The organism is Streptomyces sp. HUAS 31, assembly GCF_028198125.1.
Classification (GTDB): domain Bacteria; phylum Actinomycetota; class Actinomycetes; order Streptomycetales; family Streptomycetaceae; genus Streptomyces; species Streptomyces chartreusis.
Window position 1 is genome coordinate 2166059 of record NZ_CP116353.1, and the last position, 227393, is coordinate 2393451.

Sequence of the window (227393 nt, forward strand, 5' to 3'; positions counted from 1 at the left end):
CGGATGGCTCCGGCGAGCGCGTCCGGGTCGACGTCCTTGTAGACGTACCCGGCGGCACCCGCGCGCAGGGCCGGGATCACCGTGCGCTGTTCGGTGAAGCTGGTGACGATGAGCACGCGTGCGGGGTTGTCGAGCTCGCGGAGCTTGCGCAGGGCGTCGACGCCGTCCATCCCCGGCATCTTGACGTCCATGAGGACGACGTCCGGCTTCAGCTCCTCGGCGCGGGCCACTCCCTCGGCGCCGTCCGCGGCCTCCCCCACGACCTCGATGTCGTCCTGCACTTCGAGGAACGTGCGCAGGCCCCGGCGGACCACCTGGTGGTCGTCGACGAGGAGCACCTTGATTGCGTCAGCCACCGGGGACCTCCATCTCGATCACGGTGCCCTTGCCGGGCGCCGATTCCACGGTCAGCGTGCCGCCGACGCCGCTCGCCCGGTCCCGCATGGAGACCAGGCCGAGGTGGCGTCCCGCGCGGCGTACCGCCTTCGGGTCGAAGCCGCTGCCGTCGTCCGTGATCCGCAGGACCGCTCCGCCGGCGCGCCGGTCCAGGGTCACGTCGACGTGCTCGCCCCCGGAGTGCCGCAGGGCGTTGTGCAGGGCCTCCTGGGCGACGCGCAGCAGTGCCTCCTCCTGGGCGGAGGGCAGGGCCTTCACACCGCGGCCGGCGAAGGTGACGCGAGCGGTGTGGGCACGGTCGAGGACCTGGATCTGGGTGCGCAGGGTGGCGACCAGGCCGTCCTCGTCGAGAGCGGCGGGGCGCAACTCGACGACCGCGGCGCGCAGTTCGTCGGCGGCCTCGGCGGCGAGCGCGGCGACCTGGTGCATCTCGCCCTTGGCGCGGGCTGGGTCCCGGTCGACCAGGGCGGTGGCGGCCTGGGCCGTCAGGCGCAGCGAGAACAGCTTCTGGCTGACCGCGTCGTGCAGTTCGTGCGCCAGGCGCGAGCGCTCCTCGGCGATGGTCAGCTCGCGGCTGCGCTCGTACAGGCGGGCGTTGGTCAGGGCGATCGCGGCGTGCTGGGCGAGGATGCCGAGGAGTTCCTCGTCCTCGGCGGTGAAGCCGCAACTGCCCTCCGGCTTGGGGCAGTTCTTGTTCGCCAGGAACAGGGCGCCGATGACCTCGTCGCCGTCGCGGATCGGCAGGCCCAGGAAGTCGGACATGTCGGGGTGCGCCGACGGCCAGCCCTCGAAGCGGGGGTCCTTGCGGACGTCGGCGAGACGCTCGACCTTGGCTTCCTGGAGCATCGCGGCGAGGATGCCGTGCTGGCGGGGCAGCGGGCCGATGGCCTTCCACTGGTGGTCGCTGACCCCGTCGACGACGAACTGGGCGAAGCCTCCGTGGTCGTCCGGCACGCCGAGCGCGGCGTACTGCGCGTCGAGCAGTTCGCGGGCGGAGGCGACGATCGTCTTGAGGACGTCGCGCACCTCCAGATGCCTGCTCATGGCCAGCAACGCGGAGCTCACCGCGGCGAGGCCGGACCTGGGGGCTTGACTCATGCCCTCACCGTACCGGCGGGGCGTGACGGCCGGATCGGACCTGTGGCGGCGGCCGGCTAGGGCGACGGTCCTAGTCCTCTGGTCCCCCGGTCGGCGACGTAGGGCGAACGGACCCGGGTGCTCGGCCTAGGACGAAGGGCCCCGCGATGTTGCGGCCCGCGTCCGAGGCGGTGCGGGCGGCCCCGTTCCTACGTTGAGGGCACCGCCGATCCGAGGCGGCTGGACGAGGGGACGGTTGTCATGCCGGTAGCGATCATCACGGGGGCTTCGAAGGGGCTGGGGCGGGCGCTCGCCGAGGCGCTGGCCGCCCGCGGCTGGGATCTGGTGCTGGACGCCAGGACGCCGGAGGTCCTGAAGGAGACGGCGTCCGCGCTGCGGGACGCGCACGGCACGGACGTGACGGCGGTGCCGGGAGACGTCACGGACGCCGGGCACCGGGCCGCTCTGGTGGCCGCAGCCTGGCGGCTGGGCGGTGTCGATCTGCTGGTGAGCAACGCCAGCGCGCTGGGCGCCGAGCCGCTGCGGCGGCTGGACGCGCTGCCGCCGGCGGGGCTGCGGCGGGCGCTGGAGGTGAACGTGGTCGCCGCGCTGGGCCTGGTGCAGGAGGCGCTGCCGCTGCTGCGGGCGGCCGGGGCCGGGGCCGTGATCACGGTGAGCTCGGACGCGGCGGCCGAGGCGTACGAGACATGGGGCGGTTACGGGGCGTCGAAGGCGGCCCTGGACCATCTCGCGGCGGTGCTCGGCGAGGAGGAGCCCGGACTGCGCGTGTGGGCGGTCGACCCCGGGGACATGGCCACGGACCTGTACGCGGCGGCCGTACCGGACGACGACGATCCGCGGCCGGCGCCGGCGAGTGTCGTGCCGGCGTTCCTGCGGCTGCTGGACGAGCGTCCGGCGAGCGGCCGCTACGGGGCTCCGGCTCTGCTGGAGGGGCGGCGATGACGCTGGCGACGGGAGTGCCCCCGCGCGAGCCTGTTCGAGCGTGGGGGAAGGTGCCCGAGGAGCTGTCGGCGCGGGTTCCGGCCGAGCAGCGTGGGCCGGGGCTGGGCCGGGATGCCGTACGGCTGCTGGTGTCGCGGGGCACCGCGGTGTCGCATCACGCGTTCCGTGAGCTGCCGCGGCTGCTGCGGGCCGGGGATCTGCTGGTCGTCAACACCTCGCGGACGCTGGCCGCGGCCGTGGACGGGCGGGTCGGGCACGCGCGCGTGGTGGTGCACTTCTCCACGCGCGGGGACGACGGGCGGTGGGCGGTCGAACTGCGGGATCCGGACGAGCGGGGCGCCACGCGCGCGCGTGCGGGCGGGCCCGCGGGTAGTGAGGTGGGGCTGCCGGGCGGGCTGCGGCTGGTTCTGGAGGAGCCGCTGAGCCCGGGGAGCGAGCGGCTGTGGTGGGCTCGGGTCTCCGGTCCCCTGGACGTGGAGGCCACGGGAGAGTCCCCCACAGGCGCGCCCGGCACCGGGATCTTCGGGCTCATGCGGGAGCACGGGCGGCCGATCCGCTACTCCTATACCGAGCGGGATCAGCCGCTGTGCGTGTACCAGACGGTGTTCGCGCTGCCGTCGGCCGACGGTGCGGGCAGTGCGGAGATGCCGAGCGCGGCGCGGCCCTTCACGGCCGGGCTGGTGACGGAGCTGGTCAGCCGGGGTGTGCAGATCGCGCCGATCAGCCTGCACACCGGGGTGGCCTCGGCCGAGGCGCACGAGCCGCCGTATCCGGAGCGGTTCGCGGTGCCGGAGGCGTCCGCGCGGCTGATCAACGCGGTGAAGGCAGGGGACGGCCGGGTCGTCGCCGTGGGGACGACGGCCGTGCGGGCCGTGGAGTCGGCGGTGGACGCCGACGGGGTCGTACGCGCGCGTGAGGGGTGGACGGATCTCGTCGTGACGCCGGAGCGCGGGGTGCGGGTGGTGGACGGGCTGCTGACCGGGCTGCACGAGCCGGAGGCGTCGCATCTGCTGATGCTGGAGGCGGTCGCCGGGCGGGACGCGATCAGCCGTAGTTACGAGGAGGCGCTGCGCGGGCTCTACCTGTGGCACGAGTTCGGCGACGTGCACCTCATCCTCCCGGCGGAGAACCCTCACACAGTGCATTGCTCCAGCAACTGCTGGTGAGACTGACACACGGCCGATGTGAGCCCGCGCATAGGGTCCACATCACGTACGAAAGTCCGTAGTAGGTAGTGACGTCCCTTTTGAGCGGCACGGACGGCCCTGTCTGTCCTATTTTGCCCTTCCCGGCTCCACTATCGAGGATCGTACGTCACACCTTTGCCAGGCAATTTTGCGGCCGCTAACAATGGCTCTCGTCGCTCAGCGCCGTGGGTTCAGCCCGCGGCGTTTGTGCAGGAAGCACCCGTGTCCCCTGTCGGACAGCGAGCGACCTCCGCGCTATTCGAAGAGGTCCCACTGCCATGCTCAAGAACACCAAGAACCGTGGTCTCAGTCGTTCCATCAACAAGCGTCAGAAGATCGCGATCGCAGGTGTCACCACGCTCGGTGCCGCCGCCCTGGCCATCTCCGCCGTACCCGGCAACGCCACGACGACCACGGCCGAAGCCCCCGCGGGCAAGGTGGCCTACAGCAACGAGCAGATAAAGGACGTCAAGGGCAGCGTCACCGACCAGCTCGCAGGCGACAAGGTGAAGGCCGAGGCGATGGTCGCCAAGCACAAGGCTGCTGTGGCCACCGCCAAGCACCGGGCCGCCGTCGCCCACGACAAGCACGTGGCCGCCCAGGCCGCCGCCAAGCAGCGCGCCGCCAAGGCCGCCGCCGCGAAGAAGGCCGCTGCCGAGCGCAAGGCGAAGGAGGCCGCGAGCCGGTCCGCCAAGCGCGTCGCGGTCAAGCCCGTCGCCGCCAAGAAGTCCTACGCGAACAACCTCGACGGCTGGATCCGTGAGGCCCTGGACATCATGAAGAAGCATGACATCCCGGGCACCTACAACGGCCTGCACAAGAACATCATGCGCGAGTCCTCGGGCAACCCGAACGCGATCAACAACTGGGACATCAACGCCCAGAACGGCGTCCCGTCGATCGGTCTGCTCCAGGTCATCAAGCCCACCTTCGACGCGTACCACGTGCCGGGCACCGCGCACAGCCAGTACGACCCGGTCGCGAACCTGACCGCCGCCGCCAACTACGCGGCCGACCGGTACGGCTCGATCGACAACGTCAACAGCGCGTACTGAGCGAGGTAGGCGCGGGCCTCTGATCCGTACGCCGAAGGGCGGCACCCTCCTGACGGGGTGCCGCCCTTCGGGCGTCTCACGGTGCCGCTACTTGCGCATGACCTCGGGCTCGTGGCGGCGCAGGAAGCGGGCCACGAAGATGCCGCAGATCACGCCGAGGACGATCAGGGCGATCATGTCCATGGCCCAGACGCCGACGGTGTGCTCCCACAGCGGGTCGTTGCTCTCGCCCTGGCCGGGCGGGCTGATCTTGTTGAAGTCCAGCGTGGCGCCCGCGGCGGCCACCGCCCAGCGCGACGGCATCAGATACGAGATCTGGTTGGCGCCGATCGAGCCGTTGAGGGCGAAGAGGCAGCCGGTGAACACGACCTGGATGATCGCGAACATCACCAGCAGCGGCATGGTCTTCTCGGCGGTCTTCACCAGCGCCGAGATGATCAGGCCGAACATCATCGAGGTGAAGCCAAGCGCCATGATCGGCACCGACAGCTCCAGCAGCGTCAGCTTGCCGAAGACCAGGCCCTCCTCCGGGATCTCCCGGCCGGCGAAGCCGATGACGCCGACCATCAGGCCCTGGAGCACGGTGATGAAGCCGAGCACGAACACCTTGGACATCAGGTACGCCGAGCGGGACAGGCCGGTGGCGCGCTCCCGCTCGTAGATGACCCGCTCCTTGATCAGCTCACGCACGGAGTTCGCGGCGCCGGCGAAGCAGGCGCCCACCGCGAGGATCAGCAGCACGGTGGTGGCCGTGCCGTTCGGGATGATCCGGCCCGTCTGCGGATTGGCCGGGTTGGGCAGCAGGCCCTTGCCCGAGTCGATCAGCAGGCTCACCGCGCCCAGGACGCCCGGCAGGATCACCATCAGGGCCAGGAAGCCCTTGTCGGAGACGATCACCGAGACGTAGCGGCGCACCAGCGTGACGAACTGAGACATCCAGCCCTGCGGCTTCGGCGGCTTCATCGCCTGCATCGGAGGCATCTGTACGGACTGCGGAGCAATCGCGTCGATGTCCGCGGCGTACATCTGGTAGTGCTGAGAGCCCTTCCAGCGTCCCGCCCAGTCGTAGTCGCGGTAGTTCTCGAAGGCGGAGAAGACATCGGCCCAGGTGTCGTAGCCGAAGAAGTTCAGCGCCTCCTCGGGCGGGCCGAAGTAGGCGACCGCGCCGCCGGGCGCCATCACCAGGAGCTTGTCGCACAGCGCCAGCTCGGCCACCGAGTGGGTCACGACGAGGACCGTACGGCCGTCGTCGGCCAGGCCGCGCAGCAGCTGCATGACGTCACGGTCCATGCCCGGGTCGAGGCCCGAGGTGGGCTCGTCCAGGAAGATCAGCGACGGCTTGGTCAGCAGCTCCAGGGCCACCGAGACGCGCTTGCGCTGGCCGCCGGAGAGGGACGTGACCTTCTTGTCCCGGTGGATGTCCAGCTTCAGCTCGCGCAGCACCTCGTCTATCCGGGCCTCGCGCTCGGCCGCCGTGGTGTCGGCGGGGAAGCGGAGCTTGGCCGCGTACTTGAGGGCCTTCTTGACGGTCAGCTCCTTGTGCAGGATGTCGTCCTGCGGGACCAGACCGATGCGCTGACGCAGCTCGGCGAACTGCTTGTAGAGGTTCCGGTTGTCGTAGAGGACGTCGCCCTGGTTGGCCGGGCGGTAGCCGGTCAGCGCCTTGAGCAGGGTCGACTTGCCGGATCCTGACGGGCCGATGACCGCGATGAGCGACTTCTCCGGGACGCCGAAGGAGACGTCCTTGAGGATCTGCTTGCCGCCGTCGACCGTGACCGTGAGGTGGCGGGCCGAGAAGGAGACCTCACCGGTGTCGACGAACTCCTCGAGGCGGTCGCCGACGATGCGGAACGTGGAGTGACCGACGCCGACGATGTCGGCCGGGCCGAGCAGCTGCGAGCCGCCCTTGGCGATCGGCTGGCCGTTGACGTACGTGCCGTTGTGGGAGCCGAGGTCGCGGATCTCCATGCGGCCGTCGGGCGTCGAGTGGAACTCGGCGTGGTGCCGGGAGACCTGGAGGTCGGAGACGACCAGCTCGTTCTCCAGGGCACGGCCGATGCGCATCACGCGGCCGACGGAGAACTGGTGGAACGTGGTGGGGCTGCGGTCGCCGTAGACCGGCGGCGCCCCCGCGCCACCACCGGGGCCCTGCTGCTGCGGGATGTGCGCGGCCTGCTGCGGCTGCTGCCAGCCGGCCTGCTGGGCCTGCGGCTGCTGCTGCGGCGTCGGCTGCTGGGCCGGGGCCTGCTGGGCCCAGCCCGCCTGGGCGCCCTGCGCGGCGTACGGCTGCTGCTGCGGCTGGGCCTGCGGCGTGGCGACGGAGGCCGCGGTGCCGGAGACGTTCAGGCGCGGTCCGTCGGTCGCGTTGCCCAGGTGAACGGCCGTTCCCGCGCCGATCTCCAGGTGGTGGATCCGCTGACCCTGCACGAACGTGCCGTTGGTGCTGCCGTGGTCCTCGATGACCCAACTGCGGCCGCTCCAGCTGATCGTGGCATGCCGCCAGGACACCCTGGCGTCGTCGAGCACGATGTCACCCTGCGGATCGCGTCCGAGGGTGTAGGGCCTGGACGGGTCGAGCGTCCAGGTCCTTCCATTCAATTCCAGTACGAGTTCCGGCACTCCATGCCCCACTGAGTAGTCCCCCGAGTTACCCCCATCACAGGGAGTCTAGGGATGTCGAACATCGTCGGGAACTATTTCAGGCTCGGCCCCCTGACCGAAAGCCGGGCCTTGTGTGGACCACGCCCACGGGCTTCGACTGGTTCCGTTGACGGGGTTGAAACCAGCCCGGAGAGTGGTAATCCACGCGAGGGGGACATGCGCGGTCATCGGCCGCGCCGCGGATCGGGGGGTCTGCCATGGGTGCGTCCACGTACGTCGGGGCCTCGAAAGGCGCGAGGCTGCCATGGGGAGACGTCCTGCTCTCCGCGATCGCGGCGGTGAGCTGGGCGTTGATCGGGATGGCCGGCACGGCGGCGCTCGGACTGCATCTGCTGGAGGCGGACTCGGCGAGCTCCCTGGGCCCGATGACCGCCGCTGTGGTGGCCCTTGGGGCGGGTGGTTCCGTCACGCCGTCCGGCGATGTGTCCGCTTTCGGTCTGACCGGCGCGGAGGCGGCGACCGCCATCGAGATCGCGCCACTCGGGGTGAGCCTGGTCGGTGCGGTCCTGCTGTCGTGGTTCTTCCTACGGTCGTTGCGGGGCGCGGGAGTTGTGATCGCGCCGGCCGAACTCATCGCACGCGCGGGCACGGTGGTCGCACTGTTCGTGGCGACACTGGGCGGCCTGGCGTGGGCCGGGCACGACGTCATCACCATCGACGGGAGCTCACTGGGGCTCGACGACCTGCCGGGCGGGGGTGGCGGCGGCGGTCTGGAGATCCCCGGAGTCGGCGACATCGGCGGGCTGCTCCCCGACCAGGTCGGCGACCTCATCGACGCCAAGGCAGCGGTCGGCTTCACGGTGGACACGGCGCCGACGCTGCTCGGCGGCCTCGCCTGGTCGGCCGGCGTCCTGCTGATCGCGCTGCTGGCCTCGCGCCGCACCCCGCTCCCCCGCGCCTGGGACGCGGCACACCGTGTCGTACGGCCCGCCGTGTCCGCCCTCGTCACGGTGCTGCTGATGGCGGTCGTGGCCGGGCTCGCGGCGGCGGCGTACGCGGCGATCGGCGACGACCACCCGAAGCGGATCGCCGGTGCCGCGCTGCTCGGCGCCCCGAACGGCGTGTGGCTCGGCATCCCCATCGGCCTGTTCGTGCCGTTCGACGGCCGGGCCTCGGGAGTCCTGGTGGGCCTGCTCCCCGACCCCTTGGACGACCTCCTGAACAGCGACGCCGACCAGTCCGTGACCCTGAGCCGACTCGCCGACCTGGACAGCCGGGTGTGGCTGCTGGGCGTCGCCGCGGCGGTGATGATGCTGCTGGCGGGGGTTCTGACGGCCGCGCGGACGCCGGTGGTACCGGGGGTCGGGGCGGGTGCCGGGGCGATGGCCGGCTCGGGGGGCGGTGTGGTGACCGGCTCGGGCACGGGGTCGGCCGGTGGCTCGGGTGGCGGGTCCGTGCGTGGTGCGGGCGATCACGGGGACGTACGGGATCCGGGGACCCTCCGTTTCGCCGGGCGATGTGCGTTGCGGCTCGGGGTCGTCACGGCGTTGGCGCTGCCGCTGCTCGCATGGCTGGCGGAGGTGTCCGTGGACGCCTCGCTGTCGGTGCTGGGGTTCGACGCGTTCGGCGCCGGAGTGGAGCTGCGGGGGAACCTCGGCATGGCGTTGGTCCTCGGGGCGGTCTGGGGCGCGGGGGCGGGTGCGGTGGGCGCGCTGCTGGCCCGCGCGACCGGGGCGGCCGGCCAGCGGGCGGCGCCGTTGGCCCTGGGGGCGGCGGGCGCGGCGGACCGGGGCCCCGATGCGGGTACGGCCGCCGAGGCGCCCGGTGCTGCCGGGCATGCCGCCCGGTCCGGGCCGTACGCCCCGGGTACGCCGTACCGGCCCCCGAACCCCGACACGAACCCGTACCTGCGGGTGCCGGACGAGATGCGCGAGCCGGAGGACGCCCGGCCGCCCCACACCGACGGCGTGCCCGACGGATCGCCGCCCGAGAGGGGCGACGACATGTACGGCGCGCCCACGGTCATGCGGCCGTTCACGCCGCCGCCGAGGTCGCCCCGGACTCCGCGGCGGCGGGAGAACGGGTCGTCGTCCGGGACGGGCGACGGGCCGCCGCCTCCGCCGCCACCGCCTCCCGCGCCGCCGCCGAGGAAGCCCAAGGGGCGCCCCTGAGGTCCGGAAGGCCACCGGCACGCGGCCGTGAGGTCCGGGAGGCCACCGGCACGCGCCACTGAGGTCCGGGAGGCCACCGGCACACGCCACTGAGGTCCGGGAGGCCACCGGCACGCGGCACTGAGGTCCAGAAGGCCACCGGCACGCGCCACTGAGGTCCAGAAGGCCACCGGCACGCGGCCGTGAGGTCCGGAAGGCCACCGGCACGCGGCCGTGAGGTGTCGGGCCACAGGTTTTCCTGGGGCGGTTCACAGCAACCGGTGCAGAGGTGTCCGGGACGTAATGCCTTCGCCACCCGGCCGACACCCAGTGTTCCGTGTCCGCTAGACGGACCTCGGGGGCGGCAGGCACTGGGTGCCGGATACGGTGGAAGCACCATGAGCGCTTCGCAGACCTCAGAGATCCCCGCCGTCCCCACACTTCTCGTGAAGATCTTCGGGAAGGACGGGCCGGGTATCACCGCCGGCCTCTTCGACACCCTGGCCGCCTACTCGGTCGACGTGGTCGACATCGAGCAGGTCGTCACCCGGGGCCGGATCACGCTGTGCGCGCTCGTGACGCAGCCGCCGGCCGGCATGGAGGGGGACCTGCGGGCGACCGTCCACAGCTGGGCGGAGTCGATGAAGATGCAGGCGGAGATCATCTCCGGCCTCGGCGACAACCGTCCGCGTGGCCTCGGGCGCTCCCTGGTGACCGTGCTCGGGCACCCGCTCACCGCGGAGGCGACGGCCGCCATCGCGGCCCGGATCACCAAGTCCGGCGCCAACATCGACCGTATCTTCCGGCTCGCCAAGTACCCGGTGACGGCGGTGGAGTTCGCGGTCTCGGGCGCGGAGACGGAGCCGCTGCGCACCGGTCTGGTGACGGAGTCCGCGGCACTGGGTGTCGACGTCGCGGTCGTCGCGGCCGGGCTGCACCGCCGCGCCCAGCGCCTGGTCGTCATGGACGTGGACTCCACGCTCATCCAGGACGAGGTGATCGAGCTCTTCGCCGCGCACGCCGGCTGCGAGGACAAGGTGGCCGAGGTGACGGCGGCCGCGATGCGCGGGGAGCTGGACTTCGAGCAGTCGCTGCACGCGCGTGTGGCGCTGCTGGCGGGGCTGGACGCCTCGGTGGTGGAGAAGGTGCGCAGCGAGGTGCGGCTGACGCCGGGCGCGCGCACGCTGATCCGCACGTTGAAGCGGCTCGGCTATCAAGTGGGAGTCGTCTCGGGTGGGTTCACGCAGGTCACCGATGATCTGAAGGAGCGGCTCGGGCTCGACTTCGCCCAGGCGAACACGCTGGAGATCATCGACGGCAAGCTCACCGGCAAGGTGACAGGCGAGATCGTGGACCGGGCGGGCAAGGCGCGGCTGCTGCGCCGGTTCGCCGCGGAGGCGGGGGTGCCGCTGTCGCAGACGGTGGCGATCGGTGACGGCGCCAACGACCTGGACATGCTCAACGCGGCCGGGCTCGGCGTCGCCTTCAACGCGAAGCCGGTGGTGCGGGAGGCCGCGCACACGGCCGTGAACGTGCCGTTCCTGGACACGGTCCTCTATCTGCTCGGCGTCACCCGCGAAGAGGTCGAGGCCGCGGACATGCACGACGACGAGGACTGACGACCCGCACCGGGCGCCCCCTGCTGGGAGGCCCGGGTGACCTGCCTGCGAAGGGGCCCGGCACCGTGACGGTGCCGGGCCCCTTCGTGCGGGTCGGTCACTCGGACGGGGCCCAGTAGTCGAGGAGCGTGGCCACGCCGGGCTCCAGAGTCTTCCAGGAGCCGCCGAAGGACAGGACCGCGAAGGCGGCGGCCGGGAAGCCGCGGCGGCTCATCCGTTCGCGGGCGTCACCGTCGGCGGAGCCGGACAGGATGTCGGCGAGGCCCTGTACGCCGGGGTTGTGGCCGATCAGCAGGACGTTCTGCGCGTCGTCCGGGGTTTCGTTGAGCAGGGCGATGAGCTCGCCGGGCGAGGCCTCGTAGACCCGCTCCTCGTAGACGGTCTTCGGCCGGTGCTGGAACTCGTGGACGGCGAGCTTCCAGGTCTCCCGGGTCCGAATCGCGGTGGAGCACAGGGCCAGGTCGAAGGGGATGGCGGTGTCGGCCAGCCTGCGGCCGGCCTCCGCCGCGTCCATGCGGCCCCGCTCGGCGAGCGGCCGCTCATGGTCGGTCACCTGTGGCCAGTCGGCTTTCGCATGCCGGAAGAGGACGATCCTGCGGGATTCTGGGACGCTCATGAGATCCAGCTTCGCACGAAACAGGCCATGGGGCGCAGGTAGTTGACCGGCGCCTCCGGGGGCGCTCAGTGCGTGATCAGCTGCTGTATGCGCTCGAAGAGCTGGGTGACCGCGGGCTCGGCGGTGGCGGCCTGCGCGTCCGCCGGGTTGAGAATCAGCGTCAGCAGCGTGATGAACGCGAGCGTGGGCAGGGCGAGGGCCCACCAGGGCAGCCGGATGTCGGCACGGCCCGTGGACGCCGGCTGGGGCGGGGTGTGCGTACGGGCCGACATGATGCCTCCGCGGATCTTCGAGTGGTCGGTGTCCGCTCCTCGCGGCCACACTTCGAAGTTACGGACCGATCGGCCCTCAACCCATCCGGTGATCCACCCAGTTGACCCTGACACTCACCCCCTAGGGGATGGTGGTGCTAGCCCCACCATGGGCCTGCGAGGTGTGCCTTGCGGCGTCCCTCGGGGACCGGGTTCAGGGTGAGGCGATCGTCGCGATGATCCCGATGATCACGAAGATGGCGAAGAACGCGCCGAAGACGAGCAGCAGCTTCTTCTGGCCGTTCTGGGGGTTCGGGTCGAGCACTGGCATGAGGGAAGTCTCCCATCCGCCGCCCGTGCCCGCCCCGCCGGGGTGCGGTCAGCGGGCCGCCTCCTCCTCCACGACACGGTTGCGTCCCGCGAGCACGCCTACCGCCATCTGCGGGATCATCAGTCCCGCCATGAGGGCGATCGGCAGCCCCCAGCCGCCGCTGTGCTGGTAGAGCACGCCGACCAGGAGCGGGCCGGGGATGGAGATCAGATAGCCGGTGCTCTGCGCGAAGCCCGACAGCTGGGCCACGCCCGCGCTGGACCGGGCGCGCATGCCGACCATGGTGAGGGCCAGCGGGAACGAGCAGTTGGAGACGCCCAGCAGCACGGCCCAGACCCAGGCGCCGGAGACCGGGGCGAGGTACAGCCCGGCATAGCCGACGAGGCCGCAGGCGCCCAGCGCGAGCACGATCGGACCCTGGTGGGGCAGCCTGGTGGCCAGGCGCGGTATGACGAAGGCCAGCGGCACGCCCATGACCATGGTGACGGCGAGCAGCAGGCCCGCCTGGCCGGCGTGCACCCCGGAGTCCCGGAAGATCTGCGCCATCCAGCCCATCGTGATGTAGGCGCCGGTGGCCTGGAGCCCGAAGTAGACGGCGAGGGCCCAGGCGGTGCGGCTGCGGGTGATGCGCACCGGGGGCGCGTCCACGCGCGCGTGCTTCTCCTGGGCTGCCGTGCCGGGCGCCGCCGACCGGTCCCGCACGAAGGGGATCCACGGCACCACGGCGGCCACCGCGAGGCCCGCCCACACGGCGAGGCCGCTGTGCCAGTTCCCGCCCAGCAGATCGGTCATCGGGACCGTCACGGCCGCGGCGGACGCGGTGCCCAGGGCGAGGGCCATCGAGTACAGGCCGGTCATGGAGCCGACCCGGTCGGGGAACCAGCGCTTGACGATGACCGGCATCAGGACGTTGCTGACCGCGATGCCCATCAGGGCGAGTGCGGTGGCGGCCAGGAAGCCGGCCGTGCCGCCGACGTACGGCCGCAGCAGCAGGCCCGTGGTGATGGCGACCATGCCGGCGCACACCACGGCGCCGGGGCCGAAGCGGCGGGCCAGGCGCGGGGCGGCGACGCCGAAGACGGCGAAGCACAGCGGAGGCACGGAGGTGAGCAGTCCGGCCACGCTCCCGCTCATGCCGAGGGAGTCACGGACCTCTTCGAGGAGGGCGCCGAGACTGGTGATGGCGGGGCGGAGGTTGAGCGCGGTCAGCACGATGCCGGCCACGAGCAGCCGCATCGTCCACGCGCGCGTGGCGGGCTCCGAGAGGGTCTGGGCCTCGGGGGTGCGTATTCGCATGGACGTCACCGTCCGGGTGGATTCCTCGCTTGCCATGAGGCCCATCATAGAATCATGGGATGATTGGTTGTCCACCCCTGGACCGTCCGGTCCGGGTCCTCACGTGCGAAGGTGTGCCATGCCCCTGAGCCACCCCCGCCGCTCGGCGCTGTCCGAGCAGGTCATCGCGGCCTTGCGGAACCAGATCGCCACGGGCGAATGGCCCGTCGGCTCCCGCATCCCGACCGAGCCGGAACTGGTCGAGCAGCTCGGCGTGGCCCGCAACACGGTCCGCGAGGCGGTCCGCGCGCTCGCGCACAACGGCCTGCTGGACATCCGGCAGGGCTCCGGCACCTACGTCGTGGCGACCAGCGAGCTGGCCGGCGTCATGCACCGCCGCTTCACCGACGCCGACCCCCGGCACATCGCCGAGCTGCGCTCCACCCTGGAGTCGGGCGCCGCCAAGCTGGCCGCCGTACGCCGCACGGAGAAGGACCTCAAGCAGCTGGACACGCTGCTGGCGCGGCGCGAGGAGGCCTGGGAGTCGGGCGACACGGAGGCGTTCGTGGCAGCGGACGCGACCTTCCACCTGGCGGTGGTCGCGGCCTCCCACAACGACGTGATGACCGCGATGTACGCGGACCTGGGAGAGGTCCTGGTGGACTGGCTGCGCGACGACGTCGGCACGGAGCTGACGCCGGAGACGTACCTGGACCACGCGCGGCTGGTCGACGCGATCCGCGCGGGCGACGCGTCCGCCGCCGCGGACGAGGCGGCGGGGTATCCGTTCCACTGCCGTCCGGGCCGCGTCAGCCCTCCCGCCGGTGGCTGACCCACGCCGAGTCGATCTCCTTCCAGCAGCGCGCCGACATCCGCACGGTCTGCGCGGGTTCGGCGGCCACCGGGGAGCCGTCGCTGTCCAGGTCCCACCAGCGGGCGCACTCCACGTGCAGGGTCACGCTGTCGGTCTCCGGATACGGGTTGTGGCAGAACGCGGTCACCCGGGAGCCGGTGACACTGATCCGGCACGCGGCACCGAACGGCTCCGCGGGCTCCGTCCCGGCGCCCGCTTCGACGGAGTGCACACGCGCGTGGGCTATCGCCGCGCAGGACACCGGCAGGACGAGTGCGACGGCGACGGTCGTTGAGGCCAAGCGGCGGGACAAGCGCACAACGGGACCTCCTCGGCCGTACGGGAGAGGGGTTCGCGTGAGGAACGCGTACTCCAGGGTGCGCGGCCGAGGGCCCCGGCCGCCTCGCCGGATGGGCCGAACGGGTGACGCCCCGCTCCCCGCGCGGCGGCGGGAAACGGGGCGTCGAGGGTGTGCGGAAGATCAGGCGCCGATGGCGTGCAGACCGCCGTCCACGTGGACGATCTCGCCCGTGGTCTTCGGGAACCAGTCGCTCAGCAGGGCGACGACGCCCTTGCCGGCCGGCTCCGGGTCCTTCAGGTCCCACTCCAGCGGGGCGCGGGTGTCCCACACGGAGGCGAGCTCCGCGAAGCCCGGGATGGACTTGGCGGCCATCGAGCCGATGGGGCCGGCCGAGACGAGGTTGCAGCGGATGTTCTGCTTGCCCAGGTCACGCGCCATGTAGCGGCTGGTGGCCTCCAGGGCGGCCTTGGCCGGGCCCATCCAGTCGTACTGCGGCCAGGCGTACTGCGCGTCGAAGGTGAGGCCGACGACCGAGCCGCCGTTCTGCATCAGCGGCAGGCAGGCCATGGTCAGCGACTTCAGGGAGTACGCCGAGACGTGCATGGCCGTGGCGACGGACTCGAAGGGCGTGTTCAGGAAGTTGCCGCCGAGGGCGTCCTGCGGGGCGAAGCCGATGGAGTGCACGACGCCGTCGAGGCCGCCGAGCTCCTCGCCGACGACGTCGGCCAGCCGGCCGAGGTGCTCGTCGTTGGTGACGTCGAGCTCGATGACCTTGGTGGGCTTGGGGAGCTTCCTGGCGATGCGCTCGGTCAGCGTGGGCCGCGGGAAGGCGGTCAGGATGATCTCGGCACCCTGCTCCTGGGCCAGCTTGGCGGTGTGGAAGGCGATGGAGGACTCCATCAGCACACCGGTGATCAGGACGCGCTTGCCCTCGAGAATTCCGCTCATGTTGATCAGTGACCCATTCCCAGTCCGCCGTCAACGGGGATGACGGCTCCAGTGATGTACGAAGCGTCGTCCGAGGCGAGGAACCGCACCGTCGCGGCGATCTCCTCCGGCTGCGCGTAGCGACCGAGCGGCACCTGCTTCACGATGCCCTCACGCTGCTCGTCGGTGAGCACCTTGGTCATGTCGGTGTCGACGAAGCCGGGCGCGACGACGTTGAAGGTGATGTTGCGCGAGCCCAGCTCACGGGCGAGGGAGCGCGCGAAGCCGACCAGGCCGGCCTTGGAGGCGGCGTAGTTGGCCTGGCCGGGACCGCCGAACAGCCCGACGACGGACGAGATGAGCACCACGCGGCCCTTCTTGGCGCGCAGCATGGCGCGGTTGGCCCGCTTGACCACGCGGAAGGTGCCGGTGAGGTTGGTGTCGATGACCGAGGTGAAGTCCTCCTCGGACATGCGCATGAGGAGCTGGTCCTTGGTGACGCCCGCGTTGGCGATCAGCACCTCGACGGGGCCGTGCTCGGCCTCGATCTCCTTGTAGGCCTGCTCCACCTGCTCGGTGTCGGTGATGTCGCACTTGACGGCCAGGCAGCCCAATTCCGTCAGGGCGGCCGGCGGCTCACCCGAGCGGTATGTGATCGCGACCTTGTCGCCGGCCTCGGCGAATGCGCGGGCGATGGCGAGGCCGATGCCCCGGTTGCCTCCGGTGACGAGAACCGAGCGGCTCAACGGATCACCCTTTCGATAGGGGTCTGACACACCCGCCCGAACAGCTGGGTGACAGGCGGCTTCTCCGAAAACCTATCTGGCCGGTCCCTGCCGCGGACATTCGGGCACCGACAGTGGCGTAAGGGAGTCACTGTCGGGTCCCTACAGAAAGATGCCGACTCCAGCCGGAAACGTGTGGTCCACCGGCCCGCCCGCGCGACATGATCGTGCCGACAGGCCACGACAGCAGGGAGACCTCCGTGCCTCATACGATCGATGAAGCCTTCACGGCGCTTCCGCTACGCGCCCTGGCCGACGCGGCGCTGGCACGCGCGCGTGCGCTCGGTGCGGAGCACGCGGACTTCCGCTTCGAGCGGGTGCGCAGCGCGTCCTGGCGGCTGCGGGACGCCCGGCTCGCCGGGTCCTCGGACACCACCGACCTCGGCTACGCGGTGCGGGTGGTGCACGGCGGGACCTGGGGCTTCGCGTCCGGGGTCGATCTGACGCTGGACGCCGCCGCCAAGGTCGCGTCGCAGGCGGTGGCCATGGCGAAGCTGTCCGCCCAGGTGATCAAGTCGGCGGGGTCGGACGAGCGGGTGGAGCTCGCCGACGAGCCGGTGCACGCCGAGAAGACATGGATCTCGTCGTACGAGATCGACCCGTTCACCGTGCCCGACGAGGAGAAGTCGGCGCTGCTGGCGGACTGGAGCGCGCGGCTGCTCGCGGCGGACGGCGTGAACCACGTCGACGCCTCGCTGCTGACGGTCCACGAGAACAAGTTCTACGCCGACACCGCCGGGACCGTGACCACCCAGCAGCGGGTAAGGCTGCACCCGCAGCTGACCGCGGTGTCGGTCGACGAGTCGAGCGGCGAGTTCGACTCCATGCGCACGATCGCGCCGCCGGTCGGCCGGGGCTGGGAGTACCTGACGGGGACCGGCTGGGACTGGGAGAGCGAGCTGGAGCAGATCCCCGGGCTGCTCGCCGAGAAGATGCGGGCGCCGAGCGTGGAGGCGGGGCCGTACGACCTCGTCGTGGACCCCTCCAACCTGTGGCTGACGATCCACGAGTCCATCGGGCACGCCACCGAGCTGGACCGCGCCCTCGGCTACGAGGCCGCCTACGCCGGCACCTCCTTCGCCACCTTCGACCAGCTCGGCAAGCTCCGCTACGGCTCGGACCTGATGAACGTCACCGGTGACCGCACCGCCGAGCACGGCCTCGCGACGATCGGGTACGACGACGAGGGCGTCGCGGGCCAGTCCTGGGATTTGGTGAGGAACGGCACCCTGGTCGGCTACCAGCTGGACCGGCGCATCGCGAGGCTGACCGGGTTCGAGCGCTCCAACGGGTGCGCGTTCGCCGACTCCCCCGGCCATGTGCCGGTGCAGCGCATGGCCAACGTCTCGCTCCAGCCGGATCCGGCGGGGATGTCGACCGAGGATCTGATCGGCAGCGTGGACCGCGGGATCTACGTCGTCGGCGACCGGTCCTGGTCGATCGACATGCAGCGCTACAACTTCCAGTTCACCGGGCAGCGGTTCTTCCGGATCGAGAACGGACGGATCACCGGCCAGCTGCGGGACGTGGCCTACCAGGCGACGACCACCGACTTCTGGGGCTCGATGGCGGCGGTGGGCGGTCCGCAGACGTACGTCCTCGGCGGCGCCTTCAACTGCGGCAAGGCCCAGCCGGGCCAGGTCGCGGCGGTCTCGCACGGCTGCCCGTCGGCCCTCTTCAAGGGCGTCAACATTCTGAACACCACGCAGGAGGCCGGTCGATGAGCGCCCGTACCAACAAGCCGCACGAGATCGTCGAGCGGGCCCTTGAGCTGTCGCGGGCGGACGGGTGCGTCGTCATCGCCGACGAGCAGTCGACCGCCAATCTGCGCTGGGCGGGCAACGCGCTGACCACGAACGGCGTCACGCGCGGGCGGACGCTCACCGTCGTCGCGACCGTCGACGGCAAGGAGGGCACCGCCTCCGGTGTGGTGTCCCGCTCGGCCGTGACCCTGGACGAGCTGGAGCCGCTGGTGCGGGCCGCCGAGGCCGCCGCCCGCTCCGCCGGGCCCGCCGAGGACGCGCAGCCGCTGGTGACGGACGTACCGGCGTCCCAGGACTTCACCGACGCCCCCGCGGAGACGTCGTCGACGGTGTTCGCCGACTTCGCCCCGGCGCTGGGCGAGGCGTTCGCACGCGCGCGTGCGGGCGGACGCGAGCTGTACGGCTTCGCGAACCACGAGATGGTGTCGACGTACATGGGCACGTCCACGGGGCTGCGGCTGCGGCACGACCAGCCGAACGGGACGCTGGAGCTGAACGCCAAGTCGCCGGACCGCACCCGCTCGGCCTGGGCGGGACGCGCCACCCGGGACTTCAAGGACGTGGACCCGACGGCGCTGGACGCCGAGCTGGCCGTACGCCTCGGCTGGGCCGAGCGGCGCCTGGAGCTGCCGGCCGGCCGGTACGAGACGCTGCTGCCGCCGACCGCCGTGGCCGACCTGCTGATCTACCAGCTCTGGTCGGCGTCGGGACGGGACGCGGCCGAGGGCCGGACCGTCTTCTCCAAGCCGGGCGGCGCGACCCGCCTCGGCGAGAAGCTGAGCGAGCTGCCGCTGACGCTGCGCAGCGATCCGAACGAGCCGGGCCTGGAGTCCGCGCCGTTCGTGATCGCGCACTCCTCCGGTGGCGACCAGTCGGTGTTCGACAACGGGCTGCCGCTCACGGCCACCGACTGGCTGCGCGAGGGCGAGCTGAGCCACCTCACGACCAGCCGGCACAGCGCGGGCCTGACCGGTCTGCCGCTGGCACCGGCGATCGACAACCTGATCCTGGACGGCGGCCAGGACCGCTCGATCGAGGAGATGGTCGCGAACACCGAGCGCGGGCTGCTGCTGACCTGCCTCTGGTACATCCGGGAGGTCGACCCGGCGACGCTGCTGCTCACGGGCCTGACCCGGGACGGTGTCTACCTCGTCGAGAACGGCGAGGTGAAGGGCGAGGTCAACAACTTCAGGTTCAACGAATCGCCGGTGGGTCTGCTGGGACGGGCGAGCGAGGCGGGCCGTACGGAGAAGACCCTGCCCAGGGAGTGGGGCGACTGGTTCACCAGGGCCGCGATGCCGGCTCTGCGCGTCCCCGATTTCAACATGAGCTCTGTCAGTCAGGGCGTATAACCTCGTAGTCGGCTGTCACCCGACTGCCCGAGATCATCAAGGAGACACGAGAACCGTGACGGACATCGTCGACGAGCTGAAGTGGCGTGGCGTGATCGCCCTGTCCACTGACGAGGACGCATTGCGCAAGGCGCTCGCGGACGGTCCCGTCACGTTCTATTGCGGTTTCGACCCCACCGCGGCCAGTCTGCACGTCGGCCACCTGGTGCAGGTCCTCACCATGCGCCGCCTGCAGCAGGCGGGGCTGCGCCCGCTGGCGCTGGTCGGCGGCGCGACGGGTCAGATCGGCGACCCGCGCCCCACGGCCGAGCGCACGCTGAACGACCCGGAGACGGTCGCGAACTGGGTGAACCGGCTGCGCGGGCAGATCGAGCCCTTCCTGTCCTTCGAGGGCGACAACGCCGCGGTGATGGTGAACAACCTCGACTGGACGGCCGGCCTGTCGGCCATCGAGTTCCTGCGGGACATCGGCAAGCACTTCCGCGTCAACAAGATGCTCACGAAGGACTCCGTCGCCCGCCGGCTCCAGTCCGAAGAGGGCATCAGCTACACCGAGTTCAGCTACCAGCTGCTCCAGGGCATGGACTTCCTGGAGCTGTACCGGCGCTACGGCTGCACCCTCCAGCAGGGCGGCAGCGACCAGTGGGGCAACCTCACGGCGGGCCTGGACCTGATCCACCGCCTGGAGCCGCACGCGGGTGTGCACGCGCTGGCGACGCCGCTGATGACCAAGGCGGACGGCACCAAGTTCGGCAAGACCGAGGGCGGCGCCATCTGGCTCGACCCGGAGATGACGACGCCGTACGCGTTCTACCAGTTCTGGCTGAACGCGGACGACCGGGACATCTCGACCTACATGCGGATCCTGTCCTTCAAGTCCCGTGCGGAGCTGGAGGAGCTGGAGAAGCAGACGGAGGAGCGTCCGCAGGCGCGGGCCGCGCAGCGTGCGCTGGCCGAGGAGCTGACGACGCTGGTGCACGGCGCCGACCAGACGGCCGCCGTGATCGCCGCGTCCCGTGCGCTCTTCGGGCAGGGCGAGCTGACGGATCTCGACGACGCGACGTTGGCGGCGGCGCTGTCCGAGGTTCCGCACGTCCAGGTCGGCGAGCTCGGCCCGGTGGTCGATCTGTTCGCCGAGGTCGGGCTGGTGGCCAGCAAGTCGGCCGCTCGGCGCACCGTGAAGGAGGGCGGGGCCTACGTGAACAACGTCAAGGTCGCCGGCGAGGACGCGGTGCCCGCGAAGGAGGACCTGCTGCACGGGCGGTGGCTGGTGCTGCGGCGTGGGAAGAAGAACCTGGCGGCGGTGGAGTTCACCGGCGCGTAGCGCTCCGCGGGGGCGCCGGATAGGGGTGCGTCGTAGGGGTGCGGTGATCTGCGGGGTGCGGCTTTCGTCGTGGCCGGTCGCGCAGTTCCCCGCGCCCCTTTGGGGCGTTGCCCCAGGGGCAACGCCCCAAAAGCACACTGATCAGTTACGTCTGTTGCGTCTTCTTCTTGCCGATCGTCGCCACGTAGAGCATGTCGCCCAGGTAGACGATGATCACCGCGGCGACGATCTGGAAGATGTGCCGGCTCCAGTCGATGCCGCGGGTGGACTCGACGCCGAACGCCCGGGCGATGGAGTTGCCGACGATGGCGCCCAGGATGCCGAAGATCGTGGTCAGCCAGAGGGGGCTGTGCTGCTTGCCGGGGATGATCAACTTGGCCAGCAGGCCCAGCACGAATCCCACGATGATCGCCCACAACCAGCCCATGGCTGCCTCCTCGTACGGCTCGGGGTGAGCAGTAGGCCCAGTCTTGGTCCGGCCCTGGTACGCCGCATGCGGGGTACCGCCGTACGCGTTACGGCTCCCCGCGTTCCCCCAGGTGGCATGGGCCCCGGTCTCGTAGGCGGCGCAGGCGAGGCGTAACGTGGACGGTGTCCCGGCACGGTCCCCCGACCGGGAACGGAGGGGTACGGGCAGGGGGAGAGTCCGATGCGGGCGGATGGTGGAATGTGATGCGGAAGCTGCACGCCGGCGGCAACACCGAGGTGTTCCGGATCACCGGGGCCCGCACGGGTCTCCAGGAGGATGTGCGGGGCCGGCAGCGTCGGTACATCATCTCGATGTCGATCCGCACGCTTTCGGTGATCCTCGCGGCCTCCCTGTGGAACGTGGAACGGCATGTCGCGATCGTGGCGTTGGTGCTCGGCGCGATCCTGCCGTACATCGCGGTGGTCGTCGCCAACGCGGGGCGGGAGAATGCGCCGTCTCTGCCGTCGACGTTCGTGAGCTCGCCGATGCGGACGATGATCGCGCCACCGCGGACGAACGACGGTTTCGCGGAATCGGTCCCGGAAGATGTGGTGGACGACTCCGCGCCCGGCGCACAAAGCAAACCGCGCGACGGGGCGTGATGCACCGGACCGGTCGGTTCCGAAAGACGAGTCCGCGCCAAGCTCATGAAAAGCTCAGATCAATCGTGTTGTTCAGGTGCCGGGCGACGGGTTACCCGTGACATACTTCGTAGGCGCTCCGCATCCCCCGTCGGAGCGACGGACCGACGCCGGGCAGCTCCCCCCGTGGCTGCTCGGCGTCGCCTTTTTGTGCGCGACTTGTGAGATGAATTCGTGAGTGACACACCCATCTGTTCTGCCAAGGGATGTCGCGTCGACGCCGTGTGGGTGCTGGCGTGGAACAACCCGAAGATTCATACGCCGGAGCGGCGCAAGACATGGCTCGCGTGCGAGGAGCATCGCGAGCATCTGTCGCAATTTCTCGGCGTGCGGGGGTTCTTGAAGGACGTCGTCCTGCTGAAGGAATGGGAAGAGGCCTCTTCAGCCACCGATGGCTGACATCGGCCTGTCCGGCTGGACGAACGACGGGTCGTCCAGGCCCGCGCCCGCCTTCTTGCCCCACATCGTCAGGCGCCAGATGCGGGCGATCTCCTCGTCGGGTGCGCCGGAGCGCAGGGCCGCTCGCAGGTCCGTCTCCTCAGTGGCGAACAGACACGTGCGTATCTGACCGTCGGCGGTGAGGCGGGTGCGGTCGCAGGCCGAGCAGAACGGGCGGGTGACCGAGGCGATGACACCCACGACATGCGGGCCGCCGTCGACCACCCAGCGCTCCGCCGGGGCCGAGCCGCGCTTCTCCGAGCCCTCGGCGGTCAGCTCGAAGCGGGTGCGCAGGGACGTCAGGATGTCACCGGCGGTGATCATGCCGTCGCGCTTCCAGCCGTGCTGGGCGTCCAGGGGCATCTGCTCGATGAAGCGCAGTTCGTAGTCGTGCTCCACGGCCCAGGCCAGCAGGTCGGGGGCCTCGTCGTCGTTCAGGCCCGGCATCAGGACCGAGTTGACCTTGACCGGGGTCAGGCCGGCGGCGCGAGCGGCGTCGAGGCCCTCGATGACGTCCTTGTGGCGGTCGCGGCGGGTCAGGGTCTTGAAGACATCGGGGCGCAGGGTGTCCAGGGAGACATTGACCCGGTCCAGGCCGGCGGCCTTCAGGGCTGCCGCGGTGCGCTTGAGGCCGATGCCGTTCGTCGTGAGGGACATCTGGGGGCGCGGGGCCAGCGCGGCGACGCGCTCCACTATGCCGACCAGGCCGGGGCGCAGCAGGGGCTCGCCGCCGGTGAAGCGGACCTCCTCGATGCCGAGGGAGGTGACGGCGATGTCGATCAGGCGGACGATCTCGTCGTCGGTGAGCAGGTCGGGCTTGGCCAGCCACTGCAAGCCCTCCTCGGGCATGCAGTACGTGCACCGCAGGTTGCAGCGGTCGGTCAGCGAGACTCTCAGGTCGGTGGCCACTCGGCCGTATGTGTCGATGAGCACGTGGGCCCCCTCCCTCGACGCGACCAGTTTCAACTTCCGTCACCTGCGAGCCTACGTGACCGCACTGACAGCGACACAGGCCCGATCCCACGACGTACGACGCGGCCGCGTCGTAGATCCCTACGACGCGGCCGCTCCGAGGGCCTGCTCAGTGGGCGCCGGTGCCGGTCAGGGACCGGACCTCCAGCTCCGCGTACTTGCCGGCGTCGGGCTCCTCCTTGGACAGGACCGTGCCGAGCCAGCCCATGAGGAAGCCGAACGGGATGGAGATGATGCCCGGGTTCTTCAGCGGGAACCAGGCGAAGTCGACGTCCGGGAACATCGCCTTCGGGTCGCCGGAGACGACCGGCGAGAACAGCACCAGGCCGACGGCGACGATCAGGCCGCCGTAGATCGACCACAGCGCGCCCTGGGTGGTGAACCGCTTCCAGAACAGGCTGTAGAGGATCGTCGGCAGGTTGGCGGAGGCCGCGACCGCGAAGGCCAGGGCGACCAGGCCGGCGACGTTCAGGTCGCGGGCGAGGGCGCCGAGCAGGATGGAGACGGCGCCGATGCCGATGGTGGCGAGGCGGGCGGCCCGGATCTCCTCCTTCTCGGTGGCCTGGCCCTTCTTGATCACGTTCGCGTAGATGTCGTGGGCGAACGACGAGGACGAGGCCAGCGTCAGACCGGCGACGACCGCGAGGATCGTCGCGAAGGCCACCGCCGAGATGGTGGCCAGCAGGATCGCGCCCCACGCCGAATCGACGCCGCCGAGGTGCAGGGCGAGCAGTGGCGCCGCGGTGTTGCCGGACGGGTTGGAGGCGATGATCTCGTCCTGGGAGATCAGCGCGGCGGCGCCGAAGCCGAGGGCGATGGTCATCAGGTAGAAGCCGCCGATGATGCCGATCGCCCAGTTCACGGACTTACGGGCGGCCTTGGCGTTGGGCACCGTGTAGAAGCGGATCAGGATGTGCGGCAGACCGGCGGTGCCCAGGACCAGGGCGATGCCGAGGGAGATGAAGTCCAGCTTGGAGGTGCCGGTGGCGCCGTACTGGAGGCCGGGCTCCAGGAAGGCGGCGCCCTTGCCGCTGTTCTCGGCGGCCTTGCCGAGCAGATCCGAGATGTTGAAGTTGAACTTCAGCAGCACCAGGAACGTAATGAGGATCGTGCCACCGATGAGCAGCACGGCCTTGACCATCTGGACCCAGGTGGTGCCCTTCATGCCGCCGATGGAGACGTACACGATCATCAGGACGCCGACGAGGGCGACGATGAGGATCTTGCCCGCGTCGGTGGTGATGCCGAGCAGCAGCGAGACGAGGACACCGGCACCGGCCATCTGGGCCAGGAGGTAGAAGATCGACACGACGATGGTGGAGGTGCCGGCCGCGGTGCGCACGGGGCGCTGGCGCATGCGGTACGCGAGCACGTCACCCATCGTGTAGCGGCCGGAGTTCCTGAGCGGCTCGGCCACCAGGAGCAGGGCGACCAGCCAGGCGACCAGGAAGCCGATGGAGTACAGGAAGCCGTCGTAGCCGAAGAGGGCGATCGCGCCGGCGATGCCGAGGAAAGACGCGGCGGACATGTAGTCGCCGGAGACGGCGAGGCCGTTCTGGAACGCGCTGAAGGACCGGCCGCCCGCGTAGAAGTCGGCGGCGTCCTTGGTCTGGCGGCCCGCCCAGACGGTGATGAACAGGGTCGCAACCACGAAGCAGGCGAACAGGGTGATGATCAGCGGCCGGTGCTCGCTGGCCTCGTTCGCGGCAAGGGTCATCGCGGGGCTCATGCGCCGCCCTCCATACGTGTCTTGATGGCCTCGGCCTTGGGGTCGAGCTTGGCGCCGGCGTGGCGCGAGTACCACCAGGCGATGAGGAACGTGGTGACGAACTGGGCGATACCGAAGACGAACGCGATGTTGATGTTGCCGAACAGCTTGGTGCCCATGAAGTCGCCCGCGTAGTTGGAGAGCAGGACGTACAGCAGGTACCAGGCGATGAAGGCGACGGTCAGCGGGAAGGCGAAGGAGCGGTAGGAGCGGCGCAGTTCACCGAACTCCGCACTCTGCTGCACCTCGGTGAACTCCTCGGTGGAGGGGAGCTGGTGTTGCTCTTTCGAGGGGGGCGGTGCGTCGGTAGCCACGGAGTCTCCTCGCGTTGCGGGCGCTGTTGCGACGTTGGACGGGGACGGTTGGGGGGTTGGGGACGGTTCGGGTGCGGGCATGGCGGCTCTGTTCTTAGCAGTGACATGGATCACATGAGCCGGCTGGCGATAGTAGGGCCACGGCGGGTGATCCGACAGGGGGCTCGATCGTGCTCGCGCCTCCTGTCCAAGGTCACGGCGCCACGCGAGGACCGGTTCAACTCCCGGGGCTTCTTTCCGAAGTCGCCTCGGCCGGATTGCTGGCCAGGAGGTTCAGGGATAACTTCGCCCCAGCACCACTCGTCATGTACCTGCCCGAGCGCCACACGCGGCTCGGGCGGTTCCGGTTCCGGATGATGTGGAGATCCCATGGCTCATCTGCGGTCCAGACGGCGACTCGCCCTCGCCGTCCCGCTCGTTCTCTCGCTGACCGCCTCGCTCGGCTTCCTGCCGACGGCGGCCTCGGCGGCACCGCCCACCGAGTCCGTCGCACAGGCCGCGGACGGGCCCGCACTGGCCTACGTCGTGAACACCAAGCCGGACCGCCGCACGGTGGATTCGGTGCGCAAGGCGATCAAGGCGGCCGGCGGGACCGTCGTGATCGCGTACGACCGGATAGGCGTGATCGTCGTCCATTCGGCGCAGGCCGGCTTCGCCGAGACGATGCGCAAGGTCCGCGGGGTGCAGTCGGCGGGCGTGACGCGTACGACGCCTCTGACCGCCGCCGGGACGACGGACGAGGGTCCCGTGCAGGTCCTGACGGAGCAGCAGGCCGCACGGACCACCAGGGCGTCGGACGCCGCCGGCGAGAGCGAGCCGCTCGAGGCCGACCAGTGGAACCTGCGCGCCATAGGCGCCGACAAGGCCGCACGGATCAACCCGGGCAGCCCCAAGGTGACCGTCGCCGTGATCGACAACGGCGTCGACGACACCCACCCCGACCTCGCACCGAACTTCTCCGCCGCCCAGTCCGCGAACTGTGTCGGCGGCAAGGCGGACACCGGTGACGGCGCCTGGCGGCCGTACACCACCGCCGACTCGCACGGCACGCACGTGGCCGGTGAGATCGCCGCGCCCCGCAACGGCATCGGCATAGCCGGCGTCGCCCCCGGCGTGAAGGTCTCCGCCATCAAGGTGAGCGACCCCGTCAACGGCCTCTACTACCCCGAAAGTGTCGTGTGCGCCTTCGTGTTCGCCGCCGACCACGGGGTGGAGATCACGAACAACAGCTACTACGTCGACCCGTGGCTCTACAACTGCGTGGACGACCCCGACCAGCGGGCGATCGTGGACGCCGTCAACCGGGCGCAGCTGTACGCCCAGCGCAAGGGCACCCTCAACCTGGCGTCGGCCGGCAACTCCAACCACGACCTCGACTCCGACGCGCTCGTCGACGACAGCAGCCCCGACGACTCGACGCCGGTCGAGCGCACGATCGACCCGCACAAGTGCTTCGACGTGCCGACCCAGCTGCCGGGCATCGTCACGGTCAGCGCGACGGGCGTGAAGAACCTCAAGTCGTACTACTCCTCGTACGGTTACGGCGTGGTCGACATCGCGGCCCCCGGCGGCGACCGGCTCTACCAGATCCCCGACACGCCGTCGAAGAACGGCCGCATCCTGGCCACCCTCCCGAACAACCAGTACGGCTACCTTCAGGGCACGTCGATGGCCTCCCCGCACGCCGCGGGCGTCGCCGCGCTGCTGAAGTCCCGCTATCCGAAGGCGACTCCGGACCAACTGCAGGCGCTGCTGAAGGCGCAGGCGGACAACCCGGGCTGCCCGGAGTCGTACGACCAGAACGGCGACGGCACGCCGGACGCGGTCTGCGTGGGCGGCAAGCGGGTCAACGGGTTCTACGGATTCGGGATCGTCAACGCCCTGGACGCCGTCGACTGAGATCCGTACTGCATAGTGCGGTCATGACTGCACTCGGTACTGCCTGGTCCGCGGTGGGCGGCGATGCCGCCCTGCTGCCGCGGGTGTCCACCGTGGTGCGGGAGGGCGCGCTCGATGCGCGCCTTCCCGTACGGGAGTTGGCGCGCGCCTGTGTGGGCGCCTGCGCGCTGGCCGCCGCCGAACTGGGGGCGCGGCGGGCCGGGCGGTCCGAGGTGCCGCAGGTCCGGCTGGACGACGGGGCGATCGCCACGGCGTTCGTGAGCGAGCGGCATCTGCTGGTCGACGGGCGCGCGCCCGTCTGGTTCGCGCCGCTGTCCAAGTTCTGGCGGACGGCGGACGGCTGGGTCCGCACGCACGCGAACTATCCGCATCACCGTGCCGGGCTCCTGGCCGGGCTGGGAATGACGCAGGACGACCCGGACGCCGTCGGGGCGGCACTCGCCGAGCGGTCCTCGCACGAGGTGGAGCAGACCGTGTACGCGGCCGGCGGGCTGGCCGTCGCGCTGCGGACGCCGCGGGAGTGGGCGGCGCACCAGCAGGCGTCGGCGGTGGCCCGGCGGCCGCTCGTCGAGCACGAGCGGTTGGGCACGGCACGCGCGCGTGCGCTCCCGCCCCTCGACGGCACTCCCCTGCTGCCCGCCGCCGGGGTCCGCGTGCTGGACCTGACGCGGGTCATCGCGGGACCCGTCGCCACGCGCACACTCGCGCTGCTCGGCGCGGACGTGCTGCGCCTGGACAGCCCGCTGCTGCCCGAACTGCTCGACCAGCACACCGACACGGGCTTCGGTAAGCGCTCGGCGACGCTGGACCTGGCGGCCGACAGGCTCACCTTCGAGGAACTGCTCGCCACGGCCGACGTCGTCGTCACCGGCTACCGACCGGGCGCCCTGGACCGGTTCGGGCTGTCCGCGCGGGCGCTGGCCGAACGTCGGCCCGGGCTGATCGTGGCAGAGCTGTCGGCGTGGGGCGCGTACGGGCCGTGGAGCGAGCGGCGGGGCTTCGACAGCCTGGTGCAGGTCGCCACCGGGATCGCGGCGACCGAGGGATCGGCCGAGCAGCCCGGCGCGCTGCCCGCGCAGGCCCTCGACCACGGCACCGGGTATCTGCTGGCGGCGGCCGTCCTGCGGGCGCTGACCGAGCGGGCGGAACAGGGGGACGGACGCCGCGTACGACTGGCGCTGGCGCGTACGGCTCGTTGGCTGACGGACGGGATCGAGCCGGGCCCGCGGGGCGACATGGCGTACGAGGCGCCGGACGCGTGGCTCGGCGAGCGGGACAGCGCACTCGGGCGGCTGCGGTACGCCCTGTCGCCGGTGTCGTTCGAGGACGGCCCCCGCGACTGGGCGCGACCGCCCGGGGTGTGGGGCGCGGATCCGGCACGGTGGGACTGAGCGCCGGGGACGCAGGAGCCGTACCCAGGGACGGAATGCTCCGCCCCTACTTGTTTTCCGGCGCTTGCCCAGCTCTGCGTTGCTTTGTGAAGATCTTGAGGTGATGTTGACAGGATCCTCCCACGGCGTGTCCGACGGGAGCGCGCCCGGACCGCGCCCCGGCCTGGCGCGGGCGGTCGCCGTGGTCGCCCTGGTGGCGCTCGCGGCGCTGATACCGCTGCTCGGGCCGTCGGCCGCGCTGCACGGCACCGGGGAGGCCGCCGCGCCCGGCACCCGCGGCATCGGGCTGCTGCGTGCGGTGCTGTTCGCGGCGCTGTGCGTTCCGCTGGGGGAACTGTTCGTGGACCGGCTGGCCCGGTCCGTGCCCGGCGCTCCCGCGGGCCGGCCGCGCAGCTGGGCGCCCTACGCGGCGGGCGTCGGCTTCGTCGCCGCGCTGGGGCTCGCCTCGGTCGTCTCCACCGGCAACCTCGTGCCGCACAGCCCGGCCGACCTCGACGTCGGCGGTCTGTACGCCTCGCGCGACGGCAAGCTGGCGCTGCTGGAGGTCAACGCCTTCGCCGCGGCCGGCCTGTGCGCCCTCTCGCGCCGGCCCGCCTCCCAGGTCTGGCCGCTGGCCGCGGTGGTGGTCGCCGAGGCGCTGCGCGCGCACCCCACGACCGAGTACGGCCCGCTGCTCGGCTCGGGTCTGACGCTGGTGCATCTGACCTGTGCGTCGCTCTGGGTGGGCGGGCTGCTGTACGCCCTGCGGACCCTGGGCGGGTGGGGTGTCCGGGAGGCGGGGGCGGCGCTGCTCGGCCTCTACGCGCGCGTGGCGGCCGTACTGCTGGCCGCCATCACCGCGACGGGGGTGTGGAGTTCGCTGCGCCGGATGCCGTCGGACACGATCCTCGACCAGCTGACCGGGACGGCGTACGGGCGGGCCCTGCTGGCCAAGGTGCTGCTGGTGGCGGCCGTGGCCGGGCTCGCGCTGTGGGCGCGGATCCGGCTGAGCCGCGCGGCCGACCCGCTGACCGCCTGCTCCCCCGCGCGGGCGGAGGTCGTCGCCCTGGGCGTGGTGGTCGCGCTGTCGGGGCTGCTGACGGCGCTGCCGGTGCCGATCCGCTGGTGAACCGTCACGCCGTCAGCCGGCCCCGCGCCGGGGTCAGCCGGTGACGAGGACCTTCAGGGCGGTGCGCTCGTCCATCGCCTTGTAGCCGGCCGGGACCTCCTCCAGGCCGACGGTCAGGTCGAAGACCGGGGACGGGTCGATCGTGCCGTTCAGGACGTCGGGCAGCAGCTCGGGGATGTAGGTACGGACCGGTGCGACGCCGCCGCGCAGTGCGATGTTCCCGTCGAACATGACGCCGAGGTCGAGCCCGGTGCCGCTGCCGTGCGGCACGCCGACGAAACCGATGGCGCCGCCGTCGCGGGTGATGTTGACGGCCGTCCGCATGGACTGCTCGGTGCCGACGGCCTCGACGACGGCGTGCGCGCCCTGCCCGCCCGTCAGGTCGCGCACGGTCTCGACGGCGGCGTCCCCGCGCTCGGCGACGACGTCGGTGGCGCCGAAGCGGCGCGCGATGTCGGTACGGACCTGGTGGCGGCCGAGCGCGATGATCCGCTCGGCGCCGAGCCGCTTGGCGGCGAGCACCGCGCACAGCCCGACGGCGCCGTCCCCGACGACGGCGACCGTGGCGCCCGGGCGGACCCCGGCGCCGAGAGCGGCGTGGTGGCCGGTGCCCAGGACGTCGGACAGGGTCAGCAGGGCGGACAGCAGGCGGTCGTCGGAGGCGGCGTCCTTGGGCAGCCGGACGAGGGTGGCGTCGGCGAAGGGCACGCGCACGGCCTCGCCCTGGCCGCCGTCGGAGCCGACGGAGCCCCAGAATCCACCGTGCTCGCAGGAGGTCGTCAGGCCCTCGCGGCAGTAGTCGCAGACGCCGTCGGACCACATGAAGGGCGCGACGACGAGGTCGCCCCGCTTCATGTCGCTCACCTCGGAGCCGGTCTCCTCGACGATGCCGAGGAACTCGTGGCCGATCCGCTGACCCGGCTGCCGGGCCGCCTCGCCCCGGTAGGCCCACAGGTCGCTGCCGCAGATGCAGGCCCGCAGCACCCGGACCACGGCGTCGGTGGGCTCGCGCACCACGGGGTCGGGCACGTTCTGCACGCGCATGTCGAAGGGGGCGTGAATGGTGGTGGCGCGCATGGCGAGGGTCCTTCTCGTCTTCCGTCGTACGAGCGCTCAAGGGGTGGTGAGCGCGTCTCTCACCGTACGTCGCGCACGGCACCTGGCGCGCTTCGAGGGGGCCGTGAGCGGCGCTGAGCTGCGTAAAACGCCGTGAGCCCTATGCTCCGGCCACGTCCAGCAGCGACCCCGCCGCATAGGTGACCGCCATGGCGAGCGCGCCGCCGGCCACGTTGCGCAGCATCGCCCGCCCCGGGGCGGCCGCGCCGAGGCGGGCGCTGCTCCAGCCGGTCAGGGCGAGCGCGGCCAGGACCGAGACGACGGTGACCGTCACCCGCCACTCGGCCGGCGGCAGCACCATGGCGAGCAGCGGCAGCAGCGCCCCGGCCGTGAACGCCAGGAAGCTCGCCCATGCCGCGTGCCACGGGTTGGTCAGCCGGTCCGGGTCGATGCCGAGCTCCACGCGCGCGTGCGCCTTGAGCGCGTCACGTTCCGTCAGCTGGACCGCCGCCTCCTGGGCCACGTCCCGGGACAGGCCCCGGCGTTCCAACAGTTCCGTCAGCTCCTCCAGCTCCGCCTCCGGCTGCTCCCGCAACTCCCGCTTCTCCTGGGCGAGCGCGGCCTTCTCCGAGTCGCGCTGGGTGGAGACCGAGACGTACTCACCCGCCGCCATCGACATCGACCCGGCGAGCAGCCCGGCCAGCCCGGCCGTGAGGAGGGCCGAGCGGTCGTCGGTCGCGCCCGCCACGCCGACCACGAGGCCCGCGGTCGACACGATGCCGTCGTTCGCCCCGAGGACGGCCGCCCGCAGCCAGTTCAGCCGCTCCCCCAGCGCGCCGCCGTGCGCCTCGTCATGCGTTGGTTCGGTCATATGCGGAGGATCGCACCGCGGGGGGCATCGGGGACGTACCGACGCTCCACCGCGGGCGGCTGCCCCGCCGGCGCACGTCAACGACGGGCGCCCGCCGCGCGGTTGACGTTCCCGCGTTCGCCCGGCTCGAACAGGCGGGCGGGGCAAGGCACCTGACGGCGAGGGGTGTCAGTGGCGGCCCGTATCCTCAATGACCATGCTCGAAGACCGTGCGACCGCAGCGTCCTCCCCCACAGCATGGCCGGCCGCGTATCCCCAGGGATACGCGGTCGTTGACGTGGAGACCACGGGCCTGGCCCGGGACGACCGGATAATCTCCGCGGCCGTCTATCGGCTGGACGCGCAGGGCGAGGTCGAGGACCACTGGTACACGCTGGTCAACCCGGAGCGCGACCCGGGCCCGGTCTGGATCCACGGTCTGACGAGCGACGTGCTGGAGTCGGCGCCCCTCTTCCAGGACGTCGCCGAGGAGTTCTCGACGCGGCTCGACGGCCGGGTGCTCGTCGCGCACAACGCCGTCTTCGACTGGCAGATGATCGCGCGGGAGTACGCGCGCGCGGAGCGCGAGGCCCCGGTGCGGCAGCGGCTGTGCACCATCGCGCTGTCCAAGGAGCTGGCACTGCCGCTGCCCAACCACAAGCTGGAGTCGCTGGCGGCGCACTTCGGCGTCGTCCAGCAGCGGGCGCACCACGCACTGGACGACGCGCGCGTGCTGGCCGAGGCGTTCCGGCCGAGCCTGCGGGCCGCGGCGGCGGGCAGTGTGCGGCTGCCGCTGCAGGAGTGCCGGCCGCTGACCGAGTGGCGGGACACCGCCGCGCCCCGGATCGGACAACAGGCGGGGGGCTACGGCGGCGGCTATCGGCCGACCAGTTGGCGCCCGTCCCGCAAAAGGCCCGCCTGCCCCTATCCCAACCCAGGTCGGTACGAGGACGGCAAGAGGCTCAAACAGGGCATGCGGGTGGCCTTCTCCGGCGACACGTCGGTCGAGCGCGACCTGCTGGAGGACCGCGCGGTCGAGGCCGGGCTCCACGTGGCCACGAGCCTGTCCCGGCTGACCAGCCTGCTCGTCACCAACGACCCGGACTCGGGCACCTCGAAGGTGGTCAAGGCCCGCCAGTTCGGGACGCCGGTGGTGGACGAGGCGGCGTTCGGACAGCTCCTTCGGGACGTGGAACCGGCGTCGGAGCAGTGACCGTACGGACGGGTGATTGACGGGCGACTCGCCAGGGGCCGTCCCGCCGCGCGCCGCGGGGAGCGCTCACCCTGTGGCGCATGGCGACATGTGAAGTCTGCGGAAACGACTACGGCATGACCTTCGAGGTGCACGCGCAGGGCGCGGTGCACGTCTTCGACTGCTTCTCCTGTGCGATCCACCGCATGGCCCCCATCTGCGAGCACTGCCGTGTGCAGATCATCGGGCAGGGCGTCGAGGTCGACGGTCAATGGTTCTGCGGCGCCCACTGCGCTCGCGCGGAAGGAAAGGCGGGGATCGTCGACAAGGTGTGAGCGGGTACCCGGCCGAGAGCGCCCCACGACCGAGTTGTACGGTCGTGGGGTGTACCGCTTCCTGTTGTCCCGGCAGTGGGTGATCCTCACGCTGATCGCCCTGATCCTCATCCCCACGATGATCCGGCTGGGCTTCTGGCAGATGCACCGCTACGAGGAGCGCAGCGCCCGCAATCAGCTGGTCGCCGACGCGCTGGAGTCGAAGCCGGTACCGGTGGAGACGCTGACGTCCCCCGGGCACACGGTCACCACCAAGGAGCGGTATCGCCCGGTGACCGCGCAGGGCCGCTTCGACACCGAGCACGAGGTCGTGGTCAGGCGGCGCGTCAACGCCGACGAGGAGGTCGGGTTCCACGTCCTGACACCCCTGGTGCTGACGGACGGCAAGGTGCTGCTGGTCAACCGCGGCTGGATCCCCTCCGACGGTCCGAGTCAGACCGCCTTCCCCAAGGTCCCCGCCGCGCCGGGCGGCACCGTCACGGTCACCGGGCGGCTGATGCCGGACGAGACGACCGCGGCGAGCGGCATCAAGAACCTCAAGGGTCTGCCCGACCGGCAGGTCATGCTGATCAACAGCGAGCAGGAGGCCGGGCGGCTCGACGCACGGGTGCTCGGCGGGTACGTCGTGCAGACGGCGCCGGAGCCGAAGGGGGACACTCCGGAGCTGATCGGCAAGCCGGGGAACGAGAACGCTCCGCTGAATTACGCGTATGCGCTGCAGTGGTGGTTGTTCGCGGCCGGGGTGCCGATCGGGTGGTGGATTCTGGCTCGTCGGGAGGCGCGGGATCGTCGCGCTGCGGTCGCCGTGCCGGAGGAGTCCGAGTCGACGCCGACTGCGGTGTAGCGGTCTCGCCGTCTGAGTTGTGACCGTGGGCGGCCGCGGGTCGTCTGTGGCTGGTCGCGCAGTTCCCCGCGCCCCTGAAGGGGCGCCCAGCAGATGTCCCTCAAGGGGCGCGGGGAACTGCGCGAGCAACCACGAACCACCCGCAGCCGCCCACCGGCATCAACAGCAGCGGCCCTCCGGCCGACCCTCCCGGTGTCGCAGGCTCAGGACGGTCGTCAGCTCACGCACGTACCACCGCACCCACCGCACCGCCCTCATGACCCCACCCCCGACAGCGGCCGGGACTCGACGTACGGCGCCTCGGTCGTCGGCAGTGGCTCGGGGGCGCGGACCGCGCGGACGCAGACCACCGCGCAGTTGACCAGGACCGTGAGGACCAGGAGCAGGAAGATCGCCATGAGCACGCCGTCGACCGTGTTGTTGAGCACGATGGTGTGCATGTCGTCCATGTCCGTGGCGCCCGGCAGCAGCCGGCCGTCCTCGATGGCCTGCGCGTACTTGTCCCGCAGGGCGAAGAAGCCGATCGCCGGGTTGTCGGAGAAGATCTTCTGCCAGCCGGCGGTGAACGTGACGGCCACGTCCCAGGCCAGCGGGATGCCGGTGACCCAGGCCCAGCGCAGCCTGCCGGACTTGATCAGGACCGTGGTGGTGACGGCCAGGGCGACGGCGGCCAGCAGCTGGTTGGCGATGCCGAACAGCGGGAACAGCTGCTTGATCCCGCCGAGCGGGTCGGTGACGCCGGCGTAGAGGAAGTAGCCCCAGGCGCCGACGACCAGGGCGCTGGTGATCCAGATGCCGGGCTTCCAGGTGACCCGGCCTATGGGCTTCCAGACGTTGCCGAGCATGTCCTGGAGCATGAAGCGGCCGACGCGGGTGCCGGCGTCCACCGTGGTCAGGATGAACAGCGCCTCGAACATGATCGCGAAGTGGTACCAGAAGGCCTTCATCCCGGCGCCGCCGAGCACTCCGGAGAAGATCTCCGACATGCCCACGGCGAGGGTGGGCGCGCCGCCGGAACGGCCGACCAGGGTCTCCTCCTCGACCGCCTTCGCCGCGGCCGTCAGCTGGTCCGGCGTGATGGTGAAGCCGAGGTTCTTCACCGCCTCGGCGGCGCTGTCCACGGTCGGGCCGAGCAGGGCGGCCGGGGAGTTCATGGCGTAGAACAGGCCGGGTTCCAGCACGCAGGCGGCGATCAGCGCCATCACGGCGACGAAGGACTCCGTGAGCATGGAGCCGTAGCCGATCAGCCGGACCTGGGACTCCTTCTGGATCAGCTTCGGCGTCGTGCCCGAGGAGACCAGGGCGTGGAAGCCGGACAGGGCGCCGCAGGCGATGGTGATGAACAGGAAGGGGAAGAGGGAGCCGGCGAACACCGGTCCGGCACCAGTCGAGGCGAAGTCCGTCACCGGCTCGGCCCTGAGGTTCGGGGCTGCTATCACCACGCCGACGGCCATCAGGGCGATGGTGCCGACCTTCATGAAGGTCGACAGGTAGTCACGGGGCGCCAGCAGCATCCACACCGGCAGCACGGAGGCGACGAAGCCGTAGCCGATGAGGCAGAAGACCAGGGTCTCGGGGCTCCAGACGAAGTACTCGGCGAGTGCGGAGTCCTGGATCCAGCCGCCGCCGAGGATGGCGAGCAGCAGCAGGGCCACGCCGATGAAACTGGTCTCCACGACCTGGCCCGGCCGCAGATAACGCAGGTAGAAGCCCATGAAGAGGGCGATCGGGATGGTCATCGAGACGGAGAAGGTGCCCCACGCGGACTCGGCCAGCGCGTTGACGACGACCATCGCCAGCACCGCGAGCAGGATGATCATGATGGCGAAGACGCCGATCAGCGCGGCGGCGCCGCCCACCCTGCCGATCTCGTCCCGGGCCATCTGGCCGAGGCTCTTGCCGTCCCGGCGCATGGACAGGAACAGGACGATCATGTCCTGCACGGCCCCCGCGAAGATCACGCCCGCGATGATCCAGATCGTGCCGGGCAGATAGCCCATCTGGGCCGCCAGCACCGGGCCGACCAGTGGGCCGGCGCCGGCGATCGCCGCGAAGTGGTGGCCGAACAGCACCCGCTTGTCGGTCGGGTGGAAGTCGACGCCGTCCTCCAGGCGTTCGGCGGGGGTGGCTCGGGTGTCGTCGACCTCGAGGACCCGGCGGGCGATGAAGCGCGAGTAGAAGCGGTAGGCGATCGCGTACGAGCCGAGGGCCGCGACGACCAGCCAGACGGCCGAGATCTCCTCTCCCCGGGACAGGGCGAGGACGGCCCAGCCGAGGGCGCCGACGAGGGCGACAGCGGTCCAGATCGCGAGGGACTTCCGTGACATCCGGGATCTTTCCGGCGCCGGGTTACCGGATTCGGGCATGGCTGAGACGGGCATGGCGGCTCCTGACCTGAACAGGCGGGACAGCGGTGCGGCAGAAAGGGATCTACGGTTCAGCGACGTCGATGTCGGTCCGTCAGCGCGTAAGCGGCGAGCAGGCAGAGGCCGCACCCCGGCACCCAGGCGAGCTGGTACCAGTAGAAGAACGGCGTCCCGGCCAGCCGCGGCTCGGCACCGGCGTACCAGGGGACCCACAGCAGACCCGCGGCGGGCGCGAGGAGCAGTACGGCGATCGCGACGTGCCGTAGCCGGTGATGACCGGTCCGTGCCATGACCTGCGCTCCTCTCCCGCTCGCTGTGGGTCTGTGCAAGAGTTGCCCACCCCCCGGATCCGGTTGACAGCGGGATTGCGGGAAAATTTCCGCCGGTTTCCTGTCCTCCGTTCCGGCGGTTCGCGCAACTCATGCGCAGGGGCACAGGCACACCAAGGACGGTGACCCATGGCCGACGGCGCCATGACCGCGACGTTTCTCGCCGTGATCGGCGGAGCGTCGCTGCTCGCCGTCACCGCGCGGCGCCTCAGCCCCAACGACCGGCTGCCGTCCCTGGAAGGCTGGGCACTGGCCGACCGCAGCCTCGGCCCGCTGTGGACCTGGCTGCTGCTCGGCGGCACGATCTTCACCGCGTACACCTTCGCCGCCATACCGGGACTCGCCTACGGCAACGGCGCGCCCGCCTTCTTCGCGGTGCCGTACACGGTGATCGTCTGCCCGCTGGCCTTCGTGCTGCTGAGCCGGCTGTGGGAGGTGGCCCGCCGGCACGGCTATGTCACGGCGGCCGACTTCGTGCGCGGCCGGTACGGCTCGCCGCCGCTGGCGCTGGTGGTCGCGCTGACCGGGATCCTCGCGACGATGCCGTATCTCGCGCTGCAACTGCTCGGCATCCGGGCGGTGCTCGCGGCCGGCGGGGTGTATCCGCGGGGCGCGGCCGGCGATCTGGTGATGGTGGCGCTGTTCGCGGCGCTCGCCGTGGCCACCTACCGGCACGGGCTGCGTGCCCCCACCGTCATCTCCGCGCTCAAGGCCGTGGCCGTCTTCGTGTCGCTGACCGCGGTGACCTGGCTGGTCCTCGAACGGCTCGGCGGCCCGGGTCCCGTCTTCGACGGCGCCGCCGAACGCCTCGGCGGCCCGGCGCTGCTCCTCACCCCCGAACAGCAGCCCGCCTACGCCACCCTCGCCCTCGGCTCCGCGCTCGCCCTGCTGATGTACCCACATGTGCTGACCGCCGGGTTCGCCGCCGACGGCCCGCGCACGCTGCGCAAGGTGTCCGTGGCGCTGCCCGCCTGGACCGGGCTGCTCGCCCTGTTCGGCTTCCTCGGCATCGCCGCCCTCGCGACCGGCGTGCGCGCTCCGAAGGGCGGTGCCGAGGCGGCCGTACCGATGCTCGTCGACCGGCTGATGCCCGCGCCGCTGGCGGGGCTGGTGTTCGGCGCGATCACCGTGGGGGCGCTGGTCCCGGCGGCGGTGATGTCGATCGCGGCCGCCACGAGTTTCGTACGCAACGTGTATGTCGAGTACGTGCATCCGACGGCCACACCGAAGCGGCAGGTGCGCATCGCCAAGGCGGTGTCGCTGACCGCGAAGGTGGGCGCGGTGGCGTTCGTGTTCGGGCTGCGCGACCAGGACGCCATCAACCTCCAACTGCTCGGCGGGGTGTGGATCCTGCAGATCTTCCCGGCCGTCGCGATCGGGCTGTTCACCGCACGGCTGCACCCGCGGGCGCTGCTCGCCGGGTGGGGCGTGGGCATGGTGGCGGGGACCTTCATGGTCGTGCGGCAGGGCTTCTCGTCCATCGTGTCGCTCGGCTCGGGACCGGAGATCTACGCCGGGCTCGCCGCGCTGTTCCTCAATCTGACCGTCGCCGCGGCGGGAACCGCGGTGCTGAGCCGCCTCGGCGTCCCGCGGGGCGCCGATCTGACCGACCTGCCGTCGCGCCTGAACGTCGGGCGGCGCCCCGAGACGGGAGCGAACAACCCGTGAGACAGCACCTGAGACCGGACACCGGTGCCGCGATACCGGCCGCCGCCGTCCCGCTGGCCCCGGCCGCGAGCGACCCGGCGGACGCGGCGCGCGAGGCCGGCCTGGCCCGGCTGTTCGAGCTGCACTACTCCTCGATGCTGCGCCTGGCGGTGCTGCTCGGCGCCGACGACCCGGAGAACGTGGTCGCCGAGGCCTACTACCAGATCTACCGCAAGTGGCGCCGGCTGCGGGACGCCGAGGCGGCGGAGGCGTATCTGCGCTCCACCGTGTGCAATCTGACGCGGATGCGGATACGGCACCTCCAAGTGGCCCGCAAGCACGTCGAGAAGCCGGCCGACGAGGTCGTCGCGTCCGCCGAGAGCACCGCGCTCCTGCGCGACGACCAGCGCGTCCTGATCGACGCGCTCCAGCAGCTGCCCGCCCGGCAGCGCGAGGCGCTGGTGCTGCGGCACTGGCTCGGACTGAAGGAGAGCGAGATCGCCGCGGCGATGGGGATCTCCTGCGGCTCCGTCAAGACGCACACGGCACGCGGCCTCGCCGCCCTGACCCAGGCGATGGAGGCCCGGCGATGACGCACCAGGACACCACTCCGTCGCCCGGCGCATCGGCGGACCGCACCGAGCGGGAGCTGCGCGAGGCGCTCGCCGCACTCGCCGGCGGGGTGCCGGAGGCCACGCCCGACACCTATCGCACGGCGCGCGGCGAGTGGCTGCGCCGGGAACGCCGGCGCCGGCTCGTCCTCGCAGTCCTCATCACGGTCGTGTTCGCCCTGGCCACCCTGATCGGGCTGTGGGTCCTCAACCACGCCCCCGCGGAGCCCGGCGTCATCTTCTCCGGCACCGGGTCCCCGGCGGCCACGTCACTCCCGTGGCCCCACCCCTGATTGGCCCACCCGCCCTCGGGGAACCCGCAATTGCGTGCACCCGCGCATCGAGGACTACGCCCTGATCAGTGACGAGCAGACGGCTGCCCTGATCGGCAGGGACGGCTCGGTCGACTGGCTGTGTCTGCCCCGGTTCGACTCGGCCGCCTGCTTCGCCAGACTCCTCGGCGACAAGGACAACGGCCACTGGCGCATCGCCCCCAAGCACGCCAAGGGCCTGTGCTCCCGCCGTGCCTACCGCCCGGACACCCTGGTCCTGGACACCGAGTGGGAGACCGAGGAGGGGGCGATCCGGGTCACCGACCTGATGCCCCAACGCGACCGCGCCCCGGACCTGGTGCGCGTCGTGGAGGGGCTGCGCGGCCGGGTCACCGTGCGCAGCACCCTGCGGCTGCGCTTCGACTACGGCTCGATCGTGCCGTGGGTGCGCAAGTCCCACGGCCACCGGGTGGCCGTCGCCGGCCCGGACTCGGTCTGGCTGCGCAGCGACCCCGCGGTGCAGACCTGGGGCGAGAACTACAGCACGCACTCGGAGTTCACCGTCGAGGAGGGCGAGAAGGTCGCGTTCGTCCTGACCTGGCACCCCTCGCACGAACCCCGCCCGCCGATGATCGACCCGTACAAGGCGCTGCACCACAGCGTCCGGGACTGGCGCAAGTGGGTGGGGCACTGCCGCTTCGACGGCCCCTACCGCGACACCGTCGTCCGCTCCCTGATCACCCTGAAGGCCCTCACCCACCGGCCGACCGGCGGCATCGTCGCCGCCCCCACCACCTCGCTCCCCGAGGAGCCGGGCGGTGTCCGCAACTGGGACTACCGCTACTGCTGGCTGCGCGACTCCACCCTCACCCTCAACGTGGGCATCTCGGCGGGCTATCGCAAGGAGGCCGAGGCGTGGCGCGACTGGCTGCTGCGCGCGGTCGCCGGCGATCCGGCCGACCTGCAGATCATGTACGGCATCGCGGGCGAGCGGCGGCTGCCCGAGTTCGAGGTGCCGTGGCTGTCGGGCTTCGCGGACTCGGTGCCCGTACGCATCGGCAACCAGGCCGTGGAACAGCTCCAGTTGGACGTGTACGGCGAGGTCATGGACACCCTGGCGCTGGCGAGGGAGGCGGGGCTGCCCACCAAGCCGCACATGTGGGCCATCCAGGTCGCCCTCGTGGAGTGGCTGCGCTCGGCGTGGCGGCAGCCCGACGAGGGGCTGTGGGAGGTGCGCGGCGGCCGGCGGCACTTCGTGCACTCGAAGGTGATGGTGTGGGTGGCCGCGGACCGCGCGGTGCGCACCCTGGAGCGGAACCCGGAGCTGGAGGGCGACCTGGACGGCTGGCGGGAGTTCCGCGACGAGGTGCACCGCGAGGTCGTCGAGAAGGGTTACGACCCCGAGCGGAACACCTTCACGCAGTCCTACGGCTCCCGTGAACTGGACGCCGCGTTGCTGCTCATCCCGCGCGTCGGCTTCCTGCCGCCCGACGACCCGCGTGTCGTCGGCACCATCGACGCGATCCGCACCGAGCTGAGCCACCAGGGCTTCCTGCGCCGCTACAGCACCGACGAGGCCACCGTGGACGGACTGCCGGGCAGCGAGGGCACGTTCCTGGCCTGCTCGTTCTGGCTGGCCGAGGCGCTGCACATGACGGGCCGCAAGCAGGAGGCACGCGATCTGTTCGACCGGCTTGTGGGGCTCACCAACGACGTGGGTCTGCTGGCCGAGGAGTACGACCCGGTCTCCGGCCGCCAGCTCGGCAACTTCCCGCAGGCCTTCAGCCACATCGGCCTGGTGAACACCGCCCTCGCCCTGTACGGGGAGGACGGGGCAGGATAGGGGCCATGGATCTTGGACTGAAGGACCGGGTGTACGTCGTCACGGGGGCCACCCGTGGACTGGGCAACGCGGCGGCGCGTGAGCTGGTCGCCGACGGGGCGAAGGTCGTGGTGACCGGCCGGGACGAGAAGCGGGTCGCCGACGCGGCGGCCGAACTGGGGCCGAACGCGGTCGGGATCGCCGTCGACAACGCCGAGCCGGACGCCTCGGCCCGGCTCGTCGCCGCCGCACGCGACACCTTCGGCGGGTTCGACGGCATCCTCGTGAGCGTCGGCGGGCCGCCGGCCGGGTTCCTCGCGGACAACACGGACGAGCAGTGGCAGTCGGCGTTCGAGTCGGTGTTCCTCGGCGCTGTGCGGCTCGCCAGGACGGCGGCGGCGGAGCTCGACGAGGGCGGGGTCATCGGGTTCGTGCTGTCGGGGTCGGTGCACGAGCCGATTCCGGGGCTGACCATTTCGAACGGGCTGCGGCCGGGGCTCGCCGGTTTCGCCAAGTCGCTCGCGGACGAGCTGGGCCCGCGCGGGATCCGGGTGGTCGGGTTGCTGCCGGCCCGCATCGACACGGACCGGGTGCGCGAGCTGGACGGGATGTCGGCGGACCCGGAGGCCACCAGGGCCGCGAACGAGGCACGGATTCCCCTGCGGAGGTACGGCAACCCGGAGGAGTTCGGGCGCGCGGCGGCGTTCCTGCTGTCGCCGGCCGCGTCCTATCTGACCGGGATCATGCTGCCGGTGGACGGCGGCATGCGACACGGGTTCTGAGCGCCCACTGCGTCAACTGACCCTCTCGGCACCGTGTTTGACGCCCTTCAGGCGGACCTCCGCCGGCAGTGACGCCAGGCCCGCCGAGTTACGGGCGTGGGCGAGGGCCTGGTCGGTGAGGTCGTTCAACGCCGTCCCCGGGTTCACATGCGGTGCCAGCAGCAGCCGCACCCGGGTCTGCGGGGTGCTGCGCCTGCCCGTCAGGTGCACCTGGGCGCGTTGGACGCCCTCCTGGCCGGCCGCCTCGTTCGCCAGCACGCTCTCCAGGGCGCGGCCCCGCAGCAGTGCGCCCTCGCCGTCCCCGGTGTCCACCAGGACCTCCGCCAGGCGGCGTCGGCGCAGGTTCGCGGTCAGCCACCACAGGGCGAGCAGCATCAGGACGACCAGTACGGCGATGACCGTCGGCCACCACCAGGTATCCTCGCGCCAGCGCGTGCGCTCGGCGTCGCTGAGCAGCACGTCGTGGCGGTCGTCGTGGATCCACCAGGACGGCGCCGGGGCGCCCAGTCCCACGGCGAGCACCGAGCCTCCGAGCACGAGCAGCACCAGTCCGACGAACCCGATCAGCACCCGGTTGACCACCCTGAGCACGACCCTCACCCCTTCCGTCCGAGCCGGCGTACATGAACCGAGAGCGACGGCGGGCGGGACAGCCCGAGGCCCCTGATCGCGTCGGCGAGCGTGGCGTCCAGGTCGGCGCGTACGTCGTCGAGGTCGCGGAAGTGCGAGACCGCGCGGACGTCGGCCTTGGCGCGGCGCATCCGCACCCGTACCGACTGGACGCCGGAGATCTCCATGGCCCGGTCGCGCAGGACGAGGGCGGCCAGGTCGCGGTGGAGGCCGGCGCGTACGTCGGTGTGGGTGCGCCGCATCGGCAGCACCCGGCGCAGTCCGGGCGTGGCGGCCAGGACGAGCAGCCACAGTCCGAGGGCGGCGGCGACGCCCGCGCCGACCAGCACCCAGATGTCGTCGAGGGGGCGCTCGGCGAGCTGGTGGGCCAGTTCCCGGCGCCAGCGCATGGGCGGCCGCTCGGCGCGCACCGAGGCGATGTCGTACAGGAAGACGCCCGCGAGGAACAGCAGCACGAGCGCCGTGATCGCGGCCGGGACCCGGCGGGCCGACCAGAACCGGCGCTCCCGGCCGCCGTCGCCCTCGATCACGGGCGGGGGTTCGTAGTCCGCCGCCGACGCCGACTGGTCGAGAGGCTCGGGACCGGCTTCCTTCTGAAGGACCGGCAGTGGCTGTGTGGTGCCCTCGGACCCCTGGGACTCGCTCATCGCGTCCTCCCCTGTGCCGCGCCCTGTCCGGGCGCCGGGTGCAGCCGCTCCACGTGCACGGCGACCTCCGGCACCTCCATGCCCACCAACGCGCCTACCCGCTCCACGACCCGCCGACGCACGGCCGCGCACCGGGAGCCGATGTCGGTGGGGTAGTCGAGCTCGACGTGGACGCGGACCCGGGCGGCGTCGGCGATGGTCCCCTGCGCGGCCTGGGGGCGGATGACGACATGGGCGTAGGCCCGGGCGGCGTCCTTGGGCAGTCGTCCGACGGCCTCGCGTGCCGCCTGGGAGGCGATCTTCGTGACGACGCGGTCGGCGATCCGGGTCGCCCCGCGCTCACCGGCCGGGACGACGGCCGACGGTCCGCCGGCCGGCGCGGCCTCGGCGCTCACCGTCGTCACCGCCGTTCGCGCCGGATGTCACGCCGGCGGAAGAAGTCGCCGAGTTCGTAGTCACCCTCCGCGAACCGGCCGACGATGAATCCGACGGCACCCAGTGCCGCCACCAGCAGGAAGGCGCCGAACCCGCCGAAGTACCCGGCGAAGCCCAGCGCCATGCCGGCGATCATGCCGACCACGGCCATGCTCATGGTGCCCTCCGATCGATTGCCGCCGGCGCTTCCCTACGTCCCCTGTCACTGGATCCGGGGCTGCTCCGGCTCTTCTTCCTCTTCCTCGGGAAGCTTCACATCACTCACCGCGATATTGACCTCGACCACTTCAAGGCCCGTCATCCGCTCGACGGCGGCGACGACGTTCTCCCGAACGGCACGCGCCACGTCGGCGATCGAGACGCCGTAGTCGACGACGATCTCCAGGTCGAGCGCGGTCTGCACCTCGCCGACCTCGGCCTTGACGCCCCGGGTCACGGACTTCGACGTGCCGGGCACCCGCTCCTTCACGGCGCCGAAGGTGCGGCTGATCCCGCTGCCCATCGCATAGACGCCGACCACGTCCCGCGCGGCCATTCCGGCGATCTTCTCCACGACGCCGTCGGCGATGGTGGTCCGCCCTCGGCCGGCCGGGTCGCCGCCGCCGCGCTTGGTGGTCCTGCGCGACGACGCCACCGTCTCCTCAGGGTTCTGCGTCCGGTTCTGCTCCGTGTCGGTCATCGCCGTACGTCCCTTCGGTCTGTCGTTCCTTCGACCACCGTAAGTGCGGTTGCGCCACTGCGCTCCAGGGATGGGGCAGGCTGGAGGAATGACGACGCCAGACAGGTGGACGCAGGCAGTCCGACACCAGGTGGGGCTCGGCAGGCTGCTGCCGCTCGGGGGCGCGCACGACGGCGCCTGGATCTCCGAGCAGGCGGCCGAGGCGGTGCTGCGGCGCGCGGCCGGGGACATGCGCGGGGCGCGTCCGGGCGCGCTGCGGATCGCGCTCTGCGACCCGGAGGACACCCAGGACCCCGCCGTACCGGCACCGCCGAGCGCCCTCCCGCCGGGCCCGCTGCGGGTGACGGCCGACTTCGCGGCGACGGCGGCCGAGCCGCTGCCGGCGACGGCGGACCGGCTGCGCGCGCTGCTGACGACTGCGGCGACGGAACGCCTGGGGTTGAACGTGACGGAGGTGGACCTACGGGTGACGGCCCTACTCGACGAGGACGCCGAGCCGGATTCCGTACGTCCGCCGGAACCGGCGCAAGCCGCAGGGCCCGCGGACCCCGACGAGGAACGCGTCACGGCCGCGGCCCTGGCGGTCCCGGGAGTGGATCGACTGACCGCCGCTCTGGGCGGGTTGGGGCGTGCGGTGCACATCGAGCAGCGGCAGGGCACGGCCGCCCTGCCGCACCGCCATGTGCGGGTGGAGATCGCTGTGGACGGGGACCACCGGGCCCTGGACGTGGCCCGGGAGGTCCGCGAAAGGGTGCGGGCTGCACTGAGCGACCGTCCGACGGTGGCCGTGCTGGTGACAGCCGTCGGCTGACCGCCCGCGGCTCACTCGCCGAGGCCGGCCAGATCCCGCAGCCGTCGTGCCTGCGCGGCCCGCTCGGCACCGCGCTGCTCGTCGTACGTGCGGTCCACGGCACCACGGATCAGCGCCTTGGTCTCGATGACCGCGTCACGCGGCGCGGCGACGATCGCCCCCGCCAGGTCCCGTGCGGCGTCGTCGAGCTGGTCGACGGGCACCGCGAGGTTGGCGAGGCCGCTGCTCACGGCCTCCTCGGCCAGCACGAAGCGCCCCGTCACGCAGATCTCCAGCGCGCGGCCGTAGCCGACCAGCCCGACGAGCGGATGCGTGCCCGTCAGGTCCGGAACCAGCCCGAGGCTGGTCTCGCGCATGGCGAACTGCACGTCGTCGGCGACGACGCGCACGTCACAGGCGAGCGCGAGCTGGAAGCCCGCCCCGATGGCGTAGCCCTGCACAGCGGCGATGGACACGATGTCGTTGCGCCGCCACCAGGTGAAGCCCTCCTGGAACTCGGCGATGGCAGCGTCGAGTTCGCCGTCGCTGCTGCGCGCGAGTTCCACGAAGGAAGGCTCGCCCTCGATCCCCTCGGGGGTGAACATCTGCCGGTCGAGTCCGGCGGAGAAGGCCTGGCCCTCCCCGCGCAGCACCACGACCCGCACGTTGCCCGGCAGGACCTGCCCGGCCTCCGCGAGCGTCCGCCACATGGCGGGGCTCTGCGCATTGCGTTTGGCCGGGTTCGTCAGGGTCACCGTGGCGATCGCGCCGTCGACGGTGAGCCGTACGCCGTTCTTGTCGAGCAGGGGAGCGAGTTCCTGGTCGGGCGAAGCCATGCGGGTGCCTCCGATGCGTGCGGTCAGCCAGGGATGCCGGAGAGGCACCCACTAAGTGACTGCACAGTAACCACCCGGCCAGTCAGCGGACCGACCGGGTGGCCACCATCGAAGCCGATGGGCCGCCCGGGCTCAGGACGATGCGGCCTTCTTGCCCCGCGTCGCCCCGCCACGCCCACGGAGCGTGACGCCCGATTCGCTGAGCATCCGGTGAACGAAGCCATACGAGCGACCGGTTTCCTCGGCCAGCGCCCGAATGCTCGCACCGGAGTCGTACTTCTTCTTCAGGTCTGCCGCGAGCTTGTCGCGCGCGGCGCCGGTTACCCGGCTGCCCTTCTTCAGAGTCTCGGCCACCCGTGCCTCCTCATGGGAAGTGCGCTCTGGTCTCCTCATGATCACCCCTCCGGGCCTTCATGGCCACCCATTCGGCAAGGTCCGTGAGACATGGTTGTGACGACAGGAGCACATCCCCACATGCGGAATCTCGAATTCCGACGCGTTCCGTCCGTACGCCCGAACGGGTTCTTTAACGAAGGCCCAGGTCAGGGCAGCACGACGGCCGAGCCCTTGTCGATAAAGGACTCGGCCGCGAATTCGATGTAACACACACCTCGGTACGAGGAGATCTCACACAGATGATGGATCACCGATGGGCCGAATGATCCATAGCCTGTTGATCACGTATTCGATCAAGCGAGAGCGACGAGATCCGCGTAATCGGCGCCCCACAGGTCCTCGACGCCGTCCGGCAGCAGAATGATCCGCTCCGGCTGTAGCGCCTCGACGGCACCCTCGTCATGGGTCACGAGGACGACGGCGCCCTTGTAGGTGCGCAGCGCCCCGAGGATCTCCTCGCGGCTGGCGGGGTCGAGGTTGTTGGTCGGCTCGTCGAGCAGCAGGACGTTCGCCGACGACACCACGAGGGTGGCGAGGGCGAGACGGGTCTTCTCACCGCCGGAGAGGACGCCGGCGGGCTTGTCGACGTCGTCGCCGGAGAACAGGAACGAACCGAGCACCTTGCGGACCTCGACGAGGTCCAGGTCGGGGGCGGACGAGCGCATGTTCTCCAGGACCGAGCGCTCCGGGTCGAGGGTCTCGTGCTCCTGGGCGTAGTAGCCGATCTTGAGGCCGTGGCCGGGGATCACGGCTCCGGTGTCCGGCTGCTCGGCACCGGCGAGGAGCCGGAGCAGGGTGGTCTTGCCGGCGCCGTTGAGGCCGAGGATGACGACCCGGGACCCCTTGTCGATGGCCAGGTCGACGTCGGTGAAGATCTCCAGTGAGCCGTAGGACTTCGACAGACCCTCGGCGGTCAGCGGGGTCTTGCCGCAGGGCGCCGGCTCCGGGAAGCGGAGCTTGGCGACCTTGTCGGAGACGCGTGCCGCTTCGAGCCCGGCGAGCAGCCGGTCGGCACGCTTGGCCATGTTCTGCGCGGCGACCGTCTTGGTGGCCTTGGCGCGCATCTTGTCGGCCTGCGAGTGCAGTGCGGCCGCCTTCTTCTCGGCGTTCTGCCGCTCGCGCTTGCGGCGCTTCTCGTCGGCCTCGCGCTGCTGCTGGTAGAGCTTCCAGCCCATGTTGTAGACGTCGATCTGGGCGCGGTTGGCGTCCAGGTAGAACACCTTGTTCACGACCGTCTCGACCAGGTCGACGTCGTGGGAGATCACGATGAAGCCGCCGCGGTAGGTCTTGAGGTAGTCGCGCAGCCAGACGATCGAGTCGGCGTCGAGGTGGTTGGTCGGCTCGTCGAGCAGCAGGGTGTCCGCGTCCGAGAACAGGATCCGGGCGAGCTCGATACGGCGGCGCTGACCGCCGGAGAGGGTGTGCAGCGGCTGGCCGAGCACCCGGTCGGGCAGGTTCAGCGCGGCGGCGATGGTGGCGGCCTCGGCCTCGGCGGCGTAACCGCCCTTGGTGAGGAACTCCGTCTCCTGGCGCTCGTACTGCCTGAGGGCCTTCTCGCGGGTGGCACCCTGACCGTTGGCGATGCGCTGTTCGTTGTCGCGCATCTTGCGGATCAGTACGTCGAGGCCGCGCGCGGAGAGGATGCGGTCGCGGGCGAGGACGTCGAGGTCGCCGGTGCGGGGGTCCTGCGGGAGGTAGCCGACCTCGCCGGAGCGGGTGATGTTGCCGCCGGCGGGGATGCCTTCGCCCGCGAGGCACTTGGTGAGGGTGGTCTTGCCGGCGCCGTTGCGGCCGACCAGGCCGATTCGGTCGCCCTTGGCGACGCGGAAGGTCGCGGACTCGATGAGGACGCGCGCACCGGCGCGCAGCTCGATACCGGAGGCGGAGATCACGGACAGACTCCAGGCGGGGGTAGGTGGCGGGATGGGCGGCTGAGGACGTTCCCGCCGTCTAATGCGCGAGGAGAATGGCCATGAGGCCAGTCTAACGGGGCCGTGCAACCACTTTTTCTGGGATCGGGTGTTCGGGCGCCCCGCCGTGACGTACGGCACTCAGGGGGATGTGGAGCCGGTTCGCGGGCCGTTGTCAGTGGCCGCTGCGAGACTGGGCGCATCCATCACAGGTGGGGATCACAAAGGGGTGATCGGCATGGCAGGCGACGGTGAGGGACGTCCGAGCGTCTATCCGACGCTGCGGTACGCGGACGCGAAGGCGGCGATCGAGCAGCTCACGGAGGCCTTCGGGTTCACGGAGCTCGCGGTGTACGAGGGCGAGGACGGCAAGGTGGCGCACGCCGAGCTGGCGCAGGGCAACGGCGCGCTGATGCTCGGCTCGAAGGGCACCGGCAGCGCCTTCGACAAGGCGATGCGGGACGGCACGACCGGGGTGTACGTCGTGGTGGACGACGTCGACGCACACCACCGGCGGGCCGTGGAGCACGGCGCGGAGATCCTGATGCCCCCGACGGACCAGGACTACGGCTCCCGGGACTACATGGCCCGGGACATCGAGGGCAATGTGTGGAGCTTCGGCACCTACGCCCCCGAGATCAAGGGCTGACGCCGGCCCGGCTCAGCTCCCCCCGGTGTGCACCTGGAAGGCGGCACGGCGCACGGCCTTCGCGAGGGCGGGGTCGGGGTGCGCGGCGGCGAGCGCGACCAGGACCTGGACGGTGCGGGGGTGGCCGACGGCACGCACCTCGTCCAGGAGCGCCGGGACGGTCGGCTGGAGCGCGGACTCCAGGTGCCGGACGAGCATCGGGGCCTCGCCGTGGTCGGTGACGGCGGCGGCGGTGTCGACCCACAGCCAGGTCGCCTCTTCCCGGGTGAGCACCTCGTGGGCGTCCTCGGGGTCGACGCCGTCGTGCTCGGCGAGCCACAGCAGTGCGTACGGCCGCAGGGCGGGCTCGTCGACGACACCGCGTACGTCGGGCTCGGCGGGGGCGCCGACGACGCGCAGTGCCTCGAAGGCGAGGCCGCGCAGGAGGGCGTCGTCGCCGCGGGCGGCGACCAGGAGCTCGGTGACGGCGCTGCCGACGGGGCGGGCGGCGAGCCAGGCGCGGTACTCGTCACGGGCGGCGTTCGGGCGTAGCTGGGCGCAGCCGCGCAGCATGTCCTCGGCGGCCTGCTCGATGTTCCCGGCGGGGCTCTGGGCGGCGACGCAGATCTGCTCCAGCTTGACCCACACGGCCCAGCTGCCGAGAGGGGTCAGCGTGGCCTGCCCGTCACCGCAGGTGAGGGCGCCGACGGAGGTGAGGGCGTGCAGGGCCCAGTCCAGGAGCGGAGCAAGCGGCGTGTCGTCGACGGGAACCGGGACGGCGACCGGCTCGGGCCGCGGCCCGTAGGGGATCTCGCAGCGCTCGGTGCGCAGTTCGGTGACGCGCTGCTCCAGCAGGTCCAGGAGCTGCTCCACGGGGACGGGCCCGGCGGACAGCTGGAGGAAGGAGAGCACCTGGGGCAGGCCGGAGACGACGTCGGCGACGGCGCCGTGCTCGAAGTGTTCGGGTTCCGGGTGGGCGAGCGACCAGGCGTCGAAAAGGGCCACCCAGCCGCGCAGTACGGCGCTGTCGTCGCGGTCCCAGGCGCGCAGCCGCCAGCCGGGGCGGGCGCTGTCGCCGTGGACCTCGACGAGACCGGCGAGCCGCGCGGTGTCCCAGTCGGCGCGCACCTGAGCCACGGTCAGACCCAGGTCGGCGGCCGCCCGTTCGGCGGTCGCGTCGGAGAGGGTGCCTCTGCCGTCGGAGTGGGTGCCGCCGCGGCCGGGGCGCAGCGCGGTGTCGGCCCAGTGGGCGACGCGGGCGGCGGCGGCCAGCCCCGAGCGAGCCATTCTGGCCAGCTCGGACCGGGCCGGCGTGCCCTCCGGGGGGCGTGGTGCGGGACGGCGTGGGCGCCGCTGGTTCACGGCTCGGGGGGCGGCGGCCAGGGGTCGCGGGCGGACGAGTCGAAGCCTGGAGTCGCGCGGGATACGGGACGTCACGGGTGCAGTCTTCCGGTTGACGGTCCGAAAACCCAAACGGAATGTCACGAGGGGCGACGGGGATGGCCAACGCACGGGGTCCGGCGAGCGGCCCAGGGCCGATAACAGGCCAGTGGTACGCCCTTAAACGGAACCTGCGGGACCGGTGCGGGCGGGGCAGACGGAAGCAGCACCGCCAAGACACCGGCAGGCCCCGCAGGCCATGCCCACGGCAGCCGTCACATGAGGGGTGTCACGAACCGGCGCAGAGACTCCTCGTAGGACTCGGGGTCGGCGTTCCACATGGCCGCGTGGGGGGCCCGGTCGACCCTCTGGAGGGTCACCAGGTTGGGGTGGGCGTCGGCCAGGCGGCGGGACAGGGCCCAGGGCGCCACCCGGTCGTCGGGACCGTGGAAGACCAGGGTCGGGACGGTCAGGGGGGCGCGGACCTGGCCGTCGGCGTTCATGCCGGTGCGGCCCTGTGCGGCGCGGACGGCGAGCGGCAGCAGCGCGCTGGGCGTGTGGCGGGCCGTGGCGAGGGCGCGCAGGGTGGTCTCCCAGCTCAGGACCGGTGAGTCCAGGACGAGGCCGGAGACCCGGTCGCGCAGTCCCGAGTGGGCGGCGGCCCGCAGCGCCATGGTCGCGCCGGTGGACCAGCCGAGCAGGACGAGTTGCTTGGCGCCGTACCGCACGGCGTACCGCATCGCCGCGTCCAGGTCCCGCCACTCGGTCTCGCCGAGGTGGTTCAGGCCGTCGGGCGGGCGGGGTGCGCCGAGGTCGCCGCGGTAGGCGAGGGCGAGGACCGGGAAGTGGCGGCCGTTGAGGAACCGCATGACGTTCATGGCCTGTTCGCGTGTCGTGCCGAGGCCGTGCACGGCGATGACCCAGGTGTCGCGCGCGGCGGGCACGAACCAGGCGGGCAGGGAGCCGAGTTCGCCGGGGATGTCGACGTCGGCGTGGTCGAGGTCGAGGGCGGCGCTCGGGTTGCCGACGTAGACGTTCGGGGTGAGCCAGACGTTGTCGCCGGGCTGGAGGGTGCCGTGCGTGACGCGTTCGAGTCGGCGTACGACGGTGTCGGCGGAGTGCTTCGCAGCGGCGAGGACGGGGCCGACGACCGCGTGCGAGCCGTCGCCGGACAGGCCGTAGGTGCCGGGGCGCAGGGTGGCGAGGTCGCGGGTGAGCGCGATCTGGCCGGCGGCCGTGGCGTGCACGGTGAGACGGGGTTCGGTGGGCAGGGGCCTGCCGGGCTGCGCCGTCAGCGCGGCGCCACTGGCGAACCGCCCGGCGGCGACGCTCGCGGCGCCGGCGGCCAGAGCCACGGTGACGGCAGCGGCCGTCGCTTTGACAGTGCGCACCCATCCAGTGTCCGGGCGGACGGCCTCAGCGGCCAGTGGAAGGACGCCCCGCCTCGGGGTGCCGGGCTTCGCAGTCCGGCGGCTGCGGGCCCGTGGGGGCCGGTCGCGCAGTTCCCCGCGCCCCTGAAAGAAGGGCGTTGCAGTGGGCCTGCGCCAAGACATGACCGCGGACGTCACAACCGTTGCGCAGTTCCCCGCGCCCCTAAGGCGTTCCAGTCGCCCACGTCCCCGACCCACCACACACCCGCAGGCGCTACACGCACCCCCACCGAGGCCGCACAGGCCGCCGCAGGCGTCACCGCTGCCCGTACCCCCGCAACCGCTCCCCCACCTCCGCCACCTGCCCCTCCGACAGCAGCGTCGGAGCCAGCCCCGGAACCGACGACGCCGTCAGCCAGACGCGGCACATCCATTCCAGCTGGGCCGTCCGGTCGTACGCCTGGTCCAGGTTCGTGCCGTACGCGATCGTGCCGTGGTTCTGAAGGAGACAGGCGGTGCGGTCGGTGAGCGCACGGAGCATGTTCTCGGCCAACTCCGGCGTGCCGTACGTCGCATATGGGGCGACCCGAACCGGCCCCCCGAGCGCCGCGGCCATGTAGTGGATCAGCGGAAGCTCCGGCACCAGCGTCGAGACCGCCGTCGCATGGACCGCGTGGGTGTGGACGACGGCACCGGCGTCCGTGGCGCGATAGATCGCCAGGTGCATCGGCAGCTCACTGGTCGGCACGAGCGACCCGAGCACCCGGTCCCCGGCCAGATCGACCCCCGTCACATCGTCCGGCGACAGCCGGTCGTACGGCACTCCCGATGGCGTGACCAGCACCGTGTCCCCGACCCGCACCGAGACATTGCCGGACGTGCCCACGACGAGCCCCTCGGAGACGGTCCGCCGTGCCGTCGCCACGAGGGCCTCCCAGGCCTCCACCTCCTCAGGGCGCGTGCTCCTGCCCCACGCCTCCCCCACTTCCTGTGCGCCCTCCCGCGCGTCCCGCCCGCCCCGCTGATCCCGCCGCTCCTCAACCATGCGGCGATCCTGCCAGCCACCACGTCGACACGGCGTCAAGTACCGCCGGGGCGGCGCACTTTAAGGGGGAAGCCCGGCCTCCGACAGGGCGCACAGGCCGATACACCACCCCGCTCCCGCCTTGGCCTGAGATCGATCGGATTTCAACGATCTTCCAGTAGCCTCTGGGAGATTTGTCGCACACGTCGCCATTCCGGGGGGAAATATGGCTCGTGATCACAAACCGTCCGGCCGCCGTTCTCGCCTCGCTCAACGCACCCGCCACTCCCGCCTCCTGGCGATATCCGTGGCGGCCCTCACCCTCAGCGGAACCGCCCTCGCCGAGATCCCGGCGGCGGCCGCGAGCAAGCCCAAGGGCCACGACGTCTCGTCCCACCAGAAGGACGTCGACTGGCAAAGCTCCAAGGCGAAGGGCGCGAGGTTCGTCTACGTCAAGGCGACCGAGTCCCACACCTACCGCAACCCCTACTTCGGCCGGCAGTACAGCGGCTCACGCGACGCCGGCCTGGTCCGCGGCGCGTACCATTTCGCACTGCCGAACAAGTCCTCGGGCAAAACCCAGGCCGCCTTCTTCGTACGCAACGGCGGCGCCTGGCGGTCGGACGGCTGGACCCTGCCGCCCGCCCTGGACATCGAGTACAACCCGTACGGCAGGCAGAAGTGCTACGGACTGAGCAAGGCGAGGATGGTCGCCTGGATCCAGTCCTTCAGCAACGAGGTGAAGCGGCTGACCGGCCGCCGCCCGGTGATCTACACCACGACCCACTGGTGGAACACCTGCACCGGCACCAGCCGCGCCTTCGCCTCGAACCACGCTCTGTGGATAGCCCGCTACAATTCGTCGACGGCCGGTTCGATGCCGGCCGGATGGCAGTTCTGGACCTTCTGGCAGTACGACAACGCCGGCGGCCTGCCGGGTGACCAGAATCTCTTCAACGGGTCCATGACCCAGCTGAGGAAGTTCGCCCGGGGCCAGTAGCCCCGCAGCGTCCGGGCCGCGCGTCGACCGCCCTCGCCGAGGTTGCCTCATCCGGCCCTCCCGGACACTGTGCGGCCCACCCCAGTTCACCTTGCGTTCACCCAGGTTACCTACGTTCGTCCAGCCAATGACCTCGAACGATTGCCTGGGTAAATGGAAAACTTCTCGCTGATCCTCGCGATTGTGGTGGTAACCGCACTCGCGTTCGATTTCACGAACGGTTTCCACGACACCGCCAACGCGATGGCCACCACCATCTCGACCGGTGCGCTCAAGCCCAAGGTCGCGGTGGCCATGTCCGCCGTGCTGAACCTTGTCGGCGCCTTCCTCTCCGTGGAGGTCGCCAACACGATCTCCAAAGGTCTCGTCGACGAGACCGGCATCCGTCCCGAGGTCATCTTCGCCGCGTTGGTCGGCGCGATCCTCTGGAATCTGCTCACCTGGCTGGTGGGCCTGCCCTCCAGTTCCTCGCACGCCCTGATGGGCGGTCTGATCGGCGCCACCATCGCCTCGGCCGGCGTCGGCGCGGTCCACGGCGACGCGCTCGTCACCAAGGTGCTGATCCCGGCGATCGCCGCCCCGCTGGTCGCGGGCATCGCCGCGTTCCTGGGCACCCGCCTGACCTACAGCCTCGGCAAGAAGGCCGACGGCCAGGCCGCCGCCAAGGGCTACCGGACCGGCCAGATAGCCTCCGCCGGCCTGGTCTCCCTCGCGCACGGCACCAACGACGCGCAGAAGACGATGGGCATCATCACCCTCGCCCTGGTCGCCGGCGGCGTCGTCGCCCCCGACTCGGACCCGCCCATGTGGGTCATCCTCTCCGCGGGTCTGGCCATCGCTCTCGGCACCTACCTCGGCGGCTGGCGCATCATCCGCACCATGGGCAAGGGCCTGACCGACCTTCAGCCGCAGCAGGGCTTCGCCGCCCAGACCAGCGCGGCCACCGTCATCCTGGCCTCCTCCCACCTCGGCTTCTCCCTCTCCACCACGCACTCCGTCTCCGGCTCGGTGATGGGCGCCGGCCTCGGCCGCAAGGGCGGCGTCGTCCGCTGGTCCACGGCCACCCGGATGTTCGTCGCCTGGGGCCTGACCCTGCCGGCCGCCGCCCTGGTCGGCGCGCTCGCGGAGTACGTCACGGGCTTCGGCACCTGGGGCACGGCCGTCGTCGCCGTCTTCCTGGTCGCCTCCAGCGCCGCGATCTGGAAGATCTCCCGCCGCGAGGTCGTCGACCACACCAACGTCAACGACAGCGACGAGGCGCCCGGCGTGGTCACCACCGCCATCGCCGCCGTCACCCCGCCCCCGGCGGGCACGCCGGCCGAGGACCTCTCGGCCACGATTCCGGCCCCGTCGTCCTCCGAGCCCGCGTCCTCGCAGGCCACCGTCTGACCGCCCCGTAATCCGGCTATCCAGAAAGTAGAAGCATGAAGATCGACTGGGCGGCACTCGGCTCCGTCTTCGGCGTCAGCCTCGTGGTCACGGTGGCCCTGGTGGGCCTGTTCACCCTCGGCGTCGCGGGTCTCTCGCGCCGCGAACGGGCCGTGGCCCAGGGCGACTCGGCCTCGCTCGCGGTCACCGGCGCCTATGCCTGCTTCGCGGCCTGCGCGGCGGCCGTGGGCTACGGGATCTATCTGATCGTGGCGTGACCCACAGGCCCGTCGTGGCCTGACCCACAACACGCGAAACACCCGAGGTGCGGGACGGACGACCGTCCCGCACCTCGCTGCTGTGTGGGCCTTCGCACACTCTCCCGTCGCAGGTCAACGGCAAGTTGACGCCCCTCGGAACCCCGTGGTGGACTTCCGGGGCCAAGTACGACGGCAGAAGAGGAAGCCGGTGAGAATCCGGCGCGGTCCCGCCACTGTCACCGGGGTAGCAATCCCCGGGAGCCAGGAACTCTCGCCGTCGGTCTCGTCGAACCAGGGCGCGGACACCCTGAGTGAGGACACAACGCGATGCTCGCCTGCCGATCGACATGCAGTAGACCCTCGTCCGGCCGTACGGTCGGCTGACCCCGATGCGAGCCGATCGCGTCTTCGCGTACGGCGCCGCCGCCGGGCTCCTCGGTGACCTGCTGCTCGGCGATCCCCGCCGGGGGCATCCGGTCGCCGCGTTCGGACGGGCCGCGGCCGCCGTGGAACGGGTGTTGTGGCGCGACGACCGCGCACGCGGCGCCCTGCACACCGCCGTGTGCGCCGGTGGCGCCGTTGCCCTGGGTGCCGTCGCCGCCCGTGTCGTCCGTACCTCTCCGGCCGCCTCCCTCGCGCTGACCGGCGCCGCCACCTGGGCGGTCGTCGGGGGCACCTCGCTCGCCCGGGAGGCCCGTGCCGTCGGGCGGGCCCTGGAGGCGGGGGACGTCGAGGGGGCCCGGGCGCGGCTGCCGCATCTGTGCGGCCGGGATCCGCAGGCGCTGGACGCGGACGGGATCGCGCGGGCGGTCGTGGAGTCCGTCGCCGAGAACACCTCCGACGCGGTCGTGGGCGCCCTGGTGTGGGGGGCCGTCGGCGGGGTGCCCGGACTGCTCGGCTTCCGGGCCGTGAACACGCTCGACGCGATGGTCGGGCACCGGTCGCCCAAGTACCTGCGCTACGGCTGGGCTTCGGCCCGCCTCGACGACGTGGCCGGCTGGCCGGGGGCGCGGCTGACGGCCGTACTCGCCACTCTCGCCGGCGACGATCCCCGGGGGGCGGTGCGGGCCTGGCGTGCCGATGCCGCCGCGCATCCGAGCCCCAACGCCGGGCCCGTCGAAGCCTCGTTCGCGGGAGCCCTCGGGGTGCGGCTGGGCGGGACCCTCTCCTACGGCGGCCGGGTCGAGCACCGTCCCGTGCTGAACGGGAACGGACGGGCCGTGGGCGTCCACGACGTCGAGCGGGCCGTACGGCTGTCGAAGCGTGTGAGTTGGCTGGCGCTCGGCGTGTGTGTCGCCGCGCGCAGTATCGCGAAGGGGCGTACCTCATGACGGGCGGTGGCCTTCTTGTCGCCGGCACCACCTCCGACGCGGGCAAGAGCGTCGTCACGGCCGGGATCTGCCGGTGGCTGGTACGGCAGGGGGTGAAGGTCGCGCCGTTCAAGGCGCAGAACATGTCCCTGAACTCGTTCGTGACGCGCGAGGGCGCCGAGATCGGGCGGGCGCAGGCCATGCAGGCCCAGGCGTGCCGGGTCGAGCCGACCGCGCTGATGAACCCCGTGCTGCTCAAGCCCGGCGGTGAGCAGAGCAGTCAGGTCGTGCTGCTGGGCAAGCCGGTGGGCGAGCTGAGCGCGCGCGGCTACCACGGCGGTCGGCAGCAGCAGTTGCTCGGGACGGTGCTGGAGTGCCTCGCCGAGTTGCGGGGCACGTATGACGCGGTGATCTGTGAGGGGGCCGGCTCTCCGGCCGAGATCAATCTGCGGCGGACCGACATCGTCAACATGGGCATCGCCCGCAATGCCGGGCTGCCGGTGCTCGTCGTCGGCGACATCGACCGCGGCGGCGTCTTCGCCTCCTTCTTCGGGACCGTCGCGCTGCTGTCCCGTCAGGACCAGGAGCTGATCGCCGGGTTCCTCGTCAACAAGTTCCGCGGCGACGTGTCGCTGCTCGAACCCGGCCTCGACATGCTGCACGACCTCACCGGGCGGCGGACGTACGGCGTCCTGCCCTTCCGGCACGGTCTCGGCATCGACGAGGAGGACGGGATGGGGGTCCCCCCGCTCGAGCGAAGCCGAGAGTGGGGGAGGATCTCACTGCGGGGCGCCGTACGGGAGTCGGAGGTCTCCTCCCCCTTCGGTGCGGACGTGCTGCGCGTCGCCGTGTGTGCCGTGCCGCTGATGTCCAACTTCACCGACGTCGACGCCCTCGCCGCCGAACCCGGCGTCGTCGTGCGGTTCGTGGACCGGCCGGAGGAACTGGCCGACGCGGACCTGGTCGTGGTCCCCGGCACCCGGGGCACCGTCCGCGCCCTGGAGTGGCTCCGGGAGCGCGGGCTCGCGCGGGCCCTGGTCCGCAGGGCCGCCGAGGGGCGGCCGATCCTCGGCATCTGCGGCGGCTTCCAGCTCCTCGGCGAGCACATCGAGGACGACGTGGAGAGCCGGCGCGGACAGGTCGAGGGGCTCGGGGTGCTGCCCGTCCGGGTGCGGTTCGCCCGGGAGAAGACCCTGACCCGGCCGGTCGGCGAGGCCCTCGGAGAGTCGGTCGAGGGGTACGAGATCCACCACGGGGTCGCCGAGGTGACAGGAGGAGAACCCTTCTTGGACGGCTGCCGGGTCGGCCGGACCTGGGGCACGCACTGGCACGGCTCGCTGGAGTCGGACGGCTTCAGGCGGGCGTTCCTGCGCGAGGTGGCGGCCGCCGCGGGCCGCCGGTTCGTGCCGGCGCCCGACACCTCGTTCGCCGCGCTGCGCGAGGAGCAGCTCGACCGGCTCGGCGATCTCATCGAACAGCACGCGGACACGGACGCGCTGTGGCGGCTCATCGAGTCCGGCGCGCCGCAAGGACTGCCTTTCATTCCACCGGGAGCGCCCGCATGAGCACAGTGTTGTTGTTGTCGACCGCCGACACGGATCTGCTGGCGGCCCGAGCCGCCTCCGGTGCCGACTACCGGATCGGCAACCCGACGCGCGTGGACGTCGAGACCGAGCTGCCCGCGCTGCTCGACGGCGCGGACCTCGCCGTCGTCCGGCTGCTGGGCGGCAAGCGGGCCTGGGAGGACGGGCTCGCGAAGCTGAAGGCGTCGGGTGTGCCGACCGTGCTGCTGGGCGGCGAGGCCGTGCCGGACGCCGAACTGATGGCGGAGTCGTCCGTCCCGGCCGGTGTGGTCGCCGAGGCGCTGAAATACCTCGTCGAGGGCGGGCCCGCCAACCTCACCGAGCTCGCCCGGTTCCTCTCCGACACCGTGCTGCTGACGGGCGAGGGGTTCGTCGAGCCGCAGAAGATGCCGGAGTACGGCGTCCACGGCGACCGTACGCTCCAGGAGGGCCGTCCGACCGTCGGCGTGCTCTTCTACCGGGCCCATGAACTCAGCGGCAACACCGCGTTCGTGGACACCCTGTGCGACGCGATCGAGGCGCGGGGCGCCAACGCGCTGCCGGTGTACTGCGGTTCGCTGCGCGGCGCGGACCCGGAGCTGTACGAGATCCTCGGCAGGGCCGACGCCCTGGTCGCCACCGTCCTCGCCGCCGGCGGCACGCACGCCTCGCAGGCCTCGGCGGGCGGCGACGAGGAGGCGTGGGACATCGGCAGGCTGGCCGAGCTGAACGTCCCCGTGCTGCAGGGGCTGTGCCTGACGTCGTCCAAGAGCGCCTGGGACGAGTCCGACGCCGCCCTGACCCCGATGGACGCGGCGATGCAGGTCGCGATCCCGGAGTTCGACGGCCGGCTGATCACCGTCCCCTTCTCCTTCAAGGAGCAGGGCCCGGACGACGTGCCCGTGTACGTGGCCGACCCGGAGCGGGCCGGACGCGTCGCCGGGATCGCCGTACGGCACGCGCGGTTGCGGCACAAGCCGAACGCCGACAAGAAGCTCGCGCTCGTCTTCACCGCCTACCCGACCAAGCACTCGCGCGTCGGCAACGCGGTCGGCCTGGACACCCCCGCCTCCGCGGTGCGGGTGCTGGACGCGCTCAAGCAGGCCGGGTACGGGGTGACCGAGTACCCGGACAACGGCGACGAGTTGATCCACCGGCTCATCGAGGCGGGCGGGCACGACGTCGAGTGGCTGACCGAGGACCAGCTGGCGTCGGCGCCCGCGCGCGTGCCGCTCGCCGACTACCAGGCCTGGTTCGACAAGCTCGACCCGGAACTCAAGGACGCCATGACCGAGGCGTGGGGCGAGCCGCCGGGCTCGCTGTACGTCGACGGGGACGACATCGTGCTGGCCTCCCTCCAGTTCGGGAACGTCGTCGTGATGATCCAGCCGCCGCGCGGCTTCGGCGAGAACCCGATCGCGATCTACCACGACCCGGACATGCCGCCCTCGCACCACTACATGGCCGCCTACCGGTGGCTGGAGAACTCGTTCGGCGCCGACGCGATCGTGCACATGGGCAAGCACGGCACGATGGAGTGGCTGCCGGGCAAGGGGCTCGGGCTGAGCGGCGGCTGCGCCCCGGACGCCGTCCTCGGGGACCTGCCGCTGATCTACCCGTTCATCGTCAACGACCCCGGCGAGGGCACCCAGGCCAAGCGCCGCGGTCACGCCACGGTCGTCGACCACCTGGTGCCGCCGATGGCCCGCGCGGACACCTACGGCGACCTGGCCAAGCTGGAGCAGCTGCTCGACGAGTACGCGCTGGTGTCGGACCTGGACCCGACGAAGGCGCCGGCGGTCAGGGCCCAGATCTGGACGCTGGTCAAGGCGGCCGAGCTCCATCACGACCTGCATGTCGACGAGCAGCCGGACGACGGCGACTTCGACGAGTTCGTCATGCACATCGACGGCTATCTGTGCGAGATCAAGGACGTGCAGATCCGCGACGGCCTGCACATCCTGGGCGGCGGCCCGGTCGGCGAGCCGCGCGTGAACCTGGTCCTCGCCGTGCTGCGTGCCTCGCAGGTGTGGGGCGGGCAGGCGAACGCGCTGCCGGGCCTGCGGGCGTCGCTGGCCGAGCACTTCGGCCTGGTGGAGAAGGAGCTGCTCGCCGAGCCGGGTGCTCCGGTGAAGGTTCCGGTCGAGCTGAGCGATCTCGTCGAGGGCCCGTCCCGTACGGCCGCCGACGCGATCGACCTGCTGGAGCAACTGTGCCGGCGGGTCGCGGAGGGGATGGAGTCCAACGGCTGGGCGGTGTCCGAGGCTCCCGTCCTCGTGCGTGACGTCCTCGGCGCCGAACTCCCCGAGGCCGTCGCCGTGCTGGAGTTCGCCTGCGACGAGGTCGTGCCGCGTCTCGCCCGGACCACGGACGAGATCGGCCACATCCTCAAGGCGCTCGACGGCGGTTACGTCCCGGCGGGCCCGTCCGGTTCACCGACGCGCGGTCTGGTCAACGTCCTGCCGACGGGCCGGAACTTCTACTCCGTCGACCCCAAGGCCATTCCGTCCAGGCTGAGCTGGGAGGTAGGGCAGTCGCTCGCCGACTCGCTGGTGCAGCGGTACCTCCAGGACACGGGCGAGTACCCGAAGTCCGTCGGCCTGACGGTCTGGGGCACCTCGGCCATGCGCACCCAGGGCGACGACATCGCCGAGATCCTCGCGCTGCTGGGCTGCCGCCCGGTGTGGGACGACGCCTCGCGCCGGGTGACCGGGTTCGAGATCATCGGCCTTGAGGAGCTCGGGCGCCCGCGCATCGACGTCACCGTCCGCATCTCCGGCTTCTTCCGGGACGCGTTCCCGCACGTCGTCGGCCTGATCGACGACGCCGTGCGCAAGGTCGCCGAACTGGACGAGCCGGCCGGGCAGAACTTCGTGAAGGCGCACGCCGACGAGGACACCGCCGAGCACGGTGACCGGCGCAGGGCGACGGCCCGTGTCTTCGGCTCCAAGCCGGGCGCGTACGGCGCCGGTCTGCTGCCGCTGATCGACGCCCGCAACTGGCGCTCGGACGCCGACCTGGCCGAGGTGTACGCCGTCTGGGGCGGCTACGCCTACGGGCGCGGGCTCGACGGCCGGGCGGCGCGCGGCGACATGGAGACCGCGTTCAAGCGGATCAACGTGGCCGCGAAGAACGTCGACACCCGCGAGCACGACCTCGTGGACGCCGACGACTACTTCCAGTACCACGGCGGCATGGTCGCCATGGTGCGGCACCTGACGGGCGCCAACCCCGAGGCGTACGTGGGCGACAGCGCCACCCCCGACCAGGTGAAGACCCGCACGCTCGGCGAGGAGACCCACCGTGTCTTCCGGGCCCGCGTGGTCAACCCGCGCTGGATGGCGGCCATGCGCAGGCACGGCTACAAGGGCGCCTTCGAGATGGCGGCGACCGTGGACTACCTGTTCGGCTACGACGCCACCGCGGGCGTGGTCGACGACTGGATGTACGAGAAGCTCAGCGCGGAGTACGTCTTCGACGCCGAGAACCGGGACTTCATGAAGAAGTCCAACCCCTGGGCGCTGCGCGGCATCACCGAACGGCTCCTGGAGGCCGCGGACCGCGGGCTGTGGGCCGAGCCGGACGCCGACACACTGGAGCGGCTGCGCGCCACGTACCTGGAGCTGGAAGGCGACTTGGAGGGCGACGAGAAGTGACAACCCCCTTCCCCTTTACGGCCGTTGTCGGCCAGGACGACCTGCGGCTCGCTCTGCTGCTGAACGCCGTGTCGCCGGCGGTCGGCGGTGTGCTGGTGCGCGGCGAGAAGGGCACCGCCAAATCGACGGCGGTACGGGCGCTGTCGGCGCTGATGCCCGAGGTGCCTGTCGTCCCCGGCTGCCGCTTCTCCTGCGACCCGGGCGCCCCGGATCCCGCGTGCCCGGACGGACCGCACGAGGAGACGGGCGCCGGCACGCGCCGGCCCGCCCGCATGGTCGAACTGCCCGTCGGTGCCTCGGAGGACCGGCTGGTCGGCGCGCTGGACATCGAGCGGGCGCTCGCCGAGGGCGTGAAGGCCTTCGAGCCGGGACTCCTCGCCGACGCCCACCGCGGGATCCTGTACGTCGACGAGGTCAACCTCCTCCACGACCACCTGGTCGACCTGCTCCTTGACGCCGCGGCGATGGGTGCGTCGTACGTCGAACGCGAGGGTGTCTCGGTCCGGCACGCCGCCCGTTTCCTCCTCGTCGGGACCATGAACCCCGAGGAGGGCGAGCTGCGGCCGCAGTTGCTCGACCGGTTCGGCCTGACCGTCGAGGTCGCCGCCTCGCGGGAGCCCGACCAGCGGGTGGAGGTCGTCAGGCGGCGGCTCGCGTACGACGACGACCCGGGCGCCTTCGCCGCCCGGTGGGCCGACGAGGAGCGCACCGTACGTCAACGGATCGTCGCCGCGCGGGAGTTGCTGCCGTCGGTGCGGCTGGGTGACGGGGCGCTCCGGCAGATCGCGGCGACCTGTGCCGCGTTCGAGGTGGACGGCATGCGGGCCGACATCGTGATGGCCCGTACGGCGACCGCTCTGGCCGCGTGGGCCGGACGGACCGATGTGCTCGCCGAGGACGTGCGGCAGGCGGCGCTGCTGGCGCTGCCGCACCGCAGGCGGCGCAACCCCTTCGACGCGCCCGGCCTGGACGAGGACAAGCTCGACGAGACCCTGGAGGAGTTCGGGGGTTCCGAGGACGAGGACCCGGATCCCGGTCCGGACGGTCCCGGCGGGGGCGGCGGGCAGCCGCCGCAGTCCGACGACGGCCCGCAAGGGGGCGACACGGCCGCGCGTCCCGAGGCCGGTGAGGACGGGGAGCCGCAGGGCTCCGGGGCCGGGGAGCAGACTCCCGTACGGGCCTCCGAGCCGTTCCGGGCGAAGGCGCTGAGCGTGCCGGGTGTCGGTGAGGGCGGGGCCGCCGGGCGGCGTTCGCGGGCGCGGACCGAGCACGGGCGGACCACGGGGGCCCGACGGCCCCGCGGGACGCTGACGAAGCTGCACCTGGCGGCCACCGTGCAGGCGGCTGCGCCGCATCAGCGGGCCCGGGGTCGGTCGGGGCGCGGCCTCGTGGTGCGCCGGGACGATCTGCGGCAGGCCGTGCGGGAGGGACGCGAGGGGAACCTCGTGCTGTTCGTGGTGGACGCCTCCGGGTCGATGGCGGCGCGGCAGCGGATGGGCGCGGTGAAGGGCGCGGTGCTGTCGCTGCTGCTGGACGCGTATCAGCGGCGGGACAAGGTGGGGCTTGTGACGTTCCGGGGGTCGGCCGCCGATGTGGCACTGCCGCCGACGTCGTCCGTGGACGCCGCCGCGGCCCGGCTGGAGTCCCTGCCGACCGGTGGGCGGACACCGCTCGCGGCGGGGCTGCTGAAGGCGCACGAGGTGCTGCGGGTCGAACGGCTGCGGGATCCGGCCCGGCGGGCGCTGGTGGTCCTGGTGACCGACGGGCGGGCCACGGGCGGCCCGGAGCCGGTGGCGCTCGCGGGGCGGGCGGCCCGGCTGTTCGCGGCGGACGGGGTCGCCTCCGTGGTCGTGGACTGCGAGTCGGGGCCGGTGCGGCTGGGGCTCGCGGGGCAGCTCGCGGGTGAGCTGGGCGGTACGGCGGTGACGCTGGACGAGTTGCGGGCGGACTCGATCGCGGGGCTGGTCAGGGATGTTCAGGGTGGGTCGAAGAGGAGGGCCGCGTAATGCCGCAGGGGCAGCCGAGTGTGGTGCCGGACGATGGCCTGACGACGCGTCAGCGGCGTAATCGGCCGCTGGTGGTGGTGCACACCGGCATCGGGAAGGGCAAGTCGACCGCCGCGTTCGGGCTCGCGCTGCGCGCCTGGAACCAGGGTTGGCCCATCGGGGTGTTCCAGTTCGTCAAGTCCGCGAAGTGGAAGGTCGGCGAGGAGAACGCGCTGCGGGTGCTCGGCGCCTCCGGTGAGGGCGGCTCCGTCGACTGGCACAAGATGGGCGAGGGCTGGTCCTGGGTCCAGCGGGACGCCCAGATGGACAACGAGGAGAAGGCCCGGGAGGGCTGGGAGCAGGTCAAGCGGGACCTGGCCGCCGAGACGTACAAACTGTACGTGCTGGACGAGTTCGCGTACCCGATGCACTGGGGCTGGGTCGACACCGACGAGGTCGTCGACGTGCTGCGCGACCGGCCGGGGACCCAGCATGTCGTGATCACCGGGCGGAACGCGCCGGAGAAGCTGGTCGGGTTCGCCGATCTGGTGACCGACATGTCGAAGGTCAAGCACCCGATGGACGCGGGCCAGAAGGGCCAGAGAGGCATCGAGTGGTGATGTCTTCCGTCCCTCGGCTGGTCATCGCCGCGCCGTCCTCCGGCAGCGGCAAGACCACCGTCGCCACGGGGTTGATGGCCGCGTTCGCCGCGCGGGGGCTCGCCGTGTCCCCGCACAAGGTCGGACCGGACTACATCGACCCCGGGTACCACACGCTCGCGAGCGGGCGGGTGGGGCGGAATCTCGACGCGTACCTGTGCGGTCCTGAGTTGGTCGGGCCGTTGTTCCTGCACGGGGCGCGCGGGTGTGACATCGCCGTCGTCGAGGGTGTGATGGGGCTGTACGACGGGGCCGCAGGGGAGGGCGAGCTGGCGTCCACGGCCCATGTGGCGAAGCTGCTGCGGGCGCCGGTCGTGCTCGTCGTGGACGCCTCGTCGCAGTCGCGGTCCGTGGCGGCGCTGGTGCACGGGTTCGCGTCCTGGGATCCGCAGGTGCGGGTCGGGGGCGTGATCCTGAACAAGGTCGCGTCGGACCGGCACGAGGAACTGCTGCGGGACGCCCTGGACTCGGCGGGGGTGCCGGTGCTCGGGGTGCTGCGTCGGGCGGCCCTGGTGGACACGCCTTCGCGGCATCTGGGGCTGGTGCCGGTCGCGGAACGGCGGGCCGACGCCGTGGACGCGGTGGCGGCGATGGGGGCGCAGGTCGAAGCGGGGTGCGATCTGGAGGGGTTGCTGGGGCTGGCGCGGAGTGCGGGTGCGTTGCCGTGTGCGGCTTGGGATGCGGCTGAGGCGCTGGCTCCCGCGGCGGAGCCGCTGATGGATGCAGCGCCCCCGCCGCCCCTTCCCGTCCCGACCCCGGGGGCTGCGCCCCCGGACCCCCGCTTTCGGCCCGAAGGGCCTCGTCCTCCAACGCCGGACGGGCTGAAGGATGCGAAGCGGCGTGTGAGAGTTGCCGTCGCCGGCGGCCCCGCCTTCACCTTCTCCTACGCCGAGCACGCCGAGCTGCTCACCGCCGCCGGTGCGGAGGTCGTTCCCTTCGATCCCTTGCGGGACGAGCAACTGCCGGACGGGACGGTCGGGTTGGTCATCGGGGGTGGTTTTCCCGAGGTGTACGCGGCCGAGCTGTCCGCCAACGAGCCGCTGCGCAAGGCCGTCGCCGCGCTGGCGCAGAGCGGTGCTCCCGTCGCCGCCGAGTGTGCGGGGCTGCTGTATCTGTGCCGTGAGCTGGACGGGCTGCCCATGTGCGGGGTGCTGGACGCGAGCGCGCGGATGAGCGAGCGGCTCACGCTCGGGTACCGGGACGCCGTGGCCGTCGGCGACAGCTCGCTCGCCGTCGCGGGGACGCGGATGCGGGCGCACGAGTTTCATCGGACCGTCGTCGAGCCCGGCTCGGGGACGGCGCCCGCGTGGGGAGTCAGGTCTCCTCGGCGCCGGGTCGAAGGTTTCGTACAGCAGGGCGTGCACGCGAGTTATCTGCACACGCACTGGGCCGCCGAGCCCGGTGTCGCCCGTCGGTTCGTGGAGAGGTGCCGGACGTCATGAGCAGCAGGTTGATCGGAGTCGGGGTCGGTCCCGGCGATCCGGAGCTGGTGACCGTGAAGGGCGTCAACGCGCTGCGCGCCGCCGATGTCGTCGTCGTACCCGTCATGGACAGCGGGGAGCGGGGGCGGGCCGAGGCGACCGTGCTGCACTACGTGCCCGAGGAGAAGGTCGTACGGGTCGTGTTCGCGCTGAACGAGCGAACCGACCGGGCGCGGCGCGAGGCCGCCTGGGACGCGGCGGGCCAGCGGGTCGCCCGGCTGCTGGCGGAGCACGGCGCCGTCGCCTTCGCCACCATCGGCGACCCCAACGTGTACTCCACGTTCACGTATCTCGCCCAGACCATCGGCGAGCTGGTGCCCGGCACCGTCGTGGAGACCGTGCCCGGCATCACCGCCATGCAGGACCTCGCCGCGCGCTCCGGCGCGGTCCTCACCGAGGGGACGGAGCCGCTCACGCTGGTGCCCGTCACCGCCGGTTCGGCCGTGCTGAAGGACGCGCTCGCCGGGCCCGGCACCGTCGTCGCCTACAAGTTCGGGCGGCAGGCGGCCGAGGTCGCCGAGGCGCTGCGGGAGACCGGGCGGATCGACGACGCGGTGTGGGGGTCGGCGCTGGGCCTCGCGGAGGAGTCGATCCGGCCGGCCGCCGACCTCGACGACACCCCGCTGCCCTATCTCTCGACCCTGATCGCACCCGCCCGCCGCGACGGCGGCCGGGGCGGCAAGCTCTGACGTCCGCCCCCGCCCCCACCGACCCCCTGTACCTGTAGGAGAGGACCGATCCCCATGGCCGATGCCCCCAGCGGCAAAGTGACCTTCGTCGGTGCCGGCCCCGGCGCCGCCGATCTGCTGACGTTCCGTGCCGCGCGCGCCATCGCCGAGGCCGACGTCGTGATCTGGGCGGCCAGCCTGGTCCAGGCGGAGGTCCTCCAGCACGCGCGGGAGGGCGCCGAGATCCTCGACTCGGCGACCATGTCCCTGGAGGACGTCGTCGGTGTGTACGAGCGGGCGTGGGCCGAGTGCCTCAAGGTCGCCCGTATCCACTCGGGCGATCCGGCGCTGTGGGGCGGCACGCAGGAGCAGCTCGACCGGTGTGCCTCGATCGGCATCGCCACCGAGGTCGTCCCCGGCGTGTCCGCCTTCTCCGCCGTGGCCGCGCTGGCCCAGCGGGAGCTGACGATCCCCGAGGTCGCCCAGTCCGTGGTGCTGACCCGGCTCGGTGGCGGCAAGACGCCGATGCCGCCGGGCGAGGAGGTGCGGGAGTTCGCCAAGCACGGCACGACGATGGCGGTCTTCCTGTCCGCCGCCCGCAGCGGGCAGCTGGTGCGGGAGCTGCTGGAGGGCGGCTATCCGACGTCCACGCCGGTCGTCGTCGCCTACCAGGCGACCTGGCCGGAGGAGCTGGTGGTGCGGTGCACCATCGGGACGCTGGAGGAGACCGTCAAGGAGCACAAGCTCTGGAAGCACACCCTGTTCCTGGTCGGGCCGGCGCTCGACGCCCACGGCACGCGCTCGCACCTGTACCACCCCGGTCACTTCCACGGGTACCGCAAGGCCGACCCGCAGGCGCGCAAGGCCCTGCGGGAGCGGGGAGCCGGTACGTGATCACCGTCGTCGGCACGGGGACGGGCGAGCCGCTGCCCGAGGACGTCCTCGCCGGGGCCGAACTGGTCGTAGGCGGGCGGCGGCACCTGGACGCCGCCGGCCCGGGCGACGACGTGGAGCGGGTCGTGCTCGGGGCGCTGGCTCCGGCTCTCGACACCATCGCGGAGTACGTGGAGAAGGACCGGCGCGTGGTCGTGCTGGCCTCCGGCGACCCGGGCTTCTTCGGGATCGTGCGGGCGCTCGCGGAGCGGTTCGGCCCGGAGCGGCTCCAGGTGCGGCCCGGGGTGTCGTCCGTCGCCGCCGCGTTCGCCCGGGTCGGGCTGCCCTGGGACGACGCGGTCGTCGTCAGTGCCCACGGGCGGGAGCTGCGCACGGCGGTGAACGTGTGCCGGGCCCGTCCGAAGGTGGCCGTGCTGACCGGTCCGGGCTCCGGGCCCGCCGAACTGGGCGCCGCGCTCGCCCGCAAGGCCGACGCACGGGTGCTCGTCGTCGCCTCCGCGCTGGGCACCGGGGACGAGCGCGTGGAGCGGGTGACGCCCGCCGAGGCCGCCGCCCGTGACTGGGGCACGTCCGTGAGCGTGGTGCTGTGTCTGGACCCGGCGCGGGCGCTCGGCGGGCTGCGCACGGTCGCCGGGGAGGGTGCCGGGCCCACGGCGTGGGCGCTGGACGAGGGCGAGTTCGCCCACCGGGACTCGATGATCACCAAGTTCGAGGTACGGGCGCTGGCGCTGGCCCGCCTCGGGCCGCGGCTCGGCGACCTGGTGTGGGACGTCGGCGCGGGCTCGGGGTCGGTGGCCGTGGAGTGCGCGCGGCTGGGTGCCGCCGTCACCGCCGTCGAGAAGACCCGGGACGGGATCGAGCGGATCCGCGCCAACGCCGACGCGCACGGCGTCGACGTCCATGTCGTGCACGGGGCGGCGCCCACCGTCCTGTCCGACCTGGAGGATCCGGACGCCGTGTTCATCGGCGGCGGGGGGCGCGAACTGCCGGCCATCGTCACCGCCTGCGCCCGGCGCGCCCGGCGCTCGGTGGTCGTCGCGATGGCGGCGCTGGACCGGGTGCCGGCCGCCCGCGAGGCGCTGACCTGCGCCGGGTTCGACTGTGACGGGGTGCTGCTGCACTCCTCGCGGCTCGCGCCGCTGCCGGGGGATGTGACGCGGCTCGCGTCGACGAATCCGGTGTTCCTGTTGTGGGGTGTCAGAAAGCCCCTGGACCGTGAGGGAGTTGCTCAGTGATCGGCCTCATTTCCGCCACCGCGGCGGGGGCGGCGGCGCGCGACCGGCTGGCCGCGGCGTGGCCGGACCGGGTGCGTGTGTACGACGGGCCCGTCGGGGACGCCGTGCGGCGGGCGTTCGCGGAGTGCGAGCAGCTCGTGTGTTTCCTGGCGACCGGCGCGGTCGTACGGTTGATCGCCCCGCTGCTGGGCGACAAGACGGCCGACCCGGGTGTGGTGTGCGTCGACGAGGGCGGGCGGTTCGCCGTGTCGCTGGTCGGCGGACACGGCGGCGGTGCGAATGAACTCGCCCGTGAGGTGGGTGAGTTGCTGGGTGCGGAGCCGGTGGTGACGACGGCGACCGATGCCGTGGGGGTGCCCGGTCTGGACACGCTCGGGCTGCCCGTCGAGGGCGATGTCGCCGGGGTCTCGCGGGCCCTGCTCGACGGGGAGCCGGTGGCGCTGCGGGCCGAGGTGGCCTGGCCGCTGCCGCCGCTGCGGGCCGGCGCCGAGGGGTCGTACACGATCCGGGTGACGGACCGGCTGGTGGAGCCCGGCGAGCGGGAGGTCGTACTGCGTCCGCCGTCGCTCGTCGTCGGCGTCGGGGCGTCCAGGGGCGCGCCGGCCGACGAGGTGCTCGGGCTGGTCGAGAGCGCGCTGCGGGACGCCGGTCTGTCCCCCGCGTCCCTCGCCGAACTCGCCACCGTCGACGCCAAGGCCGACGAGCCCGGCATCCGCGGGGCCGCCGAGCGCCTCGGTGTCCCCCTGGTCACCCGCTCCGCGGACGAGCTGGCCGTGGTGGAGGTCCCCAACCCCTCCGACGCGCCGCTCGCCGCCGTGGGCACCCCCTCGGTCGCCGAGGCCGCCGCGCTCGTGGGCGGCGGTGAACTCCTCGTGCCGAAGCGGAAGTCCGAGCGTGCCGACGGGCGCCCGGCGATGGCGACCTGTGCCGTCGTACGGCGTCCTGGGCGCGGGCGGCTCTCGGTCGTCGGGCTCGGGCCCGGTGCCCGTGACCTGCTGACGCCCCGCGCGAAGGCGGAGTTGCGGCGGGCGTCGGTGCTGGTCGGGCTGGACCAGTACGTCGACCAGATCCGCGACCTGCTGCGGCCCGGCACCCGGATCCTTGAGTCCGGGCTCGGCGCCGAGGAGGAGCGGGCGCGCACGGCCGTCGAGGAGGCCCGCAAGGGCCAGGCCGTCACGCTGATCGGCAGCGGGGACGCGGGCGTGTACGCCATGGCCTCCCCCGCGCTCGCGGAGGCGTCCGACGACATCGACGTGATCGGCGTTCCGGGGGTGACGGCCGCGCTCGCCGCCGCCGCTATCCTCGGCGCCCCGCTCGGCCACGACCATGTGTCGATCAGCCTGTCCGACCTGCACACCCCGTGGGAGGTCATCGAGCGGCGGGTGCGGGCCGCGGCCGAGGCGGACATCGTGGTCACCTTCTACAACCCCCGTTCCCGGGGCCGTGACTGGCAGCTGCCCAAGGCGCTGGCGATCCTCGCCGAGCACCGGACGCCCACGACGCCGGTCGGGGTCGTACGGAACGCGTCGCGGCCGGACGAGTCCAGTCGGCTCACGACACTGGGCTCCCTGGATCCGGCGACGGTCGACATGATGACGGTCGTGACCGTCGGCAACACCGCTACCCGGGACATCGCCGGGCGCATGGTGACGCCGCGCGGCTACCGCTGGCAGGCATCGCAGGAGGGCCCGAGGTGAACCGAGTCGTCCATCCCATCGAGGTGGAGTCCTACCGGCGGATGCGCGCCCGGCTGGACACCTCGCACCTCCCGCCGCTGACCCGGGCGGTGGTGGAGAGGGTCGTCCACTCCGCCGCCGACCTCGACTACGCGTCCGATCTCGTCATGGACGAGGGCGAGCTGGCGAAGGCGCACGCGGCGCTGCACGCCGGGGCGCCCGTGGTCACCGATGTCGAGATGGTGGCCGCCGGGATCACCCGCCGGGAGACCGTCTGCCGGCTCAGGGACGCCGTGGCCGGTCCGGGGCTGACCCGTTCCGCGCACGCGATCCGGCTCGCCCACGAGCAGGTCGGTCCGGGTGCGCTGTGGGTGATCGGCAACGCGCCGACCGCTCTGGAGGAGCTGCTGGCCCTCGGCGTCTCCCCCGCGCTCGTCATCGGCCTGCCCGTCGGCTTCGTCGGCGCGGTCGAGTCCAAGGCGGCGTTGCGCGAGAGCGGGCTGCCCGCCGTGAGCAACGTGTCCGAGAAGGGCGGCTCGGCCGTGGCCTCCGCCGCGCTCAACGCCCTGCTGTACCACCCCGTTTCGCACTCCGAGGAGAAATCGTGACCACCCCGCCGCCCGCCCTGCTCATCGCCGGTCATGGCACCCGGGACGAAGCCGGAGCCGAGGCGTTCCGCGACTTCGTCCGGGAGCTGGGGCGCCGCCACCCCGAACTGCCCGTCGCGGGCGGCTTCATCGAGCTCTCCCCGCCGCCGCTGGGCGAGGCCGTCGCCGAACTGGTCGAGCGCGGCGTCCAGAGGTTCGCCGCGGTGCCGCTGATGCTCGTGTCCGCCGGGCACGCCAAGGGCGACATCCCGGCCGCGCTGGCCCGCGAGAAGGAGCGCCACCCCGGGATCTCCTACACCTACGGCCGCCCGCTGGGCCCGCACCCGTCGCTGCTGTCCGTGCTGGAGCGGCGGCTCGACGAGGCGCTCGGCTCCACGGGCCGCACGCCCGGGGACCGGGCCGAGGTGACCGTGCTGCTGGTGGGGCGCGGCTCGACCGACCCGGACGCCAACGCCGAGGTGCACAAGGCGGCGCGGCTGCTGTGGGAGGGGCGCGGTTACGCGGGGGTGGAGACGGCGTTCGTGTCGCTGGCGGCCCCGGACGTGCCCAGCGGGCTCGACCGGTGCGTGAAGCTGGGGGCGCGGAAGATCGTCGTCCTGCCGTACTTCCTGTTCACCGGGATCCTGCCGGACCGGGTGCGCCACCAGACGGAGGGCTGGGCGGCCGCCCACCCGGAGGTCGACGTGCGCTCGGCGGACGTCATCGGTCCCGAGCCTGAGCTGCTGGACCTGGTGATGGAGCGCTACCAGGAGGCCGTGAAGGGCGACCTGCGGATGAACTGCGACTCGTGCGTGTACCGCATCGCGCTGCCCGGCTTCGAGGACAAGGTCGGCATGCCGCAGCAGCCGCACTTCCACCCGGACGACGACGACCACCACCACGGGCACGGTCATCACCACCACGGCGCCCACTCGCATGCCCACTGAGGCGCACGACCTGCGCCACCACGGCGACGCCGAGGTCCGCGACGACGGCTCGGCGCTGGTCGACCTCGCGGTGAACGTCCGCGCGGACACGCCGCCCGCGTGGCTGCGCGAGCGCGTCGCGGGGTCGCTGGGCTCGCTCGCGGCCTACCCGGACGGGCGGGGCGCGCGGGCGGCGGTCGCGGCGCGGCACGGGCTGCCGACGGACCGGGTGCTGCTCACGGCGGGGGCGGCGGAGGCGTTCGTGCTGCTGGCCCGCGCCCTGAAGGTGCGCAGGCCGGTCGTCGTGCACCCGCAGTTCACGGAGCCGGAGGCGGCGCTGCGGGACGCCGGGCACACCGTCGACCGCGTGCTGCTGCGGGAGGAGGACGGCTTCCGGCTCGATCCGCGGGCCGTCCCCGAGGACGCCGACCTGGTGGTGATCGGCAACCCGACCAACCCGACGTCGGTCCTGCACCCGGCCGGGTCGATCGCCGAACTGGCGCGTCCCGGGCGGACGCTGGTGGTGGACGAGGCGTTCATGGACGCGGTGCCGGGCGAGCGGGAGGCGCTCGCCGGGCGGACGGACGTGCCGGGTCTGGTGGTGCTGCGCAGCCTGACCAAGACCTGGGGGCTGGCCGGGCTGCGGATCGGCTACGTCCTGGCCGCCCCGGAGACGGTCGCCGACCTGGAGCGCGCCCAGCCCCTGTGGCCTGTCTCCACGCCGGCGCTGGCCGCCGCCGAGGCCTGTGTGTCCTCGCAGGCGCTGGCGGAGGCTGCCCACGCGGCCCACCGCATCGCCGCCGACCGGGCCCATCTCGTCGCGGGACTGGCCGGGTTCGCGCCGGCGGGACTGCGGGTGGTGGAACCGGCCGAGGGGCCCTTCGTGCTCGTACGGCTGCCGGGGGCGGCCGCGGTACGCCGGCGGCTGCGCGACCTCGGGTACGCGGTCCGGCGCGGGGACACCTTCCCCGGGCTGGGCGAGGAGTGGCTGCGCCTGGCGGTGCGGGACCGCGCGACCGTCAGCGGGTTCCTGAGGGCGCTGGAGCGGGCGCTGACGTCGACGGCGCGCTGAGCCGGCGCGCCGTCCACTTCACTGCCGCTCGCGGTCAGTTGCGGCCGCGTCGGGCCACGGCCACCGCGCCGCCGCCCGCGAGGAGCAGGACCACCGCGCCGCCCGCGATGTACGGCGTCATGGAGTTGCCGCCGGTCTCGGCGAGGCCCTCGTCGGCGGGCTCGCCCTGGGGCTTCACGTCGCCTGCCGGTTCCGTGCTCGGCTCGGCCTGCTGCTCGGGCGCGGCCGGGCTCTCGCAGGTCGCCTTCGCCAGCGTCAGGGTGCCCTCGACCTCGGCGACGTTCAGCTTCAACGGGTCGACGGAGACCTTGAGTTCGAGGGCGGTCGCGGCGGCGGTTCGCGAGGTCTGCTCGGTCTTGGAGTAGTCGAGCCGCACCTCGCCGACGCCGGGCACCTCGACGTTCGTGGTGCCGCCGGCGGTCAGCGTGACCTTCTTGCCCAGCACGGTGACGTCGCCGAGCAGGTTGGAGGAGGCGGTCGGCGCCTTGCCGGCCTCGCAGGTCGCCTTGGAGGTGACCTGGCCGACCTCGATGAGCGACAGCAGCGGCAGACCGGGGACGTGGACCTTGGCGTGGGCGAGGTTGGTGTACCCCTCGGCCCTGCCGTCCTCGACGGTCGCCTTGGACTGGGCGACCTCGGCGTTCAGGACGCTGAACGGCCGGCCGCCGTCCACACCGTTCAACTCGGCCGTCAGGGTGGCCTTCTCGGCGCTCTGCGGCGCCTGGACCTCGTTCAGGGAGACCGCGAGCGGGACGTTCACGGTCTTGTTGAGCAGGGAGACGTCGAGCCCCGTACGGAGCACGACGGCGCTCGCGCGACCCTCGTCGCCGGTCGCGTGTGCGGGGCCCGCGACGCCCATGACCACCGGGGCGGCGGTCAGGGCGGTGGCCGTCGCGACGGTGGCGAGACGGCGTGCGGGCAGGCGGAAGTTCTTGCCGTTCAAGGTGGGGACCCCCAGAGGAGACTTGCTCGGGACCCGGCAAGAATTGCGCACTGAGAGTGAACAGTCAGCATTCCGGCGCTACTTCACTCCAACGTGACTTTCCCGTGAACCTTTTCGAATTCCCGGGCACGGATGTTCCTCGAAGTCGCCGCCGTACCCCCTCCTGTGCGAGCGCGCGCGTGGCGGCATCGGCGCACGCCAGGGGGGCCGCACAACAACACGGGCCGACACCCGTCACGCTGAGTGAACGGGCGGCTAGCCGACGACCCGGCCGTTGAGGACGATCCGCCGGGGTGCCGCGAGGACGCGGACGTCCGCGCGCGGGTCGGTCTCGTACACCACGAGGTCCGCGGCCGCGCCCTCCTCCAGACCCGGCCGGCCGAGCCAGGCCCGAGCCCCCCAGGCCGTCGCAGCCAGGGCCTCCACGGCGGGGATCCCGGCGGTGACCAGCTCCGCCACCTCGGCCGCCACGAGCCCGTGCGGCAGGGTGCCGCCGGCGTCGGTGCCGACGAAGACGGGGATCCCGGCGTCGTAGGCGGCGCGGACCGTGTCGTAGCGGCGTTCGTACAGCCGGCGCATGTGGTCGGACCAGCGCGGGTACTTGGACTGGCCGCCGTCGGCCAGGTTCGGGAAGGTCGCGATGTTGACGAGGGTGGGGACGATGGCGACCCCGCGCTCGGCGAACAGCGGGATCAGGTCGTCCGTCAGGCCCGTGGCGTGCTCGACGCAGTCGATGCCCGCCTCGACCAGGTCCCTCAGCGAGCTCTCGGCGAAGCAGTGCGCGGTGACCCGGGCGCCCAGCCGGTGGGCCTCCGCGATGCCCGCCTCGACCGCCTCACGGGGCCAGGTGGGCGCGAGGTCCCCGAGGTCGCGGTCGATCCAGTCGCCGACCAGCTTCACCCAGCCGTCGCCGCGCCGGGCCTCCTGGGCGACGTAGGCGACCAGGTCCTCCGGCTCGATCTCGTGCGCGTAGCCGCGGATGTAGCGGCGGGTGCGGGCGATGTGCCGGCCGGCCCTGATGATCTTCGGCAGGTCGTCGCGGTCGTCGACCCAGCGGGTGTCGGAGGGCGAGCCGGCGTCGCGGATCAGCAGGGTGCCCGCCTCACGGTCGGTGAGCGCCTGCTTCTCGGCGACGTCGTCGTCGACCGGGCCGTGCGCGCCGAGGCCGACATGGCAGTGCGCGTCGACGAGGCCGGGCAGGGCCCAGCCCTCGACGGCACGGATGTCGTGGGCGCCGACGGGACGGTCGTAGGAGATCCGGCCGTCGACGACCCACAGTTCGTCCCGGACGTCGTCCGGACCGACGAGGACCCGCCCCTTTACGTGCAGCACCGCGCGTTCGCTCATGCCCTGCACCTTAATGAGCGGCTAGTCGCCCTTGCCCACCTGGTCGGAGGTCTCCTCCTCGACCTCGGCCATCGCCGGGTCCAGGAGCCGCGACAGGAAGTGGCGGGTGCGCTCGTGCCGGGGGTTGCCGATGACCTGGTCGGGGGTGCCGTCCTCGACGACCACTCCGCCGTCCATGAAGACGACCCGGTCGGCGACCTCGCGCGCGAAGGTCATCTCGTGCGTGACGACCATCATGGTCATGCCCTCGTCGGCCAGCATGCGCATGACCGCCAGGACGTCGCCCACCAGCTCGGGGTCGAGCGCGGACGTCGGCTCGTCGAAGAGCATCACCTGCGGGCCCATGGCGAGGGCGCGGGCGATGGCGACGCGCTGCTGCTGACCGCCGGAGAGGGACGCCGGGTACGCGGTCGCCTTCTCCGACAGGCCGACCCGCTCCAGGTTCTCGGCGGCGACCTTCGCGGCGGCCGCCTTGTCACGCCCGAGGACCCGGCGCTGCGGCAGCGTGAGGTTCTCGGTCACGGTGAGGTGCGGGAACAGGTTGAACTGCTGGAAGACCATGCCGATGCCGCGGCGTACGGCGTCGATGTCGACGTCCGGGTCGGTGAGCTCGGCACCGCCGACGAAGACCTGGCCCTTGGTGGGCTCCTCCAGCAGGTTGACGCACCGCAGCAGCGTCGACTTGCCCGAGCCGGACGGGCCGATGACGCACACGACCTCGCCCTGCGCGATCTCCAGGTCGATGCCGCGCAGCACCTCGTTGTCGCCGAAGGACTTGTGCAGGCCGCGGACCTCGATCTCCGCGGCCGCCTTGCGAAGGCTCTCGCTCATTTCACGGCCTCCTGGGCCTTCGCCTCCATGCGGCGCACGACGAAGCCGAGCGGGATCGTGACCAGCAGATAGCACAGGCCCGCGACCAGGATCGGCGTGGAGTTGGCGGTCTGGCTGGCCAGGTCACGCCCGAACTTGGACAGTTCGCGCTCCTGAAGCGTCACACCGAGGAACAGCACCAGCGAGGAGTCCTTGAACAGCAGGACGAGTTCGTTGGTGAGCGGCGGCAGGATGATCCGGAACGCCTGCGGGATGATGATCGAGATCATGGCGCGGGCGGGCGAGAAGCCGAGCGAACGCGCCGCTTCCATCTGTCCCTTGGGCACCGCCTGGATGCCCGCGCGGATCGTCTCCGCCATGTACGCGGCGGCGACCAGGCCGAGCGCGAGCGCGACCTTGCCGTAGGTGCCGCCCGGGATCTCCGTGCCGGGGAAGGCCAGAGGTACGGCCACGCCGATGAAGATGAAGATCAGCAGGGCGGGCAGGCCGCGGAAGATCTCGATGTAGATGCCGGCGAGCCAGCGGTAGGGCCCCACGGACGACAGCCGCATCAGCGCGATCACCATGCCGAGGACCAGGCCGACGACGAAGCCGGACACGGTGTACAGCACGGTGTTCTTCAGCGCGAGGGTGATGACGTCCGGGAACATCTCCCGGGCGATCGACCCTTGCGCGAACTGGTTCTTCAGCCGGCCCCAGTCGGCCGCGACCGCGAAGGCGATCACGGCCGCGACGAAGACGACGTACTGGACGCCGCGCGACAGGCTGCGCTTCTGGCGCCGGGTCAGGCCCTTCTTCTTCGGCTGGAGTGGTACCTCTGCGCCGCTCATCGGGCTCAGGCGGCGGGCGACGGAGAGGCGGCGGACTCGTCGTACGGGCCGATCCACTGCTCGTACAGCTTCTTGTACGTGCCGTCGGCCTTCGCGTCCTTGATCGCCTTGTTGATGGCCTCGCGGAGCTTGTCGTTGCCCTTCTTCACCGTGACGCCGTACTGCTCACCGGTGTTGACCTGCTCGGCGACCTCGAAGGCGGCGGCGTTGGCCTTGTCCTTCAGCCAGCCCTGGACGACCGGGTAGTCGATGACGACGGCCTCGACCTGGCCGGTGCGCAGGCCGTTGAGGACGGCGTCGGAGGACTCGAAGGAGACCGGGTCCAGGCCCTTGCTCTTGGCGTAGTCCTCGCCGGTGGTCTGCGCCTGGGCGCCGACCTTCTTGCCCTTGAGGTCGGCGAAGGAGGAGATGCCGCTCTTCTTGTCGACCAGGACGGCCTGGGTGGCCTCGAAGTACGGGTCGGAGAAGTCGACGTTCTTCTTGCGCTCGTCGGTGATGGTCATGCCGGCGGCGGCGAGGTCGCACTCGCCGGCGTTCAGGAAGGCGCCCGTCTTGAAGTTCTCGAAGGGCGTGTCGAGGATCTCCTGCTTCACGCCGAGGTCCTTGGCGACGAGGTCGATCAGGGCGACGTCGAAGCCCTGCACCTTGCCGTCGATCTCCGACTGGAAGGGCGGGTAGGGCAGGTGGGTACAGGTGGTGAGCTGGCCCGCCTTGACGAGCTCGACACCGCCGGCCGCGGTCTTCGAGCCGCTGCCGCCGTCGTCGCTGGAGGAGCAGCCGGCCACGAGCACCAGCCCGGCCGTCGCGGTGGTGGCGGCCAGAATGCGGGTCCGGCGCCCGAGGGTCGTCTTCACGGGGGGCCTCCTGTGAGGGAACATTGGGTTCCGATTATAAGGAAACGTTTGGGCTCCTCAAACCAAACCGATGGCTCTGTGGCCGTCCGACCTAAGAAGTCGGGTGCGGAATGCCTGGTTCGGTGCCCGGGGCGGGGTGTCGGGGCGCCCGGTTACCGCCCGGTTACGCTCATGGCGTCGACCCCTGAGCGAAGAGAGCCCCGTCGTGACCCACCCCTTCCTGGACCTGGCACCGCTGAGCGCGGCCCGATTCGCGGCCATCGAGGACCGGGTGGCGCGGCTGCTCGGGACCCGGCAGGACGTCGTGATCATGCAGGGCGAGGCGCTGCTGCCGCTGGAGGGGGCGATCCGCGGGACGGCCGGGCCGGGCACGACCGCGCTGAACGTGATCACGGGCCCGTACGGGCAGACCTTCGGGGACTGGCTGCGGGACTGCGGCGCGACCGTGATCGATCTGGCGGTGCCCTTCCACACGGCGGTCACGGCGGAGCAGATCCGTGCGGCCTTCGCCGAGCACCCGGAGATCGACTTCGTGTCCCTGGTGCACGCGGAGGCGGCCACCGGCAACACCAATCCCGTGGCGGAGATCGGCGAGGTCGTGCGGGAGCACGGGGCGCTGTTCTACCTGGACGCGGTGGCGTCGATCGGGGCCGAGCCGGTGCTGCCGGACGCGTGGGGCGTGGACCTGTGCGTCATCGGGGCGCAGAAGGCGATGGGCGGGCCGGCCGGGGTGTCGGCGGTGTCCGTGAGCGCGCGGGCCTGGGACCGGATGGCGGCGAACCCGGGGGCGCCGCGGCGGTCGTACCTGTCGCTGCTCGACTGGAAGGAGCGGTGGGTCGACGGCGGCCGCACGGCGCTGCTGCACGCTCCCGCGCAGTTGGAGATGCTCGCGCTGGAGGCGTGCGTGGAGCGGATCGAGGGCGACGGGCTGGAGACGGTGATGAACCGCCACCGGACCGCGGCGCGCTCGACCCGCGCCGGCGCGGTGGCTCTCGGCGGGGGGCTGGAGCCGTACGTCCACGAGGAACGGGACGCGGCTCCCGTCGCGACGACGCTGCGGGTGCCGGCGGGCGTGGTGGCCTCGGAACTGGTGTCCCGGGCCCTGGCCTCGGATCCCGCACTGCCGCTGGCGGCGGGCGGCGGAGCCCTGGCCAAGGAGATGGTGCGGGTCAACCACTACGGCCCGGACGCGACAGCGGCAACCGTCCGCAACTCCCTGGCCGCCTTGGGCGCCGCACTGGCGGAGCGGGGCCTGGACGTGGATGTGGAGGCGGCGCTGCGGGTGGTGGACGGCGGCGGACGGCAGTAGAGGGTTCTCACCCACAACGGTCACGCCGACATTCTGCGAGAGCACATCGACGGTGTTACCGGAGCCTGAATTCCTGGTAATTCTGGAATTCTTTTCCAAGGCAGCTCCCCATACTCTTCTGCCCGCTTTCTTCGAACCTAAACGCAAAGATTTCGCGAACGCCGATCGGACTAATTCGGTCGGGTCTCCTACAAGTTACACGCCTGTGACGCGTTCCACACTGTGCCCGTTTTGTGTGGTATTAAGGGGGCAAAATGGGGCGTAGCGAGGGGTCTGGAGCGCCCATCTCGCGCCCGCGTGATAACACATCCGAGTGCCACACGTAACCCCACGCGGCCATGCAATTTCGAATTTTCCCCCGTAAATTCAATTCGCATGACTGCCGCACAAGCAGACCTGCAAATCGACCGTCCGGCGGTGGCCGACGGGGCCGCGCTGTGGCGTATTGCCAGAGACTCCGAAGCCCTCGACCTCAACTCGTCGTACAGCTATCTGCTGTGGTGCCGCGACTTCGCCGGCACGTCGGCCGTCGCGCGCGACGAGCGCGGGGAGCCGGTCGGCTTCGTCACCGGGTACGTACGCCCGGACCGCCCCCGCACCCTCCTCGTCTGGCAGGTGGCCGTGGACGACGCGTACCGCGGCCGCGGCATCGCCGCCGCGCTGCTCGACGGACTGGTCGCGCGGGTCAGCGGCGAGTACGGCATCACGAGCGTCGAGACCACCATCACGCCCGGCAACACCGCATCCGATCGGCTGTTCGACTCCTTCGCCGAGCGGCACGGCGCCGCCCTGGAGCGGGACGTGCTCTTCCCCACCGACCTGTTCCCGGACGGACCGCACGACCCCGAAGTGCTGTACCGCATCGGCCCCCTGTCCCTCTGAACACCCCCCACGCAACGAGGAGCGATTCGTCGTGACCATCACCCAGCCCGACCTCAGCGTCTTCGAGACCCTCGAGTCCGAGGTGCGCAGCTACTGCCGCGGCTGGCCCACAGTCTTCGACCGCGCGCGGGGCAGCCGTATGTACGACGAGGACGGCCACGAGTACCTGGACTTCTTCGCCGGCGCGGGTTCGCTGAACTACGGGCACAACAACCCCGTTCTGAAACGGGCCTTGATCGACTACCTGGAGCGTGACGGCGTCACGCACGGACTCGACATGTCCACCAGCGCCAAGCGGGCCTTCCTGCAGACCTTCCAGGACCTGGTGCTGCGTCCGCGCGACCTGCCGTACAAGGTCATGTTCCCGGGCCCGACCGGCACCAACGCCGTGGAGTCCGCGCTGAAACTGGCGCGCAAGGTGAAGGGCCGCGAGGCCATCGTCTCCTTCACCAACGCCTTCCACGGCATGTCCCTGGGCTCGCTCGCCGTCACCGGCAACGCCTTCAAGCGGGCCGGCGCCGGCATCCCGCTGGTGCACGGCACCCCCATGCCGTTCGACAACTACTTCGACGGCACGGTCGAGGACTTCCTGTGGTTCGAGCGGCTCCTGGAGGACCAGGGCTCCGGCCTCAACAAGCCGGCCGCCGTGATCGTGGAGACCGTGCAGGGCGAGGGCGGCATCAACGTGGCGCGCACGGAGTGGCTGCGCGCGCTGTCCGAGCTGTGCGAGCGCCAGGACATGCTGCTCATCGTCGACGACATCCAGATGGGCTGCGGACGTACGGGTGCCTTCTTCTCGTTCGAGGAGGCGGGCATCACCCCCGACATCGTCACCGTGTCCAAGTCCATCAGCGGCTACGGACTGCCCATGTCGCTGTGCCTGTTCAAGCCCGAGCTGGACATCTGGGAGCCGGGCGAGCACAACGGCACCTTCCGCGGCAACAACCCCGCCTTCGTCACGGCCACCGCCGCCCTGGAGTCCTACTGGGCCGACGGCAGCGCGATGGAGAAGCAGACCCGGGCCCGCGGTGAGCAGGTCGAGCAGGGCCTGATCGCCATCTGCGAGGAGAACATCCCGGATGTGAAGGAGTACCGGGGCCGCGGGCTGGTCTGGGGCATGGAGTTCCACGACAAGGAGCGGGCCGGCCGGGTCGCGCGCCGCGCCTTCGAGCTCGGACTGCTCGTGGAGACGTCCGGCCCCGAGAGCGAGGTCATCAAACTGCTGCCCGCCCTCACCATCACCCCGGACGAGCTCGACGAGGGGCTCCGCATCCTGGCCCGCGCCGTCACCGAGACCGCCTGACCGGCGCCGAAAGACCCCTGGCCGACGGACGGCCCGCCCGATGGGCCGTCCGTCCGGCCGGGTGCACCGAGTACACCCCCACCTAGGAGGCATCGCAGCACCGTGATCGTCCGTTCGTTCAAGGACATCGAAGGCACCGACCGCCATGTGAAATCGGCGTCCGGCACCTGGGAGAGCAAGCGCATCGTCCTCGCGAAGGAGAAGGTCGGCTTCTCGCTGCACGAGACGATCCTGTACGCGGGTACGGAGACGTCGATGTGGTACGCGAACCACATCGAGGCCGTCGTCTGCGTCGAGGGCGAGGCCGAGCTGACCGACCACGAGACCGGGCTGACGCACGTCATCACGCCCGGGACCATGTACCTCCTGGACGGCCACGAGAGGCACACGCTGCGGGTGAAGGAGGACTTCCGCTGCATCTGTGTCTTCAACCCGCCCGTGACCGGCCGCGAGGACCATGACGAGAACGGGGTGTACCCGCTGCTCACCGAGCCCGAGGAGGTGTGAGAACCCCATGACCACCGCCATGACCGCAAACGTCACCGATCTCTACCCCAGCCGCGGCGCCACCGAGGTGTCGACGCCGCGCCAGGACCCCGTCGTATGGGGTGCCCCCGACACTCCGGGGCCGATCCCGGCCGGCGACCTCCAGTCGTTCGAGCGTGACGGCTTCCTCGCCGTCGACCAGCTGATCGGCGCGGACGAGGTGGATGTCTACCACCGCGAGCTGGAGCGGCTGATCGCCGACCCGGCGATCCGCGCGGACGAGCGGTCGATCATCGAGCCGAAGTCCAAGGAGATCCGGTCCGTCTTCGAGGTGCACAAGCTCAGTGAGGTGTTCGCCGCGCTGGTGCGCGACGAGCGCGTCGTCGGCCGGGCGCGGCAGATCCTCGGCTCGGACGTGTACGTCCACCAGTCGCGGATCAACGTCAAGCCGGGTTTCGGGGCCAGCGGGTTCTACTGGCACTCGGACTTCGAGACCTGGCACGCCGAGGACGGTCTGCCGAACATGCGGACGGTGTCCGTCTCGATCGCGCTGACCGAGAACCACGACACCAACGGCGGGCTGATGATCATGCCCGGCTCGCACCGGACCTTCCTCGGGTGCGCGGGGGCCACTCCGAAGGACAACTACAAGCAGTCCCTCCAGATGCAGGACGCCGGCACGCCGTCGGACGAGGCGCTGACGAAGATGGCCTCCGAGTACGGCATCAAGCTCTTCACGGGCAAGGCCGGTTCGGCGACCTGGTTCGACTGCAACTGCATGCACGGCTCCGGCGACAACATCACGCCGTTCCCGCGCAGCAACGTGTTCATCGTGTTCAACAGCGTGGACAACGCGGCCGTGGAGCCCTTCGCGGCTCCGATCCGGCGCCCGGAGTTCATCGGGGCGCGGGACTTCACGCCCGTGAAGTGAGCCCTACGCAGGTGAGCTTCACCAGGTGAGCTTCACAGCCACGCCAGCGACGCGGCCCGCTCCAGTACGTTCCGTACGGCGGCCGCGTCGCCCGTGGTTCCCCGCGGCACCGCCTGCGGCGTGTACCGTCCGCCGACCAGCAGGCAGAAGTCGTACGGATCGAGGCTCAGTTCGGCCCGTACGGGCTCGTCCGCGGAACCCAGCACCCACTCCTCGCCCCCGGTGACCGAGAACAGCACCGGGGGCGCGGTCGGTCCCAGGGCCAGTCCGAGTACGCGGACGGCCAGGCGGACCAGCCGCTGAAGGTGCTCCGGCGGCGGCAGCGGGACGGCGAGGCCGAGCGCGCGGCCTAGGTCGTCGGTGTGGATCCACGTCTCGAAGCCGCGCACCAGGAAGTGGTCGGCGACGGGCAGCCGCATCCCCATCAAGGTCACGGCCCGCGCGGCGAGTTCGGTGTCCCGGGCCTCGGGCGTGCCGAGCAGCTGCCCGGCCTGCGCGGCCCAGTCGGCGACGGTCTCCTCGGGCGTACGGCCGTGCTCGTGGGCGATGACGTCGGCGCTGCGGCGGTTCCAGGCGTCCTCCCAGTGCGCGCCCTCCTCGATGTGCGAGGGCGGCACGCGCGCGTCGACGCCGAGCCGGCCGGCCAGGTGCTCGTCGGCGGCCAGGAGGTGGGCGACGGTGGCGTGCGCGTCCCAGTCGTGCACGACGGGTGTGGTCCAGCGGCCCGCCAGCTCCGGCAGCAGCGCCTTGAGCCCGGCGACCGCGGCGGCGTAGGGGGCGGCGTGCTCGGCGACGCGGGCGAGGGGGGTCCGGGTGCGCAGGGCGAGGGAGAGCACCCCGTCGGGCGACCGGGTGGGAGCGGTGAGCGGCGTCCCGTCGAGCAGCCGTACCGTCTCCTTCAGCCTCGCCGCCTCGGCGGCGCAGCTCTCGCACCCGGCCAGGTGCGCCGTGACCGTCTCCGCCTCGGCCGGGTCGAGGGCGCCGAAGGCCCAGGCGGCCAGCAGATCAGTCACGGCCTCGTGCCCGTCGGTCATCGCGTCCCTCCTCTGCGTGCCCGTTGCCCGCGGGTACCCCTCTCGCCATCATGCGCCCCTTTCGAGCGCGGGGTCGGGCGGGTCGGCCAAAGTTTCCGCCAAGGAGCGCAGGGCGCTGCGCAGCCGGGTCTTGGCGGTGCCCTCGGGTATGCCGAGCTCGACGGCGGCCTGGCGGTAGGTGCGGCCGGCGAAGTAGGCGAGGTGCACGACCTCGCGCTGCGGCTGCGGGAGTTCGGCGAGGGCTGTGTGCAGCAGCAGGGAGCGCTCGCGGTCGACCACCGTCTCGTCGGGGCCGGGCCCGGCGTCGGGGATGGCCTGGAGCGCGGAGTCGTCGGCGCCGGCGTCCTTGCGGTGCCGGGCCTCGCTGCGCACCCAGTCCACGGCCCGCCGGTGGGCGAGCAGGGACAGCCAGGTGCGCAGCGAGCCACGGCTCGCGTCGAAGGTGTAGGGCCGGCTCCACAGGTGGGCGAAGACCTCCTGCGCCACGTCCTCGGCGGCGGCCGGGGAGCGTGTCACACGCACGGCGACCCGGCGCACCAGCCCGCCGTACGCCGCGTACACCTCGGCCAGCGCGGACTCGTCGCCGTACACCAGCCGCCGGTGCACCTCCGCGTCGGCAGGCGGCGGTGCGGAGGTACCGCCCGTGGACTCCACGTGCCCTTCCTAGCGTTCCGGCAGGGCCCGCGCCAGTGGTTAGAGCCTGTGTTGTATCCCCGGCCGGGGATACAACACAGGCTCTCAGCCGGAGAGGACGTCGAGCAGGCGGTCGACATCGGCGGGTGTGTTGTAGAGGTGGAAGGCCGCGCGCAGGTTGCCCGCGCGGTCGGAGACCTCCACTCCGGCGGCGCTCAACCCCTCCTGGCGGCTGCCGAGTCCGGGCACGGAGACGATCGGCGAGCCGGGTGCGGGGACGGGCTCGTGGCCGAGGGAGGCCAGGCCCGCGCGGAAGCGGTCGGCGAGGGCGAGGTCGTGGGCGCGCACGGCGTCCACGCCGAGTTCCTCCAGCAGTTCCAGGGAGCGGCGGGCGCCGGCGTAGGAGAAGAGTGCGGGGCTCTCGTCGAACCGCCTTGCGGAGTGGGCTAGTTCGGCGATGGGGCCGTAGCAGGCGTCCCAGGGGCGCTCCCCCGCCACCCAGCCGGCGAACAGCGGGCTGAGCCCGCCGAGGTCCTCCGGGACGACCAGGAAGGCCACGCCCCGCGGGCAGACGAGCCACTTGAAGGCGACGGAGGCGGAGTAGTCGTAGGCGTCCGCGTCGAAGTCCAGCCATCCGCCGGCCTGGGACGCGTCGATGTACGTACGCGCCCCGTGCTCTCGCGCCGCATCCCGGATCGCGGGCAGGTCGGCCACCCGGCCGTCGGCGGACTGGGCGGCGCTGACCGCGACCAGGGCGGTGCCGGGCCGTACGGCCTCGGCGATCCCCTCCAGCGGCACGGTGCGCACCTTGAGGCCGGGGCGGACGTGGAAGGGGTTCACGACGGAGCTGAAGTCGCCCTCGGCGGTGAGTACTTCGGCGCCCTCCGGGAGGGAGGCGGCGATCAGGCCGCTGTAGACCGCGACGGAGGCCCCGGCCGCCACCCGGTGCGCGGGCACCGAGACGAGCCGTGCGAAGCAGGCGCGGCTCGCCTCGACGTCCGAGAACATGTCGGTCGGCCGCCCGGCCGCCGCGGCCTCGACGGCGGTGTGCATGGCGGCGACGGTACGGGCGGGCAGCAGGCCGGTGCTGGCCGTGTTCAGGTAGGTGTTCTTCGGCGCGAACTCGGTGCGGACGAGGCTCTCGAAGGTCTCCATGGCTCCACTGTGGGCCCCGGAGAACTAACAGTCCATTGCCTATTTTTGCGTGGTTTCGCCAAGGAGCCCTTATAGATCCGCCGTCACCTGCGCTTTTAGTTCTGCGGTACCGCGCACCCGTCGGGGCCGCACGCGTCCGCGTCACCCTGGTCGATGAGCCGAAGCGGCGACCGCTCGCCCCACGCCTGCGTCAGGGCCTGCTGGAAGACCTCGGCGGGCTGGGCGCCGGAGACGCCGTACTTGCGGTCGAGGACGAAGAAGGGCACGCCGTTCGCGCCGAGCTCGGCGGCCTCGCGTTCGTCGGCGCGGACGTCGTCGGCGTAGGCGTCCGGGTCGGCGAGGACCTTGCGGGCGTCGTCGGCGTCGAGTCCGGCGGCCGCGGCCAGCTCCACGAGCCGCTCGTCGCCCTCGGAGAAGACGGACCGCTCCTCGGCGAAGTTCGCCTTGTACAGACCCTGGATCAGCTCGTCCTGGCGGCCCTGCTCCTTGGCGAAGTGCAGCAGCCGGTGCATGTCGAAGGTGTTGCCGTGGTCGCGGCCCTCGGTGCGGTAGGCGAGGCCCTCCGCGGCGGCCTGCGCGCCGAGGTTCTCCTCGCCGGCCTGCGCCTGCGCGGCGCTCATGCCGTACTTCTTGGTGAGCATGGTGATCACCGGCTGGGTGTCGCCCTTGGCGCGCCCGGGGTCCAGCTCGAAGGAGCGGTGCACGACCTCGACCTGGTCGCGGTGCGGGAAGGCTTCGAGCGCCTTCTCGAAGCGGGCCTTGCCCACGTAGCACCAGGGGCAGGCGATGTCGCTCCAGATCTCGACGCGCATGTCTTCGGCTCTCTCCAGCTCGGACGGATACGGAGACACCCTCCGCAGACTGGATGAACGTTCAAGCAGCAGGCTTCATTCCCGGTCGGGTGCGTCGCCCGTCACGGAGAAACGCAGGTACCGGTGGTGGTCCCCCTCGGCGGGCGGGTTCTCCGGGTCCGGCTGCCAGCCCCGGCCGGCGTAGAAGCTCTGCGCCCGCCGGTTGTCCACGTGGACGTCGAGCACGGCCGTGCGCATGCCGTCGGCCCGCCACTCCTCGACGCAGGCCGCGTGCAGGGCCGTACCGAGCCCGCGGCCCCAGTGGTCGGGGTCCACGTGGAACTGGAACAGCTTGACCGTGTCGGCGGGGCCGTCCTCGGGCCGGCGGAAGGACGCGAGGCCGACGATCCGGCCGCCCTCCACCAGACACAGCACATGCCCGTCGGGCCGCTCGATGGCGCCGCGCCAGGCGGCGGACCAGTCGGTGCCGTCGTCGGGGAGCCCGTCCGGGTAGTACGTCGCCCTGGCGCGCGCGTGCAGGGCGGCGACCGTCTCCGCCTCGGCGGGCAGCACGGTGCGGATCATCCGGTGTGCGGTCACTCGGTCACTGATCATGCAACGGAGGACGTGGCCCCGGCCGCCCCGGTTCCGAGCCGGCTGAACTGCGCCCGGTAGGCGCTCGGCGTCAGCCCCGTGCGGCGGACCAGATGCCCGCGCAGCGAGTCGGCCGTGCCCAGGCCACTGGCTCGGGCCACCTGGTCCATCGGCAGGTCGGTGGTCTCCAGCAGTTCCTTGGCGCGCTCGATGCGCTGGTGCAGCAGCCACTGCAAGGGGCTCACCCCGCTCTCGGCGTGGAAGCGGCGGGTGAGGGTGCGCACGCTGACCCCGGCGTGGCGGGCCAGGTCGGTGAGGGTGAGCGGCTTGTCGAGGTTGCGCATGGCCCAGCCGCGGGTGTCGGAGCAGGCGTTGCCCCGCTCGGGCGGCAGCGGGGTCTGGGTGAACTGGGTCTGGCCGCCCGGCCGTACGGGGGCGACCAGGGCGCGCCGGGCGACCTCGTTGGCGACGGCGGCGCCGTAGTCGGTGCGGACGATGTGCAGGCACAGGTCGATGCCGGCGGCGTAGCCGGAGGAGGTGACGTAGGGCCCGTCCTGGACGTAGAGCACGTCTCCGCGCAGGTCGACGTGCGGGTAGCGGCGGCGCAGCTCCTCGGCGTGCGCCCAGTAGGTGGTGGCCCGGCGTCCGTGCAGCAGGCCGGCCTCGGCGAGCTGGAAGGCGCCGGTGCACAGGGAGGCGATGCGCTTGCCGGCGGCGGCCGCCTCGCGCACGGCGGCCACGATCCGCCCGTCCGGCTCGAAGGGCTCCCCGGTCCCGGCGACGAGCAGCGTGTCCGCGGTCCGGACGACGTCGAGTCCGTGCCGTACGTACAGGTCGAGCCCGCCGCTGGTGGGCACCGGTCCGGGATCGGCCGCGCAGATGACCACCTCGTAGCCGGGCCGCCCGTCGACCTCGACCTTGCCGAACAGCATCTCCGGGATGGCGAGGTTGAACATCGACACGGGCGAGGGCGCTACGACCGCGATGCGGTGCGGGGCGGGCGACTGGGTCATGGCCAGAACCTCCGGCTGCATGGCATTTTGGCCACTACTGTACGACGGCGGCGATCCGCAGCATGGAGGCATGTCGACGAACGTGACGCACGACGGCCATCAACTCCCCCTTACTCAGGATGAGTTCGCGCCGAAGCCCGAGAAGATCAAGACGCCCTCCGCCGCTCTCACCCTCACCGCCGGTCTGCTCGGCTTCGCGCTGGTCTGCCTCGACGCGTCCATCGTGAACGTGGCCCTGCCCGCGATGGGCACCTCCCTGGGCGGCGGGATGTCGGGCCTGCAGTGGGTGGTGGACGCCTACACGCTCGCCTTCGCCGCGCTGATGCTGTCCACCGGTGCGTTCTCGGACCGGGCCGGGGCGACCCGGGCCTTCGCGCTGGGCACCGGTGTCTTCACGCTCGCGTCGGCGGCCTGCGGTCTGGCGCCGAACCTGCCCGCCCTGATCGGGGCGCGGGTCGTGCAGGGTGTCGCGGCGGCCGTGGTGCTGCCCGCCTCGCTGGCGCTGGTGCGGCAGGCGTACGCAGATCCCACGCGGCGGGCGCGAGCGGTGGCCGTGTGGGCTGCGGGCGGATCAGCGGCGGTGGCGCTGGGGCCGGTGGTGGGCGGTGTGCTGACCACGGCCTGGGACTGGCGCGGGATCTTCTTCGTCAACCTTCCGGTGGGCGCACTGATCCTCGCGCTGCTGGTCCGGGCCCCTCGCTCGCGGCGCCGCCCGGCGCCGCTGGACCTGCCGGGTCAGGTGACGGCGGTGGTGGCGCTCACCGCGCTGACGTTCGCGGTGATCGAGGGCGGCACGGCGGGCTGGGCCGCGCTGGCGGTCGCCGTGGTCGCGGCCGGGGCGTTCCTGCGGATCGAGGCGCGGCGGCCGCACCCGGTCGTCCCGCTCGGCCTGTTCCGCAACCGGACCGTCGCGGTGACGGTGGCGACCGGGGCGGCCGTCAGCGTCGCCTTCTACAGCATGGTGTTCGTCTTCTCGCTCTTCTTCCAGCAGGTCCAGGGCCGTTCCGCGCTACAGGCCGGCCTGATGTTCCTGCCGATGACGGGCCTGATCGCGGTGACGAACGTGGTGGCGGGCAAGCTCGCCGGGCGGTACGGCCCCCGGCTGCCGATGGCGGTGGGGCAGGGCATCGCCGTGGTGGGGCTGCTGGTGATGCTGTTCGTCGACGCCAGCACACCCCCGGTCGTGGTGGCACTGCTGCTCGTCCCGATGGCGCTGGGCTGCGCGCTGACGGTGCCGCCGCTGACGGCGGCGATGATGGACGCCGTGCCCGCCGAACGGGCGGGCCTCGCGGCCGGCGTCCTCAACGCGGCCCGGCAGATGGCCGGGGCGCTGGGCATCGCCGTCTTCGGGGCGCTGATCTCCGACGGCTTCGTGGCCGGGATGCGGCTGAGCCTGGTGATCAGCGCGGCGCTGCTCGCGGTGACGGGCCTGCTCAGCTTCCGTCTCGCAGGTCCTTCGGCCAGTGCGGCCTGAACTCCAGGTGGTCGTACGTCACCACGCACCCCTCCCCCAGCGGCGACTGCGTCATGAAGCCGACCAGGGCCGCCCCGGTCTCCGTCTCGTCGCCGAGCGTGAACAGCCGGACGAAGGTCCAGCGCTCGCCGTCGCGGGAGGCGTGGAAGGAGAAGGCGCGGCCGGTGCGGCTCACCCGCAGCCACACCGAGCTGCCCTCGACCGTGAAGGAGTTGGCGTCGTCGGAGTGGCCCCGGGTGACGACCGTGCAGACGGTGGGCACGTCCGGGGAGTACTCCAGGCACAGCTTGGCCCAGGCCCGCTCGCCGACGTGGACGTAGAGGACTCCGGCGTCGAAGGCGCCGGCGAAGCCGACGGTGACGCGGGCGATCAGCTGGAAGTCGCCCTCGGGGGCGCCCAGCAGCCGGGGTGCGTCGGAGGCGGCGTCCAGGGCCTCGCCGGTGGGCGGCACGAAACGGTCCTGCCGGGGGCCGGCCCATCCGGAGAGGATGCCGTCGTCCTCGTAGGACCAGTGGCCGTCGGGGCCGTAGGTGCGCAGCGGGAAGGGGAGTTCGGGGATTTCCAGGTCCATGGCGGGATTCTTCCAGGCCGTCCCCCGTACCGCGCGCCCGAGGGGGGTCCCGGTCAGCGGGACTGCAGGGCGTCCAGGGCGACGGTCTGCGCGATGGCGAGGCGCAGGTCGAGGTCGGGCGAGGCCACGTCGAGCAGATAGCGGTCGCGCAGCCCCATCTTCTTGTCGACCTTCATCACCGGCTTCCCGTCCGAGGCGAAGTCGAAGTGGTACGGCCACGCGAACGGCACGAAGTCGAGCGGCAGCAGCTCCCAGACCCGGCGCAGCACGGCCACGAAGCGGTTGCGCTCGGTCCCCACAGCGGCGAGCGAGCCCGGCTGCTCCAGTTCCCACGTCGAGCGGAGCAGGGAGGCGGCGAACTTCTTGCGGAACGTGCCGACGGGGTTGCCGGCCGCGTCGCACACGTCGTAGGCGGCGCCGACGTCGAGGACCTGGCGGGCCTTCGCGGTGAACAGCACGCGCCCCTTGGACTCGTCGGTGTAGAAGGTCATCTGCTCCTTGAGCGCCATCCGCTTCTGCTCGGCGAAGGCGACGACCTTGCCGTCCGAGCCGTCCGGCAGCGTCTCGGTCACGACGTACCGGTTGATCATGAACGTGGTCTTCTGCCGGATGGTGAATCGCTCGTTCGCCTGCGGTCGCGCGCTGTCCACTGTCCCTGTCCCCTTGCCGGTGTCGATGGCCGCCGGCGTCCTCGTCCGGCGGACCCATACTCATCGCGCGCCCGCGCCCGGGGCAGTCTCCGTAAGTCGACGTCCGCAGCGACCAAAGATGACGGACCCGGCGGGGGGACGGTGTCGACTTTCGTCGTTCGGGACCGCGCCGAAGGGGGGATGCGGGCGGCACCGGGCCGCTGACTATCGTCTGCGCGTGGACGTAAGCCAGACACCCCGCACCGACCGGCCGCTCCGCTCCCGGCTCCTCGCCGCCTCCCCCTGGCCCCGCAAACGGATCGTCGGCGAGAGCGTGCTCGCCCTCGTGCTCGGCGGGATGGCGGGCCTCTTCGACGACCAGCCCGGTTTCGGCACGTGGACCGTCGTCGTGGCCCTCGCGGCCGCCGTACTGTCGCTGGCGCGCCGCTCGCTGCCGGCGACTGTGCTGCTCGTCGCGTCGGCCATGTCCGGGGTGGTGGCGGGCGCCGTACCGCTGCTGGTGTGCGCGAGCTGGTCCGCGGGCAGCCGGATCATGCGCCCCTCCCGCGCGCTGGCCGCCTACGCCGCCGGGTTCGTGCTGTACGCCGTCGTCGGCATCGCCAAGGCGCCCGACGAGGAGGTCCAGTTCTCACTGGTCGTCACCGGCTCGCTGGCGGCGGGCTCGTTCCTCGCGCTGGTGATCGTGCCGGGCCTGGCCTCCCGCTATCGCGCCCAACGCCACGCGCTGCTCGACGCGCTGCGGCGGCACAACGCCCAACTGGTGCGCGAGCAGGCGATGGTGGCACGGCAGGCCCGGCTCCTGGAGCGCCAGCGCATCGCCCAGGACATGCACGACAGCCTCGGTCACCAGCTCGCGCTGATCGCGGTGCACGCCGGAGCGCTGGAGGTGGACCCGGAGCTGGGCGACCGGCACCGGGAAGGGGTGGGCATCCTGCGCGAGGCGTCCCGGACGGCGATGCGGGAGCTGCGCGAGGCGGTGGGCATCCTGCGGGACGACCTCGGTGAGGCGGCCGGGCAGCGGCCGGACCCGGCGGACGCCGAGCACCCGCCGGCCCGGGTGGCGGCCGCCGTCGACGGCCTCGTCGACTCGTCACGGGCGGCGGGCGCGGCCGTGGAGCTGCACCGTTCCGGGAACGTACGGCCCCTCGCGCCGGCCGCCGACCACGCGGCGTACCGCATCGCCCAGGAGGCGCTGACCAACGCGCACAAGCACGCGCCGGGTGCCCCGATCACGGTGGCGCTGCGCTACGAACCGGACAGCCTGGTCGTCGAGGTGGCCAACGGGCCGGTGCCGGACGGGGCGCCCGCGTCCCCGCCCGCGGTGAGCGGCGGCCAGGGCCTTGCGGGTCTGCGGGAGCGGGCCCGGCTGGTCGGCGGCATGGTGCACACGGGTCCCACGCCCGACGGCGGTTTCCGGCTCGCCGGGGTGCTGCCCTACGGCGGCGGCGAGAGCCTGCCCGGCCCGGAGGGCGCGACCTCCGTCGCGGCGGGCGACGACTTTCGGGGGCAGTCCTTCGAGGGTGCGGCGGGCGACGGTGGAGCGGTCATCGACCGTTCCGATCCGCAAGGGGAGTTCGCCGCCATCATGAGCAGCAAGAAGAAGGTCGCCCTCGGCTGTGTCGTCACCGCCGTCGTCCTGGTCGCGGGCGTGGTCGCCCTCGGGGCCTGGGGGCTGAAGGCGCTGTGGGACGAGATGGAGAGCGGCACGATATCGGCCGACGTGTACGACTCCGCGAAGATCGGCGACGCCGAGGCGGATGTGAAGGCCGAGCTGCCCGAGGGCAGTTCGCTGCTCACCGACGGCCAGGAGAAGCAGGGCCCGCCGCTGCCCGAGGGCGCGAAGTGCCGTCACTATCTGGACCTCGACGAGGACATCGTCTACCGGTTCTGCTTCCGCGACGGGAAGCTGGTCGCGAAGGAGAGCTTCAAGGACAAGCTCTGAGAGGACAGGCTCCGAGCGGCGGCACATGGTCGCCCCCGTGACCGGATCGGGCATGATGACGGGGCTCTGCCATCCGTTCATCGCACCGACACCGCGCAGGAGGCCGCGTGATCCGGGTCCTCGTCGCCGACGACGAGCCGCTCATCAGGGCCGGCATCAGGATGATCCTCACCTCGGCGGACGACATCGACGTCGTCGCAGAGGCGGCGGACGGGCGGGAAGCGGTGGAGACCGCACGGAGCACCGCGGTCGACGTGGCCCTGCTGGACATCCAGATGCCGGTGATGGACGGGCTGACCGCGCTCGCCGAGATGGGGCGGGCCGCGCCGGACGTACGGGTACTGATCCTGACCACGTTCGGCGAGCGCGACAACGTGCTGCGGGCGCTCGGCCACGGTGGCGCCGGCTTCCTGCTGAAGGACTCCGCGCCGCAGGAGCTGATCCACGCGGTCCGTGCGGCGGCGGCCGGCAACGCCTATCTCTCCCCGGCCGCCACCCGGCACGTCGTGGACACCCTCGCCTCCCCCGCCGCCACCGCGCGCGGCGAGGAGGCCCGCCGTCGGCTGGCCGGCCTGACGGCCCGCGAACGCGAGGTCCTGGCCCTGCTCGGCGAGGGCCTGTCCAACGCGGACGCGGGCAGCCGCCTGCATATGAGCGAGGCCACGGTGAAGACGTACGTCAGCCGCATCCTGACCAAGCTCGACTGCGACAACCGGGTCCAGGCAGCCCTCCTGGCCCGGGACGCGGGCCTGGAGTCGAACACGGGCTGACGGTCAGTGCTGCCGCGCTGCAACGCCCTGAGGGGCGCGGGGAACTGCGCGACCGGCCACGACGCTGCCGCAGTCTTTCGACGGCCGATCGCGGCACTCCCCTGGAAGGCCTTTCAGCGTTCCAACCGCCCGTTGAACCTCCGAGGCAGCCCCAGCGGATTCTCGTCCCGAAGCTCCGCAGGAAGCAGCGCCGCCGGCGCCCCCTGATAGACCACCGGCCGCAGCCACCGCTCGATGGCGGTACCCCCCACCGAAGTGGACGTCGACGTCGTCGCCGGGTACGGACCGCCGTGGTGCTGGGCCGGCGCCACGGCAACACCCGTCGGCCAGCCGTTGACCAGCACGCGCCCCGCCAGCGGCGTCAGCTCCGCGAGGATCTCCGCGCCGCGTCCCTCACCGGCCGCCTCCTCGGCGGACAGGTGGACCGTCGCGGTGAGGTTGCCGGGCAGCCGGGACAGCACGGCCTGCGCCTGCGCGTCGTCGTCGTAGCGGGCCACCACCGTGACCGGACCGAAGCACTCCTCCAGGAGCAGGTCGTAGGCGCCCTCACTGGCGAGCCTGTCGGCCGCGACCGTCAGGAACCCGGCGCTGACCGTGTGCTCGCCGCCCGCGCCCGGCGTCACCGGCGACTGCACGTCCGGCAGTTCGGTGCGCTCGGCGACCCCGGCGATGAAGTTGTCCCGCATCCGGTGGTCGAGCAGGACCCCGGCGTCGGTGTCGCTGACGGCGTCCGTGAGGGACTTCAGCAGACCGTCGCCCGCGGCGCCGGACGGCACCAGCACCAGGCCCGGCTTCACGCAGAACTGCCCGACGCCCAGCGTCATGGACCCGGCGAGCCCGGTGCCGATGGCCTCGCCGCGCTCGGTCGCGGCCGCCTCGGTGACGACGACCGGGTTCAGGGAGCCCAGCTCGCCGTGGAAGGGGATCGGGACCGGGCGGGCGGCGGCCGCGTCGAAGAGGGCGCGGCCCCCTCGTACGGAACCGGTGAAGCCGGCCGCGGCGACCAGCGGGTGCCTGATCAGCTCGATGCCGGCCTCGAAGCCGTGCACCAGACCGACGACACCGGCCGGGATGCCGTGCTCGGCGGCGGCGATGCGCAGCACCTTGGCGACCAGCTCGGAGAGCGCCGGGTGGTCGGGGTGGGCCTTGACGACGACCGGGCAGCCCGCGGCCAGCGCACTGGCGGTGTCGCCGCCGGCGACGGAGAAGGCGAAGGGGAAGTTGGACGCCGAGTAGACGGCGACGACCCCGAGGGACACCTTGTAGCGGCGCAGGTCGGGGACCGGCGGGGTCGCGGTGTCGTCGGGGTGGTTGATGACGACGTCGAGGAAGGCGCCCTCGTCGACGATGTCCGCGAAGGCACGCAGCTGGTAGCAGGTGCGGGCGAGTTCGCCGGTGAGGCGGACCGGGCCGAGCGCGGTCTCGGCGTCGGCGGCCTCGACGAGCTGGTCCTTGGCCGCCTGGAGCCGGTCGGCGGCGGAGCGCAGGAACGCCGAGCGGACCGTGCGGTCGGCGAGGGAGCCGCGGGCCTCGTGCGCGGCGCGGACGGCGGTGTCCACCTCCTGGGCTGTGGCCTCCACCGCAACCTGTTCACGCTGCTTCCCGGTTCGGGGGTCGACACTCCAGACTGGTGCTGCTGCCACCGCGGGTCCCTCCACACATGTAATGCCGCAGTACTGGGTCATCCACCAGGGGTGTTCGATATACTGAACACTGTCTCTGATGATGAATACGCTGTCGGAGACTATTTCCCGTCGAACGAAGGGGTCAAGGGCGATGTCGGCAGGCGAGACGGGCGGCGGAGCGCAGGTCAAGTCCGCGGTACGGACGGTTGAACTGCTCGAATACTTCGCCGGGCGCCCCGGCATGCACTCCCTCGCGGCGGTCCAGGAGGCCGTCGGATACCCCAAGTCCAGCCTCTACATGCTGCTGCGCACACTCGTCGAACTGGGCTGGGTGGAGACGGACGCGACCGGCACCCGCTACGGCATCGGCGTACGGGCGCTGCTGGTCGGCACCTCGTACATCGACGGCGACGAGGTGGTCGCGGCGGCCCGCCCGACCCTGGACCGGCTGTCGGACGACACCACGGAGACCATCCACCTGGCACGTCTGGACGGCACGAACGTCGTCTACCTCGCCACCCGCCAGTCCCAGCACTACCTGCGCCCCTTCACCCGGGTCGGCCGCCGGCTGCCCGCGCACTCGACCTCCCTCGGCAAGGCGCTGCTGAGCACGTACTCGGACGAGCAGGTCCGCAAGATGCTCCCGGAGACGCTGCCCGCGCTGACCGAGAACACGATCACCGACCGCGAGAAGCTGATCGAGGAGCTCCACCAGGTCCGCGAGCAGGGCTTCGCCGTGGACCGCGAGGAGAACACCCTGGGCCTGCGCTGCTTCGGCGTGGCGATCCCGTACCGCACTCCCGCCCGCGACGCGATCAGCTGCTCGGTGCCGGTGGCCCGGCTGACGCCCGCGCACGAACAGATGGTGAAGGACGCGTTGTTCGACGCGCGGGACAGACTGACACTGGCCACTCGTAGGCTCTGACTCCATGGATGTGGAACTGCGCGAGGTGCACGACAGCGATCTGCCGGTCTTCTACCGCCAGATGAACGACCCCGAGGCCCTGCGGATGGCGGCCTTCACCCCCAAGGACCCGGCGGACCGGGACGCGTTCGACGCGCACTGGAGCCGGATCCGGTCCTCCGCGGACGTGCTGCGCACGATCCTGGCCGACGGTGACGTGGTCGGGAGCGCGGCGGTGTACGGGGAGCCCGGCGAGCGGGAGGTGACCTACTGGGTCGACCGCGCGTACTGGGGCCGCGGGGTGGCCACGGCCGCCCTGCGCGGACTGCTCACCGAGGTGCCCGAACGCCCGCTGTACGCACGGACCGCGGCGGACAACGAGGGCTCGCTGCGGGTGCTGACGAAGTGCGGTTTCGAAGTCAGGGCCCGCGCGCGGGGGTTCGCGAACGCGCGCGGCGAGGAGATCGACGAGCTGGTCCTGACGCTGCTGGGCTGAGCGGGCCTCCCCCGCGCGGCGGAGACGGATCACCGTCGCGCAGGAGGTGCGCGCCGGCCGCCGCGCGGGAGCGTTGGGGCATGACGCAGACGCTCGCTCCAACCCCGGGCACCGACCCCGCAGGATCCGTCGGTCCCGGCCGACCCCGCCGGTTCCTGCGGGCCGTCGCCATCGTCTCCTGCGTGCCCTATCTCGGGCTCAAGGCCGCCTGGATCGCCGGGAGTCACATCGGGATCCCGGCGGGCAGCCCGCTGCTGGAGCACCGACTGTCGATGGCGGTGGCCAACGGCGTCTCGGTGCTGCTGGACAGTGCCGTGATCGTGCTCGCGCTGGTGCTGACCCGGCCGTGGGGGCTGCGAGTACCGGCGTGGCTGCTCGTCCTCCCCGCCTGGGTGGCCACCGGCCTGCTCGCGCCGATCATGACCGGGTTCCCGCTCCAGCTCGTCGTGCGCCTGTTCGGCGGGGGCGGCCATCGCGGACCCGCGGGCGAGCCCTTCCTGGACGAGTGGGTGTTCGCCGTCGTGTACAGCGGGTTCATCGTGCAAGGGCTCGCGCTGGGTGCGCTGTTCGCGCTGTACGCCCGGGACCGCTGGGCGCCGCTGTGGCGGGGGCGGGTGTGGGAGCTGCCGGTCGGCGTCCTCGGCGCGGCCCAGCGGGTGACCGCCGTCGGCGCCGGCCTCCTCGCGCTCTTCCCGCTCACCGTGCACCTGCTGTGGGCCTGCGGCGGCACGGCCGGACTCAGCGAGGGCCGCGCGGACGAGGCGACCGCCGACTTCCAGGTCCTGGAGGTCGTGTACGTCGTCTTCCTCGCCGCCGCCGTCGCGGGTGCCTGGCAGCTCGCCTTCCGCCGCGGACGCACCCTGCCCGTCCTGGTGCCGCTCGCCCTGGCCTGGGTCGGCTCGGCCGCCGTCGCCTGCTGGGGCGGCTGGCTGTCGCTGGCCTCGCTGGGCGGCGTCGACGACGTCGCCGACCGCCCGACGCAGCTGATGAACCTCACCTACGCTGGCCAGATGATCGTCGGCATCCTCGTCGCCAGCCTCGGCATCCACTTCCTCGCGGAGCGCTCGGCGAGGGCCAAGTGTCGTACGGCGTGAACGACTTGCTCCGTCCGCTGTTCGGCCGGCGGGCGCGGCTGCGCTGGATCCATCTGATCCTGGGCGGCGCGCTCGCCATGCCGTACGTCTTCGTGGGCCAGCTCGTCGTGGGCCCCGCCATGGACTCCCGGTACGTCTTCAACGACCTGCCGCTCCAACTCCTGTCCTTCGCCGTCGGGTTGCCCCTGGCCGCGGTCACCGCCGCCGTGTTCCCGCTGACCCGGCCGCTGGAGTCGGGTGCCGTGCGGTCGCTGTGCGGCATCGGGGCGGACCGGCTGGCCCACGGCCCCGCGCGGACGTGGGCGGCGAAGGGGCGTGCGGCGGCCTGGTTCACGCTGCATCTCGGGTTCGGCGGGATCATCTCGGGGATGTCGCTGGCGGTGCCGCCGTTCGCCGGGTTCCTGACCGCACTGCCGCTGCTGGTGTGGCTGGGCGGGGACACCCTCGTCGAGCTGCCCGGGCCCCTCGACCACACCTGGGTGCTGGCGCTCGCGCCGGTCGCGGGCGTGGCGACGATGCTTGCGCTGGCCGGCTGCGCGGCCGTCTCCGGCACGCTCCTGGCCCGCTGGGCGCCCCTACTGCTCGGTCCTGCGCCGGAGGACCGGCTCGCGGCGGCCGAAGCACGCGCCGCCGACCTCGCCGTGCGCAACCGGCTCGCCCGCGAACTGCACGACTCCGTGGGCCACGCGCTGAGCGCCGTCACCCTTCAGGCGAGCGCGGCCCGCCGGGTGCTCGACACCGACCCGGAGTTCGTCCGTGAGGCGCTCGCCGCGATCGAGGACACGACCCGGCGCACGGTCGGCGAACTCGACGCCGTGCTCGGCGTGCTGAGGGACGGCGACGCACCCGGTACGGCCCCGGCGCCCACCCTCGCCGGGGACCTCGCCGGTCTGCTGCGGCGCACGCGCGCGTGCGGGCTTCGGGTGACCTCGACGGTCGGCGTCGACCCGGAGGCCCTGCCGCCCGTCCTGTCCCGCGAGGCGTACCGGATCGTCCAGGAGGGGCTGAGCAACGCCCTCAAGCACGCCGGTGACGCGACGAGCGTGAGCCTGAGCGTCGGGATCGCCGACGGGCACCTGGAGATCACCGTGAGGAATCCGCTTGAGCGGGCTCCGTCCTGCCGTCCCGGCGGCGGTCACGGCCTGCGCGGCATCGCCGACCGGGCCCGGCTGCTGGGCGGCACGGCCGAGGCCGGCGCCGAGCAGGGAGCGTGGCGGCTGCACGTACGACTGCCCATGAAGGGACCCGCATGACGACCTGCCCGCCCGTCCGGATCGTCCTCGCCGACGACGAGCGCATGGTGCGCACCGCCCTGCGCGCCATCCTCTCCGCCGAGCCGGACCTGGAGGTGGTCGGCGAGGCGGCGACCGGGGCCGAGGCCGTGTCGGTCGTGCGGGAGCTGCGGCCCGACGTCGTCCTCATGGACGTCCGGATGCCCGAGATCGACGGCATCCGCGCCACCGAGCAGATCCTGGCCACCATCGACGACCCGCCCCGCATCGTCGTCGTCACCACCTTCGAGAACGACTCCTACGTGTACGACGCCCTGCGCGCCGGAGCCGCCGGGTTCCTGCTGAAGCGGTCGGACGCCGACGCGCTCGTCCAGGCCGTGCGGCTGGTCTCGCACACCGACACCCTGCTGTTCCCGTCGGCGGTACGCGCCCTGGCGGCCGAGCACGCGCGCGCGTACCCCGCGCCGCCGCCCTGGGTGGCGCGGCTCACAGGGCGGGAGAGCGATGTGCTGCGGCTGATGGCTCAGGGTCTGACCAACGCGGAGATCGCACGGCGGATGGAGGTCGGTCCGGCCACCGTGAAATCGCACGTGGCGGCGGTCCTGGCGAAGACCGGCACCCGGGACCGCACCCAGGCGGTGATCGCCGCGTACGAGGCGGGCTTCATGAACGCCCGATGAGAAAACGGGGCGCAAGGGAACGATTGCCCCCAACCTGATCGTCCTTGGAAGTGGGATGAACAAGACGATCAGGCGGGCGTCCGTCTTCACGCTGCTACTGGTGTTCGCTCTGCTGGTCAGGGCGACCTGGGTGCAGTTCTACGACGGCAAGGCACTCGCGGACGACAAGGACAACCGACGGAACACGATCGCGCTGTACAGCGAGCCGCTCGGCAACATCGTCGTGGGCGGAGAGTCGATCACCGGCTCGGCCCGTACGAAGAGCGGTGACCTCGCCTACAAGCGGACGTACACGGACGGCTCGCTGTACGCCGCCGTGACCGGCTACAGCTCGCAGGCGTTCGGCGCCACCCAGCTGGAGGGGATCTACCGGGATCTGCTGGACGGCACCGACAACCGGCTCAAGGGCGTGCTGGACACGGTCACCAACAAGCGGTCCGAGCCGGGCAACGTGATCACGACGATCGACCCGGACGTGCAGAAGGCCGCGTACGACGCGCTCGGCGACAAGAAGGGCGCGGCCGTCGCGATCGACCCGGCCACCGGGAAGATCCTGGCGGTCGTCTCGACCCCGTCGTACGACCCGTCGCGGATCACCACGGGCGACTCGGAGGCCTGGAAGCAGCTCACCAAGGACTCCGACAAGCCGATGACGAACCGGGCGCTGCGCCAGCCGCTGCCGCCGGGTTCGACGTTCAAGCTGGTCGTGGCGGCCGCCGCGCTGGAGGACGGGCTGTACTCGTCGGTGGACGAGAAGACGGACAGCCCGGATCCGTACCCGCTGCCGGACTCCAGCAGCAAGCTGACGAACGAGAACCCGTCCGCCCCCTGCGAGGACGCCTCGATCCGGGTCGCTCTGCAGTACTCGTGCAACAACGTCTTCGGCAGCCTGGCCGTCGACCTTGGGCAGGACAAGGTGCGGGCGATGGCCGAGAAGTTCGGCTTCAACGACGCGTCGCAGGACGTGCCGGTGCGGGCGTACGAGAGCGTCTACCCCAAGGACATGGACAAGGCGCAGACCGCGCTGTCCGGCATCGGCCAGTTCGACGTCACCGCGACGCCGCTCCAGATGGCCATGGTGTCCGCCGCCATCGCCAATGACGGCAAGCTGGTCTCGCCGCACATGGTGTCCCAGATCACCGACAGCGGCGGCAACGCGCTGGAGAACTACGACGACTCGGCCGACACGACGGAGATCGTCAGCTCCTCGACCGCCGAGCAGCTCCAGTCGGCGATGCAGACGGTCGTGGAGGACGGCACCGGCACGAACGCGCAGATCGCCGGCGCGACGGTGGGCGGCAAGACGGGTACCGCCCAGCACGGCGAGAACAACAGCAAGACGCCGTACGCCTGGTTCACGTCGTACGGCAAGGCCGACGGCAAGGAGGTCTCCGTGGCGGTGCTGGTCGAGCAGTCGGACGCGGCCCGCTCGGAGGTCAGCGGCAACGGGCTGGCCGCGCCGGTGGCCAAGGCCGTCATGGAGGCGGCCCTGAAGAAGTGAGGTGAGGGCGCGCCCCTTTCGCGCGCCCTCACCTGCTTACTTCACGCCGAGGATCTGCTCGATCGGGTCGATCGCGAAGTACACCAGGAACAGCACCGAGGTCCCCCACATCAGCCAGTGGATCTCCTTGGCCTTCCCGAGCACCGTCTTGATGAGCACGAACGCGACGAAGCCCGCGCCGATGCCATTGGTTATCGAGTAGGTGAACGGCATGACGGCGATGGTCAGGAACGCCGGGATGGCGATCTCGTACTTGTCCCAGTCGATGTGCTTGACCTGCGTCATCATCAGGAAGCCGACGGCGACCAGCGCGGGCGCCGCGGCCTGGAGCGGGACGATGGTGAGCAGCGGGGTGAGGAACAGGGCGAGGGCGAAGAGGCCGCCGGTGATCAGGTTGGAGAAGCCCGTGCGGGCACCCTCGCCGACGCCGGCCGCCGACTCGATGTAGGAGGTCGCCGAGGACGCCGAGGCCGCTCCGCCCGCGGCCGCCGCGGCACCGTCGATCAGCAGCACCCGGCCGAGGTTCGGCACCTTGCCCTCTTCGTCGAGGAGACCGGCCTCCGCGCTGACGCCGACGACGGTGCCCATGGTGTCGAAGAAGTCCGACAGCACCAGCGTGAAGATCAGCAGCACGACGGTGAGGGCGGTGGTCTCGCCGAACGCCCCGAACAGGCTGAAGTCGCCGAGAAGTCCGAAGTCCGGGGTGTCGACCAGCTTGTCGGGCCACGCGGGTGTGGTCAGGCCCCATGCCTTTATGTCGGCGATCGAGTTGATGATCATCGCGACGACGGTCATCGTCACGATGCTGATCAGGATCGCGCCCTTCACCTTGCGGGCGAGCAGCGCGATCGTCAGCAGGACTCCGGCGCAGAACACGAGGATCGGCCACCCGGTGAGCTGGCCCGTGCCGCCCAGCTGGACCGGCACGGTGGTGTTCGCGGCGTCCGGGATCCGGCTGACGAACCCGGCGTCGACGAAGCCGATGAACGCGATGAACAGACCGATGCCCACGCTGATCGCCTGTTTCAGCGGTTGCGGGATGGCGTGCATGACGGCCTCGCGCAGCCCGGTCACCACCAGCACGCAGATCAGCAGGCCCTCGAGGACGATCAGGCCCATCGCGTCGTCCCACGCCATGAGCGGGGCGATCTGGAAGGCGACGACGGCATTCAGGCCGAGGCCGGCGGCGAGCGCGAGCGGCAGGTTGCCGCCGACGCCCATGATGATCGTCATGACGGCGGCCACCAGGGCGGTGGCGGTGGTGAGTTGGACCGCGTCCAATTGGTGGCCGAACTTGTCCTTCGCGCTGCCGAGAATGATGGGATTCAGGACAAGGATGTAGGCCATCGTGAAGAACGTGGCGAAGCCGCCCCGTATCTCCCGGGCGAAGGTGGATCCCCGTTCGGAGATCCTGAAGTACCGGTCGACGCCGTTCCCCCCTGGCGGTGGGGCACTTGACCGGTCGGCCACCTTCTGCGATTCGGACATGGCGGTAACTCCTTGTTGCCTGACGGATCGGTGTGCGGATGCTGGCTGGATTGTTCCCGCGTTGAACGGGTTTCAGGTTTTCTTCGTGTTACGGAATCAGAGCTGTTCACGTGCGAGGTACCACACAGCGTTCGACACCCCGCACAAGAAGGGCCTTTGGGCACTGCTACGCTTCCGGATCCCGCCCGGATGATCGCGAAATGATCGCCGGAGGAACACACGCCGTCCACACGCCACCGGCAGGCAGGAGGGGTCGCCCGTGGGCACGGTCGTCGACGACGCCGCCTCCGTGGAGTTCCACGCCTTCTTCGAGCGTCACTACGCCGAACTCTCCCGCCTGGCGCACCTGTTGACGGGCGAGGCGGATGCCGCCGACGACCTCGCGGCGGACGCGCTGCTCGCGCTGTGGCACCGCTGGGACCGGGTGCGTGCGGCCGACCATCCGGCGGCCTACGCCCGAGGGGTCGTGGCCAACCTGGCCCGCACCAGGATCCGCAGCGCGGTCCGGGAACGCCGGCGGGTCGCCCTGTTCTGGTCGCAGCGCGAGGAGAAGGCGGAGAACCCGGACGTCGCGGGCGTCGTCGACGTCCAGGAGGCGTTGCGCGGACTACCGTTCCGCAAACGCGCCTGTGTGGTGCTGCGGCACGCGTTCGACCTGTCCGAGAAGGACACGGCACTCGCCCTGGGCATCTCCGTCGGTACGGTGAAGAGCCAGACCTCGAAGGGGATGGCCGAGCTCCAGCGGCTGCTCGGAACCCAGCAGGCTCCGCTCAGGGTGCACGCCGCGGCGTTGGGGGCGGCTCCCCGCCCGCTCGCGGTGGAGAGCCTGGGGGACCGCGCCGGGGACGCCCGAGGAAGGAACCGATGATGCGGCGGGACGTGCACGACGAACTGCGTGCCCGGCTGCACGAGGCGGCCGGGGCGCACGAGCCCGACCGCGAGCGGATCCTGGCCCGCGTCGAGCGCGGCATGGCCGAGCAGTCCCGCCCCGACCACCGGGCGACCCGGCCGCCGGCGTACGGCTGGCTCCGGGTGGTGACCGCGACGGCCGCGGTGGCCGGCGTGCTCGCGGTCGGCGGCTACGCGGTGGCGTCCGCCGTGAAGGAGGACCGCCCGCGGCAGACGGTGGCCACGTCACCGACGCCCGCCCCGTCCCCGGACGCCACGAGCCGCGCCCCGCTCCCGCCCGCCCCGTCCACGGACCCGACGCCGGAGCGGACGCCGGCGTCCCGGGGGACGACAGGGGCACCGACCCGGCGGCCCACGGCCCCGCCGGAGCCGCCCAGCGAGAAGGACGGCCCGCTGTGGTCGGACGGCTCGGTGGACCCGCACAGCAACGACTTCTGGGCGCAGAGCAATCTGACCCTGCGCACCAGCGGGCAACTCACCGCGCTCACCGTGCGATTGAAGGTCGCACAGACCGGCGGGGTCACCTCGACCGGCGCCTGGCGCTCGCTGCCGGAGGACGACTTCACGCTGACGGTCGGGGAGAAGGACGGCTTCCTCGTCTACACCTGGGTGCTCAAGGAGGGCCGTACGGTCCGCGCGGGCGAGTGGGTGTTCGCGGGGCAGTACGACCATGAGCGCGGCGGCCGGGACGCGAAGGACGACAGCTACGCGATGACGGCCACGGCGGACGGCGAACAGCTCTCCGTGACGGGCAGCTTCGCGGCGCGCGACGACAACGACCCGACACCCGGCGGGGATTCGTAGAGAAGTTCGGCGGCACCGGCAACCCATTCCGCACGCGTGGCGACCAGGAGACGCAAGGATCCCCTCCACGCAAGGAAAACCCGTTCATGACTGCACAGACCGAACAGCGCGTCCGACACCGCCGCAAGGTCACCAAGCGGCGGGCGGTGATCGCCGGCGTCTCCGCGCTCGGCATCACCGGCGCGGCCCTCGTCGCCACCACCTCGCTGCTGTCGACGGCCGGCGCGGCCACGTCCTGGCCGACGGAGAACGGCAGCAAGCCGGTGTCGAGGACGATCCCGGTGTCGGGCACCTACGACGGCGGGCTGGCGAGGTTCTACGGCACCGGGGACCTGGGCGGCAGCGGCCAGGAGGAGGGCCAGGACCCGATCTTCGAGCTGGCCGACGGCGCGGTCCTCAAGAACGTCATCATCGGCAGCCCGGCCGCGGACGGCGTCCACTGCAAGGGCTCCTGCACCCTGCAGAACGTCTGGTGGCTGGACGTCGGCGAGGACGCGGCGACCTTCAAGGGCAAGTCGTCGTCGGCCGTGTACACGGTCCACGGCGGTGGCGCGAAGAACGCCGACGACAAGGTCCTCCAGTTCAACGGCGCGGGCAAGCTGGTCGTGACCAAGTTCCAGGTCGAGAACTTCGGCAAGCTGGTGCGCAGTTGCGGCAACTGCTCCACGCAGTACAAGCGCACGATCATCATCAACGACGTGGACGTCACCGCGCCGGGCAAGTCGATCGTCGGCATCAACTCCAACTACGGCGACACGGCCGCGCTGCGCAAGATCCGTATCCACGGCGACAGCGGCAAGAAGATCAAGACCTGCACCCGCTTCGAGGGCAACAGCAGCGGCAAGGAACCGAAGGAACTCGGCAGCGGTCCGGACGGAACCTCCTGCAAGTTCTCGTCATCTGACATCACGTACCAGTGAGCACGCTGGCACCAGGCCTGCTGGCCTGAGCCCCCCTTCGGTCAGCAGTGGAACGCCCCCGCCAGTGACGACTGGCGGGGGCGTTCGCGCTCCCATGCGGACCGGGCGCCGGAGTCGGTGGATCCCGTACGGTGCTGAGGCTCAGCTCACGAAGTACGTCGGGTTGGGCAGCTTGTACGTGCGGTCGGCGTACCCGCCGTCCAGGTCGCTGTACTGGTCGCCGAAGTTGGCGACGATCTCGTAGCCGAGGTCGTCCTCGATGTGCTGCCGGGTGCCGGACTTGTACTGCACGGTCGTGCAGTTCCAGGTGCCGGGCGTGGCGCACTCGGCGAGGTAGGCCGGCGGGTTCGCCTTGTCCTTGAGGAACATGTGGCCGGCGTCGAGGTTCACGTCGGCGCCGATCTTCTTCAGGTTCTCGACGGCGGCGGTCCGCTGCGCCTCGCTCAGGCCCGAGTTGTAGAACACCTCGACGCCCTTGCCCTCGGCGTACCGCACCAGCTCGGCGCTGCCGAAGACGGCCGGGCGGTCTGCCTTGTTGACGTACTCGGCCCAAGTGGTGCCGTTGTACGTGTAGTTGGTCTTCTTCTCGTAGTCGAGGCTGAGCAGCAGCGTGTCGTCGATGTCGAAGACGACGGCCGGCTTCTCGCCGTGGTGGCGCACCTTGCGGGCCGCCTTGTCGATGTATTTGCGCGCGGCCGCGTCGATCCGGGCGAGGTCCTTGGCGTACGGGCTGTCCGGGGACGCCTGGTACACGCCGCCCGCGTCGAGCGTGGTGCCGTAGTAGGTGTCGATGTCCTTGGTCAGCAGACCTATGTTGTAGGGCTCGTGGGTGCTGTTCGCGGTCGACTGACCGGCCGTGGCGGCGCCGGCGCCGTACAGGGCGGCACCGGCTACGGCACAGGCGGTGGCGACGGCCGCGATACGCAGTGGTTTATGCATGACAAAGAGTTCTACGCGCGTCACCCCGGCGGGCGCGAGACCCGTTGCCCGATCTTTACCCTGCCCCGTGGGCATACGGGCCCCGCGCCGCCATCGGCAGGTCAGTCCATCGTCGCCCCGATGGTCGTGCTGCCGGTGGTCAGGAAGGTCGTCGTCGGCAGGGAGCCGTTGGACTGGCGGGCGTTGTAGGCGGTCGAGGCGTCGGTGGAGCGGAATGCCGGGGTGGAGATGCCGGAGTCCCAGTTGTTGCCGGCCGAGACGACCGAGCCGCCCTTGCTGACCGGTCCGCTGCCGTTGCTCACGGCGAGGTTCTTGCCGAGCCTCGCCGCGCCCGTGGCGAAGTAGTAGCCCCACTTGGCGTTGGCGTACGCCGTCGTGCGGTTGATGACGACGGCGCCGGTGTTGGAGTTCTCGGTGAAGCCGTTGCCTGCGTTGTCCCAGGCGGCCGAGTTGTTGACGACGTGCGCGACGACCTCTCCGTCGCCGCCCAGCTTGTAGCCGTTGCCGTCGCCCGCGAAGGCCGAGTCGGACCAGCGGTTCTTGCCGTTGCCGAAGGCCCAGGTGTGCTCGACGGTGACCGGCGAGGAGAAGGACCAGAAGTCGAGGCCGTCGTCGGAGTTGTTGTACAGGCGGGCGCCGTTGATCAGGTTGCCGGTGCCGGAGCCGTACTTCACGGCGATGCCGTCGGCGTTCTCCCCGTGGCCTGCGGCGTCGTAGTGGCCGTAGGAGTCGATGTTCCTGACCGTGTTGGCGACCGTGCCGTCTCCGGTGAGGGTGAAGCCGGAGTCGCCGCCGTTGATGGTCCTGATGTTGCTCCAGTTGGTGCCGGTGCAGGACTGGCAGACGACCGCGCTGTCCGGGGAGTTCTGGAAGGTGATGTTCGAGACGTTCCAGTAGTCGGCGGTCAGCTTGAGGATCCAGCCGCCGGAGGGCAGCGAGGACCCGTCGATCTTCACGGTCTCCGAGCCGTACGAGGAGAGCGTGATGGGCGACGAGGAGGTGCCGTTGGCCGTGGACTGGAGGGTGGCCGTCGGGTAATAGGTGCCGCCGCGGATCTGGATGACGGTGCCTGCGCTCGCGTTCTTGATGGCGTTGGACAGGTCGGTGGAGTTGCTGACGACCACGGTCGCGGCCTGGGCCTGGGTGGGGAGCACGGCCAGGCCGGCACCGAGGGCGAGGGCCGTGAGGGCGGCGCGGGCGGTACGACGAGACATGGAGAGCGGTCCCTTCTCGTGCGGGTGGGGGGAGGTTCACAGGACGGTGTCGAGCCAGGTGAAGACCTCGTCCTGCATCGGCGCGGTGAACACGTGGCCGAGGTCCGGCCAGGTCGTCAGCCGCAGCCGCTCCTCTGCGCGGCGGGAGCGCCAGACGGCGCGCAGCTTGTCGTGGGCGACACGGACGCCGTCGGCGGGGAACAGCGGGTCGAGCCCGCCGTCGAGGAAGAGCATCGGCCTGGGTGCGGCGATGCTCGCCACGTCGGGGAAGTCGAGGAAGCGGGGAAGCCCGGGGTGGAGCATGTAGTACGCCGACTGCCCGCGCAGGGTGTTGTTGCCGGGCACCATCATCTCCTTCAGCCCGGTCATCCAGCAGACGCTGGCCGCGGCGGCGATGTGATCGCTGAGCGCGGCGGTCTGCCAGGCCCGGAAGGCACCCATGGAGAAGCCGACGGCGGCGATCCGGCGGGCGTCCACGCGGTCGAGTCCCGCGAGGAAGCCGGCGGCACGGGCGTCCTCGTGGGCCGTCAGGCCGGCGAGTGAGGAGCCGAGGTTGTAGAAGTTGGCGGCCAGGGCCTGCTGCTGGTCGTAGGTGAGCGGGCCGCGGTCGCCCCAGCCGAGGGCGTCCAGGCACAGCACGACATGGCCGCGCCGGGCCAGTTCGTCGCCGACGAAGCGTCCGCTGAAGTACTTGTCCGCCCAGTCCTGTGCGGCAGCCGCCCGGGTGTCGTCGTACCAGGGCCGGACCAGTTTCTCCTTGCCGATGTCGAACCGGGCGCCGTGGTCGTGCAGCAGGAGGACGGCCGGGAAGGGGCCGCGCCCGTGCGGGGTGAGCAGGGCTCCGCGGGCGCGTTCGTGGCGGGTCAGGGAGAGGGTCACCAACTCCCTGGTGTATCCGTCGGCTTCCGACCGTCCGCCGAACTCGGGGGCGTACGGCGTCCGCTCGTCCCGGTCGACGAGCAGCAGCTCCTCGACCTTGGCGCGGGCGGCCCGGCGCCAGGAACGGAAGTCACGTATCGGCGACCGTCCCCAGGCGAGCGGGAAGGTCAGCTCGGCCTTGAGCGCGGCGTGGAAGTCGGGCAGCGGCCCCTCCACGACGGCCGCCGCCGCGCCGGTCACCGTCCCCCCGCTGAAGAGCGCAGCCCCGGCACCCACCACGAACGCCCGGCGCCCCACCGCGTCATGGCCGCTCATACGGCCGCCAGTCCCCGAGATACGCCCGGCGGGTGTGCGACTCGGCCTCGGCGGCCGTGAGTCGGGGCCGGTTCTCCGGGACGGTGACCACCGCGCCGGGGCCGGTGTTGTGGTACTCGGCGAAGCGCTGGTCCTGCCACGGGAAGCTGTCCGACATGTTGGCGTAGGGCGCGGCCGCGTCGATGCCGGGGCCCAGGTGGGTGTCGCGGACGATGAGCGACGGATGGGCGGTGGGGTCGGAGCTGGGCACCCAGGGGCGCGCCAGCTTGTAGTAGGCGTCGGGGGCGTCACCGGTGACGCGGCTGCGGGTCACCAGGTAGCCGCGCGGATTGGCGCCGGCGGTCGAGGGGGCGAAGACGAAGCCGTACGGGGCCGAGGACAGGTCGGACCGGGTCAGGGTGCGGAAGTGGCAGTGCTCGAAGACGGCGGTGCCCCGGCCGAAGACGAAGTCGACGTCGCCCTCGGCGTAGCAGTGCGCGAAGTACTGACGGGCGAAGACGCCGAGGGCCATGGAGTCGGCGTACAGGGTGTCCTGGTGTCCGAGGAACCGGCAGTGGTGGAACGCGGACCGGTCGCCCTGCACCTTGATGGCGACGGCCTGGGTGCCGCTGACGCCGGGGTGGTCGGCGCGCAGCCAGTCGTTGGCGAAGGTGATGCGGTGGGCCGTGAATCCGTCGGCCTGGACGAGGGTGGTGGCGGAGCCGGTGGTGCCGTAGGTGCCGCCGCCGGGCTTGGGGGTGCCGGCGGCGTTGTCGTACACGATGACGACGGCGCGCGGGTCGTCACCGGCCCCGATCCAGGTCATGTCGGTCCGGGTCGCGTCGACGGCGACGGTCTCCCGGTAGGTCCCCGGCGCGACGACCAGCGTCCGGCCGCTCCCGCTCGCGGCGGTCACCGCGGCCTGGACGGAGGTGAAGTCGCCGCGGCCGGCGGGGTGGACGTACAGGGTCGTCGGGGTGAGGCGGGCGGTGGGTGAGCCGTACCGGCCGAAGGGGCGGGGCCCTGCTGCGGTGGTGGCCCAGGCGGGTCCGGAGGCGAGGGCGAGGGCGGCTGTGGAGCCTGCCGTGAGGAATCCCCTTCTGGACAGGGGGAGTCGGACGCGGTGGTGCGAGGGCATGCGGGTGCTCCTTCGCGGGGCGGATCTGCAGGGTTGCCGGGGAGGGACGGGCGGTGCCCACCGTGCGGGCGGAGTCCGCCGTGCGGGCGGAGTCCACCGTGCGGGCGGAGTCCGCCGTGCGGGCGATGTCCGCCCTGCGCCCCTCCCCCGCCGGGTGGGTCAGCGCAGGCGGCCGGCGCCCGCGCGGTGGTCGACGATCCCGGGCACGGCCCTGGGGCTGTCGACCTTCGTCCGCAGGGTCGGTGTCCATCCGGCGCCGGACTGGAGGATCTCGCCGGGGATCTCGGCGTTGTGGACGGCGATGAGGTCTGTCGGCCTGCCGTTGACGTAGTTGTTCTCGGCGGTCAGCGGTGCCTCGTTCCACTTCTTCAGCGCCTTGCCGACGCTCACGCCGGAGGCCAGCGACAGGGCGTTGTGCGTGGCGTAGAGCTGCGAGGAGGCGCCGATACCGAAGACGTACCCGTAGTTCTGGCCCTTGGTGACGACGAAGTGGTTGTTGTACGAGTCGACCTGCCCGAACCGCACGCGCGGCGCCCGCTCGACGATGCCTTCGAAGCGGTTGTGGTGCAGGGTGACCTTGAGCTTGCCGGTGTCGGTGGAGCCGGCGCTGTCGCTGTTGCCGATCAGCATGGTCTTGTCGTGGTCCTCGAAGGAGTTCCAGGACACGGTCACGTGGTTGGCGCCGCGTACGACGTCGAGGAGTCCGTCGTGCTGCTGGTAGACCTTGCCGAAGTACGAGGGCAGGGAGCTGTCGGGGTAACGGCCGTCGGTGAGTGTGTTGTGGTCGATCCACACATGGGTGGAGCCGTACACCACCACTGAGTCGTACTCGGAGTTCCAGGCGCCGGTCCTGTTGTCGTCGGTCGGGTCCCACTGCGGGAAGCAGTCGATGGGGGCCTCGACGGTGAGGTTGCGCAGGATGACGTTGTCGACGCCCTTGATCTGGAGGCTGCCGCCGAGGATGCCGGAGCCCTTGCCGACGCCGACGATGGTGGTGTTGGCTGGGACGTTCGCCTTGATGGCCTGGTCCTGGGCGGCGGCGGACGCGGCCCGCAGGTCCTCCTGGGCGCCGCTGACGGGGGTGTCGTGCCCCCACACGGCGGGGTCGTAGTCGGCGAGGTAGCGCTGGAAGTCGTATCCCTCGGCCGCGAAGGCGTCGCACCCCTCCGAGACGGCGTCGATCATGCCCTTGACCTTGATGATCTTCGGTGCGCTGCCGCCGTCGGCGAGGGCCTGCCGGAATTCCGCCCAGGTGGTGACGGTGCGGACGTGCGCGGCGTCGGCGGCCGATCCGCCAGTGGTGCCGGCACCTTCCGAGGCCCAGCCGTCCCCCGCGGGGAGCACCTCGCGTCCGAGGTCCCGGCCGCCGGCCTGCGCCGATCCGGTCCCGGTGAGTCCGAGCACCAGCGCGGTGCACCCGACCAGGACGGCAACCTTCCTTGTGGCATGCCCATGCCATATCTGTGCGTTCATCGTGCGGCTCTCTCTTCCACGATCGGTGGGTTATGCGGTGGCCTGCGGCCAGGTGATCCAGGACTCCGGGATCTCGTCGTCCAGCCGGCGCACGTCCCGCGCGGCGAGCACACGGGTGCGCATCAGCTCCCGCGCGACGAGCCGCGCCACGGCGATCGCGCCCGGCGGGTTGAAGTGCGTGTTGTCCTGCTCGGTGGCGGTCCAGTTGAAGTACGTCTTCGTCCCCTCGACCCCGAGCTCCTGCCACAACGCGAGCGACAGCGCCTGGATGTCGAGCAGCGCCACGCGCTCCTCGCGGGCGAGCGCGCGCATCGCCGCCGGATAGTCGCCGTGGGTGGGCACGGAGTTGCCGCCCGCGTCGAACCGACGCCGCTCGACGGCGGTCGCCAGCACCGGCCGCGCACCCCGCGCACGGGCGCCGTCGACGTACAGCCGCAGGTGGTCCTGATACGTCGACCAGGGCTCGGTGTACCGGGTCGGATCGGTGTCCTTCTCGTCGTTGTGCGCGAACTGGATCAGCAGGAGATCACCGGGCCGAACGGCCCGGAGGATGACGTCGAGCCGCCCTTCGTCCACGAAGCTCTTCGAACTGCGCCCGTTCACGGCGTGATTGGAAACGGGCATCGGCTGGTGCAGAAAGAAGGGGAGCGCCATGCCCCAGCCGGTCTCGGGGGCGGCGTCGGCGTACTTCTGGGCGGCGGTGGAGTCACCGGCGATGTAGAGGGTGCGGTGGCGCTGACTTGCTTCGGCGGTACCCACGCCCGAGAGGGCGAGAGGAAGGGCGGCGAGGCCCGCGAGACTGATCTGTCTTCGGGTAAGCGACACAGCGGTGCCTTTCAGCAAGGTCGGGTTGCCCCCCCCAGGGGCGCGGGGCTGTATCGATTTGCGGCTCCGCCGCGTGGGCGCGACCAGCCACGAACAACCGGCAGCCGGCCACGCAGCGAAGGAACCGAGCTCTCAGCCGTTGCGTTCGTTCCACTCGGTCTGAGCCTCATTGAGCTGACCGGCCATGGTGTCCAGGAACTCCTTCGCCTTCATGTCCCCGTTCAGCAGCTTCTGGAAGTTCGGCTCGTTGTCGGCCTTGGAGATCGTGTTCCAGTCCGGCAGGTAGTAAGGCAGCTGCACGATCGTCGTGGACCCGTCCGTCAACGCCGCCGCAGCCAACTTCGTGGGCTCGGCCTCGGAGATCCACGCGTCCTTGGCCGCGTCGTTGTTCGCCGGCACCTGCCCCGCCGACTCGTTGAACTTCGAGCTCTCCGCGTGCGAGGAGGCGAACTCGATGAACTTCCAGGCGGCCTCCTTGTTCTTGGAGTTCTTGAACAACCCGACCCCGTCCACCGGGTTGGAGACCTGGACCCGCTTGCCGTCTTCGAGCGTGGGCTGCGGAATGCCGCGGAACTTCTCGGTCCCGAGCGCCTTCACATGGTCCTGGTACGACCCGAGGTTGTGGTTCAGCATTCCGATCGTGCCGGAATCCCACTGGGCGACCATCTTGGTGAAGTCGTTGTTGAGGTCGGCGGCCGGAGTGACCTTCTTGTACAGCGCGGCGTACTTCTCCAGCGCGGCCACGTTCTTCGGGTCGTTGACGGTCGTCTTCTCACCGGAGGCGTCCCAGAAGGACGTGATCCCCGACTGCCCGTACATGGCGTCCAGCGCCTGCGCGATCGAACCGGCACCACCGCGAATGGTGTAACCGAACTCGTTCTTGCCGGAGTCGGTCAGCTTCTCCGCCGCCGCGTAGAACTTCTCCCACGTGGTCGGCGCGTCCAGCCCGGCCTTCTCGAACAGGTCGGTGCGGTAGTACAGCACACCGTTGTTCGCGGAGGTCGGGATCGAGTACAGCTTGCCGTCGCCGCCGCCGGCGGCCGTGAGCGAGGTGACCATGTCCTTGTTGAGCTTGCCGCTCAGGGAGGACTTCGCGAGCCGGTCGTCCAGCGGCTCCAGCGCGTTCTGCGCGGCGAACCCGGCGAGCATCGCCGCGCCGACACCGCCGACGTCCGGAAGACCGCCGCCCTGGATGGCGGTGTCGACCTTGGACTGGTAGTCGGTGGACGGGATCCCGACGTACTCGACCTTGATGTCCGGGTTCGCCTTCTCGAAGTCGGCGATGATCTCCTTCCAGATGTCGGTGCGGACACCGCCGTTGTTGTCCCAGAAGACGATCTTTCCGGTGCCGCTGCCCTCGGCGCCCTTGTCGCCGCCCGCGCTGCTGCCGTCGTCACCGCAGGCGGTGGCGGTCAGAGCGAGGACGGACCCGAGGGCGACGGCCGTCGCGGCGCGCCTGCTTCTGCTGATGCTGATCTTCATTGGTCGGCTCTCTTCTTCTGGATCCAGCGGAGACATACAGGTGTGGGGGGAGTCAGTGGCGTGAGGTGACGGCGGGCCCGTGCGCGGGCACGCCGATGTTCTTCTGCGGTCCGGAGAACCGGGTCACCAGCGCCGGCACGGCGGCGGCCGGGTCGAGGCGGTAGTGGTAGAAGTCCCGCGGCTCGAAGGCGGCGCCCCACTCGTCGTGCCGGCCGGTGGTGTTCTTCAGGATCGACCCGCGCTGCACCAACTCCGCGGTGGCGTCGGCCTGGTAGGGGTGCTGGACGTCCTGGTAGTAGCTGTTCTCGATGACCATCTTCGTCCGGCCGCGCGACCAGTTGCCGTACGTCCACACCGGGTCGCCGGGGTCCACCTGCGCGGTGAGGTAGTTGTTGTAGAGGTGCGCGTAGGCGGCGTTGTCGACCGAGGGGTTGCGCTGCTTGGTGTGGGCGAAGAGGTTGTGGTCGATGGTGATCTGCGTCCTGACCTCGGTCGTCCAGCCGAGGCCGAAGGTCTTGTTGTTGTTCTCGAACCGGTTGTAGGAGACGGTCACGAACTCGCTGTCCTTGCGGACGTCGAGCTGGCCGTCGCAGATGTTCGAGAACCTGTTGTGGTCGACCCACACGTGGTGGGCGGTGTCCATCTGGATGCCGTCGAAGTCGGTGTCCTTGCAGTCCCAGTCGCCCTCGATCGCCGAGTCGCGGATCGTCATGTTGCGGATGATCACGTTGTGCGTGCCGGGGGCGAGATGGAACTCGCCCTGCACCAGTTCCCCGCTCGTGCCGACCCCGACGATCGTCTTGTCCGAGGCCACGGTGATGTTCGCGCCGAAGGGCTGCGCGGTGATGGCGCCCCGGACCCGGATGACGTACGGCTCGGGCGCCGCCGCGTACGCGGCCAGCGCGGCCTGGTCGGTGACGGTGACGACCTTGCCGCCCGCCCCGCCGGTGGTGCCGCCGGCGAGGGAGGCGAAGCCGTGCGCCCGGTCGGTCCAGCGCGGCGCGGCCGCCGAGGAGCCGTGCGGGTCGGCCTCGGCCTCCCCGATCGCCCCCAGCCCGAGGGCCGCGACGAGCCCCAGGACGGCGGCCGAGGTTCTGCCGGCGGCTCCCGGCAAGCGCTTGCTACGGAGGTGCGTCATTGCGGCTCCCAACAGGCTCGACTGGCCTACGAGTGCGGTGCGTTACAAGGCGCTGATCCTGAACTGAGTGAAGGTCGCCGCGCCGGCGTGTCCCTGGCCGGCCGGAGCGAGCGCGAACAGGCCGAGCAGGGCGCCGACCCAGCGCCAGGGCGTGGCGGCGAACACCGGCCCCGACGCGCGCGGGCCGTCCCCGACGTCGTAGAGGAACCGGCACCGTGCCCCGGCCCCGATCTCGATCCGCAGCCGCACCCGTCCCTCCGGTGCGAGCCTCGTGTGATCGGCGTCCCGCTCACGCTCCGCGACGGCCTCCGCGAACCGGTGCACGACATGCGCCGCTCCGTCCGTGCCGCGCTGGAGCCCGATCCAGCCGAACGCGTCGCCGAGCACCGTGAGCCCCGCCCGCGCCCCCGGCTCCCGGCTGTCCAGCCGCAGTTCGACCTCGACCGCCGACGGCGTGCCCGGCAGCCGCTGGGTGAGGACACTCGGGAGTCTGCGCAGGTCGTGCGCGTCGGCGGAGCGTACGCAGGCCAGTTTCAGTCCGTCACCGGAGTGCTGGGTGGCCCAGCCGTCCTGCGGGTTCGCGGTCCAGGACCACTGCCGTCCGAAGCGTCCGCCGGGGAAGTCGTCGTCGGTGGCGGGCGCGGCGGGCGGCTGCGGCGGCAGACCGGGCCTGCGGTGTACGGCGACGGGGGCGCCGTCGGCTCCGAGCACCGGCCACCCGTCGGGACCCCAGCGCATCGGCTGGAGGTGGACGACCCTGCCGTACGCGCCGCGCTGCTGGAAGTGCAGGAACCAGTCCTCGCCGGACGGGGTGCGCACCCAGCCGCCCTGGTGCGGCCCGTTGACGTCGGTGTCCTTCTGTTCGAGGACGATCCTCTCCTCGTACGGCCCGAAGAACCCGCGCGAGCGGAAGGCGCCCTGCCAGCCGGTCTCCACTCCCCCGGCGGGCGCCAGGATCCAGAACCAGCCGTCGTGCCTGTAGAGCTTGGGTCCTTCGAGGGTGAACCAGCCGGGGATCCGGTCGCCGTCGACGACGACCTTGCCGTCGTCGAGGAGTTCGGTGCCGTCGGGGTGCATCCGGTGACCGGTGAGCCGGTTCTTCACCCCGGACCGGGACTTGGCCCAGGCGTGCACCAGGTAGGCCTCGCCGGTGTCGTCGTCCCAGAGGGGGCAGGGGTCGATCAGGCCCTTGCCCGCCTTCACCAGGTGCGGGCGGGTCCAGGGGCCGCGGATCTCGGGGGCGTTGACCTGGAGGATGCCCTGGTCGGGGTCGCCCCAGAAGATCCAGAAGCGGTCGTCGTGGTGACGCAGGGAAGGGGCCCAGACTCCGCAGTCGTGGCGGGGCCCGGTGAACTCCCCGGCCGGCTCCAGGCGTTCCAGGGCGTGCCCGACCAGCGTCCAGTCGACCAGATCGCGGGAGTGCAGCAGGGGCAGGCCGGGAGCGCGGCCGAAGCTGGAGGCGGTGAGGTAGAAGTCGTCGCCGACGCGGACGACGTCCGGGTCGGACCAGTCGGCGTTCAGGACGGGGTTGGTGTACATCTCGGCGGTCACGGGCTCACCGCCTTGCGGACCAGGGACGCCGCTTCGAGCCGGCTGGTCCGGCCGTCGGCGACGACGGTGACGATCCGGCGTACGGCGGTCTCGCCCGGCGGGATCGGCAGGCGCTCGTCGACGGCCAGGGAGGAGCCGACGCCGGGGTACTCCTCGGCGCGCACGAACCACGGGTCGCGGCGGGTCCGTTCGGTGGCCCCGGCGAAGATCAGCGACCAGGTGGAGCCCACCAGGGCCACCCAGGGCGCCACGGTCCCGTGGATCTCGCTCTCGCCCTCGCGGTCGACGGTGAACACCTCCGGTGCCTGCGCCTCCTTGCGGGCCCGCCAGAAGAAGCCGCCGTACGCGGCGCCGGGGCGGCCGTTGGTGGCGGGGCTGCCGATGGACAGCGGCTCCGAGGTGACGTTGGTGAGGGAGAAGGTGAAGTCCAGCGCCCAGGCGGCGCGGGTGAGTTCGGTGGCGGCGACCGTACGGCGCTCGCGCAGCAGCTCGGCCCCGGCCGCCACCCAGCGCAGTTCCTCGACGAAGCCGTCGGGGTCGCGCAGCTGGAAGGCGGTGTGCCGCTGGGCGCCGTGGTTGTCGAGCTCGGTCGGGCCCCGGTCCCGGACGAAGGTGCGCCCGCCCCAGAAGTTGGACCCCTCGACGTCGGGTACGGCGACACCGACGCCGAGGTGGTGTATGTGGTCGGCGGGGCTGAGCTCGGTGACCGCCGTGCCGGCCAGGGTGGTGACGGGGTGCAGATACGGGCGCGGGGCGAGCCGGGCGGGCAGTTCGGGCCGGGTGACGTACCGGCCGACCGGTCGGCCCGCGACGCGCAGCACCGCGGTGTCAGGGGGAGTCATCAGTGCTCACCTCTTTCGTTCGCGCCGGGTCGGCCCAGGGGGCGCCCAGCTCGGAGTAGAGGGCGAGGGTGTCGGCGGCGGCCGCGACCAGGCCGTCGATGCCGGGCACGACTCGGCGCTGCTCGTCGGGGAGCAGGTGCCAGGCGCCGGCGGGCAGCGGGGCCGGGTCGGGGGCCAGTCGAATCGCTTCAACGACCTTCATGAAGGCGCCGGTCACCTCGGGCGTGACCAGCAGGTCGGTGCCGTCGATCAGGTGCTCGACGAGGTTCTCCAGCAGGTCGGTGCGGCCGTACTCGGACTCCTCGGGGCCGCGGTCCGCGCGCTGGAGCAGGACGCGGTCCTGCTTGTACCAGAAGGTGATCCGGCCGCGGTCGCCGTGGACGACGACGTACGGCTCGTCGGGGTCCTCGGCGCACAGCGTCGCGGCGACGACGACCGGGCGGTCCTGCGCGGTGCGGACGCGGACGCAGGAGGTGTCGTCGGACTCGATGTCGTTGGCGCGCAGCAGCTCGGTCTCGACGGCGGTGACGTCGTCGGCGCGCACGGTGCCGTTCAGGGCGAGTGCGGTGGCGACGGCGTGCGCGAGCGGGTTGGTGAGCGCCCCGTCGACGACGTCGACGCCGTTCAGCCTGCGCCTGCCCGCCCAGGGCGCACGTCGGTAGTACGACTCGGGGCGCGCCCAGGCGCCCGCTCCGCCGATGCCGGTGATCTCGCCGATCGCGCCCTCGGCCATCATCGTCCGGATCGCGGGCACGGCGTGCGAGCCGAGCGACTGGAAGCCGATCTGGCAGGCGACCCCGGTCTCCGCGATCCCGTCGGCCATGCGCCGGTACTCGGCGTACGACGGCGCGGGCGGCTTCTCCAGCAGCAGGTGCACGCCCTTGCGGGCGGCCGTCAGCGCCAGGTCGGCGTGGGTCGGGATCGGGGTGCAGATCACCGCGACGCGGGCGCCGGTGGAGTCGAGGAGGGCGCCGAAGTCGGCGGACTGCTCAGGCGAACCGAGGCCCTCGGGGAGCTCGTCGTCGCTCAGCGGGGTCAGCTCGCAGATCCCCGCCAGCCGCACGATGCCCTTGTCCTGGAGCCGGCGGATGTTGTCCAGGTGCCACCGGCCGTGGCCGCGCGCGCCCGCCAGGACGATGGGTACGGCACTGCTCATGGAAGCCTCCCTGCGCCCGCGCCACGGGCCACCGCTCGGTCGGCCTTCTCGGCGCTGTCGATCTTTGTGTGCAGGGTAGGTGTCCAGCCGACGTCGGCCGTGAGATCGCGCTCGCTGCCCGAGTTGTAGGCGTTGTAAATGGCGAGCAGGTCCACCGGATAGCCGTTGAAGCGGGTCCCCGACTGGTGCAGGGCGGTGCCGTTCCAGCTCTTGACCAGGTCGGCGACCTCTATGTGGCCGGGGGTGTGGAAGGCGTTGTTCTCGGCGTGGATCGCGGACTCGGTCGACACGCCGATGGAGTAGCGGTAGTCGTGGGCGTCGGCCGGGACGACGTAGCGGTTGTTGTAGAGGTGCACCTGTCCGAAGCGGACACGCGGGGCGCGCTGGACGACGGACTCGAACTCGTTGTGGTGCAGGGTGACCCGGAGCCTGCCGCGGTCGCCGGTGGCCGTGTCGCCGTTGCCGATCAGCATCGCCTTGTCGTGGTCGGCGAACCGGCTCCAGGAGACGGTGACCAGGTCGGAGGCGTTGGTGATGTCGAGCAGGCCGTCGTGGCGGAGGTAGTTGCGGCCGAAGTAGGTGGGCTCCACATGGTCCGGGTGGCCCTTGTCGCTCAGGGTCACATGGTCGATCCACACATGTGTGGCGCCGCGCAGCCAGATGTTGTCGTACGCCGTCTTCCAGTCGCCGAGGCCGCCTGTGTTGGGCTGCCACACAGGGAAGCAGTCGTAGGCGTCGCGCAGCTCCAGGTTGCGGACGATGACGTTGTCCGCGTCCTTCAGCTGGAGACTGGCGCCTTTCAGTACGGCGTTGTCGCCGAGTCCGACGATGGTGGTGTTGGAGCCGACGGCCATTTCGATCCGCTCGGCCTGCCGGGCGGCAGAGGCCTGGCGGGCCTCCTCCTGCGGGCCGCTGGGCTTGGCGGAGCCCCAGGTGCGGGGGTCGTAGGCGGCCAGGTACCTGCCGATGCCGTAGCCGTCGGTGGCGTAGTCGGCGCAGTCCAGGCGGTCGCCGTCGTCGTCGGTGTTGGCGTCGACGGTGCCGGCGATCCTGATGATCTTCGGCGTCGCGCTGCCGCCGTCCAGGGCACGGACGAGCTCAGCGCGGTCGCGCACGGTGAAGACATGGGCGTCGTCGGCGGTGGAACCCCCCGTGGTACCACCGCCGTCCGCCGCCCAGCCGTCGTTCGGGGCGAGGGTGTCGCGGCTGATGTCGTGCAGCGGGTCGGGCGCGGCAGCGCCCTTCAGGGGCGCGGGGAACTGCGCGACCAGCCACGACGGCGTCTCAGTCGACCGCAGACCCGTCGCGGCACTTCCGGCGGAGCCATTGGCATGGGCGGGGACGCACAGCAGTCCCAACATGGCGGTCAGGGCGCCGATGTGACGGAGTCTCATCCCTTCACCGCCCCCGCGCTGAAGCCCGTGATCAGCCACTTCTGGATGAAGGCGAACACGATCACCACCGGCACGGCCGCGATGATGCCGCCCGCGGCGAGCGCGCCCAGGTCCACGCTGTCGGCGCCCATCAGGGTGTTGAGGCCGACCGGGATGGTCTGCTTCTCCTGGTTGTTGAGGAACATCAGGGCGAACAGGAAGTGGTTCCAGGAGTGCACGAAGGCGAAGGAGCCGACGGCTATCAGACCGGGCCGCAGCAGGGGCAGGACGACGATCCTGAAGGCCGTCATCCGGTTGCAGCCGTCGACCCAGGCCGCCTCCTCCAGGGAGTACGGCACGTTCTTGATGAAGTTGCTGATCAGGATCATCGACAACGGCAGTTGGAACACCGTCTCGGCGATGATGACGCTGCCCAGCGAGTTGATCATCTGCAGTTCGGCGAAGATCTCGAACAGCGGCACCAGGAGCAGCGCGCCCGGCACGAACTGCGAGCACAGCAGCCCGAGCATGAAGGCCCGCTTGATCCTGAAGTTGAAGCGCGCGAGGGCGTAGCCGCCGGCCAGGGCGACGAGGGTCGTCATCAGCAGGGTGACGACGCCGACCAGCACGCTGTTCTGGAAGTACGTCCCGAAGCTGCGCTCAGTCCAGACCTTCTCGAAGTGGTCGAAGGTCACCGGCCAGGGCACGAGCGAGGTCGAGCCGGCCGGGCGCAGCGAGAACAGCAGGATCCAGTAGAAGGGGATGAGGGTGAAGAGCAGATAGATCCCCAGCGGGAGGTAGATCTGCCAGCGCGGGACCTCGTCCCAGTTGCGGTGCCGCTTCGCCGGACGCGGCGGCTCGGGAGTGGCGCGCGTCGGCGCGGGCGCGGCCTTGGTGGCTTCCTTCACGCTCACTTGTCCTCACCTCCGAACTTGCTCAGCCGCAGATAGACCACCGAGCAGAAGAGGAGGATCACGAACGCGACCGTGGTCAGGGCGGACGCGTAGCCGAAGTTGTGGGCGTCGACGCTGGTGTTGGCGATGTACAGCGGAAGGGTCGTGGTGACTCCCGCGGGGCCGCCGCCGGTCAGCGTGTAGAGCAGGTCGACGTTGTTGAACTCCCACACCGCGCGCAGCAGCGTGGACAGGACGATCGCGTCCTTCAGATGGGGCAGCGTGATGTGCCAGAACTGCTTGATCCGGCTGGCCCCGTCGACCTCGGCGGCCTCGTACAGGTCCTTCGAGACGGACTGGAGGTCGGCGAGGATGAGGATCGCGAAGAACGGGACGCCGCGCCACAGGTCGGCGACGATCGCCGCCGGGAACACGGTGGAGGTGTCCGACAGCCAGCTGGTGCCGTAGGAGCCGATCCCGGCGTCGGCGAGGTAACGGGTGATGCCGGTCTGGGAGTTGTAGAGCAGCACCCAGATCGCCGAGGTGAGCACGCCGGATACGGCCCACGGGGAGAACACGAGCGCACGGCCGAGCGCACGCCCCACGAAGGTCTGGTTGACGATCAGCGCGAGCGCGAGCCCGAACAGCAACTGGAGTCCGACCTCGACGAACACCCACTTGGCGCTGAAGACCAGCGTGTCCCAGAACAGCGGGTCCTCGGTGAATGCGTGGACGAAGTTGTCGAGGCCCGCGAAGCCGTTCCGCCAGGGCTTGGTGGGGTTGTACTCCTGAAGGCTGTAGTAGAAGACGCTGATGACCGGGTAGGCGATGAAGCCCAGCATGAGCAGGGCGGCCGGGGCGATCAGCAGATACGGGAGCCTGCGCGGCGTGGCGGAGGCACGGCGTCGCCGGGGTGGCGTGGGCGGTTTCGCCACGGCTGCGGCTTGGGCCATGACTGTTCTCCGTTCTGGTACGTCGTGCGGGTGTGCGTACGTCGTTCGGGAAGCGCTTTCTCAATGTGCAGGGCTGTGCAGGGCTGTGCGAGGTCGTGCCGCCGGTCAGCCGGCGTAGGGGTCCGCGACCTTGCCCGGACGGGCCAGGAACTCGAAGTCGCAGCCGGTGTCGGCCTGGGTGATCTGTTCGTTGTAGAGCGCGCCGTAGCCCCGCTCGTAACGCGTGGGCGGCGGTGTCCAGTCCGCCCTGCGCCGCTCCAGCTCCGCGTCGTCCACGTGGAGATGGAGGGTGCGTTCCTCGACGTCCAGGGTGATGAGGTCCCCGGCGCGGACCAGGGCGAGCGGCCCCCCGACGTACGACTCGGGCGCGACGTGCAGCGCGCACGCGCCGTAACTCGTACCGCTCATCCGGGCGTCGGAGATCCGCACCATGTCCCGCACGCCCTGCTTGAGCAGGTGGTCGGGGATCGGCAGCATGCCGTACTCGGGCATGCCGGGACCGCCCTTGGGCCCCGCGTTGCGCAGCACGAGCACGCTGTCGGCGGTGATGCCGAGGGACGGGTCGTCGATGGTCCGCTGCATGACCTTGTAGTCGTCGAAGACCACGGCGGGACCGGTGTGCTTGAGCAGCTGCCGCTCGGCGGAGATGTGCTTGATGACGGCGCCGTCCGGGCAGAGGTTGCCGCGCAGCACGGCCACTCCGCCCTCGTCGGCGACCGGGTTCTCGCGCGTGCGGATCACGTCGTCGTCGTGGACGACGGCGCCCTCAAGCTGCTCGCGCAGGGTGCCGGCGACGGTCGGCCGGTCCAGGTGCAGCAGGTCGGTGATCCGCGAGAGGAAGGCGGGCAGGCCGCCGGCGAAGTAGAAGTCCTCCATGAGGTACGTCTGTCCGCCGGGCCGCACGTTCGCCAGCACCGGCACGGTGCGTGCGATGCGGTCGAAGTCGTCGAGGGTGAGCTCGATGTGGGCGCGGCCGGCCATCGCGATCAGGTGGATCACGGCGTTGGTGGAGCCGCCCAGCCCGAGCACCGTGGTGACGGCGTCCTCGAACGCCTCGCGGGTGAGGATCTCGGACGGCTTGAGCCCGCTCCAGGCGAGCTCCACGGCCCGGCGCCCGGAGGCGGCGGCCATCCGCTCGTGCCCGGAGTCGACGGCCGGGATCGAGGAGGCGCCCGGCAGCGTCATGCCGAGGGCCTCCGCCGCCGCGGTCATGGTGGAGGCGGTCCCCATGGTCATGCAGTGACCGGGGGAACGCGCCAACCCGCCCTGGAGCTCCCGCAGTTCGCAGTCGGTGAGGTTGCCCGCGCGGTGCTCGTCCCAGTACTTCCACATGTCGGTGCCGGACCCGAGGGTCTCGCCGCGCCAGTGCCCCGGGAGCATCGGCCCGGCGGGGACGAAGATCGACGGCACATCGGCCGAGGCCGCGCCCATGAGCAGCGCCGGTGTCGACTTGTCGCAGCCTCCGAGCAGCACCGCGGCGTCGATCGGATACGACCGCAGCAGCTCCTCGGTCTCCATCGCGAGCAGGTTGCGATAGAGCATCGGGGTCGGCTTCTGGTACGTCTCCGAGAGCGTGGCGACCGGGAACTCGAGCGGGAAGCCCCCGGCCTGCCACACTCCCCGCTTGACCGCCTCGGCGCGCTCGCGCAGATGGACGTGGCAGGGGTTGATGTCGGACCAGGTGTTGAGGACGGCGATCACCGGACGGCCCCGGTACTCCTCCGCCTCGTATCCCAGCTGGCGCATACGGGCGTTGTGCGACCAGGTGCGCAGCTGGCCCTCGGTGCCGTACCACTGATGGCTTCTGAGTTCCTCGGGCCGCCTTGCCTCGCTCATAGGGACCACCCGGCGGCTATCTCGGCGACCTCGGCTCGCTCGTCCTCGGGGAGTTCCCGGCTGGGCGGGCGGACGTCGCGGCGGCACAGGCCGAGGGAGGCGAGGGCCTCCTTGACGACGGTGACGTTGTTGGCGGAGCCGTTCGCGGCGCGCAGCTCCTCGAAGCGGCGGATCTGCTCCCAGACCTTCATCGCGGCCGGGTAGTCCCCGGCCCGGAGCGCTTCGATCATGTTCAGCGAGACGGACGGGGCGACGTTCACGAGACCCGAGGTGAAGCCGGTGGCGCCCGCGGAGAAGTACGAGGGTGCGTACGGCTCGGCGAGGCCGGCGACCCACACGAAGCGGTCGCGGCCCGCGTCCCGTGCAAAGGCGGCGAACCTGGCGGCGTCCGGGACGGCGTACTTCACGCCGATGACGTTCGGGCAGGCGGCGCCGAGTTCGGCGAGGCGGGCGCCGGTCAGCTGGGCGTTGCGGATGTACGGGACGACGCCGAGCCCGGGCACGGCCTCGGCGATCGCACGGTGGTAGTCGACCCAGCCGCTCTGGGAGACGTAGGGGTGGACGGGCTGGTGGACCATCACCATCTGGGCGCCGAGTTCACGGGCGTGCCGTGCGGAGGCGACGGCGGTGGGCACGTCGTGGCCCACGCCGACGAGGATCGCGGCCCGGTCGCCGACCTCGTCGACGGTCAACTCGGTGACGAGGCGGCGCTCTTCGGGGCTGAGGGTGTAGAACTCGCCGGTGTTGCCGTTGGGGGTGAGGGTGGTGACGCCCCCGTCGAGCAGACGACGCAGCAGGGCCCGGTGGGCGTCCTGGTCCACGCGGCCGTCCTCGGCGAACGGGGTCACCGGGATCGCCACCACGTCGGCCAGGGCCGTCCGCTGAGACTCGAACGTCGTTGTCATGCCGGACCGTCCTCTCCCTGGGCCTCGACTCCCGCGTCCGGGAAGGCCCGTTGCACGAACGACGCGATGTGGGCGTGCAGGGCGCGCCCGGCGCCGTCCGCGTCCCCTTCGAGCCCCAGCCGCAGGATCTCCCGGTGCTCGCCCGCCTCGCGCTCCCAGGAGGGGGAGGCGGCCCAGGCGACGGCGGAGACGAGGGCGGCCTGGTCCCGCACCTCGTCGAGCATCCGGCCGAGCAGCGGGTTGCCGCACGGCAGGTACAGGGCGCGGTGGAACTCCCGGTTGGCGAGGGAGCGTTCGGCGGTGTCGGTGGCAGCGTCGGCGCGGGTCAGCGCGTCGCGGGCGGCGTCGAGGGAGGCTCCGCGCCGGACGGCCCGCTTGAGCGCCTCGGGCTCAAGGAGCAGCCGTACGTCGTAGACCTCGCGCGCCATGTCCGCGTCCACCATGCGCACCGTGACGCCCTTGTACTGGCTCATCACGACCAGCCCGGTCCCGGCCAGCGTCTTGAGCGCCTCGCGCACCGGGGTCTTGGACACCCCGAACTGCGCGGCGAGCTCGGTCTCCACCAGGGCCTGACCCGGCGTCAACTGCCCGGTGAGGATGCGGCGTTTGATCTCCTCCAGCACGAACTGCGTGCGGGAGGGGATCGGCGTGGGCACAGAGGTCATGCGCGCCTCTCGGATCTTCGCGGGATCGGATCTCGCGTATGGGATCTCACGTATCGCGTCTCATATATGACGTACGAAGTACGACGCGATGAAGGTAGGAGGGGCAGCATGATTCGTCAACGCTTCTGACAAAGGAAGTTGGGGAAGGGGCGGGGGTGTTGGGGTGGGCCGATGGGCTCGGGGCCGGGGATGCGCAGGTCAGAAGCTCGTCGGGCTACGGCAGGCGGAACTGCGGATGGCGCAGCCAGGCCGCGAGAAACTCGGCGTCACCGATGTGCCGCATCCATCGCCCGCCGCCGCCCGTGTCGTACGAGACCTCCGTGATCGCACCCGGGAGGGAGGCCACCAGGGTCCTGGCACGGTCGAGGTCGGCGGAGTCCCGGGACTCGTCGCCTGCGAACGGATAGGCGAGCAGACCGTCGAAATCGATCGGCGTGTTCCAGCGGCGGGCGAGTGCGAGCGCCAGGTGGCCCACCAGGACATGGTTGACCGGTCCCGAGCTGTACGCGCCCAGGACCAGCCCCTGCGTCGGCGGGGACGGGAACGCCGAGTAGTCCTCGTCGTCCGACGGGAGGCAGTCGTCCTCGGTCAGGAAGAACTTCCCGGCACCCCCGGCGTCGATCCGCGGTCCGAGCACCGCCGCATCACGCACCCGGAATTCCACGCTCCCGTCGGCCTGCACATCGACCGGCGCGCAGAATGTCTCCAGCCACGGAAGCACGCCGGACACGATCTCCCGCGTGCTCCGGCGTTCTCCGAACAGCCACAGCCCCACCGCCGGCCCCATCACCCACCTCCTGCTCCCGCAGGGTGGTTGTAGCAGGTCGAGGGAGGGCCCCGTGCTCAATTCCCTTCCTACGCCCCCTGCCTAAGCCCCTGCTTCCAGCCCGGATCCCGCCCGCTGAGCCCCACCGCGCGGTCCAGCAGGGGTGCCTCGTCCGGCACCGGGACGACCGGGCCGAAGATGCCGCCGCCTCGGTCGCCGGCGTCGGCCGCGGCGCGCAGGAAGTCGTGGGACATCCGGAGGGCGGCCGGGTCCGGGGTGTACGGCTGGCCCGTGGCAACGGCCAGGTCCCAGGCGTGGATCACCAGCTCGTCCACGGCCACCGCGCCGGCGACCGCACCGGGCAGGTCGACGCCGCCCGCGCGGGTCATGCCGGTCCACGCGTCCGGGGCGCGCCACACCTCCCCCAGTTCGTCGAGCACCTTGGGCAGCTCCTCGCGCCAGCCCGGGCCGACGTCCGGGACGGTCGAGCCCGGGTCGGTGTCGGTCGTGGGGCCGAGCTCCTTGCGGGCGGCGTCACGGAAGGCGACGGACAGGCCGAGCAGGTGGCCCAGCAGATTGCGCACAGCCATCTCGGGGCAGGGCGTCGGCGCCGAGAGCTGCTCGTCGGTGACGGCCTCGGCGAGACGGGCGACGACAAGGGTCTGCGGTCCGAGGTCGATGGTCGGGTCGGTCATGGGCGGGCTCCTCACAGATCTGTTCCTGAGAGGTGGACCGACCGGGGCGGCGAAACTCATCGCCGATGGAAAGGTGATCCGACGCCGATGTCCGGGCTACCGCTCCGACCTGCGGCCCCGGGCGCCGATGTCCGGGCGGCCCGTCCCGCCTGCCGCCCTAGGCGCCGGACAACCCGGCGTCCGGCTCGGCCGCCCGCCCTGTCTCCCCCGCCACCGCACCCTTCCGCTCCCTGGCCCGCCGCACCCACGCCACCAGCTCCTTCGGCGTCCTCCCGCCCGCGAAGCACCACAGTGCGATCACCGGGTCACAGATCGCGCACCCCAGTGACGAGGTGTGGGCGAAGGGGATGATCGGGTTTCCCTTGATGTGGTGGACGATGTCCCACCCGGTGTGCAACAGCCAGGCGACACCGATGAAGCTCCACGAATCCAGGCCGCGGTAGGCGACGTAAGTGAGCACCGCGGTGAACGCGAATTCCCAGCCGCCGAGACCGCCTCCGCTCAGATAGGCGGCGCCCGCTCCGGCGACCATGACCGCGTTGAAACGCCGCCGGTGCGGCTCGCGGATGAGGGACATCACAAGGGCGTAGAGCAGACCGACGCCGATGGGCGCGACGTATTGCATGGGAAGTGCCTTTTCCGGCCGATGACTTGGACGGATCACCACGCTATGACCGGGACCCCGTCCGCCCCAGTGGCTGAATCGACACCTTCCAACGGATTCCCGCCGAGGAATCTCTCGGACCGTCGCAGGCAGCGCGGGTTCCCTGGACGTCTTTTCCGAGTACAGCCGGAGGCCTCAGTTACCCAATCCGGCCATCGGGTTGGGCTCCTTCTCCAGCAGACGGGAGATTCCGGCTTGCTCAGCCCTGGCTCGGCGTTCCGGGTCGGCCTGGGCACGTTCCGAGGCGAACTTCTCCCAACCCGTGGGCTGCAGGAAGAACAAGTCGCCCGTGCCGGCAAGGATCATGACTCCACCGAACGCGGAATCACCGGCGAACCAGGCGTCCCCGCCCTCCGCGCCCTCGGGCCACCGGCGTATCGTCGATGCGCTCACAGCCCGCATGGAGGGTGCGCCGTGCTGACCTCGCACCGAGAGCTTGACGGTGTGGACATCACCGAGGAGCAACCGCTGCGACTGCTTCTTGACCACCCGGGAGCGGTACTCCAGCGGATAGGTACGCAGCACCTTTTCACATACCTTGAGCCGTCGCCCGAGACCTACCCGGAGATAGAGAAACAGCAGGAGGAACAGACCGGGGAGAATCGGTAGCACGGTGAGAGTGGAGACGGAGACGCCGGCAGACTCCAACGCGAACGGGAGACCGACGAGGGCAGCGCCAAGAGCGAATCGAACCGAGACGTGCCTGACCATGACCATTCTGTTGTGCCGGAGAACCTGGTCCACATCCGGCGGCACGGATGCCTGAGTCATCCGAAGTCACTCCTTATCGCCGCTGCGACAGAACCAGGTTCGGATGTCCCGCCCTGACTGCTGCCTTCATCCGGCTCATTCGGATCGGTGAAGGAGAAGGTGTGCGCAATACCCAGAAGAATGTCCCGATAGGTATCTCCGAACTCCACGGCTGGCGTCGCTATCTGGATCATGATGACTTCCGATCCACGCCCGGCGATGCCGACGGTGCCCTGCCAGACTTCTTCCGTGGGCGGATCGGCGCTGTCAGCCGCTGGTTGTCGGCCCGGTGCGGCCATCTTCCGCTTCTCCTCGGACAGGTAACCGAGTCCGCTGGGCAGTTCCAGCGGGATCACTCCTGGACCAGCTGAGCCTTCTGCGGCTGCGGCCAGACCTGCCACCGCCAGTTTTGCGTTGCCGGGAGTCGTGACAGTGGAGAAGGTGAGGACGGAGAAGACCGGGCCGCCTTCTTCGTCCGGGTGCATGCCGAACAGGCAAGCCAGCACCCCCTCGGCATTCATGGAGGTGACGATACCGGCGTAGAACCTCAGCACGCGCTCGGCCTGATCGCGCCGATCGCCCGGCAGCGAACGAACATGCGCGATCAGGGCTTGGATCTGCTCGACAGGGGGGTCCAGGTCGAGTGGGACGTAGCCGTGGGGGATCAAGTACCAGTAGTCGGGTTTGGGCTCGCTCGTGCCGACGGTGCTCTTCGGCGAGTTCCCGCGGTCGGCCGTCACAGCAGCCCTCGCAGACGGGCGATCCCGTAAGCGCCCACGCCGGCTTTGGTGTCTTCCGCGGCGTTGTGCGACGCGCCTTCGTCCGGTAGGTGACCCACTTCTTCCATCGAGGTCACCAGGTTCGCAGCGACGTTGAGGCCGTTGGCCGTCAGGTCGCCCATGAGTTGAGCAGAACCCTTGAAGCTCTGGCCGGCAGCCTCCCACATGCCATACGAGCCTTCGCGCGCCGCGTTCCTGTAGAGCCCGCCGAACTCCCTGCCGAACTCGACGGTCTTCTCCCAGCGACTGACCTGTACACCCATTTCGCCCGCCATCTGCAGGCCGTCGCGCAGCTCCTTGCCCGCCATGCCGACCAAGCGCGCACCCGGCACCATCCCCAGAATGTCGCCGCCCACGGAGGCCCATGCGGAGAACATGTCCATTCCGCCGTCCTGGCCGATCAGATCCCCAAGGAAGTCCGCGTCGCTGAGGTTCTTGTACATGGACAGGGCGCTCGCGCCAATGGCGATGCCGGCAAACAGGGGAGCGAACGGGGTGGGCAGCAGAGCGAGGAGACCGGCAACGGCGCCGATTGTTCCCGCATGCGTCTTGAGGAACTCCCAGACACCTGAGATGACGTCGCCGACCTTGTCCCAGAAGCCCGGCTCGTCGGGGGCGGCCTTCGTCGAGCCGTCGAGGGCCTTGGCAATGGTCTCGGCCTCGCTGGTGTGCTCGGCCTCAAGCACCTTGATCTTGCCGTCGAGGGACTCGTACTCACCGTTCGCTTTGGTGAGCGCCATGCTCGCCTCGTTCAACTCCCGCTCGGCGGAACGCAGTCGAGCGGTCGCGGCGTCGGCCTCCTCCTGTGAGGGAAAGGTCTGGTTCGCCAGTTTGAGGTCGGGATGCTGGGCAGCCTGGTCGTACGAGTTCTTGGCCTTGTCGGCTGCCGCCTTCTTCTCGGCCATGGCGGCGTCGTATTTCTTGGCCAGTTCTCGATTGGAGGTCAGGTGCCCGTCCCACTGATGCAAATGGGTCGCGGCGGCGCGCAAAGAGGAAGCAGCATCTTTGATGTACTTCGGGAGGTCACCGTCGAGGGTATCGCGGAACTTCTCCGCCGCGTCGCCTTCCCAGTAGCTGCTCTCGCCGGTCAGCTTCGTCAGCTGTCGATGGGTGTTCTCCAGCGCCGCCGCAGCTGCCGCCACCTTCTGCTGGAGCTTCATGACCTCGGTTGGAATGCCCGGAACGGGGTTCCAGCCGATGTTGGGGTACGGGTTCGCGGCCACTACTTACCGCCCCCCGAGGTGCTCGTGTCCGCGATCTGCTTGAGAGCCTTCTCCAGGGCTTCCTCGACCTCTTGATAGCCCTTCTTGTTGGACTGGACGCCCTCTTTGATCGCGTCGATCATTTCCTTGGTCTTGTCGGACCCGTACTTCCACTCTTTCTGGAACTTGTCACAGGCCTCGTCGAGCCGAGCGGTGCCGATCTGGTCGGCTCGCACGTGATCGAGGGCCGATCGGGCCTCATTCAGCTCATCGACGCATCTCTCCAGATTCGTCAGGAACTGCTCGAGCTGCCCGATGTCCGTCTTGAAGTGGTCCCCCATGGGCCGGATACTTCCCCTTCGGCTCTGGATGCGTCGGGCCCGGCCGACCTCGGCTGATCGCCAGGCCTCCTCGGCACCATACATGCACTTGCTAGGAGCCCTGGAGGCGGCCCAACAGCCCTTGGACAAGCGCCGACTTGCATAACGTCGCCAGATTCACAGCACCCATCACCGGGGACTGGGCCCTCATGGCCGTTACACCTGATTGGGGCGACTGCTGTAGGGCACTTGCCCGATCCCCAAGCCCCCGCCTTAGCCGCACAGTGGCCCGACATGACGACCACCATCACCAGCGCACTCCCACCCGTCCTGCGCGACCGCAACTCCGGTCTCTATCTCGCCGGAGTCGTGGTGTCCGGCTTCGGGACCTCGGCGTTGTGGCTGGTGTCCGGCGTATGGGTGAAGGACCTCACCGGCTCCGACGGTCTGGCCGCGCTGTGCATGCTCGCCATGTGGGCGCCCACCCTGGCCGGCCCGCTGCTCGGCACGATCGCCGACCGCACCCGCCGCAAGCCCCTGCTGCTCGGCGTGAACCTGCTCCTGGCCGCGCTGCTGCCCACCCTCTTCGCGGTCGGCTCGGCGGACCGGGTCTGGCTTGTGTTCGCGGTCCTGTTCGTCTACGGCGCCGCGGGCGTCGTCCATGACGCCGCCGAGTCCGCCCTGGTCGCGAGCGCCGTCCCCGCACCCCTGCTCGGCGACTTCAACGGACTGCGGATGACGGCCAACGAGGGCATGAAACTCCTCGCCCCGCTGGCCGGCGCCGGCCTCTACGCCGCGTACGGCGGCCCGAGCGTCGCCCTGCTCGACGCGGTCACGTTCGTGCTCGCCACCGGCCTGTACGCCTGTCTGCGCGTGAGCGAGAACAGGCCCGAGCCCCCGGCGGACGGCTGGCGCAAGCAGACCTCCGAGGGCGCCCGGTACCTGTGGACGCACCCCGTGCTGCGCCCGCTCGTCCTGGCCGGCGGCACCACCATGCTGTTCGCCGGGCTCAGCGGGGCACTGCTCTACGCCGTCATCGACGGGCTCGGGCACGCCCCCACGTACGCCGGTGTGCTGTACGCCGCCCAGGGCGCCGGTTCGGTGGCGATCGGGCTGCTGTCGGGGCCGGCCTTGCGCCGCCTCGGCGAGCGCCGTTTCGCCGGGTACGGCATCGCCCTCACGGCCGTCGCGGTCGGCCTGCGCGCGATCCCGTCCGACCCGGTGGCCCTGGTGTGCAGCGCGGCGATCGGCGCCGGACTGCCCTGCGTCCTGATCGCCGCGCTCACTGCCGTGCAGCGCGAGACACCGGACGCGCTGCTCGGACGTACGACCGCGACGGCCAACACGCTCGTGTTCACGCCGAACGTGATCGGGCTGGCGGCCGGCGCGGCCCTGGTCGAACTGCTCGACGTACGGCTGGTGTTGGCCGTCCTCGGCATGCTGTGGTTGTCGAGCGCCGTACCGCTGCTTCAGAGCGCGGCGAGGCCCTCCCGTACCGCGTCCAGGTCGCCGTCCGACGCCAACCCCGCGTGATAGAGCCGGATCTGGGTCGCGCCCAGCTCACGCGCGCGTGCCGCGTCCTCGGCGAGCGTGCCGGGGCTGCCGCCCATCCCGGAGACCACGCCGAGGTTGGCGGCGAGGACCGCGTCCGGGCGCCCCTGTTCGGCGAACGGCGTGAGCAGGGCGGGCCCGCCGGCGCAGGGCACGACCACGCCGTCCGCGACGGACAGGATGTGCGCGGGGTCGACGCCGGCGTTGGCGCCGACGTGGTGGGTCACGGGGTCGGCGTGCAGCAGGACCTGGAAGCCGTCGGGGGCGGCATCACGGACCGCGCGGACGGCCGCCTCCTGGAGCGTGCGGGCCCTCTCGTCCCGCCACGCGCGCGTGGCGGCCGCCGTCCGCACGCCCAGCAGCTTCTCGACCCCGGCCCAGCCCCCGTCGTCCGGAGCGCCCTGCCACAGGGGCTCCAGGGCGTCCCGTACCGAGGCCGCCAGTTCGCCCGCGTCCAGACCTTGGGCACCGTAGCCCTCCTTGCAGACCGGGCAGAAGCAGAGCGCCATCAGGTAGTGCCCGGCGTCGCCGAGCGTGACCCCGGCGGTCTTGTCGTGGGCGTGCAGATGCTGCAGCCCGTACCAGCCGAGGGACTCCAGCTCGGTGCCGCGCGCCCCGGGCCGTACCGCGGCCTCGGCGGCGAGGTCGACGAGGTACGCGCGCGTGGCGGGCTGCGCGATGCAGGGGGCCCACGGGTAGCGGTCGCCGTAGGCGTTGACGACACAGGTGTCCGGATGGTCGGCGCCCATACGGGAGTTGTGCGCGAGGACCACCCACGTGTGCACCTGAAGACCGGCTTCCGTGAGCGCGGCGGCAGCCTCGCCGAAGGCGTCGCCGGGCGCCCAGTCCCCGGCCGGGTACGGGCGCAGTGTCCGCCCCTCCCACCGGCCGTCCATCGGGTAGAGCACGGCCGCGTGCTCGGCGGTGACGATGCGGTGGCGCGGGTGGCGGGGGGTCAGGGCGCGGGTGGAGTGGTAGGCGGAGGCGAGCGTCACCTGGCCCACTCCGAGGGCGGCGATCCTCCCGGGTGCCTCTGGATCTCCGTTGACGTCCCAGGGGTAGACGAATGCCGACGCCTTCACTTGGTCTCCTCCGGATCCTGCTCCAGCAGCGCGTGACCGCGCTCGATCACCTGCGCGAGCTGCTTGACATGATCCTCACCCGGCTCGTGCAGCGGGGGCCGGACCTCCCCCACGTCCAGACCGCGCAGCCGTACGCCCGCCTTGACCAGCGCGACGGCGTATCCCCGGCCCTGGGCGCGCAGTTCGACGAACGGCCGGTAGAAGCCGTCCAGGAGGCGGTGCACGGTCGTGTCGTCGCCCGCTTCGAGCGCCCGGTAGAAGGCGAGGGCGATCTCCGGGGCGAAGCAGAACACCGCGGAGGAGTACAGCGTGACGCCGAGGGCGCGGTAGGCGACCTGTGTCTGTTCGGCGGTCGGCAGTCCGTTGAAGTAGAGGAACTCGCCGGGGAAGTCGGTGCGTACGGCGCTGATGATGCGCTGCATGAGGTCCAGGTCGCCGAGGCCGTCCTTGAGGCCGATGACACCCTCCGTGCGGGCCAGTTCGACGACGGTCTCCGGGGTGAACACGGCGTTGTCGCGCTGGTAGACGATCACGGGCAGCCCGGTCGCCGCGGCGACCTCCCGGTAGTGCCGCAGCAGCCCCTCCTGTCCGGCGACCACGAGATACGGCGGCATGGCGAGCAGTCCGTCCGCGCCGGCGCCCTCGGCGAGGCGCGCGTACCGCACGGCGAGTGCGGTGCCGTACCCGGCGCCGGCGACGACCGGCACGCGGCCCTGCGCCGCCTCGACGGCCGCCCGCACGCACGCCTCGTACTCCTCGGGCGTGAGGGCGTGGAACTCGCCGGTGCCGCAGCAGGCGAACACGGCGGCGGCCCCGGCCTCGACGCCGCGGCGCACATGGGTGCGGTAGGTGTCGAGGTCGACCGAGCCGTCGGGGCCATAGGCGGTGACGGGGAAGAACAACGGCCCGCCGGGGATGCTCAGGCGTGCGGCGAGAGGGGCTGGCATCACGGGCTCTCCCTAGATAGGACGAGGACGACCACAAACAGGATCCTGATCAGAGTTTACGTTTATGAACGCGAGCCGCACCACCCTTGACGGGTAAGGTCGTTGATCCTTAGCTTGTCCATGAATGTGAATACCGTGCGCGCATGCATACGGCCCTGGACTCAAGGAGAACCGAGGATGCCAGCCCCCCGCACCGTTCTGCTCACCGGCGCCGCCGGCGGCCTCGGTACCCTGATGCGGGACCTGCTCCCGGCGTACGGCTACGAGCTGCGGCTGCTCGACCTGCGCCCCGTGGAGGGCGCGCCGGACGCGATCGTCGCCGACCTCGCCGACCGGGACGCGCTGCGCGAGGCCGTGCGGGGCGTCGACGCGATCATCCACCTCGCCGGCATCTCCCTGGAAGCCCCGTTCGAGAAGATCCTGCGGGCGAACATCGAGGGCACCTACAACCTGTACGAGGCCGCCCGCCAGGAGGGCGTGGAGCGGATCGTCTTCGCCTCCTCCAACCACGCGGTCGGCTTCACCCCCCGTCCCAAGGGCGACGACCCCCTCATCCCCATCGACACCCCGCGCCGCCCCGACACCTTCTACGGCCTGTCCAAGTCCTTCGGCGAGGACCTCGCCCAGTTCTACTGGGACAAGCACGACCTGGAGACGGTGTCCGTGCGCATCGGCTCCTGCTTCCCCGAGCCGACCAGCGTGCGCATGCTCTCGGTGTGGATGAGCCCGGCGGACGGCGCCCGCCTCCTGCACGCGGCCCTGACCGCCGAGAACGTCGGGCACACGGTCGTCCACGGCTCCTCCGCGAACACCCGCCTGTGGTGGGACCTGACCTCCGCCCGCTCCCTCGGCTACGACCCCCAGGACGACTCCGAGCCGTACGCCGAGAAGCTGATCGCCGAGCAGGGCGAGCTCGACCCGGAGAACATCGCGCACGCCTACCTGGGCGGTCACTTCGTGAGCGACCCGCCGATCTGGCCGTACTGACCGAAACGAAGTGCGGCAAAAGGGCGGGCGGGCACCGAACGGGCCCGCCCGCCCCCGTATTCGGGCACCGTAGGCGCCCGATCTCACCTGCCACACCACAACCACGCAGGTCCGAGACGGGCACACCGCACGGTGAACGGGCACACACGGGCAGCATCGAACCTGCAACAGACCTGGTCAGTGCCGGACACCCCCTGTAGAACTTCCCCCATGGGTCCCACCGGGCCCGAACGGGCAGCGAAGCGGAAGGCAGGTGTCGGCATGAGCACGAGAACGGCGGAAGAACGCCAACGCGAGATCGTGCTGGCCGCACGCCGTGACGGCTCGGTCGACGTCACCGCGCTCGCCGACGAGCTCGGCGTGGCGAAGGAGACCGTACGGCGGGATCTGCGCGTCCTGGAGGACCACGGACTGCTCCGCCGTACCCATGGCGGCGCCTACCCCGTGGAGAGCGCCGGCTTCGAGACGACGCTCGCCTTCCGCGCCACCAGCCACGTCCCCGAGAAGCGCCGGATCGCGACCGCCGCGGCCGAGCTGCTCGGGGACGCCGAGACGGTCTTCGTCGACGAGGGCTTCACCCCCCAGCTCATCGCCGAGGCCCTGCCCCTGGACCGGCCGCTGACCGTGGTCACCGCGTCCCTGCCGGTCGCGGGCGCGCTCGCCGAGTCCGAGAACGCCTCCGTGCTGCTGCTCGGCGGCCGGGTACGCTCCGGCACCCTGGCCACCGTCGACCACTGGACGACCAAGATGCTGGCCGGCTTCGTCATCGACCTCGCGTTCATCGGCGCCAACGGCATCTCCCGCGAGCACGGCCTGACCACCCCCGACCCGGCCGTCAGCGAGGTCAAGGCGCAGGCCATCCGGGCCGCCCGCCGCACGGTCTTCGCGGGCGTGCACACCAAGTTCGGCGCCGTCAGCTTCTGCCGGTTCGCGGAGATCGGCACGCTGGAGACGATCGTGACGAGCACGCTGCTGCCGGCGGCCGAGGCGCACCGCTACTCACTCCTGGGACCCCAGGTCATCCGCGTCTGAACGGCGAACCCACTCCCCCGGGGGCACGCCCACACCCCCGCATGCCCTTTATCTCCTCGTACATCCCCTCCCCATATCTCTTCTTTCCCTTCATCCCCCCATACGTCCAGGAGCGATCCATGCGAACCCAGAGCCGTCGACGGCCCAAGCGAGCCACGCTCGCCACGGCCGCCGCAGGGACGCTGCTCGCCCCGCTGCTCTCCGGCTGCTGGGTCGGCGCCGGCGGGGCGGGGTCGGGCGGCAACTCGATCAACGTCCTCATGGTCAACAACCCCCAGATGACCGAGCTGCAAAAGCTCGCCCCCCGCTTCACCGAAGAGACCGGCATCAAGGTCAACTTCACCGTCCTGCCCGAGAACGACGTCCGCGACAAGATCAGCCAGGACTTCGCCAACCAGGCGGGCCAGTACGACGTCGCCACCCTCTCCAACTACGAGATACCGATCTACGCCCGCAACGGCTGGCTCCAGGAGATGAACTCCTACGTCGCGAAGGACCCCGGCTACGACGAGCAGGACGTCCTGGGGCCGATGCGCCAGTCCCTCACCGGCGACGACGGCAAGCTCTACGGCCAGCCCTTCTACGGCGAGTCGTCCTTCCTGATGTACCGCAAGGACGTCTTCGAGAAGGAGGGCCTGAAGATGCCCGCCCACCCCACCTGGCAGCAGGTCGCGGACCTCGCGGCGCAGGTGGACGGCGCCGAGCCGGGCATGAAGGGCATCTGCCTGCGCGGCCTGCCCGGCTGGGGCGAGGTGATGGCCCCGCTCACCACCGTCGTCAACACCTTCGGCGGCACCTGGTTCGACAAGGACTGGTCGGCCCGCCTGAACTCCCCCGAGTGGGAGAAGGCGACGAAGTTCTATGTCGACCTGGTCCGCGAGCACGGTGAGTCGGGAGCCGCCCAGTCCGGCTTCGCCGAGTGCCTGAACAACATGACCCAGGGCAAGGTCGCCATGTGGTACGACGCCACCTCCGCGGCGGGTTCACTGGAGGCGGCCAACAGCCCGGTCAAGGACAAGGTGGGCTACGCGCCCGCCCCCGTCGAGAAGACCGAGTCCTCCGGCTGGCTCTACACCTGGGCCTGGGGCATCCAGCAGGCGTCCCGCAACCCCGACAAGGCCTGGAAGTTCGTCTCCTGGGCGTCCGGCAAGCAGTACGAGCAGCTGGTCGGCGACGAGATCGGCTGGTCCAACGTCCCGGCCGGCAAACGCGCCTCCACCTACGCCAACCCCGCGTACCGCGAAGAGGCGGCGGCCTTCCAGGAGATGACGAAGGAAGCCATCGAGGGCGCCCGCCCGAACGACCCCGGTGTACAGGCGCGCCCCGCGCCCGGCATCCAGTTCGTCGGCATCCCCGAGTTCACCGACCTCGGCACCAAGGTCTCCCAGGAGATCAGCGCGGCCATCGCCGGACGCCAGTCCGTCGAGTCGGCCCTGAAGAAGTCCCAGCAGCTCGCCGACGAGATCTCCGAGGAGTACGAGGGGCGATGACAGCGACGACAACGGCCCCCGTGGCCACGACTCCCGTGCCGGCCACCCGGCCGCCCTCCGCCCGGCTGCGCGCCTGGGCGACCCGGGCGCCCCTGCTGCCCGCGCTGATCTTCATGATCGCGGTGACCCAGCTGCCGTTCGTGGCCACGCTGGTGATCTCCTTCTTCGACTGGAACTCCCTCTACCCCGACGCCCGGCACTTCGCCGGCCTGGACAACTACCAGGAAGTCCTCACCGACGCCGACCTGCGCCAGTCGGTGTGGACGACCGTGCTCCTGACGGTCGCGGTGGTGCTGGCCAGCCTGATCCTCGGCCTGGTGCTCGCCCTGCTGCTGGACCGAAAGTTCAAGGGCCGCGGAGTGGTCCGCACGCTGCTGATCGCCCCGTTCCTGGTGGTGCCGGTGGCGGCGGCCCTGCTCTGGAAGCATGTGCTCTACAACCCTGAGTACGGCCTGTTCAATGGGTTGTTGCACTATGTGGGCGGCCCACAGCCGGACTGGATCTCCAACACCCCGCTGCTCGCGGTGGAGGCCTCCCTGGTGTGGCAGTGGACGCCGTTCATGATGCTGATCCTGCTGGCCGGCCTCCAGAGCCGCGACCACGAGCAGATCGAGGCGGCCCGCGTCGACGGCGCGAGCGACTGGCAGATCTTCCGCCACCTCACGCTGCCGCACCTGCGCCGCTACCTCGAACTCGGCGCCCTGCTCGGCTCGATCTACATCGTCCAGAACTTCGACGCGGTCTTCACGATCACGTCCGGGGGCCTCGGCACCGCCAACCTCCCCTACACCGTCTACCAGAGCTTCTACCAGGCCCATGAGAACGGCCTCGCCTCGGCCGCGGGCGTCCTGGTGGTCATCGGCTCGATCATCATCGCGACCTTCGCGCTGCGCGTGGTGTCGTCCCTGTTCCGCGAGGAGGTGTCGCGCGCATGAGTGACGTGGCCGTACGACTTCGCAGCCGCCGCAAGGGAGCCGGCCTCGGCCTGGTGGCCTGGCTGCTCGGCATCGTGTTCTTCCTGCCCATCGCGTGGATGGCGCTGACGTCCTTCCACTCCGAGCAGGACGCGGCGACCAACCCGCCGTCCTTCGCCGCGTCACTGACGCTGGACGGCTACCGCGAGTTCTTCGGCGCGGGCGGCGGCGCGAGCCCCTGGCCGGCGCTGATCAACTCGACGGTGGCCTCGCTCGCCTCGACGCTGTTCGTCCTGGTGCTCGCCCTCCCGGCGGCCTACGCCCTGTCGATCCGCCCGGTGAAGAAGTGGACCGACGTCCTGTTCTTCTTCCTGTCGACGAAGATGCTGCCGGCCGTGGCGGGCCTGCTGCCGCTGTACCTGTTCGCGAAGAACACGGACATGCTCGACAACATCTGGCTGCTGGTCATCCTCTACACCTCCATGAACCTGCCGATCGCGGTGTGGATGATGCACTCCTTCCTCGCCGAGATCCCGGTCGCGATCATCGAGGCGGCACGGGTGGACGGCGCGAGGCTGCCGACGATCCTCACGCGCGTGGTGGCCCCCATCGCGCTGCCCGGCATCGCCGCGACCTCCCTGATCTGCTTCATCTTCAGCTGGAACGAGCTGTTGTTCGCCCGAGTCCTGACCGGCGTGGTGGCCGAGACCGCGCCCGTCTTCCTGACCGGCTTCATCACCAGCCAGGGCCTGTTCCTGGCGAAGGTGTGCGCCGCGTCGCTCGTCATCTCCCTGCCGGTGCTCGCCGCGGGGTTCGCCGCCCAGGACAAGCTGGTCCAGGGCCTGTCGTTGGGAGCAGTGAAATGAAGGCCGCCGTCATCGAGTCCGTGGGCAGGGCCGTCGTCGCCGAGGTCCCGGACCCGACGCCAGGGCCGCGCGAGGTCGTCGTCGAGGTGGCGGCCTGCGGGCTGTGCGGCACCGATCTGCACATCCTCCAGGGCGAGTTCGCACCCAAGCTGCCGATCGTGCCCGGACACGAGTTCGCCGGCGAGGTGGTCGGGGTCGGCACCCAGGTCACCGAGGTGGCGGTCGGCGACCGGGTCGCGGTCGACCCGTCCCTGTACTGCTTCGAGTGCCGCTACTGCCGTACGGGCCACAACAACCTCTGCGAGCGCTGGGCGGCGATCGGCGTGACCACGGCCGGTGGCGCGGCGCAGTTCGCCGTCGCCCCGGTGGCGAACTGCGTGAAGCTCCCAGAGCACGTCCGCACCCAGGACGCGGCCCTGGTGGAGCCCCTGTCCTGCGCGGTGCGCGGCTACGACGTCCTGCAGTCCCGCCTCGGCGCCCACGTCCTGATCTACGGCTCCGGCACGATGGGTCTGATGATGCTGGAGCTCGCCAAGCGGACCGGCGCGGCCAGCGTCGACGTCGTGGACATCAACGCGCAGCGCCTGGAGACGGCCCGCCGCCTCGGCGTCTCGGCGTCGGCGGCGAACCCGGACGAGCTGGACCGCCCGCAGGGCTGGGACCTGGTGGTGGACGCCACCGGCAACGCCGCGGCGATCCAGGACGGCCTGGACCGGGTGGCGAAAGCGGGAACGTTCCTTCAGTTCGGTGTGGCGGACTACGCGACGCGGGTGAGCATCGACCCGTACCGCATCTACAACCAGGAGATCACCATCACCGGCTCGATGGCCGTCCTGCACAGCTTCGAGCGGGCGGCGGAGCTGTTCGCGAACGGGGTCCTCGACCCGGAGGTCTTCATCAGCGACCGCATCCCGCTGGGGCAGTATCCGCAGGCCCTGGAGCAGTTCGCGTCCGGCGTGGGCCGCAAGATCGTGGTCGTGCCGTAGGCCGGCGGGCGGGGACGCCGCACCCGTGCCACCCGATTGCCGGGTAAGGGAACGGTAAAGCGCCCCCGCTCGTTCACGGGGCATGACAGCTATGACCCCCGGCTCGAACATCCCTCTCTCCACCGCGCGCGTGACGGTGGACGTCGCCGCCCCGGTGCGGCTCGACGTATCGGGCCTGCTGCTCACCGCCGACGGCAAAGTGCGCTCCGACGACGACTTCATCTTCTACAACCAGCCCAGCGGCCCGGGCGTGACGTACCGCTCGGGCGGCGGCACCGCCCCCGACGCGATCACGGTCGACACCGCGGCCGTACCGCCGGGCATCGAGAAGATCGTCGTCACCGCCAGCCCGGACGCCGCCGGCCAGACCTTCCAGGGCATCGAGCCGACGGCCACCATCCGCAGCGCCGACGACAACAGCGTCCTGGCCACCTTCACACCCCCGCAGCTCGGCGCCGAGACGGCACTGGTGGTCGTCGAGATCTATCTGCGCAACGGCGCCTGGAAGGCCCGCGCGGTGGGCCAGGGCTACGCCAACGGCCTGGCCGGCATCGCCACCGACTTCGGCGTCACGGTCGAGGAGCCCGCCCCGGCCGCCGCCCCCGTGGCCCCGCCGCAGCCGACCATGCAGCCCCCGGCCGCTCCGCCGGCCCCGCCGGTGTCCGCCCCGGTCACGCCCCCGGCCCCCGCCGCGCCTCCCGCCCCGCCCGCGCCCGGCGCGGGCAAGATCAACCTCGACAAGGGCCGCGTCAGCCTCCAGAAGAACCAGACCGTCTCCCTTATGAAGGGCGGCCGTCCGCTGCTCTCGCAGGTCCAGATGGGCCTCGGCTGGGAGCCGGCGTACCGCGGCAAGGACATCGACCTGGACGCCTCGGTCATCGCCTACGGCCCGCAGCGCAACCACATCGACAGCTGCTACTTCGGCAAGCTCCAGATCGTGAACGGCGCCATCCGCCACTCCGGCGACAACCTCACCGGCGAGGGCGGCGGGGACGACGAGGTCATCACCGTCGACCTCGGCCGGCTGCCGCAGGACGTCACCGGCCTGGTCTTCACGGTCAACTCCTTCTCCGGCCAGAAGTTCACCGAGGTCGCCAAGGCCTACTGCCGGCTGATCGACGCCCTGTCCGGCGAGGAGCTCGTCCGCTTCGACCTCACCAGCGCCGAGCCGCAGACGGGCGTGCTGATGGCCAAGCTCATCCGCCAGTTCTCCGGCGAGTGGGAGATGACGGCGATGGGCGACTTCGTGAAGTCCCGGACCGTGCGCGGGATGGTGAAGCCGGCGGCCCAGTCCCTGTAGCCGGCCGTACGACATGCAGGGCGCCCCCCGCTCCGAGGGGCGCCCGGCGCCGTCACGCCGTCGTCGCGCCCGTGCAGCGCTTGCGGCGGCCCCGTCCGGGCGCGTCAGGCCGAGGCCCGTACCACCAGTTCGGGGACCACCCAGGCGTCGGTGCCGTTCATCGGCTCCTCGCCCGCCCGCAGCCGGGCCACCTGCTCGACGGCCAGGCGGCCCAGCCGGCGCTTGTCTATGTGCAGGGTGGTGAGGCCGGGGTCGACCAACTCGCCCAGCGACAGGCCGTCGAAGCCGAGCACGGCCAGCTCCTCCGGCACCCGCCGGCCCCGGCGCCGGGCCGCGCGCATCGCACCGACCGCGATCAGGTCGTTGAAGCCGAACACCGCGGTGAGCTCGGGCCGTGCGTCCAGCAGCCGCGCCATGCCCTCCTCGCCGCCCGACACACTGTGCTCGGGACACATGGCGATCCAGCCGTCGTCCACGGACAGTCCATGGCGCCGGGCCTCCGCGAGGAACGCCTGCCGCCTGGGGGCGGGTCCGTGCACGCCGTCCAGCATGCCGATACGGCGATGCCCCGCACGGACCAGATGGGCCATGCCCCGCTCCACCCCGGCCGCGGCGTCGATGCCCACGGCCGCGAACCGGGTGTGCTGCGGGCCGCGTTCCAGCAGCACCAGCGGTACGCCGCCGAGGTGGCGGGCCAGTTCGTCGTCCGGGCTCCTGAAGTAGCCCAGGACCGCGTCGGCCTGGTGGGAGAGCACGTCGAGCGCCTCCCGCTCCCGGGCCTCGTCGGTGCGCGAGTCCCACACGACCACCTGCCAGCCGCGCAGCTCGGCGGCCTCCAGCACACCGGCGGCCACCTCCGGGAAGAAGGGGTTCATCAGGTCCGGGATCACCAGCCCGGCCGTCACGGTCCCCTTGCGCACCAGGCCGCGCGCGAACCGGCTGGGCCGGTAGTCCAGCAGCCGCGCCGCCTCCAGGACACGTTCCTTGGTCCCCGGGTCGATCTCGCCCTTGTCGTTCACCGCACGGGACACCGTCTGGCGCGACACCCCGGCCAGCCTGGCGACATCGTGGATCGTGGCCCGCCGCCGGGCACCACCGGGCCGACCGACACCCGACTCCCGCTGCTGATCGTCCGCCAACACGCTGAGCACTGTATCCGGCCAGTTGGGCGCCGGGGCAGGGCCCGCTATCGCGCGGATGCCCCGGGTCGACGTCGAGCGTGGTGGAGTCCGGCCGCGCTTCAGGAGGCCCCGACGTTGCGGAGGCAGCAATCTCTCCCGCCGGGAGGGGCAGGCACCGTAATCTTGTCTACGGGGTTGTGAACAAGGGGCGGGTACATGGCTGTTGGTGACGGGGCGGCGTGCTTCATCAGCTACGCGCGGGACGACCAGGCATGGGCCGAGTGGGCCGCATGGCAGCTCGAGGACGCCGGCTACCAGGTGTGGTTGGACGTCTGGTCGCTCCGTCCCGGTACCGATCTCATGGCAGCACTGCAGACCGCGCTCGGCGAATCCGAGATGGTCCTGATCCTCGTGTCACCCTCGTACGCACGCAGTCGGCACGCCCAGTCGGAGCTGAAGTCGGCGCTGTCCGCGGAGAAACGACTGATCCCCGTCATGCTGGAGGGCGGCCCGGTCCCGGACGGTCTCGAAATCCTCCGTGAGCGGCAGTTGGTACGCATCGCCGACCTCGACGACCTCAGGGCCCATGAGTGTCTGCTTCGCGCCGTCGCACCCGAACGCCCCCCTGCCGGCGGCCGTTTACGCCGTCTCGGTGCGACCAGCCCCCGGCTGCCGGGCAGTCGGCCCCGGGTCTGGAACGTTCCTGAGCGCAACGCCGGGTTCGTCGGCCGGGTCGACCTGCTGAAGCGGCTGCGAGCGGCGCTGACCGAACGGTCCCGGGCGGTCCTCGTAGGGGATCCGGGCATGGGCAAGACCCAGCTGGCCATCGAGTACGCCCACCGGTTCGCGGGGGAGTACGAACTCGTCTGGTGGATCGGGGCCGGCCAGGGATCCGCGTCCGCCCGGCTCGCCGAACTCGCGATACGGCTCGGAGCCGCCTCCCCCGACATGCCGCCGGGGGAAGCCGCCAGGGCGGTCAACGCCGACCTGCGTACCCGCAACCGGTGGCTGCTGGTCTTCGACGACGTCCCCGATGCCGACCGATTGCTCGAGGAACTCAGGCCGGACACCGGGAATGGCCAGATCCTCCTCGTGTCACGGGAGCGCGACCGGACCGACGCAGGAGAGGCCATCGAGGTGGGCCGACTCACGTCGGAGGAGTCGGCCGTTCTGCTCCGCCTGCTGGTTCCCACGATGAGCGAACACGACGCCGGGACGGTGGCGGCCGAGCTGGGAGACTTCCCGCTGGCGGTCGCCATGGCAGCACGATCCATCGATCGTGGGGTTTCCGTGAGCGCTCTTCTCGAGGCTCTGTCGCAGGCCGTCACAAGCCCGCCCCAGGCGGTCCAGCACGCCACGCGCCGAACCCTTGACCGCCTGGCGACCGAGGATGAGGGTGCGGTCGCGCTCCTGTCGGCGTACTCGTTGCTCGCTCCTCAGCCCTTCCGGCTTCGGGACTGCGTACGACTGCCGGACTGGACCCCGGACACTCTGGCCGTACTGCTTCGAGACCCTCAGGCGATGGAGTCGGCACTGCGAACTGTGGACCGCTACGGGCTCGGTCTCGGCGGCGACGGTCTCCTGCGCATCCATCCGGCCGCGCACTCCGCACTGCGTGACATGCTGTCCCCGCCGGACCGCGCGGCCGCTGCCCTGGGTGCCCAGGCCCTGCTGGTGGCAGCCCTTCCTTCCCTGCACACGCAATCGGAGGCCTGGACCTCCCTGCTGCCGCATCTGCTGGCGGTGGCAACGCAGGACCTGACCCGGCGCGAGGGGCTCTCGGCGGTGTGCGCCGGGTGTGCCCGACTGATGCTGGACGGTGAGGCACAGACTGCCGTGCTCCGGCTCGGCGAACTGCGCGAGGCCGCGCGGTCCCGGCTCGGCACGGACGATCCGACCACGATGGAGATCACGTCGTACCTGATCGACGGCCTCCAGGCAGCAGGTGAGCCCCGGACCGCCCTGCCCCTGGCCGAATCCCTCCTGGCCTGGGTGCGCCGCACCTTCGGCGAGGAGGAGCCGATGGCGCTCGAGCACGCCGCACAACTCGCGACACTGCTCTCCGAAGCGGGAGATACGGCGGCGGCGGTGGAAGTCGGTATGACGACCAGAACCCAACTACGGAAGGTTCTCGGGCCGGACCATCCGCTCGCGCTCGGTCTGTCCGCCACGCTGCTCGCGCCGATGAGTGCGCTGGGCAGGAAGGAGGAGGCCAGGTTCCTCGGGGAGGACACCCTGCTGCGGCAGCGGCGGCTGCTCGGCGCACAGCACCCGGACGCCCTCCGAACAGCCACGCATGTCGCCGCCCTGTACGCGGACCTCGGTGCCCTGGAACAGTCCCTGAACCTGCGCGACGACGTCCATCGCGGCCTCAGCCTCGCCCTCGGCCCGCACGATCCGTCTGTCCATCGGGCCGCAGCCCCGCTGGCCGCGCTGCTGATCCGGATGGGGCGCCACGAGGAGGCCCAGCGGCTTCTCCACCTCACTCACGCGCAACAGCGGGAGGCCTTCGGCGACGAGGACGTCGACTCGCTGCGCACCTGCTACTTGCTGGCCGGCGCGTATCTCACGGTCCACGACTTCGACACCGCACTGGAATGGGCCAGACGCGCGTACGAAGGCAACGTGCGCGTCCGAGGAAAGGGCGATGCCGAAACCGGCGCAACGGCTCTGCTCCTGGCCGTGTGCCTCCGGGAGGTCGGTCAGCCGTCCCAGGCCCAGGCGGTGCTGGACGAAGGGCCCCTCACCGATTCGTCCCTCCCGGCAGATACGGACCAGTTCACCGCAAAGCTCATGGACAGCTGGTCCCGCGCAACCGACGACCTGCCGGAGCCGGACCGCCGCACCACGAGGCTCCCTCACCCGTCCGAACCACTGTCGGCACGCCCTTCGGTGAAGCGGCAAGGTGGAGAGTGTGTGCTGGTCAGCCATGTCGAGGCGGACCGTGTCTGGGCCGACTGGGTCACGTTCGAACTGGAGCAACTCGGCTACCAGGTGGCGACGGAGGTCGAGGACACCCACCTTGGACGGCCGTTGCCCCAGGAGACAGACATCGTGCTGGTGCTCCTGTCCCCCGGCTATCTGGCCTCGATGACTTCCACGGCCTGGGCCTCCGAGGAGTGGAGCGCGCTGATGCACAGCGGCTCGGTCACCGGACCACGCTTGGTTCCGCTGTTCGTCCGTCCGGTGGAGACCGACCGACTACCGCCGCCGCTGCGGGCCCGGATCACGCCGGCCCTGTACGACCTCGACCCTGACGCCGCTCGCGACCTCCTGCGGTTCGCCCTGGAGCCGGAACGCCCCGACCGCCCCCCGGTGTTCCCGGGGGCGACCAGTACCGACAACGGCCAGCAGGCGCTCCTGACCCGGCGGCTTGTCAACGCCCTGCAACGGACGGCCGTCCTGCAGAGCCGGGACACCTTCCACGACCTGGTCGCTCCCCTCGGCGTATTCGTGCGGGACGAGGTGTCTCCGCGTACCCGGCTCTTCGAGGTCGTTCGCAGCCTGAAGTCCCGTCCAGGTGGTCTGACGCAGCTCGTGGAGGCTCTCGAAGAGCTTGAGCCCCACAGTCTCGCGGTGACGGAGGCCCGCCACATCGTCGACGAGATCGAGCACGGCCGGGCACCCCGATGAGCGCCGCTCTTCCGCCGCGGCCAGCCGCGGTGTACCCGCCACCGGTGCCGCACTGGTTCTTCACCGGCTACTCGGACGACAAGAACAACCTCCCGTTGGTCGAGCGCTTCCACAAGGATGTCGAACAGCATGTCGGGCAAATGCTCGGCAACGCGGTTCCCGGCAGCGGATTCGTCGACTTCAGGGACATCAGGCCAGGTGAACGCTGGGAGGACCGGATCATCGCGAGCGGTGTCTGCACGGCGCAGGCCATGCTGGCCCTGTACTCGCCCAGCTATTTCCAAAGTCACTGGTGCGCCCACGAATGGACTGTGTTCAACGCCCGGCTGAACCGCCGCGCCGGCCTCGGTGAATCACCGTTCCTCGTCGGCGTCCTTTGGCAGGCGATCGGCCTGAAGGTGCCGGAACCCGCTGCCGCATACCAGTACGTGCGCCTGGGCGCCAGTACCAAGTACGAGCAGCGTGGACTGATGTCCATCGTGCCGCGCGGGGAAGGCCAGGTCCACCAGGAGTACGAGGACCTCGTGCACGAGGTGGCGAAGCTCCTCGTCGAAGCGCACTCCGCCGCGCTCGCGCCGATCCGGGTCGAGGACATCGCGACGTTACGTCCGGAGTTCGGCGCCGAGTCGTCCTTGCCGATCGACTATGTGCTCGCCTACGCCGACCGCGACAACGACCGTGACTGGGGCAGATGGGCTTACAGCCAGCTCCATCACGGACACGGCGTCGACGTTCTCCCCGCCGAGTGTTTCGGCCGAGCACCCGCGGAGCTCCTGAGAACTTCACTGCTTCGAGCGAGGCGCTTGGTCGTGCTGCTGTCCCGGGACAGCCTGACCGGCCCATGCCTGCACAGACGGGTCCTGGAGGAGATATACGCGGACCCGGACCTCAAGCCCGATCTACCGCGACTCGTCCCGGTGTTCATCGACGACATCCCCCCGGAGGAGGTCCCCACCGGGCTGCCCCAGGACGGAGCAGCCGCGCTGTACGGCATCCCCGACCCGATGTCACAACGCGAAATCCTCCTTACCGCCGTCAACGCCCCGGTCCGCGCACCGACGGCCGTCAGAAAGGCGGCGCCGGCGTATCCGGCCGGCGCCGTCAGCCCGTTCGAGAGCAGGCTGGTCGACAAACTGTCGGTGGCCTCCTCCCTGATCGATCCGGATGTCCGATCCATCTGGTTCGAGGCCACGGGGTTCGGCGTGGCCGAGGAGCCCAAATCGAACCTGCCGACGCGCCCCTGGCTGCTCGCCGTTGTGCGCGTCGCCAGGAAGCTGCCCGACGGCTACGAGCGTCTCGCCCTGGCCCTGAAAGCCGTCGGTTCCGAGCTCGAAGCCATCGAGGTGCGCAAACTCATCGACGACCGCGACGCCTAGAACAGCGCGCTGTACGCGTTGAGGGCCGGCTGGCCGCCCAGATGGGCGTAGAGCACCGTGGAGTCACGGTCGATCTCGCCCCGATCGACCAGATCGATCATCCCGGCCATCGACTTGCCCTCGTACACGGGGTCGGTGATCATCCCCTCCGTCCGGGCCGCAAGGCGCATCGCCTCCAGGGTGGTCTCGTCGGGGATGCCGTAGACGCCCGCGTGGTAGCGCTCGTCGAGTTCGACGTCCGTCACGGTCAACTCACGCTTGACGCCTATGAATTGCCCGGTGTTGTGGGCGATCCGGGCGATCTGCTCGCGGGTGGTGGCCGGCTTGGCGGAGGCGTCGATGCCCAGCACGCGGCGTGGCCGGCCGCCCGCCTCCTCCAGGGCCGCGAAGCCGGCGACCATGCCGGCCTGGGTGGAGCCGGTCACCGAGCAGACGATGACCGTGTCGAAGAAGACGCCCGACTCCCGTTCCTGCTCGGCGACCTCGTACGCCCACCCGGCGAAGCCGAGGCCGCCCAGCGGGTGGTCGGAGGCGCCGGCCGGGATGGCGTACGGCTTGCCGCCGGACTCCTCGACCTCCCGCAGCGCCTGCTCCCAGCTCTCCTTGAAGCCGATCCCGAACCCGGCCCGTACGAGCCGTACGTCCGCCCCGGCGAGGCGGCTGAGGAGGATGTTGCCCACCTTGTCGTAGACGGAGTCGGGCCAGTCCACCCAACTCTCCTGGATCAGGACGCACTTGAGCCCCGCGCGGGCGGCGACGGCCGCGACCTGGCGGGTGTGGTTGGACTGCACGCCGCCGATCGAGACGAGCGTGTCGCAGCCCTGCGCGAGCGCGTCGGCGACGAGGTACTCCAGCTTGCGGGTCTTGTTGCCGCCGTATGCGACACCGGAGTTGCAGTCCTCGCGCTTGGCCCAGAGGGAGGCGCCGCCGAGGTGGGCGGTGAGGCGCTCCAGCGGGTGCACCGGTGAGGGGCCGAAGAGCAGCGGGTAACGGTCGTACGAGGAAAGGGACATGGGTCCTCCCGGGTCAGTCGTCGTCGGCCGGGTCCTCGTCCGCGAGGTCGGCGAGGCTGCGCCAGATCTCCGCGGTGACGTCGACCGCGGTGGCCGTGTCACCGGACGCGCAGGCCGCGATGAGCCGTTCGTGCAGTCCGGCCGAACGGCAGTTGCCGCCCTCCCCGAAGCGACGTCGCTCCAGGCGGCGGATGAGCGGGGTGTAGCGGGCGACGGTGGCGGCGGCGGCGCGGTTGCCGCTGACCCGCACCAGTACGTCGTGCACCTGGTCGTCGGCGCGCAGCGCGAGGTCCACCTCGCCGGCCGCGACGGCGGCGGCGAAGCGGTCGTTGGCGGCGCGCATGACGTCCAGGTCCGCGGCCGTCATCCGGGGCACGGCGGTCCTGGTCACCAGCTCGTGCATGGCGCCGACCACGGCGGCCGCGTCCCGTACGTCGGCCGCGACGACCGGCGTCACCCGGGTGTAGCTCTGCGGCTTGCTCTCCAGCAGGCCCTCGTCCACGAGCCGTGAGAACGCCTCGCGCACCGGCGCCCGGGACAGCCCCAGCCGCTCGGCGAGATCGGCGTCCCGCACGACCGCGCCGGGCTCGATCTCCCCGGCCACGATGGCGTCCCGGATCGCTTCGTAGGCCCGGTCCCTCAGCAGGGTCCGGCCGACAGGTCGTATGGCCTCCATGAACTGAAATGTTAGATGTCAGCCCTCGGCCCGACAAGAGACGGGCAAGGGAAGAGTGGCCCGCACTCCCCACGTGGTGCGGGCCACTCTCGTCCGGGGCGTTTCCGCCTCAGGCCGCCCAGGGCCAGTCGGCGTCCCGCGCGGCCTCCAGCAGCGGAACCATCCGGAAGGCCGCGTCGGACAGGCCGCCGAAGGTGTGCCGGTTGCCGGTGCCCGACGGGCCGTGGCCCGCCCGGTACCCGGCGAGGTTCCAGGTGTAGACCGGCACGTCGGCCGGGACCTGCTCGGTCGGGTCGCCGTGGTGGCTGGGCGCGTACTGCTCGTCGGTGACGATCAGCACCCGGTCGTGCCTGCGGTAGTGCCGGCGCACGGCCTCGGTGGTGTCCGTGCCGCCGAGGTCCCCGAAGCGCTCCAGGATCCTCAGCACCGACTCCCCCTTTCGGAAGGCGATCTCGCGGCTGTCGGAACCGAACTGCACGAGGTCCGCGTTCGCCGCCCGCAGCGCGAGCGCCGTACCGAAGATCGCCGCCGCGTCGGCCCGGTTGAGCTGCGAGCGGTCGGACAGCCGCGACCAGAACATCGAGCCCGAGCGGTCGACGAGCACCAGCGTGCGGCCCGGCAGCCTGGGCACGTTGGCCAGCGAGTGGCCGAGCGCCTGCTCCAGCGGGTACGCCCAGCGCAGCGAGGGCGCGTGCTGGTACGCGGCGAGGTACCGGAAGGGGAACTGCCGCGAGCGCGCGACCTGGGCCGGGTCGCTGATCCGCGCGGCGACCCGGGCCGCGACCTCGTCGGACACACCGGCCTCGTCGAAGTTGCGCAGGTTCCGTACGAGCGCCATGGCACCCATCGACGGAATCACGGCCTCCCAGGCCTCCTTGTCCATCGGCCCCTGGAGCCAGCCCGCCAGTGCCTCCCACGTCATGCCGGCCGCCGCCAGCCGCTCGGCGCCGCCGTCCGACGTGACGACGGTCCGCCGCCGGTCGACGGGCAGCGCCATCAGCTCGCGGTGTGCGGTGAGGACGTCGCTGGACGCGGGCGGCAGCGCGGTGTCCGGGTTGTGCCGGCGGTCGAGGGCGTACCGGAACAGCTCGCCCTGCCACGGCTTGTCCGGGTCCGGTGCCGCGTGCACCAGGTTGAGGATGTCGCCGAAGCGGTAGCCCTTGGACGCGGTGTCGTACTTCAGCAGCGACTTGCCGCTGTACAGACGCCGTACGGCGTCCGCGACACCGCGCTTGAGGGGCTTGGGGACGTTACGGCCGTACAGCGCCGTCCAGTACGCGAGCAGCTCGCCGGGCTCGTCCGGCCGCTGGAGGACGGAGGCGACGACCTGCCGGTTCGACGGGCCGTCGGTGGCGCCGGCGTCCAGGCGGGCCTTGACGTACTCGGCGGCGCCCACGACGGAGGCCGTACGGAGGTTGCCCTCGCCGCGCAGCCAGCCGAGCAGGCCGGCCGTCCACTGCGGGTCGGTGAGGGCAAGCTCGCGCACGAGCCGAGCGAAGCGGTCGTCGCGGTCGGCGCCGGTCTCGTAGAAGGTCTTCTGGGAGACGAAGTTGGAGACGGCGAGCAGGAACAGCTCGGAGCGCGCGTCGCGCTCACGGCCGCGGCCGCCCTCGTAGGTGCGCAGCACACGGCCGGTCGAGGTGACCCGCGAGGTGAAACGCGCCTTGGCGGCGCGCGTGTTGAATCGCGCCATGTTGAATTCCCCCCGAATTCGTTCGTGTTTCGGAGGAAGGCGCAGCAAAAGATGGGTGCCCGAGATCAGGAGTCGGCGACGGACTTTAGCCTGGTGCTCTGCCGAATTGAGCTACACCGACCCGAGGTCGATGACGGGATTCGAACCCGCAACCGCCAGATCCAATGAAGTAACCGTTGCCTGCGCACCGGGCACCCACCATGAGCTGCGCCTCCCGAGATCAAGTCGGCGGCGGCTGGGATTCTTTGGAAGAGAAGTAGCCGCTGCCATCGCACCGGGAGGTGCGTGACGTTGTGATCTCACTGTAGGAGGCGCAGCTCGGGACGGGCGAGCGAATTAATGGCCGCCGTGGGTGTATTACCGCCGCTGCCGCTTCCAGGGACCGGTGATGGCGAGCATGATTCCGGGCGTCTGGATGTTGGCGTAGAGGGTGCGGCCGTCGCAGGAGAAGGTGACGCCGGTGAACTCGCTGTATTCCGGCTCCTCGGCGGTGCCGATGTTCAGTTCGTTGCGGGCGATCGGGTAGGTGCGGCCGCTGTCGGTGGCGCCGAACAGATGCTGGATGCCCTCGCCGTCCTCGGCGATGACGAGGCCGCCGTACGGGGAGACGGTGATGTTGTCGGGGCCGTCGAAGGCGCCGTCCTTGGACGGGTCGGGGTTGACGCCGATGAGGACCTTCAGGGTGAGGGTGCGGCGCTTGGGGTCGTAGAACCAGACGGAGCCGTCGTGCGGCTGACCCGGGCTCTCCGCGCGGGCGTAGGAGGAGACGATGTACACGCCGCCGTCGCCCCACCACATGCCTTCGAGCTTGCGGGCGCGCGTGACCTGGCCGGTGGTGAACTGCTTGCGCACGGACGTCGTGCGCGCGTCACGGTCGGGCACGTCGACCCAGTCGACGCCGTAGACGGTGCCGATCCTGGTGGCGCGGGAGAGGTCGTCGACGAACTTGCCGCCGGAGTCGAAGCACTTGAACGCCTGGAGCGTGCCCGCGTCGTCGGCGAGGGTGCGCAGCTTGCCGCGGCCGTGGTGGAAGTGCTCGGGCGGGGTCCAGCGGTAGAGCAGGCCGTTGGGGTTGGAGGCGTCCTCGGTGAGGTAGGCGTGGCCGCGCTTGGGGTCGATGACGACGGCCTCGTGGGCGTAGCGGCCGAGCGCCTTGATGGGCTTGGGGTTCTTGTTGGCGCGGTGGTCGGCGGGGTCGACCTCGAAGACGTAGCCGTGGTCCTTGGTCATGCCGTTGGCGCCGGCCTTGTCCTCGGTCTCCTCGCAGGTGAGCCAGGTGTCCCAAGGGGTGCTGCCGCCCGCGCAGTTGGTGGCGGTGCCGGCGATGCCGACCCACTCGGCGACGCGGCCGTCGGGGCGCACCTCGACGACCGTGCAGCCGCCGGAGGCGGCCGGGTCGTAGACGAGGCCCTCGGTCAGCGGAACCGGGTGGGGCCACTGGGCGCGGGGGCCGCCGAGCTCGTGGTTGTTGACCAGGAGGGTGGTGCCGCGCGGGCCGTCGAAGGCGGCCGTCCCGTCGTGGTTGGAGGGGGTGAACTCGCCCGACTCCAGTTTGGTCTTCCCGCTGTAGGTGATGACGCGGTACTTGAATCCGGCGGGCAGCGCGAGGAGGCCCTCGGGGTCCGCGACGAGCGGTCCGTAGCCGACACCGCCGCCGTGGGCGTCCGCTGACTCCTCGCTCGCGATCTCGGACTCGGTGGAGGCGAGGGCGTTCGGCGCGGTGGCGAGAACGCCGGCGCTGCCTGCCAGCGCGACACCGGTGACCGCGGATGTTCTGGCGAAGTCCCTACGGGTGAGCGACATGGTGTCTCCTGATCACAGTGGGTGCGCCGTGGAGGGTGGCGGACTTCGATCGGCGACACGGTCCCGCTCACGTCTTAACACCAGTTGAACAACACCCAAAGGGGCGCGGGACGGTGTCGATATGCGGCTCCGCCGCGTGGGCGCGAGCAACCACGACCAACCCGAAGCCGCCTTCCGGCAGTCACCCCCCTTGCTGCGACCGCGCCTTGAACGCGGCCTTCCGCGCCTCCTTCGCGACCTTCTTGTCCGGGTGCAGCCGGCCCATCGCCTCCAGGACATCCGCGGTCGCCGGGTGCTCCACCCGCCAGGCCGCCGCGAAGAACCCGCTGTGCTGGGCGGCCAGGCCCTCCACCAGGGCCCGGAGTTCGTCGGAGTTCCCCTCGGCCGCGAGCTGCGCGGCCACCGTGTCGACGGTCAGCCAGAACACCAGGTCCTGGGAGGGCGCGGGCACCTCCGGGAACCCGGCCTCGGTCAGCCACACGCGTGCGAGGCCGCCCAGTTCCGGGTCGTCGAGGACCTCCCGCAGCGCCGGCTCGGCCTCCGGGCCCACCAGCGACAGGGCCTGCTGGCACCGCAGCCGCCTGAGCGGTGCCCCGGCGTCCGCGCCGCGCGCCGCCGCCAGCAACTCCCGTGCCGCGGCCAGGGACTCGCGCCGGGCCAGCCACTGCTCGGTCTCGGTCTGCGCGGCGGCCTGCGGGAAGGTGGCCGTCCCGTCGAGGAGCGCGTCGGCGCCCTTGTCCGCGAGGTCGCCGACCGCGGGCGCCTCGAACCCTGCCTCCAGCAGCCGCGCGCGCATCCCGTACAGCCCGAGCGGGGTCAGCCGCACCATGCCGTAGCGCGACACGTCGGTGTCGTCGATGCCGCCCGGCGGTTCCTCGGCGGCCTCGGCCTCCGCCATCAGCGCCTCGTCCACCGGCTGGTACTCCACGAGACCGACCGGGTCCAGCAGCCGGAACTGGTCGTCCAGGCGCATCATCGCGTCGGAGACCTGCTCCAGTACGTCGTTGGTGGGCTCGCCCATGTCGCTGGGCACGATCATCGACGCGGCGAGGGCGGGCAGCGGCACGGGTCCGTCGCCCGGCCCGTCCTCACTGGCCGTCAGCAGATACAGGTTGCCGAGCACGCCGTCGAGGAACTCCGCCTCGGCCTCCGGGTCCCAGTCCAGCCGGGAGAGGTCGACCTCGCCGCCCTCGTCCATGGCGTCGACCAGGTCGTCGAGGTCGGGCACGCTCGCGTCGGCGAGCACCGTCTCCAGCGCCTCCAGCCACAAGGCGAGCACGTCGTGCGGGGCGCCGCCGGTCAGCAGCGCCAGTTCCGCGCCGGCCTCGACGGTGCCCTCCTCCTCGTCGGCGATCTCGACAAGTCCGGTGTCGACGGCGACCCGCCAGGCCTCGGCGGCGTACGCGGCGGCGTCGTCCCCGCTCAGTCCGAGTTCCTCGGCGGCGGCCGGCAACTGCTCGTCGACGAGGCCGCCCCCGGCGTCGATCCGGGTGTCGGGCCCGGCCCAGCGGGCCAGCCGCGCGGCGCGCGAGAGCAACGGCGTGGACAGCGCGTCCCGCGCCAGCTCCGCTTCGGGGTGCAGCCGTACCGGCGGCAAGGGGGCGCTGTCTGACATCGGATGGTTCTCCTAGGCGCTTGCACGGCCGTGCTCAGCACGGCTCATCAGCCGCTGCACACCGCGGCTCAGTCGCTCAGCCTAGACGGATTTGGACCCATGCCGCCCGGTTCATCTCCCTGTCGGCCGGTGTACATGGCCGAAACCTTGACAAGTGGCGTGACCACGCAGGAGATTACGCGCGTAGAAATTTGGCGGACATCTGTTCACTGTATTTTCTACGCGCGTTGCAGTCCGACCGGGCATGACCGACCGGTCCCACGCTCCATCCCGCTTTTCACCCTCGTCCCGGCACCCACGCATGTCCCCGGAGGGATCCCGTTGCCGAGCAAGAAGTCCGCGCGTCTCGCCGCGCTCACCGTCGCCGCCGTCTGTTCCGCGGCGTCCACCGTCATCCTCACGGCGCCCGCGCACGCCGACTCCATGCGCATCCATGACGTCCAGGGCAGTACCCGAATATCCCCGTACGCCGGCAAGCAGGTCACGGACGTGGCCGGCATCGTCACCGGCGTACGCACCTACGGGTCGTCCAGAGGCTTCTGGATCCAGGACCCGACCCCGGACGACAACCCGGCCACCAGCGAGGGCGTCTTCGTCTTCACCAGCTCCAACCCGAAGGTCGCCGTCGGCGACTCCGTCCTGGTCTCGGGCACGGTCTCGGAGTACGTCCCGGGCGGCGCCTCCTCCGGCAACCAGTCGCTGACCGAGATCACCAAGCCGGTGATCACCGTCGTCTCCAGCGGCAACGCCGTCCCGGCCGCCAAGGTGATCGACGCGAAGTCGGTCCCGGCCGCCTACAGCCCCGGGGGCGACACCGCCGCCGGCGGCTCCGTCAACGGCCTGACCCTGGAGCCCGGGAAGTACGCCCTGGACTACTACGAGTCCCTCGAGGGCGAGAACGTCCAGGTCGCCGACACCCGCGTGGTCGGCGCCACCGACCCGTACACCGAGCTGTGGGTCACGGTGAAGCCGTGGGAGAACCGCAACCGCCGCGGTGGCACGGTCTACGGGACCTACGACTCCCAGAACACCGGCCGGCTGCAGATCCAGTCCCTGGGCAAGACCGCCGACTTCCCCACCGCGAACGTGGGTGACGTCCTTCAGGGTGCCACCGCGGGCCCGCTGGACTACAACCAGTTCGGCGGATACACCCTGGTCGCCAACCAGCTCGGCACGCTGAAGAGCGCCGGTCTGAAGAAGGAGGCCACGCAGAAGCAGTCGCGCGGCGAGCTGGCGGTCGCCACGTACAACGTGGAGAACCTGGACCCGTCCGACGCCACGTTCGCCGAGCACGCGTCCGCGATCGTGAACAACCTCCAGTCGCCCGACATCGTGTCCCTGGAGGAGATCCAGGACAACAACGGCGCGACGAACGACGGCACGGTCGCCGCCGACCAGACGATGACCAAGCTGATCGACGCGATCGTGGCCGCGGGCGGCCCGAAGTACGACTGGCGCTCGATCGACCCGGTGAACAACGCCGACGGCGGCGAGCCGGGCGGCAACATCCGCCAGGTGTTCCTGTTCAACCCGGAGCGGGTGTCCTTCACCGACCGTGCGGGCGGCGACGCCACGACCGCCGTCGGTGTGACGAAGGTGCGCGGCAAGGCCGCCCTGACCCTCTCCCCCGGCCGGATCGACCCGGCGAACGCGGCCTTCGGCAGCAGCCGCAAGCCGCTGGTCGGCGAGTTCGTCTTCCGCGGCAAGACCGTCTTCGTGATCGCCAACCACCTCAACTCCAAGGGGGGCGACCAGGGGCTGACGGCGCAGTACCAGCCGCCGAGCCGCAGCTCCGAGGTCCAGCGCCACGCGCAGGCCACGGCGATCCACTCGTTCGTCAAGGACGTCCTCGACACGCAGAAGAACGCGGACGTCATCGCCCTCGGCGACATCAACGACTTCGAGTTCTCCGACACCGTGAAGATCCTCGAGGGCGACGGCGAGCTGTGGTCGGCGATCAAGTCGCTGCCCAGGAGCGAGCGTTACTCCTACGTCTACCAGGGCAACGCCCAGACGCTGGACCAGATCCTGGTCAGCCCGTCGATCCGGCGCGGCTGCGACTTCGAGTACGACAGCGTGCACATCAACTCGGAGTTCAACGACCAGATCAGCGACCACGACCCGCAGGTACTGCGCTTCCGCCCGTAACCTCCGGTGCGGCTCAGGGCTGGCTGAACACGCCGTTCAGCCAGCCCTTCCACATGTCCTCGTCCGCCTCGGCGTCGGCGCCGGGCGCGAAGTCGTGGACCGACATGCCGACCATGTAGCCCCAGTGGTTGCGGCCGAAGAAGCGGATGAGCGCGTCGTCCGTGCGCAGCCCGAGGAAGTACGGGTTGCGGAAGTCGACGACGGCGTCCAGGACCTGCCCCTTCGGACCGCGCACCTGCACGCTCGCGCCCTGCGCGGTGTCGTCGGCGAGGCCGAGCGCACGGCCCACGGTGACGAACGCGTCGGCCGCCTTGGACGCCTCGGGCCCGTCGAAGGTGGCGAAGGCGGTGACCGGGCGGCCCCGGAAGCGGGTGAGGTACTGGCGCAGGGTGTGCAGATAGAACTCGGTGTGCCGGTTGGCGCCGTCGTACTGGTTGTCCCAGTCGTCGACGAAGATGCCGCTGTGCACGTACCGCACCCAGGCGCGGCGGCCCTCGTCGCGCGGCTCGACGGTGTAGTCGAGCTGGTTGAGGGTCTGCTCGGAGATGCCGTCGACGTTCTCGACGCGGTTGGTGTAGTGGTGCGGCGGGTCCCAGGCGGTCACCTCCGAGCCGAAGGGGCCCTTGCCGCCCACTCGCGGCTCGGGTGCCTCCATCGGCCACAGCCAGCCACCGGTACCGGCGGTCACGGCCTCCCACACCTCCTGCGGCGTGGCGTCGACCTCGAACTCGCCGACGATCTCGAATTCCTTGGACATGGTGGGCTCCTGGTACTACGGGTTCAGTTCGGGGTTTTCCGTCGTCTCCGGGGTGGCCGACGGTGGTTTGACCGTGGGGTGGACGGCGACGACGATCCGGTGATCGCGGCCGCCCTCGGCGCCGGGCGCGTCGTACTTGCGGATCAGCGCGCTCACTCCGGCCGTCAACTCCTCGATGAACGCCGCCCGTTCGGCGGCCGAGGCGAAGCGGACCTCGCCGTCCAGCGCGTAGGTCGCCAGCCGCTTGCGGGCCTTGGCCGCGCCGGTGATCAGCGAACCGACGTCCCGTACGAGGCGGGCGCCGAGCGCGAGCAGCCAGCGGGCCGAGAGCTGGTCGCGGAAGCGGTCCGGGTCCGGCTGCACCGAGGCGAGCGCGAGCGGCGAGATCACGTACGACGCGGCTGTCGCCCGCATCAGCCGCTCGGTGACGTTGCCCTTGCGGCGCTCGCCGGCCAGCTCGACCAGGCCGTGCCGCTCCAGTGCCTTGAGGTGGTAGTTCACCTTCTGCCTGGGCAGCCCGACCTTGCCGGCCAGCATGGCGGCCGACGCGGGGCCGGCCGCCAGTTCGGCGAGCAGCCGGGCCCTTATGGGGTCCAGGGAGACGGCTGCGGCCTCGGGGTCCTCGATCACGGTGACGTCCAGCATGGGTCCACCGTCTCACCGAAAACTTTTTTTGTCCAGGAGGCTAAAGTTTTCGGTGGAGGGGCCGGTCAGGGAGGGGTTCAGTCTGGGATCAGCCCGAGGGCGTAGTCGTACCGGCTGACCGTGCTGCTCTTCAGCCCCGGCCAGGTCTGCACGCGCTCCCACTGCTCCCGTGCCGAGCCGATCCCGTCACCCGGGGCGGCGAGGGCGTCGATGTGGGCCTGGGCGCTCTCCCACTCGGCGTAGTTGAGGACCCGGTCGCCGTCGGTGCCGAGGTGGAAGTGGCCGGAGATGCCGCCGGGGTGCGGGGCGGGCTCGGACTCCAGTGCCTCGACGACGGCATCGACCCAGGCGCGGCGGCTGTCGGCGGCGGACTCCTCGAACTCGATCTCGACGATCACGATGCAGCCCGGGACGCGGGTGTCGTCCGGTCGGCGGACGCTGCGGTAGTGGCGGTACCGGTCGAGCCGGAGCCGCTCGATGCCCGGCACGGCGGTGTCGATCTCGTCGACGCGCTCCTGCCGGTGCGTCTTGACGAAGGCCTCGTAGGCCTGCTCGCTCCTCCACTGCGAGTGGTGCAGGAGGGTGGAGGCGTCGTGGCCGGTGTAGACGTAGTAGCCGAGCAGCCCGTCGGAGGGCCAGGGGCGGCGTTCCCAGGCGGCCCCGATCGCCTCGACGGTCTGCCGTTGCCGCAGCGGGGTGCCCACGCTCCAGGTGCTGAAGAAGGGGGCACCGGCCTCGGGGCGGGTGAGGTCGGGGTGGGCGTCGGTGCGACGGGTCATGGTGGCCTCCAGGGCTCGGCGGTCGGTGTGCGCACCGATCACCTTTCGGCCTCAAGCGGACTTGAGGTCAAGTGGGCTCTGGAGGGGGCGGGGTGTCGCCCTTGGATCACGCTTCCCGGGGTCGGCTGATCCGCACACGGCGGTGGGGGGGCGGAGACCCTGCCGCGTGCCTCCGCTCCCGCACCACGTCTGCGACCCCGCCGGGGCCGGCGTCCCAACCGGACCCGGCGGGGCCGCCGTCTCAGCGGCGGCGCCCGCCGCGCCTGCGGCGCAGCACCGAGGCCGCGACCAGCGCTCCGACCGCCGCACCGGCCACCAGCACGGGCCGGGGGTGCCGCAGGCCGGCCCGGACGACCGTGCCGAGCGGGCGCGGTGCGCCGTGCTCCGCCGCGCGGCCCGCCTCGGTCGCCCTGTCCTGGACGGTGTGACCGGCGCGGGTGGCCCGGTCCTGGACCGTGTGGCCGGCCTTGGTCGCCCGGTCCTGGACAACGTGCCCCGCGCGTGTCGCCTTGTCCTGCATCACGTGGCCGGCCTGGGCGGCGCTGCTGCGCAGTTGCACGGTCATCGCGCCCGCCTTGTCCTTCAGGTCGGCGGCGCGGGCCATGGCCCGGCCCTTCAGATCGGCCTTCTCCATCAACTCGGCCACGGTGTCGCCGAGTTCGCCGCGCGTCCGCTCGATCTGGTCACGCAGTTCCTCGGCCCCGTCGGCGGCCTTCGCGGCGGAGCCGTGCATGTCCCCCGCAGTCCTGTCCGTCATCGGTGCGCCCTTTCCTTGATCTCCTCGACGTCCGTCCTGACGCTGCCGAGAGCCTCCTCGGGTGTGGGAGGCGCGGCCCGGCGCAGCTGGGCGCGGCCGGTCGCCGCGAGCACGGCCGCGAGCGCGAACAGCACCCCGGTCACGATGAGCGCGGCGGCCCACAGGGACATCGTCAGGGAGAGGGCGGCGGTGGCGGTCGCGGCCAGGAAGAGCAGCCCGGCGTACGCGACGGCGCCCGCCGCGCCCAGCAGTCCGCCGCCGCGACCGGCCCGCCGGCCCTTCTGCGCCAACTCCTCCTTGGCGAGGGCGACTTCCTGTCGTACGAGTCGGGAGAGCTGTTCGCCTGCCTGTGCGACGAGTTCGCCCACGGAGTGGTGCTCCTCGCGCACCGGTTCGGGGGCCATGGTCCCGGTCACGGTGTTCCGCCTCCTCTCGGTTCGGAACTCCCGGGTACCCGGACCTGCCCCCGCTATCCCTCCCGTCCGCTTCCCGGTCCGCGCTCGCCCAGCCGGGCCAGCTGAGCCTGGAACCAGTCGAGGCGGGCCTGCAACAGCGCGGCCTCCGCGGTGAGTTCGGGAACACCGAGCTCCTCCACCGCGCCGAGGTCGCCCGGTGCCGCGGTCACCGTCCTGCCCGCGACCACCCGCAGCCCCTCCCCCGCCAGCCGGGCGAACCCCGCGAGCGAGACGGACGTACGGCCGCGCAGGCAGCTCCCGCAGGACGGGGCGAGCTCCCGCCAGCCGGGGCGGCCCCGTCCGGTGTCGGCCAGCGCCGTCGCGACCGTGCCGCAGGCGCACGGGCCGACCGTGGCGGTGCGCACCCGCTGACGGGCGTAGCGGAAGCCGCGTTCGAAGCGGATGTAGCGGCCGAGCACGGTCACGTCGAGCAGCACGGCCGCCCGGTGCTCGGCCGTGCACAGCAGCCCTTCGGCCGTCGTGCGGTCGTGCACGCAGTGGAAGCCGCAGTCGCAGCGGCGGCTGGGCGCCAGGTGTCTGAGGCCGTAGACGCAGGACGCGTCGGCCAGCACCCCGTACGGCAGCGCGCCGCCCAGCGACACACCGGTGAACCCGGCCCGGGTGCCGTCCTGGGACAGCATCGGGTGGGCGATCTTGTATCCGGTCGGCGGCTCCGTCGGGCGTTCCTCGGGCAGCCGCAGCCTCATCGGACGGCCGGGACCTCTTCGGGCTCGGACTCGGGCGCGGACGCGGGCGCCTCGATGTCGCGGATCTCGTCGGCGAGTTCGAGTTCTTCGTCGTGGGTCTGCGGCCGCTCTTCAGCGACGCCGGTGGCGAGTGCCTTGCCGAGCTTCATGACGCCTCCAGGACCAGGGGTCGTTGACCGTCCCGGCCATGGTGACCCATGACGCCCGGATTTGGACATAGGGCATACGGCCGCCTACCGCGTCCCCAGCGCCCGCGCCACCGCGTCCCTGACCTCCGGCTCCGAGGGGGCCGGCCGCCCCTGTTCGGCGGCGAGTTCGGCGAGCGAGGTCATGGCGACGCCGGGCAGGCCGCACGCGACGAACCTGGTGAACTCGACCAGGTCGGAGGTGATGTTGAGCGCGAAGCCGTGGCTGGTCACGCCGCCCCTGATGCGCATGCCGATCGACACCAGCTTGCGTCCGTCCGGCGTCCAGACCCCGACGAGCGACTGGGCGCCGGGCGGGGTGTCCCGGCGCACCGTCTCGAAGCCGAGGTCTGCGCAGGCGGCGATCAGGCCGTTCTCCACCCAGCGCACGATGTCGCCGGGCCCGCGCTCGCGCAGATTCAGCACGAGGTAGCCGATGAGCTGGCCGGGGCCGTGGTAGGTGGCCTGGCCGCCGCGGTCGACGGGCACGAGCGGGACCGTCAGGCCGGCGGGCAGCTCGGCGGGCGGGGTGCGGGAGCCGTAGGTGATGACGGGCGGATGGCTGAGGAGCGCGAGCCGGTCCGGGATCTCGCCGGCGCGGCGCCGCGCGACCCAGTCGGTCATGTCCCGCACGGCGTCCTCGTAGGGGACTTCGCCGAGGTCGACGCGCTCTACGCAGTCAACAGCCCTCATGTCGCAGGACTCCTTATCAATACCTGGTAGAAGAATTAAGTGGAGCTACGCGATCGTCCTGCCGAGACTACTCCCATGACGACAGCCGACGCCTCCGCCGCAGCCCCGCCGTTCGGCCGCGCCCTGTGCGCCATGATCACGCCCTTCACCCGGGCGGGGACACTTGACCTCGACGGTGCGCAGCGGCTCGCCGCCCGGCTGGTGGACGAGGGCTGCGACGGCCTGGTGCTCTCCGGCACGACCGGCGAGTCGCCGACCACGACGGACACCGAGAAGTCGGAGCTGGTCCGGGCCGTCCGGGAGGCCGTCGGCGAGCGGGCGTCGATCGTCGCGGGCGTGGGCACCTTCGACACCCGGCACACCGTCGAACTGGCCCTGGTGGCCGAAAAGGCGGGCGCGGACGGCCTGTTGGTGGTCACGCCGTACTACAGCAGGCCCCCGCAGGACGCGGTCGAGGCGCACTTCCGCGAGATCGCCGACGCGGCGGGGCTGCCGGTCGCGCTGTACGACATCCCCGGCCGCACCGGCACACGCATCGAGCCGGAGACCCTGATCCGACTCGCCGAGCACCCCCGGATCGTCGCCGTGAAGGACTGTTCCTACGACTTCCTCGGCACCCAGAAGGTGCTGGCCCGCACGGAGTTGGCGTACTACGCGGGCTGCGACGAGCACAATCTCGCGCTGTACGCGGTGGGCGGTGCGGGGTACGTCAGCACGGTCGCCAATGTGATCCCCCGTCACCTCCGCTCCGTGCTGGACGCGTTCGACGCCGGCGACACCGCGGGAGCGGCCCGGCTCCAGCAGCGCGCCACGCCCCTCATCGAGTCGATGATGTCGGCGGGCCTGCCCGGCGCGGTCACCGCGAAGGCCCTCCTGAACGAACTCGGTCTGCCCGCGGGCCCGGTCCGCGCACCACTGCGACCCGCCGACCGCGGGGCGGTCGACGGGTTGCTGTCGGCTTACGAGTCCCTCACGGCCGGCTGATCGACGTCCGCTCACCGGCGGGCGAAGACGGGCTCCCACTCCTGCCGCTCGGCGTTCAGGTTCTCCTCGCGGACCCCGCTCAGCGGGACGACCTTGTCGCTGCCGATGGTGACCAGCACCAGCCGCGGCCGGTACTCCTCGTCCAGGCTGGTCACCCGCTCCCAGGCGATGAGCCGCTTCTCGTCGGCCCAGGCCAGCAGATGGGCTCCACGGACCCTGGTGATCTCCTTGCCGGTACGGGGATCACGGATCGAGGAGTAGGACCGGCCGGGCGAGCCGTTGACCTCCTTGGTCAGGCCGAGGGCGGCGAGCCGCCCGCTCGGGGACAGCCGCGCGGGGACGTCCGAGCGCAGATGCTTCTCGTTCGCCGGTGCGGCCACCTCCCGGCCGTGGAGGTCGTAGAACTTCTGCATGCCGTCCGCGCCGCCGACGACCCGCTCGTACACCAGATCACCGGCCCGGCTGTAGGCGAAGTCCTGGCGGCCGTTGCCGTTCCGGTCGGGTCCGACCGCGCTCCAAGAACCCCGGCCGGAGGCGACGTCGAGGTCGTAGAAGCCGGTGCGGCTCGACCCGCGCCAGGCGGCCATCCACATCCACTCCTCCTTGCCGTCGGCGTTGATCACCTTCTCCTTGGTCTGGGTATCCGGGCTGTCCTCGTACGTCGTCGCGACGAGCCGGCTGCCGTCGTTCGAGAACGCCAGCCCGCCGACCCGCTGCCCGACCGGGATCCACCGCTCGACCTCCCCCGTCGTGAGGTCGAGCAGGCCGATCCGGCGGGCGGGCAGCTGCCGCTCCAGCACGGCCGCGGTCCGGATGCCGGGGGCGACGGCGACGAAGGACCACCGGGCGTCCTTCTCGTACTTCCCGGTCTCCGCGTCGAGCAGCCAGTAGGTGCGCTCGGAGACGGCACGGTCCTCGGCCAGCGGCCGGGTGCGCGCCGTGTAGTACGCGGCCAGCACCGCGTCCCCGGCCCCGATCACGTCGCGTGGGGGCGTCTGGTCCGGGTGGGCGTGGACGCCGTCCTGGTCCAGGACGTTCGCGGGGCGCACGTCCGGCTTGCCGGAGTCCAGCAGCGGCACCGCCACGGCGATACCCACGACGGCGGCGGTGGCCGCGGCGACGGAGGCGATCCGCCGGGTGCGGCGGCGCCTGCGGCCGGCGAACACCCGGTCGGCGAAGCCCGGCCCGGCCGCCGGCTGATCGGCGGCCAGCTCCCGCAGGGAGTCACGTACGAGTTCCTCGACGTTCACGGACGCACCTCCACGGGTGAGAAGTCACGGGACGGCCGCGGCCCGGGGTCGGCCGGGTCGAGAGCGGCCAGCTCCGGCGCGAGTGCGCGCAGCCTGGCCAGTGAGCGGTGGGTCGTGGACCGTACGGTGCCGACGGTGCAGCCGAGGATCCGGGCCACATCGGCCTCGGGGAGGTCCTCGAAGTAGCGGAGCACCAGGACGGTGCGCTGCCGTGCGGTCAGCCGGGCCAGGGCGCCGCGCATCAGCAGCCGCAGCTCGGCGGCCGCCGCGCCGTCGGGGCCGGCGGCGGCCTCCGGGGGCTCGGCGACGCTCAGCTCGCGCCGCCGCCACTTCAGCCGCCAGCGGCTGATCTGCTGCCGGTACAGGATCTGCCGTACGTACGCCTCCGGCTCGTCGATGCGATGCCAGCGGTCGGCCGCTTTCATGAGCGCGCTCTGCAGGAGGTCCTCGCCCGCGTGCCGGTCGCCGCCGGACAGCAGGACGGCGGTCTTCAGCAGCGCGGACGACCGGTTCTCCACGAACTCCCGAAAGCTGTCCTGCGCTTCGGCATCCATCGTCACCTTCTCTTCCCCCGGTCGGGCCGGATGCCCGCCGCTCCTGACCCATGTGACGCGTGCGGGTCGCCGCGGCTATGCCTGGGTGCGAGAGAAATTCAACGGCACGGGGCCGGGTCCGTACCGCACACCCCCTGCGATACGTCCCGGCCCCGGCTGTCTCCCGTGCCGCCCCGTGCGTGCTCAGCCCCAGGTGTACCCGTCGCCGACGAGCAGGAAGTGCTCCAGCACGTCCTCCATGGGGTCGTCCACCTGCCCCACGTTGACCAGCCCGATCCGGGGCCCGTTGTGCGAGCCCGTGTTGGTCTCGTCGGCGTGCGCGTTCCCGGCCGGCAGCCAGCAGGCCGCCCCCGCGGCGATCACCCCGACCACCAGTCGCGCCACGACCCGGCCCCGCTCGCCCGTCTCCACTCGACCCGTCATCAGCCCTCGGCCCCTCATCTCGTCGTTTCGGCGTGTGATCGGAAACTGCGTCCACCGGTTCATCTGCCCGGACCGCCGGGAGGTCACGAGGAGTAACCCGTACGTGAGCGTGGCGCGCCGCCCCGGTCACGCGAACGCCCTCCCAGGGACCGTGGTCGGTCGTGGGAGGGCGCTCGGCGATGACCGGTGGCCGACGGCCGTCGACCTGTCGGGGTCGGTCAGTTGTGGCTGTGCAGGATCTCGTTCAGGCCGCCCCAGACCGCGTTGTTCGGGCGGGCCTCGACGGTGCCGGTGACCGAGTTGCGGCGGAAGAGGATGTTGGACGCGCCGGACAGCTCGCGGGCCTTGACGATCTGGCCGTCGGGCATGGTGACGCGGGTACCGGCCGTGACGTACAGGCCCGCCTCGACGACGCACTCGTCGCCCAGCGCGATGCCGACGCCCGCCTCGGCGCCGACCAGGCATCGCTCACCGATGGAGATGATCACGTTGCCGCCGCCGGACAGCGTGCCCATCGTCGAGGCGCCGCCGCCGATGTCGGAGCCGTTGCCGACCACGACGCCCGCGGAGATACGGCCCTCGACCATGGAGGTGCCGAGGGTGCCGGCGTTGAAGTTGACGAAGCCCTCGTGCATGACCGTGGTGCCCTCGGAGAGGTGCGCGCCCAGGCGGACCCGGTCGGCGTCGGCGATGCGGACGCCCTTCGGCGCGACGTAGTCCGTCATGCGCGGGAACTTGTCGACCGACGTCACCTGGAGGTGCAGGCCCTCGGCGCGCGCGTTCAGCCGGACCTTCTCCAGGTCGTCGACGGCGACCGGGCCGAGCGAGGTCCAGGCCACGTTGGCGAGGAAGCCGAACTGGCCCTCCAGGTTCACGCCGTGCGGCTTGACCAGGCGGTGCGAGAGCAGGTGCAGGCGCAGGTAGACGTCGTGGGCGTCGATCGGCTTCTCGTCGATCGAGGCGATGACCGTACGGACCGCGACGACCTCGACGCCACGGCGGGCGTCCGGACCGATCGCCTTCGCGGCGCCTTCGCCGAGCAGCTCGACGGCACGCTCGGCGGACAGCCGCTCGCTGCCGGAGGGGCCGGGCTCGGCCACGAGCTCGGGCGCGGGGAACCAGGTGTCGAGAACAGTGCCGTCGGCGGCGATCGTGGCAAGGCCGGCGGCCACGGCGCCGGTGGTGCGAGGAGCAGTCGTGTCGGTCATGAGGGCAACCTAACCGGCCGGGGCGCGTCGGGGCTAACTCGGGCACGGGGCGTCTCAGGGTGCGGGCCGCCGGGCGGGTTCTCATACGGGCGCCGGCGACCCTTCGCGTTCGCGGAGACCCTGGGCGGATACTCATGCGGGCCCCGGGGCCCCTCCCGCGCGCGGGACCCCGCGCCCGGCCCCGCCCGCCCCTCCCGCGCGCGGGGACTCCGACGCCCGGGCCCTGCCCGACAGGCCGGCCGCGCACCCCTCGTGGCGCGGGCCGACCCGGTCCGACGTCCGGTGTCAGGGCCGCCGGCCCGCCTCGTTCACCACCGCCTTCACCACGTACGCGTTGCCGCCGACCACTTCGCCGTCCTCGATCGCGCGCTCGCCGACGATCTCGAAGGTCACGGGGTCGAGCAGCCACTCGTCGGCGTGCTTCTCGCCCTCGCGGCCGGGCTCGGGGAACCTGACGGCGACGGCGTACTGGCCGGCCTCGTCCTCGACCAGGTGGTCCACCAGCTTGGCGCCCTTCATCGTGGCCAGTGCGCGGTACAGGCCCGCCAGGCCCTTGGGGGGCTGGACGTAGGCGTCGAGCAGAACCGAGATCTCGGTGTAGTCGTTGCCCTCCTGGGTCCGGCTCTTGTCGTCGACGAGTGCGTTCTCCTCGCGCAGCGCCTTGAGCGTGCCCTCGCCGTCGGCCGGCAGGGTGGCCAGGAAGCGGTACATCTCGCGGGGCGAACGGTCGTCGTACTCGTCGCCGAGCCCTTCGAGGTTCAGCTCGGTCGTCTCGAGTTCTCCCGGGTCATCGGCCCCGGGCCTGGGGTAGGAGGCGAGCTCGGCACCGTCGTAGCGGAGCCATTTCTCCAGCTCGAAGTCCGCGTCGTCGTCCCCCTCCTGCGTCTCCTTGGCGTAGATCCACTGCTCCGCGCGCGGTTCGGCGACCGGTGGCTGTCCTTCCACCGTCCGTGCCGCGAACTCCAGCAGCTCGCGCGCGCTCATCCCCTTCAGATCGAGGCCCGGCGCCACGGCGGGCGTGCCCTCACGTCCCGCCCGGTGCCCGTTGGCCAGCAGCGTCGCGGTGATGACGACCGCCGTCACGGCGACGAAGACCGCGGCGACCAGCAGCGGGCTCCGTCGCCCCCATGTCACCCGGCTCCGCTTCGCCGTCAGTGCCGTCTCGACCAGCCGGGCCCGCCCCGGCGCCAGCCGCGCCCGGTCGGCGACGGGGGCCTCGGCCCGCAGTTCCCGCACCTGGGTCATCTCGTCCACCCTCACACCACCTCCGCCGTGTCGCTCACGAATGCCGGATCGGCGCCCAGCGCCGTACGTACCTTGCGCCGGGCCCTGTTGAGCCGGCTGCGGACCGTCCCCACCGGGAGGTCCAGTGCCTCGGCGACCTCCTGGTAGGTGAGGTCGGCCCAGGCCACGAGGAGCAGCACATGCCGGTCGCCGGCCGAGAGCGAGGCGAGGGCGTCGGCGAGCGGGCCCTGCGCGGCGACGCGGCTGTCGGTGTCCTCCACCCAGGAGGCGGCGACCGGGTCGTGCCCCGTGCGGGCCAGCGCCCGCAGTGCCCGTACCTCGGCGCGGCGCTGCTTGCCGATGAGGTTGGCTGCGATGCCGTAGAGCCAGGGGCGTGCGCTGGGGCGGGTGCGGTCGTAGCGGGCGCGGATGCGGAAGGCGGTCAGGAAGGTGTCGGCGGTGATGTCGTCGGCCGCCGTCTCCCCGAGTCGCCGGGCCGCGTACCGGTGGATGTCGGGCGCGTGACGGTCGTAGAGCCGGGCGAACAGCTCGGGCTGTTCGAGCGATCCGGCCACTACGTCGGCGTCGTTCGCCACGCGTTCCGCCTGCGGCGGTGGTCCGCTCACAAGGCCTCCCCCTGTCGTGTCGTCCTGAGCGTGTCACCCCCTGTTCCCCGCAGGGCGGGGAAGAGTTCACGACAGGTCAGAAGCCTTGCTCCGCAGGGCATTTCGAGCCCGACCGGGCAGTGCGGCACCGCAGGTCAGGGAATCATCCGGCGCAGCACGTCACGCGCGTACTCCTGGTCGTACGGCGTCTCCGTGAGCAGCACCTGCAAGCAGATGCCGTCCATCAGCGCCACCAGCGCGCGTGCGGTGACGGGGTCGGTGCGGTGGGACAGTCGGTCGGCGAGGTCGTGGGCCCACTCGGCGGCGACCGGGCGCAGGGCGGGGCGGCGCAGGGCGGCGAGGTACAGCTCGTACTCCAGCTCCACGCCCGTGCGGTCGCCCGCGAGCCACTCGCCCATCCAGCCGGCGAGTTCGACGGCGAGGTCGGTCCCCGGGTCCTGAAGGCCGCCGCGCGAGGCGATGACCTTGGCGAAGCCCTCGTTCGCCTGGCGCAGCGCGGCGACCAGCAGGTCGTCGAGGGTCTTGAAGTGGTACGTCGTCGAGCCGAGCGGCACGTCCGCCTCGGCGGCGACGGTGCGGTGGCTCAGCCCGGCGATGCCCTTCTCGCCCACGACCCGGATCGCGGCGTCGATGATCCGCTGCTGGCGTTCGGGGTCGTAGCGCCGGGCCATCAGTGCGCACCGCCCAGGTTCAGCACGACCACGCCGACGATGATCAGCGCGATGCCGGCGGCCTTGGTGGCCGTCATCCCCTCGCCCATGAAAAGGATCCCGATGGTGGCGATGGCCGCGGTGCCGACGCCGGCCCAGATCGCGTAGGCGGTGCCCACCGAGACGGTCTTCAGCGTCTGGGCGAGCAGTGTGAAGGAGAGCAGGTAACCGAGGGCGGTCAGGAGCGAAGGCAGCAGCCGGCTGAAGCCTTCGCTGTACTTCATCGCGGTCGTGGCGGCCACCTCGGCCGCTATGGCTCCGGCGAGCAGCAGGTATCCCATATGTACAAGCGTACACAACGATGCGTACGGGCGTACACAAACTGGTCCTTCGCGTGAAACGGCCTCCCGGCCCGCCACTACTGCTTGCGCGCCTCGAAGCTGTCACGAGCCTGCTCGATGTGCCCGATGTAGCGGTGGGTCCAGTCGCACATGCCGTCGATGGTCACCCGCAGGGCCTGGCCCGGTTCGGTGAGGGTGTACTCGACGCATGGCGGCACCGTGGGGTGCACGGTGCGCTCGATCAGGCCGTTGCGCTCCAGCATGCGCAGGTTCTGGGTGAGCATCTTGTGGCTGATGCCCTCGACCTCGTCACGCAGCTCGCTGAAGCGCAGGGTGCTCTCCCCGATCGCCTCGATGATCAGCAGCGCCCACTTGTTGGCGATGTCCGTGAAGATCTCCCGGGCCAGCGAGTTCGCCCGCGTCACGTCCGCCTGGTCGACCGAGTCGCTGAGCTGCTTGGTACCCATGAGGTTCCCCAGTCACCGAAAAGTGCGTTCTTCCATGTCAGCGTTCACTCTCCTACGGTTCCCGAGTAACCACAAGTGACTACGGAGCCCGTGGCACGCGGCTCGGGCTCGGAGCGCAAGGAGCGGACAGCATGGCCATCACCCTGATGAACCCGGCCGGACTCGTGGAGGTCGACGCCTACCGTCAGGTGGCGATCGCCGGCGGCTCGAAGCTGGTCTTCGTCGCCGGGCAGGTCGCCTGGGACGCGGACGGTGTCACGGTCGGGACGGACGACCTCGCCGCCCAGGTCGAGCAGTGCTACCTCAACGTCGGAACCGCCCTGGCCGCGGCCGGCGCCACCTTCGAGGACGTGGCGAAACTGAACGTCCACGTCGTCGACTGGACCCCCGACAAGATGCCCCTGCTCATGGAGGGCATCACCCGGGCCGCCGCCAAGTTGGGGGTCACTCCCGTGCCGCCGGCCACGCTGCTGGGCGTCGCGGCTCTCGACGTGCCGGAGCACCTGGTCGAGGTCGAGGCCACGGCCGTACTCGACTGACCGGTCAGCAGGTGCGGCGGCGGTAGCCGGCCTCCCCCTGCGGTACGACGTCGAGGTCGCGCAGCACCACCGAGAGCCGGTCGCCCCACTGAGCGCAGGCGGCGGCGAGGCCGTCGGCGCGGTACTCGATGACGAACACCCGGTCGTCGTAGGCGTCCGCGTACTCGCCGCACTCGTCGTACTGACCGCACTCCTCGGCGACCGCGAAGTCGAAGCCCAGTTCGCGGCCCTGCCGAGCCAGGGAGGCCGCGTTCTTCTGGCCGATCGCGAGGCCCGCGGCGTGGGCACGGGCGGCGAGCAGCTTCCCGAAGGCCACGTTGTCGTCGGCGGTCAGCAGCCCCTCGGACCGCTCGTTCGAGTCGAGGTTGTCCGCCTCGACGGCCTGGTAGCCGGCGTCCGCGCAGCCGTCGATCCACTTCCCCACGATCCCGGCGAGCTGTTCGCGCTTGGCGGCGGTGGAGGTGTCCAGCAGGATCTCGTCCCAGTCCCGGTCGACGACCGGCGTGCCGTCGTCGTCGCGCAGCACCAGGTCGGGGGCGTGCTCCTCCCACCAGTCCGCGGCGTCCGGCTGGGCCTGGAAGGCGTTGACGTAGCAGATGTTGTACACGTCCGGCGCGGGCTTCGCCGTACGGTCGCGGGAGACCGCTTCCACGCCGCCGGGCGGCGGGTAGGCGCCGCCGATCTGGTAGTCGAAGCCGATGCCCGGCTCGGGCAGTTCCACCTTCGCGTCGCCGCCCGGGCCCGTGGCCGAGGGGGCGGTGGTGCGGTCCGGGGCGGCGCCGTCCTCGCCGTCGGACGCCGTGCAGCCGCCGAGGGCGAGCGCGCCGCACAGGGCCGCGACCGCAGGCGCTCGGCGAAGGGCACGGGGGACGCGGTGGACCATGATCCGGGGGCTCCTGTCGGTGCGTGAACTACGGTGCTGCCCGGCCATGATGCCCTGCTCCGGGCCCCGGGTTCGCACGTGCCCGCCCCTGCGGCGACCCGCGCACGCTCCCGCGTCCCCCTCGATACCGCCGGCCGAGCGGCAGTCCGCGCGCCGGGCTCATCCGGTGTGCTCTGCGCACAGGCATCCCACGCCCCGCTCGATCCACTCCCGGCCGGCCCACTCCGGATGCCGCTCGATCAGCAGCGCCGCGACCTCGGCGGCGATCTCGTCCTCGCCCATCGCGGAGTCCCGTCGCCGCCAGGTCTCGTCGCGCAGCTCCCGCAGATAGTCCCGGACCTCGGTGAGCACCTCCGGACCCCCGACGTCACCGTGTCCGGGGACCACCACCCGGGCCCGGTCGCCGACCAGTCGGTCCATCACCGCCAGCCAGCGCACGCCGGAGACGTCCGTGTCGTACGGCGGGAACCACGGGAAGATGGCGAACTGCCCGGTCTCGGCCAGGTCCCCGGTGAACAGCACCCCGGCGTCAGGCACTTCGACGACCTGGTCGCCCTTCGTGTGGCCCTGACCGGTGGCCCGCAGCCGGACGATACGGTCGCCGAGATCCAGTTCGTGACCGCCGTCGTGGACCACGTCGGGGGTGGGCGGGCGGACGCCTTCGAGGCGGCGGGCGATGTCCCCGCCGAAGCCGCGGAACATCTCCAGGTAGCCCGCGCCCCTGGTTCTGAGGTCGTCGGCCTGGGCGCGGTTGACCAGGTAGGTGGCCTCGTCGGCGAAGACATGGGCGCCGAAGGCGTGTTCGGGGTGGAAGTGGGTGGTGGTCAGGTACAGCCGGCGGCCCTTCGCGAACTCGGTGGCGAACGCGAGGACCTGCTCCGCGTTGGCGGTGCCGATGCCGGTCTCGACGACGAGCACGGCCCGGGTGCCACCGATGACGCCGATGTTGGGCACCAGCGGGACCCCTCGATCGGGGACCACCAGCAGGTCGGGGGCGATCTCCTCGGCACCCGCCGTGTGCACGGCGGGGTCGGGCAGGGCCCCGTGGGGCAACTGCTCATCGGGCAGCAGGGTTTCTTCGGACATCGGATTGTCAGCCATGCCCCGAGTCCACCTCCGAGGCGCCCCGGCCGTCCAAGACCCATCCGGTGGGCTCGATACCGGACGGGTATCGTCGCTGTTCATGGAGCTGCGCACCCTGCGCTATTTCGTGGCCGTCGCCGAGGAACTCCACTTCGGCCGGGCCGCCGCCCGTCTGCACATGAGCCAGCCGCCGCTGAGCCGGGCGATCAGACAGCTGGAGTCCGACGTCGGCGCCGCCCTGCTGCACCGCTCGCCCGCGGGCGTCACCCTCACCGCGGCCGGGACGGCGCTGCTGGACGAGGCGCGTGCCCTGCTCGACCAGGCCGACCGGGTCCGGGTACGGGTGGCGACGGCGGCCGGCGCCACCACCCTCACCGTCGGCTTCCTGGGCGACAGCACCGACCGGGGCGCGCGGCGGCTGGCCGACGCCCACCGGGGGCGCCACCCCGGCGTGGAGGTCCGTGTCCGCGAGACCGACCTGACGGATCCGACCTGCGGGCTGCGCGCAGGTCTCGTCGATGTCGCCCTGACCCGTGGGCCGTTCGACGAGACGGGGCTGACGGTGCACGAGTTGCGCGCCGACCCGGTGGGCGCCGTGCTGCGCGCCGACGATCCGCTGGCCCGCCGCGACCGGCTGACGCTGTCCGACCTGTCCGGCCGGCGCTGGTTCCGGTTCCCGGCGGGGACCGACCCGCTGTGGCAGGCGTACTGGAACGGCGGTGAGCGTCGCGAGGGTCCCGTGGTGCGCGGCGTCCAGGAGTGCGTACAGGCCGTGTTGTGGAACGGCACGGTCGGGATGACCCCGCTCGGGCACGAGATGCCCGAGGAGCTGGCCGTGGTCCCGGTCGTCGACATGGCGCCGAGCCGTGTGCTGGCGGTGTGGCAGGAGGGCGACAGGAACCCGCTGATCGGATCACTGGTCCGGATCGCGACGGCCGCGTACCGCGCCTGACGGCAAGTGGCCGCCGAGGAACACCGATTGACGCTGATTCACTCCGGTTCACTCGGAGAGAACGATGTGGATACGGGCCGTTCCAAACAGCTGCTCCCGAACCACTGGGTCCACTAGTGTTTCACCGTTCACATACCGGTCCTTCGCAGCCGCGGCTGTCGTCTCGTGACGCCGTTGGAGGAACACCGCATGCCTGAAAACAAGTCCCGGCCGTCCCAGGGCCAACCCTGGGAGGACGGCTGGGCCCCGGACACCTCTCGGGCACCGGGAACGCGCCGTCTGTGGCTCGCGGGCGGGATGGCGATGGCGACGGTCATCGCCTGCGTCACGGCAATAGCCATATCGGAGAGGGACTCCGACGGTCACTCAGCCGCAGCCTCGACTCCCGCGGCGGACTCGACGGTCCCCGGCCTGATCTCCTTCGCCTCGCCCTCGGGGACCGCTCCCCCGTCGGGCAAGAGCGGACTGTCGACGGAGAAACCGACGCCCGAGGCGCCCCATGAGCAGAACGCCTCCAAGCCCGAACCGGCGCCTTCCAAGTCCCCTTCCGGCGAGGCCGGTTCACCGACGAAGGCCCCGAAGCCCCCTGCCACCGCCACATGGCGCTCCGTACGCTCGGTCAACTACCCCGACCGCTACTGGCACATGAGCGACGGCCGGGTGGGCCTCGACCAGGTCCGCGGCTCCGAGTCCCGCGAGGACTCCACCTTCAAGCAGGTCAAGGGCCTGGCCGACAGCTCCTGCTACTCCTTCGCCACCCGCGACGGCCAGTATCTGCGCCACCGCAACTTCGTCCTGCGCGCCGAACGCAACGACGGCTCCGCCCTGTTCACCCAGGACGCCACGTTCTGCCCGCGCGGCTCGGCCTACTCCTCCGGCGCGACCATGCTGGAGTCGGTGAACTACCCGGGCTACTTCCTGCGCCACAAGAACTTGGTGGTCCGCCTCGAACGCTACGACCACAGCTCCCTGTACCTGGCGGACTCGTCGTTCCACCTGGTGGACGGGCTGGCCTGAGCCGGGTAGGCACAGGCACCCCGGTCGGCCGGGGCAGCCCGGGCACAGGAAAGCGGCGGCACCAGGCAGGTGCCGCCGCTTCCGCGTGAACGGGAATCTCAGACGTTGAACCCGAGCGCCCGAAGCTGCTCGCGGCCGTCGTCCGTGATCTTGTCCGGGCCCCACGGCGGCATCCAGACCCAGTTGATCCGGAGCTCGCTGACGAGGCCGTCCGTGGCGGACTTGGCCTGGTCCTCGATGACGTCCGTCAGCGGGCAGGCCGCCGAGGTCAGGGTCATGTCGAGGGTCGCGATGTTCGCGTCGTCGATGTGGATGCCGTAGATCAGGCCGAGGTTGACGACGTCGATGCCCAGCTCGGGGTCGACGACGTCGTACAGCGCCTCGCGGACCTCTTCCTCCGAGGCCGGCTTCATCTCAACGGTCTCGCTCATGCCGTCTTCCTTTCGGCGTCGGCTCCGCCCAGGGCCTGGGCCGTCGCGTCCTTCCACGCCATCCAGCTGAGGAGGGCGCACTTCACCCGGGCCGGGTACTTGGAGACGCCGGCGAACGCCACCGCGTCCTCCAGCACGTCCTCCATCGCGTCGTCCGGCTCGATCTTCCCCTTGGACTGCATCAGCTCCAGGAAGGTCTCCTGGATCTTCTGCGCGTCGGAGAGGCTCTTGCCGACGAGGAGTTCGTTCAGTACGGACGCGCTCGCCTGGCTGATGGAACAGCCCTGGCCCTCGTACGAGACGTCCTCGATCTTCGTGCCGTCGTACTTCACGCGCAGGGTGATCTCATCGCCGCACGTCGGGTTGACGTGGTGCACCTCGGCGTCGCCATCCCGCAAGCCCCGCCCGTGCGGGTTCTTGTAGTGGTCCAGGATGACTTCCTGGTACATCGAATCCAGCTTCATGCGATCGCTCGTCCCGTCAGCCGAAGAAGTTCCGGACGTGCTCCAGGCCGTCCACCAGTGCGTCGATCTCGGCCGGCGTGGAGTACAGATAGAACGACGCTCGCGTGGTCGCAGGAATTCCGTACCGCAGGCACACCGGACGGGCGCAGTGGTGGCCGACCCGGACGGCGATGCCCTGCTCGTCGAGGACCTGGCCCACGTCGTGCGGGTGGATGTCGCCGAGGGTGAAGGAGATCGCGGCGCCGCGGTCCTCGGCCGTGGTGGGGCCGATGATCCTGAGGTCGGGGACCTCCGTCAGCCGCTTCACCGCGTACTCGGTGAGGGCGTGCTCATGGGCGAGGATCTTGTCCATGCCGATCGAGTTGAGGTAGTCGATCGCCGCGCCCAGACCGATCGCCTGGGAGATCGGGGGCGTGCCCGCCTCGAACTTGTGCGGGGCCGGAGCGTATGTCGACGAGTGCATCGACACGGTCTCGATCATCTCGCCGCCGCCGAGGAACGGAGGCAGGTCCTCAAGGAGCTCCTGGCGGCCCCAGAGCACGCCGATGCCGGTCGGGCCGCACATCTTGTGGCCGGTGAAGGCCACGAAGTCGGCCTGGAGCGACTGCACGTCCAGCGGCATGTGCGGCGCGGCCTGCGAGGCGTCGATGCAGACCAGCGCACCGACCTCCTGCGCACGGCGCACTATCGCCTCGACCGGGTTGAGGGTGCCCAGGATGTTCGACACCAGCACGAAGGAGACGATCTTCGTCTTCTCCGTGATGATCTCGTCGATGTTGGACAGGTCGAGACGGCCGTCGTCGGTGAGGCCGAACCACTTCAGCTTCGCGCCCGTGCGCTGCGCGAGCAGCTGCCACGGCACGATGTTGGAGTGGTGCTCCATCTCCGTGATGACGATCTCGGTCTCGTGGTCCACCCGGTAGGGCTCGTCGGCCCAGCCGAGCATGTTGGCCACGAGGTTCAGCGACTCGGAGGCGTTCTTGGTGAAGATCACCTCGTTGCGCGAGGGCGCGTTGATGAACTCCGCGACCTTGTCGCGCGCGCCCTCGTACAGCGCCGTGGCCTCCTCGGCGAGGACGTGCACGCCACGGTGGACGTTGGCGTTGTGCTGCTCGTAGTACTCGGAGAGCACGTCGAGGACCTGGCGCGGCGTCTGGGAGGTCGCCGCGTTGTCCAGGTACACGAGCTTCTTGCCGTCGTGGACGACGCGGTCCAGGATCGGGAAGTCCTTGCGGAGCGCCTCGGTGTCGAGGAGGCCCGGCAGCTGTGTCACGCGGATGCGCCACCCTTCGTGTATGCCTCGTAGCCCTCGTTCTCCAGCTTGTCGGCGAGCTCGGCGCCGCCGGACTCGACGATGCGGCCCGCGGAGAAGACGTGCACGTGGTCGGGCTTGATGTAGCGCAGGATGCGCGTGTAGTGGGTGATCAGCAGCGTGCCGACCTCGCCGGTCTCACGGACCCGGTTCACGCCCTCGGAGACGACGCGCAGGGCGTCGACGTCCAGGCCGGAGTCGGTCTCGTCGAGGATCGCGACCTTCGGCTTGAGCAGCTCCAGCTGAAGGATCTCGTGGCGCTTCTTCTCACCGCCGGAGAAGCCCTCGTTGACGTTGCGCTCGGCGAAGGACGGGTCCATGTTGAGGCGCTCCATGGCCTCCTTGACCTCCTTCACCCAGGTGCGCAGCTTGGGGGCCTCGCCGCGGATGGCGGTGGCGGAGGTGCGCAGGAAGTTGGAGACCGAGACGCCGGGGACCTCGACCGGGTACTGCATCGCCAGGAACAGGCCGGCGCGGGCGCGCTCGTCGACGGACATCTCAAGGACGTCCTCGCCGTCGAGGGTGACGGAGCCGCCGGTGACGGTGTACTTCGGGTGACCCGCGAGCGAGTAGGCGAGGGTCGACTTGCCGGAGCCGTTGGGGCCCATGATGGCGTGCGTCTCGCCCTGCTTCACGGTGAGGTCGACGCCCTTGAGGATCTCCTTCGTGGCGTTGTCGGCCTCGACGGTGACGTGCAGGTCTCGGATTTCAAGCGTTGCCATGGGTGCCTCAGGACTCCTGGGTGAGGGAGGCGCGTACGTCAACAAGGACGCTGCCCCCTTCGATCTTTACGGGGTATACGGGGACGGGGCGCGTCGCGGGTAGGCCGGACGGCTTGCCGGTGCGGAGGTCGAACGCGGAGCCGTGCAGCCAGCACTCGATCTGGCAGTCCTCCACCTCGCCCTCGGAGAGCGAGACGTTCGCGTGCGAGCAGATGTCGTGGATCGCGAACACCTCCCCCTCGGTCTGCACGACCGAGACCGGCGTGCCGTCGAGTTCCACCCGCTTCGGGGTGTCCTCCTCCAGCTCGCTCAGCCCACAGGCGCGTACGAAAGCCATCAGACCGTGGCCTCCAGCTCCTCGTCGATCTTCACGAGGAGGCGCTCTTCGATGTCGTCGACGCCGATCTGCTGGACGAGCTCGGCGAAGAAGCCGCGCACCACCAGGCGACGGGCCTCGTCGGCCGGGATGCCCCGGGCCATCAGGTAGAAGAGCTGCTCGTCGTCGAAGCGGCCGGTCGCCGAGGCGTGACCGGCGCCGACGATCTCGCCGGTCTCGATCTCCAGGTTCGGCACGGAGTCGACGCGGGCGCCGTCGGTCAGAACCAGGTTCCGGTTCATCTCGTAGGTGTCCGTGCCCTCGGCCTTGGCCTCGATCAGGACGTCGCCGATCCACACCGCATGCGCGGCCTCGCCCTGCAGCGCGCCCTTGTAGGCCACGTTGGACTTGCAGTGCGGGGTGTTGTGGTCGACCAGGAGGCGGTGCTCCTGGTGCTGGCCGGCGTCCGTGAAGTAGAGACCGAAGAGCTCGGCCTCGCCGCCGGTGCCGGCGTAGGCGACGCGCGGGTGGAGGCGTACGAGGTCGCCGCCGAAGGTGACCACGAACGACTTGAAGGTGGCGTCCCGGCCGATCAGCGCGTTGTGCTGGCCGACATGGACGGCCTTCTCGTCCCAGTCCTGGACGGAGACGACGGTCAGCTTGGCTCCGTCGCCGAGCACGTAGTCGACGTTGGCGGCGAGCACGGCGTCACCGGTGTGGTCGATGACGACGACGGCCTCGGCGAAGGCTCCCAGCTCGACGAGCTGGTGGCCGTAGGCGACCCCGCCCTCGCCGTGCACGGCGATACGGATGGGCTCGGTGAGGACCGTCTCCTTGGGGACGGTGATCACTCCGGCCTTCTCGAAGGCCGAGTACGCCTGTGCGGCGACACGGTCCACGGGCGTGCCCGCCCTGCCGAGGCGCGCGTCGTCGCGGCCGACGGTCTCGACGGTGACGCCCTCGGGGGCCTCGACGGTGACCTGGAGGCCGTCGCCGGTCGCCACGGCGGTGCCGTCGTGCAGCCCGCGCAGGCGCTCCAGCGGGGTGAACCGCCACTCCTCCTCGCGGCCGTGCGGCACCGGGAAGTCCGCCACGTCGAAGGACGGGGGCGCGCTCATGCGCGTGGCGACGGTCGACTCGGCGGCAACGGCCACCGCGCCGGCGGTGGTGGACCCCACCGGGATGTTCTGAGCCTCAGCCATGGCTGTCGGTCTGCTCTCTTCCTACGTCAGATTTGGCTAGCTGCTTTACCGAGGACCCGGTCTTAACCGACCGCGCCTTCCATCTGCAGCTCGATCAGCCGGTTGAGCTCGAGGGCGTACTCCATGGGCAGTTCCTTGGCGATCGGCTCGACGAAGCCGCGCACGATCATCGCCATCGCCTCGAACTCGCTCAGACCGCGGCTCATCAGGTAGAAGAGCTGGTCCTCGGAGACCTTGGAGACGGTCGCCTCGTGGCCCATGGACACGTCGTCCTCGCGGACGTCCACGTAGGGGTACGTGTCGGAGCGGGAGATGGTGTCGACGAGCAGCGCGTCGCACAGCACGTTGGACTTCGAGCCGTGGGCGCCCTCACCGATCTCGACCAGACCGCGGTACGAGGTACGGCCGCCACCACGCGCCACGGACTTCGACACGATGTTGGAGGAGGTGTTCGGCGCCATGTGGACCATCTTGGAGCCGGCGTCCTGGTGCTGGCCCTCACCCGCGAAGGCGATGGACAGGGTCTCGCCCTTGGCGTGCTCGCCCATCAGGTAGACGGCCGGGTACTTCATGGTCACCTTGGAGCCGATGTTGCCGTCGACCCACTCCATGGTCGCGCCCTCGTAGGCGACGGCACGCTTGGTGACCAGGTTGTAGACGTTGTTCGACCAGTTCTGGATGGTCGTGTAGCGGCAGCGGGCGCCCTTCTTCACGATGATCTCGACGACCGCGGAGTGCAGGGAGTCCGACTTGTAGATCGGGGCCGTACAACCCTCGACGTAGTGGACGTAGGCGTCCTCGTCGACGATGATCAGCGTCCGCTCGAACTGGCCCATGTTCTCGGTGTTGATCCGGAAGTAGGCCTGGAGCGGGATCTCCACGTGCACACCCTTCGGCACGTAGATGAAGGAGCCACCCGACCACACGGCGGTGTTCAGCGAGGCGAACTTGTTGTCACCGACGGGGATGACGGTCCCGAAGTACTCCTTGAAGAGCTCCGGGTGCTCCTTCAGGGCGGTGTCGGTGTCCAGGAAGATGACGCCCTGCTCCTCCAGGTCCTCGCGGATCTGGTGGTAGACGACCTCGGACTCGTACTGGGCCGCGACACCGGCCACGAGGCGCTGCTTCTCCGCCTCGGGGATGCCGAGCTTGTCGTACGTGTTCTTGATGTCCTCGGGCAGGTCCTCCCAGGACTCCGCCTGCTTCTCCGTGGAGCGCACGAAGTACTTGATGTTGTCGAAGTCGATGCCGGAGAGGTCGGAGCCCCAGTTCGGCATGGGCTTCTTGTCGAACAGCCGCAGACCCTTGAGACGGAGCTTGGTCATCCACTCCGGCTCGTTCTTCTTCGCGGAGATGTCACGGACGACGTCCTCGCTCAGACCGCGCTTCGCAGAGGCGCCGGCTTCGTCGGAGTCGGCCCAGCCGTATTCGTACTTGCCCAGGCCCTCGAGCTCAGGGTGGGCAGTCTCCTCGATGGGGAGAGTCATGCGGGGTTCCTCCCGGCCGTGCTTGCGGATGCGTTATCGGTGTTCTGGGAAATCTTGGGGATGAACGTCGTGCAGACGCCGTCGCCGTGCGCGATCGTCGCCAGTCTCTGGACGTGCGTTCCGAGCAGCTCGGCGAAGATCTCCGTCTCCGCCTCGCACAGCTGCGGGAACTGCTCCGCGACGTGGGCGACCGGGCAGTGGTGCTGGCAGAGCTGCTCGCCTTTTTGAGGGAGGGGTGCGCTGCGCGCCGTAGCAGCGTACCCGTCGACGCTCAAGGCCTTGGCCAGGGCTTCGGTCCGCTCATCGGGGCTGACGGCCTCGATCGCCTTGCGGTAGGCGCTCGCCTGGGCGGCGATCCGGGCGCGGGCGAACGCGGCGACCGCGTCGCTCCCGCCCTCGCGCTCGGCGATCCACTTCAGGGCGTCAGCGGCGAGCTTGTCGTAGGACTGGTCGAAGGCGTCCCGGCCGCAGTCGGTGAGCGCGAAGACCTTGGCGGGACGGCCGCGCGTACGCGTGCCGTACACCCGCTGTTCCCGGGGCTCCACGACGTCATCGGCGACCAGCGCGTCCAGATGCCTGCGTACGGCGGCCTGGGTGAGACCCAGCCGCCCGGCCAGCTCGGCGACGGTCGACGGGCCGTGGTCCAGGATGGACCGCGCGACCCGGTTGCGTGTCGAACGCTCCCCGGTCGCGAGCTCCTCCTGAGGGGCCCCCATGGGGGTCTCCCGAGCCTCGCCGACCTTTTTCACAACGCCATTGTTGCGTAATTCCTCAAAGCCAGGCAAGCCGCGTCCGCTCCCGTCGACGGTGCGCTGCGTCACTTAGGCATACCTAATCTGACCTGCGGAAACGATCTTTGATCGATCAAACCAGTGGCGCCGAGAGGCCCCTTCCGGAACACTCCGGAAGCATGCCCACACCCCCTCCGACCGGCCCTCTTGTCACTCGGGACACCCTCGCCGCACAGTTGCGCGAGATCGGCGTCCGATCCGGTGAGACGCTCCTCGCGCACTCCTCGCTCAGCTCCCTCGGCTGGGTCTGCGGAGGCCCCGTCGCGGTGGTCCAGGCACTGCTCGACGCCCTCGGTCCCGAGGGCACGCTGGTGGTGCCCACCCAGACCGGCGACCTCTCGGATCCGGCGGTGTGGAGCAACCCGCCCGTTCCCGAGGAGTGGTGGGAGCCCATTCGGGTGACGATGCCCCCGTACGACCCGGCCGTGACGCCCACGCGCGGGGTCGGCGTCGTCCCGGAGACCGTGCGCACCTGGCCGGGCGCCCTGCGCAGCGCGCATCCGCAGACGTCCTTCGCGGCTCTCGGCCCGCGCGCCGCCGAGATAGTCGCGGGCCACGCCCTCGACTGCAGGCTCGGTGAGCGCAGCCCCCTGGCCCGGCTGGAGGCGCTGCACGCGCGCGTGCTGCTGCTCGGCGCCGGCTACGACACCTGTACGAGCTTCCACCTGGCCGAGTACCGGATCCCGTCACCGCTGGTGAAGGTGGGGCGGCCGGGGCCCACGGGCTGGGAGGTGGTCACCGAGGTGTCGATCACCTCGGACCGGTTCGACGAGCTCGGCCACGACTTCGAGCGGGACCGCCCCGTGGTGCGCGGGAAGGCGGGCGCGGCCGACGTACGGCTGTTCCCCGTGGCCGACGCGGTGGCGTACGCACAGCGGTGGCTGGGCATCCACCGGCCCCGCGCGGAGGAGATATGAGGACGGTCGTAAGAGGAGATGTGAACCCGGCCGTCCGGGGGACCCACGGCCTACCTAGACTCTGGAGCCATGCGAACTGAGCCCGTGCTCCAGGTCCAGGCCCTGGTGAAGCGCTACGGCGACAAAACCGCGGTGAACGGCCTCGACCTGGTGGCCCGGGCCGGTGTCACCGCCGTACTCGGACCCAATGGCGCGGGCAAGACCACGACCGTCGAGACCTGCGAGGGATACCGCAGGCCGGACTCGGGCACGGTACGAGTCCTGGGGCTCGACCCGGTGAGACAGTCCGCGGCGCTACGGCCCCGGATCGGCGTGATGCTCCAGTCCGGCGGCGTCTACTCGGGCGCGCGGGCCGACGAGATGCTCCGCCATGTCGCCAAGCTGCACGCGGCGCCCCTGGACGTGGACGCCCTCATCGAGCGGCTCGGTCTCGGCAGCTGCGGCCGGACCTCCTACCGCCGGCTGTCCGGCGGCCAGCAGCAGCGGCTCGCGCTCGCCATGGCCGTGGTCGGACGCCCGGAGCTGGTGTTCCTGGACGAGCCGACCGCCGGTCTCGACCCGCAGGCCCGCCGGGCCACCTGGGACCTGATCCGGGACCTGCGCGCGGACGGCGTCTCCGTGATCCTCACGACGCACTACATGGACGAGGCCGAGCAGCTCGCCGACGACGTCGCGATCATCGACGCCGGCCGTGTCATCGCCCACGGCTCCCCCGAGGACCTGTGCCGCGGCGGCGCCGAGAACACCCTCCGCTTCACCGGCCGCCCCGGCCTGGACGTGGGGTCCCTGCTCAAGGCGCTGCCTGCGGACTGCACGGCGGCGGAGCTGACGCCGGGCTCGTACCGGGTCGTCGGCAAGGTCGACCCACAACTGCTCGCGACGGTGACGTCGTGGTGTGCACAGCACGGGGTGATGCCGGACCGTATCTCGGTCGAGCGGCACACCCTGGAGGACGTCTTCTTGGAGCTCACCGGTAAGGAGCTGCGCGCGTGACCGCAGTCGGTACAGGTTCGGGTACGTACACCCCGAGGCCGGGCGCCGCCCCGCTCCCCCGCATGATCGGGGCGCAGGCGGCCCTGGAGACGAGGATGCTGCTGCGCAACGGCGAGCAGCTGCTGCTGACCGTGGTGATTCCCACCCTGCTGCTGGTCCTCTTCGGCACGGTGGACATCGTGGACACCGGCGCCGGCGAGGCCGTCGACTTCCTCGCCCCCGGCATCCTGGCGCTCGCCGTGATGTCCACGGCGTTCACGGGGCAGGCCATCGCCACGGGCTTCGAGCGGCGCTACGGCGTGCTGAAGCGGCTGGCCTCCTCACCGCTGCCGCGCTGGGGCCTGATGACGGCGAAGACGGTGTCGGTGCTGGTCACCGAGGTTCTCCAGATCGTCCTGCTGACGGTGATCGCCTTCGCGCTCGGCTGGTCGCCCAAGGGCAACCCGCTGGCCGTCCTGCTCCTGCTGGTCCTCGGCACCGCGGCCTTCTCCGGGCTCGGCCTGCTGATGGCCGGCACGCTCAAGGCCGAGGCCACCCTGGCCGCCGCCAACCTGGTGTTCCTGCTGCTGCTCGTCGGGGGCGGGGTGATCGTGCCGCTGGACAAGTTCCCGGCCGCCGCCCAGGACGTCCTCGGGCTGCTGCCCATCTCCGCGCTCTCCGACGGACTGCGGGACGTGCTCCAGCACGGGGCCGGGATGCCATGGGGCGACCTGGGGGTCCTGGCCGTCTGGGCGGTCGTGGGCCTGGCCGCGGCCGGCAGGTTCTTCCGCTGGGAGTAGGGCTCCACGAAGCCAGGGCGGACCCTCGTGAAAGCGTGCACAAGCGGCCGCCTACGATAGGGCGCGTGCCAAACGTGACCCGCGCCGACGCCGTAGCGGCCGTGCGCAACCCGCTCGCCTTCATCGCCGCACGCTGGACCCCCGCTCCGAGGACGGTCCAACGGGCGGCCCTCGCCGCGCTCGTGATGTCGGTGCTCATCGTGGTCACCGGCGGCGCGGTGCGCCTGACCGGGTCCGGGCTCGGCTGCCCGACCTGGCCCAAGTGCACCGACGACTCGCTCACCGCCACCAGCGAGATGGGCCTGCACGGCGCCATCGAGTTCGGCAACCGCATGCTGACGTACGTGCTGTGCGCCGCGGTCGGCTGGGCGATCATCGCCGCGCGCGCCACGAAGCCGTACCGGCGGGACCTGACCCGCCTGGGGTGGGCGCAGTTCTGGATCGTGATGAGCAACGCCGTGCTCGGCGGCATCGTCGTCCTGGTCGGCCTCAACCCGTACACGGTCGCGGCCCACTTCGTGGCGACGTCCGCGCTCATCGCCGTCGCCACGGTGATGTGGCAGCGCACCCGGGAGGGCGACAGCACCCCGCGTCCCCTGGTGGGCAAGGCCGTGCAGCAGCTGGTGTGGGTCCTGGTCGCGGCCTCGGTGCTGCTGATCCTGGTCGGCACCGTGGTCACCGGCGCGGGCCCGCACGCGGGCGACTCCAGCGAGGTCGAACGGATGCCGCTCGACTGGGAGAACGTCACCAAGCTGCACGCCGTGCTGGCGTGGGTCGTGGTCACCCTGACCTTCGCGCTCTGGTTCGTCCTCAAGGCGGTCGACGCCCCGAAGGGCCCCCTGAACCGCACCCGCGACCTCTTCCTGATCCTGCTCGCGCAGGGCGTCATCGGCTACGTCCAGTACTTCACGGACCTGCCCGAGCTGCTGGTCGGCCTGCACATGTTCGGCTCGGCCCTGGTCTGGATCGCCACGCTCCGTGTGCTGCTCGCCCTGCGGGAACGGCCGCTCGACGAGGCCGGGATCCCACAGCCGGTTGCCGAGGCCGCGGTCGGCACGCGCGCGTAGCCGTCCGGGCCGCTCCTTGCAGCCCGTACACGCGCGCAGCCGTCCGTACCGCTCAGTCCAGCCCGTACACCCGCCTGGCGTTGGCCGCCGCGACCATCCCCGCGACCCGCTGGGCGTCCGCGAGCGACCACGCGCCCTCGGCGACCCAGCCGCCGAGCACCCGGGCGAGGGCCTCGCGGAAGAGCCGGGCGCCCACCACGTGCAGTTCGGGCAGGCCCTGGGCGCCGCTGGAGAAGAGGATCTTGCCGAAGGGCGCGAGCTCCAGGATCTCGGCGAGGATCGTGGCCGCACGGGCGCCGGTGCGGATGAGGGCGGCGCCGGAGTCGGCGTAGACGTGCGGGAAGACGCCGGCCAGATGGGCGGCGTGCCGGTGGTACGGGTAGCCGTGCAGCAGCACGAGGTCGGTGCCGAGGCCGGCGGTGGCGCGGACGAAGTCCGTGAGCAGCACCGGGTCGGTGCGGTCGATGCGCAGGCCCGGCTCGCCCAGCCCCGCGTGCAGTTGGAGCGGCAGCCCCGAGGCGATGGCGATCCACAGCAGGTGCCGCAGCAGCACGGGGTCGCTCAGCTCGCCGCCGACCCTGCGGGCCGTGAGCCAGCGCCCGGCCGCGCCGCGCACCTCCCCGGGGCCCGGCGGTTCGGGGGCGAGCGCCAGGCCGTGCCGTACTCCCGCGACCGAGGTGAAGGCCACGGCGTTCACGGCCGCGCCGTGCACCGACTCGGCGAGGTTGGCGAGGAAGGACTCGACGGTGCCGGAGGTGTCGGCGACCTGTTCGGCGAGGAGCTCCAGGCGCACGATCTCGTGGGCCCGGGCGGAGCCGGCTGACGCCATCTCGGGCGGGCCGGTGAGATCGCCGGGCAGTCCGGTGTCGACCAGGTACGTGGTGATGCCGCTGCCCCGCAGCAGACGCCGGCCCGCCTCCAGTACGCCGAGTTCACGACGCCGGGCCAGATAGCGGGCGGGCGGGCAGTGCGGTTCCAGGCCCAGCAGAGGGGGGCACCAGCGTCGTACGGCGAAACCCGTCTGGGTGTCGAAGAGGGTGGTGCCGGGCGCGGGCGGGCCCTCGGTGCGGGCCAGCTGGGCCTCGAAGGTGCCGAGGCCCAGCTCCGTTCGCAGTACGCCGTGGCAGTACTGGTCCACGAGGGACGGCGTCTCGATCATCCGGGCTCCCCGTGGGTGGACGCTTCTTACACGTCCTAACGGGTGAACCGGCGAGTTGGTGTTGCGAAAGGGGAGGGCTGCTCAGGAAAACGTGACTCAGCCGCCGATCTGGATGCCCGCCATCCTCTTCCACTCGTAAGGACCGGTCGTCACCTTCGCCGCGAACTCGCCGTCGAAGGACTCGTGGCGGGTGATCCCGGACTTCTCCACCGCCTTCTCGGCGATCTCGTACGACGGCGCCACCAGGTCTCCCCAGCCGCCGTCCTCGCCCACGAGCACGATCCGGGCGCCCCGCTCGCCGATGTAGGCCACCTGCCCCTCGGCGCCGCCGTGGGACTTCGCGAAGGAGTTGATCTGCTTGGCCAGCTTGGCCACCCTGCGCTCGGCCTTCTGGTCAACCTGCTGCGTGTCTGCCATGGCCAGGATGCTACTCACGAGTAGATCAGCTGGCGAGGGCGGGGCACTGTGACGTGCGTCAGCGCAGGAAGGGATCGACCGCGACCGCGACGAACAGCAGCGAGACGTAGGTGATCGACCAGTGGAACAGCCGCATCTCCTTGAGCTTGCCGCCGGTCACCTCCGCCTTCGCGCGGTTCTGGAGGGCGTGCGCCTCCCACAGCCACCAGCCGCCCGCGCCCAGCGCGACCACGGTGTAGAACCAGCCCGTGTAGCCGAGCGGGGTCAGCAGCAGGGAGACCGCCACCATCACCCAGCTGTAGATGACGATCTGCTTGGCGACGACCTTGTTGGAGGCGATGACCGGGAGCATGGGCACGCCCACGCGCGCGTAGTCGTCCTTCACCTTCATGGACAGCGGCCAGTAGTGCGGCGGCGTCCAGAAGAAGATCACCATGAAGAGGATCAGCGGGGCCCAGGACAGCGAGTTCGTGACCGCGGACCAGCCGATCAGGACCGGCATGCAGCCCGCGATGCCGCCCCACACGATGTTCTGCGACGTACGCCGCTTGAGGATCATCGTGTAGACGACGACGTAGAAGAGGAGTGCGCCGAGGGACAGCCAGGCGCTCAGCCAGTTCACGGTCAGGCCGAACAGCAGGGTGGAGACGACCGCGAGGGTGATGCCGAAGGCCAGGCACTCGCGCGGGCTGACCATCCCGGTGACCAGCGGCCGCTGCGACGTGCGGTCCATGAGCGCGTCGATGTCACGGTCGATGTACATGTTCAGCGCGTTGGCGCCACCGGCGGAGAGGTAGCCGCCGATGCAGGTGAGCAGCACCAGACCGAGGTCGGGCACCCCCTGCTCGGCCAGGAACATCACCGGAACCGTGGTGATGAGCAGCAGCTCGATGATCCGCGGCTTGGTAAGCGCCACGAACCCCTTGACCCGGGCCCCGATCGGCCGCCGGCTCGGGCTCTGGCTCGTCCCGATAATCCCCGCTGGACGGGATTCAACGGCCGTCACGCACACCCCTGACAGAGACATCCCAGCAAGCCTCCCCGTGTGAAGTCCCGGTAAAGGCTCGCGCGTACCACGCCACTGTAGACGTTGCCCAGACCCGGACATTCGCGGGGGTGGGGTCGTGTTGGAGGGGGCCGTCCGAAGGGCACGCCGAAGCTCGATTGAGCACCCGGATGAGCGGCTCCGTATTCACTTGCCGAATGCGGAACGTCCCAGTCGGGAGGCACATCCCGGCGACTCCCGGCAGTCTGGAATGAGTCGAAAAAACGCACGTACTTCCGGGGGTAGGCTCGACAACGGCCGGCCGACGCCGAGTACGCCGGCAGCCGGTGGGCCGTGTGCCCGTGACACCGGCAACCGACATGTGGAGAGGAGCCCTGACCCAGGGTGAGCACCAAGCCGACCACCACAGACCTCGAGTGGACCGAGCTGGACCAGCGGGCTGTCGACACCGCCCGCGTCCTGGCCGCCGACGCCGTACAGAAGGTCGGAAACGGCCATCCGGGTACGGCGATGAGCCTGGCCCCCGCCGCCTACACCCTCTTCCAGAAGGTGATGCGGCATGACCCCGCGGACGCCGAGTGGGTCGGTCGCGACCGCTTCGTGCTGTCCGCGGGCCACTCGTCCCTGACCCTCTACACCCAGCTGTACCTGGCCGGCTTCGGTCTGGAGCTGGACGACCTGAAGGCCTTCAGGACGTGGGGTTCGAAGACCCCGGGCCACCCGGAGTACGGCCACACCACGGGCGTCGAGACGACGACCGGACCGCTGGGCCAGGGCGTCGCCAACGCCGTCGGCATGGCGATGGCCGCCCGCTACGAGCGCGGTCTGTTCGACCCGGAGGCCGCCCCGGGCACCTCCCCCTTCGACCACTTCGTCTTCGCCATCGCCGGTGACGGCTGCCTCCAGGAGGGCATCTCCGGCGAGGCGTCCTCGCTGGCCGGCCACCAGAAGCTCGGCAACCTGGTCCTGCTGTGGGACGACAACCACATCTCGATCGAGGGCGACACCGAGACGGCCGTCTCCGAGGACGTCTGCAAGCGGTACGAGGCGTACGGCTGGCATGTGCAGCGGATCGCCCCGAAGCCGGACGGCGACCTCGACCCGCACGCCGTCTACGACGCGATCGAGGCCGCGAAGCAGGTGACGGACAAGCCGTCCTTCATCGCGATGCGCTCGATCATCGCCTGGCCCGCCCCGAACGCGCAGAACACCGAGGCCGCCCACGGCTCGGCGCTCGGCGACGACGAGGTCGCGGCCACCAAGCGCGTCCTCGGCTTCGACCCGGAGCAGTCCTTCGAGGTCGCCGACGAGGTCATCGCCCACACCCGCGGCGCCCTCGAGCGCGGCCAGGCGGCCCGGGCCGTGTGGGAGAAGTCCTTCCAGCAGTGGCGGGACAACAACCCCGAGCGCGCCGCGGAGTTCGACCGCATCAGCAAGGGCGAGCTGCCCACCGGCTGGGAGGAGAAGCTCCCGGTCTTCGAGCCCGGCAAGGGCGTCGCCACCCGCGCCGCGTCCGGCAAGGTGCTCCAGGCGCTCGGCGCGGTCGTCCCGGAGCTGTGGGGTGGCTCGGCCGACCTGGCCGGCTCCAACAACACGACGATCGACAAGACGTCGTCGTTCCTGCCGGCGGACAACCCGCTGCCGGAGGCCGACCCGTACGGCCGCACGATCCACTTCGGCATCCGCGAGCACTCCATGGCCGCGGAGATGAACGGCATCACCCTGCACGGCAACACCCGTGTCTACGGCGGTACGTTCCTCGTCTTCTCCGACTACATGCGCAACGCCGTCCGGCTGTCGGCGCTGATGCACCTGCCGGTGACGTACGTCTGGACGCACGACTCCATCGGTCTGGGTGAGGACGGCCCGACCCACCAGCCGATCGAGCACCTTGCGTCGCTGCGCGCCATCCCCGGTCTCAACGTGGTCCGCCCGGCGGACGCCAACGAGACCGCGATCGCCTGGCGCGAGATCCTCAAGCGCTACACGAAGGAGTTCGGCAAGGGTGCCCCGCACGGGCTCGCGCTGACCCGTCAGGGCGTGCCCACGTACGAGGCCAACGAGGACACCGTGCGCGGCGGTTACGTGATGTTCGAGGCCGAAGGGCCCTCTGGGCAGAGCGCCGCGCCGCAGGTCGTCCTCATCGCGACCGGCTCCGAGGTGCACGTGGCCGTCGAGGCGCGCGAGCGGCTCCAGGCCGACGGCGTGCCGACGCGGGTCGTGTCCATGCCCTCGGTGGAGTGGTTCGAGGAGCAGGACCAGGGGTACCGGGACAGCGTTCTGCCGCCGGCCGTCAAGGCGCGGGTGGCGGTCGAGGCCGGTATCGGTCTGACCTGGCACAAGTACGTCGGGGACGCGGGTCGCATCGTTTCCCTGGAGCACTTCGGTGCTTCGGCCGACGGCAAGGTCCTTTTCCGGGAGTACGGCTTCACTGCCGAGAACGTGGCGGCCGTCGCGCGGGAATCCCTCGCCGCGGCCCAGCGCTGACGCTCACATACGAGACGTAGGAGTTTGATTTTCCATGACAGACGCACTCAAGCGCCTCTCCGAGGAAGGCGTCGCGATCTGGCTGGACGACCTGTCGCGCCAGCGCATCACATCCGGCAACCTCGCCGAGCTGATCGACCAGCAGCACGTCGTGGGTGTCACGACCAACCCGTCGATCTTCCAGAAGGCGATCAGCGGCGGTGACGGCTACGAGCAGCAGGTCGCCGACCTCGCCGCCCGCAAGGTCACCGTCGAAGAGGCCATCCGCATGATCACCACGGCGGACGTCCGCGACGCCGCCGACATCCTGCGCCCGGTCTTCGACGCCACCGGCGGCCAGGACGGCCGGGTCTCCATCGAGGTCGACCCGCGGCTCGCGCACAACACGCGTGCGACCGTCGCCGAGGCCAAGCAGCTGGCCTGGCTGGTCGACCGTCCGAACACCCTGATCAAGATCCCGGCCACCAAGGCGGGTCTCCCGGCGATCACCGAGGTCGTGGGCCTCGGCATCAGCGTCAACGTGACGCTGATCTTCTCGCTGGAGCGCTACCGCGAGGTCATGGACGCCTACCTGGCCGGTCTGGAGAAGGCCAAGGAGCGCGGGCTCGACCTGTCGCTCATCCGTTCGGTGGCGTCCTTCTTCGTGTCCCGGGTGGACACCGAGATCGACAAGCGCCTCGACGCGCTCGGCACCGACGAGGCCAAGGCCGCGCGCGGCAAGGCCGCCGTCGCCAACGCCCGGCTCGCCTACCAGGCGTACGAGGAGGTCTTCTCCTCGGACCGCTGGAGCGCGCTGGAGAACGCGGGCGCCAACAAGCAGCGTCCGCTGTGGGCGTCGACCGGCGTGAAGGACCCGGCCTACAAGCCGACCCTTTACGTCGACGACCTGGTCGCCCCGAACACGGTCAACACCATGCCCGAGGCCACCCTCCAGGCCACGGAGGAGAAGGGCGAGATCACCGGCAACACCGTCGCCGGCACCTACGAGCAGGCCCGTGCGGACCTCGACGCGGTCGAGCGCCTGGGCATCTCGTACGACGACGTGGTGCAGCTGCTGGAGGACGAGGGCGTCGAGAAGTTCGAGGCGTCCTGGAACGACCTGCTCAAGTCGACCGAGGCGGAGCTGGAGCGCCTCGCCCCCTCGGAGGGCTGATCCCTTGCCACCCTTTACCGTCACTGAAGCGAACCCGCTTCGTGACGCCGCCGACCGACGGCTCCCGCGCATCGCGGGGCCGTCGGGCCTGGTGATCTTCGGCGTTACGGGCGATTTGTCACGGAAAAAGCTCATGCCCGCCGTGTACGACCTCGCCAACCGGGGTCTGCTGCCGCCGGGCTTCTCGCTGGTCGGCTTCGCCCGCCGCGAGTGGGCCAACGAGGACTTCGCGCAGGAGGTCCACGACGCGGTCAAGGCACACGCCCGCACGCCGTTCCGCGAGGAGGTCTGGCAGCAGCTCATCCAGGGGATGCGCTTCGTGCAGGGCACCTTCGACGACGACGACGCCTTCGAGCGGCTGCGCGCCACCATCGACGAGCTGGACAAGGCCCAGGGCACGGGCGGCAACTTCGCCTTCTACCTGTCGGTGCCGCCGCGCTCGTTCCCGGTGGTCATCCAGCAGCTGAAGAAGCACGGCCTCGCCGACCAGTCCTCCGGCTCCTGGCGCCGCGCGGTCATCGAGAAGCCCTTCGGGCACGACCTGAAGTCGGCCGAGGAGCTCAACAAGGTCGTCCACGAGGTCTTCGCCCCGGACCAGGTCTTCCGGATCGACCACTACCTGGGCAAGGAGACCGTCCAGAACATCCTGGCGCTGCGCTTCGCCAACACGATGTTCGAGCCGATCTGGAACCGGTCCTTCGTGGACCACGTGCAGATCACCATGGCCGAGGACATCGGCATCGGCGGCCGGGCCGGGTACTACGACGGCATCGGCGCCGCCCGTGACGTCATCCAGAACCACCTCCTCCAGCTGATGGCCCTGACGGCCATGGAGGAGCCCGCCTCCTTCGACGCGGACGCGCTGGCCGCCGAGAAGACCAAGGTGCTCGGCGCCGTGCGGCTGCCGAAGGACCTGGGCCGGGACACCGTGTTCGCGCAGTACGCGGCCGGCTGGCAGGGCGGCGAGAAGGCGGTCGGCTACCTCCAGGAGGAGGGCACCGACGCCAAGTCGAAGACCGACACCTACGCCGCGATCAAGCTGGGGATCGACAACCGCCGCTGGGCGGGTGTCCCCTTCTATCTGCGCACCGGCAAGCGGCTGGGCCGCCGGGTCACCGAGATCGCGGTGGTCTTCCAGCGAGCCCCGCACTCCCCCTTCGACACGACGGCCACCGAGGAGCTGGGCCAGAACGCGATCGTGATCCGCGTCCAGCCCGACGAGGGCGTCACGGTCCGCTTCGGCTCCAAGGTGCCCGGCACCTCCATGGAGATCCGGGACGTGTCGATGGACTTCGCCTACGGCGAGTCCTTCACGGAGTCCTCGCCCGAGGCGTACGAGCGACTGATCCTCGACGTCCTGCTCGGCGACTCCAACCTCTTCCCGCGCACCGAGGAGGTCGAGCTGTCCTGGAAGATCCTCGACCCGATCGAGGAGTACTGGGACTCGCACGGCAGGCCCGCCCAGTACCCGTCCGGTACCTGGGGCCCCGTCGAGGCGGACGAAATGCTCGAGCGAGACGGACGGAGCTGGCGCCGGCCATGAAGATAGACCTCACGGACACCACGGCCAGCAAGATCAACAAGGCGCTGGTGCAGGGGCGGCGGGCCATCGGCACGCCGGCCGTCGGCATGGTGCTCACGCTGGTCATCGTCACGGACGAGGAGAACGCGTACGACGCGCTCAAGGCCGCCAGCGACGCCTCGCGCGAGCACCCCTCGCGCACGCTGGTGGTCATCAAGCGGGTCTCGCGCTCGCCGCGCGACCGTACGACATCCCGGCTGGACGCCGAGGTGCGGGTGGGCGCGGACGCGGGCACCGGTGAGACGGTGATCCTGCGGCTGTACGGCGAGGTGTCCGAACATGCCCAGTCCGTCGTCCTCCCCCTGCTGCTGCCGGACGCCCCGGTGGTGGTCTGGTGGCCGGTGACCGCGCCGCTCGACCCGGCGAACGACCCGCTGGGCGCGCTGGCCCAGCGCCGGGTGACCGACACCTACGCCTCGGAGCAGCCGGTACGGGAGCTGTCGTCCCGCGCCGACGCCTACACCCCGGGCGACACCGACCTGTCCTGGACCCGGATCACGCCGTGGCGCTCGATGCTCGCGGCGGCTCTGGACCAGGTGGTCTGCGAGGTGAAGGCCGTCGAGGTGGAGGGCGAGGAGTTCAACCCGAGCTGTGAGCTGCTGGCGATGTGGCTCGCGGACCGGCTGGACGTCCCCGTGAAGCGGTCGCTGTCGTCGGGCCCCGGCCTGACGGCGGTCCGTATGGACACCGACTGCGGCCCGATCGTGCTCGACCGGGCGGACGGCTCCCTTGCGACCCTGTCCATCCAGGGCCAGCCGGACCGTGCCGTGGCGCTGAAGCGGCGCGAGACGGCCGAGCTGATCGCGGAGGAGCTGCGCCGGCTCGACCCGGACGACACCTACGCCTCCGCGCTGCGCTTCGGCGTGGAGCGGCTGAACTCGATGCCGGCCTCATCGGTCAGGGGCGCCGAGGCGGCCGTGGCCAAGGCGGAGCAGGCCGTGGCACTGGCCCAGGCCGCCGTGGCCCGGGTCGGTGAGCCGGCGGCTCGGGAAGCGCAGGCCGAGGGGGCGTCTCCGGCCAAAGGAGAACCGGCCGGAGAGCCCGCCCAGGCAGCTGCGCAAGCATCCGGGAAAGAAGCGGCGGCGCAGGAAGTGACGGCGCAGGGCACCAAGAAGGCGGCGGCGAAGTGAGTACTCCGCAGCTCGTCGTGCACCACGACAAGGAGCTGATGGCCCAGGCCGCGGCGGCCCGCCTGATCACGAAGATCGTGGACGCGCAGGCCTCCCGGGGCTCGGCGTCCGTGGTCCTCACGGGCGGCCGCAACGGCAACGGCCTGCTGGCCGCGCTGGCGGCGGCCCCCGCGCGGGACGCCATCGACTGGGGCCGTCTCGACCTGTGGTGGGGCGACGAGCGGTTCCTCGCCGAGGGCGACCCCGACCGCAATGTCACGCAGGCCCGCGAGGCACTGCTGGACGCGGTGCCGCTGGATCCGAAGCGGGTGCACGCCATGCCCGCCTCGGACGGCCCGTTCGGCTCGGACGTGGAGGCGGCGGCCGCCGCCTACGCGGAGGAGCTGGCCAGGGCGGCCGGCCCGGAGAACCACGGGGCGGTCCCCACCTTCGACGTCCTGATGCTGGGCGTGGGCCCCGACACCCACGTGGCCTCCCTGTTCCCGGAACTGCCCGCGGTACGGGAGACCCAGCGCACGGTCGTCGGAGTGCACGGCGCCCCGAAGCCCCCGCCGACCCGTGTCACCCTCACGCTCCCCGCGATCCGCGCGGCGCGTGAGGTGTGGCTGCTGGCGGCGGGCGAGGACAAGGCCCAGGCCGCGGCGATCGCCCTGTCGGGCGCGGGCGAGATCCAGGCCCCGGCGGCGGGCGCCCGCGGCCGTTCCAGGACCCTGTGGCTTCTGGACTCGGCGGCGGCTTCACAGCTGCCTAGGTCGCTGTATCCACCGGCGTCACCCTGATCGCCGTTTCGGGCCCTCACTTCACCGCGAAGTGAGGGCCCGAAACGTGTGGGCTACTTGACCGAGCCCGCCATGACCCCCTGCACGAAGTGCCGCTGGAAGGCGAAGAACACGACCACCGGCACCACCAGGGAGACGAACGCGCCGGGTGCGAGGACGTCGATGTTGCTGCCGAACTGCCGTATCTGGGACTGGAGTTCCACGGTGAGCGGCTGTGCGGAGCTGTCGGCGAAGAGCAGGGCCACCAGCATGTCGTTCCACACCCAGAGGAACTGGAAGATGGCCAGCGAGGCGATCGCCGGGCGTCCGACGGGCAGCACCAGGCGGGTGAAGATCCGCCACTCGCTGCCGCCGTCCATGCGTGCCGCCTCCAGCATCTCCTTCGGCATCTCGGCGAAGTAGTTCCGCAGCAGGAACACCGCGAACGGCAGCCCGTACGCCACATGGAAGAGGACCACGCCGGGAATCGTGCCGAACAGCCCCAGCTGGCCGAAGAGTTTGGCCACCGGGAGCAGGCCGATCTGCACGGGCACCACGAGCAGCGCCACGACGAGAAGGAAGAGCGCCTCGCGGCCGGGGAAGTCCAGCCAGGCGAAGGCGTATCCGGCGAGGGCCGCGAGGACGACCACCAGCAGGGTCGTCGGCACCGAGATCAGCACGGTGTTCCAGAAGGCCTGGCTGATGCCGGCGTTCCCCAGCAGCGCCGAGTAGTTGTCGAAGGACAGCTGGCCGGGGCTGGTGAACACCGTCCACCAGCCGCCGCTCGCCGACTCCTCGGCGGATCGCAGGGAGGAGAGGAACAACCCCGCCAGCGGGGTCAGCCACACCAGCCCGATCACCACCAGGAACGCCTGGACCAGGGAGTTGCCCAGGGCCCGCCTGACCGCGTTCATCGCTGACTCCTTCGGAAGCGGCGGACGTTGAAGACCATCGCCGGGATGACCAGCAGCAGGAGCAGGACGCCCAGCGCGCTGCCCAGGCCCTGGTTGTTGCCGCCGCCGAACGACACCAGCCACATCTGTGTCGCGAGTACGGTCGCGTCCTCCTGCACCGGACCGGGCGCGATGATGTAGACGAGGTCGAAGACCTTCATCACGTTGATGACGAGGGTGACGAAGACGACGGTCAGGACCGGTGCGAGCAGCGGCACCGTGATCCGCCGGAAGATCTGCCACTCGTTCGCGCCGTCCATCCGCGCCGCCTCCAGCGCGTCCCGGGGCAGCGTCGACAGACCCGCGCCGATCAGGACCATCGCGAAGCCGGTCCAGATCCACAGGTACGCCCCGATGATCGCCGGTGTCACGAGCGTCGGCCCGAGCCAGGAGATGCCCTCGTAGGGGGCGGCGAAGTTCGACGCCGGGAGCTTCACCATGTACGAGCCGTCGTCCAGCCCCTCGAAGCGGAAGGAGCCGTCGGACGCGGTGGTCGCGGTGGCGACGGTCTTCCCGGCCCGCGAGGCCTCGACCGTCATCTCCGGCAGCCCGTTCTCGCGCCGGTCGACCTTGCCCTGCTCCCCTCCCCCGCCGGGCGTGAAGTCGAGGTACACGACGCCCCGCAGCTCACCGGGGCCCGCCTTCTGCCCCGCCGCCGTGAACGCCGGTTCGGTGCCGTCGGGCAGGTCGTCGGGCAGGACACCGACCAGTCCGAGCGCGAGAGCGTCACCCGGGGACACGCCGGCGCTGGTGCGGTACGAGCCGTCCGGGTCCTTGGTCAGTCCCTGTCCGTCGCGTGCCCGGGCCGTCGGATAGGTCGACGTGCCCTGGAAGGCGTCGTGCACGGAGACGGCCGCCGCGTTCAGCACGCCCTTGTCGGGGTCCTCGTCGTAGGCGAGGCGGAAGATGATGCCGGCGGCGAGGAAGGACACGGCCATCGGCATGAACAGCAGCAGCTTGAACGCCGTCGCCCAGCGGACCTTCTCCACCAGCACGGCCAGGATCAGACCGAGGCCGGTGAGCAGGGCCGGGGCCACCACGACCCAGATCGTGGTGTTGCGGATGGCCTTGAGGGTGGCCGGGTCGCGGAACATCTCGGTGTAGTTCTCGCCGCCGACGAAACGGGTGCCGGAGGCGTCGAAGAAGCTGCGCCCGACGGAGAACAGCACGGGATAGACGACCAGCGCGCCCAGCAGGAGCAGCGCGGGGAAGACGAAGAGGAGGGCGACGATCCGCGCGCGCCGCCGCGAGCGCCGGGCACGTTCCCTGCCCGGGCTCGCGGCGGCCCCCGGGCCCGCCTCCTTGACGAGAGTGGCGGTCATGTCAGGTCAGCCCTGGCCCTGGTACGCCTTGGCCGCCGCGGCCTCCAGCTTCGCCGCGGTCCCCTTCGGGTCGGACGGGTCGCGCAGGAAGTCCTGGAGGAGCTTCCACTCGCCCGCGCCCTTGGTGCCGCCGAACGCCGCCGGGGCCTGGTCGGACATGTCGAAGCGGACCGAGTCACCCGCGGAGACGAGGGACTTGGCGGTCGCGCGGGTGACGTCGTCGCCGTACGAGGCGAGGTCGACGTTCTTGTTCGGGGAGAGGAAGCCGCCGGCCTCGGCCCAGACCGCCGCGGCCTCCGGCGTCGCCAGGTACTCCAGGAGCGCCATGCCGGCCTTCTGGTTCTTGCCGTCCTTCAGGACCACGGCCGCGTCACCGCCGCTGACCACGGGCGCCTTGCCGCCTCCGACCGCCGGGAACGGGAAGAAGTTCGCGTCCTCGCCGATCTTCTTGCCGAACTGGTCCTTGGCGACGCCCGCGACGAAGTCGCCCTCGTAGACCATGCCCGCCTCGGGCTTCGGCCCGAACACCTTCTCCACCGAGCCCGGGAAGTCGGTGTTGAGGGCGCCCTTCTGGCCGCCCGCTATCAGCTGCTTGTCCTTGAACAGCTTGCCGAGGGTGGTGAGCGCCTCGACCACGGAGGCGTCCGTCCACTTCAGCTCGTGCGCGGCGAGGGCGTCGTACTTCTCGGGTCCGGCCTGGGAGAGGTAGACATTCTCGAACCAGTCGGTCAGGGTCCAGCCGTCCTGTCCGGCGACCGAGAAGGCGGCGAGGCCGGAGTCGGAGACGGTCTGTCCGGCCTTCAGCATGTCGTCGTAACTCTTCGGCGCCTCGACGCCGGCCTGCGCGAGGGCGTCGGGGCTGTACCAGACGGTCGACTTGTGGGCGGCCTTGAAGTAGAGGCCGTAGAGGGTGCCGTCGACGCTGCCGTAGTTCTTCCACACGGGGGCGAAGTTGCCGTCGACGGACTTCTGGGCGGCGCCGGACAGCGGCTTGAGCCAGCCGTTCTGCGCGAACTGCTTCAGGACGCCGACCTGCGGGACCATCACCACGTCGGGGGCGTTGCCGCCCTCGATCTTGCTGCCGACGACGGTGGAGACGTTGTCGCCGGTGGAGGTGAACTGGGTCTTGGCGCCGGTCTTCTCGGTGAAGGCGTCCAGCACCTTCTGGAAGTTCTTCTGCTCGCTGCCGGACCAGACACCGGCCACGTTGACCGTCTGGCCGTCGAGCGCCTTGTCGCCGCCGCCGGCGGAGACGTCGCCGCCGCCGCAGGCGGTCGCGCCGAGCGCCAGGACGAGAGCGGTGCAGCCGGTGAGCAGGGTGGTACGTCGTCGCATCATCGTTGATGTCCCTTCGGGGATGGGGAGTTGACGGAGGTCGGGAGAAGTCAGCGGTCGTTGATCCACCAGGCGGCGGTGGAGCCGGGCAGTACGCCGGCGGGGCAGGGGCCGCTGGACAGCAGGGGGGTGCCGGAGACGGGCGCGGCGGTCGGCGCCGTGCCGAAGTTGACGGCGCAGACCACGCCGTCGCCGCGCTCGAAGGCGAGGACGCCGGGCGGGCTGTCGAGCCAGCGCAGCGAGCCCTCGCCCAACTGCGGCAGTCCGGCCCGCAGTTGGAGACCGTCGCGGTACAGGTGCCAGAAGGAGCGGGTGTCGGAGAGGGCGCGGTCGGTGGCGTACTCGGCGAAGTACTCCGGCTGCGGCAGCCACGGCTTGGCGCTCTCCGCACCGGAGGTGAAGCCGAAGGGCGAGGCCTGTCCCGACCACGGCAGCGGCACCCGGCAGCCGTCGCGGATCCGGGCCCGGCTGCCGGTGCGGCGGAAGATCGGGTCGGTGAGCACGTCGTCGGGCAGATCGACGACCTCGGGCAGCCCCAGCTCCTCGCCCTGGTAGATGTACGCGGCTCCGGGCAGCGCCAGCATCAGCAGCGCGGCGGCGCGGGCGCGGGCGGCGCCGAGGCCGCTGCCCCCGGTGGCGGGCTCGCCGTAGCGGGTGACCGTGCGGACCTGGTCGTGGTTGTTGAGGACCCAGGTGACCGTCGAGCCCGTGCCGGCGATGTCCTGCATGGCCTCGGAGATGACCTTGCGGAAGGCGTCGGCCTCCCAGGGCGCGCTGAGCAGGTCGAAGAAGAACGCCTGGTGGAGTTCGTCGGAGCGGACGTACAGGGCGTGCTCGCGGGCGGTCGGGACGGAGACCTCGCCGACGAGGAGACGTTCCTGGCCGTCGCGGGCGGTGTACTCCTCGCATATGGAGCGCCACTGGCGCCACACCGCGTGCACCTCGGGCTGGTTCCAGGCGAGCGGGTTGACCGAGTCGCGGGTGCGGGCGTCGGCCTCCGGGTCGTCGGAGTCGGGCAGTTCCGGGTGCTTGAAGAGTCCGGCGGCGACGTCGATGCGGAAGCCGTCGACGCCCCTGTCCAGCCAGAACCGCAGGACCCGGTCGAACTCGGCGCCGACCTCGGGGTTGCGCCAGTTCCAGTCGGGCTGCTCGGGCGTGAACATGTGCAGGTACCACTGGCCGGCCTGCCCGTCCGCCTCGGTCACCCGGCTCCACGCCGGGCCGCCGAACATCGCGTGCCAGTTGTTGGGCGGCTCGGAGCCGTCGGCGCCGCGGCCGTCGGCGAAGTGGAAGCGGGCACGGGCCTCGCTGCCGGGCTCGGCGTTCAGCGCCTCCTCGAACCACCGGTGCTCGCTGGAGCAGTGGTTGGGGACGATGTCGAGCAGCACCTTGATCCCGAGCCGCCGGGCCGCGGCGACCAGCAGGTCGAACTCGGCGAGGTCGCCGAAGAGCGGGTCGACGTCGCAGTAGTCGGCCACGTCGTAGCCGTGGTCGTGCTGCGGGGAGGGGTAGAAGGGGCTCAGCCAGATCCCGTCGACCCCGAGCTTCTTGAGGTAGGGCAGCCCCGCGCGGACCCCTGCGAGGTCGCCGACACCGTCGCCGGTGCTGTCGAGGAAGCTGCGGACGTAGACCTGGTAGATCACCGCGTCACGCCACCAGTGGTACTTACTCAGCATGCATGCATGTTAAGTAGCCGTTTCCGGAGGGTGTCAATGAACTGGACGCAAGCTACCGAACAGTTGACCTGGCAAACCAGGACATACAAGGGCGCTACGAGAGGGGATGAGATGCTGCCGTTACCTAACAGGTAACTACTCGACCTGGGGAATGACCGCTCAGCGCGCGACGGCGTCGAGCTCGCGCGCCAGCCGGCGCACCGCGGCCTCGGGCGTCTCGCGCCCGGTCATCGCGTCGTGCACGATCGCCTGCACCACCAGGCTCACCTGGCCGTAGCGCGGGCTCTTGGGGCGCGGCGCGGCCGTGCGCACGCTCTCGCGCAGGGTCGGCAGATACGGGAACTCCCGCACCAGCGCCGGATCCTCGTACAGGTCGGCCCGCACGGGCGGCAGCGCGCCACGCGTGAGGACCTGCCGCTGGACGCGCTCGCTGGTCAGATACGCGAGCAGCCGCGCGGCGGAGTCGGGGTGCCGGGCATGCGTGCTGACGGCCAGGTTGGAGCCGCCCAGCACACTGGTCCCGGGCCCGTCCGGCCCCGGCAGCGGTACGGCGCCGATCTTCCCGGCGACGGGCGACCCCGCGGCCGAGGCGCCGACGTAGGCGTACGGCCAGTTGCGGAGGAACAGCAGGCGCCCGTCCTGGAAGGCCTGCTTGGACTCCTCCTCCTTGTAGGTGAGCGCCCGTTTCGGGATCCAGCCCTCGCGCACACCCCGCGCGAGGAAGTCGATGCCGTCACGGGCCGCCATCGAGTTGACGGTGACCCGCTCGCCCTCGTCTCCGAGGATCGAGCCGCCCGCCGAGTAGACGGCCTCGGCAGCGTTCACGGTGAGGCCCTCGTACGGCAGGAACTGGCCCGCGTAGCCGTCGAGGCCGTACTTCGGGGCGACGGTCTTCGCCTGTTTCTCCAGCTCGGCCCAGGTGCGCGGCGGGTCGAGGCCCTCCTTGGCGAGGATGTCCTTGCGATAGAGGAGCAGGCCGGCGTTGGTGACGTACGGGACCGCGTACAGCTGTCCGTCGTAGGTCGCCGTGTCCACGACCGGTGGCAGGAAGGTGTCCAGCGGGAAGCGGTCGCGGGCGAGCGGGCGGATCCAGCCGTGCGCCGCGAACTCCGAGGTCCAGCTGACGTCGATGTTGAGGATGTCGAAGCGGCTGCGGTCGCCGCCACGCAGATCGGTGGTCATCTGCGCGTGGGTCTCGTCGGCGGAGTCGGGCAGCTCGACGAGGGTGACCTTCTCGCCGGGGTGAGTGCGGTTCCAGCCCTCCAGCACGGAGCCGAGATAGCCGGTGAGGTCGCCGGCGGTGGCGAGGGTCATCGGCCCCCGGCCTCCCGCGGGACCCTCGTCGGCACGGGCGCCGGAGGCGACGTAGCCGGTCAGGATCACGACGAGGACGAGAAGGCCCCTACCCGCGGCGTGGATCCACCGCATAGGTTCCTCCCTGTACACCTGGCACCGGGCGTCTTCGTCCGGAGTCAGAGGCCATGTATACCTGTTAGGTATGCGCGATACTAGGGCCTGCGGCACATTACTCGGGATGTGGGAGGAGAGCACGAGTGCGGCTGCCCCTCCTGGCCCTGCTGGCGCGCGGCCCGGCGCACGGATACGAGCTCAAGCAGGACCTTGAGGTACTGCTGGGCTCCGCGTACCCTCAGCCGAACGTCGGCCAGATCTATGTGACCCTCGGCCGTCTCGAGAAATCGGGACTGATAGAGGGCGAGGACGTCGAGCAGTCGAGCCGGCCCAACAAGAAGGTCTACCACCTCACCGACGCCGGGCGTGAGGCGCTGCGCGCCTGGTTCGAGGAGACCGAGGACGAGCCGCGGGTGCGGGACGAGTTCTTCATGAAGCTGGCCGTCGCCCCGCAGACCGGTCTCGCCGACCAGATCGCCCTCATCAACAAGCAACGGCGTCAGTACCTGAACACCATGCGTCAACTGTCGAAGCTGGCCGCCGCCGAAGACCGGGACAACCGCATCGCCCATCTGCTGATCGAGGGCGCGATGCTGCACCTTCAGGCCGACCTCGACTGGCTGGAGCGGTGCCAGGAAGAGCTGGAGGAGCTGGAGTGAGCGACGATTCCGCTCCCGTGCTGCGCGCCGACGGTCCCACGGAGGCCGACGAGCGTCCCGCGCTGCGTGCCGAGGCCCTGGTCAAGACGCATTACGGCGAGGGCGCTCCGGCGCATGCCGTGCGCGGTGTGGATCTCTCCGTCCGACGCGGCGAGTTCGTGGCCGTCACCGGTCCGTCCGGTGCCGGCAAGTCGACCCTGCTGCATCTGCTGGGCGGGTTGCAGCGGCCGGACAGCGGCGGCATCTGGCTGGACGGCGAGTGCGCGGACCGCTGGAGCGAGGCCCGCTGGTCGGTGGAGCGCAGGAAGCGCATCGGGATCGTCTTCCAGTTCTTCAACCTGGTCTCCAACCTCTCCGTCGCCGACAACGTCGAGCTGCCCGCCCTGCTGGCCGGCGTACCGCCGAAGCGGGCCCGTGCCGAGCGCACGGAGCTGCTGGCCGAGCTGGGACTCACCGGCAAGGAGCGCAGCATGCCGGGCGAGCTGTCCGGCGGTGAGCAGCAGCGGGTGGCGCTGGCCCGGGCACTGGTGAACCGGCCGCCGCTGCTGCTGGCCGACGAACCCGCCGGCAGCCTGGACAGCAAGGGCACCCGCGAGGTGATGCGGCTGCTGTCCCGCTTCCACCAGCGGGGTCAGACGATCGTGCTGGTCACGCATGACGCCCGGCTGGCGAGCGCCGCGGACCGGGTGATCAGCTTCTTCGACGGCCGAATAGCCGACGACGCCGAACTGGACGCCGGCCCGCCGCCGCGCCGCGCGGGCACCTCGGGCGTGCTGGAGCTGGAGCTCAGGGACTGAGATGCGGGTGTACGAGCACTTCTCCCACGATCTTCTCGCTGCCGCCGGGCCGAGGGGCTGAGGCCCGTGCGAGCCACCCTGCGCTGGGCGCACTCCGATCTGCGTACGCACCGCGGCGAGGCCCTGTTCCTCGTGCTGGCCACGGCCGGCATCGTCGTCTCGCTGCTGCTGGCCACGGCCCTCTTCGGCTACGCAACCAACCCCTGGCAGCGCGTCTTCACACAGGCGCGCGGCGCCCACGTATGGCTGCACACCGGCGCCGCGGCCGACTCCGCGAAGTTGGCGGACCTCGACGGCGTCGAGTCCGTCGCGGGCCCCTACCCCACCGCGTCCACCACGCTCGCCTCCCGCGGCACCCGCGCCTCGGTCGAGCTGCGCGGCACACCCGAGCGCCCCGCCGTCGGCCGCCCGCTGCTGACCTCCGGCCACTGGCTGGACCCGGCGAACCCGGACGGCGTGGTCCTGGAGAGCCGGCTGGCCCGCGCCCTGCTGGCCGCCCCCGGCGACACCCTCACCCTGCCCGGCACCGGCCGGTCCCTGACCGTTCTCGGCATCGCCGACAGCGCCGAGCCCCGCTACCGGGCCGGCGAGCAGGCGGGCCTCGTCTGGGCGCCGCCGTCCGCCGTGCGCAACCCGGGCGGCCAGGTGATCGGGTTGCGCCTGACCGACCCCGACGACACCGACTACGCCGTCCAGCGCGCCGTGACGGTGCTGGGCGCCGGCGCGGTCAGCGAGGTCTCCACCTGGAAGCAGGCCCGCGCCGAGGCACAGGGCGACAACCGGCTGCTCGGGCAGGTGCTGGGACTGTTCGGTCTCGGCGCGCTGGTCGCGGCCGGGCTCGCCGTGCACGGAGCGATCGGCACCCGGATCCGCGGCCATCTGCGGGACATCTCCGTGCTGAAGGCCATCGGCTTCACCCCTGGTCAGGTGGTCCGGGTCTTCGTGCTCCAGCACCTGGCCTTCGCGCTGCTGGGCGCCGTGGCCGCGGCCACCGTCATCCAAGCCCTGGGCAGCCGCATACCGGGGCGGCTCGGGGACGCGGTCGGCGTGTGGCACGGGTTGCCCGGGCACACGGTGGCGCTGTTCGCGGTGCCGGTGGGGGCGGTGCTGTTCATCGGCGCGACCACGGGACTCGCGGCGTGGCGGGCGGGGCGGGTGCCTCCGGTGCCGGTGCCGCGGCGTGCGGCTCCGCTGGGCGGGCGGCTCTCGGGTGCGGCCAGGCAGGCGCTCGGGCTGCGGCTGCCGCCCGCGCTGGTCCTGGGCTGGCACCAGGCGTTCAACCGGCGCCCGAGGTCATTGGCCACGGTCGCCCGGCTGGCGCTGCCGCTGCTGCTGATCGTGGTGGCGATGAGCGCGTGGACCACCATCGACCGCTTCGACAGCCGGCCCGAGCAGGTCGGCCTGGCGACCTCGCTGAGCGTCCACACCGAGGCCGGACTGGCCGACGGGGACGCCCGTACGCTGCTGGAACGCGACCCGCAGGTCGCCGCCGCCTACCCGGGCGTCGAGGTGGCCGCCCTGGTCCCCGGCCAGACGGCCACGATCGCCCTGCGCGGCCTCGGCACCCACCAGGACCCCTTCCCGTACGCCCTCGCCGAGGGCCGCGCCGCGCAGGGCCGCGACGAGGCGGTCGCCGGCCAGGGGCTGCTGGACCTGCTGAACGCGCAGGTCGGCGACTGGGTCCGGATGACCGTCGGCGACCAGCCGCAGATCCTGCACATCGTGGGCCGCAGCATCGAACCGGAGAACGCCGGCCGGGTCATCTCCACCTCCCTCGACACCCTGCGCGAGAACGACCCCGGCCTCGGCCCCACCCTCTACGAACTGCGGCTGCGCCCCGGCGCGGACCCGGCCGAGGTCGCCGACCGGCTGGCCGACGCCGGGCAGGGACGCCTGGACGTGCACGCCGTGCCGAATCCCGCCGACGGGCTCTCGCCCCTGCGCGGTGTCGTCCTGGGCCTGATCGCCGTCCTCGCCCTCATCGGGCTCATCGAGCTGCTGACCGCGATCGGCGGCACCGTCCGCGAGGGCGAGCGCGACCTGCTGGCCCTGAAGGCCATCGGCCTCTCGCCCCGCCAGATCACCGCGATCACCGTCACCTCCACCGCCTGCACCGCCCTGGCCGCGGTCGTCATCGGCACGGCCCTGGGCACACCCCTCGCGCACTGGCTGATCGACACCCAGGGCCGATCGAGCGGCATCGGCGCCGGCATCGCCCAGGGGCCGTCCCCCGCGCTGCTGCTCCTGCTCGGCACGGCGGCGGTCACCGGCGCGGCCGCCCTCGCCGCGGTCCCGGCCTCCCGCGCGGCCCGCCGCCGCCTCGCGGACACCCTGAGCGCGGTCGCCTGACCGACGGCCGCGGCGGCCGGGGGCGTGGAGCTACTGCGGGTTGTACGGGGGCGGCGCGGGCGGGTTGTACGGCGGCTGCGGGGCGTACGGACTCTGCGGACCCTGCGTGTACGGGCTGCCGTGCGGGGGTGTCCCGTAGGGGTTGCCCTGCGGCGGGGGTGTCCCGTAGGGGTTGCCCTGCGGCGGCGGCGTTCCGTACGGGTTGCCCTGCGGCGGCGGCGTTCCGTACGGGTTGCCCTGCGGCGGCACGAAGCCGTTCGGGGCGTACGACGGTGGCGGCGGGGTCGGCGTCGGACCGGGCGTGGGTCCCGGCATCGGTGACAGGACGGCCGGGTGGTCCGCGAGCCGGATGCCGTAGCGGCTCTTGAGGCGGCCCATCTCCAGCATGGCGATGGCCGTGACCGTCACCGGCGCGCCCAGGATGAAGAAGACGCCCATGGCGAGGCTGAGGCCATGCAGATCACCGGTGACGAGATCGGGGATGGCCATGAGCCATGTCGTCACCGTGGCCAGCAGCGGCGGCAGGCAGCGGTGCACGACGGCGGTGCCGAAGAAGTTCCCCGTGATCCGGTAGGCGCCGGCGATCACGAAGAACGCCATCCAGAGCCCCACGACGCTGACCAGCATGGTCCCGAGCATCCCGAGGGAGCCGCCCAGCTGGAAGATCAGCACCGTGCCGAGCGCCGAGCCGATGAACAGCAGCAGCAACTTCAGCGACCGCAGAAGCGGCTCCTTCAGCTGCGCCACCGTACCGGCGCCGGAGCGCTGCCAGAGATAGAGCATCACGCCCACGGTGAGCGGCGTGATGAACAGCAGCACCAGACAGGCCGTCGCCGCGTTGTCCAGCATCTCGTCGAAGGCGAACCCGCCCTCCACGAAGGTGTAGACACCGAACCCCGCGACCGCGCCGGCGATGACCCGCACCTTCTTGAGGGCATCCACCGAAGGGTCCAGCGACTGAGGGATCCAGGCAGGATGGAACACCGCCCGCGCCACGTGATGAGGCTTCAGGAAGGACCGCGCGGTCAGCGTGCCGCCGGTCCAACTCCCTTGTGGATACGTCAACTTGCACTCCCCCGAGTGATCGTTGTCATGATCGACGAGGGAGTCTACGGGAAGCGGACGGCCACGCGCCGCCCGCTTTCCGTAACCGTGTCACTTCCGGCCGCGCAGCTCCCGGTACTTGGCGACGAGCGCCTTCGTCGAGGCGTCCAGACCCGGCACCTCGGCCCCTTCGGTCAGCGCGGGCTCGACCCGCTTGGCGAGGACCTTGCCGAGCTCCACGCCCCACTGGTCGAAGGAGTCGATGTTCCACACCGCGCCCTGCACGAACACCTTGTGCTCGTACAGCGCGATCAACTGCCCCAGCACGGACGGTGTCAGCTCACGCGCGAGGATCGTGGTCGTCGGGTGGTCGCCCTTGAACGTCTTGTGCGTGACCAGTTCCTCGGGCACCCCCTCCGCGCCCACCTCCTCCGGCGTCTTGCCGAACGCCAGCGCCTGCGTCTGCGCGAAGAAGTTCGCCATCAGCAGGTCGTGCTGCGCCTTGAGTCCGTCGCTCATCTCGGCGACCGGCTCGGCGAAGCCGATGAAGTCCGCCGGGATCAGCTTGGTGCCCTGGTGGATCAGCTGGTAGTACGCGTGCTGCCCGTTGGTGCCCGGCGTGCCCCAGACCACCGGCCCGGTCTGCCAGTCGACCTCCCGGCCGTCCCGGCCGACGTACTTGCCGTTGGACTCCATGTCCAACTGCTGGAGATACGCGGTGAACTTGGACAGGTAGTGGCTGTAGGGCAGCACCGCGTGCGACTGGGCGTCGTGGAAGTTGCCGTACCAGATGCCCAGCAGACCGAGCAGCAGCGGGACGTTCTCCTCGGCGGGCGCGGTGCGGAAGTGCTCGTCGACGGTGCGGAAACCGTCGAGCATCTGGCGGAAGCGGTCCGGCCCGATGGCGATCATCAGGGACAGGCCGATCGCCGAGTCGTAGGAGTAGCGCCCGCCCACCCAGTCCCAGAACTCGAACATGTTGGCCGTGTCGATGCCGAAGTCCGCGACCTTCTCGGCGTTCGTCGACAGGGCGACGAAGTGCTTGGCGACGGCCTCCGGCCCGGCCTTCAGCTCGGCGAGGAGCCAGTCCCGCGCGGACGTGGCGTTGGTGATCGTCTCGATCGTGGTGAACGTCTTCGAGGCGATGATGAACAGCGTCTCGGCCGCGTCCAGGTCCCGGGTGGCCTCGTGCAGGTCGGCACCGTCGACGTTCGACACGAAGCGGACGGTGAGGTCGCGGTCGGTGAAGCTGCGCAGCACCTCGTAGGCCATCGCCGGACCGAGGTCGGAGCCGCCGATGCCGACGTTGACGACGTTCTTGATCCGCCTGCCGGTGTGGCCGGTCCAGGCGCCGGAGCGGACTCGCTCGGCGAAGCCGGCCATCTTGTCGAGGACGGCGTGCACACCCGGCACGACGTTCTCCCCGTCGACCTCGATCACCGCCTCGCGCGGGGCGCGCAGCGCGGTGTGCAGCACGGCGCGGTCCTCGGTGGTGTTGATCTTCTCGCCGCGGAACATGGCGTCCCGCAGCCCGAACACGTCCGTGGCGGCGGCCAGCTCGCGCAGCAGCCGCAGCGTCTCGTCGGTGACCAGGTGCTTGGAGTAGTCGATGTGCAGGTCGCCGACCTGGAGGGTGTAGCCCGAGCCGCGACCGGGATCGGCGGCGAACAGCTGCCGAAGCCCCACGTCGCCGAGCTCCTCGCGGTGCTTGGTCAGCGCGCTCCACTCGGGCGTCTGATTGAGCCTGGTACGGCCGTCTGCGTTCATGTCCGACTTCAGCCTTCTTTCGTGCCTGTCCCAGCTGTTCCAACCTAATTGATCAGCGCTGGACGTGAGCTGTCCTCGCGTCGTCGTCCTGCGCAACAACAGGTACGTCCCGCTTGCCCGCAGGTATCAGCGCGATCAGGGCCAGCACGAAGAAGGCCGCCGTGAGCAGGGGCGGGGTGTTCAGGCCCCAGGCGGTGGCGACGGCACCGCCCAGCAGGGCGCCGAGCGGCACTCCGGCGAAGGCCAGGGTTCTGAAGGCGGAGGCGACCCGGCCGAGCAGCTCGGCGGGGCTGCGCTGCTGCATGAGCGTCGTCGTGTTGACGTTCCACACCATGCCCATGAGTCCGAAGACGATCAGCGCCGCCACCAGCACGGCCAGACTGCGCACGGTTCCCATGACGATCAGGGCCCCGGTCTGCACCGCGCCCGCGACCAGCACGGCCCGCACCCGGCCCAGTCGCTTCACGATCCAGCCGTTCGCCACTCCCCCGGCCAGGCCCCCGACGGTGAAGGCCGCGCCGGCCGCCGCGTACCCCGTGGCCCCGGCGTCCAGCCACCCGGTCACCAGGACGACCAGGGTCGCGAGCTGGGCGCCCATGCCGATGTTGCACAGGGCGGTGGCGGCGCACAGCCCTCTCAGAGCCCGGTCCCGCCACAGGGTGCGCAGCCCCTCGCCGATCTCCCGGCGCAGGGTGCTGCCCGCAGGGGCCGGCGTCCGCTCGGGCGCCGTGATGCGCAGCGAGGCCACCAGGGCGGCCGCGACCAGGAAGGTGGCGGCGTCGGCGACGAAGGGCACGGCGGCCCCCGCGACCAGCAGCAACGGCACGAGCGGCCCGCCCATCAGGCCGCCCGCGATGCGCTGCCCGGTCATCAGCCGGGCGTTCGCGCTGCCGAGCGCGTCCCGGTCCACCAGGGCGGGGAGCAGGGCCGTGGAGGCGTTGTCGAACAGGGTCTGAAGCGTGGTCAGGGTGAAGGCCAGCACGACGAGCAGGCCGATCGAGGCGTGCCCGAGCGCCACGACCACGGCGAAAGCGGCGACCAGCAGTCCGCGTAACGCGTCCACCGTCCACATCGCGCGTCGCTGGTCCACCCGATCGGCGACGGCGCCACCGAGCAGCCCGAAGACGATCCAGGGGAGATAGCCGCAGGCGGTGACCGCGGCGATCAGCATCGGCCGGTCCGTGAGCGTGACGGCGAGGAGCGGCAGGGCGGCCGTACGCAGGGAATCTCCGAAGCTGGAGAGCACGGCGGCGCCCCACAGCCGTCCGAAGCCACCGCGCCATGCCGGCGCGCGCCCGCTCACCGTCTCAGCCGTCGCCACGGCTCCCCCTCCCGGTCCGTCGATCCGAAAGATCGATACACAAACCGTAGAGGGCACCACTGACAATCGGTCCCGGAGCGGGATCCGCGCAGCACGTCGTACAGGTCCGGCCGGGCAACCATGGGCACCCGGCCGGTCCTCAATTCCTAGATCTCGCCCCGCAGTTTGGCGAGCGCCTCGGCGAGGATCGCCTCGCCGTCCGCGTCACTGCGTCGCTCCCGTACATACGCGAGGTGCGTCTTGTAGGGCTCGGTGCGCGGCGGGTCCGGCGGGTTGTCCCGGTCCTGTCCGGCGGGAAAGCCGCAGCGCGGGCAGTCCCAGGTTTCGGGAACCTGCGCGTCGCTGGCGAAGCTGGGCTGCGTTTCATGCCCGTTGGAGCACCAGAAGGAGATGCGCAGCCGGGGCGCGGACTCGCCCCGCTCGGCCTCGCCCATCGGCCCCGCCCCGACCCGGCTTCCTCGGATCGCGTTGCCACTTGCCACGGTCGTAACTCCCTGCGTGATGGTGCCGCAAAGCGAGTCGGCGTTTCGCTTCGCTGCGAGCGCCTCAGTCTACGTAAGGCCCAACGCGCGTCCAGTGATTCGAGTTACAGACCCCCACACCAAGACGCAAGCCCCATGATAGGCCGCGCTGAGCTGCGCGTACCGAACATGGGGCCTTACGTGTGGAATGTACGTGATCGTCAGTTGTTGACCTTCATCATGATGCCGAGCACGACAATGCACGCGAACCAGAGCAAACCGACCACAACAGTGATCCGGTCGAGGTTGCGCTCGGCGACCGAGGAGCCGCCGACGGACGACTGCATGCCGCCACCGAACATGTCGGAGAGGCCGCCGCCCTTGCCCTTGTGCATCAGCACCAGCAGCATCAGCAGCCCGCTGAAGACGATCAGGGCGATCGAGAACCCCATAACCACGGCTGGACCAACTTCCTCGGATCTGGATGGACGACAGGGGCACAGCCACCGGGCTGTGCCCCCGCCAGGGTACGACGGATCGCCGCTACGGCCTACTCACTGGTCGCGGAAGCGCACGATCTTGACGAACTCGTCGGCGTCCAGCGAGGCACCGCCGACCAGGGCGCCGTCGATGTCGGCCTGCGACATGATCTCGGCGACGTTGCCCGCCTTGACGGAGCCGCCGTACTGGATGCGGACCTTGTCGGCCAGCTCCTGCGTGTAAAGCTCGGCGATCTTGCCACGGATCGCCGCACAGACCTCCTGGGCGTCCTCGGCGCCGCAGACCTTGCCGGTGCCGATGGCCCACACGGGCTCGTAGGCGATCACGACGGACTCGGCCTGCTCGGCCGGGAGGTCCTTCAGACCGCCCTCGACCTGGGTGAGGGTGTGGGAGACGTGGTTGCCCGCCTCGCGGACCTCCAGCTCCTCACCTACGCACAGGATCGGGGTCAGGCCGTGCTTGTAGGCGGCCTTGACCTTGGCGCCCACGATCTCGTCGGTCTCCGCGTGGTACTGACGGCGCTCGGAGTGGCCGATCGCCACGTACGTGCACTTCAGCTTGGCCAGCATCGGACCGGAGATCTCGCCGGTGTAGGCACCGGAGTCGTGCGCCGAGATGTCCTGGGCGCCGTACTTGATCTTCAGCTTGTCGCCGTCGACCAGGGTCTGCACGGAGCGCAGGTCGGTGAAGGGCGGCAGAACGGCGACCTCGACGGCGTCGTAGTCCTTGTCGGCCAGGGCGAAGGCGAGCTTCTGGACGTGTGCGATGGCCTCAAGGTGGTTGAGGTTCATCTTCCAGTTGCCCGCCATCAGCGGCGTGCGCTCAGAAGAATTGGATGCAGCCATTGAGGTCAGTCCTCCAGTGCGGCGAGGCCGGGGAGCGTCTTGCCCTCGAGGTATTCGAGGGAGGCGCCGCCACCGGTCGAGATGTGGCCGAATGCCGACTCGTCGAAGCCCAGGGTGCGGACGGCCGCGGCGGAGTCGCCACCGCCGACCACGGTGAAGCCCGGGGTGTCGATGAGGGCCTGGGCGACCGCCTTGGTGCCCTCGGCGTAGTCGGGGTGCTCGAAGACGCCCATGGGGCCGTTCCAGAAGACGGTGCCGGCGTCGGCGAGCTTCGAGGCGTACAGCTTGCGGGTCTCGGGACCGATGTCCAGACCCTCCTGGTCGGCGGGGATGGCGTCCGCGGCGACGGTCGTGGGGTTGGCCGGGGCCTTGGTCTTCAGGTCCGGGAACTCGGGCGCGACCAGGACGTCGACCGGCAGGACCAGCTCGACGCCGTTCTTCTCGGCGCGCTCCATGTACTCCGTGACGGCCGGGACCTGGTCCTCCTGGAGGAGGGAGATGCCGACCTCGTAGCCCTTGGCCTTGAGGAAGGTGTACGCCATGCCGCCGCCGATGAGCAGCCGGTCCGCCTTGGCGAGCAGCTGGTCGATGACGGCGAGCTTGTCGGACACCTTGGCGCCGCCGAGCGCGACGACGTACGGCCGCTTGACGTCCTCGGTGAGCTTCTTGAGCACGCCGACCTCATTGGCGATGAGGTACCCGGCGTAGTGCGGCAGGCGGGCCGGCAGGTCGTACACGGACGCGTGCTTGCGGTGCACCGCGCCGAAGCCGTCACCGACGTAGACGTCGGCGAGGGCGGCGAGCTGCTCGGCGAAGGCGGCGCGCTCGGCGTCGTCCTTGCTCGTCTCGCCGGCGTTGAAGCGCAGGTTCTCGACGACGGCCACCTGGCCGTCCGCGAGGCCGGCGACGACTGCCTGAGCGGACTCGCCGACCGTGTCGGTCGCGAAGGCCACGTCGGCGCCGAGGAGTTCACCCAGGCGCGCGGCAGCGGGCGCGAGGGAGAACACGGGGTCCGGGGCGCCCTTGGGGCGGCCCAGGTGCGAGGCGACGACCACGCGCGCGCCCGCCTCGGCCAGAGCCTTGACGGTGGGCAGCACGGCGCGGATGCGGCCGTCGTCGGTGATGGTGGTGCCGTCCAGCGGCACGTTCAGGTCGGCGCGGACGAAGACCCGCCGGCCCGCGACTCCTTCAGCGAGGAGTTCGTCGATCGTCTTCATGGAAGGGGACTCCCGAGGAGGGTTCGTATGCTCGGATCGCCAGTGATCCTAAAAGGCCTGGTCTGCACGTGAGTCAGGGCCCGGGCGGCGCGTCCCTGCGCCGCACGGGCCCTGCCCTACATCAAGGTGCTGCTCTGCCGATCAGAGCTGGTTGCCGACGAAGACCGTCAGGTCGACGAGGCGGTTGGAGTAGCCCCACTCGTTGTCGTACCAGCCGAGGATCTTCACCGACGTGCCCTCCTGGACCATGGTCAGGGAGGAGTCGAAGGTGCAGGACGACGGGTCGCTGACGATGTCCGAGGAGACGATCTCGTCCTCGGTGTAGGTCAGGTAGCCCTGAAGCTCACCCTCGGAGGCCTTCTTGAAGGCGGCGTTGACCTCGTCCTTGGTGACCTCGCGGGACAGCTCCACGACGAGGTCGGTGGCCGAGCCGGTCGGGACCGGGACGCGCATGGCGATGCCGTCCAGCTTGCCCTTGAGCTGCGGCAGGACCAGCGCGGTGGCCTTCGCGGCACCCGTGGTGGTCGGGATGATGTTCTCGGCGGCGGCACGGGCGCGGCGCAGGTCCTTGTGCGGGAAGTCCAGGATGCGCTGGTCGTTGGTGTACGCGTGCACCGTGGTCATCAGACCCTTGACGATGCCGAAGTTCTCGTCGAGGACCTTCGCCATCGGCGCCACACAGTTGGTGGTGCAGGAGGCGTTGGAGATGACGTGGTGGTTCGCCGGGTCGTACTTGTCCTGGTTGACACCCATGACGATGGTGATGTCCTCGTCCTTGGCCGGAGCCGAGATGAGGACCTTCTTCGCGCCACCGGCGAGGTGCTTGGCGGCGTCTTCCTTCTTGGTGAAGATGCCGGTCGACTCGATGACGATGTCGACGCCCAGCTCGCCCCACGGGATGTCGGCGGGGTTGCGCTCGGACAGGACCTTGATGGTCTTGCCGTCGACGGTGATCGTGTCAGCCGTGTGCGACACCTCGGCCTTGAGACGGCCCAGGATGGTGTCGTACTTCAGCAGGTGGGCAGTGGTCGCGGTGTCACCCAGGTCGTTGACAGCCACGATCTCGATGTCAGCACCCTGCTCCAGCAGCGCGCGGAAGTAGTTGCGACCGATACGACCGAAGCCGTTGATGCCTACGCGGATCGTCACGAACCGATCTCCTCGTTGGTACGCCGGCCATGCGGTGCCGGCGAGCTCTATTTGGGATGTCCCCGACCGCCTACGACCCTACCTCTCTGTGGCCTCCGTGGTGACATCCAGATGCCTCATAGACGGCAGGGCGGTCCGTACCCGCCAGTAGGGGTACGGACCGCCCCGCCGGGAAGCCCGGATCACTCGTTCCGGTCACCGTGCGTTGTGCGCGGTTGACCTCGGCGTGTCATTTCTCAAGTGAGGAAAGGGCTTTTCCGATGAGCGCCGTCCGGTCGGCCGCTGCGGTGACGTGTTCCAGGCCGAAGCCGAGGAGCACCGTGTCGTCCGTGGTGATCGCACCGTACGTCTGGAACAGCGCCCCGGTGCGCGTCCAGTCCTTGAGCACGGCCGGGCTGCCCGCGGGCGGTCCGGGCACGCTCCAGGCGCCGAGCGACGTCTCGAAACCCTCGGTCTCGGTGGCCGCGCCACCGACGACGAGCGAGGCCTGGTCGGCGAGAACGCCGCGCCCGCCGAAGCCCGGGTCGGAGACATAGGCGATCGAGAGCTCGACCGACTTGCCGGCGTACGCGCTCAGGTCGAACTCGACCTGCTTCCAGCCCGCGGAGGCGCCGGTGAGCGCGTTCCACTGGCCGCTGGTGCCGGACGCCGTGCAGCCCTCGGCCGACTGCGTCAGGTAGTGCTTGAGCCAGGGGTGTTCGGCCATGTAGAAGCCGGCCTCGCACTCCGCCGGCACCGTGTTGCCGCTTGCGCCGTTCTTCTCGGGGAGTGTCGTCCAGTCCTCGGCGCCGGTGGTGTGCGCCTCGATCAGGACGTTGTCGTAGCCGGGTTCGACGTCCCACAGCAACTGGGTGCGCAGGGTCGGCGCCTGTGCCGCGGTCACACCGGTGAGGTCGACGGTCCTGGTGAGCCGCTTGTAGGCGTCGTCGGTGTGCACGGCCGCCGCCATCCACGAACCCGCGTAGGGACCGTACGGGTTGACCGTGCCGGCGAACTGGCCCGCGCCCGCGCTGGCGAACTGGGGGTACTTGTCGGCGGCCAGCTGGTCCGAGGTGACGCTGTAACTCCCGGCCTTGTCCAGCGGGTTGCCGGTCGCGTCACCCAGTGATCCGGTGACCCCGCCGAGCTTGCCGGAGCCGGTGAAGCCGGTGGCGCCGGGCAGCGAGGTACGGGTGTAGGCGCCCAGGTAGTACTGGCTGAAGTCGTTCGACAGGGTGCCGTCGCCGAGGTCGACGTTGCCGCCGGCCTGCTCGCCCGCCTCCACCAGCTTGCCGCCCTCGTTGAGGTAGGCGCGCAGTTGGAGCTGGGTGGCGTTGCCGGGGACGTTCGCGCCCGTGTAGTGGACGACGGTGTCGAAGTGGTCCAGTACGCCGAGTGCGTCGGGCGCGCCCTGTGCGGCGACGTCCCAGACGATCGCCCGGTGGCCGTTGGCCTTCAGCGCGTCGACGTACTTCTGCGCGTGGGCGGCGCCGGCGCCTTCCTCGGCGACCACGAGCACGTCCGCGCGCGGCCGCTCGGCCACGGTGTAGGTGAAGTGCTCGCTGGAGACCTTCTTGCCGCTCCTGGTCTCGCCAGTGAACCACACCTCGACCTTGTCGCCGCGATCGCCGTCGGCGACCTTGGCCCGGTACTCGTCGAAGTAGAGGTTGTCGTCACCGCCGTACGTCTCGCCGCCCCTCCAGGGCCGCAGTGCCATGTCGTGCGTACGGCCGCCGTTGACGCGGTACTTGAGCTCCTTGTCGCGCACGGACTTGCGTACGACGACGGAGACCTCCTGGTCCGCGCCGCGGGAGTACGACGTGGTGAACGGTGCCGGAGTGAAGTCAGCCGCCTTCAGTCCGAGCGAGGAGACGGGCTGGTCGGGCCGCTCGGCGCTCTCGGCGACGGACAGCGCGAACGGCACGTTCTTGGCGAACTCGTCCTGGATCAGCTTCTCGTCGTCCGGGAAGTTGAACACCGACTGGCAGTCGGCGGCGTTCCACTGGTCGTTCGGGTCGATGTTCGACGCGGTCTGGCAGGTCGACATCTCGGGCGTGTACATCGCCAGGCCGTTGACGTTCGAGGCGTGACCGTCCGCCTCGCCGTTGGTCGTGTACAGCTCCGAGGAGACCTGCGGCCGGTAGCCGGGGATCGCGGAGTTGTCCGGGGTGCCGGCGAGCGCCTTGTACAGCACGTCGTCGGGGGTGTTGGTGGCCACCTGCCAGCCGACTCCGTAGAGGAGGAGTTCGGCGGCGGAGTGGTAGTTGATGCCGTAGGTGAAGCCGATGCGCTTCTGGAAGGCGTCGATCGCCTTGGTCTCGGGCTCCGAGCCGGCGCTCGCGCCGCGGTACGTCTCGCTGGTGGGGTTCGGGGACGAACCCTCGTCGTCGTAGCCCCACTTGTAGGAGAAGTTGCGGTTGAGGTCGACGCCGTCACCGGTGCTGATCACACCGTCGGCGTTGATGTCCCGCAGGTTCTTGCGCCACAGACGGTTGGCGGCGTCCTTGTGGGTGTAGTCGTAGCCGTCGGGGTTGGCCGAGAGGACGAACCACAGCTCGGTCGAGTCGACGATCTTCTTGACGCGCTTGTCCGTCTTGTAGTTGTCCAGGTAGTAGTGCATCAGACGCCGGGTCATCTCCGGCGTGATCCACTCACGCGCGTGCTGGTTGGACATGTAGAGGACGGCGGGCTTGGCGCCGTCCTTCGTCTTCTTGGCGTTCTTGCTGAGCTTGAGCGCGAGGATGTCCTGGCCGCCCACCGTCTTTCCGATGGAGACGACCTTGGTGAGGCCCGGGTTCTGCTGCCCGGTCCTGACTATCTCCTCCTTGAGCCCCCCGGCACCGCTGTACGGGCGGAACACGCCCTCCGCGGCCTTCTCGGTGCGGGCCTCCGCCTTGGCGGAGAGGTCGTGCTCGGTGAGCTCGACGCCCTGCTTCTGGAGCTTCTCGGCCTGATCGTCGGTGAGGTAGACCTCGACGGTGGCCGTGCCCTTGGCGGGCGCCTGCTCACTGAGTTCGTGGCCGTCCTGGCCGGCCGCCAGCAGCAGGGGTACCTGCTTCTTGGTGATCTCGGCCCGGAAGACCTTCACTTCACTCGGGTCGGAATCTTGTGAACTGCCCGGTTGTGCCTGGGCTATGGGTGCGATACTCGCTCCACCTATGAGGAGAGCGCCGACAGCGAGGATCGATCTCGCTCTGGGTCTCATGTACCCCCCTAGCAGTGTTTCGCCACAGTGACGAATGACTGCCAGGCTCGGGCCACTTCATGTTCCAGTCAAGAGTGCCGCAAAGACCGACAAATACCGGTGCCGACGTCCCAAGTGGACGTCGGCACCGAGTCGTTGACGATCAGTCACGTCATCCGACGAGGTTGTCCGCCAGCTCCTCGCTGAGGTTGGCCTCGGTGCCCGGGATGCCGAGGTCCTGGGCCCGCTTGTCGGCCATGGCCAGCAGCCTGCGGATACGGCCGGCGACGGCGTCCTTGGTCAGCGGCGGGTCGGCGAGCGCGCCCAGCTCCTCCAGGGAGGCCTGCTTGTGCTCCATGCGCAGACGTCCGGCGGCGGCGAGGTGCTCGGGGACCTCCTCGCCGAGGATCTCCAGAGCACGCTGGACACGGGCACCTGCGGCGACGGCCGCGCGGGCGGAGCGGCGCAGGTTGGCGTCGTCGAAGTTGGCGAGGCGGTTCGCCGTGGCGCGGACCTCGCGGCGCATCCGGCGCTCCTCCCAGGCGAGCACGGACTCGTGCGCGCCGAGGCGGGTGAGCAGGGCGCCGATGGCGTCACCGTCACGGACGACGACCCGGTCGACGCCACGCACCTCGCGGGCCTTCGCCGCGATCGACAGCCGGCGGGCGGCGCCGACCAGGGCGAGCGCGGCTTCGGGGCCCGGGCAGGTCACCTCAAGGGAGGAGGAGCGGCCGGGCTCGGTGAGCGAGCCGTGCGCGAGGAACGCGCCGCGCCAGGCGGCCTCGGCGTCACAGGTGGCCCCGGACACGACCTGCGGGGGCAGGCCGCGGATCGGGCGGCCCCGCCCGTCGACCAGACCGGTCTGCCGGGCCAGCTGGTCACCGCCCGCAACCACCCGTACGACGTAACGCGAGCCGCGGCGCAGCCCGCCCGGGGCCATCACGATCAGCTCGGAACTGTGGCCGAAGATCTCCAGGATGTCGCGCTTGAGGCGGCGGGCCGCCATGGCGGTGTCCAGCTCCGCCTCGATCACGATGCGCCCGCTGACCAGGTGGAGGCCGCCGGCGAACCGCAGAATGGCGGAGACCTCCGCCTTCCTGCAGCAGGTCCGGGTGACGGGGAGCCGGGAGATCTCATCCTTCACCGCTGCCGTCATCGCCATGGGCCGATCCTTCCATGCATCCGAAAAATACGGTCGTACGCGGCGGCGAGGAGCTCCGGGTCGTGCCGGGGCGTCCCGTCCATCCGGGCCACCGGGGCCAGCTCGACCGCCGCACCGAGCCGCTTCGCGGCCTCGGTGAGCACATCGCGGTCGGGCACGGCGGCCTCGTCGGCCAGCACCACGTCCAGGGCGAGTTTAGGGGCGTGTCGTCCCAAAACCTCCAAATGACGCTGCGGGGAGAAGCCCTCGGTTTCTCCCGGCTGCGGCGCGAGGTTCAGGGAGAGTACCCGGCGCGCCTTCGTCTCGGTGAGCGCGTCCAGGAGTTCCGGCACGAGCAGGTGCGGGATGACCGAGGAGAACCAGGACCCGGGGCCGAGCACCACCCAGTCCGCGTCCCGGACGGCGGCGACGGCCTCCGGTACGGCCGGCGGGTCGTGCGGCACGAGGTGCACCGACTGCACCTCACCGGGGGTGAGGGCGACGGTGGCCTGTCCGCGGACGGTGTCGACCTCCTCGGGCCGGTCCGGGTCGTGGCCCTTGACCAGGGCCTGGAGCTCCAGCGGCACGGCCGACATCGGCAGCACACGCCCGTGCGCGCCGAGCAGCTTGCCGACCAGGTCGAGGGCCTGGACGTGATCGCCGAGCTGCTCCCACAGGGCGACGATCAGCAGATTGCCGACCGCGTGGTCGTGCAGATCGCCCTGGGAGTGGAAGCGGTGCTGGATGACGCGGGCCCAGGTCTGGCCCCAGTCGTCGTCGCCGCACAGCGCGGCCAGGGCCTTGCGCAGGTCGCCGGGCGGCAGCACGCCCAGCTCGTCGCGCAGACGCCCGCTGGAGCCGCCGTCGTCGGCCACGGTGACGACGGCGGTGAGGTCGCCGGTGATCCGGCGCAGCGCGGCGAGCGAGGCGGACAGCCCCATGCCGCCGCCCAGGGCGACGACCTTGGGCTGGGTGCCACGGCGGCGTGGTCGGCCGCCCCGGGCCTCGGCGGGCCGGCTTGCGCGTGACTCGGGCATCGCCCGGCGCAATCTGCTCAGCCGCGGAGTACGTGCCGTCATTCCCGTCCCATGTCCCGGTGTACGACCACCGTCTCCACGCCCTGGGAGGCGAGGCGGGCGGCGAGCTTTTCGGAGGTGGCGACCGAGCGGTGCTTACCGCCGGTGCAGCCGACCGCGATGGTCACGTATCTCTTGCCCTCGCGACGGTATCCGGCCGCGACGAGCTGGAGCAGCTCGGAGTAGCGGTCGATGAACTCCTTCGCACCGGGCTGGTTGAAGACGTACGCCGACACCTCCTCGTTGAGGCCGGTGTAGGGGCGCAGCTCCGGGACCCAGTGCGGGTTGGGCAGGAAGCGCATGTCCACGACCAGGTCGGCGTCGACCGGGAGGCCGTACTTGAACCCGAAGGACATGACCGTGGCCCGCAGCTCGGGCTCCTCCTCGCCGGCGAACTGGGCGTCCATCTTGGCCCGCAGCTCGTGCACGTTGAGGCTGGAGGTGTCGATCACCAGGTCGGCGTCGCCGCGCAGCTCGCGCAGCAGCTCCCGCTCGGCGGCGATGCCGTCGACGATGCGGCCGTCGCCCTGGAGGGGGTGCGGGCGGCGCACCGACTCGAAGCGGCGCACCAGGGCGTCGTCGGATGACTCCAGGAAGACGATCCGGCGGGTCACGCCCCGGGTGTCGAGGTCGGAGAGGGACTCGCGGAGGTTGTCGAAGAAGCGCCGGCCGCGGACGTCGACGACCACCGCGATCCGCGCCACGTTGCCCTGGGAACGGGCGCCGAGCTCCACCATCGTGGGGATCAGTGCGGGCGGGAGGTTGTCGACCACGAACCAGCCGAGGTCCTCCAGACACTTGGCCGCCGTCGAGCGGCCGGCCCCGGACATGCCGGAGATGATCACCAGCTCGGGGATGGCCGCCTCGGTGGCCCCGGCCGTGTCGCTACCCGTACTCACCTGTGCTCCGTCGTTCTGGGGTGCGTCCTGCTGGGTGAGATCCTCGCCGGTCTGCTTGTGCGTTTCCTGGGCCTGCTGATCTCGCTCGCCTGTGGGCTGTGTGTGGTGCTCGCTCATCTCTCCTGCCCCCGTCGTTCGTCCGGGGCGCCCGCGGACACGGGCTCCCCCGAGGTCTCCGCCGTCGTTTCGGATTCCTCGTCATCCATGATCTCTCCAGTCGCCGTGTTCACGGCGGGCGCGGCCGGGGCCGCCTGGGCGAAGGCCGCGGCAATGGTCTCGGCCGTCTTGCGGCCTATGCCGGGGACCTCGCAGATCTGGTCGATGGTCGCAGCTCGCAGCTTCTTCACCGAACCGAAGTGCTTGATCAGCGCCTGCTTGCGGGTCTCGCCGAGGCCGGGGACGTCGTCCAGAGGGCTCGCCCGGAAGCGCTTGGCGCGCTTGGTGCGCTGGTAGGTGATCGCGAAGCGGTGGGCCTCGTCACGGACTCGCTGGAGCAGATACAGGCCCTCGCTGCTGCGGGGCAGGACGACCGGGTCGTCGTCGCCGGGCAGCCAGACCTCCTCCAGGCGCTTCGCGAGGCCGCAGACAGCGATGTCGTCGATACCGAGCTCGTCCAGAGCCCGCTGAGCTGCGGCGACCTGCGGCTGGCCACCGTCCACGACGACGAGCTGGGGCGGGTAGGCGAAGCGCTTGGGGCGGCCGTCGTCGTCCGTGAGGCTGTTGGTGAGGGCGTCGGGGGACGTGGTGGTGAGGGCGTCGGCCGGCGTGTCGCCGGACGGGGTGCCGCCGGACGGGGTGGACGGCGCGTCGCCGAGCGTGTCGGAGGACGTGTCGCCAAGGGAGCTGGACGGCGTGTCGGCGAGGGTGCTCTCCCCGTCGGACCACTCGCCCGTGCGCTCCTTCTCGGCGAGGTAGCGCTTGAAGCGGCGGGTGATCACCTCGTGCATGGACCGGACGTCGTCCTGGCCCTCGAAGCCCTTGATCTGGAAGCGGCGGTACTCGCTCTTGCGGGCCAGGCCGTCCTCGAAGACGACCATGGAGGCCACGACGTCGTCGCCCTGGAGGTGGGAGATGTCGTAGCACTCGATCCGCAGCGGGGCGCTGTCCAGGTCGAGGGCGTCGGCGATCTCCTCCAGCGCGCGCGAGCGGGTGGTCAGGTCGGAGGCGCGCTTGGTCTTGTGCAGGACGAGGGCCTGCTGGGCGTTGCGCTCCACCGTCTCCATGAGGGCGCGCTTGTCGCCGCGCTGGGGGATGCGCAGCGAGACATTGGAGCCGCGGCGCCCCGACAGCCACTCCTGCACGGGCTCCAGCGGGTCGGGCAGGGCAGGGACGAGCACCTCCTTGGGCACCGCGTCCCCGGTCTCCTCGCCGTAGAGCTGCTGGAGTGCGTGCTCGACGAGGGCGCCGGTGGTGATCTCCTCGACCTTGTCGGTGACCCAGCCGCGCTGGCCGCGTACGCGTCCGCCGCGGACGTGGAAGATCTGCACGGCCGCCTCCAGCTCGTCCTCGGCGACGGCGATGAGGTCGGCGTCGGTCGCGTCGGCGAGCACGACCGCGTTCTTCTCCATGGCCTTCTTCAGGGCCTCGATGTCGTCGCGCAGGCGGGCGGCCCGCTCGTACTCCATCTCCTCGGCCGCCTCCATCATCTGCTTCTCCAGGCGGCGCAGATAGGTGCCGGTGCGGCCGGTCATGAAGTCGCAGAACTCGTCGGCGAGTTCACGGTGGTCCTCGGCGGAGACGCGGCCGACGCAGGGGGCGGAGCACTTGCCGATGTAACCGAGCAGGCAGGGGCGGCCGGTGCGGGAGGCGTTCTTGAACACGCCGGCCGAGCAGGTGCGGACCGGGAAGACGCGCAGCAGGAGGTCGACGGTGTCCCGGATCGCCCACGCGTGCGCGTACGGCCCGAAATACCTGACGCCCTTCTTCTTGTGACCGCGCATCACCTGCACGCGCGGGAACTCCTCGTTCATCGTCACCGCGAGATAGGGGTAGCTCTTGTCGTCGCGGTATTTGACGTTGAACCGGGGGTCGTACTCCTTGATCCAGGAGTACTCCAGCTGAAGGGCCTCGACCTCCGTGGACACCACTGTCCACTCCACGGACGCCGCCGTGGTCACCATCGTGCGGGTGCGTGGGTGCAGGCCCGCCAGGTCCTGGAAGTAGTTCGCCAGGCGCTGGCGCAGGCTCTTCGCCTTTCCGACGTAGATCACCCGGCGGTGCTCGTCGCGGAACCTGTACACCCCGGGAGAGTCGGGGATCTGTCCCGGCTTGGGGCGGTAGCTGGAGGGGTCGGCCATGTCTCACACCCTACTGGCGCCCGGTGACAGTCCGGCGAGCCTGTGGATAACCTCCGCCACGGTCGGCGGATCACCGGGAAGCCGGGAACGACCGGCACAGGACAACCGGAGTACGACCGGCACAGGACTCCGTCTCCGCGCTCGGTGACCTGGGGCGTCGGGCTGTGCCCCGGCCGGAATGACCTCGGTCGTCGCGGCGAGGGCTCGCGGGGGATGGGCGCCCTGGGTCCGCGCCCCGGGATCGCGGGCCTGGGCGTGTGTCCTGCGCCGGGAGCCGTAGGCCGATCTCCACAATCGCCAGGCGGTCGATGCCGCGGTCCGGCGTGCTTTCCCGCAGAGAACGGCCCAGCCGTCGCAGGTCTTCAGTGGCGCGCTCGGCAACGCCGACCCGGACACCGCGACTTGATGTGGACGTATCGCGACTCGGCCAGGAGTGGGCTGCTGTTGGGCATCAGGTGTTGTCGGGACTTGGTCAACACGCTTCAATGCGGGGGAACTCGGGGAACTGAACGGCGGCGTACGGATGTGAACATCCCCCGACGCCCCGACGGGGTGGCCCCGATCAGTCGCGTGAACGGTCTGACCAGCCGTTGTGCAACAACCACAGAAAGGCCCCTGCATGCCGCACGCCACACAGCACGCGGACATCGCCGCCGTCGCCTCCGCGGAACTGGACTCGGCCCTGCGAGGCGGCCCCTTCCATGCCGCCCTGCGTGCAGCGATAGCCGCCCGGGGACTCCCTCTCCAGCGCGTGCAGCACCACCTGTCCCGTCGCGGTGTGAAGGTCGGCGTCACCAGCCTGAGCTACTGGCAGCAGGGGGCCCGGCGGCCCCAGCGCCCCGAGTCACTGCGTGCGGTGCGGGCGCTGGAGGAGATCCTTCAGCTGCCGGAGGAGTCCCTGATCAGGCTGTTGTCCGAGGCCGACGACCACTCCGCCCTCCAACAGCCCGCCGCCCGCTCCTATCGCTCCCTGGTGGAGGCCTCGGGCATGCTGGAGCGGCTGCTGGCCGATCTGGACTGCCCGATCGACGGCGGCCTGCACACCCTCGCCCACCACGAGCAGGTCCGGATCGGGGCGCGCCGTGAGCTGGCGGGGCGCGAGTCGCACCACATAGTGCGGGCCCACAAGGACGGCGTGGACCGTTTCGTGGCCGTCCACCACGGCGACCCGGGGTGCACGCCGGAGCGCATGACCGTGCACGCGCTGGAGAACTGCCGCACGGGCCGGGTCCGTTGGCACCACGACACCGGTGTCCTCGTCGCCGAGCTGCTCTTCGGCACACGCCTGCGGGCCGGCGACACCTATCTCTTCCGCTACGGCGTCGAGGACGGCACGGCCGACATGTCCCGCGAGTACGCCCGTGGCTTCCCTCTCGCGGGCGGCCAGTACGCCCTTCAGGTCCGCTTCGCCGAGAACGCCCTCCCGGCTCGCTGCCACCGATTCGCCCAGCACTCGGCGGCGGCACCGCGCAGTGGCCGCCAAGGGCTGGCCATCAGCGGGCCGCACCGGTCCGTCCACCTTGTCGAGCCACGGGTGCGGACCGGGATCGTGGGCATCGGGTGGGAGTGGGAGTGAGCTGTCCTCTCGGGCGGTCGTGGCCCGGCGCCGCCTCGGGCTGTCCGCGGACTGGCGGCCACCTCGCGTCGCCCGCCGCCGGCGCCGCCTCGGGCTGTCCGTAGCCTCATCGCGCTTCGGCTTCTGACGTCGGTTCGCTGATCTCGGGAGGCCCTGGTGCGCCTCCACACCCCTCGCTTCGAAGGTTCCTGTCGATGCTTTCGGCCCGGGACGTAAACGATTGCGCAAGCGTTTACGTCCGGCCCCGGATGGGATACCTTCCCCGCCAGAAGAGAAACTGCGGCAGCCCGCGACGAGGCGCCGCGCGGAGCGACGGAGAGGGAGAGCGTCTCGATGGCGACCATGGCCGATGTCGCGCGGCGTGCCGGCGTGTCCGTAGCGACCGTCTCCCATGTGCTGAACGAAACCCGCCCCGTGCTGCCCCACACCCGCCAGGCGGTGCTGGACGCCATGGAGGAGCTCGGCTACACGCCCAACACCCTCGCCCGCTCTCTGGTGACCTCCCGCACCCGGTCCATCGGGCTCGCGGTGTCGGCGATCAGCAACCCGTACTTCACGGAGATCCTTCAGGGCGTCGAGGCCGCCGCCCTGGAACACGGCTACAGCCTGCTCATCGCCGACCCGCACGACGATCCGGAGCATGAGCGCAAGGTCGTGCAGCTTCTGCACGAGCGCCGCGTGGACGGCATGATCGTCGCGCCCTCCGCCGATCCGCGGGACCTCCTCTCCTACCTGGGTCGCCACAAGGTGCCGGCCGTCCTCCTCGACCGCGTGGTCGACGCCCCGGCGGACGGCTCGACGAGGTTCGACCAGGTCTGCGCCGACAGCGCCGAGCCCATGGCCAAGCTCGTCACCCATCTCGCCGGTCTCGGTCACCGGAGGATCGGCCTCGTCGCCGGCCTTCCCGGACTCAGCACCACCAGTGAGCGTCTCGCCGGATACCGGGACGGCCTGGCGGCCGCCGGGCTCGTACACGACGAAAGGCTCGTCGTGCACGGCAATTCCGAGTCGCCCGGTGCCGCACAGGCCACCACCGCGCTGCTGTCGCTCACCTCGCCGCCCACGGCGCTCGTCACCGCCAACAACGCGATGACCATGGGCACCCTGCGCAGTCTGCGCGACCACGGGCTTTCCGTGCCCGCTGACATCGCCCTGTGCTGTTTCGACGACTTCGCCTGGGCCGAACTGTTCTCCCCCAGGCTGACCGCGATCGCCCAGCCCAGCAGGGACATCGGCGCCCAGGCGGTGAGCGTGCTGCTGGACCGTCTCGCCGCACCGGACCGGCCCGCCCGGACGGTGCGTCTCCCCTGCACCTTCGTGCACCGCACCTCGTGCGGCTGCCCCGAACAGTCCCTGACGTCCGTGAAAGGAACCGCCTCGTGATCGTCGTCGCCGGTGAGGCCCTGATCGACCTCGTACCGCAGGGCACGGGCGCCCTCGCGAGCCTGAAGCCGGCGCTCGGCGGCGGCCCCTACAACACCGCCGTGGCCCTGGGTCGGCTCGGCTCCCCCAGTGCTTTCTGCTCCCGGACGTCCTCCGACGCGTTCGGTGAGGCCCTGCTGGACGGGCTGCGGGAGGCCGGGGTGGACGTGTCTGCCGTACAGCGCGGGATAGAGCCGACGACTCTCGCGGTCGCCACTATCGACGAGAAGGGGTCAGCCGCCTACTCCTTCTATGTCGAGGGCACTGCCGACCGGCTCTTCACGGCGCCTGCGGAGTTGCCCGCGCAGACCCGCGCGGTCTCCTTCGGCACCTGTTCGCTCGTCCTGGAGCCCGGGGCGAGCGCGTATGAGGAACTGATGCGGAGTGCAGCCGCGCAGGGGGTGTTCACCGCGCTCGACCCGAACATCAGGGCCGGGCTGATCCCCGACCCGGATGGCTACCGGGCCCGTTTCAAGAGCTGGCTGCCGTCGGTGACGCTGCTCAAGCTCTCCGAGGAGGACGCGCAGTGGCTGGGCGGCACGCCGCGAGAGTGGCTGGACGCGGGACCCGCTGCCGTGGTGATCACGCGAGGCGGTGACGGGCTGACCGCGTTCACACGGGACGGCGCCGTGCACTCCGTGCCGGGCGAGGCAGTCGACGTCGTGGACACGATCGGTGCCGGCGACACCGTCAACGCGGCGCTGTTGCACGGTCTGGCGGCCCTGGACGCTCTGTCCGCCGAAGCGCTCGTGGGACTCGATGCCGACGGCTGGACACGGCTGCTGCGATTCGCGGCGCGGGCTGCCGCGATCACCTGTTCCCGGGCGGGTGCCGAACCGCCGTACGCCTCCGAACTGGGGGACTTCTAGGAGGCATTCCGCGCTTCCTTCATTCCGCTCTTGAGGAGTCAAGGTCCTTCGCGGCCGCCTGGCTCGGGCCGCTGATGTTCCAACGGGCGGCGCCCCGCGGGGGGTTCCCGCGGGGGGGGGGGGGGGGGGGGGGCGGGGGGGGGGGGGGGGGGGGGGGGGGGGGGGGGGGGGGTTTTTGTGTGGGGGGGGGGGGGGGGGGGGGGGCTTTCCCCCGGGGGGGGGCGGGGGGGGGGGGCCGGGGGGCCCCCCCGCCCGTTTCGGTATTTCTTCGGACTCGTCGCTCGCCTGGCTCAGGCCTTGCGGGCCCGCGTCGTCTTCTTCGCGGGGGTCGCCTTCTTCGTGGCGGCAGCCTTCTTGGTTGCGCCGGTCGCCTTGTCGGTGGCCTTGTTGTTGGCCGCCTTCGTGGTCCTCGCCGTCGCCGTCTTCTTCGCCGCCGTCCTCGCCGCGACCGTCTTCTTGGCCGCCGCCTTGCGCGGGGCCTTCACAGAGGCCGCGTCGCTGATGCGGTCGGCGCCGAGGACCTCGCGCAGGAACTTGCCGGTGTGGCTGGCGGGCACCGCGGCGACCTCCTCGGGCGTGCCCTCGGCGATGACCAGGCCACCGCCGGCGCCGCCCTCGGGGCCCATGTCCACGAGCCAGTCGGCGGTCTTGATCACGTCGAGGTTGTGCTCGATGACGATGACCGTGTTGCCCTTGTCGACCAGCCCGGAGAGGACCTTCAGCAGCTTGCTGATGTCCTCGAAATGCAGACCGGTGGTCGGCTCGTCGAGGACGTAGACCGTGCGGCCGGTGGAGCGCTTCTGGAGCTCGCTCGCGAGCTTCACGCGCTGCGCCTCACCGCCGGACAGGGTCGTCGCGGACTGGCCGAGCCGGACGTAGCCGAGACCGACGTCGTTCAGCGTCTTCAGGTGGCGGTTGATCGCCGGGACGGCCTCGAAGAAGTCCATCGCCTCTTCGATCGGCATGTTCAGGACCTCGGAGATGGACTTGCCCTTGTAGTGGACCTCCAGGGTCTCCCGGTTGTACCGGGCGCCGTGGCAGACCTCGCACGGGACGTACACGTCCGGGAGGAAGTTCATCTCGATCTTGATGGTGCCGTCGCCCGCGCAGTTCTCGCAGCGCCCGCCCTTGACGTTGAAGGAGAAGCGGCCGGGCTGGTAGCCCCGGACCTTCGCCTCGGTGGTCTCGGCGAACAGCCTGCGGATGTGATCGAAGACACCGGTGTACGTCGCCGGGTTCGAGCGCGGGGTGCGGCCGATGGGCGACTGGTCGACGTGCACGACCTTGTCGACGAGGTCGTCGCCGTCCACGCGCGTGTGCCGCCCCGGGACGTTCCGGGCGCCGTTTAGCTCGCGGGCCAGGTGCGTGTACAGGATGTCGTTGACCAGCGTCGACTTGCCGGAGCCGGACACGCCCGTGACGGCCGTGAACACGCCCAGCGGGAACGAGACGTCGATGTCCTGGAGGTTGTTCTCCCGGGCACCGTGCACCGTGAGCAGCCTGGACGGGTCGTGCGGGCGCCGGATGTCGGGCACCGGGATCGCCTTCTTGCCGGCCAGGTACAGGCCGGTCTGCGACTCGGCGTTGGCGAGCAGTTCCTTCAGGGAGCCGCTGTGCACGACCTTGCCGCCGTGCTCACCGGCGCCGGGGCCGATGTCGACGATCCAGTCGGCGGTCTTGATGGTGTCCTCGTCGTGCTCGACGACGATGAGCGTGTTGCCCATGTCCCGGAGCCGGACGAGGGTCTCGATCAGCCGGTGGTTGTCGCGCTGGTGCAGACCGATGGACGGCTCGTCGAGGACGTACAGCACGCCTACGAGTCCGGAGCCGATCTGGGTGGCCAGGCGGATGCGCTGGGCCTCGCCGCCGGAGAGCGTGCCGGCCGCGCGGTTCAGCGAGAGGTAGTCCAGGCCGACGTCGACCAGGAACCGCAGTCGTTCGTTGACCTCCTTCAGCACGCGCTCGGCGATCTTCTTGTCGCGGGCGTTGAGCTTCAGTTCGCCCAGGAACTCCGCGCAGTCGCTGATCGACATCGCGGAGACCTCGGCGATCGACTTCTCCATGATCGTGACCGCGAGGACGATCGGCTTCAGTCGCGTGCCCTCACAGGTGGGGCAGGGCACCTCGCGCATGTAGCCCTCGAAGCGCTCACGGCTGGCGTCGCTCTCGGCCTCGCTGTGCCGGCGCTTGACGAAGGGGACGGCCCCTTCGAACGGCGTGGTGTAGACGCGCTCGCGGCCGTACCTGTTGCGGTAGCGGACCTCGATCTGCGTCTTGTGGCCGTGCAACAGGGCCTTCTTGGCGCGCTGCGGCAGGCCCGCGAAGGGGATGTCGGTCCGGAAGCCGAGCGCGTCCGCCAGGGCACCGATCAGCCGGCCGAAGTAGTCCTTGGTGTGGCCGTGCGACCAGGGGTGGATGGCGCCCTCGTCGAGGGACTTGTCCTCGTCCGGGACGATCAGCTCGGGGTCGACCTCCATGCGCGTGCCGATGCCGGTGCACTCGGGGCAGGCGCCGAACGGCGAGTTGAAGGAGAAGGAGCGCGGCTCCAGCTCCTCGAAGGAGAGGTCGTCGTACGGGCAGTACAGGTGCTCCGAGTACATGCGCTCGCGCTCGGGGTCGTCCTCGGGAAGGTCGACGAAGTCGAGCACGACCATGCCGCCGGAGAGCCCGAGGGCGGTCTCCACGGAGTCGGTGAGCCGGCGCTTGGCGGAGTCCTTCACCGTGAGGCGGTCGACGACCACCTCGATGGTGTGCTTCTCCTGCTTCTTCAGCGTGGGCGGGCTGGACAGCTGGATCGTCTCGCCGTCCACGCGCGCGCGGGAGTAGCCCTTGGTC

At 71.1% G+C, this 227393-nt stretch carries 212 protein-coding genes and 1 riboswitch (2 of these 213 running past the window's edge); of the genes, 87 read left to right on the forward strand and 125 right to left on the reverse strand.

What is annotated here, in order from left to right; translation table 11 throughout:
- Positions 1–356, reverse strand: the 5' portion of a protein-coding gene (locus PGH47_RS09475; protein ID WP_125528125.1) for a response regulator. It extends 286 nt beyond the left edge of the window; 356 of the gene's 642 nt are visible here — the first part of the coding sequence; the start codon lies at positions 354–356; the stop codon falls past the left edge of the window.
- Positions 349–1494, reverse strand: a complete 1146-nt coding sequence (locus tag PGH47_RS09480) for a GAF domain-containing sensor histidine kinase (protein WP_271663042.1) — start codon at positions 1492–1494, stop codon at positions 349–351. Before PGH47_RS09480 ends, PGH47_RS09475 begins: the two co-directional genes overlap by 8 nt.
- Before the next feature lie 240 nt (positions 1495–1734).
- Here PGH47_RS09480 and PGH47_RS09485 point away from each other — a divergent pair, with 240 nt between their 5' ends.
- The 3 genes from PGH47_RS09485 to PGH47_RS09495 all read left to right on the forward strand — a co-directional run bounded on the left by PGH47_RS09485 (position 1735) and on the right by PGH47_RS09495 (position 4678).
- On the forward strand, positions 1735–2436 hold the full coding sequence (locus PGH47_RS09485; protein ID WP_271663043.1) for an SDR family NAD(P)-dependent oxidoreductase: 702 nt from the start codon (positions 1735–1737) through the stop codon (positions 2434–2436).
- Positions 2433–3602 (forward strand): S-adenosylmethionine:tRNA ribosyltransferase-isomerase, encoded by a 1170-nt coding sequence (locus PGH47_RS09490; protein ID WP_271663044.1) that lies wholly within the window; start codon positions 2433–2435, stop codon positions 3600–3602. Before PGH47_RS09485 ends, PGH47_RS09490 begins: the two co-directional genes overlap by 4 nt.
- 299 nt (positions 3603–3901) lie before the next feature.
- Positions 3902–4678, forward strand: a complete 777-nt coding sequence (locus PGH47_RS09495) for a transglycosylase SLT domain-containing protein (protein ID WP_271663045.1) — start codon at positions 3902–3904, stop codon at positions 4676–4678.
- A gap of 87 nt (positions 4679–4765) precedes the next feature.
- On the opposite strand, the gene PGH47_RS09500 is transcribed toward PGH47_RS09495, so the two are convergent.
- Entirely contained in the window at positions 4766–7297 is a 2532-nt protein-coding gene (locus PGH47_RS09500) for an ABC transporter ATP-binding protein/permease (protein WP_271663046.1), read from the reverse strand.
- Between the two features lie 239 nt (positions 7298–7536).
- Here PGH47_RS09500 and PGH47_RS09505 point away from each other — a divergent pair, with 239 nt between their 5' ends.
- Together PGH47_RS09505 and serB are read left to right on the forward strand one after the other, a co-directional pair.
- Entirely contained in the window at positions 7537–9450 is a 1914-nt protein-coding gene (locus tag PGH47_RS09505; protein WP_271663047.1) for a streptophobe family protein, read from the forward strand.
- 377 nt (positions 9451–9827) lie between these two features.
- A complete protein-coding gene (serB, locus tag PGH47_RS09510; protein WP_271663048.1) occupies positions 9828–11048 on the forward strand; it encodes a phosphoserine phosphatase SerB in 1221 nt (406 codons plus the stop codon).
- Between the two features lie 97 nt (positions 11049–11145).
- Here the strand turns inward: serB and PGH47_RS09515 are convergent, their stop codons facing one another.
- From PGH47_RS09515 to PGH47_RS09530, 4 genes are all read right to left on the reverse strand, one after another.
- Positions 11146–11664: a SixA phosphatase family protein gene (locus PGH47_RS09515; RefSeq protein ID WP_271663049.1), complete on the reverse strand. Its 519-nt coding sequence runs from the start codon at positions 11662–11664 to the stop codon at positions 11146–11148.
- A gap of 65 nt (positions 11665–11729) precedes the next feature.
- A complete protein-coding gene (locus tag PGH47_RS09520) occupies positions 11730–11936 on the reverse strand; it encodes a hypothetical protein (RefSeq protein WP_107907419.1) in 207 nt (68 codons plus the stop codon).
- A 193-nt stretch (positions 11937–12129) separates the two neighbouring features.
- Complete coding sequence (locus tag PGH47_RS09525) at positions 12130–12246, reverse strand: SGM_5486 family transporter-associated protein (protein ID WP_093745518.1); 117 nt, start codon at positions 12244–12246, stop codon at positions 12130–12132.
- Positions 12247–12294: 48 nt separating this feature from the next.
- Complete coding sequence (locus PGH47_RS09530) at positions 12295–13590, reverse strand: CynX/NimT family MFS transporter (RefSeq protein WP_271663050.1); 1296 nt, start codon at positions 13588–13590, stop codon at positions 12295–12297.
- Between the two features lie 70 nt (positions 13591–13660).
- Between PGH47_RS09530 and PGH47_RS09535 the strand changes: the two genes are divergently transcribed.
- Positions 13661–14353 (forward strand): FadR/GntR family transcriptional regulator, encoded by a 693-nt coding sequence (locus PGH47_RS09535; protein WP_107907311.1) that lies wholly within the window; start codon positions 13661–13663, stop codon positions 14351–14353.
- On the opposite strand, the gene PGH47_RS09540 is transcribed toward PGH47_RS09535, so the two are convergent.
- The 3 genes from PGH47_RS09540 to fabG form a co-directional block, all read right to left on the reverse strand.
- Positions 14331–14693: a hypothetical protein gene (locus PGH47_RS09540; RefSeq protein WP_271663051.1), complete on the reverse strand. Its 363-nt coding sequence runs from the start codon at positions 14691–14693 to the stop codon at positions 14331–14333. The two genes, PGH47_RS09535 and PGH47_RS09540, sit on opposite strands and share 23 nt — an antisense overlap.
- A gap of 162 nt (positions 14694–14855) precedes the next feature.
- Positions 14856–15623, reverse strand: a complete 768-nt coding sequence (gene fabI / locus PGH47_RS09545; protein ID WP_269643621.1) for an enoyl-ACP reductase FabI — start codon at positions 15621–15623, stop codon at positions 14856–14858.
- A gap of 5 nt (positions 15624–15628) precedes the next feature.
- The gene (fabG, locus tag PGH47_RS09550) at positions 15629–16348 is read right to left on the reverse strand and encodes a 3-oxoacyl-[acyl-carrier-protein] reductase (protein WP_271663052.1); all 720 of its coding nucleotides are present in this window, start codon (positions 16346–16348) and stop codon (positions 15629–15631) included.
- A 200-nt stretch (positions 16349–16548) separates the two neighbouring features.
- On the opposite strand from fabG, the gene PGH47_RS09555 reads away from it, so the two are divergent.
- Genes PGH47_RS09555 through tyrS form a run of 3 tightly spaced genes read left to right on the forward strand, consistent with a single transcriptional unit; the run spans position 16549 to position 20826 of the window.
- A complete protein-coding gene (locus PGH47_RS09555; protein ID WP_376060550.1) occupies positions 16549–18111 on the forward strand; it encodes a TldD/PmbA family protein in 1563 nt (520 codons plus the stop codon).
- The gene (locus tag PGH47_RS09560; RefSeq protein ID WP_271663054.1) at positions 18108–19502 is read left to right on the forward strand and encodes a metallopeptidase TldD-related protein; all 1395 of its coding nucleotides are present in this window, start codon (positions 18108–18110) and stop codon (positions 19500–19502) included. The genes PGH47_RS09555 and PGH47_RS09560 overlap by 4 nt, the downstream gene beginning before the upstream one ends.
- Before the next feature lie 55 nt (positions 19503–19557).
- Entirely contained in the window at positions 19558–20826 is a 1269-nt protein-coding gene (gene tyrS, locus PGH47_RS09565; RefSeq protein WP_107907307.1) for a tyrosine--tRNA ligase, read from the forward strand.
- Between the two features lie 145 nt (positions 20827–20971).
- Here the strand turns inward: tyrS and PGH47_RS09570 are convergent, their stop codons facing one another.
- Positions 20972–21253 carry a GlsB/YeaQ/YmgE family stress response membrane protein gene (locus tag PGH47_RS09570; protein ID WP_107907306.1) on the reverse strand — a complete coding sequence of 94 codons (282 nt, stop codon included), beginning with the start codon at positions 21251–21253 and terminating at the stop codon, positions 20972–20974.
- A gap of 245 nt (positions 21254–21498) precedes the next feature.
- Here PGH47_RS09570 and PGH47_RS09575 point away from each other — a divergent pair, with 245 nt between their 5' ends.
- Both PGH47_RS09575 and PGH47_RS09580 read left to right on the forward strand, forming a co-directional pair.
- Entirely contained in the window at positions 21499–21897 is a 399-nt protein-coding gene (locus PGH47_RS09575) for a DUF3099 domain-containing protein (protein ID WP_271663055.1), read from the forward strand.
- Positions 21898–22110: 213 nt separating this feature from the next.
- Positions 22111–22335, forward strand: coding sequence for a hypothetical protein (locus tag PGH47_RS09580; RefSeq protein WP_093745523.1), 225 nt, complete (start codon positions 22111–22113; stop codon positions 22333–22335).
- Here PGH47_RS09580 and moaA read toward each other — a convergent pair.
- From moaA to PGH47_RS09595, 3 genes are all read right to left on the reverse strand, one after another.
- Positions 22318–23307, reverse strand: coding sequence for a GTP 3',8-cyclase MoaA (gene moaA / locus PGH47_RS09585; RefSeq protein WP_217284858.1), 990 nt, complete (start codon positions 23305–23307; stop codon positions 22318–22320). The two genes, PGH47_RS09580 and moaA, sit on opposite strands and share 18 nt — an antisense overlap.
- A gap of 148 nt (positions 23308–23455) precedes the next feature.
- A complete protein-coding gene (locus PGH47_RS09590) occupies positions 23456–25075 on the reverse strand; it encodes a solute symporter family protein (protein WP_126901741.1) in 1620 nt (539 codons plus the stop codon).
- Positions 25072–25428 (reverse strand): DUF485 domain-containing protein, encoded by a 357-nt coding sequence (locus PGH47_RS09595; protein WP_107907302.1) that lies wholly within the window; start codon positions 25426–25428, stop codon positions 25072–25074. Before PGH47_RS09595 ends, PGH47_RS09590 begins: the two co-directional genes overlap by 4 nt.
- A 369-nt stretch (positions 25429–25797) precedes the next feature.
- Between PGH47_RS09595 and PGH47_RS09600 the strand changes: the two genes are divergently transcribed.
- The 3 genes from PGH47_RS09600 to PGH47_RS09610 all read left to right on the forward strand — a co-directional run bounded on the left by PGH47_RS09600 (position 25798) and on the right by PGH47_RS09610 (position 29826).
- On the forward strand, positions 25798–27327 hold the full coding sequence (locus tag PGH47_RS09600; protein WP_271663056.1) for a S8 family peptidase: 1530 nt from the start codon (positions 25798–25800) through the stop codon (positions 27325–27327).
- Positions 27328–27350: 23 nt separating this feature from the next.
- A complete protein-coding gene (locus PGH47_RS09605) occupies positions 27351–28718 on the forward strand; it encodes a CoA transferase (protein ID WP_271663057.1) in 1368 nt (455 codons plus the stop codon).
- A gap of 103 nt (positions 28719–28821) precedes the next feature.
- Positions 28822–29826: a CopD family protein gene (locus PGH47_RS09610; RefSeq protein ID WP_271663058.1), complete on the forward strand. Its 1005-nt coding sequence runs from the start codon at positions 28822–28824 to the stop codon at positions 29824–29826.
- Between the two features lie 33 nt (positions 29827–29859).
- On the opposite strand, the gene PGH47_RS09615 is transcribed toward PGH47_RS09610, so the two are convergent.
- The gene (locus PGH47_RS09615; RefSeq protein WP_271663059.1) at positions 29860–30903 is read right to left on the reverse strand and encodes a zinc-dependent alcohol dehydrogenase family protein; all 1044 of its coding nucleotides are present in this window, start codon (positions 30901–30903) and stop codon (positions 29860–29862) included.
- A 139-nt stretch (positions 30904–31042) separates the two neighbouring features.
- Positions 31043–31753, reverse strand: a complete 711-nt coding sequence (locus PGH47_RS09620; protein WP_107907297.1) for a VIT1/CCC1 transporter family protein — start codon at positions 31751–31753, stop codon at positions 31043–31045.
- Positions 31754–31949: 196 nt separating this feature from the next.
- Between PGH47_RS09620 and PGH47_RS09625 the strand changes: the two genes are divergently transcribed.
- The 3 genes from PGH47_RS09625 to PGH47_RS09635 all read left to right on the forward strand — a co-directional run bounded on the left by PGH47_RS09625 (position 31950) and on the right by PGH47_RS09635 (position 34103).
- Entirely contained in the window at positions 31950–32945 is a 996-nt protein-coding gene (locus PGH47_RS09625) for a DEDDh family exonuclease (RefSeq protein ID WP_271663060.1), read from the forward strand.
- A gap of 80 nt (positions 32946–33025) precedes the next feature.
- Positions 33026–33259 carry a hypothetical protein gene (locus PGH47_RS09630; protein ID WP_037873332.1) on the forward strand — a complete coding sequence of 78 codons (234 nt, stop codon included), beginning with the start codon at positions 33026–33028 and terminating at the stop codon, positions 33257–33259.
- Between the two features lie 49 nt (positions 33260–33308).
- Positions 33309–34103, forward strand: a complete 795-nt coding sequence (locus tag PGH47_RS09635; RefSeq protein WP_271663061.1) for an SURF1 family cytochrome oxidase biogenesis protein — start codon at positions 33309–33311, stop codon at positions 34101–34103.
- Positions 34104–34357: 254 nt separating this feature from the next.
- On the opposite strand, the gene PGH47_RS09640 is transcribed toward PGH47_RS09635, so the two are convergent.
- Both PGH47_RS09640 and PGH47_RS09645 read right to left on the reverse strand, forming a co-directional pair.
- Positions 34358–36484, reverse strand: a complete 2127-nt coding sequence (locus PGH47_RS09640; protein ID WP_271663062.1) for a carbon starvation CstA family protein — start codon at positions 36482–36484, stop codon at positions 34358–34360.
- Between the two features lie 56 nt (positions 36485–36540).
- Positions 36541–36759, reverse strand: a complete 219-nt coding sequence (locus tag PGH47_RS09645) for a DUF3311 domain-containing protein (protein ID WP_126901749.1) — start codon at positions 36757–36759, stop codon at positions 36541–36543.
- Positions 36760–36927: 168 nt separating this feature from the next.
- Here PGH47_RS09645 and PGH47_RS09650 point away from each other — a divergent pair, with 168 nt between their 5' ends.
- From PGH47_RS09650 to PGH47_RS09670, 5 genes are read left to right on the forward strand one after another with little or no spacing between them, the layout of a single operon-like run.
- The gene (locus PGH47_RS09650; protein ID WP_271663063.1) at positions 36928–38466 is read left to right on the forward strand and encodes a sodium:solute symporter family protein; all 1539 of its coding nucleotides are present in this window, start codon (positions 36928–36930) and stop codon (positions 38464–38466) included.
- Entirely contained in the window at positions 38463–39038 is a 576-nt protein-coding gene (locus PGH47_RS09655) for a sigma-70 family RNA polymerase sigma factor (protein WP_177036824.1), read from the forward strand. Before PGH47_RS09650 ends, PGH47_RS09655 begins: the two co-directional genes overlap by 4 nt.
- Positions 39035–39349: a hypothetical protein gene (locus PGH47_RS09660; protein ID WP_271663064.1), complete on the forward strand. Its 315-nt coding sequence runs from the start codon at positions 39035–39037 to the stop codon at positions 39347–39349. Before PGH47_RS09655 ends, PGH47_RS09660 begins: the two co-directional genes overlap by 4 nt.
- Positions 39350–39383: 34 nt before the next feature.
- Positions 39384–41171: a glycoside hydrolase family 15 protein gene (locus tag PGH47_RS09665; protein ID WP_271663065.1), complete on the forward strand. Its 1788-nt coding sequence runs from the start codon at positions 39384–39386 to the stop codon at positions 41169–41171.
- A gap of 5 nt (positions 41172–41176) precedes the next feature.
- Complete coding sequence (locus tag PGH47_RS09670) at positions 41177–41932, forward strand: SDR family oxidoreductase (protein WP_107907289.1); 756 nt, start codon at positions 41177–41179, stop codon at positions 41930–41932.
- 12 nt (positions 41933–41944) lie between these two features.
- On the opposite strand, the gene amaP is transcribed toward PGH47_RS09670, so the two are convergent.
- Genes amaP through PGH47_RS09695 form a run of 5 tightly spaced genes read right to left on the reverse strand, consistent with a single transcriptional unit; the run spans position 41945 to position 44323 of the window.
- A complete protein-coding gene (gene amaP, locus PGH47_RS09675; RefSeq protein ID WP_271663066.1) occupies positions 41945–42532 on the reverse strand; it encodes an alkaline shock response membrane anchor protein AmaP in 588 nt (195 codons plus the stop codon).
- Positions 42529–43209, reverse strand: a complete 681-nt coding sequence (locus PGH47_RS09680; RefSeq protein WP_271663067.1) for a DUF6286 domain-containing protein — start codon at positions 43207–43209, stop codon at positions 42529–42531. Before PGH47_RS09680 ends, amaP begins: the two co-directional genes overlap by 4 nt.
- Positions 43206–43613 (reverse strand): Asp23/Gls24 family envelope stress response protein, encoded by a 408-nt coding sequence (locus PGH47_RS09685; RefSeq protein WP_271663068.1) that lies wholly within the window; start codon positions 43611–43613, stop codon positions 43206–43208. The genes PGH47_RS09680 and PGH47_RS09685 overlap by 4 nt, the downstream gene beginning before the upstream one ends.
- Positions 43610–43801, reverse strand: a complete 192-nt coding sequence (locus tag PGH47_RS09690; protein WP_271663069.1) for a hypothetical protein — start codon at positions 43799–43801, stop codon at positions 43610–43612. Before PGH47_RS09690 ends, PGH47_RS09685 begins: the two co-directional genes overlap by 4 nt.
- A 45-nt stretch (positions 43802–43846) precedes the next feature.
- Positions 43847–44323, reverse strand: a complete 477-nt coding sequence (locus PGH47_RS09695) for an Asp23/Gls24 family envelope stress response protein (RefSeq protein WP_271663070.1) — start codon at positions 44321–44323, stop codon at positions 43847–43849.
- A gap of 88 nt (positions 44324–44411) precedes the next feature.
- Between PGH47_RS09695 and PGH47_RS09700 the strand changes: the two genes are divergently transcribed.
- Positions 44412–45134, forward strand: a complete 723-nt coding sequence (locus PGH47_RS09700; protein ID WP_271663071.1) for a nucleopolyhedrovirus P10 family protein — start codon at positions 44412–44414, stop codon at positions 45132–45134.
- Between the two features lie 11 nt (positions 45135–45145).
- On the opposite strand, the gene PGH47_RS09705 is transcribed toward PGH47_RS09700, so the two are convergent.
- The 3 genes from PGH47_RS09705 to PGH47_RS09715 all read right to left on the reverse strand — a co-directional run bounded on the left by PGH47_RS09705 (position 45146) and on the right by PGH47_RS09715 (position 48237).
- Entirely contained in the window at positions 45146–45949 is an 804-nt protein-coding gene (locus PGH47_RS09705; RefSeq protein ID WP_271663072.1) for an enoyl-CoA hydratase/isomerase family protein, read from the reverse strand.
- Between the two features lie 132 nt (positions 45950–46081).
- Positions 46082–46303 carry a helix-turn-helix domain-containing protein gene (locus tag PGH47_RS09710; RefSeq protein WP_004002281.1) on the reverse strand — a complete coding sequence of 74 codons (222 nt, stop codon included), beginning with the start codon at positions 46301–46303 and terminating at the stop codon, positions 46082–46084.
- Between the two features lie 335 nt (positions 46304–46638).
- Positions 46639–48237 (reverse strand): ABC-F family ATP-binding cassette domain-containing protein, encoded by a 1599-nt coding sequence (locus PGH47_RS09715; protein WP_030956529.1) that lies wholly within the window; start codon positions 48235–48237, stop codon positions 46639–46641.
- Positions 48238–48493: 256 nt separating this feature from the next.
- Between PGH47_RS09715 and PGH47_RS09720 the strand changes: the two genes are divergently transcribed.
- On the forward strand, positions 48494–48904 hold the full coding sequence (locus PGH47_RS09720; protein WP_271663073.1) for a VOC family protein: 411 nt from the start codon (positions 48494–48496) through the stop codon (positions 48902–48904).
- Between the two features lie 12 nt (positions 48905–48916).
- Here the strand turns inward: PGH47_RS09720 and PGH47_RS09725 are convergent, their stop codons facing one another.
- The 3 genes from PGH47_RS09725 to PGH47_RS09735 all read right to left on the reverse strand — a co-directional run bounded on the left by PGH47_RS09725 (position 48917) and on the right by PGH47_RS09735 (position 52678).
- Positions 48917–50320, reverse strand: coding sequence for a hypothetical protein (locus PGH47_RS09725; protein ID WP_271663074.1), 1404 nt, complete (start codon positions 50318–50320; stop codon positions 48917–48919).
- Between the two features lie 218 nt (positions 50321–50538).
- Complete coding sequence (locus PGH47_RS09730) at positions 50539–51654, reverse strand: alpha/beta hydrolase (protein ID WP_271663075.1); 1116 nt, start codon at positions 51652–51654, stop codon at positions 50539–50541.
- A gap of 295 nt (positions 51655–51949) precedes the next feature.
- Positions 51950–52678 carry a class II aldolase/adducin family protein gene (locus PGH47_RS09735; protein ID WP_271663076.1) on the reverse strand — a complete coding sequence of 243 codons (729 nt, stop codon included), beginning with the start codon at positions 52676–52678 and terminating at the stop codon, positions 51950–51952.
- A gap of 205 nt (positions 52679–52883) precedes the next feature.
- Here PGH47_RS09735 and PGH47_RS09740 point away from each other — a divergent pair, with 205 nt between their 5' ends.
- The 16 genes from PGH47_RS09740 (at position 52884) to cobC (ending at position 72996) form a co-directional block, all read left to right on the forward strand.
- On the forward strand, positions 52884–53657 hold the full coding sequence (locus PGH47_RS09740) for a lysozyme (RefSeq protein WP_271663077.1): 774 nt from the start codon (positions 52884–52886) through the stop codon (positions 53655–53657).
- Between the two features lie 153 nt (positions 53658–53810).
- Positions 53811–55046 carry an inorganic phosphate transporter gene (locus PGH47_RS09745; protein WP_271663078.1) on the forward strand — a complete coding sequence of 412 codons (1236 nt, stop codon included), beginning with the start codon at positions 53811–53813 and terminating at the stop codon, positions 55044–55046.
- A 35-nt stretch (positions 55047–55081) separates the two neighbouring features.
- Positions 55082–55303, forward strand: coding sequence for a hypothetical protein (locus tag PGH47_RS09750; protein WP_030956485.1), 222 nt, complete (start codon positions 55082–55084; stop codon positions 55301–55303).
- Positions 55304–55458: 155 nt separating this feature from the next.
- Positions 55459–55578: riboswitch (cobalamin riboswitch) on the forward strand.
- A 96-nt stretch (positions 55579–55674) separates the two neighbouring features.
- Entirely contained in the window at positions 55675–56616 is a 942-nt protein-coding gene (locus tag PGH47_RS09755) for a cobalamin biosynthesis protein (protein WP_271663079.1), read from the forward strand.
- Positions 56613–58160: a cobyric acid synthase gene (locus PGH47_RS09760; protein ID WP_271663080.1), complete on the forward strand. Its 1548-nt coding sequence runs from the start codon at positions 56613–56615 to the stop codon at positions 58158–58160. Before PGH47_RS09755 ends, PGH47_RS09760 begins: the two co-directional genes overlap by 4 nt.
- Positions 58157–61813: a cobaltochelatase subunit CobN gene (cobN, locus tag PGH47_RS09765; protein ID WP_271663081.1), complete on the forward strand. Its 3657-nt coding sequence runs from the start codon at positions 58157–58159 to the stop codon at positions 61811–61813. The genes PGH47_RS09760 and cobN overlap by 4 nt, the downstream gene beginning before the upstream one ends.
- Positions 61810–63819 carry a putative cobaltochelatase gene (locus tag PGH47_RS09770; RefSeq protein WP_271663082.1) on the forward strand — a complete coding sequence of 670 codons (2010 nt, stop codon included), beginning with the start codon at positions 61810–61812 and terminating at the stop codon, positions 63817–63819. The genes cobN and PGH47_RS09770 overlap by 4 nt, the downstream gene beginning before the upstream one ends.
- Positions 63819–64418 (forward strand): cob(I)yrinic acid a,c-diamide adenosyltransferase, encoded by a 600-nt coding sequence (cobO, locus tag PGH47_RS09775; RefSeq protein WP_271663083.1) that lies wholly within the window; start codon positions 63819–63821, stop codon positions 64416–64418. Before PGH47_RS09770 ends, cobO begins: the two co-directional genes overlap by 1 nt.
- Positions 64418–65899: a cobyrinate a,c-diamide synthase gene (locus tag PGH47_RS09780; RefSeq protein ID WP_271663084.1), complete on the forward strand. Its 1482-nt coding sequence runs from the start codon at positions 64418–64420 to the stop codon at positions 65897–65899. The genes cobO and PGH47_RS09780 overlap by 1 nt, the downstream gene beginning before the upstream one ends.
- Positions 65896–66627 carry a precorrin-2 C(20)-methyltransferase gene (gene cobI / locus PGH47_RS09785; RefSeq protein ID WP_271663085.1) on the forward strand — a complete coding sequence of 244 codons (732 nt, stop codon included), beginning with the start codon at positions 65896–65898 and terminating at the stop codon, positions 66625–66627. The genes PGH47_RS09780 and cobI overlap by 4 nt, the downstream gene beginning before the upstream one ends.
- Before the next feature lie 54 nt (positions 66628–66681).
- On the forward strand, positions 66682–67500 hold the full coding sequence (gene cobM / locus PGH47_RS09790; RefSeq protein WP_271663086.1) for a precorrin-4 C(11)-methyltransferase: 819 nt from the start codon (positions 66682–66684) through the stop codon (positions 67498–67500).
- A complete protein-coding gene (gene cbiE, locus PGH47_RS09795; protein ID WP_271663087.1) occupies positions 67497–68735 on the forward strand; it encodes a precorrin-6y C5,15-methyltransferase (decarboxylating) subunit CbiE in 1239 nt (412 codons plus the stop codon). The genes cobM and cbiE overlap by 4 nt, the downstream gene beginning before the upstream one ends.
- Entirely contained in the window at positions 68732–70432 is a 1701-nt protein-coding gene (gene cobJ / locus PGH47_RS09800; protein WP_271663088.1) for a precorrin-3B C(17)-methyltransferase, read from the forward strand. The genes cbiE and cobJ overlap by 4 nt, the downstream gene beginning before the upstream one ends.
- A complete protein-coding gene (locus PGH47_RS09805; RefSeq protein ID WP_271663089.1) occupies positions 70429–71019 on the forward strand; it encodes a precorrin-8X methylmutase in 591 nt (196 codons plus the stop codon). Before cobJ ends, PGH47_RS09805 begins: the two co-directional genes overlap by 4 nt.
- On the forward strand, positions 71016–71945 hold the full coding sequence (locus tag PGH47_RS09810; protein ID WP_271663090.1) for a sirohydrochlorin chelatase: 930 nt from the start codon (positions 71016–71018) through the stop codon (positions 71943–71945). Before PGH47_RS09805 ends, PGH47_RS09810 begins: the two co-directional genes overlap by 4 nt.
- Complete coding sequence (gene cobC, locus PGH47_RS09815) at positions 71935–72996, forward strand: Rv2231c family pyridoxal phosphate-dependent protein CobC (RefSeq protein ID WP_271663091.1); 1062 nt, start codon at positions 71935–71937, stop codon at positions 72994–72996. The genes PGH47_RS09810 and cobC overlap by 11 nt, the downstream gene beginning before the upstream one ends.
- A gap of 34 nt (positions 72997–73030) precedes the next feature.
- Here the strand turns inward: cobC and PGH47_RS09820 are convergent, their stop codons facing one another.
- From PGH47_RS09820 to PGH47_RS09840, 5 genes are all read right to left on the reverse strand, one after another.
- Complete coding sequence (locus tag PGH47_RS09820) at positions 73031–73939, reverse strand: SCO1860 family LAETG-anchored protein (protein WP_271663092.1); 909 nt, start codon at positions 73937–73939, stop codon at positions 73031–73033.
- Positions 73940–74194: 255 nt separating this feature from the next.
- A complete protein-coding gene (locus PGH47_RS09825) occupies positions 74195–75286 on the reverse strand; it encodes an amidohydrolase family protein (RefSeq protein WP_271663093.1) in 1092 nt (363 codons plus the stop codon).
- Between the two features lie 21 nt (positions 75287–75307).
- Positions 75308–76117, reverse strand: a complete 810-nt coding sequence (locus PGH47_RS09830; RefSeq protein ID WP_271663094.1) for an amino acid ABC transporter ATP-binding protein — start codon at positions 76115–76117, stop codon at positions 75308–75310.
- On the reverse strand, positions 76114–76947 hold the full coding sequence (locus PGH47_RS09835; protein WP_125528620.1) for an amino acid ABC transporter permease: 834 nt from the start codon (positions 76945–76947) through the stop codon (positions 76114–76116). Before PGH47_RS09835 ends, PGH47_RS09830 begins: the two co-directional genes overlap by 4 nt.
- Positions 76948–76952: 5 nt before the next feature.
- Complete coding sequence (locus PGH47_RS09840; RefSeq protein WP_271663095.1) at positions 76953–77801, reverse strand: ABC transporter substrate-binding protein; 849 nt, start codon at positions 77799–77801, stop codon at positions 76953–76955.
- 205 nt (positions 77802–78006) lie between these two features.
- Here PGH47_RS09840 and PGH47_RS09845 point away from each other — a divergent pair, with 205 nt between their 5' ends.
- The 5 genes from PGH47_RS09845 to thpD all read left to right on the forward strand — a co-directional run bounded on the left by PGH47_RS09845 (position 78007) and on the right by thpD (position 82712).
- Positions 78007–79110: a pyridoxal-phosphate-dependent aminotransferase family protein gene (locus PGH47_RS09845; RefSeq protein ID WP_271663096.1), complete on the forward strand. Its 1104-nt coding sequence runs from the start codon at positions 78007–78009 to the stop codon at positions 79108–79110.
- A 375-nt stretch (positions 79111–79485) separates the two neighbouring features.
- A complete protein-coding gene (gene ectA, locus PGH47_RS09850; protein ID WP_271663097.1) occupies positions 79486–79992 on the forward strand; it encodes a diaminobutyrate acetyltransferase in 507 nt (168 codons plus the stop codon).
- Positions 79993–80023: 31 nt separating this feature from the next.
- A complete protein-coding gene (ectB, locus tag PGH47_RS09855; RefSeq protein WP_271663098.1) occupies positions 80024–81295 on the forward strand; it encodes a diaminobutyrate--2-oxoglutarate transaminase in 1272 nt (423 codons plus the stop codon).
- 102 nt (positions 81296–81397) lie between these two features.
- A complete protein-coding gene (locus PGH47_RS09860) occupies positions 81398–81802 on the forward strand; it encodes an ectoine synthase (protein WP_030950026.1) in 405 nt (134 codons plus the stop codon).
- A gap of 7 nt (positions 81803–81809) precedes the next feature.
- Positions 81810–82712 carry an ectoine hydroxylase gene (gene thpD / locus PGH47_RS09865; RefSeq protein ID WP_271663099.1) on the forward strand — a complete coding sequence of 301 codons (903 nt, stop codon included), beginning with the start codon at positions 81810–81812 and terminating at the stop codon, positions 82710–82712.
- Between the two features lie 32 nt (positions 82713–82744).
- Here the strand turns inward: thpD and PGH47_RS09870 are convergent, their stop codons facing one another.
- The 6 genes from PGH47_RS09870 to PGH47_RS09895 form a co-directional block, all read right to left on the reverse strand.
- A complete protein-coding gene (locus PGH47_RS09870) occupies positions 82745–83746 on the reverse strand; it encodes a maleylpyruvate isomerase family mycothiol-dependent enzyme (RefSeq protein WP_271663100.1) in 1002 nt (333 codons plus the stop codon).
- Between the two features lie 48 nt (positions 83747–83794).
- Positions 83795–84400: an RNA polymerase sigma factor gene (locus PGH47_RS09875; protein ID WP_125526684.1), complete on the reverse strand. Its 606-nt coding sequence runs from the start codon at positions 84398–84400 to the stop codon at positions 83795–83797.
- Positions 84401–84484: 84 nt separating this feature from the next.
- Positions 84485–85534, reverse strand: coding sequence for an aminotransferase class V-fold PLP-dependent enzyme (locus tag PGH47_RS09880; RefSeq protein ID WP_271663101.1), 1050 nt, complete (start codon positions 85532–85534; stop codon positions 84485–84487).
- Positions 85535–85629: 95 nt separating this feature from the next.
- The gene (locus tag PGH47_RS09885) at positions 85630–86346 is read right to left on the reverse strand and encodes a DsbA family oxidoreductase (RefSeq protein ID WP_030955568.1); all 717 of its coding nucleotides are present in this window, start codon (positions 86344–86346) and stop codon (positions 85630–85632) included.
- 75 nt (positions 86347–86421) lie between these two features.
- The gene (locus PGH47_RS09890) at positions 86422–86940 is read right to left on the reverse strand and encodes a GNAT family N-acetyltransferase (RefSeq protein ID WP_271663102.1); all 519 of its coding nucleotides are present in this window, start codon (positions 86938–86940) and stop codon (positions 86422–86424) included.
- Positions 86937–87932, reverse strand: a complete 996-nt coding sequence (locus tag PGH47_RS09895; protein ID WP_271663103.1) for a GlxA family transcriptional regulator — start codon at positions 87930–87932, stop codon at positions 86937–86939. The genes PGH47_RS09890 and PGH47_RS09895 overlap by 4 nt, the downstream gene beginning before the upstream one ends.
- A gap of 70 nt (positions 87933–88002) precedes the next feature.
- On the opposite strand from PGH47_RS09895, the gene PGH47_RS09900 reads away from it, so the two are divergent.
- Complete coding sequence (locus PGH47_RS09900) at positions 88003–89406, forward strand: MFS transporter (RefSeq protein ID WP_271663104.1); 1404 nt, start codon at positions 88003–88005, stop codon at positions 89404–89406.
- Here the strand turns inward: PGH47_RS09900 and PGH47_RS09905 are convergent.
- Together PGH47_RS09905 and PGH47_RS09910 are read right to left on the reverse strand one after the other, a co-directional pair.
- Positions 89366–89977 carry a DUF1349 domain-containing protein gene (locus tag PGH47_RS09905; protein ID WP_126902264.1) on the reverse strand — a complete coding sequence of 204 codons (612 nt, stop codon included), beginning with the start codon at positions 89975–89977 and terminating at the stop codon, positions 89366–89368. The two genes, PGH47_RS09900 and PGH47_RS09905, sit on opposite strands and share 41 nt — an antisense overlap.
- 53 nt (positions 89978–90030) lie before the next feature.
- Positions 90031–90627: a hypothetical protein gene (locus PGH47_RS09910; RefSeq protein ID WP_271663105.1), complete on the reverse strand. Its 597-nt coding sequence runs from the start codon at positions 90625–90627 to the stop codon at positions 90031–90033.
- Between the two features lie 217 nt (positions 90628–90844).
- Here PGH47_RS09910 and PGH47_RS09915 point away from each other — a divergent pair, with 217 nt between their 5' ends.
- Positions 90845–92569, forward strand: a complete 1725-nt coding sequence (locus PGH47_RS09915; RefSeq protein ID WP_271663106.1) for a sensor histidine kinase — start codon at positions 90845–90847, stop codon at positions 92567–92569.
- A gap of 107 nt (positions 92570–92676) precedes the next feature.
- Positions 92677–93339 carry a response regulator transcription factor gene (locus PGH47_RS09920; protein WP_269641661.1) on the forward strand — a complete coding sequence of 221 codons (663 nt, stop codon included), beginning with the start codon at positions 92677–92679 and terminating at the stop codon, positions 93337–93339.
- Positions 93340–93452: 113 nt separating this feature from the next.
- Here the strand turns inward: PGH47_RS09920 and PGH47_RS09925 are convergent, their stop codons facing one another.
- A complete protein-coding gene (locus PGH47_RS09925) occupies positions 93453–94982 on the reverse strand; it encodes an aldehyde dehydrogenase (NADP(+)) (RefSeq protein WP_271663107.1) in 1530 nt (509 codons plus the stop codon).
- Between the two features lie 133 nt (positions 94983–95115).
- Between PGH47_RS09925 and PGH47_RS09930 the strand changes: the two genes are divergently transcribed.
- From PGH47_RS09930 to PGH47_RS09955, 6 genes are all read left to right on the forward strand, one after another.
- Positions 95116–95889 (forward strand): IclR family transcriptional regulator, encoded by a 774-nt coding sequence (locus PGH47_RS09930; RefSeq protein ID WP_030956770.1) that lies wholly within the window; start codon positions 95116–95118, stop codon positions 95887–95889.
- Positions 95890–95893: 4 nt separating this feature from the next.
- Positions 95894–96364 (forward strand): GNAT family N-acetyltransferase, encoded by a 471-nt coding sequence (locus tag PGH47_RS09935; protein WP_126902268.1) that lies wholly within the window; start codon positions 95894–95896, stop codon positions 96362–96364.
- 80 nt (positions 96365–96444) lie between these two features.
- Positions 96445–97458 (forward strand): hypothetical protein, encoded by a 1014-nt coding sequence (locus PGH47_RS09940; protein WP_271663108.1) that lies wholly within the window; start codon positions 96445–96447, stop codon positions 97456–97458.
- Positions 97455–98711 (forward strand): sensor histidine kinase, encoded by a 1257-nt coding sequence (locus tag PGH47_RS09945; RefSeq protein ID WP_271663109.1) that lies wholly within the window; start codon positions 97455–97457, stop codon positions 98709–98711. The genes PGH47_RS09940 and PGH47_RS09945 overlap by 4 nt, the downstream gene beginning before the upstream one ends.
- Complete coding sequence (locus tag PGH47_RS09950; RefSeq protein WP_271663110.1) at positions 98708–99370, forward strand: response regulator transcription factor; 663 nt, start codon at positions 98708–98710, stop codon at positions 99368–99370. Before PGH47_RS09945 ends, PGH47_RS09950 begins: the two co-directional genes overlap by 4 nt.
- 55 nt (positions 99371–99425) lie before the next feature.
- Positions 99426–100871: a peptidoglycan D,D-transpeptidase FtsI family protein gene (locus PGH47_RS09955; protein WP_271663111.1), complete on the forward strand. Its 1446-nt coding sequence runs from the start codon at positions 99426–99428 to the stop codon at positions 100869–100871.
- A gap of 36 nt (positions 100872–100907) precedes the next feature.
- On the opposite strand, the gene PGH47_RS09960 is transcribed toward PGH47_RS09955, so the two are convergent.
- Positions 100908–102359 (reverse strand): NCS2 family permease, encoded by a 1452-nt coding sequence (locus tag PGH47_RS09960; protein ID WP_271663112.1) that lies wholly within the window; start codon positions 102357–102359, stop codon positions 100908–100910.
- A gap of 259 nt (positions 102360–102618) precedes the next feature.
- Between PGH47_RS09960 and PGH47_RS09965 the strand changes: the two genes are divergently transcribed.
- The 3 genes from PGH47_RS09965 (at position 102619) to PGH47_RS09975 (ending at position 104992) form a co-directional block, all read left to right on the forward strand.
- Positions 102619–103227, forward strand: a complete 609-nt coding sequence (locus PGH47_RS09965; protein ID WP_271663113.1) for a SigE family RNA polymerase sigma factor — start codon at positions 102619–102621, stop codon at positions 103225–103227.
- Positions 103224–104072, forward strand: coding sequence for a hypothetical protein (locus tag PGH47_RS09970; protein ID WP_271663114.1), 849 nt, complete (start codon positions 103224–103226; stop codon positions 104070–104072). Before PGH47_RS09965 ends, PGH47_RS09970 begins: the two co-directional genes overlap by 4 nt.
- 86 nt (positions 104073–104158) lie before the next feature.
- Positions 104159–104992 carry a pectate lyase gene (locus PGH47_RS09975; protein ID WP_271663115.1) on the forward strand — a complete coding sequence of 278 codons (834 nt, stop codon included), beginning with the start codon at positions 104159–104161 and terminating at the stop codon, positions 104990–104992.
- Positions 104993–105133: 141 nt separating this feature from the next.
- Here PGH47_RS09975 and PGH47_RS09980 read toward each other — a convergent pair whose 3' ends face one another.
- The 24 genes from PGH47_RS09980 to PGH47_RS10095 form a co-directional block, all read right to left on the reverse strand.
- Complete coding sequence (locus tag PGH47_RS09980; RefSeq protein ID WP_271663116.1) at positions 105134–105931, reverse strand: HAD family acid phosphatase; 798 nt, start codon at positions 105929–105931, stop codon at positions 105134–105136.
- A gap of 101 nt (positions 105932–106032) precedes the next feature.
- Positions 106033–107145, reverse strand: a complete 1113-nt coding sequence (locus tag PGH47_RS09985; RefSeq protein WP_271663117.1) for a right-handed parallel beta-helix repeat-containing protein — start codon at positions 107143–107145, stop codon at positions 106033–106035.
- Between the two features lie 36 nt (positions 107146–107181).
- Positions 107182–108339, reverse strand: a complete 1158-nt coding sequence (locus tag PGH47_RS09990; RefSeq protein ID WP_271663118.1) for a dienelactone hydrolase family protein — start codon at positions 108337–108339, stop codon at positions 107182–107184.
- A complete protein-coding gene (locus PGH47_RS09995; RefSeq protein WP_271663119.1) occupies positions 108326–109456 on the reverse strand; it encodes a pectinesterase family protein in 1131 nt (376 codons plus the stop codon). The genes PGH47_RS09990 and PGH47_RS09995 overlap by 14 nt, the downstream gene beginning before the upstream one ends.
- Before the next feature lie 159 nt (positions 109457–109615).
- Positions 109616–110929 (reverse strand): pectate lyase family protein, encoded by a 1314-nt coding sequence (locus PGH47_RS10000; protein WP_271663120.1) that lies wholly within the window; start codon positions 110927–110929, stop codon positions 109616–109618.
- Positions 110930–110959: 30 nt separating this feature from the next.
- Positions 110960–111754: a rhamnogalacturonan acetylesterase gene (locus PGH47_RS10005; protein WP_271663121.1), complete on the reverse strand. Its 795-nt coding sequence runs from the start codon at positions 111752–111754 to the stop codon at positions 110960–110962.
- Positions 111755–111886: 132 nt separating this feature from the next.
- A complete protein-coding gene (locus tag PGH47_RS10010) occupies positions 111887–113236 on the reverse strand; it encodes an ABC transporter substrate-binding protein (protein WP_271663122.1) in 1350 nt (449 codons plus the stop codon).
- Between the two features lie 52 nt (positions 113237–113288).
- A complete protein-coding gene (locus PGH47_RS10015) occupies positions 113289–114374 on the reverse strand; it encodes a pectate lyase family protein (protein WP_271663123.1) in 1086 nt (361 codons plus the stop codon).
- Positions 114375–114416: 42 nt separating this feature from the next.
- Positions 114417–115913, reverse strand: coding sequence for a glycoside hydrolase family 43 protein (locus tag PGH47_RS10020; protein WP_271668017.1), 1497 nt, complete (start codon positions 115911–115913; stop codon positions 114417–114419).
- Between the two features lie 8 nt (positions 115914–115921).
- Positions 115922–116767, reverse strand: coding sequence for a PmoA family protein (locus PGH47_RS10025; protein WP_271663124.1), 846 nt, complete (start codon positions 116765–116767; stop codon positions 115922–115924).
- Positions 116754–117923 carry a Gfo/Idh/MocA family protein gene (locus tag PGH47_RS10030; protein ID WP_271663125.1) on the reverse strand — a complete coding sequence of 390 codons (1170 nt, stop codon included), beginning with the start codon at positions 117921–117923 and terminating at the stop codon, positions 116754–116756. Before PGH47_RS10030 ends, PGH47_RS10025 begins: the two co-directional genes overlap by 14 nt.
- Entirely contained in the window at positions 117920–119317 is a 1398-nt protein-coding gene (locus PGH47_RS10035; RefSeq protein WP_271663126.1) for a pectate lyase family protein, read from the reverse strand. The genes PGH47_RS10030 and PGH47_RS10035 overlap by 4 nt, the downstream gene beginning before the upstream one ends.
- Positions 119314–120210, reverse strand: a complete 897-nt coding sequence (locus PGH47_RS10040; RefSeq protein WP_271663127.1) for a carbohydrate ABC transporter permease — start codon at positions 120208–120210, stop codon at positions 119314–119316. Before PGH47_RS10040 ends, PGH47_RS10035 begins: the two co-directional genes overlap by 4 nt.
- Positions 120207–121142: a carbohydrate ABC transporter permease gene (locus PGH47_RS10045; RefSeq protein WP_107907234.1), complete on the reverse strand. Its 936-nt coding sequence runs from the start codon at positions 121140–121142 to the stop codon at positions 120207–120209. The genes PGH47_RS10040 and PGH47_RS10045 overlap by 4 nt, the downstream gene beginning before the upstream one ends.
- Positions 121143–121247: 105 nt before the next feature.
- Positions 121248–122978 (reverse strand): L-arabinonate dehydratase, encoded by a 1731-nt coding sequence (gene araD / locus PGH47_RS10050; RefSeq protein WP_271663128.1) that lies wholly within the window; start codon positions 122976–122978, stop codon positions 121248–121250.
- A complete protein-coding gene (locus tag PGH47_RS10055; protein WP_271663129.1) occupies positions 122975–123883 on the reverse strand; it encodes a dihydrodipicolinate synthase family protein in 909 nt (302 codons plus the stop codon). Before PGH47_RS10055 ends, araD begins: the two co-directional genes overlap by 4 nt.
- Complete coding sequence (locus tag PGH47_RS10060) at positions 123880–124548, reverse strand: GntR family transcriptional regulator (protein ID WP_271663130.1); 669 nt, start codon at positions 124546–124548, stop codon at positions 123880–123882. Before PGH47_RS10060 ends, PGH47_RS10055 begins: the two co-directional genes overlap by 4 nt.
- 214 nt (positions 124549–124762) lie before the next feature.
- Positions 124763–125335, reverse strand: coding sequence for a DUF6368 family protein (locus PGH47_RS10065; protein ID WP_271663131.1), 573 nt, complete (start codon positions 125333–125335; stop codon positions 124763–124765).
- A gap of 68 nt (positions 125336–125403) precedes the next feature.
- Entirely contained in the window at positions 125404–126009 is a 606-nt protein-coding gene (locus tag PGH47_RS10070) for a TIGR03086 family metal-binding protein (RefSeq protein ID WP_271663132.1), read from the reverse strand.
- A gap of 157 nt (positions 126010–126166) precedes the next feature.
- A complete protein-coding gene (locus PGH47_RS10075; protein ID WP_271663133.1) occupies positions 126167–126634 on the reverse strand; it encodes a DUF6010 family protein in 468 nt (155 codons plus the stop codon).
- Between the two features lie 174 nt (positions 126635–126808).
- Positions 126809–127444, reverse strand: coding sequence for a hypothetical protein (locus PGH47_RS10080; protein ID WP_271663134.1), 636 nt, complete (start codon positions 127442–127444; stop codon positions 126809–126811).
- Positions 127441–128163: a hypothetical protein gene (locus PGH47_RS10085; RefSeq protein ID WP_271663135.1), complete on the reverse strand. Its 723-nt coding sequence runs from the start codon at positions 128161–128163 to the stop codon at positions 127441–127443. Before PGH47_RS10085 ends, PGH47_RS10080 begins: the two co-directional genes overlap by 4 nt.
- Entirely contained in the window at positions 128160–129425 is a 1266-nt protein-coding gene (locus PGH47_RS10090) for a putative T7SS-secreted protein (RefSeq protein ID WP_271663136.1), read from the reverse strand. Before PGH47_RS10090 ends, PGH47_RS10085 begins: the two co-directional genes overlap by 4 nt.
- A complete protein-coding gene (locus PGH47_RS10095; protein WP_271663137.1) occupies positions 129425–129745 on the reverse strand; it encodes a hypothetical protein in 321 nt (106 codons plus the stop codon). Before PGH47_RS10095 ends, PGH47_RS10090 begins: the two co-directional genes overlap by 1 nt.
- 273 nt (positions 129746–130018) lie before the next feature.
- On the opposite strand from PGH47_RS10095, the gene PGH47_RS10100 reads away from it, so the two are divergent.
- Positions 130019–131257, forward strand: coding sequence for an MFS transporter (locus tag PGH47_RS10100; RefSeq protein ID WP_271663138.1), 1239 nt, complete (start codon positions 130019–130021; stop codon positions 131255–131257).
- Here the strand turns inward: PGH47_RS10100 and PGH47_RS10105 are convergent.
- Positions 131194–132357 carry a hypothetical protein gene (locus PGH47_RS10105; RefSeq protein WP_271663139.1) on the reverse strand — a complete coding sequence of 388 codons (1164 nt, stop codon included), beginning with the start codon at positions 132355–132357 and terminating at the stop codon, positions 131194–131196. The two genes, PGH47_RS10100 and PGH47_RS10105, sit on opposite strands and share 64 nt — an antisense overlap.
- The gene (locus PGH47_RS10110) at positions 132354–133307 is read right to left on the reverse strand and encodes a 5-dehydro-4-deoxyglucarate dehydratase (RefSeq protein ID WP_271663140.1); all 954 of its coding nucleotides are present in this window, start codon (positions 133305–133307) and stop codon (positions 132354–132356) included. Before PGH47_RS10110 ends, PGH47_RS10105 begins: the two co-directional genes overlap by 4 nt.
- Positions 133308–133481: 174 nt before the next feature.
- Here PGH47_RS10110 and PGH47_RS10115 point away from each other — a divergent pair, with 174 nt between their 5' ends.
- The 7 genes from PGH47_RS10115 (at position 133482) to PGH47_RS10145 (ending at position 140879) form a co-directional block, all read left to right on the forward strand.
- Positions 133482–134291, forward strand: a complete 810-nt coding sequence (locus tag PGH47_RS10115; RefSeq protein ID WP_271663141.1) for an NAD-dependent epimerase/dehydratase family protein — start codon at positions 133482–133484, stop codon at positions 134289–134291.
- A 261-nt stretch (positions 134292–134552) separates the two neighbouring features.
- Positions 134553–135323, forward strand: coding sequence for a DeoR/GlpR family DNA-binding transcription regulator (locus PGH47_RS10120; RefSeq protein WP_030952724.1), 771 nt, complete (start codon positions 134553–134555; stop codon positions 135321–135323).
- A gap of 119 nt (positions 135324–135442) precedes the next feature.
- Positions 135443–136813, forward strand: a complete 1371-nt coding sequence (locus PGH47_RS10125; RefSeq protein ID WP_271663142.1) for an ABC transporter substrate-binding protein — start codon at positions 135443–135445, stop codon at positions 136811–136813.
- A complete protein-coding gene (locus PGH47_RS10130; RefSeq protein ID WP_271663143.1) occupies positions 136810–137748 on the forward strand; it encodes a carbohydrate ABC transporter permease in 939 nt (312 codons plus the stop codon). Before PGH47_RS10125 ends, PGH47_RS10130 begins: the two co-directional genes overlap by 4 nt.
- Entirely contained in the window at positions 137745–138593 is an 849-nt protein-coding gene (locus PGH47_RS10135; protein ID WP_107907222.1) for a carbohydrate ABC transporter permease, read from the forward strand. Before PGH47_RS10130 ends, PGH47_RS10135 begins: the two co-directional genes overlap by 4 nt.
- Positions 138590–139579 carry a zinc-dependent alcohol dehydrogenase family protein gene (locus PGH47_RS10140; RefSeq protein ID WP_271663144.1) on the forward strand — a complete coding sequence of 330 codons (990 nt, stop codon included), beginning with the start codon at positions 138590–138592 and terminating at the stop codon, positions 139577–139579. Before PGH47_RS10135 ends, PGH47_RS10140 begins: the two co-directional genes overlap by 4 nt.
- Before the next feature lie 91 nt (positions 139580–139670).
- Entirely contained in the window at positions 139671–140879 is a 1209-nt protein-coding gene (locus PGH47_RS10145; RefSeq protein WP_271668018.1) for a TerD family protein, read from the forward strand.
- A gap of 104 nt (positions 140880–140983) precedes the next feature.
- Here the strand turns inward: PGH47_RS10145 and PGH47_RS10150 are convergent, their stop codons facing one another.
- Positions 140984–142030, reverse strand: a complete 1047-nt coding sequence (locus PGH47_RS10150) for a LacI family DNA-binding transcriptional regulator (RefSeq protein WP_376056560.1) — start codon at positions 142028–142030, stop codon at positions 140984–140986.
- Positions 142031–142216: 186 nt separating this feature from the next.
- On the opposite strand from PGH47_RS10150, the gene fxsT reads away from it, so the two are divergent.
- Both fxsT and PGH47_RS10160 read left to right on the forward strand, forming a co-directional pair.
- Positions 142217–145633, forward strand: coding sequence for an FxSxx-COOH system tetratricopeptide repeat protein (gene fxsT, locus PGH47_RS10155; protein WP_271663146.1), 3417 nt, complete (start codon positions 142217–142219; stop codon positions 145631–145633).
- Positions 145634–145728: 95 nt separating this feature from the next.
- A complete protein-coding gene (locus PGH47_RS10160; protein ID WP_271663147.1) occupies positions 145729–147009 on the forward strand; it encodes a toll/interleukin-1 receptor domain-containing protein in 1281 nt (426 codons plus the stop codon).
- Here the strand turns inward: PGH47_RS10160 and PGH47_RS10165 are convergent.
- The 5 genes from PGH47_RS10165 to PGH47_RS10185 all read right to left on the reverse strand — a co-directional run bounded on the left by PGH47_RS10165 (position 147006) and on the right by PGH47_RS10185 (position 153809).
- A complete protein-coding gene (locus PGH47_RS10165; RefSeq protein WP_271663148.1) occupies positions 147006–148022 on the reverse strand; it encodes a 1-aminocyclopropane-1-carboxylate deaminase in 1017 nt (338 codons plus the stop codon). The genes PGH47_RS10160 and PGH47_RS10165 overlap by 4 nt on opposite strands.
- A gap of 13 nt (positions 148023–148035) precedes the next feature.
- Complete coding sequence (locus PGH47_RS10170; protein WP_271663149.1) at positions 148036–148698, reverse strand: GntR family transcriptional regulator; 663 nt, start codon at positions 148696–148698, stop codon at positions 148036–148038.
- Positions 148699–148807: 109 nt separating this feature from the next.
- Positions 148808–150391, reverse strand: a complete 1584-nt coding sequence (locus tag PGH47_RS10175) for a TROVE domain-containing protein (protein ID WP_271663150.1) — start codon at positions 150389–150391, stop codon at positions 148808–148810.
- Positions 150392–150748: 357 nt separating this feature from the next.
- Positions 150749–152194: an alkaline phosphatase PhoX gene (locus PGH47_RS10180; RefSeq protein ID WP_271663151.1), complete on the reverse strand. Its 1446-nt coding sequence runs from the start codon at positions 152192–152194 to the stop codon at positions 150749–150751.
- 181 nt (positions 152195–152375) lie between these two features.
- Positions 152376–153809, reverse strand: coding sequence for a hypothetical protein (locus tag PGH47_RS10185; protein ID WP_271663152.1), 1434 nt, complete (start codon positions 153807–153809; stop codon positions 152376–152378).
- Between the two features lie 321 nt (positions 153810–154130).
- On the opposite strand from PGH47_RS10185, the gene PGH47_RS10190 reads away from it, so the two are divergent.
- Positions 154131–155957: an endonuclease/exonuclease/phosphatase family protein gene (locus PGH47_RS10190; RefSeq protein WP_271663153.1), complete on the forward strand. Its 1827-nt coding sequence runs from the start codon at positions 154131–154133 to the stop codon at positions 155955–155957.
- Between the two features lie 13 nt (positions 155958–155970).
- Here the strand turns inward: PGH47_RS10190 and PGH47_RS10195 are convergent, their stop codons facing one another.
- The 8 genes from PGH47_RS10195 to lipB form a co-directional block, all read right to left on the reverse strand.
- The gene (locus tag PGH47_RS10195; protein ID WP_271663154.1) at positions 155971–156714 is read right to left on the reverse strand and encodes an SRPBCC domain-containing protein; all 744 of its coding nucleotides are present in this window, start codon (positions 156712–156714) and stop codon (positions 155971–155973) included.
- A gap of 15 nt (positions 156715–156729) precedes the next feature.
- On the reverse strand, positions 156730–157359 hold the full coding sequence (locus PGH47_RS10200) for an ArsR/SmtB family transcription factor (RefSeq protein ID WP_271663155.1): 630 nt from the start codon (positions 157357–157359) through the stop codon (positions 156730–156732).
- Positions 157360–157436: 77 nt separating this feature from the next.
- Positions 157437–158138 carry an antibiotic biosynthesis monooxygenase gene (locus tag PGH47_RS10205; protein ID WP_271663156.1) on the reverse strand — a complete coding sequence of 234 codons (702 nt, stop codon included), beginning with the start codon at positions 158136–158138 and terminating at the stop codon, positions 157437–157439.
- A gap of 241 nt (positions 158139–158379) precedes the next feature.
- Positions 158380–158895, reverse strand: a complete 516-nt coding sequence (locus tag PGH47_RS10210) for a DUF3618 domain-containing protein (protein WP_271663157.1) — start codon at positions 158893–158895, stop codon at positions 158380–158382.
- Positions 158892–159311: a phage holin family protein gene (locus PGH47_RS10215; RefSeq protein ID WP_271663158.1), complete on the reverse strand. Its 420-nt coding sequence runs from the start codon at positions 159309–159311 to the stop codon at positions 158892–158894. Before PGH47_RS10215 ends, PGH47_RS10210 begins: the two co-directional genes overlap by 4 nt.
- Positions 159312–159364: 53 nt before the next feature.
- Positions 159365–160057, reverse strand: a complete 693-nt coding sequence (locus PGH47_RS10220) for a hypothetical protein (RefSeq protein WP_271663159.1) — start codon at positions 160055–160057, stop codon at positions 159365–159367.
- On the reverse strand, positions 160054–160206 hold the full coding sequence (locus PGH47_RS10225) for a hypothetical protein (protein WP_271663160.1): 153 nt from the start codon (positions 160204–160206) through the stop codon (positions 160054–160056). The genes PGH47_RS10220 and PGH47_RS10225 overlap by 4 nt, the downstream gene beginning before the upstream one ends.
- Before the next feature lie 84 nt (positions 160207–160290).
- On the reverse strand, positions 160291–160935 hold the full coding sequence (gene lipB / locus PGH47_RS10230; protein WP_271663161.1) for a lipoyl(octanoyl) transferase LipB: 645 nt from the start codon (positions 160933–160935) through the stop codon (positions 160291–160293).
- A gap of 75 nt (positions 160936–161010) precedes the next feature.
- Here lipB and dapA point away from each other — a divergent pair, with 75 nt between their 5' ends.
- A complete protein-coding gene (gene dapA, locus PGH47_RS10235) occupies positions 161011–161919 on the forward strand; it encodes a 4-hydroxy-tetrahydrodipicolinate synthase (protein WP_271663162.1) in 909 nt (302 codons plus the stop codon).
- An 11-nt stretch (positions 161920–161930) separates the two neighbouring features.
- Here the strand turns inward: dapA and PGH47_RS10240 are convergent, their stop codons facing one another.
- The 9 genes from PGH47_RS10240 to PGH47_RS10280 all read right to left on the reverse strand — a co-directional run bounded on the left by PGH47_RS10240 (position 161931) and on the right by PGH47_RS10280 (position 168662).
- On the reverse strand, positions 161931–163169 hold the full coding sequence (locus PGH47_RS10240; protein ID WP_271663163.1) for a WD40 repeat domain-containing protein: 1239 nt from the start codon (positions 163167–163169) through the stop codon (positions 161931–161933).
- On the reverse strand, positions 163166–163723 hold the full coding sequence (locus tag PGH47_RS10245; protein ID WP_271663164.1) for a SigE family RNA polymerase sigma factor: 558 nt from the start codon (positions 163721–163723) through the stop codon (positions 163166–163168). The genes PGH47_RS10240 and PGH47_RS10245 overlap by 4 nt, the downstream gene beginning before the upstream one ends.
- Before the next feature lie 183 nt (positions 163724–163906).
- Positions 163907–164146: a hypothetical protein gene (locus tag PGH47_RS10250; RefSeq protein ID WP_125527444.1), complete on the reverse strand. Its 240-nt coding sequence runs from the start codon at positions 164144–164146 to the stop codon at positions 163907–163909.
- 218 nt (positions 164147–164364) lie between these two features.
- On the reverse strand, positions 164365–165354 hold the full coding sequence (gene dapD / locus PGH47_RS10255; protein ID WP_126897717.1) for a 2,3,4,5-tetrahydropyridine-2,6-dicarboxylate N-succinyltransferase: 990 nt from the start codon (positions 165352–165354) through the stop codon (positions 164365–164367).
- Positions 165355–165639: 285 nt separating this feature from the next.
- Positions 165640–166599 (reverse strand): CU044_5270 family protein, encoded by a 960-nt coding sequence (locus PGH47_RS10260; RefSeq protein WP_271668019.1) that lies wholly within the window; start codon positions 166597–166599, stop codon positions 165640–165642.
- Positions 166600–166610: 11 nt separating this feature from the next.
- Positions 166611–167204: an RNA polymerase sigma factor gene (locus PGH47_RS10265; protein WP_271663165.1), complete on the reverse strand. Its 594-nt coding sequence runs from the start codon at positions 167202–167204 to the stop codon at positions 166611–166613.
- Between the two features lie 134 nt (positions 167205–167338).
- Positions 167339–167875, reverse strand: coding sequence for a TetR/AcrR family transcriptional regulator (locus PGH47_RS10270; RefSeq protein WP_271663166.1), 537 nt, complete (start codon positions 167873–167875; stop codon positions 167339–167341).
- Positions 167875–168195 (reverse strand): DMT family transporter, encoded by a 321-nt coding sequence (locus tag PGH47_RS10275; protein ID WP_030958368.1) that lies wholly within the window; start codon positions 168193–168195, stop codon positions 167875–167877. The genes PGH47_RS10270 and PGH47_RS10275 overlap by 1 nt, the downstream gene beginning before the upstream one ends.
- Positions 168196–168272: 77 nt before the next feature.
- Entirely contained in the window at positions 168273–168662 is a 390-nt protein-coding gene (locus tag PGH47_RS10280) for a winged helix-turn-helix transcriptional regulator (protein ID WP_271663167.1), read from the reverse strand.
- Between the two features lie 131 nt (positions 168663–168793).
- Here PGH47_RS10280 and PGH47_RS10285 point away from each other — a divergent pair, with 131 nt between their 5' ends.
- Entirely contained in the window at positions 168794–169201 is a 408-nt protein-coding gene (locus PGH47_RS10285) for a RidA family protein (RefSeq protein ID WP_271663168.1), read from the forward strand.
- 4 nt (positions 169202–169205) lie between these two features.
- Here PGH47_RS10285 and PGH47_RS10290 read toward each other — a convergent pair whose 3' ends face one another.
- The gene (locus PGH47_RS10290; RefSeq protein WP_271663169.1) at positions 169206–170084 is read right to left on the reverse strand and encodes an endo alpha-1,4 polygalactosaminidase; all 879 of its coding nucleotides are present in this window, start codon (positions 170082–170084) and stop codon (positions 169206–169208) included.
- A gap of 159 nt (positions 170085–170243) precedes the next feature.
- Positions 170244–171185 carry an MBL fold metallo-hydrolase gene (locus tag PGH47_RS10295; protein ID WP_271663170.1) on the reverse strand — a complete coding sequence of 314 codons (942 nt, stop codon included), beginning with the start codon at positions 171183–171185 and terminating at the stop codon, positions 170244–170246.
- Positions 171186–171267: 82 nt separating this feature from the next.
- Here PGH47_RS10295 and PGH47_RS10300 point away from each other — a divergent pair, with 82 nt between their 5' ends.
- Together PGH47_RS10300 and PGH47_RS10305 are read left to right on the forward strand one after the other, a co-directional pair.
- Positions 171268–172119 (forward strand): LysR family transcriptional regulator, encoded by an 852-nt coding sequence (locus PGH47_RS10300; RefSeq protein WP_271663171.1) that lies wholly within the window; start codon positions 171268–171270, stop codon positions 172117–172119.
- 189 nt (positions 172120–172308) lie between these two features.
- Positions 172309–173136: an AbfB domain-containing protein gene (locus PGH47_RS10305; protein ID WP_271663172.1), complete on the forward strand. Its 828-nt coding sequence runs from the start codon at positions 172309–172311 to the stop codon at positions 173134–173136.
- 98 nt (positions 173137–173234) lie between these two features.
- Here the strand turns inward: PGH47_RS10305 and PGH47_RS10310 are convergent, their stop codons facing one another.
- The 8 genes from PGH47_RS10310 to PGH47_RS10345 form a co-directional block, all read right to left on the reverse strand.
- The gene (locus PGH47_RS10310; protein ID WP_028809645.1) at positions 173235–173567 is read right to left on the reverse strand and encodes a metal-sulfur cluster assembly factor; all 333 of its coding nucleotides are present in this window, start codon (positions 173565–173567) and stop codon (positions 173235–173237) included.
- On the reverse strand, positions 173564–174031 hold the full coding sequence (gene sufU, locus PGH47_RS10315; RefSeq protein WP_271663173.1) for a Fe-S cluster assembly sulfur transfer protein SufU: 468 nt from the start codon (positions 174029–174031) through the stop codon (positions 173564–173566). Before sufU ends, PGH47_RS10310 begins: the two co-directional genes overlap by 4 nt.
- 16 nt (positions 174032–174047) lie before the next feature.
- Positions 174048–175304 (reverse strand): cysteine desulfurase, encoded by a 1257-nt coding sequence (locus tag PGH47_RS10320; protein WP_126897727.1) that lies wholly within the window; start codon positions 175302–175304, stop codon positions 174048–174050.
- A complete protein-coding gene (sufC, locus tag PGH47_RS10325) occupies positions 175301–176065 on the reverse strand; it encodes a Fe-S cluster assembly ATPase SufC (protein ID WP_271663174.1) in 765 nt (254 codons plus the stop codon). The genes PGH47_RS10320 and sufC overlap by 4 nt, the downstream gene beginning before the upstream one ends.
- A 7-nt stretch (positions 176066–176072) precedes the next feature.
- Complete coding sequence (locus PGH47_RS10330; RefSeq protein WP_271663175.1) at positions 176073–176402, reverse strand: non-heme iron oxygenase ferredoxin subunit; 330 nt, start codon at positions 176400–176402, stop codon at positions 176073–176075.
- Positions 176402–177583 carry a Fe-S cluster assembly protein SufD gene (sufD, locus tag PGH47_RS10335; RefSeq protein WP_271663176.1) on the reverse strand — a complete coding sequence of 394 codons (1182 nt, stop codon included), beginning with the start codon at positions 177581–177583 and terminating at the stop codon, positions 176402–176404. Before sufD ends, PGH47_RS10330 begins: the two co-directional genes overlap by 1 nt.
- Positions 177584–177645: 62 nt before the next feature.
- The gene (gene sufB / locus PGH47_RS10340) at positions 177646–179070 is read right to left on the reverse strand and encodes a Fe-S cluster assembly protein SufB (protein ID WP_271663177.1); all 1425 of its coding nucleotides are present in this window, start codon (positions 179068–179070) and stop codon (positions 177646–177648) included.
- Positions 179067–179819: a helix-turn-helix transcriptional regulator gene (locus tag PGH47_RS10345; protein WP_271663178.1), complete on the reverse strand. Its 753-nt coding sequence runs from the start codon at positions 179817–179819 to the stop codon at positions 179067–179069. Before PGH47_RS10345 ends, sufB begins: the two co-directional genes overlap by 4 nt.
- Before the next feature lie 161 nt (positions 179820–179980).
- Between PGH47_RS10345 and PGH47_RS10350 the strand changes: the two genes are divergently transcribed.
- The 4 genes from PGH47_RS10350 to PGH47_RS10365 all read left to right on the forward strand — a co-directional run bounded on the left by PGH47_RS10350 (position 179981) and on the right by PGH47_RS10365 (position 183617).
- Complete coding sequence (locus PGH47_RS10350; RefSeq protein WP_271663179.1) at positions 179981–180778, forward strand: aminoglycoside N(3)-acetyltransferase; 798 nt, start codon at positions 179981–179983, stop codon at positions 180776–180778.
- Positions 180779–180847: 69 nt separating this feature from the next.
- Positions 180848–181771, forward strand: coding sequence for an ABC transporter ATP-binding protein (locus tag PGH47_RS10355; protein WP_107907189.1), 924 nt, complete (start codon positions 180848–180850; stop codon positions 181769–181771).
- 62 nt (positions 181772–181833) lie between these two features.
- A complete protein-coding gene (locus PGH47_RS10360; RefSeq protein WP_271668020.1) occupies positions 181834–182550 on the forward strand; it encodes an ABC transporter permease in 717 nt (238 codons plus the stop codon).
- Between the two features lie 74 nt (positions 182551–182624).
- Positions 182625–183617 carry a COX15/CtaA family protein gene (locus tag PGH47_RS10365; RefSeq protein ID WP_271668021.1) on the forward strand — a complete coding sequence of 331 codons (993 nt, stop codon included), beginning with the start codon at positions 182625–182627 and terminating at the stop codon, positions 183615–183617.
- A 52-nt stretch (positions 183618–183669) separates the two neighbouring features.
- Here the strand turns inward: PGH47_RS10365 and PGH47_RS10370 are convergent, their stop codons facing one another.
- From PGH47_RS10370 to PGH47_RS10380, 3 genes are all read right to left on the reverse strand, one after another.
- A complete protein-coding gene (locus tag PGH47_RS10370) occupies positions 183670–184776 on the reverse strand; it encodes an amidohydrolase family protein (protein WP_126897732.1) in 1107 nt (368 codons plus the stop codon).
- Positions 184777–184872: 96 nt separating this feature from the next.
- Positions 184873–185193 carry a hypothetical protein gene (locus tag PGH47_RS10375; protein ID WP_030949910.1) on the reverse strand — a complete coding sequence of 107 codons (321 nt, stop codon included), beginning with the start codon at positions 185191–185193 and terminating at the stop codon, positions 184873–184875.
- A gap of 58 nt (positions 185194–185251) precedes the next feature.
- The gene (locus tag PGH47_RS10380; RefSeq protein WP_250567882.1) at positions 185252–186220 is read right to left on the reverse strand and encodes a heme o synthase; all 969 of its coding nucleotides are present in this window, start codon (positions 186218–186220) and stop codon (positions 185252–185254) included.
- A gap of 363 nt (positions 186221–186583) precedes the next feature.
- Between PGH47_RS10380 and tkt the strand changes: the two genes are divergently transcribed.
- From tkt to pgl, 5 genes are read left to right on the forward strand one after another with little or no spacing between them, the layout of a single operon-like run.
- Positions 186584–188686, forward strand: coding sequence for a transketolase (gene tkt, locus PGH47_RS10385; RefSeq protein WP_271663180.1), 2103 nt, complete (start codon positions 186584–186586; stop codon positions 188684–188686).
- Positions 188687–188720: 34 nt separating this feature from the next.
- Entirely contained in the window at positions 188721–189839 is a 1119-nt protein-coding gene (tal, locus tag PGH47_RS10390) for a transaldolase (RefSeq protein ID WP_271663181.1), read from the forward strand.
- Between the two features lie 4 nt (positions 189840–189843).
- Positions 189844–191382 (forward strand): glucose-6-phosphate dehydrogenase, encoded by a 1539-nt coding sequence (zwf, locus tag PGH47_RS10395; protein WP_271663182.1) that lies wholly within the window; start codon positions 189844–189846, stop codon positions 191380–191382.
- A complete protein-coding gene (gene opcA, locus PGH47_RS10400) occupies positions 191379–192551 on the forward strand; it encodes a glucose-6-phosphate dehydrogenase assembly protein OpcA (RefSeq protein ID WP_271663183.1) in 1173 nt (390 codons plus the stop codon). The genes zwf and opcA overlap by 4 nt, the downstream gene beginning before the upstream one ends.
- Complete coding sequence (pgl, locus tag PGH47_RS10405) at positions 192548–193330, forward strand: 6-phosphogluconolactonase (protein WP_030949896.1); 783 nt, start codon at positions 192548–192550, stop codon at positions 193328–193330. Before opcA ends, pgl begins: the two co-directional genes overlap by 4 nt.
- A 53-nt stretch (positions 193331–193383) precedes the next feature.
- Here pgl and PGH47_RS10410 read toward each other — a convergent pair whose 3' ends face one another.
- From PGH47_RS10410 to PGH47_RS10430, 5 genes are all read right to left on the reverse strand, one after another.
- Positions 193384–194223 carry a carbohydrate ABC transporter permease gene (locus PGH47_RS10410; RefSeq protein WP_271663184.1) on the reverse strand — a complete coding sequence of 280 codons (840 nt, stop codon included), beginning with the start codon at positions 194221–194223 and terminating at the stop codon, positions 193384–193386.
- Positions 194220–195584, reverse strand: a complete 1365-nt coding sequence (locus tag PGH47_RS10415) for an ABC transporter permease subunit (protein WP_271663185.1) — start codon at positions 195582–195584, stop codon at positions 194220–194222. The genes PGH47_RS10410 and PGH47_RS10415 overlap by 4 nt, the downstream gene beginning before the upstream one ends.
- 6 nt (positions 195585–195590) lie before the next feature.
- Entirely contained in the window at positions 195591–196922 is a 1332-nt protein-coding gene (locus PGH47_RS10420; RefSeq protein WP_271663186.1) for an ABC transporter substrate-binding protein, read from the reverse strand.
- Between the two features lie 47 nt (positions 196923–196969).
- Positions 196970–198595, reverse strand: coding sequence for a glycoside hydrolase family 13 protein (locus PGH47_RS10425; RefSeq protein ID WP_271663187.1), 1626 nt, complete (start codon positions 198593–198595; stop codon positions 196970–196972).
- Positions 198596–198754: 159 nt separating this feature from the next.
- A complete protein-coding gene (locus PGH47_RS10430; RefSeq protein ID WP_271663188.1) occupies positions 198755–200023 on the reverse strand; it encodes an ABC transporter substrate-binding protein in 1269 nt (422 codons plus the stop codon).
- Positions 200024–200148: 125 nt separating this feature from the next.
- Here PGH47_RS10430 and PGH47_RS10435 point away from each other — a divergent pair, with 125 nt between their 5' ends.
- The 3 genes from PGH47_RS10435 to PGH47_RS10445 all read left to right on the forward strand — a co-directional run bounded on the left by PGH47_RS10435 (position 200149) and on the right by PGH47_RS10445 (position 203810).
- Entirely contained in the window at positions 200149–200664 is a 516-nt protein-coding gene (locus tag PGH47_RS10435) for a PadR family transcriptional regulator (protein ID WP_107907177.1), read from the forward strand.
- Entirely contained in the window at positions 200661–201461 is an 801-nt protein-coding gene (locus tag PGH47_RS10440) for an ABC transporter ATP-binding protein (protein ID WP_376058073.1), read from the forward strand. Before PGH47_RS10435 ends, PGH47_RS10440 begins: the two co-directional genes overlap by 4 nt.
- 66 nt (positions 201462–201527) lie before the next feature.
- A complete protein-coding gene (locus PGH47_RS10445) occupies positions 201528–203810 on the forward strand; it encodes an ABC transporter permease (protein WP_271663189.1) in 2283 nt (760 codons plus the stop codon).
- A 30-nt stretch (positions 203811–203840) separates the two neighbouring features.
- Here the strand turns inward: PGH47_RS10445 and PGH47_RS10450 are convergent, their stop codons facing one another.
- The 13 genes from PGH47_RS10450 to uvrC all read right to left on the reverse strand — a co-directional run bounded on the left by PGH47_RS10450 (position 203841) and on the right by uvrC (position 220691).
- Positions 203841–204875, reverse strand: coding sequence for a hypothetical protein (locus PGH47_RS10450; RefSeq protein WP_271663190.1), 1035 nt, complete (start codon positions 204873–204875; stop codon positions 203841–203843).
- Positions 204876–204965: 90 nt separating this feature from the next.
- The gene (gene pgi / locus PGH47_RS10455; RefSeq protein ID WP_271663191.1) at positions 204966–206621 is read right to left on the reverse strand and encodes a glucose-6-phosphate isomerase; all 1656 of its coding nucleotides are present in this window, start codon (positions 206619–206621) and stop codon (positions 204966–204968) included.
- A 52-nt stretch (positions 206622–206673) separates the two neighbouring features.
- Positions 206674–207942 (reverse strand): MFS transporter, encoded by a 1269-nt coding sequence (locus PGH47_RS10460; RefSeq protein WP_271663192.1) that lies wholly within the window; start codon positions 207940–207942, stop codon positions 206674–206676.
- Positions 207943–208088: 146 nt separating this feature from the next.
- Complete coding sequence (locus PGH47_RS10465) at positions 208089–208424, reverse strand: RNA polymerase-binding protein RbpA (RefSeq protein WP_003976875.1); 336 nt, start codon at positions 208422–208424, stop codon at positions 208089–208091.
- Positions 208425–208624: 200 nt separating this feature from the next.
- Positions 208625–208855, reverse strand: a complete 231-nt coding sequence (secG, locus tag PGH47_RS10470; protein ID WP_030951411.1) for a preprotein translocase subunit SecG — start codon at positions 208853–208855, stop codon at positions 208625–208627.
- Positions 208856–208957: 102 nt separating this feature from the next.
- Positions 208958–209713: a triose-phosphate isomerase gene (gene tpiA / locus PGH47_RS10475; protein ID WP_435887781.1), complete on the reverse strand. Its 756-nt coding sequence runs from the start codon at positions 209711–209713 to the stop codon at positions 208958–208960.
- Positions 209714–209754: 41 nt separating this feature from the next.
- Positions 209755–210966, reverse strand: coding sequence for a phosphoglycerate kinase (locus PGH47_RS10480; RefSeq protein WP_030951407.1), 1212 nt, complete (start codon positions 210964–210966; stop codon positions 209755–209757).
- 141 nt (positions 210967–211107) lie between these two features.
- Entirely contained in the window at positions 211108–212115 is a 1008-nt protein-coding gene (gene gap / locus PGH47_RS10485) for a type I glyceraldehyde-3-phosphate dehydrogenase (protein ID WP_030951405.1), read from the reverse strand.
- 229 nt (positions 212116–212344) lie between these two features.
- Positions 212345–215299 (reverse strand): M14 family metallopeptidase, encoded by a 2955-nt coding sequence (locus PGH47_RS10490; protein WP_271663194.1) that lies wholly within the window; start codon positions 215297–215299, stop codon positions 212345–212347.
- Between the two features lie 151 nt (positions 215300–215450).
- Positions 215451–216440 (reverse strand): DNA-binding protein WhiA, encoded by a 990-nt coding sequence (gene whiA / locus PGH47_RS10495; RefSeq protein WP_062719176.1) that lies wholly within the window; start codon positions 216438–216440, stop codon positions 215451–215453.
- Complete coding sequence (locus PGH47_RS10500) at positions 216431–217498, reverse strand: gluconeogenesis factor YvcK family protein (RefSeq protein WP_271663195.1); 1068 nt, start codon at positions 217496–217498, stop codon at positions 216431–216433. Before PGH47_RS10500 ends, whiA begins: the two co-directional genes overlap by 10 nt.
- A complete protein-coding gene (gene rapZ / locus PGH47_RS10505) occupies positions 217495–218511 on the reverse strand; it encodes an RNase adapter RapZ (protein WP_271663196.1) in 1017 nt (338 codons plus the stop codon). Before rapZ ends, PGH47_RS10500 begins: the two co-directional genes overlap by 4 nt.
- Positions 218508–220691, reverse strand: a complete 2184-nt coding sequence (uvrC, locus tag PGH47_RS10510) for an excinuclease ABC subunit UvrC (RefSeq protein WP_271663197.1) — start codon at positions 220689–220691, stop codon at positions 218508–218510. Before uvrC ends, rapZ begins: the two co-directional genes overlap by 4 nt.
- Before the next feature lie 619 nt (positions 220692–221310).
- On the opposite strand from uvrC, the gene PGH47_RS10515 reads away from it, so the two are divergent.
- From PGH47_RS10515 to PGH47_RS10525, 3 genes are all read left to right on the forward strand, one after another.
- Positions 221311–222267: a hypothetical protein gene (locus PGH47_RS10515; RefSeq protein ID WP_271663198.1), complete on the forward strand. Its 957-nt coding sequence runs from the start codon at positions 221311–221313 to the stop codon at positions 222265–222267.
- A gap of 333 nt (positions 222268–222600) precedes the next feature.
- Positions 222601–223650 carry a LacI family DNA-binding transcriptional regulator gene (locus PGH47_RS10520; protein ID WP_271663199.1) on the forward strand — a complete coding sequence of 350 codons (1050 nt, stop codon included), beginning with the start codon at positions 222601–222603 and terminating at the stop codon, positions 223648–223650.
- Entirely contained in the window at positions 223647–224558 is a 912-nt protein-coding gene (locus PGH47_RS10525) for a carbohydrate kinase family protein (protein ID WP_271663200.1), read from the forward strand. The genes PGH47_RS10520 and PGH47_RS10525 overlap by 4 nt, the downstream gene beginning before the upstream one ends.
- 290 nt (positions 224559–224848) lie before the next feature.
- Here PGH47_RS10525 and uvrA read toward each other — a convergent pair whose 3' ends face one another.
- Positions 224849–227393 carry the 3' portion of an excinuclease ABC subunit UvrA gene (uvrA, locus tag PGH47_RS10530; protein ID WP_271663201.1) on the reverse strand. It continues 512 nt past the right edge of the window, so 2545 of the gene's 3057 nt are visible here — the last part of the coding sequence; the start codon falls outside the window, past its right edge — the gene reads right to left on this strand; the stop codon is at positions 224849–224851.

Coding starts and splice junctions, on each gene's coding strand:
- PGH47_RS09480 (WP_271663042.1), bottom strand. CDS start 1,494: ATGAGTCAAGCCCCCAGGTCCGGCCTCGCCGCGGTGAGCTCCGCGTTG.
- PGH47_RS09485 (WP_271663043.1), top strand. CDS start 1,735: ATGCCGGTAGCGATCATCACGGGGGCTTCGAAGGGGCTGGGGCGGGCG.
- PGH47_RS09490 (WP_271663044.1), top strand. CDS start 2,433: ATGACGCTGGCGACGGGAGTGCCCCCGCGCGAGCCTGTTCGAGCGTGG.
- PGH47_RS09495 (WP_271663045.1), top strand. CDS start 3,902: ATGCTCAAGAACACCAAGAACCGTGGTCTCAGTCGTTCCATCAACAAG.
- PGH47_RS09505 (WP_271663047.1), top strand. CDS start 7,537: ATGGGTGCGTCCACGTACGTCGGGGCCTCGAAAGGCGCGAGGCTGCCA.
- serB (WP_271663048.1), top strand. CDS start 9,828: ATGAGCGCTTCGCAGACCTCAGAGATCCCCGCCGTCCCCACACTTCTC.
- PGH47_RS09515 (WP_271663049.1), bottom strand. CDS start 11,664: ATGAGCGTCCCAGAATCCCGCAGGATCGTCCTCTTCCGGCATGCGAAA.
- PGH47_RS09520 (WP_107907419.1), bottom strand. CDS start 11,936: ATGTCGGCCCGTACGCACACCCCGCCCCAGCCGGCGTCCACGGGCCGT.
- PGH47_RS09525 (WP_093745518.1), bottom strand. CDS start 12,246: ATGCCAGTGCTCGACCCGAACCCCCAGAACGGCCAGAAGAAGCTGCTG.
- PGH47_RS09530 (WP_271663050.1), bottom strand. CDS start 13,590: ATGATGGGCCTCATGGCAAGCGAGGAATCCACCCGGACGGTGACGTCC.
- PGH47_RS09535 (WP_107907311.1), top strand. CDS start 13,661: ATGCCCCTGAGCCACCCCCGCCGCTCGGCGCTGTCCGAGCAGGTCATC.
- fabI (WP_269643621.1), bottom strand. CDS start 15,623: ATGAGCGGAATTCTCGAGGGCAAGCGCGTCCTGATCACCGGTGTGCTG.
- PGH47_RS09555 (WP_376060550.1), top strand. CDS start 16,549: ATGATCGTGCCGACAGGCCACGACAGCAGGGAGACCTCCGTGCCTCAT.
- PGH47_RS09560 (WP_271663054.1), top strand. CDS start 18,108: ATGAGCGCCCGTACCAACAAGCCGCACGAGATCGTCGAGCGGGCCCTT.
- PGH47_RS09570 (WP_107907306.1), bottom strand. CDS start 21,253: ATGGGCTGGTTGTGGGCGATCATCGTGGGATTCGTGCTGGGCCTGCTG.
- PGH47_RS09575 (WP_271663055.1), top strand. CDS start 21,499: ATGCGGAAGCTGCACGCCGGCGGCAACACCGAGGTGTTCCGGATCACC.
- PGH47_RS09590 (WP_126901741.1), bottom strand. CDS start 25,075: ATGAGCCCCGCGATGACCCTTGCCGCGAACGAGGCCAGCGAGCACCGG.
- PGH47_RS09600 (WP_271663056.1), top strand. CDS start 25,798: ATGGCTCATCTGCGGTCCAGACGGCGACTCGCCCTCGCCGTCCCGCTC.
- PGH47_RS09605 (WP_271663057.1), top strand. CDS start 27,351: ATGACTGCACTCGGTACTGCCTGGTCCGCGGTGGGCGGCGATGCCGCC.
- PGH47_RS09610 (WP_271663058.1), top strand. CDS start 28,822: ATGTTGACAGGATCCTCCCACGGCGTGTCCGACGGGAGCGCGCCCGGA.
- PGH47_RS09615 (WP_271663059.1), bottom strand. CDS start 30,903: ATGCGCGCCACCACCATTCACGCCCCCTTCGACATGCGCGTGCAGAAC.
- PGH47_RS09620 (WP_107907297.1), bottom strand. CDS start 31,753: ATGACCGAACCAACGCATGACGAGGCGCACGGCGGCGCGCTGGGGGAG.
- PGH47_RS09625 (WP_271663060.1), top strand. CDS start 31,950: ATGCTCGAAGACCGTGCGACCGCAGCGTCCTCCCCCACAGCATGGCCG.
- PGH47_RS09630 (WP_037873332.1), top strand. CDS start 33,026: ATGGCGACATGTGAAGTCTGCGGAAACGACTACGGCATGACCTTCGAG.
- PGH47_RS09640 (WP_271663062.1), bottom strand. CDS start 36,484: ATGCCCGTCTCAGCCATGCCCGAATCCGGTAACCCGGCGCCGGAAAGA.
- PGH47_RS09645 (WP_126901749.1), bottom strand. CDS start 36,759: ATGGCACGGACCGGTCATCACCGGCTACGGCACGTCGCGATCGCCGTA.
- PGH47_RS09650 (WP_271663063.1), top strand. CDS start 36,928: ATGGCCGACGGCGCCATGACCGCGACGTTTCTCGCCGTGATCGGCGGA.
- PGH47_RS09660 (WP_271663064.1), top strand. CDS start 39,035: ATGACGCACCAGGACACCACTCCGTCGCCCGGCGCATCGGCGGACCGC.
- PGH47_RS09670 (WP_107907289.1), top strand. CDS start 41,177: ATGGATCTTGGACTGAAGGACCGGGTGTACGTCGTCACGGGGGCCACC.
- PGH47_RS09680 (WP_271663067.1), bottom strand. CDS start 43,209: ATGAGCGAGTCCCAGGGGTCCGAGGGCACCACACAGCCACTGCCGGTC.
- PGH47_RS09690 (WP_271663069.1), bottom strand. CDS start 43,801: ATGAGCATGGCCGTGGTCGGCATGATCGCCGGCATGGCGCTGGGCTTC.
- PGH47_RS09695 (WP_271663070.1), bottom strand. CDS start 44,323: ATGACCGACACGGAGCAGAACCGGACGCAGAACCCTGAGGAGACGGTG.
- PGH47_RS09700 (WP_271663071.1), top strand. CDS start 44,412: ATGACGACGCCAGACAGGTGGACGCAGGCAGTCCGACACCAGGTGGGG.
- PGH47_RS09705 (WP_271663072.1), bottom strand. CDS start 45,949: ATGGCTTCGCCCGACCAGGAACTCGCTCCCCTGCTCGACAAGAACGGC.
- PGH47_RS09720 (WP_271663073.1), top strand. CDS start 48,494: ATGGCAGGCGACGGTGAGGGACGTCCGAGCGTCTATCCGACGCTGCGG.
- PGH47_RS09735 (WP_271663076.1), bottom strand. CDS start 52,678: ATGGTTGAGGAGCGGCGGGATCAGCGGGGCGGGCGGGACGCGCGGGAG.
- PGH47_RS09740 (WP_271663077.1), top strand. CDS start 52,884: ATGGCTCGTGATCACAAACCGTCCGGCCGCCGTTCTCGCCTCGCTCAA.
- PGH47_RS09745 (WP_271663078.1), top strand. CDS start 53,811: ATGGAAAACTTCTCGCTGATCCTCGCGATTGTGGTGGTAACCGCACTC.
- PGH47_RS09750 (WP_030956485.1), top strand. CDS start 55,082: ATGAAGATCGACTGGGCGGCACTCGGCTCCGTCTTCGGCGTCAGCCTC.
- PGH47_RS09755 (WP_271663079.1), top strand. CDS start 55,675: ATGCGAGCCGATCGCGTCTTCGCGTACGGCGCCGCCGCCGGGCTCCTC.
- PGH47_RS09760 (WP_271663080.1), top strand. CDS start 56,613: ATGACGGGCGGTGGCCTTCTTGTCGCCGGCACCACCTCCGACGCGGGC.
- cobN (WP_271663081.1), top strand. CDS start 58,157: ATGAGCACAGTGTTGTTGTTGTCGACCGCCGACACGGATCTGCTGGCG.
- cobO (WP_271663083.1), top strand. CDS start 63,819: ATGCCGCAGGGGCAGCCGAGTGTGGTGCCGGACGATGGCCTGACGACG.
- PGH47_RS09780 (WP_271663084.1), top strand. CDS start 64,418: ATGTCTTCCGTCCCTCGGCTGGTCATCGCCGCGCCGTCCTCCGGCAGC.
- cobI (WP_271663085.1), top strand. CDS start 65,896: ATGAGCAGCAGGTTGATCGGAGTCGGGGTCGGTCCCGGCGATCCGGAG.
- cobM (WP_271663086.1), top strand. CDS start 66,682: ATGGCCGATGCCCCCAGCGGCAAAGTGACCTTCGTCGGTGCCGGCCCC.
- cobC (WP_271663091.1), top strand. CDS start 71,935: ATGCCCACTGAGGCGCACGACCTGCGCCACCACGGCGACGCCGAGGTC.
- PGH47_RS09825 (WP_271663093.1), bottom strand. CDS start 75,286: ATGAGCGAACGCGCGGTGCTGCACGTAAAGGGGCGGGTCCTCGTCGGT.
- PGH47_RS09830 (WP_271663094.1), bottom strand. CDS start 76,117: ATGAGCGAGAGCCTTCGCAAGGCGGCCGCGGAGATCGAGGTCCGCGGC.
- PGH47_RS09835 (WP_125528620.1), bottom strand. CDS start 76,947: ATGAGCGGCGCAGAGGTACCACTCCAGCCGAAGAAGAAGGGCCTGACC.
- ectA (WP_271663097.1), top strand. CDS start 79,486: ATGACTGCCGCACAAGCAGACCTGCAAATCGACCGTCCGGCGGTGGCC.
- thpD (WP_271663099.1), top strand. CDS start 81,810: ATGACCACCGCCATGACCGCAAACGTCACCGATCTCTACCCCAGCCGC.
- PGH47_RS09870 (WP_271663100.1), bottom strand. CDS start 83,746: ATGACCGACGGGCACGAGGCCGTGACTGATCTGCTGGCCGCCTGGGCC.
- PGH47_RS09880 (WP_271663101.1), bottom strand. CDS start 85,534: ATGGAGACCTTCGAGAGCCTCGTCCGCACCGAGTTCGCGCCGAAGAAC.
- PGH47_RS09885 (WP_030955568.1), bottom strand. CDS start 86,346: ATGCGCGTCGAGATCTGGAGCGACATCGCCTGCCCCTGGTGCTACGTG.
- PGH47_RS09890 (WP_271663102.1), bottom strand. CDS start 86,940: ATGATCAGTGACCGAGTGACCGCACACCGGATGATCCGCACCGTGCTG.
- PGH47_RS09895 (WP_271663103.1), bottom strand. CDS start 87,932: ATGACCCAGTCGCCCGCCCCGCACCGCATCGCGGTCGTAGCGCCCTCG.
- PGH47_RS09900 (WP_271663104.1), top strand. CDS start 88,003: ATGTCGACGAACGTGACGCACGACGGCCATCAACTCCCCCTTACTCAG.
- PGH47_RS09905 (WP_126902264.1), bottom strand. CDS start 89,977: ATGGACCTGGAAATCCCCGAACTCCCCTTCCCGCTGCGCACCTACGGC.
- PGH47_RS09930 (WP_030956770.1), top strand. CDS start 95,116: ATGTCGGCAGGCGAGACGGGCGGCGGAGCGCAGGTCAAGTCCGCGGTA.
- PGH47_RS09935 (WP_126902268.1), top strand. CDS start 95,894: ATGGATGTGGAACTGCGCGAGGTGCACGACAGCGATCTGCCGGTCTTC.
- PGH47_RS09940 (WP_271663108.1), top strand. CDS start 96,445: ATGACGCAGACGCTCGCTCCAACCCCGGGCACCGACCCCGCAGGATCC.
- PGH47_RS09950 (WP_271663110.1), top strand. CDS start 98,708: ATGACGACCTGCCCGCCCGTCCGGATCGTCCTCGCCGACGACGAGCGC.
- PGH47_RS09955 (WP_271663111.1), top strand. CDS start 99,426: ATGAACAAGACGATCAGGCGGGCGTCCGTCTTCACGCTGCTACTGGTG.
- PGH47_RS09960 (WP_271663112.1), bottom strand. CDS start 102,359: ATGTCCGAATCGCAGAAGGTGGCCGACCGGTCAAGTGCCCCACCGCCA.
- PGH47_RS09970 (WP_271663114.1), top strand. CDS start 103,224: ATGATGCGGCGGGACGTGCACGACGAACTGCGTGCCCGGCTGCACGAG.
- PGH47_RS09975 (WP_271663115.1), top strand. CDS start 104,159: ATGACTGCACAGACCGAACAGCGCGTCCGACACCGCCGCAAGGTCACC.
- PGH47_RS09980 (WP_271663116.1), bottom strand. CDS start 105,931: ATGCATAAACCACTGCGTATCGCGGCCGTCGCCACCGCCTGTGCCGTA.
- PGH47_RS09985 (WP_271663117.1), bottom strand. CDS start 107,145: ATGTCTCGTCGTACCGCCCGCGCCGCCCTCACGGCCCTCGCCCTCGGT.
- PGH47_RS09990 (WP_271663118.1), bottom strand. CDS start 108,339: ATGAGCGGCCATGACGCGGTGGGGCGCCGGGCGTTCGTGGTGGGTGCC.
- PGH47_RS09995 (WP_271663119.1), bottom strand. CDS start 109,456: ATGCCCTCGCACCACCGCGTCCGACTCCCCCTGTCCAGAAGGGGATTC.
- PGH47_RS10000 (WP_271663120.1), bottom strand. CDS start 110,929: ATGAACGCACAGATATGGCATGGGCATGCCACAAGGAAGGTTGCCGTC.
- PGH47_RS10010 (WP_271663122.1), bottom strand. CDS start 113,236: ATGAAGATCAGCATCAGCAGAAGCAGGCGCGCCGCGACGGCCGTCGCC.
- PGH47_RS10015 (WP_271663123.1), bottom strand. CDS start 114,374: ATGACGCACCTCCGTAGCAAGCGCTTGCCGGGAGCCGCCGGCAGAACC.
- PGH47_RS10020 (WP_271668017.1), bottom strand. CDS start 115,913: ATGTACACCAACCCCGTCCTGAACGCCGACTGGTCCGACCCGGACGTC.
- PGH47_RS10025 (WP_271663124.1), bottom strand. CDS start 116,767: ATGACTCCCCCTGACACCGCGGTGCTGCGCGTCGCGGGCCGACCGGTC.
- PGH47_RS10030 (WP_271663125.1), bottom strand. CDS start 117,923: ATGAGCAGTGCCGTACCCATCGTCCTGGCGGGCGCGCGCGGCCACGGC.
- PGH47_RS10035 (WP_271663126.1), bottom strand. CDS start 119,317: ATGAGACTCCGTCACATCGGCGCCCTGACCGCCATGTTGGGACTGCTG.
- PGH47_RS10045 (WP_107907234.1), bottom strand. CDS start 121,142: ATGGCCCAAGCCGCAGCCGTGGCGAAACCGCCCACGCCACCCCGGCGA.
- araD (WP_271663128.1), bottom strand. CDS start 122,978: ATGAGCGAGGCAAGGCGGCCCGAGGAACTCAGAAGCCATCAGTGGTAC.
- PGH47_RS10055 (WP_271663129.1), bottom strand. CDS start 123,883: ATGACAACGACGTTCGAGTCTCAGCGGACGGCCCTGGCCGACGTGGTG.
- PGH47_RS10060 (WP_271663130.1), bottom strand. CDS start 124,548: ATGACCTCTGTGCCCACGCCGATCCCCTCCCGCACGCAGTTCGTGCTG.
- PGH47_RS10065 (WP_271663131.1), bottom strand. CDS start 125,335: ATGGGGCCGGCGGTGGGGCTGTGGCTGTTCGGAGAACGCCGGAGCACG.
- PGH47_RS10070 (WP_271663132.1), bottom strand. CDS start 126,009: ATGACCGACCCGACCATCGACCTCGGACCGCAGACCCTTGTCGTCGCC.
- PGH47_RS10075 (WP_271663133.1), bottom strand. CDS start 126,634: ATGCAATACGTCGCGCCCATCGGCGTCGGTCTGCTCTACGCCCTTGTG.
- PGH47_RS10080 (WP_271663134.1), bottom strand. CDS start 127,444: ATGACTCAGGCATCCGTGCCGCCGGATGTGGACCAGGTTCTCCGGCAC.
- PGH47_RS10095 (WP_271663137.1), bottom strand. CDS start 129,745: ATGGGGGACCACTTCAAGACGGACATCGGGCAGCTCGAGCAGTTCCTG.
- PGH47_RS10100 (WP_271663138.1), top strand. CDS start 130,019: ATGACGACCACCATCACCAGCGCACTCCCACCCGTCCTGCGCGACCGC.
- PGH47_RS10115 (WP_271663141.1), top strand. CDS start 133,482: ATGCCAGCCCCCCGCACCGTTCTGCTCACCGGCGCCGCCGGCGGCCTC.
- PGH47_RS10120 (WP_030952724.1), top strand. CDS start 134,553: ATGAGCACGAGAACGGCGGAAGAACGCCAACGCGAGATCGTGCTGGCC.
- PGH47_RS10125 (WP_271663142.1), top strand. CDS start 135,443: ATGCGAACCCAGAGCCGTCGACGGCCCAAGCGAGCCACGCTCGCCACG.
- PGH47_RS10130 (WP_271663143.1), top strand. CDS start 136,810: ATGACAGCGACGACAACGGCCCCCGTGGCCACGACTCCCGTGCCGGCC.
- PGH47_RS10135 (WP_107907222.1), top strand. CDS start 137,745: ATGAGTGACGTGGCCGTACGACTTCGCAGCCGCCGCAAGGGAGCCGGC.
- PGH47_RS10140 (WP_271663144.1), top strand. CDS start 138,590: ATGAAGGCCGCCGTCATCGAGTCCGTGGGCAGGGCCGTCGTCGCCGAG.
- PGH47_RS10145 (WP_271668018.1), top strand. CDS start 139,671: ATGACCCCCGGCTCGAACATCCCTCTCTCCACCGCGCGCGTGACGGTG.
- fxsT (WP_271663146.1), top strand. CDS start 142,217: ATGGCTGTTGGTGACGGGGCGGCGTGCTTCATCAGCTACGCGCGGGAC.
- PGH47_RS10165 (WP_271663148.1), bottom strand. CDS start 148,022: ATGTCCCTTTCCTCGTACGACCGTTACCCGCTGCTCTTCGGCCCCTCA.
- PGH47_RS10170 (WP_271663149.1), bottom strand. CDS start 148,698: ATGGAGGCCATACGACCTGTCGGCCGGACCCTGCTGAGGGACCGGGCC.
- PGH47_RS10175 (WP_271663150.1), bottom strand. CDS start 150,391: ATGGCGCGATTCAACACGCGCGCCGCCAAGGCGCGTTTCACCTCGCGG.
- PGH47_RS10180 (WP_271663151.1), bottom strand. CDS start 152,194: ATGTCGCTCACCCGTAGGGACTTCGCCAGAACATCCGCGGTCACCGGT.
- PGH47_RS10185 (WP_271663152.1), bottom strand. CDS start 153,809: ATGTCAGACAGCGCCCCCTTGCCGCCGGTACGGCTGCACCCCGAAGCG.
- PGH47_RS10195 (WP_271663154.1), bottom strand. CDS start 156,714: ATGTCCAAGGAATTCGAGATCGTCGGCGAGTTCGAGGTCGACGCCACG.
- PGH47_RS10200 (WP_271663155.1), bottom strand. CDS start 157,359: ATGCTGGACGTCACCGTGATCGAGGACCCCGAGGCCGCAGCCGTCTCC.
- PGH47_RS10205 (WP_271663156.1), bottom strand. CDS start 158,138: ATGACCCGTCGCACCGACGCCCACCCCGACCTCACCCGCCCCGAGGCC.
- PGH47_RS10210 (WP_271663157.1), bottom strand. CDS start 158,895: ATGACGGACAGGACTGCGGGGGACATGCACGGCTCCGCCGCGAAGGCC.
- PGH47_RS10220 (WP_271663159.1), bottom strand. CDS start 160,057: ATGAGGCTGCGGCTGCCCGAGGAACGCCCGACGGAGCCGCCGACCGGA.
- PGH47_RS10225 (WP_271663160.1), bottom strand. CDS start 160,206: ATGAAGCTCGGCAAGGCACTCGCCACCGGCGTCGCTGAAGAGCGGCCG.
- lipB (WP_271663161.1), bottom strand. CDS start 160,935: ATGAGGGCTGTTGACTGCGTAGAGCGCGTCGACCTCGGCGAAGTCCCC.
- dapA (WP_271663162.1), top strand. CDS start 161,011: ATGACGACAGCCGACGCCTCCGCCGCAGCCCCGCCGTTCGGCCGCGCC.
- PGH47_RS10245 (WP_271663164.1), bottom strand. CDS start 163,723: ATGGATGCCGAAGCGCAGGACAGCTTTCGGGAGTTCGTGGAGAACCGG.
- PGH47_RS10250 (WP_125527444.1), bottom strand. CDS start 164,146: ATGACGGGTCGAGTGGAGACGGGCGAGCGGGGCCGGGTCGTGGCGCGA.
- dapD (WP_126897717.1), bottom strand. CDS start 165,354: ATGACCGACACGACTGCTCCTCGCACCACCGGCGCCGTGGCCGCCGGC.
- PGH47_RS10260 (WP_271668019.1), bottom strand. CDS start 166,599: ATGACCCAGGTGCGGGAACTGCGGGCCGAGGCCCCCGTCGCCGACCGG.
- PGH47_RS10270 (WP_271663166.1), bottom strand. CDS start 167,875: ATGGCCCGGCGCTACGACCCCGAACGCCAGCAGCGGATCATCGACGCC.
- PGH47_RS10275 (WP_030958368.1), bottom strand. CDS start 168,195: ATGGGATACCTGCTGCTCGCCGGAGCCATAGCGGCCGAGGTGGCCGCC.
- PGH47_RS10280 (WP_271663167.1), bottom strand. CDS start 168,662: ATGGGTACCAAGCAGCTCAGCGACTCGGTCGACCAGGCGGACGTGACG.
- PGH47_RS10285 (WP_271663168.1), top strand. CDS start 168,794: ATGGCCATCACCCTGATGAACCCGGCCGGACTCGTGGAGGTCGACGCC.
- PGH47_RS10290 (WP_271663169.1), bottom strand. CDS start 170,084: ATGGTCCACCGCGTCCCCCGTGCCCTTCGCCGAGCGCCTGCGGTCGCG.
- PGH47_RS10295 (WP_271663170.1), bottom strand. CDS start 171,185: ATGGCTGACAATCCGATGTCCGAAGAAACCCTGCTGCCCGATGAGCAG.
- PGH47_RS10300 (WP_271663171.1), top strand. CDS start 171,268: ATGGAGCTGCGCACCCTGCGCTATTTCGTGGCCGTCGCCGAGGAACTC.
- PGH47_RS10305 (WP_271663172.1), top strand. CDS start 172,309: ATGCCTGAAAACAAGTCCCGGCCGTCCCAGGGCCAACCCTGGGAGGAC.
- PGH47_RS10310 (WP_028809645.1), bottom strand. CDS start 173,567: ATGAGCGAGACCGTTGAGATGAAGCCGGCCTCGGAGGAAGAGGTCCGC.
- sufU (WP_271663173.1), bottom strand. CDS start 174,031: ATGAAGCTGGATTCGATGTACCAGGAAGTCATCCTGGACCACTACAAG.
- sufC (WP_271663174.1), bottom strand. CDS start 176,065: ATGGCAACGCTTGAAATCCGAGACCTGCACGTCACCGTCGAGGCCGAC.
- PGH47_RS10330 (WP_271663175.1), bottom strand. CDS start 176,402: ATGGCTTTCGTACGCGCCTGTGGGCTGAGCGAGCTGGAGGAGGACACC.
- sufD (WP_271663176.1), bottom strand. CDS start 177,583: ATGGCTGAGGCTCAGAACATCCCGGTGGGGTCCACCACCGCCGGCGCG.
- sufB (WP_271663177.1), bottom strand. CDS start 179,070: ATGACTCTCCCCATCGAGGAGACTGCCCACCCTGAGCTCGAGGGCCTG.
- PGH47_RS10350 (WP_271663179.1), top strand. CDS start 179,981: ATGCCCACACCCCCTCCGACCGGCCCTCTTGTCACTCGGGACACCCTC.
- PGH47_RS10355 (WP_107907189.1), top strand. CDS start 180,848: ATGCGAACTGAGCCCGTGCTCCAGGTCCAGGCCCTGGTGAAGCGCTAC.
- PGH47_RS10360 (WP_271668020.1), top strand. CDS start 181,834: ATGATCGGGGCGCAGGCGGCCCTGGAGACGAGGATGCTGCTGCGCAAC.
- PGH47_RS10370 (WP_126897732.1), bottom strand. CDS start 184,776: ATGATCGAGACGCCGTCCCTCGTGGACCAGTACTGCCACGGCGTACTG.
- PGH47_RS10375 (WP_030949910.1), bottom strand. CDS start 185,193: ATGGCAGACACGCAGCAGGTTGACCAGAAGGCCGAGCGCAGGGTGGCC.
- PGH47_RS10380 (WP_250567882.1), bottom strand. CDS start 186,220: ATGTCTCTGTCAGGGGTGTGCGTGACGGCCGTTGAATCCCGTCCAGCG.
- tal (WP_271663181.1), top strand. CDS start 188,721: ATGACAGACGCACTCAAGCGCCTCTCCGAGGAAGGCGTCGCGATCTGG.
- opcA (WP_271663183.1), top strand. CDS start 191,379: ATGAAGATAGACCTCACGGACACCACGGCCAGCAAGATCAACAAGGCG.
- PGH47_RS10410 (WP_271663184.1), bottom strand. CDS start 194,223: ATGAACGCGGTCAGGCGGGCCCTGGGCAACTCCCTGGTCCAGGCGTTC.
- PGH47_RS10415 (WP_271663185.1), bottom strand. CDS start 195,584: ATGACCGCCACTCTCGTCAAGGAGGCGGGCCCGGGGGCCGCCGCGAGC.
- PGH47_RS10420 (WP_271663186.1), bottom strand. CDS start 196,922: ATGATGCGACGACGTACCACCCTGCTCACCGGCTGCACCGCTCTCGTC.
- PGH47_RS10425 (WP_271663187.1), bottom strand. CDS start 198,595: ATGCTGAGTAAGTACCACTGGTGGCGTGACGCGGTGATCTACCAGGTC.
- PGH47_RS10430 (WP_271663188.1), bottom strand. CDS start 200,023: ATGCGGTGGATCCACGCCGCGGGTAGGGGCCTTCTCGTCCTCGTCGTG.
- pgi (WP_271663191.1), bottom strand. CDS start 206,621: ATGAACGCAGACGGCCGTACCAGGCTCAATCAGACGCCCGAGTGGAGC.
- secG (WP_030951411.1), bottom strand. CDS start 208,855: ATGGGGTTCTCGATCGCCCTGATCGTCTTCAGCGGGCTGCTGATGCTG.
- tpiA (WP_435887781.1), bottom strand. CDS start 209,713: ATGGCGGGCAACTGGAAGATGAACCTCAACCACCTTGAGGCCATCGCA.
- PGH47_RS10480 (WP_030951407.1), bottom strand. CDS start 210,966: ATGAAGACGATCGACGAACTCCTCGCTGAAGGAGTCGCGGGCCGGCGG.
- PGH47_RS10490 (WP_271663194.1), bottom strand. CDS start 215,299: ATGAGACCCAGAGCGAGATCGATCCTCGCTGTCGGCGCTCTCCTCATA.
- whiA (WP_062719176.1), bottom strand. CDS start 216,440: ATGGCGATGACGGCAGCGGTGAAGGATGAGATCTCCCGGCTCCCCGTC.
- PGH47_RS10500 (WP_271663195.1), bottom strand. CDS start 217,498: ATGACGGCACGTACTCCGCGGCTGAGCAGATTGCGCCGGGCGATGCCC.
- rapZ (WP_271663196.1), bottom strand. CDS start 218,511: ATGAGCGAGCACCACACACAGCCCACAGGCGAGCGAGATCAGCAGGCC.
- uvrC (WP_271663197.1), bottom strand. CDS start 220,691: ATGGCCGACCCCTCCAGCTACCGCCCCAAGCCGGGACAGATCCCCGAC.
- PGH47_RS10515 (WP_271663198.1), top strand. CDS start 221,311: ATGCCGCACGCCACACAGCACGCGGACATCGCCGCCGTCGCCTCCGCG.
- PGH47_RS10520 (WP_271663199.1), top strand. CDS start 222,601: ATGGCGACCATGGCCGATGTCGCGCGGCGTGCCGGCGTGTCCGTAGCG.